The organism is Stenotrophomonas sp. STEN225, from assembly GCF_056756445.1.
In genome coordinates, this window is sequence record NZ_JBRRBV010000004.1 from 1 (window position 1) to 226,229 (window position 226,229).

Annotated in this window: 204 protein-coding genes, 1 tRNA gene and 1 other RNA gene (1 of these 206 running past the window's edge); 132 read left to right on the plus strand and 74 right to left on the minus strand. The window is 66.6% G+C overall.

The window, feature by feature from the left end; all coding sequences use genetic code 11:
* Positions 1–214: 214 nt before the first annotated feature.
* From rsmD to ACVOJ1_RS05330, 6 genes are all read left to right on the plus strand, one after another.
* Positions 215–793: a 16S rRNA (guanine(966)-N(2))-methyltransferase RsmD gene (gene rsmD / locus ACVOJ1_RS05305; protein WP_053517311.1), complete on the plus strand. Its 579-nt coding sequence runs from the start codon at positions 215–217 to the stop codon at positions 791–793.
* A gap of 26 nt (positions 794–819) precedes the next feature.
* A complete protein-coding gene (gene coaD / locus ACVOJ1_RS05310) occupies positions 820–1,329 on the plus strand; it encodes a pantetheine-phosphate adenylyltransferase (protein ID WP_053517312.1) in 510 nt (169 codons plus the stop codon).
* A gap of 58 nt (positions 1,330–1,387) precedes the next feature.
* Entirely contained in the window at positions 1,388–1,879 is a 492-nt protein-coding gene (locus tag ACVOJ1_RS05315; protein WP_053517314.1) for a hypothetical protein, read from the plus strand.
* A gap of 132 nt (positions 1,880–2,011) precedes the next feature.
* Complete coding sequence (locus ACVOJ1_RS05320) at positions 2,012–2,293, plus strand: YfhL family 4Fe-4S dicluster ferredoxin (protein WP_053517316.1); 282 nt, start codon at positions 2,012–2,014, stop codon at positions 2,291–2,293.
* Positions 2,290–4,020, plus strand: coding sequence for a gamma-glutamyltransferase (gene ggt / locus ACVOJ1_RS05325; protein WP_346480105.1), 1,731 nt, complete (start codon positions 2,290–2,292; stop codon positions 4,018–4,020). The genes ACVOJ1_RS05320 and ggt overlap by 4 nt, the downstream gene beginning before the upstream one ends.
* A gap of 120 nt (positions 4,021–4,140) precedes the next feature.
* Positions 4,141–5,028, plus strand: coding sequence for an MBL fold metallo-hydrolase (locus ACVOJ1_RS05330; RefSeq protein WP_053517318.1), 888 nt, complete (start codon positions 4,141–4,143; stop codon positions 5,026–5,028).
* A gap of 52 nt (positions 5,029–5,080) precedes the next feature.
* On the opposite strand, the gene upp is transcribed toward ACVOJ1_RS05330, so the two are convergent.
* Complete coding sequence (gene upp / locus ACVOJ1_RS05335; RefSeq protein ID WP_053517320.1) at positions 5,081–5,713, minus strand: uracil phosphoribosyltransferase; 633 nt, start codon at positions 5,711–5,713, stop codon at positions 5,081–5,083.
* Positions 5,714–5,924: 211 nt separating this feature from the next.
* On the opposite strand from upp, the gene ACVOJ1_RS05340 reads away from it, so the two are divergent.
* From ACVOJ1_RS05340 to ACVOJ1_RS05365, 6 genes are all read left to right on the plus strand, one after another.
* Positions 5,925–8,438, plus strand: a complete 2,514-nt coding sequence (locus ACVOJ1_RS05340) for a TonB-dependent receptor (RefSeq protein ID WP_481558701.1) — start codon at positions 5,925–5,927, stop codon at positions 8,436–8,438.
* Positions 8,438–9,550, plus strand: a complete 1,113-nt coding sequence (locus ACVOJ1_RS05345) for an NHL repeat-containing protein (protein WP_346480107.1) — start codon at positions 8,438–8,440, stop codon at positions 9,548–9,550. The genes ACVOJ1_RS05340 and ACVOJ1_RS05345 overlap by 1 nt, the downstream gene beginning before the upstream one ends.
* On the plus strand, positions 9,547–10,911 hold the full coding sequence (locus tag ACVOJ1_RS05350) for a purple acid phosphatase family protein (RefSeq protein ID WP_346475917.1): 1,365 nt from the start codon (positions 9,547–9,549) through the stop codon (positions 10,909–10,911). The genes ACVOJ1_RS05345 and ACVOJ1_RS05350 overlap by 4 nt, the downstream gene beginning before the upstream one ends.
* Before the next feature lie 10 nt (positions 10,912–10,921).
* Positions 10,922–11,542: an inorganic diphosphatase gene (locus tag ACVOJ1_RS05355; RefSeq protein ID WP_065174967.1), complete on the plus strand. Its 621-nt coding sequence runs from the start codon at positions 10,922–10,924 to the stop codon at positions 11,540–11,542.
* Between the two features lie 85 nt (positions 11,543–11,627).
* Positions 11,628–13,043, plus strand: a complete 1,416-nt coding sequence (locus ACVOJ1_RS05360; RefSeq protein ID WP_053517325.1) for a cryptochrome/photolyase family protein — start codon at positions 11,628–11,630, stop codon at positions 13,041–13,043.
* Between the two features lie 141 nt (positions 13,044–13,184).
* Positions 13,185–13,880, plus strand: a complete 696-nt coding sequence (locus ACVOJ1_RS05365; RefSeq protein ID WP_053517326.1) for a YiaD family glycine zipper/OmpA-like lipoprotein — start codon at positions 13,185–13,187, stop codon at positions 13,878–13,880.
* Positions 13,881–13,992: 112 nt separating this feature from the next.
* Here the strand turns inward: ACVOJ1_RS05365 and ACVOJ1_RS05370 are convergent, their stop codons facing one another.
* Positions 13,993–14,718, minus strand: coding sequence for an SDR family oxidoreductase (locus tag ACVOJ1_RS05370; protein WP_346480108.1), 726 nt, complete (start codon positions 14,716–14,718; stop codon positions 13,993–13,995).
* A 122-nt stretch (positions 14,719–14,840) separates the two neighbouring features.
* On the opposite strand from ACVOJ1_RS05370, the gene ACVOJ1_RS05375 reads away from it, so the two are divergent.
* A complete protein-coding gene (locus ACVOJ1_RS05375) occupies positions 14,841–15,737 on the plus strand; it encodes a LysR family transcriptional regulator (protein WP_053517329.1) in 897 nt (298 codons plus the stop codon).
* Positions 15,738–15,755: 18 nt separating this feature from the next.
* On the opposite strand, the gene ACVOJ1_RS05380 is transcribed toward ACVOJ1_RS05375, so the two are convergent.
* On the minus strand, positions 15,756–16,787 hold the full coding sequence (locus tag ACVOJ1_RS05380; protein WP_065174970.1) for a LysR family transcriptional regulator: 1,032 nt from the start codon (positions 16,785–16,787) through the stop codon (positions 15,756–15,758).
* 147 nt (positions 16,788–16,934) lie between these two features.
* Between ACVOJ1_RS05380 and ACVOJ1_RS05385 the strand changes: the two genes are divergently transcribed.
* The 7 genes from ACVOJ1_RS05385 (at position 16,935) to ACVOJ1_RS05415 (ending at position 25,241) form a co-directional block, all read left to right on the plus strand.
* Complete coding sequence (locus tag ACVOJ1_RS05385; protein WP_053517540.1) at positions 16,935–17,162, plus strand: hypothetical protein; 228 nt, start codon at positions 16,935–16,937, stop codon at positions 17,160–17,162.
* A complete protein-coding gene (locus tag ACVOJ1_RS05390) occupies positions 17,159–17,929 on the plus strand; it encodes an SDR family NAD(P)-dependent oxidoreductase (RefSeq protein WP_053517454.1) in 771 nt (256 codons plus the stop codon). The genes ACVOJ1_RS05385 and ACVOJ1_RS05390 overlap by 4 nt, the downstream gene beginning before the upstream one ends.
* Before the next feature lie 89 nt (positions 17,930–18,018).
* On the plus strand, positions 18,019–19,242 hold the full coding sequence (locus ACVOJ1_RS05395) for an efflux RND transporter periplasmic adaptor subunit (RefSeq protein ID WP_065181297.1): 1,224 nt from the start codon (positions 18,019–18,021) through the stop codon (positions 19,240–19,242).
* A gap of 127 nt (positions 19,243–19,369) precedes the next feature.
* Entirely contained in the window at positions 19,370–22,540 is a 3,171-nt protein-coding gene (locus ACVOJ1_RS05400; protein WP_053517457.1) for an efflux RND transporter permease subunit, read from the plus strand.
* Positions 22,541–22,604: 64 nt separating this feature from the next.
* Positions 22,605–23,342 carry an SDR family oxidoreductase gene (locus ACVOJ1_RS05405; RefSeq protein WP_053517458.1) on the plus strand — a complete coding sequence of 246 codons (738 nt, stop codon included), beginning with the start codon at positions 22,605–22,607 and terminating at the stop codon, positions 23,340–23,342.
* Positions 23,336–24,757, plus strand: a complete 1,422-nt coding sequence (locus ACVOJ1_RS05410) for an efflux transporter outer membrane subunit (RefSeq protein ID WP_065174973.1) — start codon at positions 23,336–23,338, stop codon at positions 24,755–24,757. The genes ACVOJ1_RS05405 and ACVOJ1_RS05410 overlap by 7 nt, the downstream gene beginning before the upstream one ends.
* Before the next feature lie 220 nt (positions 24,758–24,977).
* Positions 24,978–25,241 (plus strand): hypothetical protein, encoded by a 264-nt coding sequence (locus tag ACVOJ1_RS05415; protein WP_053517461.1) that lies wholly within the window; start codon positions 24,978–24,980, stop codon positions 25,239–25,241.
* Between the two features lie 18 nt (positions 25,242–25,259).
* Here ACVOJ1_RS05415 and ACVOJ1_RS05420 read toward each other — a convergent pair whose 3' ends face one another.
* From ACVOJ1_RS05420 to ssrA, 6 genes are all read right to left on the minus strand, one after another.
* On the minus strand, positions 25,260–26,114 hold the full coding sequence (locus tag ACVOJ1_RS05420) for an endonuclease/exonuclease/phosphatase family protein (RefSeq protein ID WP_346480109.1): 855 nt from the start codon (positions 26,112–26,114) through the stop codon (positions 25,260–25,262).
* 109 nt (positions 26,115–26,223) lie between these two features.
* Entirely contained in the window at positions 26,224–26,928 is a 705-nt protein-coding gene (locus ACVOJ1_RS05425; protein ID WP_340044819.1) for a PA1136 family autoinducer-binding transcriptional regulator, read from the minus strand.
* 5 nt (positions 26,929–26,933) lie between these two features.
* Positions 26,934–27,806, minus strand: coding sequence for a glyoxalase III HchA (hchA, locus tag ACVOJ1_RS05430; protein WP_065175070.1), 873 nt, complete (start codon positions 27,804–27,806; stop codon positions 26,934–26,936).
* Between the two features lie 125 nt (positions 27,807–27,931).
* A complete protein-coding gene (locus ACVOJ1_RS05435) occupies positions 27,932–29,941 on the minus strand; it encodes an esterase/lipase family protein (protein ID WP_346480110.1) in 2,010 nt (669 codons plus the stop codon).
* Between the two features lie 285 nt (positions 29,942–30,226).
* A complete protein-coding gene (locus ACVOJ1_RS05440) occupies positions 30,227–31,726 on the minus strand; it encodes a S8 family serine peptidase (protein WP_346480111.1) in 1,500 nt (499 codons plus the stop codon).
* A 287-nt stretch (positions 31,727–32,013) separates the two neighbouring features.
* Positions 32,014–32,367: a transfer-messenger RNA gene (ssrA, locus tag ACVOJ1_RS05445) on the minus strand.
* A 229-nt stretch (positions 32,368–32,596) separates the two neighbouring features.
* Between ssrA and ACVOJ1_RS05450 the strand changes: the two genes are divergently transcribed.
* Entirely contained in the window at positions 32,597–33,169 is a 573-nt protein-coding gene (locus ACVOJ1_RS05450; RefSeq protein ID WP_053519702.1) for a hypothetical protein, read from the plus strand.
* Between the two features lie 51 nt (positions 33,170–33,220).
* Here the strand turns inward: ACVOJ1_RS05450 and smpB are convergent, their stop codons facing one another.
* Positions 33,221–33,724: an SsrA-binding protein SmpB gene (smpB, locus tag ACVOJ1_RS05455; RefSeq protein WP_019661238.1), complete on the minus strand. Its 504-nt coding sequence runs from the start codon at positions 33,722–33,724 to the stop codon at positions 33,221–33,223.
* 57 nt (positions 33,725–33,781) lie between these two features.
* Between smpB and ACVOJ1_RS05460 the strand changes: the two genes are divergently transcribed.
* Complete coding sequence (locus ACVOJ1_RS05460) at positions 33,782–34,207, plus strand: type II toxin-antitoxin system RatA family toxin (protein WP_053519703.1); 426 nt, start codon at positions 33,782–33,784, stop codon at positions 34,205–34,207.
* A gap of 3 nt (positions 34,208–34,210) precedes the next feature.
* Positions 34,211–34,468 carry an RnfH family protein gene (locus ACVOJ1_RS05465; RefSeq protein WP_053519704.1) on the plus strand — a complete coding sequence of 86 codons (258 nt, stop codon included), beginning with the start codon at positions 34,211–34,213 and terminating at the stop codon, positions 34,466–34,468.
* A gap of 36 nt (positions 34,469–34,504) precedes the next feature.
* Here ACVOJ1_RS05465 and ACVOJ1_RS05470 read toward each other — a convergent pair whose 3' ends face one another.
* Positions 34,505–34,897, minus strand: a complete 393-nt coding sequence (locus ACVOJ1_RS05470; protein WP_053519705.1) for an outer membrane protein assembly factor BamE — start codon at positions 34,895–34,897, stop codon at positions 34,505–34,507.
* Between the two features lie 103 nt (positions 34,898–35,000).
* Between ACVOJ1_RS05470 and fur the strand changes: the two genes are divergently transcribed.
* Positions 35,001–35,408: a ferric iron uptake transcriptional regulator gene (fur, locus tag ACVOJ1_RS05475; RefSeq protein ID WP_053519706.1), complete on the plus strand. Its 408-nt coding sequence runs from the start codon at positions 35,001–35,003 to the stop codon at positions 35,406–35,408.
* A 55-nt stretch (positions 35,409–35,463) separates the two neighbouring features.
* Here the strand turns inward: fur and ACVOJ1_RS05480 are convergent, their stop codons facing one another.
* The gene (locus ACVOJ1_RS05480; RefSeq protein WP_346480112.1) at positions 35,464–36,717 is read right to left on the minus strand and encodes an SGNH/GDSL hydrolase family protein; all 1,254 of its coding nucleotides are present in this window, start codon (positions 36,715–36,717) and stop codon (positions 35,464–35,466) included.
* Between the two features lie 97 nt (positions 36,718–36,814).
* Between ACVOJ1_RS05480 and ACVOJ1_RS05485 the strand changes: the two genes are divergently transcribed.
* Positions 36,815–37,732: a LysR family transcriptional regulator gene (locus tag ACVOJ1_RS05485; RefSeq protein ID WP_111185598.1), complete on the plus strand. Its 918-nt coding sequence runs from the start codon at positions 36,815–36,817 to the stop codon at positions 37,730–37,732.
* A 43-nt stretch (positions 37,733–37,775) separates the two neighbouring features.
* Here the strand turns inward: ACVOJ1_RS05485 and recN are convergent, their stop codons facing one another.
* Positions 37,776–39,437: a DNA repair protein RecN gene (gene recN / locus ACVOJ1_RS05490; RefSeq protein ID WP_346480113.1), complete on the minus strand. Its 1,662-nt coding sequence runs from the start codon at positions 39,435–39,437 to the stop codon at positions 37,776–37,778.
* A 114-nt stretch (positions 39,438–39,551) separates the two neighbouring features.
* On the opposite strand from recN, the gene hrcA reads away from it, so the two are divergent.
* From hrcA to dnaJ, 4 genes are all read left to right on the plus strand, one after another.
* A complete protein-coding gene (gene hrcA / locus ACVOJ1_RS05495) occupies positions 39,552–40,616 on the plus strand; it encodes a heat-inducible transcriptional repressor HrcA (RefSeq protein ID WP_053519710.1) in 1,065 nt (354 codons plus the stop codon).
* 63 nt (positions 40,617–40,679) lie between these two features.
* Positions 40,680–41,195, plus strand: coding sequence for a nucleotide exchange factor GrpE (gene grpE, locus ACVOJ1_RS05500; RefSeq protein ID WP_053519711.1), 516 nt, complete (start codon positions 40,680–40,682; stop codon positions 41,193–41,195).
* A gap of 206 nt (positions 41,196–41,401) precedes the next feature.
* A complete protein-coding gene (gene dnaK, locus ACVOJ1_RS05505) occupies positions 41,402–43,324 on the plus strand; it encodes a molecular chaperone DnaK (RefSeq protein WP_053519712.1) in 1,923 nt (640 codons plus the stop codon).
* A 153-nt stretch (positions 43,325–43,477) separates the two neighbouring features.
* Positions 43,478–44,602 carry a molecular chaperone DnaJ gene (gene dnaJ / locus ACVOJ1_RS05510; protein WP_053519713.1) on the plus strand — a complete coding sequence of 375 codons (1,125 nt, stop codon included), beginning with the start codon at positions 43,478–43,480 and terminating at the stop codon, positions 44,600–44,602.
* Positions 44,603–44,663: 61 nt separating this feature from the next.
* Here dnaJ and ACVOJ1_RS05515 read toward each other — a convergent pair whose 3' ends face one another.
* Complete coding sequence (locus tag ACVOJ1_RS05515) at positions 44,664–45,461, minus strand: AraC family transcriptional regulator (RefSeq protein ID WP_065181304.1); 798 nt, start codon at positions 45,459–45,461, stop codon at positions 44,664–44,666.
* 72 nt (positions 45,462–45,533) lie between these two features.
* Here ACVOJ1_RS05515 and ACVOJ1_RS05520 point away from each other — a divergent pair, with 72 nt between their 5' ends.
* The 3 genes from ACVOJ1_RS05520 (at position 45,534) to ACVOJ1_RS05530 (ending at position 49,351) form a co-directional block, all read left to right on the plus strand.
* Positions 45,534–46,733 carry an MFS transporter gene (locus ACVOJ1_RS05520; protein ID WP_346480114.1) on the plus strand — a complete coding sequence of 400 codons (1,200 nt, stop codon included), beginning with the start codon at positions 45,534–45,536 and terminating at the stop codon, positions 46,731–46,733.
* Positions 46,734–47,321: 588 nt separating this feature from the next.
* Positions 47,322–48,230 carry a pyridoxal kinase gene (gene pdxY / locus ACVOJ1_RS05525; RefSeq protein WP_346480115.1) on the plus strand — a complete coding sequence of 303 codons (909 nt, stop codon included), beginning with the start codon at positions 47,322–47,324 and terminating at the stop codon, positions 48,228–48,230.
* A complete protein-coding gene (locus ACVOJ1_RS05530) occupies positions 48,227–49,351 on the plus strand; it encodes a prephenate dehydrogenase (RefSeq protein ID WP_346480116.1) in 1,125 nt (374 codons plus the stop codon). Before pdxY ends, ACVOJ1_RS05530 begins: the two co-directional genes overlap by 4 nt.
* A 164-nt stretch (positions 49,352–49,515) precedes the next feature.
* Here ACVOJ1_RS05530 and ACVOJ1_RS05535 read toward each other — a convergent pair whose 3' ends face one another.
* The 5 genes from ACVOJ1_RS05535 to ACVOJ1_RS05555 all read right to left on the minus strand — a co-directional run bounded on the left by ACVOJ1_RS05535 (position 49,516) and on the right by ACVOJ1_RS05555 (position 53,663).
* Positions 49,516–49,710 (minus strand): hypothetical protein, encoded by a 195-nt coding sequence (locus ACVOJ1_RS05535; RefSeq protein ID WP_053519789.1) that lies wholly within the window; start codon positions 49,708–49,710, stop codon positions 49,516–49,518.
* Between the two features lie 70 nt (positions 49,711–49,780).
* Positions 49,781–51,553: an ABC transporter transmembrane domain-containing protein gene (locus ACVOJ1_RS05540; protein ID WP_065181307.1), complete on the minus strand. Its 1,773-nt coding sequence runs from the start codon at positions 51,551–51,553 to the stop codon at positions 49,781–49,783.
* On the minus strand, positions 51,546–52,142 hold the full coding sequence (locus ACVOJ1_RS05545) for an IMPACT family protein (RefSeq protein ID WP_263177928.1): 597 nt from the start codon (positions 52,140–52,142) through the stop codon (positions 51,546–51,548). The genes ACVOJ1_RS05540 and ACVOJ1_RS05545 overlap by 8 nt, the downstream gene beginning before the upstream one ends.
* 34 nt (positions 52,143–52,176) lie before the next feature.
* Complete coding sequence (locus ACVOJ1_RS05550) at positions 52,177–53,148, minus strand: hypothetical protein (protein WP_263177929.1); 972 nt, start codon at positions 53,146–53,148, stop codon at positions 52,177–52,179.
* Positions 53,145–53,663 (minus strand): RNA polymerase sigma factor, encoded by a 519-nt coding sequence (locus ACVOJ1_RS05555; RefSeq protein WP_346480164.1) that lies wholly within the window; start codon positions 53,661–53,663, stop codon positions 53,145–53,147. The genes ACVOJ1_RS05550 and ACVOJ1_RS05555 overlap by 4 nt, the downstream gene beginning before the upstream one ends.
* Positions 53,664–53,955: 292 nt before the next feature.
* On the opposite strand from ACVOJ1_RS05555, the gene ACVOJ1_RS05560 reads away from it, so the two are divergent.
* The gene (locus ACVOJ1_RS05560; RefSeq protein ID WP_258391133.1) at positions 53,956–56,751 is read left to right on the plus strand and encodes a bifunctional diguanylate cyclase/phosphodiesterase; all 2,796 of its coding nucleotides are present in this window, start codon (positions 53,956–53,958) and stop codon (positions 56,749–56,751) included.
* 19 nt (positions 56,752–56,770) lie between these two features.
* Here ACVOJ1_RS05560 and ACVOJ1_RS05565 read toward each other — a convergent pair whose 3' ends face one another.
* Positions 56,771–57,364 carry an LOG family protein gene (locus tag ACVOJ1_RS05565; RefSeq protein WP_065175031.1) on the minus strand — a complete coding sequence of 198 codons (594 nt, stop codon included), beginning with the start codon at positions 57,362–57,364 and terminating at the stop codon, positions 56,771–56,773.
* A 264-nt stretch (positions 57,365–57,628) separates the two neighbouring features.
* Positions 57,629–59,125, minus strand: a complete 1,497-nt coding sequence (locus ACVOJ1_RS05570) for an aminotransferase class III-fold pyridoxal phosphate-dependent enzyme (RefSeq protein ID WP_053519783.1) — start codon at positions 59,123–59,125, stop codon at positions 57,629–57,631.
* Between the two features lie 209 nt (positions 59,126–59,334).
* Between ACVOJ1_RS05570 and queA the strand changes: the two genes are divergently transcribed.
* From queA to fabV, 6 genes are all read left to right on the plus strand, one after another.
* Complete coding sequence (gene queA, locus ACVOJ1_RS05575; RefSeq protein WP_197572039.1) at positions 59,335–60,402, plus strand: tRNA preQ1(34) S-adenosylmethionine ribosyltransferase-isomerase QueA; 1,068 nt, start codon at positions 59,335–59,337, stop codon at positions 60,400–60,402.
* A gap of 97 nt (positions 60,403–60,499) precedes the next feature.
* Positions 60,500–61,630 (plus strand): tRNA guanosine(34) transglycosylase Tgt, encoded by a 1,131-nt coding sequence (gene tgt / locus ACVOJ1_RS05580; protein WP_065181313.1) that lies wholly within the window; start codon positions 60,500–60,502, stop codon positions 61,628–61,630.
* Between the two features lie 134 nt (positions 61,631–61,764).
* On the plus strand, positions 61,765–62,109 hold the full coding sequence (yajC, locus tag ACVOJ1_RS05585; RefSeq protein WP_053519780.1) for a preprotein translocase subunit YajC: 345 nt from the start codon (positions 61,765–61,767) through the stop codon (positions 62,107–62,109).
* A 61-nt stretch (positions 62,110–62,170) separates the two neighbouring features.
* On the plus strand, positions 62,171–64,027 hold the full coding sequence (gene secD / locus ACVOJ1_RS05590) for a protein translocase subunit SecD (protein ID WP_053519779.1): 1,857 nt from the start codon (positions 62,171–62,173) through the stop codon (positions 64,025–64,027).
* Between the two features lie 15 nt (positions 64,028–64,042).
* Positions 64,043–65,023 (plus strand): protein translocase subunit SecF, encoded by a 981-nt coding sequence (gene secF / locus ACVOJ1_RS05595; RefSeq protein WP_053519778.1) that lies wholly within the window; start codon positions 64,043–64,045, stop codon positions 65,021–65,023.
* Positions 65,024–65,711: 688 nt separating this feature from the next.
* Complete coding sequence (gene fabV / locus ACVOJ1_RS05600) at positions 65,712–66,971, plus strand: enoyl-ACP reductase FabV (protein ID WP_053520465.1); 1,260 nt, start codon at positions 65,712–65,714, stop codon at positions 66,969–66,971.
* Between the two features lie 149 nt (positions 66,972–67,120).
* On the opposite strand, the gene ACVOJ1_RS05605 is transcribed toward fabV, so the two are convergent.
* The 3 genes from ACVOJ1_RS05605 to ACVOJ1_RS05615 all read right to left on the minus strand — a co-directional run bounded on the left by ACVOJ1_RS05605 (position 67,121) and on the right by ACVOJ1_RS05615 (position 71,011).
* Complete coding sequence (locus ACVOJ1_RS05605; protein WP_128988965.1) at positions 67,121–69,190, minus strand: EAL domain-containing response regulator; 2,070 nt, start codon at positions 69,188–69,190, stop codon at positions 67,121–67,123.
* A gap of 91 nt (positions 69,191–69,281) precedes the next feature.
* The gene (locus tag ACVOJ1_RS05610) at positions 69,282–70,466 is read right to left on the minus strand and encodes a BaiN/RdsA family NAD(P)/FAD-dependent oxidoreductase (RefSeq protein ID WP_128988963.1); all 1,185 of its coding nucleotides are present in this window, start codon (positions 70,464–70,466) and stop codon (positions 69,282–69,284) included.
* Positions 70,463–71,011 (minus strand): YaeQ family protein, encoded by a 549-nt coding sequence (locus ACVOJ1_RS05615; RefSeq protein ID WP_053517781.1) that lies wholly within the window; start codon positions 71,009–71,011, stop codon positions 70,463–70,465. Before ACVOJ1_RS05615 ends, ACVOJ1_RS05610 begins: the two co-directional genes overlap by 4 nt.
* Positions 71,012–71,135: 124 nt before the next feature.
* Between ACVOJ1_RS05615 and ACVOJ1_RS05620 the strand changes: the two genes are divergently transcribed.
* Positions 71,136–72,017 carry a pseudouridine synthase gene (locus ACVOJ1_RS05620; RefSeq protein WP_065175037.1) on the plus strand — a complete coding sequence of 294 codons (882 nt, stop codon included), beginning with the start codon at positions 71,136–71,138 and terminating at the stop codon, positions 72,015–72,017.
* A 13-nt stretch (positions 72,018–72,030) separates the two neighbouring features.
* Here the strand turns inward: ACVOJ1_RS05620 and ACVOJ1_RS05625 are convergent, their stop codons facing one another.
* On the minus strand, positions 72,031–72,522 hold the full coding sequence (locus ACVOJ1_RS05625) for a YaiI/YqxD family protein (protein ID WP_053517778.1): 492 nt from the start codon (positions 72,520–72,522) through the stop codon (positions 72,031–72,033).
* 303 nt (positions 72,523–72,825) lie between these two features.
* On the opposite strand from ACVOJ1_RS05625, the gene ACVOJ1_RS05630 reads away from it, so the two are divergent.
* The 15 genes from ACVOJ1_RS05630 to pcaC all read left to right on the plus strand — a co-directional run bounded on the left by ACVOJ1_RS05630 (position 72,826) and on the right by pcaC (position 87,534).
* Positions 72,826–73,035 carry a cold-shock protein gene (locus tag ACVOJ1_RS05630; protein ID WP_005416210.1) on the plus strand — a complete coding sequence of 70 codons (210 nt, stop codon included), beginning with the start codon at positions 72,826–72,828 and terminating at the stop codon, positions 73,033–73,035.
* Between the two features lie 147 nt (positions 73,036–73,182).
* A complete protein-coding gene (locus ACVOJ1_RS05635) occupies positions 73,183–73,872 on the plus strand; it encodes a glutathione S-transferase (protein WP_346480117.1) in 690 nt (229 codons plus the stop codon).
* Positions 73,873–73,903: 31 nt separating this feature from the next.
* Complete coding sequence (locus ACVOJ1_RS05640) at positions 73,904–75,469, plus strand: protein adenylyltransferase SelO (RefSeq protein ID WP_053517776.1); 1,566 nt, start codon at positions 73,904–73,906, stop codon at positions 75,467–75,469.
* 273 nt (positions 75,470–75,742) lie between these two features.
* Positions 75,743–77,254: a NosD domain-containing protein gene (locus ACVOJ1_RS05645; protein WP_111185622.1), complete on the plus strand. Its 1,512-nt coding sequence runs from the start codon at positions 75,743–75,745 to the stop codon at positions 77,252–77,254.
* 22 nt (positions 77,255–77,276) lie between these two features.
* Positions 77,277–78,566 (plus strand): carbohydrate porin, encoded by a 1,290-nt coding sequence (locus tag ACVOJ1_RS05650; RefSeq protein WP_065181319.1) that lies wholly within the window; start codon positions 77,277–77,279, stop codon positions 78,564–78,566.
* The gene (gene aroD / locus ACVOJ1_RS05655; RefSeq protein ID WP_262101269.1) at positions 78,566–79,453 is read left to right on the plus strand and encodes a type I 3-dehydroquinate dehydratase; all 888 of its coding nucleotides are present in this window, start codon (positions 78,566–78,568) and stop codon (positions 79,451–79,453) included. Before ACVOJ1_RS05650 ends, aroD begins: the two co-directional genes overlap by 1 nt.
* Before the next feature lie 52 nt (positions 79,454–79,505).
* The gene (locus ACVOJ1_RS05660; protein WP_193396263.1) at positions 79,506–80,822 is read left to right on the plus strand and encodes an MFS transporter; all 1,317 of its coding nucleotides are present in this window, start codon (positions 79,506–79,508) and stop codon (positions 80,820–80,822) included.
* 169 nt (positions 80,823–80,991) lie between these two features.
* On the plus strand, positions 80,992–81,672 hold the full coding sequence (locus ACVOJ1_RS05665) for a 3-oxoacid CoA-transferase subunit A (protein ID WP_053517770.1): 681 nt from the start codon (positions 80,992–80,994) through the stop codon (positions 81,670–81,672).
* A complete protein-coding gene (locus ACVOJ1_RS05670; protein ID WP_053517768.1) occupies positions 81,669–82,316 on the plus strand; it encodes a 3-oxoacid CoA-transferase subunit B in 648 nt (215 codons plus the stop codon). The genes ACVOJ1_RS05665 and ACVOJ1_RS05670 overlap by 4 nt, the downstream gene beginning before the upstream one ends.
* Before the next feature lies 1 nt (position 82,317).
* A complete protein-coding gene (pcaF, locus tag ACVOJ1_RS05675) occupies positions 82,318–83,532 on the plus strand; it encodes a 3-oxoadipyl-CoA thiolase (protein ID WP_429000968.1) in 1,215 nt (404 codons plus the stop codon).
* A 67-nt stretch (positions 83,533–83,599) separates the two neighbouring features.
* The gene (gene pcaH / locus ACVOJ1_RS05680) at positions 83,600–84,310 is read left to right on the plus strand and encodes a protocatechuate 3,4-dioxygenase subunit beta (RefSeq protein ID WP_164152933.1); all 711 of its coding nucleotides are present in this window, start codon (positions 83,600–83,602) and stop codon (positions 84,308–84,310) included.
* Between the two features lie 4 nt (positions 84,311–84,314).
* On the plus strand, positions 84,315–84,878 hold the full coding sequence (gene pcaG, locus ACVOJ1_RS05685; RefSeq protein WP_346480118.1) for a protocatechuate 3,4-dioxygenase subunit alpha: 564 nt from the start codon (positions 84,315–84,317) through the stop codon (positions 84,876–84,878).
* Positions 84,879–84,968: 90 nt separating this feature from the next.
* A complete protein-coding gene (locus ACVOJ1_RS05690; protein ID WP_346480119.1) occupies positions 84,969–86,312 on the plus strand; it encodes a 3-carboxy-cis,cis-muconate cycloisomerase in 1,344 nt (447 codons plus the stop codon).
* A gap of 25 nt (positions 86,313–86,337) precedes the next feature.
* Positions 86,338–87,123, plus strand: a complete 786-nt coding sequence (gene pcaD, locus ACVOJ1_RS05695) for a 3-oxoadipate enol-lactonase (RefSeq protein WP_164152931.1) — start codon at positions 86,338–86,340, stop codon at positions 87,121–87,123.
* Positions 87,124–87,147: 24 nt separating this feature from the next.
* Positions 87,148–87,534: a 4-carboxymuconolactone decarboxylase gene (gene pcaC / locus ACVOJ1_RS05700; protein WP_065181323.1), complete on the plus strand. Its 387-nt coding sequence runs from the start codon at positions 87,148–87,150 to the stop codon at positions 87,532–87,534.
* A 115-nt stretch (positions 87,535–87,649) separates the two neighbouring features.
* Here pcaC and ACVOJ1_RS05705 read toward each other — a convergent pair whose 3' ends face one another.
* Positions 87,650–88,507, minus strand: coding sequence for an IclR family transcriptional regulator domain-containing protein (locus tag ACVOJ1_RS05705; protein ID WP_193396349.1), 858 nt, complete (start codon positions 88,505–88,507; stop codon positions 87,650–87,652).
* 101 nt (positions 88,508–88,608) lie between these two features.
* A complete protein-coding gene (locus tag ACVOJ1_RS05710) occupies positions 88,609–91,032 on the minus strand; it encodes a membrane-bound PQQ-dependent dehydrogenase, glucose/quinate/shikimate family (protein ID WP_346480120.1) in 2,424 nt (807 codons plus the stop codon).
* A gap of 296 nt (positions 91,033–91,328) precedes the next feature.
* Here ACVOJ1_RS05710 and ACVOJ1_RS05715 point away from each other — a divergent pair, with 296 nt between their 5' ends.
* On the plus strand, positions 91,329–91,868 hold the full coding sequence (locus ACVOJ1_RS05715; RefSeq protein WP_053517758.1) for an adenine phosphoribosyltransferase: 540 nt from the start codon (positions 91,329–91,331) through the stop codon (positions 91,866–91,868).
* Positions 91,869–91,948: 80 nt separating this feature from the next.
* Here ACVOJ1_RS05715 and dbpA read toward each other — a convergent pair whose 3' ends face one another.
* Both dbpA and ACVOJ1_RS05725 read right to left on the minus strand, forming a co-directional pair.
* Entirely contained in the window at positions 91,949–93,325 is a 1,377-nt protein-coding gene (dbpA, locus tag ACVOJ1_RS05720) for an ATP-dependent RNA helicase DbpA (protein ID WP_053517757.1), read from the minus strand.
* A gap of 69 nt (positions 93,326–93,394) precedes the next feature.
* Positions 93,395–94,474, minus strand: a complete 1,080-nt coding sequence (locus ACVOJ1_RS05725; protein ID WP_197601164.1) for a YeiH family putative sulfate export transporter — start codon at positions 94,472–94,474, stop codon at positions 93,395–93,397.
* Positions 94,475–94,575: 101 nt separating this feature from the next.
* On the opposite strand from ACVOJ1_RS05725, the gene ACVOJ1_RS05730 reads away from it, so the two are divergent.
* Both ACVOJ1_RS05730 and ACVOJ1_RS05735 read left to right on the plus strand, forming a co-directional pair.
* Positions 94,576–95,451, plus strand: a complete 876-nt coding sequence (locus ACVOJ1_RS05730; RefSeq protein ID WP_065181327.1) for a LysR family transcriptional regulator — start codon at positions 94,576–94,578, stop codon at positions 95,449–95,451.
* Between the two features lie 51 nt (positions 95,452–95,502).
* Positions 95,503–97,383: an ATP-binding cassette domain-containing protein gene (locus ACVOJ1_RS05735; protein WP_065175043.1), complete on the plus strand. Its 1,881-nt coding sequence runs from the start codon at positions 95,503–95,505 to the stop codon at positions 97,381–97,383.
* A 129-nt stretch (positions 97,384–97,512) separates the two neighbouring features.
* On the opposite strand, the gene ACVOJ1_RS05740 is transcribed toward ACVOJ1_RS05735, so the two are convergent.
* Complete coding sequence (locus tag ACVOJ1_RS05740; protein WP_053517751.1) at positions 97,513–97,974, minus strand: c-type cytochrome; 462 nt, start codon at positions 97,972–97,974, stop codon at positions 97,513–97,515.
* A 9-nt stretch (positions 97,975–97,983) separates the two neighbouring features.
* Positions 97,984–98,376 (minus strand): c-type cytochrome, encoded by a 393-nt coding sequence (locus ACVOJ1_RS05745; protein WP_053517750.1) that lies wholly within the window; start codon positions 98,374–98,376, stop codon positions 97,984–97,986.
* Positions 98,377–98,581: 205 nt separating this feature from the next.
* Here ACVOJ1_RS05745 and ACVOJ1_RS05750 point away from each other — a divergent pair, with 205 nt between their 5' ends.
* Genes ACVOJ1_RS05750 through ACVOJ1_RS05760 form a run of 3 tightly spaced genes read left to right on the plus strand, consistent with a single transcriptional unit; the run spans position 98,582 to position 106,319 of the window.
* A complete protein-coding gene (locus ACVOJ1_RS05750) occupies positions 98,582–99,727 on the plus strand; it encodes an efflux RND transporter periplasmic adaptor subunit (protein ID WP_053517749.1) in 1,146 nt (381 codons plus the stop codon).
* 56 nt (positions 99,728–99,783) lie between these two features.
* A complete protein-coding gene (locus ACVOJ1_RS05755; RefSeq protein ID WP_239519825.1) occupies positions 99,784–103,245 on the plus strand; it encodes an efflux RND transporter permease subunit in 3,462 nt (1,153 codons plus the stop codon).
* Positions 103,242–106,319, plus strand: coding sequence for an efflux RND transporter permease subunit (locus ACVOJ1_RS05760; RefSeq protein ID WP_065181330.1), 3,078 nt, complete (start codon positions 103,242–103,244; stop codon positions 106,317–106,319). Before ACVOJ1_RS05755 ends, ACVOJ1_RS05760 begins: the two co-directional genes overlap by 4 nt.
* Positions 106,320–106,475: 156 nt before the next feature.
* Here ACVOJ1_RS05760 and ACVOJ1_RS05765 read toward each other — a convergent pair whose 3' ends face one another.
* The 6 genes from ACVOJ1_RS05765 to ykgO all read right to left on the minus strand — a co-directional run bounded on the left by ACVOJ1_RS05765 (position 106,476) and on the right by ykgO (position 110,975).
* The gene (locus tag ACVOJ1_RS05765) at positions 106,476–107,696 is read right to left on the minus strand and encodes a TraB/GumN family protein (RefSeq protein ID WP_346480121.1); all 1,221 of its coding nucleotides are present in this window, start codon (positions 107,694–107,696) and stop codon (positions 106,476–106,478) included.
* Between the two features lie 4 nt (positions 107,697–107,700).
* On the minus strand, positions 107,701–108,231 hold the full coding sequence (locus ACVOJ1_RS05770; RefSeq protein ID WP_111185650.1) for a GNAT family N-acetyltransferase: 531 nt from the start codon (positions 108,229–108,231) through the stop codon (positions 107,701–107,703).
* Between the two features lie 13 nt (positions 108,232–108,244).
* A complete protein-coding gene (locus ACVOJ1_RS05775) occupies positions 108,245–109,132 on the minus strand; it encodes a carbon-nitrogen hydrolase (RefSeq protein WP_053517744.1) in 888 nt (295 codons plus the stop codon).
* A 164-nt stretch (positions 109,133–109,296) separates the two neighbouring features.
* The gene (locus ACVOJ1_RS05780) at positions 109,297–110,334 is read right to left on the minus strand and encodes an agmatine deiminase family protein (protein WP_053517742.1); all 1,038 of its coding nucleotides are present in this window, start codon (positions 110,332–110,334) and stop codon (positions 109,297–109,299) included.
* Between the two features lie 39 nt (positions 110,335–110,373).
* On the minus strand, positions 110,374–110,703 hold the full coding sequence (locus ACVOJ1_RS05785; RefSeq protein WP_053517741.1) for a hypothetical protein: 330 nt from the start codon (positions 110,701–110,703) through the stop codon (positions 110,374–110,376).
* Between the two features lie 146 nt (positions 110,704–110,849).
* A complete protein-coding gene (gene ykgO, locus ACVOJ1_RS05790; protein ID WP_005409283.1) occupies positions 110,850–110,975 on the minus strand; it encodes a type B 50S ribosomal protein L36 in 126 nt (41 codons plus the stop codon).
* 197 nt (positions 110,976–111,172) lie between these two features.
* Between ykgO and cmk the strand changes: the two genes are divergently transcribed.
* The 8 genes from cmk to galU all read left to right on the plus strand — a co-directional run bounded on the left by cmk (position 111,173) and on the right by galU (position 119,452).
* Positions 111,173–111,850: a (d)CMP kinase gene (gene cmk, locus ACVOJ1_RS05795; RefSeq protein ID WP_053517740.1), complete on the plus strand. Its 678-nt coding sequence runs from the start codon at positions 111,173–111,175 to the stop codon at positions 111,848–111,850.
* Positions 111,851–112,049: 199 nt separating this feature from the next.
* Entirely contained in the window at positions 112,050–113,729 is a 1,680-nt protein-coding gene (gene rpsA / locus ACVOJ1_RS05800; protein WP_053517739.1) for a 30S ribosomal protein S1, read from the plus strand.
* An 85-nt stretch (positions 113,730–113,814) separates the two neighbouring features.
* Positions 113,815–114,120, plus strand: coding sequence for an integration host factor subunit beta (locus ACVOJ1_RS05805; protein WP_053517737.1), 306 nt, complete (start codon positions 113,815–113,817; stop codon positions 114,118–114,120).
* A gap of 77 nt (positions 114,121–114,197) precedes the next feature.
* Positions 114,198–114,482, plus strand: a complete 285-nt coding sequence (locus ACVOJ1_RS05810; RefSeq protein WP_253118805.1) for a lipopolysaccharide assembly protein LapA domain-containing protein — start codon at positions 114,198–114,200, stop codon at positions 114,480–114,482.
* Positions 114,483–114,488: 6 nt separating this feature from the next.
* Positions 114,489–115,667 (plus strand): lipopolysaccharide assembly protein LapB, encoded by a 1,179-nt coding sequence (lapB, locus tag ACVOJ1_RS05815; RefSeq protein WP_346480122.1) that lies wholly within the window; start codon positions 114,489–114,491, stop codon positions 115,665–115,667.
* Between the two features lie 3 nt (positions 115,668–115,670).
* Positions 115,671–116,660: an MraY family glycosyltransferase gene (locus ACVOJ1_RS05820; RefSeq protein ID WP_065181335.1), complete on the plus strand. Its 990-nt coding sequence runs from the start codon at positions 115,671–115,673 to the stop codon at positions 116,658–116,660.
* Positions 116,661–116,663: 3 nt separating this feature from the next.
* Positions 116,664–118,574, plus strand: coding sequence for a polysaccharide biosynthesis protein (locus ACVOJ1_RS05825; protein WP_053517731.1), 1,911 nt, complete (start codon positions 116,664–116,666; stop codon positions 118,572–118,574).
* The gene (gene galU / locus ACVOJ1_RS05830) at positions 118,574–119,452 is read left to right on the plus strand and encodes a UTP--glucose-1-phosphate uridylyltransferase GalU (RefSeq protein ID WP_053517730.1); all 879 of its coding nucleotides are present in this window, start codon (positions 118,574–118,576) and stop codon (positions 119,450–119,452) included. Before ACVOJ1_RS05825 ends, galU begins: the two co-directional genes overlap by 1 nt.
* A gap of 481 nt (positions 119,453–119,933) precedes the next feature.
* Here galU and ACVOJ1_RS05835 read toward each other — a convergent pair whose 3' ends face one another.
* From ACVOJ1_RS05835 to ACVOJ1_RS05845, 3 genes are all read right to left on the minus strand, one after another.
* Positions 119,934–121,142 (minus strand): acetyl-CoA C-acyltransferase, encoded by a 1,209-nt coding sequence (locus ACVOJ1_RS05835; protein ID WP_053520191.1) that lies wholly within the window; start codon positions 121,140–121,142, stop codon positions 119,934–119,936.
* A gap of 93 nt (positions 121,143–121,235) precedes the next feature.
* Complete coding sequence (locus tag ACVOJ1_RS05840; protein WP_128989545.1) at positions 121,236–123,608, minus strand: 3-hydroxyacyl-CoA dehydrogenase/enoyl-CoA hydratase family protein; 2,373 nt, start codon at positions 123,606–123,608, stop codon at positions 121,236–121,238.
* A 40-nt stretch (positions 123,609–123,648) separates the two neighbouring features.
* Positions 123,649–124,305 carry a TetR/AcrR family transcriptional regulator gene (locus tag ACVOJ1_RS05845; protein ID WP_065175050.1) on the minus strand — a complete coding sequence of 219 codons (657 nt, stop codon included), beginning with the start codon at positions 124,303–124,305 and terminating at the stop codon, positions 123,649–123,651.
* Between the two features lie 315 nt (positions 124,306–124,620).
* Here ACVOJ1_RS05845 and ndk point away from each other — a divergent pair, with 315 nt between their 5' ends.
* The 10 genes from ndk to ACVOJ1_RS05895 all read left to right on the plus strand — a co-directional run bounded on the left by ndk (position 124,621) and on the right by ACVOJ1_RS05895 (position 134,190).
* Positions 124,621–125,046 (plus strand): nucleoside-diphosphate kinase, encoded by a 426-nt coding sequence (ndk, locus tag ACVOJ1_RS05850; protein WP_005409295.1) that lies wholly within the window; start codon positions 124,621–124,623, stop codon positions 125,044–125,046.
* A 10-nt stretch (positions 125,047–125,056) separates the two neighbouring features.
* Complete coding sequence (gene rlmN / locus ACVOJ1_RS05855; protein ID WP_053520188.1) at positions 125,057–126,262, plus strand: dual-specificity RNA methyltransferase RlmN; 1,206 nt, start codon at positions 125,057–125,059, stop codon at positions 126,260–126,262.
* Positions 126,249–127,034: a type IV pilus biogenesis/stability protein PilW gene (gene pilW / locus ACVOJ1_RS05860; RefSeq protein ID WP_065181337.1), complete on the plus strand. Its 786-nt coding sequence runs from the start codon at positions 126,249–126,251 to the stop codon at positions 127,032–127,034. The genes rlmN and pilW overlap by 14 nt, the downstream gene beginning before the upstream one ends.
* An 18-nt stretch (positions 127,035–127,052) precedes the next feature.
* Positions 127,053–127,922: a RodZ domain-containing protein gene (locus ACVOJ1_RS05865; protein WP_065175051.1), complete on the plus strand. Its 870-nt coding sequence runs from the start codon at positions 127,053–127,055 to the stop codon at positions 127,920–127,922.
* Between the two features lie 64 nt (positions 127,923–127,986).
* Positions 127,987–128,625: a YfgM family protein gene (locus ACVOJ1_RS05870; RefSeq protein ID WP_053520185.1), complete on the plus strand. Its 639-nt coding sequence runs from the start codon at positions 127,987–127,989 to the stop codon at positions 128,623–128,625.
* Positions 128,625–129,833, plus strand: coding sequence for an outer membrane protein assembly factor BamB (gene bamB / locus ACVOJ1_RS05875; RefSeq protein ID WP_053520184.1), 1,209 nt, complete (start codon positions 128,625–128,627; stop codon positions 129,831–129,833). The genes ACVOJ1_RS05870 and bamB overlap by 1 nt, the downstream gene beginning before the upstream one ends.
* A 15-nt stretch (positions 129,834–129,848) precedes the next feature.
* Entirely contained in the window at positions 129,849–131,246 is a 1,398-nt protein-coding gene (gene der, locus ACVOJ1_RS05880) for a ribosome biogenesis GTPase Der (RefSeq protein WP_053520183.1), read from the plus strand.
* Positions 131,247–131,525: 279 nt separating this feature from the next.
* Entirely contained in the window at positions 131,526–132,512 is a 987-nt protein-coding gene (locus ACVOJ1_RS05885) for an AraC family transcriptional regulator (protein ID WP_258391134.1), read from the plus strand.
* Between the two features lie 11 nt (positions 132,513–132,523).
* A complete protein-coding gene (locus ACVOJ1_RS05890) occupies positions 132,524–133,189 on the plus strand; it encodes a Rossmann-fold NAD(P)-binding domain-containing protein (RefSeq protein ID WP_111185662.1) in 666 nt (221 codons plus the stop codon).
* A 149-nt stretch (positions 133,190–133,338) separates the two neighbouring features.
* Entirely contained in the window at positions 133,339–134,190 is an 852-nt protein-coding gene (locus tag ACVOJ1_RS05895; protein ID WP_111185664.1) for an oxidoreductase, read from the plus strand.
* Between the two features lie 49 nt (positions 134,191–134,239).
* Here ACVOJ1_RS05895 and ACVOJ1_RS05900 read toward each other — a convergent pair whose 3' ends face one another.
* On the minus strand, positions 134,240–134,446 hold the full coding sequence (locus ACVOJ1_RS05900) for a hypothetical protein (protein WP_476341780.1): 207 nt from the start codon (positions 134,444–134,446) through the stop codon (positions 134,240–134,242).
* Positions 134,443–134,658 carry a hypothetical protein gene (locus tag ACVOJ1_RS05905; RefSeq protein WP_111185666.1) on the minus strand — a complete coding sequence of 72 codons (216 nt, stop codon included), beginning with the start codon at positions 134,656–134,658 and terminating at the stop codon, positions 134,443–134,445. The genes ACVOJ1_RS05900 and ACVOJ1_RS05905 overlap by 4 nt, the downstream gene beginning before the upstream one ends.
* Positions 134,659–134,882: 224 nt before the next feature.
* On the opposite strand from ACVOJ1_RS05905, the gene moeB reads away from it, so the two are divergent.
* The 6 genes from moeB (at position 134,883) to guaA (ending at position 143,028) form a co-directional block, all read left to right on the plus strand.
* A complete protein-coding gene (gene moeB / locus ACVOJ1_RS05910) occupies positions 134,883–136,019 on the plus strand; it encodes a molybdopterin-synthase adenylyltransferase MoeB (RefSeq protein ID WP_346480123.1) in 1,137 nt (378 codons plus the stop codon).
* 220 nt (positions 136,020–136,239) lie between these two features.
* Positions 136,240–138,072 carry a monovalent cation:proton antiporter-2 (CPA2) family protein gene (locus ACVOJ1_RS05915; RefSeq protein ID WP_111186653.1) on the plus strand — a complete coding sequence of 611 codons (1,833 nt, stop codon included), beginning with the start codon at positions 136,240–136,242 and terminating at the stop codon, positions 138,070–138,072.
* A 146-nt stretch (positions 138,073–138,218) separates the two neighbouring features.
* A complete protein-coding gene (gene folD, locus ACVOJ1_RS05920) occupies positions 138,219–139,094 on the plus strand; it encodes a bifunctional methylenetetrahydrofolate dehydrogenase/methenyltetrahydrofolate cyclohydrolase FolD (RefSeq protein WP_053517606.1) in 876 nt (291 codons plus the stop codon).
* Positions 139,095–139,421: 327 nt separating this feature from the next.
* On the plus strand, positions 139,422–140,879 hold the full coding sequence (guaB, locus tag ACVOJ1_RS05925) for an IMP dehydrogenase (RefSeq protein WP_014036909.1): 1,458 nt from the start codon (positions 139,422–139,424) through the stop codon (positions 140,877–140,879).
* Between the two features lie 107 nt (positions 140,880–140,986).
* Positions 140,987–141,466 (plus strand): hypothetical protein, encoded by a 480-nt coding sequence (locus ACVOJ1_RS05930; RefSeq protein WP_065181343.1) that lies wholly within the window; start codon positions 140,987–140,989, stop codon positions 141,464–141,466.
* Positions 141,463–143,028 carry a glutamine-hydrolyzing GMP synthase gene (gene guaA, locus ACVOJ1_RS05935; protein ID WP_049483147.1) on the plus strand — a complete coding sequence of 522 codons (1,566 nt, stop codon included), beginning with the start codon at positions 141,463–141,465 and terminating at the stop codon, positions 143,026–143,028. The genes ACVOJ1_RS05930 and guaA overlap by 4 nt, the downstream gene beginning before the upstream one ends.
* A gap of 65 nt (positions 143,029–143,093) precedes the next feature.
* On the opposite strand, the gene ACVOJ1_RS05940 is transcribed toward guaA, so the two are convergent.
* Positions 143,094–143,339 carry a hypothetical protein gene (locus tag ACVOJ1_RS05940; RefSeq protein ID WP_346480124.1) on the minus strand — a complete coding sequence of 82 codons (246 nt, stop codon included), beginning with the start codon at positions 143,337–143,339 and terminating at the stop codon, positions 143,094–143,096.
* 555 nt (positions 143,340–143,894) lie between these two features.
* Between ACVOJ1_RS05940 and ACVOJ1_RS05945 the strand changes: the two genes are divergently transcribed.
* Positions 143,895–147,530, plus strand: a complete 3,636-nt coding sequence (locus ACVOJ1_RS05945; RefSeq protein ID WP_346480125.1) for a YobI family P-loop NTPase — start codon at positions 143,895–143,897, stop codon at positions 147,528–147,530.
* Between the two features lie 657 nt (positions 147,531–148,187).
* Here ACVOJ1_RS05945 and ACVOJ1_RS05950 read toward each other — a convergent pair.
* The 3 genes from ACVOJ1_RS05950 to ACVOJ1_RS05960 form a co-directional block, all read right to left on the minus strand.
* Positions 148,188–148,472: a hypothetical protein gene (locus ACVOJ1_RS05950; protein ID WP_346480126.1), complete on the minus strand. Its 285-nt coding sequence runs from the start codon at positions 148,470–148,472 to the stop codon at positions 148,188–148,190.
* A 191-nt stretch (positions 148,473–148,663) separates the two neighbouring features.
* Complete coding sequence (locus ACVOJ1_RS05955) at positions 148,664–149,020, minus strand: hypothetical protein (protein WP_346480127.1); 357 nt, start codon at positions 149,018–149,020, stop codon at positions 148,664–148,666.
* Positions 149,021–149,563: 543 nt separating this feature from the next.
* Positions 149,564–150,487, minus strand: coding sequence for a LysR family transcriptional regulator (locus ACVOJ1_RS05960; protein WP_346480128.1), 924 nt, complete (start codon positions 150,485–150,487; stop codon positions 149,564–149,566).
* 96 nt (positions 150,488–150,583) lie between these two features.
* Between ACVOJ1_RS05960 and ACVOJ1_RS05965 the strand changes: the two genes are divergently transcribed.
* Positions 150,584–151,423, plus strand: a complete 840-nt coding sequence (locus tag ACVOJ1_RS05965; protein ID WP_346480129.1) for a type 1 glutamine amidotransferase domain-containing protein — start codon at positions 150,584–150,586, stop codon at positions 151,421–151,423.
* A 98-nt stretch (positions 151,424–151,521) separates the two neighbouring features.
* Complete coding sequence (locus tag ACVOJ1_RS05970; protein ID WP_346480130.1) at positions 151,522–152,253, plus strand: hypothetical protein; 732 nt, start codon at positions 151,522–151,524, stop codon at positions 152,251–152,253.
* Between the two features lie 39 nt (positions 152,254–152,292).
* Here the strand turns inward: ACVOJ1_RS05970 and ACVOJ1_RS05975 are convergent, their stop codons facing one another.
* Entirely contained in the window at positions 152,293–153,669 is a 1,377-nt protein-coding gene (locus ACVOJ1_RS05975) for a M1 aminopeptidase family protein (RefSeq protein WP_346480131.1), read from the minus strand.
* 128 nt (positions 153,670–153,797) lie between these two features.
* Here ACVOJ1_RS05975 and ACVOJ1_RS05980 point away from each other — a divergent pair, with 128 nt between their 5' ends.
* Complete coding sequence (locus tag ACVOJ1_RS05980) at positions 153,798–154,580, plus strand: 3-hydroxybutyrate dehydrogenase (RefSeq protein ID WP_346480132.1); 783 nt, start codon at positions 153,798–153,800, stop codon at positions 154,578–154,580.
* On the opposite strand, the gene ACVOJ1_RS05985 is transcribed toward ACVOJ1_RS05980, so the two are convergent.
* From ACVOJ1_RS05985 to ACVOJ1_RS06010, 6 genes are all read right to left on the minus strand, one after another.
* Positions 154,577–154,948 (minus strand): DUF4180 domain-containing protein, encoded by a 372-nt coding sequence (locus tag ACVOJ1_RS05985; RefSeq protein ID WP_346480133.1) that lies wholly within the window; start codon positions 154,946–154,948, stop codon positions 154,577–154,579. The genes ACVOJ1_RS05980 and ACVOJ1_RS05985 overlap by 4 nt on opposite strands.
* Complete coding sequence (locus ACVOJ1_RS05990; RefSeq protein WP_346480134.1) at positions 154,941–155,807, minus strand: alpha/beta fold hydrolase; 867 nt, start codon at positions 155,805–155,807, stop codon at positions 154,941–154,943. The genes ACVOJ1_RS05985 and ACVOJ1_RS05990 overlap by 8 nt, the downstream gene beginning before the upstream one ends.
* Positions 155,804–156,223, minus strand: a complete 420-nt coding sequence (locus ACVOJ1_RS05995; RefSeq protein ID WP_346480135.1) for a helix-turn-helix domain-containing protein — start codon at positions 156,221–156,223, stop codon at positions 155,804–155,806. The genes ACVOJ1_RS05990 and ACVOJ1_RS05995 overlap by 4 nt, the downstream gene beginning before the upstream one ends.
* 133 nt (positions 156,224–156,356) lie before the next feature.
* Positions 156,357–156,815, minus strand: a complete 459-nt coding sequence (locus ACVOJ1_RS06000) for an SRPBCC family protein (protein ID WP_111186664.1) — start codon at positions 156,813–156,815, stop codon at positions 156,357–156,359.
* Positions 156,816–156,817: 2 nt separating this feature from the next.
* Positions 156,818–157,132: an ArsR/SmtB family transcription factor gene (locus ACVOJ1_RS06005; RefSeq protein ID WP_053517574.1), complete on the minus strand. Its 315-nt coding sequence runs from the start codon at positions 157,130–157,132 to the stop codon at positions 156,818–156,820.
* Between the two features lie 33 nt (positions 157,133–157,165).
* Entirely contained in the window at positions 157,166–158,002 is an 837-nt protein-coding gene (locus ACVOJ1_RS06010; RefSeq protein ID WP_164152998.1) for an oxidoreductase, read from the minus strand.
* 102 nt (positions 158,003–158,104) lie between these two features.
* Here ACVOJ1_RS06010 and ACVOJ1_RS06015 point away from each other — a divergent pair, with 102 nt between their 5' ends.
* The 3 genes from ACVOJ1_RS06015 to ACVOJ1_RS06025 all read left to right on the plus strand — a co-directional run bounded on the left by ACVOJ1_RS06015 (position 158,105) and on the right by ACVOJ1_RS06025 (position 160,279).
* A complete protein-coding gene (locus tag ACVOJ1_RS06015) occupies positions 158,105–159,058 on the plus strand; it encodes an AraC family transcriptional regulator (RefSeq protein WP_346480136.1) in 954 nt (317 codons plus the stop codon).
* 54 nt (positions 159,059–159,112) lie between these two features.
* The gene (locus ACVOJ1_RS06020; RefSeq protein ID WP_193396291.1) at positions 159,113–159,697 is read left to right on the plus strand and encodes a TetR/AcrR family transcriptional regulator; all 585 of its coding nucleotides are present in this window, start codon (positions 159,113–159,115) and stop codon (positions 159,695–159,697) included.
* A gap of 96 nt (positions 159,698–159,793) precedes the next feature.
* Complete coding sequence (locus tag ACVOJ1_RS06025) at positions 159,794–160,279, plus strand: hypothetical protein (protein WP_193396292.1); 486 nt, start codon at positions 159,794–159,796, stop codon at positions 160,277–160,279.
* Between the two features lie 24 nt (positions 160,280–160,303).
* Here ACVOJ1_RS06025 and ACVOJ1_RS06030 read toward each other — a convergent pair whose 3' ends face one another.
* Positions 160,304–161,548, minus strand: coding sequence for a hypothetical protein (locus tag ACVOJ1_RS06030; RefSeq protein WP_346480137.1), 1,245 nt, complete (start codon positions 161,546–161,548; stop codon positions 160,304–160,306).
* Positions 161,549–161,634: 86 nt separating this feature from the next.
* Positions 161,635–162,636, minus strand: coding sequence for a helix-turn-helix domain-containing protein (locus tag ACVOJ1_RS06035; RefSeq protein ID WP_346480138.1), 1,002 nt, complete (start codon positions 162,634–162,636; stop codon positions 161,635–161,637).
* 260 nt (positions 162,637–162,896) lie between these two features.
* Here ACVOJ1_RS06035 and ACVOJ1_RS06040 point away from each other — a divergent pair, with 260 nt between their 5' ends.
* The 9 genes from ACVOJ1_RS06040 (at position 162,897) to ACVOJ1_RS06080 (ending at position 173,495) form a co-directional block, all read left to right on the plus strand.
* The gene (locus tag ACVOJ1_RS06040; RefSeq protein WP_346480139.1) at positions 162,897–165,473 is read left to right on the plus strand and encodes a TonB-dependent receptor plug domain-containing protein; all 2,577 of its coding nucleotides are present in this window, start codon (positions 162,897–162,899) and stop codon (positions 165,471–165,473) included.
* Between the two features lie 52 nt (positions 165,474–165,525).
* Positions 165,526–166,107 carry an FMN reductase gene (gene msuE / locus ACVOJ1_RS06045; protein WP_346480140.1) on the plus strand — a complete coding sequence of 194 codons (582 nt, stop codon included), beginning with the start codon at positions 165,526–165,528 and terminating at the stop codon, positions 166,105–166,107.
* 159 nt (positions 166,108–166,266) lie between these two features.
* Complete coding sequence (locus tag ACVOJ1_RS06050) at positions 166,267–166,629, plus strand: DUF3088 family protein (RefSeq protein ID WP_053517565.1); 363 nt, start codon at positions 166,267–166,269, stop codon at positions 166,627–166,629.
* A 14-nt stretch (positions 166,630–166,643) separates the two neighbouring features.
* Positions 166,644–167,639: an LLM class flavin-dependent oxidoreductase gene (locus ACVOJ1_RS06055; RefSeq protein WP_053517564.1), complete on the plus strand. Its 996-nt coding sequence runs from the start codon at positions 166,644–166,646 to the stop codon at positions 167,637–167,639.
* An 18-nt stretch (positions 167,640–167,657) separates the two neighbouring features.
* Positions 167,658–169,001 carry an LLM class flavin-dependent oxidoreductase gene (locus tag ACVOJ1_RS06060; RefSeq protein ID WP_346480141.1) on the plus strand — a complete coding sequence of 448 codons (1,344 nt, stop codon included), beginning with the start codon at positions 167,658–167,660 and terminating at the stop codon, positions 168,999–169,001.
* A 4-nt stretch (positions 169,002–169,005) separates the two neighbouring features.
* Positions 169,006–170,220 (plus strand): M20 aminoacylase family protein, encoded by a 1,215-nt coding sequence (locus ACVOJ1_RS06065; protein WP_346480142.1) that lies wholly within the window; start codon positions 169,006–169,008, stop codon positions 170,218–170,220.
* Positions 170,217–170,777, plus strand: coding sequence for a GNAT family N-acetyltransferase (locus tag ACVOJ1_RS06070; RefSeq protein ID WP_065181368.1), 561 nt, complete (start codon positions 170,217–170,219; stop codon positions 170,775–170,777). The genes ACVOJ1_RS06065 and ACVOJ1_RS06070 overlap by 4 nt, the downstream gene beginning before the upstream one ends.
* Positions 170,774–172,504, plus strand: coding sequence for an amino acid ABC transporter permease/ATP-binding protein (locus ACVOJ1_RS06075; RefSeq protein WP_080375267.1), 1,731 nt, complete (start codon positions 170,774–170,776; stop codon positions 172,502–172,504). Before ACVOJ1_RS06070 ends, ACVOJ1_RS06075 begins: the two co-directional genes overlap by 4 nt.
* 16 nt (positions 172,505–172,520) lie before the next feature.
* The gene (locus tag ACVOJ1_RS06080) at positions 172,521–173,495 is read left to right on the plus strand and encodes an ABC transporter substrate-binding protein (protein ID WP_346480143.1); all 975 of its coding nucleotides are present in this window, start codon (positions 172,521–172,523) and stop codon (positions 173,493–173,495) included.
* Between the two features lie 59 nt (positions 173,496–173,554).
* On the opposite strand, the gene ACVOJ1_RS06085 is transcribed toward ACVOJ1_RS06080, so the two are convergent.
* Positions 173,555–176,671, minus strand: coding sequence for a galactose-binding domain-containing protein (locus tag ACVOJ1_RS06085; RefSeq protein ID WP_346480144.1), 3,117 nt, complete (start codon positions 176,669–176,671; stop codon positions 173,555–173,557).
* A 197-nt stretch (positions 176,672–176,868) separates the two neighbouring features.
* A complete protein-coding gene (locus tag ACVOJ1_RS06090) occupies positions 176,869–177,948 on the minus strand; it encodes an MBL fold metallo-hydrolase (protein WP_065181371.1) in 1,080 nt (359 codons plus the stop codon).
* Between the two features lie 103 nt (positions 177,949–178,051).
* Here ACVOJ1_RS06090 and ACVOJ1_RS06095 point away from each other — a divergent pair, with 103 nt between their 5' ends.
* Together ACVOJ1_RS06095 and ACVOJ1_RS06100 are read left to right on the plus strand one after the other, a co-directional pair.
* Positions 178,052–178,663 (plus strand): TetR/AcrR family transcriptional regulator, encoded by a 612-nt coding sequence (locus ACVOJ1_RS06095; RefSeq protein ID WP_065175563.1) that lies wholly within the window; start codon positions 178,052–178,054, stop codon positions 178,661–178,663.
* Between the two features lie 124 nt (positions 178,664–178,787).
* Positions 178,788–179,816 (plus strand): aminoglycoside phosphotransferase family protein, encoded by a 1,029-nt coding sequence (locus ACVOJ1_RS06100; RefSeq protein WP_053517554.1) that lies wholly within the window; start codon positions 178,788–178,790, stop codon positions 179,814–179,816.
* A gap of 7 nt (positions 179,817–179,823) precedes the next feature.
* Here ACVOJ1_RS06100 and ACVOJ1_RS06105 read toward each other — a convergent pair whose 3' ends face one another.
* The 7 genes from ACVOJ1_RS06105 to amaB all read right to left on the minus strand — a co-directional run bounded on the left by ACVOJ1_RS06105 (position 179,824) and on the right by amaB (position 186,347).
* Positions 179,824–180,711, minus strand: coding sequence for a DMT family transporter (locus tag ACVOJ1_RS06105; protein WP_065175629.1), 888 nt, complete (start codon positions 180,709–180,711; stop codon positions 179,824–179,826).
* Positions 180,712–180,743: 32 nt separating this feature from the next.
* On the minus strand, positions 180,744–181,805 hold the full coding sequence (gene murB / locus ACVOJ1_RS06110) for a UDP-N-acetylmuramate dehydrogenase (RefSeq protein ID WP_263178003.1): 1,062 nt from the start codon (positions 181,803–181,805) through the stop codon (positions 180,744–180,746).
* 8 nt (positions 181,806–181,813) lie between these two features.
* Positions 181,814–182,869: a quinone-dependent dihydroorotate dehydrogenase gene (locus tag ACVOJ1_RS06115; RefSeq protein WP_065181373.1), complete on the minus strand. Its 1,056-nt coding sequence runs from the start codon at positions 182,867–182,869 to the stop codon at positions 181,814–181,816.
* An 8-nt stretch (positions 182,870–182,877) separates the two neighbouring features.
* A complete protein-coding gene (locus tag ACVOJ1_RS06120) occupies positions 182,878–183,645 on the minus strand; it encodes a class I SAM-dependent methyltransferase (RefSeq protein WP_065181374.1) in 768 nt (255 codons plus the stop codon).
* Between the two features lie 5 nt (positions 183,646–183,650).
* On the minus strand, positions 183,651–183,935 hold the full coding sequence (locus ACVOJ1_RS06125; RefSeq protein ID WP_053517549.1) for a DUF4190 domain-containing protein: 285 nt from the start codon (positions 183,933–183,935) through the stop codon (positions 183,651–183,653).
* A gap of 76 nt (positions 183,936–184,011) precedes the next feature.
* Positions 184,012–184,815, minus strand: coding sequence for an SDR family NAD(P)-dependent oxidoreductase (locus tag ACVOJ1_RS06130; RefSeq protein WP_128990426.1), 804 nt, complete (start codon positions 184,813–184,815; stop codon positions 184,012–184,014).
* Complete coding sequence (gene amaB / locus ACVOJ1_RS06135; RefSeq protein ID WP_197600495.1) at positions 184,815–186,347, minus strand: L-piperidine-6-carboxylate dehydrogenase; 1,533 nt, start codon at positions 186,345–186,347, stop codon at positions 184,815–184,817. Before amaB ends, ACVOJ1_RS06130 begins: the two co-directional genes overlap by 1 nt.
* A 592-nt stretch (positions 186,348–186,939) precedes the next feature.
* Between amaB and ACVOJ1_RS06140 the strand changes: the two genes are divergently transcribed.
* A complete protein-coding gene (locus ACVOJ1_RS06140) occupies positions 186,940–188,289 on the plus strand; it encodes an undecaprenyl-phosphate glucose phosphotransferase (protein WP_481558698.1) in 1,350 nt (449 codons plus the stop codon).
* 148 nt (positions 188,290–188,437) lie between these two features.
* A complete protein-coding gene (locus tag ACVOJ1_RS06145) occupies positions 188,438–188,872 on the plus strand; it encodes a low molecular weight protein-tyrosine-phosphatase (protein ID WP_253118778.1) in 435 nt (144 codons plus the stop codon).
* Positions 188,873–188,933: 61 nt separating this feature from the next.
* Here ACVOJ1_RS06145 and ACVOJ1_RS06150 read toward each other — a convergent pair whose 3' ends face one another.
* From ACVOJ1_RS06150 to ACVOJ1_RS06175, 6 genes are all read right to left on the minus strand, one after another.
* Entirely contained in the window at positions 188,934–191,123 is a 2,190-nt protein-coding gene (locus ACVOJ1_RS06150) for a YjbH domain-containing protein (protein ID WP_253118777.1), read from the minus strand.
* Positions 191,123–191,884, minus strand: coding sequence for a capsule biosynthesis GfcC family protein (locus ACVOJ1_RS06155; RefSeq protein ID WP_346480146.1), 762 nt, complete (start codon positions 191,882–191,884; stop codon positions 191,123–191,125). The genes ACVOJ1_RS06150 and ACVOJ1_RS06155 overlap by 1 nt, the downstream gene beginning before the upstream one ends.
* Positions 191,881–192,507 carry a YjbF family lipoprotein gene (locus ACVOJ1_RS06160; RefSeq protein WP_253118775.1) on the minus strand — a complete coding sequence of 209 codons (627 nt, stop codon included), beginning with the start codon at positions 192,505–192,507 and terminating at the stop codon, positions 191,881–191,883. Before ACVOJ1_RS06160 ends, ACVOJ1_RS06155 begins: the two co-directional genes overlap by 4 nt.
* 64 nt (positions 192,508–192,571) lie before the next feature.
* Entirely contained in the window at positions 192,572–193,636 is a 1,065-nt protein-coding gene (locus ACVOJ1_RS06165; RefSeq protein ID WP_461287928.1) for a polysaccharide biosynthesis/export family protein, read from the minus strand.
* Between the two features lie 119 nt (positions 193,637–193,755).
* Complete coding sequence (locus tag ACVOJ1_RS06170; RefSeq protein ID WP_253118774.1) at positions 193,756–194,097, minus strand: hypothetical protein; 342 nt, start codon at positions 194,095–194,097, stop codon at positions 193,756–193,758.
* A gap of 77 nt (positions 194,098–194,174) precedes the next feature.
* On the minus strand, positions 194,175–194,777 hold the full coding sequence (locus tag ACVOJ1_RS06175; RefSeq protein ID WP_346480147.1) for a phosphatase PAP2 family protein: 603 nt from the start codon (positions 194,775–194,777) through the stop codon (positions 194,175–194,177).
* 109 nt (positions 194,778–194,886) lie between these two features.
* On the opposite strand from ACVOJ1_RS06175, the gene ACVOJ1_RS06180 reads away from it, so the two are divergent.
* A tRNA-Arg gene (locus ACVOJ1_RS06180) sits at positions 194,887–194,963 on the plus strand.
* A 1,201-nt stretch (positions 194,964–196,164) separates the two neighbouring features.
* Complete coding sequence (locus ACVOJ1_RS06185) at positions 196,165–196,299, plus strand: hypothetical protein (RefSeq protein ID WP_258012811.1); 135 nt, start codon at positions 196,165–196,167, stop codon at positions 196,297–196,299.
* Between the two features lie 15 nt (positions 196,300–196,314).
* On the opposite strand, the gene ACVOJ1_RS06190 is transcribed toward ACVOJ1_RS06185, so the two are convergent.
* Entirely contained in the window at positions 196,315–196,674 is a 360-nt protein-coding gene (locus ACVOJ1_RS06190) for a response regulator (RefSeq protein WP_053516753.1), read from the minus strand.
* Complete coding sequence (locus tag ACVOJ1_RS06195) at positions 196,671–197,825, minus strand: two-component system sensor histidine kinase NtrB (protein ID WP_346480148.1); 1,155 nt, start codon at positions 197,823–197,825, stop codon at positions 196,671–196,673. The genes ACVOJ1_RS06190 and ACVOJ1_RS06195 overlap by 4 nt, the downstream gene beginning before the upstream one ends.
* A gap of 152 nt (positions 197,826–197,977) precedes the next feature.
* Between ACVOJ1_RS06195 and ACVOJ1_RS06200 the strand changes: the two genes are divergently transcribed.
* The 6 genes from ACVOJ1_RS06200 (at position 197,978) to ACVOJ1_RS06225 (ending at position 205,256) form a co-directional block, all read left to right on the plus strand.
* Complete coding sequence (locus tag ACVOJ1_RS06200) at positions 197,978–201,079, plus strand: response regulator (protein WP_346480149.1); 3,102 nt, start codon at positions 197,978–197,980, stop codon at positions 201,077–201,079.
* Complete coding sequence (locus tag ACVOJ1_RS06205) at positions 201,076–201,900, plus strand: CheR family methyltransferase (protein ID WP_193396310.1); 825 nt, start codon at positions 201,076–201,078, stop codon at positions 201,898–201,900. Before ACVOJ1_RS06200 ends, ACVOJ1_RS06205 begins: the two co-directional genes overlap by 4 nt.
* Positions 201,900–202,475, plus strand: a complete 576-nt coding sequence (locus ACVOJ1_RS06210; RefSeq protein ID WP_053516743.1) for a chemotaxis protein CheB — start codon at positions 201,900–201,902, stop codon at positions 202,473–202,475. The genes ACVOJ1_RS06205 and ACVOJ1_RS06210 overlap by 1 nt, the downstream gene beginning before the upstream one ends.
* Entirely contained in the window at positions 202,472–203,599 is a 1,128-nt protein-coding gene (locus ACVOJ1_RS06215; RefSeq protein WP_053516742.1) for a hybrid sensor histidine kinase/response regulator, read from the plus strand. Before ACVOJ1_RS06210 ends, ACVOJ1_RS06215 begins: the two co-directional genes overlap by 4 nt.
* An 89-nt stretch (positions 203,600–203,688) precedes the next feature.
* A complete protein-coding gene (locus ACVOJ1_RS06220) occupies positions 203,689–204,117 on the plus strand; it encodes a BLUF domain-containing protein (RefSeq protein ID WP_065182710.1) in 429 nt (142 codons plus the stop codon).
* A gap of 83 nt (positions 204,118–204,200) precedes the next feature.
* The gene (locus ACVOJ1_RS06225) at positions 204,201–205,256 is read left to right on the plus strand and encodes a linear amide C-N hydrolase (RefSeq protein WP_346480165.1); all 1,056 of its coding nucleotides are present in this window, start codon (positions 204,201–204,203) and stop codon (positions 205,254–205,256) included.
* On the opposite strand, the gene ACVOJ1_RS06230 is transcribed toward ACVOJ1_RS06225, so the two are convergent.
* Complete coding sequence (locus tag ACVOJ1_RS06230; RefSeq protein WP_053516738.1) at positions 205,253–206,026, minus strand: DUF6491 family protein; 774 nt, start codon at positions 206,024–206,026, stop codon at positions 205,253–205,255. The two genes, ACVOJ1_RS06225 and ACVOJ1_RS06230, sit on opposite strands and share 4 nt — an antisense overlap.
* A gap of 80 nt (positions 206,027–206,106) precedes the next feature.
* Here ACVOJ1_RS06230 and ACVOJ1_RS06235 point away from each other — a divergent pair, with 80 nt between their 5' ends.
* The 6 genes from ACVOJ1_RS06235 (at position 206,107) to thrC (ending at position 212,968) form a co-directional block, all read left to right on the plus strand.
* The gene (locus tag ACVOJ1_RS06235) at positions 206,107–206,802 is read left to right on the plus strand and encodes a helix-turn-helix transcriptional regulator (protein ID WP_346480150.1); all 696 of its coding nucleotides are present in this window, start codon (positions 206,107–206,109) and stop codon (positions 206,800–206,802) included.
* Between the two features lie 126 nt (positions 206,803–206,928).
* Complete coding sequence (locus ACVOJ1_RS06240) at positions 206,929–207,879, plus strand: DMT family transporter (RefSeq protein WP_065175576.1); 951 nt, start codon at positions 206,929–206,931, stop codon at positions 207,877–207,879.
* 138 nt (positions 207,880–208,017) lie between these two features.
* Positions 208,018–208,152 (plus strand): hypothetical protein, encoded by a 135-nt coding sequence (locus ACVOJ1_RS06245; RefSeq protein ID WP_258391179.1) that lies wholly within the window; start codon positions 208,018–208,020, stop codon positions 208,150–208,152.
* A gap of 84 nt (positions 208,153–208,236) precedes the next feature.
* Positions 208,237–210,741 (plus strand): bifunctional aspartate kinase/homoserine dehydrogenase I, encoded by a 2,505-nt coding sequence (gene thrA / locus ACVOJ1_RS06250; RefSeq protein ID WP_346480151.1) that lies wholly within the window; start codon positions 208,237–208,239, stop codon positions 210,739–210,741.
* Positions 210,738–211,652 (plus strand): homoserine kinase, encoded by a 915-nt coding sequence (locus tag ACVOJ1_RS06255; protein WP_340044751.1) that lies wholly within the window; start codon positions 210,738–210,740, stop codon positions 211,650–211,652. The genes thrA and ACVOJ1_RS06255 overlap by 4 nt, the downstream gene beginning before the upstream one ends.
* A 29-nt stretch (positions 211,653–211,681) precedes the next feature.
* Positions 211,682–212,968, plus strand: coding sequence for a threonine synthase (gene thrC, locus ACVOJ1_RS06260; RefSeq protein WP_346480152.1), 1,287 nt, complete (start codon positions 211,682–211,684; stop codon positions 212,966–212,968).
* Positions 212,969–213,059: 91 nt separating this feature from the next.
* Here the strand turns inward: thrC and ACVOJ1_RS06265 are convergent, their stop codons facing one another.
* Positions 213,060–213,812 carry a Crp/Fnr family transcriptional regulator gene (locus ACVOJ1_RS06265; protein WP_053516731.1) on the minus strand — a complete coding sequence of 251 codons (753 nt, stop codon included), beginning with the start codon at positions 213,810–213,812 and terminating at the stop codon, positions 213,060–213,062.
* 138 nt (positions 213,813–213,950) lie between these two features.
* On the opposite strand from ACVOJ1_RS06265, the gene hisS reads away from it, so the two are divergent.
* From hisS to ACVOJ1_RS06330, 13 genes are all read left to right on the plus strand, one after another.
* Positions 213,951–215,348, plus strand: coding sequence for a histidine--tRNA ligase (hisS, locus tag ACVOJ1_RS06270; protein ID WP_053516730.1), 1,398 nt, complete (start codon positions 213,951–213,953; stop codon positions 215,346–215,348).
* 188 nt (positions 215,349–215,536) lie between these two features.
* Entirely contained in the window at positions 215,537–215,845 is a 309-nt protein-coding gene (locus ACVOJ1_RS06275; RefSeq protein WP_074901503.1) for a YerC/YecD family TrpR-related protein, read from the plus strand.
* Positions 215,846–215,878: 33 nt separating this feature from the next.
* The gene (gene hisG / locus ACVOJ1_RS06280) at positions 215,879–216,790 is read left to right on the plus strand and encodes an ATP phosphoribosyltransferase (protein ID WP_053516728.1); all 912 of its coding nucleotides are present in this window, start codon (positions 215,879–215,881) and stop codon (positions 216,788–216,790) included.
* Positions 216,787–218,082 (plus strand): histidinol dehydrogenase, encoded by a 1,296-nt coding sequence (gene hisD / locus ACVOJ1_RS06285; protein ID WP_053516727.1) that lies wholly within the window; start codon positions 216,787–216,789, stop codon positions 218,080–218,082. The genes hisG and hisD overlap by 4 nt, the downstream gene beginning before the upstream one ends.
* Positions 218,079–219,173, plus strand: coding sequence for a histidinol-phosphate transaminase (hisC, locus tag ACVOJ1_RS06290; RefSeq protein WP_180875954.1), 1,095 nt, complete (start codon positions 218,079–218,081; stop codon positions 219,171–219,173). Before hisD ends, hisC begins: the two co-directional genes overlap by 4 nt.
* Complete coding sequence (gene hisB / locus ACVOJ1_RS06295; protein WP_053516725.1) at positions 219,170–220,243, plus strand: bifunctional histidinol-phosphatase/imidazoleglycerol-phosphate dehydratase HisB; 1,074 nt, start codon at positions 219,170–219,172, stop codon at positions 220,241–220,243. Before hisC ends, hisB begins: the two co-directional genes overlap by 4 nt.
* Complete coding sequence (gene hisH, locus ACVOJ1_RS06300) at positions 220,240–220,842, plus strand: imidazole glycerol phosphate synthase subunit HisH (protein WP_053516724.1); 603 nt, start codon at positions 220,240–220,242, stop codon at positions 220,840–220,842. Before hisB ends, hisH begins: the two co-directional genes overlap by 4 nt.
* Positions 220,839–221,573, plus strand: coding sequence for a 1-(5-phosphoribosyl)-5-[(5-phosphoribosylamino)methylideneamino]imidazole-4-carboxamide isomerase (gene hisA / locus ACVOJ1_RS06305; protein ID WP_346480153.1), 735 nt, complete (start codon positions 220,839–220,841; stop codon positions 221,571–221,573). Before hisH ends, hisA begins: the two co-directional genes overlap by 4 nt.
* Positions 221,567–222,343, plus strand: coding sequence for an imidazole glycerol phosphate synthase subunit HisF (hisF, locus tag ACVOJ1_RS06310; RefSeq protein WP_053516721.1), 777 nt, complete (start codon positions 221,567–221,569; stop codon positions 222,341–222,343). The genes hisA and hisF overlap by 7 nt, the downstream gene beginning before the upstream one ends.
* Positions 222,333–222,953, plus strand: a complete 621-nt coding sequence (gene hisIE / locus ACVOJ1_RS06315) for a bifunctional phosphoribosyl-AMP cyclohydrolase/phosphoribosyl-ATP diphosphatase HisIE (RefSeq protein WP_053516720.1) — start codon at positions 222,333–222,335, stop codon at positions 222,951–222,953. Before hisF ends, hisIE begins: the two co-directional genes overlap by 11 nt.
* Before the next feature lie 124 nt (positions 222,954–223,077).
* Positions 223,078–224,667, plus strand: coding sequence for a calcineurin-like phosphoesterase C-terminal domain-containing protein (locus ACVOJ1_RS06320; RefSeq protein WP_346480154.1), 1,590 nt, complete (start codon positions 223,078–223,080; stop codon positions 224,665–224,667).
* A gap of 156 nt (positions 224,668–224,823) precedes the next feature.
* On the plus strand, positions 224,824–225,846 hold the full coding sequence (locus ACVOJ1_RS06325; RefSeq protein ID WP_065182700.1) for a glucokinase: 1,023 nt from the start codon (positions 224,824–224,826) through the stop codon (positions 225,844–225,846).
* 50 nt (positions 225,847–225,896) lie between these two features.
* Positions 225,897–226,229, plus strand: the beginning of a protein-coding gene (locus tag ACVOJ1_RS06330) for a glycosylasparaginase (RefSeq protein ID WP_346480155.1). It continues 666 nt past the right edge of the window; only the first 333 of its 999 coding nucleotides appear in the window; it begins with the start codon at positions 225,897–225,899; its stop codon lies beyond the right edge, outside the window.

The following is a 226,229-nucleotide window of genomic DNA, read 5'->3' on the forward strand; positions in this document are numbered from 1 at the left end:
CGGCATGGATGCCGCGGCCAAGCCCCCAGGGATGGGTTCACGGCGTCCCCCACAACCTGACCCACCCCGCCAACCCACAGGAAACCAGCCTTTGCCGTTGCTCCAGCCGTTGCTCCAGCCGTTGCTCTGGCTTCTGCGGGTGCCGGGCGCCGCCCGGCCGAACTACAATCCCGCTCATGCTGAAATTCTCGAACACCCTCCGCCGGTGGCGCCGATGAGCGGCCGTGGGGGCAATGACGGCCAGGTTCGCATCATCGGCGGGCGCTGGCGCAATACCCGCCTGCCGGTGCCGAATCTGCCGGGCCTGCGGCCCAGCAGTGACCGTGTGCGCGAGACCCTGTTCAACTGGCTGATGCCCCGACTGGCCGGGGCCCGCGTGCTGGACCTGTTTGCCGGCAGCGGCGCGCTGGGCCTGGAAGCCGTCTCGCGCGGTGCCGCTCACGCCACCCTGGTCGAGCGCGATGCCCAGCTCGGCCGCAATCTGTCGGCCGCCGTCGCCAAGCTGCAGGCCAGCGCGCAGATCACCGTGGTCCAGGCCGATGCCCTGCGCTGGCTGCAGGGCGCGCCCGCGCAGCAGGCGGATCTGGTGTTCATCGACCCGCCGTTCGCCGATGGCCTCTGGCAGGATGTGCTGGCCCAGCTGCCGCGCCATCTGGCAGCCGACGCCTGGCTCTACCTGGAGTCGCCGGCCGGTCACGTCCCGGTGCTGCCGCCGGACTGGCTGCTGCACCGCGAGGGCGGCACCCGTGAGGTGCGCTTTGCCCTGTACCGCCGCGCCGCTGCTACACTTTGACCTCATCTGAACATCTGCAACCGCCCATGACCGTGGCCAACCGCCGCATTGCCGTCTACCCCGGCACGTTCGATCCGATCACCAACGGTCATATCGACCTGGTGAACCGGGCCGCGCCGCTGTTTGAAAAGGTCGTGGTCGGCGTGGCGCAGAGCCCGTCCAAGGGGCCGACCCTGCCGCTGGAACTGCGCGTGCAACTGGCCCGGGATGCCCTGGGCCACCATGGCAACGTCGAGGTCTGCGGGTTCGATACCCTGCTGGCCCATTTCGTACGCTCCGTCCAGGGCGGTGTCCTGCTGCGCGGCCTGCGCGCGGTGTCGGACTTTGAATACGAGTTCCAGATGGCGAGCATGAACCGCCACCTGATCCCGGAAGTCGAGACCCTGTTCCTGACGCCGGCCGAGCAGCACAGCTTCATTTCGTCTTCGCTGGTCCGCGAGATCGCGCGCCTGGGCGGCGACGTGTCCGGCTTCGTGCCGGCCGCGGTGCTTGAAGCCCTGCGCAGGGTCCGCGAGGCGAAATCGACCCAGTCATAAGCCCCGCCGTACCCGCACCCCTTACGTACAACACCACGCACCATTCCGGGAGGAAACCATGAACACCACCATGCGCGCGATGCTGATCGCCTCGTTGGCCCTGGCCTTCACCGCCTGCAAGAAGGAAGAGGCCGCTCCGGTCGACGAAGCCAAGCAGGCGCTGGTCGCCCCGTCCAAGGACGACGACGCAGGCTGGAAGAAGTACCTGCAGGAAGTCGCCATCCAGAACATGGGCAACATCTCCAACAGCCCGTTCCTGTACTACCTCTCGCCGGAATCGGACCCGGACTTCCAGGCCAAGTACGAGCGCCAGACCGAGAGCGCGACCCAGGCCGTGGCCCGTGGCGTGCAGCCGGGCAACATGCTGGCCTTCGGTTCGTCGGCCTCGGGCAAGATGGCGGACATGATCCAGGCCGTGTTCAAGGACGTGTCGCCGGATTCGATGAAGGGCGTGCGCGTCGTCTTCATCGGCCAGTCGGCCGACAACGCCCGCGTGCAGGCGGCCGTGCAGCCGACCGGTGCCGAGTACATTTTCGTCGAAGCCAAGTAAGACCGAGCCGTGGCGGCCACGTTGCAACGTGGCCCGGGTGGCGCCTGTAGCGGGCGCCACCGATGACCTGACCGGCCCGCGCGCCCGCGCTGGCCGGTCCTTTGTCCCAAGGCGCGGGCGAGGAGTATCGCCATGTCGCTGAAAATCAATGAGCTCTGCGTCAACTGCGACGTCTGCGAGCCGGCCTGCCCGAACCAGGCCATTGCGATGGGTGAAACCATCTACGTGATCGACCCCGCCCGTTGTACCGAGTGCGTGGGCCATTTCGACGAGCCACAGTGCGTGGTCGTCTGCCCGGTCGAATGCATCGATCCGGACCCGGAGATCGTGGAAACGGAAGACCAGCTGCTGGCCAAACTGCGCCGGCTGCAGCACGATCATCCCGAACTCTACGCGGAGCCCCCATCCGAATGAAGACGCTGCTCGCCCGTCCCGTGTTGCTGCTCGGCCTGTTGCTGAGCCCGCTTGCCTGGGCCGATGCGCCGGCCCGTGCCGAACGTCCCGATGGCGCTGCCATTGCCAGCGGCCACGCGCTGGCCACCCAGGCCGGCGTCGACATCCTTGCGCAGGGAGGCAACGCGTTCGACGCCGCGGTGGCGGTGTCCTCGACGCTGGCGGTGGTCGAGCCGATCAGTTCCGGCCTGGGCGGTGGCGGCTTCTTCCTGCTGCATGATGCGGCCACCGGCAAGGACGTGATGCTGGATGCGCGCGAGACCGCGCCGGCTGCTGCCACGCCGCAGGCCTTCCTCGACGGGAAGGGCAACCTGGACCGCGACCGCTCGGTCAACGGCGCCTGGTCGGCGGGTATCCCCGGCCTGCCTGCGGCACTGGTGGAGCTTTCGGCCCGGCACGGCAGGCTGCCCCTGGCGGTTTCGCTGCAACCGGCCATCCGCATCGCCCGCGACGGCTTCCCGGTGTACGAGCGGATGGCCAAGGGCTATGCCTCGCGCCGCGAGGTGATGGAGCGCTACCCCGGGACCCGCGACGTGTACCTGCGCAACGGCAGGCCGATCGCCACCGGTGATGTGTTCCGGCAGCCGGAACTGGCGCAGACGCTGGAGCGGCTGGCGGCAGGTGGCTTCGATGGCTTCTACAAGGGCCAGACCGGCAAGCTGCTGCTGGCCGGAGTGAAGCAGGCCGGTGGCCGCTGGACCGCCGAGGAGCTGGCCGGCTACCGGGTGAAGCAGCGCGAGCCGATCGTCTTCGACTACAACGGCTGGAAGATCACCACGGCGCCGCCGCCGTCGTCCGGTGGCATCGCCCTGGCCAGCATGCTGCAGATCCTCGAAGGCTGGGACATCAAGCAGATGGATCCGGCGCACCGCGCCCATCTGGTAGTCGAATCGATGCGGCGCGCCTACCGCGACCGCACGTTCTTCCTGGGCGATCCGGACTTCGTGCAGATCCCGCAGAAAGTGCTGACCAGCAAGGATTACGCGCAGGGCCTGCGTGCCACCATCCATCCGGAGAAGGCCACGCCCAGCGACCTGCTGTCGGGCAATCCGACGCCGCTGGAGGACGACGAGACCACCCATTTCTCGATCATCGACCGTGATGGCAACCGCGTCGGCGCCACCCAGACCGTCAACCTGCTGTACGGCTCGGGCCTGATACCCAAGGGCACCGGTGTGCTGCTGAACAACGAGATGGATGATTTCGCGCTGAAGCCGGGCACGCCCAATGCGTTCGGCGTGATGGGCTACGAGGCCAACGCACCGAAGCCGGGCAAGCGCATGCTCAGCTCGATGACGCCGACCTTCATGGAGAACGCCGACAAGGTCGTGGTGCTGGGCACCCCCGGCGGCAGCCGCATCATCACCATGGTGCTGCTGGGCATCCTCGGTTACGACGCCGGCCTGGACGCGCAGCAGGTCGCCGCGCTGCCACGCTACCACCACCAGTGGCTGCCGGACCTGATCGAGGCCGAAGACAACGCGTTCGACGCGGCCACCGTGAAGCAGCTGCAGGCGATGGGCCACAAGATCGATCTGCCGGGGAATGTCGCCGCCGGTGGCCGCGGCTCCAGCCACGTCTGGGGCAATCTGCAGACGGTGGAATGGGATCGCAGGAGCAACCGGTTGTTCGGCGGCAGCGATCCGCGCAACCCGGTCGGCAGCGCCCAGGTGGTGCCCGGCAGGTAACGGCCGGGCTCGCCGGGTCCCATCCGGCCGACGGTGAGCCGCAGCGCCCTGCCCGCAATGGCAGGGCGCTGCAGTTTCGTTCTAGCGATTATTTAACGGCCTGCCGACGATAATCGGCGCATGAAACTCTGGTCGATTCGTGGTAACTCGCAGCGCCTCGACGGCGGTGCGATGTTCGGCAACGCACCCCGTGCGTTGTGGGAAAAATGGGCGGCACCGGATGAGCTGAACCGTATCGAGCTGGCATGCCGCGCGCTGTTGGCCAGCCCGCTGGAAGGCAAGACGGTCCTGTTTGAAACCGGCATCGGCGCGTTCTTCGATCCGCGCATGCGCGAGCGCTATGGCGTGCAGGAAAGCCAGCACGTGCTGATCGATTCGCTGCGTGAGGCAGGCTTCGAACACGAGGACATCGACGTGGTGGTCCTCAGCCACCTGCACTTCGACCACGCCGGCGGCCTGCTGGCAGCATGGAGCGAGGGGCGCGAGCCCGAACTGCTGTTTCCCAATGCCACCTATGTGGTCGGTGCACAGCACTGGCAGCGCGCACTTCAGCCGCACCCGCGCGACCGTGCCAGTTTCATCCCGGAGCTGCCCGGGCTGCTGCAGGCCAGTGGGCGCCTGGAAGTGGTCGACGGCGAGTTCTCCCGGGCGCTGGGGAGCAGCGTGCGTTTCAGCTACAGCGATGGTCATACGCCGGGGCTGATGCTGGCCGAGATCGTCGGCCATGGGCATGCAGGCGAGGTCGCGCGCGGTGGCGTGGTGTTCTGCGCTGACCTGATTCCGGGGCGCTCGTGGGTGCACGTGCCGATCACCATGGGATATGACCGCAATGCGGAACTGCTGATCGACGAGAAGCGGCAGTTCCTGGAGGACAAGCTGGCGCGCAACGTGCATCTGTTCTTTACCCACGACCCGCAGGTCGCACTGGCCCAGCTGGGTCGCGACGACAAGGGGCGTTTCGTGACCCTGCACGAGCAGGGTGAACTGAAGGCGCGCGCACTGGGGTGAGTGCCGGGGTCGGAGCCCTTTCTGCGAAAGGGATCTGACCCCGTCGCACCAGTCAGCCGACGCGGGTGCCGAAGATGCGGTCGCCCGCGTCGCCGAGGCCCGGCAGGATGTAGCCCTTTTCGTTGAGCTGGGCGTCGATTGCCGCCGTGTAGATCTCCACATCCGGATGCGCTGCCTTGACCGCGTCGATGCCCTCCGGAGCGGCGACCAGGAAAATGCCCTTGATGCGTCGCGCACCGGCCCGCTTGAGCATGTCGATGGTGGCGATCAGGGTGCCGCCCGTGGCCAGCATCGGGTCCAGGATCAACGCATCGCGCTCTTCCAGGCGCCCGGTGAGGCGCTCGAAGTAAGGCACCGGCTGCAGGGTTTCCTCATCGCGCTGCAGGCCGACCACACTCACGCGGGCGGCAGGGATCAGCGACAGTACGCCGCTGAGCATGCCCAGGCCGGCGCGCAGGATCGGCACCACGGTGATCTTGGCGCCAGCGATGCGCTGCACGGTCACCGGACCGGCCCAGCCGGGCAGGGTGTGCGGCTCGGTGTCCAGGTCAGCGGTGGCCTCATAGGCCAGCAGCGTGCCCAGCTCGTTGGCCAGTTCGCGGAAATCCTTGGTGCTGAGCGCGGCGTTGCGCATCAGGCCGATCTTGTGCTGCACCAGCGGGTGGCGCACTTCGACGATCTTCATGGTCGGAAAAGGGGGAAGGGAGAGGCGATCATTCTGCCGGATCGGGGTGCGGAACCCCAAACGGAGCGCAGCCAGCGGGCGCGGATCGAGGGCGTCTGTCATGGCCATGCAACCTTGCGGACATACCGTCCAGACCCATTCTTAACAGGAATGGGGATTCCCAGTGCATATCAAGACGCCGTTGGCCGTTGCCATCACGCTGACCCTGGCGATGGGGGCCAGCGCTCCGCTGCAGGCCGCCGCCCAGCAGACGGTCGCCGCCACGGGGGCAGCGGCGGTCGATGCGATCGACCTGGACCGCATCGAGGTGCGTGCGCAGCTCGAATCGCAGATCCGCGCGGTCGATCTGAAGCGCAGCAGCGACGCGATCGAAGACGCCGTGTCTTCCGACGCCCTTGGCCAGTATCCGGACAAGAACGTGGCCGAATCGCTGCAGCGTCTACCCGGCATCAGCGTCACCCGCGACCAGGGCGAAGGCCGTTTCGTGGTCATCCGGGGCCTGGACGCCAACCTCAACAGCGTCAGCGTCGATGGAATCGCCGTGGGTACGCCGGAGGACTCCAGCCGCGCTGCACCGCTGGATGTCATTCCCTCTGACTCCACCGAGCGGCTGCGCGTGGTCAAGTCGCCAACGCCGGACATGCCCGGCGACGCGATCGGCGGTGCGGTCCTGGTCGAATCGGCCTCGGCATTCGATCGCGACGGGCGCAGCCTGCGCGCCAAGATCGAAGGCAGCCACCAGCAGCTCTCGGGCGAAACCAGCCCGAAGGCCGCCTTCAACTACAGCGAAGTGTTCGCCGATACGTTCGGCATCGCGCTGGGCGTGAACTACCAGAGGCGCAGGTTTGAATCGGACAACACCGAAGTGGAGTACGACGGCGAGGATGATGCTGCACCGGGGGATGTCACCGCGATCAACCTGCAGCACCGCAAGTACGAGATCGAGCGCAAGCGCATCGGCGCAAACCTCAACCTGGACTGGCGCCCGAATGAAGACAGCAAGTACTACCTGCGCACGTTGTACAGCCAGTTCGACGATGCCGAGACCCGCCAGCGGGTGATCTTCAATTTCGACGATGCCGACATGGTGCGCACCGGCACCGACCAGTACCGGCTGGATGACATGCCGGGCGATGCGATCGACAAGCGCATGCGTTACCGCACCAAGAAGGAGAACACCTTCGCAGCCAGCCTCGGTGGCGAGAACCGGCTGACCAGCGCGGTGGTCGATTACCGTATCGGCTACACCCGCACCGAGGAGCGGGTGAACGACGAGATGGAGGCGCGGTTCACACTGGATGGTGATGACTTCAACGGCACCCTGGACCAGCGCAGCCGGCTGCCGACCTACAGTTTCGACAACCCGCAGTGGCTGGACAACGGCAACTACGCCTTCGACCGCTTCGTGCTTTCGCCCAAGCAGGTCAACGACAAGGAGCACAGCGCGCAGGTCAACGTACGCTTCGACGGCGACAGCAGCAGCCTGAAGTTCGGCCTGCTGGGCCGCTGGCGCGACCGCGATGTCAATACCGACGAGCGTGAGCTGCGGGTGGGCCCGAAGGTGGCACTGTCGAGCTGGACCACGTCGGCCCCCGAGCATCGCCATGGCAACCTGGGCGATGGCATGGATTCGGCGGCGATGCGGGCCTACTGGGCGGCCAATGGCAGCCAGTACAGCGCCCGGCCGCAGGATGCCGGCGCCAATGCCCTGGCATCGCTGGAAGAGGACTATGTGGCCAGCGAAGACATCTTCGCCAGCTATGCGATGGGGACCTGGGATATCGGCGCGCTGCGCATCATCGGCGGCGCACGCGTGGAGAACACCCGTTTCAGGGCGGTGGGCAACCAGGTCGAGGTGGCGGCCAACGGGCGCAGCTTCACCGTCAACCCGCGCGTGGCCAACAACAGCTACACCAATGTGCTGCCGGGCCTGCATCTGCGCTACGACGCAGCCGATGACTGGGTGCTGCGCGCCTCGGCCAACAAGACCGTCTCGCGCCCGTCCTTCGGCGACGTTTCGCCCCGTGTGGGCTACAGCCGCGGCGACGAGGAAGTGCGGCTGGGCAATCCCGAGCTGGATCCGTACGAGTCGAAGAACATCGACCTGTCGGTGGAAAAGTACATCGGCAGCACCGGCATCGTTTCGCTTGGCCTGTTCCACAAGTCCATCGACGGCTATATCGTGGAAACCGTGCGTACCAATGATCTGGACTACGACGGCTTCGACGTGACCCAGCCGATCAATGGCCGCAAGGCCACGGTACGCGGCGCCGAGTTCAACTGGCAGCAGCAGCTGGCCTTCCTGCCGGCAGGCTTCGACGGTCTTCTGGTCGGGGCCAGCGGCACCTGGCTGGATACCGAATTCGATGCCGGCATCGCGGACCGTGCCGGCGAGGACTTCACGCTGCCGCGTGCCTCCAAGCACGTGTACAGCGCGCATGTCGGCTACGAGAAATATGGCCTGAGCACCCGCCTGGCTGCGGTGTACCGCAGCGAGTATCTGGACAGCATCGGCAAGGGGCGTGCATTCGACATCTACGTGGCACCCAACACGCAGCTCGACTTCTCGCTGGATTATCGCTTCAGCCCGCGCGTCAGCCTGTACTTCGAGGCGCAGAACCTGCTGGACAAGCCGTTGGAGCTGTACCAGGGCACGCGCTCGCGCACGCTGCAGATGGAAGAATATGGCCGCACCTATGCGTTGGGCCTGAAGGTGGCGCTGTGATGGGGCGGCACGTTCCGGGGCTCGTGGCAGCGATCGCAACCGCGCTGGTCGTGGGCTGCACGCCAGCGGCCGACCGCGCGCCGGCAGCACACGCGGCGTCGCCGACGCCTTCGGCGCGCACGGTGGCCACCGTTGCCGAGGCGTTCGTGTCGCCACTCACGCCCGCCGACAACATCGATTCGCCTGCAAGCTGGCGCACGCCGGACGGGCAGATCTGGCTGATCGCCACCGCCAAGGCCACCGACAAACTGGTGGTGTATGACGGCAGCACCGGCCGTCACCTGCGCGACGTCGGTGCCACCGGTACCGGCCTGGGACAGTTCGATCGCCCCAATGGCATCGCCGTGACCGACGACCTGCTGTGGATCGTGGAACGCGACAATCACCGGGTCCAGGTCCTGTCCCTGCCGGACTTCATACCACTGGCGACGTTCGCTGCCGAAGATCTGCGCAAGCCCTATGGGCTGTGGGTCGATCGCAGGGCGGACGGCTACAGCGTCTACGTCACGGACTCCTGGGACAACGGCGAGGACGCACAGGGCCGCGACATCCTGCCGCCGCTGGCGGAACTGGACAAGCGCGTGCGCCAGTACCACGTTTCCCGCGACGGCGCGAAGATCGACGCGAAGCGCATCGCCGACATCGGCGACACCAGTGAGGCCGGTGCGCTGCGCGTGGTCGAATCGATCTGGGGCGATCCGGACAACGACCGTCTGCTGATTGCCGAAGAGGATGAGAGCTACGCCAGCGAGTTCAAGGTCTATACGCTGGCAGGCCGCTTCACCGGCACCACCTTCGGCCGTGACGTGTTCAAGGCGCAGGCCGAAGGGGTGACCCTGCGGACCTGCGGCAAGGACGGCTGGTGGATCACCACCGAGCAGGGCAAGCAGCGCAGCGTGTTCCATCTGTTCGATCGGCACACGCTGAAGCCGGTCGGTGCCTTCCAGGGCAATACCGTGGCCAACACCGATGGCATCTGGCTGATGCAGCAGCCCAGCACGCGTTTCCCGCACGGTGCGCTGTATGCGGTGCATGACGATCAGGGCGTGGTCGCCTTTGACTGGGAAAGCATTGCCAGGCAGCTGGCGCTGCCGCTGGAGTGTGGCGCATGAGGCGGCACAGCACGCGCGCGTTCGTCGCCAGCCTGCTGCTGGCCCTGCCTCTGCTGGTCACCGCGGCGGTCGAACCCAACACGCAGGTGCCTGCGGGCAGCCGCCACTATGCGGCATCGCCACTGCCGGATCGTATCGTTGCCTCGCCCTCGGCCGACCCCAGCCACGGATTCGCCGTGGCCTGGCGCACGGATGGCAGCGTACAGGCGCCACTGCTGGAGATCGCGCGTGCCGGCGATTCGCCGGCCATCGAAGGCATTCGCGCGCTGCGCGCGACCACGCGGGCGCTGCAGACCGAGAACGGCCTGTCGCACCATCACCGCGTTGACATCGATGGCCTGCAGCCGGATACCGCATACATCTACCGTGTGCAGGGCAGGGCAGGCTGGAGTGCATGGAACCAGCTGCGCACGCTGGCCACCGCCGGGCAGCCGCTGACGCTGCTGTACTTCGGCGATACCCAGAACAAGAATCTCAGTCACGTCAGCCGCGTGGTCCGGGCCGCGCAGAAGGCGGCACCGGACGCTCGCCTGAGCCTGTTCGCGGGTGACCTGGTCAGCGGCGGCGACGGTGTGGACGACAGTGAATGGGGCGAATGGTTCGCCGCCACCGGCTGGCTGGCGCAGGAAACACTGGTGGCGCCTGCCATCGGCAATCACGAGTATTTCGAGGAGTTCGAGGACACTCCGCAGGAACGCCGTGTGCTGGGCCGGCACTGGCCGGTGACCTTCGCACTGCCGGGCAATGGCGCCGCTGCCGCGCAGCAGACCAGCTACTGGTTCGATGCGCAGGGCGTGCGCGTGGCGGTGCTTGATGGAACCTCGGCACTCGATCTCGGCACCGCCCAGGCCCAGGCACACTGGCTGGACAAGGTGCTGTCCGGCAATCCGCAGCCGTGGACCATCGTAATGCTGCACCAGCCCTTCTACTCGCCGCGCGAAGGCCGCGAGAACGCCGCATTGCGTGACGTGCTGCTGCCGGTGGTGCGTCGTCACCAGGTGGATCTGGTGCTGCAGGGGCACGACCACACCTATGGCCGCCGTGGCGAAGGACAGTCCGCCACACCGCAGTACGTGGTGACCGTGGCGGGACCGAAGCAGTACCGTCTTTCCGATGAAGCCCGAAGGACGATGGCCCCGGTGGCCGAGGACACCCAGCTGTTCCAGGTGCTGCGCATCGATCCGCAGCGCCTGCGCTATGAGGCGCGCACGGTGACCGGGCAGCTGTACGATGCTTTCGAGCTGCACCGCGACGCCAGCGGGGGCAAGCAGCGCACGGAGCTGACCGAAGGCCGCATCACGCCACGCGACTGCCCGCGCGCGCAGACTGCCAAGGGTCGCGCCGACCGTTGCTGGGAATAAGGAGACGCCGATGACCATGCCCCGACGCATCGTTCCTCTTGCTGCCATCGGTGCCGCTCTGCTGTTGCTGGCCGGTGCGGTGGCCGCCGCTGATGCGGTGCTGCATCCGTTCCTGGCGGCCCAGCCGCAGCAGGCACCGCAGGAGGTGAACCTGGCCGTGGAAATTCCCGCTGGCAGCTTCACCAAGTATGAGATCAAGGACGACGGGCTGGTCCACGTCGACCGCTTCCAGTCGATGCCGGTGGCCTATCCGGCCAACTATGGTTCGATGCCGCGCACGCTGGCGGGCGACAACGATCCGTTGGACGCGCTGGTGCTGACCCGTGAACCCCTGCACCCCGGCGTGATCATCCGCTTCCGCCCGATCGGCTATCTGAAGATGATCGATGGCGGCGAACATGACGAGAAGGTCATCGGCGTGCCGACCGACAAGGTTGATCCGAGCTATGCAGGCGTCCGCGATCTGGCCGATCTGCCGGAGATCGAGCGGCAGCGCATCGAGGCGTTCTTCCGCGTGTACAAGGATCTGCCAGCTGGACGCAACCCGGTGCAGCTGCAGGGCTGGGGCAACGCGGCCGAGGCGCGTACGCTGATCCGCGAAGCCATGCAGCGTTTCGACGCCGGGAAGTAGTCCGGCTGCGGACGGCGTTGCACCCCTGCGCGGTCTTCACCTGTGCTGGCTATCATGGCCGCCTTCCACAGCAAAGGCGGTGCACGTGTCGGTAGCGTTGGTCTGGTTCCGTCGCGACCTGCGGCTGCAGGACAATCCGGCCCTGCAGGCCGCACTGGATGCGGGGCACGATGTGGTCCCTGTTTACATCCACGCGCCGCACGAAGAAGGCGAGTGGGCGCCGGGAGCGGCATCCAACGCGTGGCGTCATCGCTCGCTTGCCGCGCTGGATGCGGATCTGCGTGGCCGCGGTTCTTCCCTGGTGCTGCAGATCGGCGACAGCCTGCCGGTGCTGCAGGCACTGATCGCACGGACCGGTGCCACGGCGGTGTACTGGAACCGCAAGTACGAGCCCGCCACCCAGCCACGTGATGCCTCCATCAAGCGCACGCTGCGCGAGCAGGGCATCGATGCGCAGAGCTGCAACGGCAGTCTGCTGTTCGAGCCGTGGGATATCGCCACCCAGCAGGGGCAGCCGTACAAGGTGTTCACCCCCTACTGGCGCAACGTGCTCAGTCACTGGCGCCTGCCCGGGCTGCAGGCGGCGCCCTCGGCACTGGCAACGCATGCCGTCGAAGGCGAGTCGCTGCAGGCGCTCGGGCTGGCACCGGCGCTCGGCTGGGACGAGGGCTTCTGGGAGCACTGGCAGCCGGGAGAGGCCGGCGCGCTGGAGGCGCTTTCGGTGTTCGAGGACGGCGCGCTGCGAGGCTATCGCGCGCAGCGCGACCTGCCGGACCGGGTCGGCACCTCGCGGCTGTCACCGCACCTGCACTTCGGCGAGATCGCGCCCTGGCGCATCGCCCATGCGCTGGAAGGGCTGCGCAGCGCCGGTACCGACGCCGACATCGACGGCTACCTGCGGCAACTGGGCTGGCGTGACTTCGCCTACCACCTGCTGCATCACTTTCCAGAGACCCCCACCGGCAACCTCAACCCGCGCTTCGACCGCTTTCCGTGGGCCACGCCCAGCGCCGGCCAGCTGCAGGACTGGCAGCGCGGCAACACCGGCGTACCGATCGTGGATGCCGGCCTGCGCGAGCTGTGGCATACCGGGTACATGCACAACCGGGTGCGGATGATCGTCGCCAGCTACCTGTGCAAGCACCTGCGCGCGCACTGGCTGCATGGCGCACGCTGGTTCTGGGACACACTGGTCGATGCCGACCTGGCCAACAACACGATGGGCTGGCAGTGGGTGGCCGGTACCGGTGCGGATGCAGCGCCTTACTTCCGCGTGTTCAATCCGGTCACCCAGGCCGAAAAGTTCGATCCTCAGGCGCGCTACATCACCCGCTGGGTACCGGAACTGGCGGCGCTGCCGGTGAAGGCGCGCTTCGCGCCGTGGCAGCATCCGCAGTGGCTGGCCGAGCACGCGCCGGAGTATCCGCGCAGCCCTCTTGTGGATCTGGCCGCCGGCCGGGATGCAGCGCTCGCCGCCTACCGCCAGTCGGGAGCGGGGTAAAGCGCCGTCGCGGGGTTCCAGACAGCTAGCTGAACAAGGGCCTGTCTAGCGGCGTGTTCATCATCCCGGCATCGCGTCCTGCTGTTTATCCTCTGTGCGGCCCGCAAGCCGCCGGCCCGACCGGAAACCAAGGAGACCATCATGATCCGCAACACCACCCGCAATGTCGCACTGGCCCTGATGAGCGCGGCCGTCCTGTCGGCCTGCGCCACCGGCGGTTCCTACGTGCAGAGCGATCAGTACGGCAACCCGACCGAGCAGCAGAACCGGACCGGTCGCAACGCGCTGATCGGTACCGCCATTGGCGTGGCCGCCGGCCTGCTCAGCGGCGACAGTGCGACCGAGCGCCGCCAGCACGCGCTGATCGGTGCAGGCATCGGCGCACTCAGTGGCGCGGCCGTGGGCCAGTACCAGGATCGCCAGGAACGCGCGCTGCGCGAGCGCACTGCCAACACCGGCATCGATGTGCAGCGCCAGGGCGACAACATCATGCTGAACCTGCCCGACGGCATCACCTTCGATTTCGGCAAGTCGGCACTGAAGCCGCAGTTCTACGGCGCGCTCAACGGCGTGGCCGGTACCCTGCGTGATTACAACCAGACCATGATCGAAGTGGTCGGCCATACCGACAGCATCGGCAGCGATGCGGTCAACAACCGCCTGTCCAAGGAGCGCGCCGATTCGGTCGCCCAGTACCTGATCGGGCAGGGCGTGCAGAGCGTGCGTATCGAAACGCTGGGCGCCGGCAAGGCGTACCCGATCGCCGACAACAGCACCGATGCCGGCCGTGCCAAGAACCGCCGTGTTGAAATCCGCGTGATTCCGCTGCAGCAGTAACGCGCGGCGCGTGCGTGCAGGTCCGGCGCAGCCGGAACGGGAATGCCGCCCTTGCAGGCGGCATTTTCGTTGGGCGAGATGCGCGGCGCCTAGCGCAGGAACGGCGGCCGGGTCATGCTGCGGCCGTCGGCCGCACCACGATCTCGTTCACGTCCACGTCGTCGGGCTGCTCGATGGCGAACCGCACCGCGCGCCCGATCGCGTCCGGCTGCAGGGCGATGGCGCGATAGCCGACCATCATTTCGGCGGCGACCGGGTCGGTGATGCTGTCCGCAAGCTCGCTTTCCACCACGCCGGGGTGGATGCAGGTGACCCGCAGCTCGCGGTGTTCCTGGCGCAGGCCCTCCGAAATGGCGCGTACCGCGTGCTTGGTGGCGCAGTAGACCGCAGCGGTCGGTACGACCGACAGCGCGCCGATGGACGCGATGTTGATGATCTGTCCGCGGCCGCGTGCGCGCATATGGGGCAACACGGCTGCGATCCCGTGCAGTACACCGCGGATGTTGACGTCGATCATCCGGTCCCATTCGTCCACCTTCAGCGATGCCATCGGCGACAGGGGCATCACACCGGCATTGTTGACGATCACATCAAGGGCGCCGAATTCCTCCAGGGCTGACGCGGCGAACGCCTCGACCTGCGCGCGCTGCGTCACGTCCAGCGCATGCACGCGTACGTCGGCGCCGTGCTGGCGCAGTTCATCCGCCAGTGCCTGCAACCGTTCGAGGCGGCGCGCGCCCAGCACCAGTCGCGCACCCGGCTGCGCCAGCGAGCGGGCGACGCCGGCGCCGATGCCGCTGGAGGCACCGGTGATCAGGATGGTTCGGGAATGGCTCATGGCAGGTCTCCGGAAGGGCTAGGGGGAAATGCCGGGTCGTGCCCGGTGCAGTCACGGTAGACGGCCTGCCTCGTCGCGATAAGATGGCGACTGCTGACTACCTTGTATAGATCCGCTAACCAATGTCCGTCGATCTCAATGCCCTCGCGGTGTTCCAGCGGGTAGCCGACTGCAGCAGCTTCACCGCGGCGGCCCAGCAACTGGGCGTGACCCGGTCGGCCGTCAGCCAGACCATCGCCCGGTTGGAACAGTCGCTCGGTGTCGCTCTGGTGCTGCGCACCACCCGCAGCGTCAACCTCACCGATGCCGGCCAGGCGCTGCTTGCGGCGGTCAGACCCGCCCTGGCTGAGCTGGGCAGCGCCGTGGAGTCCACGCTACGTCGCGGCAGCACCCTCAAGGGCCAGCTGCGCTTGGCCGTGTCCTCCATTGCCGAGCATTTCCTGGCCGGTCCCCTGCTGGCCAGCTTCGCCGCCCGGCACCCGGAGCTGCAGCTGGACATCACGGTGACCGATGAGGAGTTCGACATCGTCGAGGCGGGTTTCGACGCGGGCGTGCGTCTGGGCGAGGTGATCGCCCAGGACATGGTGGCGATTCCGGTGTCCGGCCGGCAGCGGCAGGTGGTGGTGTGCACTCCGCGGTATGGGCAGCAGCACGGCATGCCCAGGCACCCGCGCGAGCTGCCCGGGCACCGTTGCATCGGCTGGCGCGCCGCACCACGCAAGGCGCCCTATCGCTGGGAATTCGAAGAGCGCGGACGCGAGTTCAGCGTCGATGTGCAGCCGGAGATCACCAGCAATGACATGGCCACGATGACCCGCCTGGCATTGGCGGGCGCCGGGCTGGCCTTCGGCATGGAGGACACATGGCGCCCGTGGCTGCAGCGTGGGGAACTGGTCAGCGTGCTGGAGCCGTACTGTCCGTGGTTCGCAGGGTTCTTCCTGTATTACCCTAGCCGGCGCCAGGCCGAGCCGAAGCTGCGGGCACTGATCGAGCATCTGCTGGAACAGCGCGCCGCATGACGCCGGGCAGGCCCCGCTTCACGCCGCCGGCGCGGCCACCTTCTCCAGGATCCGCTTGCCGCTGATCTCAAGCGCGGCATCTTCCTGCTCCTGCTGCTGCCGCGCCAGCTTCGCGCCAGGGCACTGCGCCAGCATGTAATTGGCGTCGAAGTTGAGCTTCTCCACCAGGAAGTCGACGAATGCGCGCACCTTCGGCGAGACCAGGCGGCCGCCGGCAAAGACCGCGTTGAAATCCACCTCCGGACCTGTCCACCCGGCAAGCACGCGACGGACCATGCCTGACTCGACGAACGGCTTGGCCATCACATCGCCGGTCAGGAGCAGGCCTTCACCGCACACCAGCGCGCCGTTGAGCGCGGACATGTCGTTGGCCGTCATCAGCGGCGTCACCGGGAAGTCACGCAGTTCCCCTCCGTTCTCGCCCAGCTGCCAGGTAAAGCGCGGTGAATTGCCAGTGTGGTAGGGCTTGCGCATGGCCAGGATGCGATGGAACTGAAGCTCTTCCGGGTGCAGTGGTTCGCCGTAGCGCTCGATGTAGGCTGGGCTGGCGAACACCTGCGTGCGCAGGCTGCCGAGCTTGCGTGCGACCAGGTTGGAATCGGGCAGGGCGCCGACGCGCAGGGCCAGATCGGCTTCACCGGCGATCAGGTCGAGCTTCTCGTTGCCCATGTGCATGTCCAGGCGGATTTCCGGGTACTGCGCATGGAACTGGCCCAGCAACGGCGCGATCCAGGTGATGCCGATGGAGTAGGGCACAGTGAAACGCAGCCAGCCGCGTGGGCCGGACTGCAACTGGCTGACCGCGCTCTCGGCTTCTTCCAGCTCGCGCGCGATGCGCTGGCAGTGCTCGTGGTAGATCGAGCCCGCCTCGGTCAGGCCAAGACGGCGCGTGGTCCGGTGCAGCAGGCGCGCGCCCAGCCGCGTCTCCAGCTCCTGCACCTTGCGGCTGACAGTGGTCTTGGGCAGGCCGAGCGCTTTGGCAGCTGCGATGAAGCTGCCCTGCTCGACCACTTTGACGAAGATCAGCGTTTCATTGAGATCGTGGGACATGGTCGGGAGTCCTGGACGTCGGGGGTGGGACAATCGTGACAGATCGATTGGACCGGGAACGGGATGATTATTCCCCTTAATCAGGACTAATCAAGTAAAGGTTTGAGGTCTATCGTGGCGCCATTCGTGAAATGGAGTCCCCCCGCCATGAGCCTGCGCAACATTCTTGCCCGTTTCCGGCATGCCGGCCAGAACGCCCTGGATCTGGCGATGACCGTTGAGATCCGCCCGAGTTCCTTGGTGCACAAGGATTTCCGTGAGTTTACCGCGCCCATGCGGCAGCAGCGTGGCGGTGCCATCCGCTTGGCGCCGCAGAAGAGCGATCGACTGCGCCGAATCGGGACTATCCCGGATTTGGGAGGAAATGTCCCGTGAATGGGATTCTGATGCCCGAAGTCCTGGTCCTCGGCGGAACCGGTGCGGTCGGCCAGGGCGTGGTCGGTGCGCTGCTGGAAGCCGGCAGCCCGGTGCTGGTGGTCGGCCGCGATCCAGGACGGCTGGCGTCGCTGGAAGCGCAGTTCGCCGATGAGCCCGGCCTGCAGACCATGCTCGGTTCACTGGCAGACGACGGTTCGGCGCAGGTCCTGGCCGAGCGCGTCGCGCAGCGCCCGCGGCCGTTGGCAGCGGTGATCGCGGCCATGGGCGGTCCTTACAACCGTGGCCGGGTGATGGACCGCAAGGGCGACGAACTACTCGGCGCACTGCAGGCCGACCTGATGCCCCATGTGCATGCGGTACGCCACCTGCTGCCGCTGCTGCGTGACAACGTGCATGCGCGGCGCTACGTGATGATCGGCAGCCCTGCCGGTCTCAAGCCCTGGGCCGGCTACGGCGAGACCTCGATCACCACCGCCGCCCTGCGCATGTACGCACAGGTGGTGCACCAGGAAGCACAGGCGGTCGGTGTCCGCGCGCAGATGCTGGAGGTGTGCAGCCCGGTGTGTACACCGGCCAACGCCGCCAACGCCTGCATCGAGTGGCCGAGCTCGCTGCTGGTCGGCCGGCGCGTGGTGTCGCTGCTTGATGGCTGCCGCGACAACCGCGCCATCGTTCGCTGCGACAGCAGCGATGCGGAACTGCCGCGGGGCCTGCTGCGACTGGAAGTTCCACCACCGTGGCGCGACGCCGTCGGTGTCGCTTGACCTTGACCTTGGTTGAGGTTGCAGCATACGCCGCACTTTCTGATAGCCATTCTCATTAGCTGTACCACCCCTCCGTACGGATGCATGCCATGACTTCCCCCAAAACCACCCCACATCGTTTCGGCCATCGCATTGCGATGGTCGGCGTGTCGATCCTCGCCGCGGCGGTGCTCGCTGCCTGCAGTGGCGGCCATGCCGAAGAAGCCGGTGCACCGCCCCCGCCGCAGGTCAGCGCAGCGCCGGTGCTGGTCAAGCAGATCAGCCAATGGGACGAGTTCAGCGGCCGCATCGAGGCGGTGCAGAGCGTTGAACTGCGTCCACGCGTGTCCGGCTACATCGACAAGGTCAACTACGTCGAAGGCCAGGAAGTGAAGAAGGGCGATGTGCTCTTCACCATCGACGCGCGCAGCTACCAGGCCGAGTACGATCGCGCCGCCGCTGAACTGGCCCGCGCCCGCACCCAGGCAACCCTGGCCCGCAGTGAATCGGAGCGGGCCAAGCGCTTGGCCGAGCAGCAGGCGATCTCCACCGAGACCGCCGAGCAGCGTCGCGCTGCGGCAGACCAGTCCGGCGCAGCCGTGCAGGCCGCGCAGGCGGCACTGGATGCTGCCCGGCTCAACCTGGAGTTCACCAAGGTGCGTGCGCCGATCGACGGCCGTGCCGGCCGCGCGATGGTCACCGCGGGCAACCTGGTCACCGCCGGCGACAGCGCCAGCGTGCTGACCACGCTGGTCTCGCTGGACACCGTGTTCGTCTACTTCGATGCCGACGAAAGCACTTTCCTGCGTTACGCGCAGATGGCACGCAAGGGCGAGCGCCCGAGCGAGCGCGACAGCGACCTGCCGGTGAAGGTTGGCCTGTCGGGTGAAGAAGGCTACCCGCACGCGGGCAAGGTCGACTTCCTCGACAACCAGGTCGCACGCAGCACCGGCACCATCCGCGTGCGTGCGCTGCTGGACAATGCCGACCGGCAGTTCACCCCGGGGCTGTTCGCCCGTGTGCAGCTGCTGGGCAGTGGCCAGTTCCAGGCGATGCTGATCGATGACAAGGCTGTGCTGACCGACCAGGACCGCAAGTACGTGTACGTGGTCGACAAGGATGGCAAGGCCCAGCGCCGCGACATCCGCCTTGGCCGCACGGCGGAAGGCCTGCGCATCGTCGAGCAGGGCCTGTCCGCAGGCGACAAGGTCATCATCGATGGCGTGCAGAAGGTCTTCATGCCGGGCATGCCGGTGCAGGCCAAGGCGGTGGCGATGCAGCCGGCTGCGGCCGCCGCACCAGGCCGTGATGCCACTGCTGCGCTGAACCGCTGATCCGCCGTCTCCTGATCCGAGTTTCCGCTTAGCTGCCGGCGCCAGCGGCGGCCTTCCCTGCCTTCGTCATATCGGCGAGGGGCAGGGTGGCTGTTGCCCGCCGGCGGCATTTCCCAGGAATTCCTCCATGGACTTTTCCCGTTTCTTCATCGACAGGCCGATCTTCGCGGCGGTACTGTCGATCGTGATCTTCGCCGCAGGCCTGATCACGATTCCGATCCTGCCGATCAGCGAGTACCCGGAAGTGGTGCCGCCGTCGGTGGTCGTGCGCACGGTCTATCCGGGCGCCAATCCCAAGGTCATCGCCGAAACCGTCGCCACGCCGCTTGAAGAGGCGATCAACGGCGTCGAGGGCATGATGTACCTCAAGTCGGTCGCCGGTTCCGACGGCGTGCTGCAGATGACCGTCACCTTCCGCCCGGGCACTGATCCGGACGCGGCGGCGGTGAAGGTGCAGAACCGTGTGGCGCAGGCGCAGGCACGCCTGCCCGAGGACGTACGCCGGCAGGGCGTGACCACGCAGAAGCAGTCGCCCACCTTCCTGATGGTCGTGCATCTGACGTCGCCCAATGGCAAGTACGACACCCTGTACCTGCGCAACTACGCCCGCCTGCACGTCAAGGACGCGCTGGCACGCATTCCCGGCGTGGGCGACGCGCAGATCTTCGGTGGTGGTGACTACGCCATGCGCGCATGGCTGGACCCCGACAAGGTTGCTTCGCGCGGCCTGACGGCCAGCGACGTGGTGCGTGCCATGCGTGAGCAGAACGTGCAGGTCTCTGCGGGTCAGCTCGGCGCCGAGCCGCTGCCGAACAGCCAGTTCCTGACCCTGATCAATGCCCAGGGCCGCCTGCGCAGCGAGCAGGAGTTCGGCGACATCGTGCTCAAGAGCGGTGTCGACGGCGAGATCGTGCGCCTGTCCGACGTTGCCCGCCTGGAACTGGGCGCTGGCGACTACACCCTGCGCTCGCAGCTCGACGGCAAGAATGCGGTGGGTATCGGCATCTTCCAGTCGCCCGGTGCGAATGCACTGGAGATTCGCGACAAGGTCATCGCCACGATGGACGAGATGCAGAAGACCATGCCCGCCGACGTGAAGTACGAAGCGGTGTACGACACCACCATCTTCGTGCGTGATTCGATCAAGGCGGTGGTCTCGACCCTGCTTGAAGCGATCGCCCTGGTGGTGCTGGTGGTGATCCTGTTCCTGCAGACCTGGCGCGCGTCGATCATTCCGCTGATCGCGGTTCCGGTGTCGGTGGTCGGTACCTTCGCAGCGCTGTACGTACTGGGCTTCTCGATCAACACGCTGAGCCTGTTCGGCCTGGTGCTGGCGATCGGCATCGTGGTCGACGACGCGATCGTGGTGGTGGAGAACGTTGAACGCAACATCGAAGAAGGTCTGTCGCCGACCGCAGCCGCCCACCAGGCCATGCGTGAGGTGTCCGGCCCGATCGTTGCGATCGCACTGGTGCTGTGCGCGGTGTTCGTGCCGATGGCGTTCCTGTCAGGCGTCACCGGTCAGTTCTACAAGCAGTTCGCTGTCACCATCGCCATTTCCACGGTGATCTCGGCGATCAACTCGCTGACCCTGTCGCCGGCCCTGGCCGCCCGCCTGCTGAAGGCCCATGGCGCTCCGAAGGATGGCCCGAGCCGTCTGATCGATCGCCTGTTCGGCTGGGTGTTCCGCCCGTTCAACCGCTTCTTCAAGTCCAGCTCGGAGAAGTACGAGCGCGGCGTGGCGCGCATCCTTGGCCGCCGCGGCGCTGTGTTCGTGGTCTACGCGATCCTGCTGGTCGGTACCGGTGTGATCTTCAAGCTGGTGCCGCCGGGCTTCATCCCGACCCAGGACAAGCTGTACCTGATCGCGGGCGTGAAGCTGCCGGAAGGTTCGTCGATCGCACGTACCGATGAAATGCTGCGCAAGGTCGCCAAGATCGCCCAGGAAACCGACGGCGTGGCGCATACCATTTCGTTCCCGGGCCTGAACGCGCTGCAGTTCACCAACACCCCGAACACCGGTGTGGCGTTCATTCCGCTCAAGCCGTTCAACGAGCGTCATGGCCGGACCGCGGCGGAGATCAACGCCGAGATCAACCAGAAGATCGCAGGCCTGCAGGAGGGCTTCGCGTTCGCGATGATGCCGCCGCCGATCCTGGGCCTGGGCAACGGCAATGGCTACCAGATGTTCATCGAGGACCGCGGCAACCTGGGCTACGGCGCGCTGCAGAATGCCGTGCAGGCGATGCAGGGGACCGTTGCACAGACCCCGGGCATGGCCTTCCCGATCAGCAGCTACCAGGCCAACGTGCCGCAGCTGGATGCGGAAGTGGACCGTGTGAAAGCGAAGGCGCAGGGCGTGCAGCTGACAGAGCTGTTCGACACGCTGCAGACCTACCTGGGTTCGGCGTACGTCAACGACTTCAACCAGTTCGGCCGCACCTGGCAGGTGATCGCCCAGGCGGACGGCCCGTTCCGTGAGAGCGTCGAGGACATCGCCAAGCTGCGCACCCGCAACGACCGCGGCGAGATGGTGCCGATCGGTTCGATGGTGACCATCAAGCAGACGTTCGGCCCGGACCCGGTGCTGCGTTTCAACGGCTACCCGGCAGCGGACCTGGCCGGCGAAGCCGACCCGCGCCTGCTGTCCTCGGCGGAAGCGATGAACAAGCTGACCGAGATTGCCGGGCAGGTGCTGCCGGTCGGCATGGCCACCGAATGGACCGACCTGAGCTACCAGCAGGCCACCCAGGGCAAGGCCGCGTTCATCGTGTTCCCGGTGGCGATCATGCTGGCCTTCCTCGTGCTGGCCGCGCTGTACGAGAGCTGGTCGCTGCCGCTGGCGGTGATCCTGATCGTGCCGATGACCCTGCTGTCGGCTCTGTTCGGCGTATGGCTGACCGGCGGCGACAACAACGTGTTCGTGCAGGTGGGCCTGGTGGTGCTGATGGGCCTGGCATGCAAGAACGCGATCCTGATCGTCGAGTTCGCCCGTGAGCTGGAGATGGGCGGCAAGGGCATCGTCGAGGCCGCGCTGGAAGCCTGCCGCCTGCGCCTGCGCCCGATCGTGATGACCTCCATCGCGTTCATCGCCGGCACCGTGCCGCTGGTGCTTTCGCATGGTGCGGGTGCCGAGGTGCGCTCGGTGACCGGTATCACGGTGTTCGCTGGCATGCTGGGCGTCACCCTGTTCGGCCTGTTCCTGACCCCGGTGTTCTACGTTGCCCTGCGCAAGTTCGTCACCCGCAACGGCGGTGGCCAGCTGGTGCAGCACGGCGAGCCCACCATTCATCACTGATACGGAACCCCGTCGCCGCCGGTCGATGATCGGCGGCGGCTTCTCCCTCCAAAGGCATGAATCCATGAACACCCATCAGAACAAGATCGCGCTGGTTACCGGCGCTACCCGTGGCATCGGTGCCGAGACCGTGCGTCAGCTGGCGAAGGAAGGCGTGCACACGTTGCTGGCCGGCCGCAAGCGTGAGACGGCGGTGGAGCAGGCACTGAAGCTGCAGGCGGAAGGCCTGCCGGTGGAAGCGCTGCAGCTGGACGTTACCGACGCTGCGAGCATCGCCGACGCGGTCGAGCAGGTGCGCCAGCGTCACGGCCGGCTGGACATCCTGGTCAACAACGCCGGCATCATGATCGAGAACCCGGCACAGGCACCGTCGGAGCAGTCGCTGGATACGTGGCGTCGCACCTTCGACACCAATGTATATGCACTGGTGGCGGTGACCCAGGCGTTCCTGCCGCTGCTGAAGCAGGCCAAGGCCGGGCGCATCGTCAACGTGTCCAGCATCCTCGGCTCGCAGACCCTGCACGCCGACCCGGGTTCGGGCATCTATGACTTCAAGATTCCGGCCTACAACGCCTCCAAGGCGGCGGTGAACAGCTGGACGCTGGCCCTGGCATACGAGCTCCGCAGCTCGCCGATCAAGGTGAACACCGTGCACCCGGGCTACGTCAAGACCGACATGAATGGTGGCCACGGCGAGATCGAGATCGCCGAAGGTGCGCGTTCCAGCGTGCAGATGGCGCTGATCGGCCCTGAAGGCCCGAGTGGCAGCTTCACCTATCTGGGCGAGGTGCTGCCATGGTGATCCGCACCCTGGCGGTGGCCGTTTCCAGCCTCGTGCTGGCCGGCTGTGTCACCGTCGGTCCCAATTACAAGGCGCCCCAGCAGGAGCCTGTCGTCCTGCAGGGCGCGGAGCAGCCGGTGTTCAGCACCACATCGCCCGTTGCCAGCTGGTGGGCGCAGTTCGATGACCCGGTGCTGGAAGAGCTGGTGCACGGCGCACTGTCGAGCAATCTTGACCTGCGCGTGGCCGTGGCGCGTGTCAGCCAGGCGCGGGCGGTGTTCGTCGAAAGCCGCTTCGACCAGGCACCGCACGTGACCGCAGGCGGCAGTTACGACCGCCGCAAGCAACCCGATCCGCAGCTGGGTGGGCAGCGGGTGTTCAGTGAAAGCTACCAGCTCGGGTTCGATGCGGGCTGGGAGCTGGATCTGTTCGGCCGCAAGCGCCGTGCTGCCGAAGCGGCACGCGCCGATCTGGGGGCCGAGCAGGCCAACCTGGCCGATGCGCAGGTACTGGTTGCCGCCGAAGTGGCACGCAACTACTTCGAGCTGCGCGGCACGCAGAAGCGCATCGCCGTGGCCCAGCACACACTGGTCAATCTGCGTGATACGCAGAAGCTGACCGAGGCGCGCTGGGAACTGGGTGCCGGCAGCGAGCTGGATGTGCAGAGCAGCCGTGCCCGGCTGAAGGCGATCGAGGCCGATATTCCCCTGCTGGAAGTGGCCGAGACGCAGTCCCGCAATCGCCTGGCGGTGCTGCTGGGCCAGCGCCCGGAAGTACTGGCCGACATGCTCGCGCCGCATGAGGTGCCGGCGTTCGCCAAGCCGTTGCCGCTGGGCGATACCCGCGAGCTGCTGCGCCAGCGTGCCGACGTGCGTGCGGCCGAGCGGCGGCTGGCAGCCGCCACGGCACGGGTGGGGGTGGCAACGGCCGATCTGTTCCCGCGGTTGTCGCTTTCCGGTTTCGTCGGCTTCCTCGGCGGCGACGCCAATGGCCTGGTCAACGGCAGCAACAAGGCCTGGTCGCTGACGCCGTCGTTGAGCTGGGCAGCCTTCGATTTCGGAACCGTGCGCGCACGTCTGCGTGCCAGCAAGGCCGAGGCCGAGGGCGTTGCCGCGCAGTACGAGCAGACGGTGCTGCTGGCACTGGAAGACACCGAGAACGCGCTGACACGCTACTCCAAGCAGCAGGCACGGCTGGCGATCGTGGTGGAGCAGGCGCAGGCCGCACGACGAGCCGAGTCGCTGGCGCAGATCCGCTATCGCGAGGGCTCGGAAGACTTCCTGACCCTGCTCGACGCGCAGCGCACCCAGCTGGCCGCCGATGATGCACTGGCGGCCGCCGAGGCGGAGGTCAACGTCAGCGTAGTCGGCGTATACAAGGCGCTGGGTGGTTGGGGCCAGTCCCCGCAGGCGCCGAGCGTGGCACAGGTGAATTGACCGGACGGGGACGGAGGCAGTGGCCTCCGTCCCCGTTTCCGGTCAGGGCCACCGATGGGCGGGCGCCTGCCGCCCTGCCATGCCGTCCTCCACACTTTGCGAACTCAGGCAGGGCAGCGCGGCGTGAGCCGTGGACACCGTCACATTCATGACGCTTCTGACTCTCCCGGAAGCGCCTTCTGCCGTGTAACAAGTGGGGCGGGCCATCAGAGGACAGGCGATGACGGACGGCAAGCGGGATACCCAACGAATGTTGTTCGGCGATCCGGGGCCACCCGGTGCAGGACTGTCCGTCGCGGTGGTCGTTCTGCTGGTGCTGGCGATGCTGGCCGCGGCCATCGGCTTCGTGCGGCTGCCGGACTCCATGCTGGGCCTGGGCCTGATCGGCGTGGCCGTGCTGCTGGCCATCGGCGCTCGCATCTGCCAGGCGCGCGATCAGCACCAGGCGCTGTATCGCCTGTTGGCGCGGCAGCCGCCGCGGTGAACGCGGCGGCAACCCGACTCAGGGCCGGGGCCAGTCCAGCTCGACCACCAGCGGGAAGTGATCCGAGGGCAGCACGCCGTCGATGCGACGGTCATCGGTCAGGAAGCTGCGCGCACGGAAGCCTCTCACCAGTACCCAGTCCAGCTGCGTGGTGGCCTTGCCGGTGAAATCATGGAAGGTCAGGCGCGGCCCCTGGGGAGACGCCACCTGGGTGCGTGCGTCCTGCAGAACGCGGGTGAGCGTCGCGTAGGTTCCGCCCCCGGGTTCACTGTTGAAGTCGCCCGTCAGCACCAGCGGCAGATCCGGCGGCAGCGTCGCCACCCGCCTGCCGATCAGCTCGGCTCCCTTGACCCGGCGCGGTTCGTCTTCGTCGCGATAGGGCAGGTGGGTGTCCATGAAGTAGAAGCGGCGGCCATCGTCAAGGCGACGGAACAGGGCCCAGGTCACCATGCGCGGGTACAGGTTGCCCCAGGTGATGCTGCCGGCGACCTCCGGTGTATCGGACAGCCAGAAGTTGCCTGATTCCTCCACGGCCAGCACCCGCGTGTCGTAGAACACGCCCATGTGCTCATCGCCGCTGCCACCGCGCCGTCCTTCACCGAACCACGCGTAGCCGGGCAGGTGGCCGGCGAGATAGTCGGCCTGTTCCTGTACCAGCTCCTGGGTGCCGATCACGGCCGGGCGGGCATCCAGGATGACCTTGACCATCGCATCGCGGCGATCCGGCCAGCGCTTGCCTGGCGCGGTGTCGGCCGGGGTGCGGACATTGAAGGACATCACCTTCAGCGGCGCAGGGGCCGCCGCCCAGGCGATGGCGGGAAGAGCGAAGGCCAGCAGCGCACACAGCGCAGGGCGACGGAAACGCGACAGCATCGTGGAATCCCTCCATTCCATGTAAACGATTCCATGAAGGATGGCACGGATTGGCAGGGGAGGGTATGCCGGGATGGGTCATTGGCGTGGCGGCTGCACGGGGGCCCGCTCAGTCTTCGATCTCGCCGCGTCGCGCGGCCGCGCGCACGGCCTGCGCCGTCGTCGCAACGCCCAGGCGCTGGCGCGCGCGGCGCAGGTGGTTCTCCACGGTGCGCGCGGACAACCCCAGCGTGGCGGCGATCTCCGCCTGGCGCCGGCCGGCTGCGACCCAACGCAGAACCTCGCGTTCCCGCGTGCTCAGTTCGCCCAGGGGGCGTTCAGCCGGTGCTTCGGCCAGCCGGCGGGCGGCGCGGAATGCTGCTGTGCCGGCAGACTCCAGCAGCAGCCGGGCAGGCGCGGAAGCGTCGATGATCGTTCCGGCGAAACTGATCGCCCCTTCCAGCCCCGTGGTTCCGAACACGGGTACCTGCAGGCCATGCAGGCCGTCGCCGCGGGGGTGCCTGACCACCTGGTAGCGGGCCCCCCTTGCGCCGTCGCGCTTGCTCCAGAAGAACGGGGCATCGCTGTCGAGCACGTGGCGGTTGACCGGGCAGGCATGCAGGTAGCGGGCAAGATCGGTCTCACGCCCTTCGCCCAGCCAGTCGCCCTCGATCCAGTACACGCGGTGTGCGCCGCGTTCGAGCCCGGTGCCGGCCGCAAACACCAGCACGCGATCGTAGCCGAGGGGCGCGGCGATCGAGCGAAGCAGCGCGCCGATCTCGGCGATCGAACGCGCCTGCTCCAGTTCCAGCAGCATCGGCACCAGCGCGGCCACGGTGTTCAGCGACCTGCCAGCGCGTCCAGCAGGGTGCGTGCGGCCAACTGGCCGAGTGCATTGCCGGCCAACGGACTATCGCCTGTCAGCAGCAGGCGATCCTGCAGCACGCTGCCGTCAATACCCTCGTTGACGATCTGCACGCCCTGCTGCGCGAGCTTTTCACCGAAGAACCACGGCAGTTGCCCGGGCATGTAGCCGATGTCCGGCGTCTGCCGGTCCATCGCATCGGGGAAGGCGCAGATGCGGTAGCCACGGAACAGCGAATCACCGCCCGCTTCATCGATCCCGGCAGCCAACAGCGCTGCAGGGCCGTGGCAGAGCGTGATGATGTAGCGCTGCTGTGCCATCGCCCAGTGCAGCGCCTTGCTGACCGCGCGGCTCTCCGGCAGACCGATCAGTGCACCATGCCCGCCCGGAATGAAGATGGCTGCATAGTCCGACGCCGCGTCCAGCGAGGCCACGATGTCATCCAGCACCTTCGGCTGGCGGAACCGCGCCTGGTAACGTTCGTACAGACCGCCGATGTCGCGGTCCTCGCCGGGGAACGCCCACCATTCGAACTTCACGGCGTTGCCGGACAGGGTTGCCACATCGAAGTCGAAGCCGGCCTTGTCCAGGTGATACATCGGCAGCAGCGTTTCGACCGGGTGATTGCCGGTGGAGAACAGGTGGCCGTTGGCGGTCGGCAGGTAGCGCTCATCGGCGCCGATCATCAGTATCTTCCAGCGGCCATCCCGGCGTGCGTCGGCATAGTCCGCGCCGGACAGATTGCTGGTGGGTGACGTGAACTGCGAGAGCGACCAGGGCGAGGGAAAGAAGGCATCGCGCTCGGCCGGATCGGGACGGGGTTGGCGGCTGAGGTCCTGGGTGTTCATGTGGCTGGCCTGCTGTCGGGGAGGTGCGGCCAGCATAGGAGGCACTGTGCGTACGTGCGATGAGGGATTTCCCGCAACGCCTGACCCGCCGTCTCCGCCGGTGGCGGAACGGCGATCAGCCTGCGCTATTCATCGCGCCGGTCGTGTGCCTGCATGTCTTCATGCAGGATGCGCCTGAGCTCGACGATGGCGGGCGTGGCTTCCTGCACGCTGTGACCGGACACGATCACCTTCTCCGATTCGGCGCCCGGCAGGTGCGAACTCCAGTAGGGCACCAGTCCGTCGCTGGTCTGCTCCAGCGGTCCATCGGCTTTGGCGCGCGCGATGATGGAGTGATAGCGCACGCTCGGGGACATCGGCAGATCGGCGACGGCCTTGACGAAGGGGTCATCCTTGTCGAGATTCTGGATGCTGTTCATCTGGTAGCCGTGCTTGCCGTCGTCGCGGTCGACGTGGCCGTCGTTGGCGATCGTCGCCACGTCCTCCAGCACGGTCAGTGGCAGCCGCACCAGACGGCCGATCCAGCGCCCGAGGCGGGTGCCGGCAACGTCGGTGCCGCGATGTGGGGTGGCAATGAATACCACCCGTGAAATCTCCGGCTCCGGCTTGAACGTGAGCACCGGCGCGCCGCGGGTGCGCAGCAGCTCGCGCTGTGCCGGCGTCATCTGCGCGGTTGCCAGCAGGGTCTCGACCAGATGGTCGCCGGACGAAGACACCATCAGCCGCGAGATCACTCCGCCCATGCTGTGCCCGACCAGCACCATGTCATGCGAGGCCGCGGCCTTTCCGGTGGGATCGAAGTGCTGCAGCACATCGGCCAGCATGTGGCGGATCGCATCGTGGCTCATCGCGATGGGCATGTTGGTCGGGTAGTAGAACTGCCACACCTGGAAGTCCCGGCGGATCTCATCGTCGCGCATCAGCTCGTTGGCGACGTTGACCCATGCCTCCGGGCTGCTTGCCAGGCCGTGGATCATCAACAGCACGCGGCGCTTCGGGTCGTAGGGCTGCATCATGTACAGATGCGGCGTATCGATGCCGCCCTTGCTCCCGAATAGCGAGCGCAGCGATTGCCGGCTGAAGTTGGAGCGTGCGAGCCACAGCGCGTAGCCTGCCGTGAAGTTGGCCGCCAATGGCACCTGCTGGCCATGCAGGGTGACTTCCGAAACCTGGTAGGGATCGTGGATCTCCACCTCCGGCTCGTCGTCGTGCAGCACTTCCCACAGGTTGTTGCCGGAGAACCGCAGCAGCACCGACATCGAGGGTGAAGGCATTTCGCTCCAGCTGCGCTGTACCGGCGCAGCGGCGCTGGCCGCGGCAGCAGCCGTGTCCACGTCGCTGCCGGGATCATCCATCACCGCCACCAGCTCGGCGCCGAAGCCATCCCGGCGATGCACGCTGCGCAGGGTGCCGGTGAACGAGAGCGCTGCGGCGGGAACCAGCTCCCTCGGCGTACGCTCGTCCAATGGCGAGCCGTCGTCCGATGGCGCCAGCACAAAGGTCCATCGTCCCAGCTGGAAGCGGCTGGTGTCGCTGTGCACCCGGCCGGTAGCGTAGGCCTCGAACAGCTGCACGGAGGCTTCCTGCACGGCCAGGTTGTAGTAGTCCCGCACCTGCGTCTGGCGATCCTCGAAACCCCGCTGGTTGGCGGTGCGCTCGGTGAAGAACAGATAGGCGTAGGCCTGCCGCGCAACCTGCATCCACGCATCCAGACGCGGCTGGAACCCGGCGTCCAGTTCGGTGACCACGGCCTTGGCGCGGCCTTCGGCGGAGTACTCGCGCTTGGGGGCGGGCAGGGTCAATGCGTACTGCAGCCAGAGTTCGGCCAGGGCCGAGCGCTTGTCTTCCTCGCGCACGACGATGCTGGCCTCCATTGCATCGATGCAGGGCGGACCGGGCTTGGCGCAGACACCCTCGTCCAGACCGGCCACGCGCAGGGTTTCCAGGGTGGCCGAGCTGAGCTTGCCGGTGGTGAGGATGTCACCGCGCTTGAGCGCGATGTACTGGCCGGGGGTAACCGAGGCGACCTGCACCGAGGGCCCGAACTGGCGCAGGGTGGCGCAGCCGCTCAGCGCCAGCAGCAGGGTGAAGACGAGAGCCGTGCGGCCGACGATGCCCATTCCCGTGGTTGCCATACGATCCTCCTGCGCGGTCGCGCCACTCTAGCGGGAGGTATGTCAAGGCGGAAGCGGCGTGCGCCCGTTCCTTCAGCGGCCGGTCGTCAATCGTCCAGATCGCTGTTGCGGATTGCCAGGACCACCGCAGCAGTACATGCCAGGACACCGAGCAGGAAGCCGATGGCCATGCCGTCGAACCAGTTCATGGGTTTCGTGCCGGGAATGTGGGAGATGGTGGCCTGTGGATCTGACCGGCGGGCAACGCATGGCGCAGCGGCTGTGGCGGGCCGCTGCGCCCGGGCCTCAGTTGCTGGCCTCCCTGACAGCTTCTGCGGCGTCGATGATGCCCGGACCGCAACCCCCCGGGCAGTTGGCCGCCGCGATCGGATGGGCGGTGCGGCGCAGGATGTCCTTGACCTGGCTGGTGGTCTTCGGCACCGGTGCCACCGCCTGCATCAGCGCGACGACGCCGGCCACGTGCGGTGCCGCCATCGAGGTGCCGGACATGAAGTCAAAGGCATTGTTGCCCACCGTGGACAGAACGCCCTGCGCCGGATGCTGGCGGGTCGGTGCGCAGTTGGTCGAGTTCGGCGGTGTGGCCAGGGGCAGGAACTCGCCTACCGAGGCGCGGCACGACCACGTCTCGCCACCGGGCGCGGTGATATGGATGCTTGCACCGTAGTTGGAGTAGAACGCGCGGCGCCCGCCCTGGTCGTTCGCGGCTACCGCGATCACGCCGTTGCAGTTCGCCGGTGCGAACTCGGACACATCGAGGTTGCTGTTGCCCGCCGCGACCACCACGAGGGTGCCGGTGGCCGTGATGTCGTCGATCGCATCCTGCTCGGCCGGCGAGCAGGGCCGACGGCCGCCCAGGCTGAGATTGATGACCTCGGCCGGGTTGGCATTGGCGGGAACACCCGGCACAGCGATGCCAGCGCTCCAGAGCATGCCGTCGATGATGTCATCCGAGCCGCCATTGCCCTGGTTGCCCAGCACGCGTACCGGTACAACCTTCGCGTTGTAGGCCACGCCGGCCACGCCGATCTGGTTGTTGGTTACCGCCGCGACGGTTCCCGCAACGTGGGTGCCGTGCGCGATGCCCGAGGCATCGAAGGCATCCGCATCGCGGCCATCGCCATCGTCGGAACCGCCACAACCGGGATTCAGCCCGCCCAGGATGCACTGCAGATTGCTGAACGGCCGGGTGGAGGAAATCATGTCGTAGCCTGGCAGCAGGTTCGGCTGCAGGTCGTTGTTGTCGAGATAGCCCGAATCGATCACCGCCACCACGACCCCTTGGCCAGTGGAGCGATCCCATGCCGCCGGCACGCGTGCGCCACTGACGGGATTGCTGTAGTGCCACTGTTCGGCGTAACGCGGATCGTTGGGCGTGGCGAACGCGCTCATCATGAAGTTCGGCTGCACGTATTCGACGTCCGGGTCGTCGGCGATGCGCTGCATCAGGATCTCGGCCTCCGGACGATCCAGTGCCTTGTCTGTCCTGATCACATCGGCGCCGCCACCCATGCGGCGCTGATGCGCCACCGCCGCAGCCTGCGCCGCACCCACCGAGCGCTTGCTGCGCTGCTGCGCGCCCAGCCGCTGTTTCAGCGCATCCTGGGCGGTGTCGGCAGAGACGCGTTTGCGGCTGCCATCGCGGTACTTGACGATGAAACTGCTGTACTGCTGGTTGTTGTCCATGCCCCGTGTCCACACCCGTTCGGTGGATTGGGCGAAGGCAGGGGCACTGGCCAGGACCAGGGTGATGGCACTGGCAAGGGAAACCCGAAGCGACGTACGCATGAATACAGTTCCTTTGTGAAAGGTGCGATGAGCCGGTCGTGCCCTGGGGGCTCGACTCGAGATGAAGGGGGTATGTCCGCGCGGTCTCCTTTCTGATGGCGACCTTGAACGAACGGCTTCGCAGACCGTTCTCCCCCAGTGCGGGGGTAGGAAATTTCTGAACTGATTTACCGATGTCGAGATCGACAGGCGCGGCGAGCGGTGTATACCGCAGGCAATAAAAAAGCCCGGAGATCCCCTTCTGGCGGGAATGTCCGGGCTTCTCCGGTCCTTGAAGGACCGCTCGTTGGTGGAGGTGGGCGGAATTGAACCGCCGTCCGAAGGCACTCCATCCCCAGCACTACATGCTTAGCTCGCCGTTGAATCTCGTCCCCGAACAGCACGGCGTGCAAAGCGCATCCGGGAACCAGCCTGTTGTGTTCTAGTGCCGGACTGACAGGCAGCCGTCCAGCGCGATTCCATGATAGTGACTCTACACCGCGAGCATGGACACAAGCGGTTTCGAGGCTTAGGCCTTAAGCGGCCAGAGCGTAGTTGTCGTCGTTGGCAACTAGAGTTTTGCAGCTGGATTTACGAGGAAAGCTACCCCCTCGGCATGCGCCAGGCGACTTCACAACCCCCGTCGAAACCAATGCACCCCCGGTTTCTACAGTGCTGCAAGGTACAGGGCCGATTCCGTGTCACCACGGGCAGGGCCTGCCCAACGGTTGTCATGCTACGGCAAAACAGCTGAACAGTCACCTCGCGCGGCCGGTCAATCCGCAACATGTTGTACTGCCTGTGTCATAGCGGATTGCTAACGTCTCCGGCACGGATTTGCGACACACTGGTCGTGACCATCCAGGGCAGGACAGAAACGGGAGACTGTGGGTGACCGACGCGATGCAACAGCGCAGCCTGCGCCAGCTGGTGGGCCCGGTCGGGGCCGACTATCAGCGACGGGCGTTGCCTCCCGGTTGGGTCTGGGCGCTGCTGGCGGTGCTGCTGGCGGCGACCTGGCTGACCGAACTGCCGGCCACCGCAGCGGTGGCGCTGGTCGCCAGCGCAGTGGTGGTGCATTGGCCGCAGCGTGGGCGCACCCATTGGCTGGGCTGGCGGCTGCCGGCGCTGGCGGTACTGGCGGCGTTGCTGTGGGGGCCGGACGTGCTGGCGCAGTGGTTCGAGCACGGCCTGGCGCTGACCTTGATGACATTGGCCAGCCTCAGCATCGGCGTTCACGTGTGGCAGTCGCGGCAGCTGGCGCGCCAGCTGCAGGGTGCAGCCGATGCCCTCGACGATACGCAGCTGCTGGCCCTGCTGCCGGCCGATGCAGCCCAGCTCGCCCAGCAGTGGCGGGCGGGCGATGACCGCCACGCGCCGGAACTGGCGGTGGTGATGCACCTGGCCGTGATGCACGCGGCCCTGGCGCCGCGCGCGCGCGGGCAGGGCATGCTGGCCGGTTGATGGCCCGGGCCGCCGGGCATCGCCCGGCGCCACAAGGCGGCGGGGCCTGCCTCAGGCGTCGCGGTTGCCGCGCCGCATCACCCGCTGCTTCTCGATCGCCCAGTCGCGATCCTTGGCCGCATCGCGCTTGTCGTGGTTCTGCTTGCCCTTGGCCAGCGCGATCTCCAGCTTGATCTTGTTCTTGCTCCAGTACATCGCGGTCGGCACGATCGTATAGCCATCACGCTCGACCTTGCCGATCAGCTTGTCGATCTCGTTCCGGTGCAGCAGCAGCTTGCGCTCGCGCCGATCCTCGGCCACCACGTGGGTGGAGGCCTGGATCAACGGAGTGATCTGTGCGCCGATCAGGTAGATCTCGCCACGCTTCACGTAAGCGTAGGCGTCGATGATGTTGCCGCGCCCCGCCCGGATCGACTTGACCTCCCAGCCCTGCAGGGCGAGCCCGGCCTCGAAGCGCTCTTCGATGTGGTACTCGTGGCGGGCACGCTTGTTCAGCGCGATGGTTTTGTTGGCCGTCGCGCTCTTTGCTTTATCCTTGCCGCTGTTCTTGCTCATTTCCGTATTGTCTCCGATTCGGGCCCGCCCGGTCGATTGCCGAAACGTCCCGTATACATGCCTACTATCCGCCGCAGCGCCCTGGTCGAACATTCGGCCGCGCGCATGTTCGACCTGGTCAACGACGTCCAGGCTTATCCGCGCCGCTTCCGCTGGTGCTCCGATGCCCGCATCCTGGAGCAGGGCGAGGACCGGCTGGTGGCGCGTCTGGACCTGGGCCTGGGTTCGTTCAGTACCTGGTTCCAGACCGAGAACACCCTGCAGCGCCCGCACAGCATCGACATGCAGCTGCGCGACGGTCCCTTCAAGCAGCTTCATGGCCGTTGGGAATTCCACGCGCTGGCCGAAGACGCCTGCAAGGTGACGCTGACCCTGGAATTCGAACCCAGCTCACGGCTGCTGGGCCCGGCGCTGGCGATCGGCTTCCAGGGTCTGGCCGATCGCATGGTCAACGATTTCGTCCGGGTTGCCGACGAGGACTGAGCGATGATCGAGGTCGAGGTGGTGCTTGCCTGGCCGCAGCGGGTGCTGTCACGCCGGTTGCAGCTGGAAGAGGGCGCCACGGTTGCCGATGCGATCGCCGCTGCCGCTCTTGAGGGCAGTGCCGGCTGCCCGGCTGCCGCCGTGCATGGTGTGCTGGCCCGCCCGCAGCAGGCACTGCTGGATGGGGACCGGGTCGAACTGCTGCGCCCACTGCAGGCCGATCCCAAGGACAACCGCCGGCGTCGCGCGCTCGGCGGTTGAGGGCCAGGGCCCGTCCGTCGGAACGGGCTGGCGGCCTCAGCGGCCCTTCTTCTTCTTGTCCTTCGGCAGGTTGCGGCCGAACTGGCGGACTGTCTGCTGGGCCAGCGCCTTGTCGTTGGCCGGGAAATAGTCACCCTCCCAGCGCGTCACGGCGTCGTTCTCGAAATACACGGTGAAGTTCTTCACTTCCGTGCGGCCGAGACGGTCGACCCGCTGGCTGGAGGTGTAGTCCCAGCGCTGGGCATGGAACGGGTCCGGCACGGAGGGCGTGCCCAGCAGCGCGTTCACCTGCTGCTTGCTTTGCCCGACCTGCAGCTTGGCCACGGCATCTTCCCGGATCAGGTTGCCCTGATAGATGGGTTGCTTGTAGATGATGCCGCACCCGGTGGTGGACAGGGCGACGGCGGCGACCAACAGGAGATTGCGCATCGGGACTGGCGGTTGGGGAAATCGAACCGATGATACACTCCCGGCGTGCCACCGCGACCCAATCCGAGGCAGCTGGCGCTAAATCGCCAATGAACGGAGACCTATGGAAACCCACGACCTGCGTAAAGTCGGCCTGAAGGTAACCCATCCACGGATGCGGATCCTGGCGCTGCTCGAGCAGCGCACTGCCCAGCACCACATGACCGCCGAAGACATCTACCGCCAGCTGCTGGAGCATGGTGACGAGATCGGCCTGGCCACGGTGTACCGGGTACTGACCCAGTTCGAGGCTGCCGGCCTCGTGCTCAAGCACAATTTCGAAGGCGGCCAGGCCGTCTATGAACTGGACCGCGGCGGCCATCACGATCACATGGTCGATGTGGACAGCGGCAAGATCATCGAGTTCGAAAGTACCGAGATCGAGGAACTGCAGCGCAAGATCGCGGCCGATCACGGCTATGAGCTGGAAGAACATTCGCTGGTGCTGTACGTGCGCAAGAAGCGCAGATAGGCACCCCCTGCGTGCCGGTTGCGACGAGACCCCGGGCTGGCCCCGGGGTTTTTCGTCAGCGCGGCGGAGTGACCGCCGGGTGCGATGGCGGCATCAGCCTCCGCAGATCCACGGCCTCGGCCATGGCCCGGTTGCCGGCATCGCCCGGATGCAGATGGTCGCCTGAATCGTAGGCGGCGGCCATCCGTGAGGGATCGGCGGGGTCGCGCAGCACTGCATCCAGGTCGATCACCGCATCGAATGGGCTGTCCTGCCGCAGCCAGGCATTGAGCTGCTGGCGCAGTGCGTCCTTGTCCGGCTGGTAGTAGTCGTCCAGCGGGGTGCCGGGCAGGGCACCGGCGAACGGCGGCAGGGTTGCGCCGACAATGCGCAGTCCATGGCGATGGGCCTGTCCGGCCAGGCTGCGATAGCCGGCCTGCAGTTCGGCGAGCCCGGGCCGGTCCTGGCCGCGCGCGAACGCTGTGCCCGGCCAGCTGATGTCGTTGATGCCGATCAGCACGATCACACTGGCGACACCGGGCTGGTCGAGGACATCGCGCGGGAAGCGGGCCAGGGCGGATTCCCCCATGCCGTCGCGCAGCAGGCGTCCGCCGGAGATGCCGGCGTTGACCACTGCGATTCCCTGCGGTGCCAGCCGTGCGGCGAGATGGTCGGTCCAGCGCTGGTCCTGGTCGAGGCTGGCCGTTGCGCCATCGGTGATCGAATCGCCGATCACCACCACGCTGCGCGCGCGGGCTGCGGTTTCGACGTCGATGCCGGACAGCAGCAGGCGGGCCGTGGTGCTGCGGGCCCCGTCCAGGTCCGCAGCCAGGCTCTGGTCACCCGGCGCGATCCAACTGGTCTGCCGGCCCTCCCAGTGGAACGTCCGCAGCGGCGTGGGCTGTGGCAGATGGATGCTGACCTGCAGCGACTGCAGGTTGCGCGTGGGCAGTGGCAGCGCGTCGCTGAGCCGGTCCTGGCCAGGCGCGATCAGCACGCCGGGCTGGCCATCGAAGGTCAGCGCCTGCGGCACCTCGCCCGGATGTGCCGCCAGGGTGGCCCGGCCCACCCGCAGTGGCTGTGTCCCGTAGGCGTTGCTCAAGCGGACACGCAGGCGCGAGCCGCCCAGGCTGATGCGGACGGTCTGGCGGAAGGTCTGGTCGGCCAGCTCTGCGGGGATCAGCGTCGGAAACAGGAAGTCTGCCTGCCAAACCGGTTGTGGACTGGCTTGCCAGCTGGCCACCCAGTGCCGGGGAGGGGCGGCCGTGGCGCTGGCTGCTGCGGACAGGGTGAGCAGGGCAGCGGTGGTCAACGTGCTCAGGCGGTTCATCGGAAGGGTCCGTCGGAAGGAGGGGCCATGGTGTCCCTGCCGCTTTCTGTGAACTAGACTGCGCCTGGATAATCATCTGTGAACTGGATTCATCACCATGGCGCGACCCGACATCAATCGCTCCGGCGAGCTGGAAGTGTTCGTGAGGGTGATCGAAACCGGCGGATTCTCCGCGGCGGCCCGCAGCCTGGACATGACGCCCTCGGCCGTCAGCAAGCTGGTGGCGCGGCTGGAGCAGCGGCTGGGCACGCGCCTGCTGCAGCGATCCACCCGCCAGCTGCAGCTGACCCCGGAGGGCTGCGCCTTCTACGAGCGCGGGCTGCGCGTGCTTGCTGACCTGGAAGAGGCCGAGCGCTGTGCGAGCGCGCATGCCGAACCGCGCGGGCGGCTGCGGGTGAATGCCAACGTGCCCTTCGGCCAGCATTTCCTGCTGCCATTGCTGCCCATGTTCCTGCAGCAGCACCCGCAGGTGGGGGTGGACCTGACCCTGACCGATGAAGTGATCGATCTGCTCGAGCAGCGCACCGATGTGGCCGTGCGGGCCGGTCCGCTGAAGAGTTCCAGCCTGGTGGCACGACGGTTGGGGGCGACGCGGATGATGATCGTGGCCTCACCCGGCTATGCGCAGCGACACGGTCTGCCTGGCAACGTCGACGACCTGCAGACGCACAACCGGCTGGACATCGGCCATGCGCGGGCGATGCAGGGGTGGCCGCTGCTGCAGGGCGGCCAGGTGCTGCGCGTGCCCACCAGCGGCAATGCGCGCGCCAGCAACGGCGATGCCCTGCGGCAGCTGGTGCTGGGAGGGCTCGGGCTGGCCCGGCTGGCCGCGTTCCAGGTCAGGGACGACATAGCGGCCGGGCGGCTGCTGCCGGTGCTGGAAGAGGCCAATCCCGGCGATCTGGAAGAGGTGCACGCGGTATTCCTGGGGCAGGGTGGCTATCTGCCGCTGCGGGTGCGTGCGTTCCTGGATTTCCTGGTGGAAACGGTGGATCTGGCGCGGCCGCTGGGGTGAACCTGCGGTGGGACGGACCGGGCGTCGCTCGACGCCGCCGGCGTCAGACCTGCAGCAGCTTGCGGGCGGCCGCGCGCGCTTCCTTGCTCACTTCGACGCCACCGAGCATGCGTGCCAGTTCTTCCTCGCGTGCCTTGAGGTCCAGCTTCTCCACCGCACTCTGGGTCATGCCTTCCACCGGTGCCTTGCTGACCCGGTAGTGGGCATGGCCCTTGGACGCGACCTGCGGCAGGTGGGTCACGCACAGCACCTGGCGCTTCTCGCCAAGGGCGCGCAGTTTCTGGCCGACGATGTCGGCCACCGCGCCACCGATGCCCGAGTCGACTTCGTCGAACACCATGGTCGGCACAGCGTCCAGGTCGAGCGCGGCCACTTCGATTGCCAGCGAGATGCGCGACAGTTCGCCACCCGAGGCCACCTTGCGCAGGGCGCGTGGTGGTTGACCGGCGTTGGCCGCGACCAGGAACTCCACGCGTTCGGCGCCCTGCGGGTCGGGCTTGCCGCCGTCCAGGGGTTCCAGCTCGATCAGGAACTGGCCACCGCCCATGCCCAGCTCGGCAATGATGCCGGTGGTGGTGGTCGACAGCGCGGCCGCAGCACTGCGCCGGCTTGCGCTCAGTGCTTCGGCCTGCACCCGCCAGGCGGCCGCGGCCTTGTCGATCTCGCCGGCCAGGCGCTGCAGCCGCTCGTCGGCGCCGCGCAGCTGCTCCACTTCGGCATGCATGCGCTCGCGCTGCGCGCCCAGTTCGTCCATCGGCACGCGATGCTTGCGGGCAAGGTCGTGCAGGCGGCCGAGACGGCGCTCGTTCTCCTCGAACTGTTCGGGGTCGGCATCCAGGTCGTCGTGCACGCGGTCGAGCAGGGACAGGGCTTCGTGCAGCTGGATCGACGCGTTTTCGATCAGGCTGTCCACCTCGCCCAGGCGCGGGTCGTGTTCGATCAGCCGGGCCAGTTCGTGCCGCACCTGCTGCAGCTGATCCAGCGCCGAGCTGCCCTCGTCGCCGTTGAGCTGGTTGCTGGCGGCCTGGCAGGCGGTCAGCAGCGCGCTGGCATGGGCCTGGCGCCGATGGCTGGCGCCCAGCGCGAGGATCGATTCGGGCTCCAGATCCTCACGGTCCAGTTCGCGCAGCTGATGCTCGAGGAAACCGATACGGTCACTGACGTCGCCCTGTTGCGACAGCGCCAGGGATTCATCGACCAGTGCCTGCCAGGCGGCTGCGGCGCGGCGGACCTGACGGCGCTCTTCCTCGTTGCCGGCATAGGCATCAAGCAGGGCCAGCTGGGAAGGACGCGCCAGCAGGGCCTGCTGTTCATGCTGGCCGTGGATTTCCACCAGCAGCGCGGCCAGTTCGCCCAGCTGGGCGAGGGTGACCGGGCGGCCGTTGATCCAGGCCCGCGAACCGCCGTCAGCGCGGATCACGCGGCGCAGCTGGCACTGGTCCTCATCGTCCAGCTCGTTGTCGGCCAGCCACTGGCGTGCGGCCTGCAGATGCTCCAGCGCGAACTCGGCCGACAGCTCGGCGCGGGCGGCACCGTGGCGGACCACGCCGCTGTCGGCGCGCAGGCCGGACAGGAAGCCCAGCGCGTCGACCATCAGCGACTTGCCGGCGCCGGTCTCGCCTGAAACCACGGTCATGCCAGGCCCGAATTCAAGTTCGGTAGCGCGGACGACGGCGAAATCCTTGATCGATAGGTGTCTGAGCATGGGTCTGGGGGTATCTGAGCCGCGCAACGCTAGCACGCGCACGCGGGCGGTCCAATGGCTTGCCAAGGTGATCCGGCGCCATTATCTAGTCTCCGTGTCTCACAGGTTGATTCCATGCACGGTTCCGCCGACCAACTCGCCCCGCGCGCGCGCCATCTGCTGCGCACGCTGATCGCGCGCCACATCCAGGATGGTGAGCCCGTGGGCTCGCAGACGCTGGCGCGCGTGGCCGGGCTGGAAGTCAGCCCGGCCACCATCCGCAACATCCTCGGCGACCTGGAGGACCTGGGCCTGCTGGCGTCGCCGCATACCTCCGCCGGGCGGATCCCGACCGCGCATGGCTACCGGGTGTTTGTCGACAGCCTGCTGCAGATGCAGCCGCCGGGCGAGGGCGAGCTGGCCCGCTTGCGCCAGGAACTGGCCGGTGGCGGCAGCACCCAGGCCCTGCTCGGCAGTGCCTCCGAGCTGCTGTCGGCGATGAGCCACTTCGTCGGCGTGGTCAGCGCGCCGCGGCGCGAGCAGTTCGCCTTCCGCCAGATCGATTTCGTGGCGCTGGACGGCCGCCGGGTGCTGGCGATCCTGGTGTTCGCCGACAACGAGGTCCAGAACCGGGTGATCGAAACCCGCCAGGACTTCGCGCCGGGCCAGCTGGAGCAGGTCGCCAATTACCTCAACGCCCATTTCGCCGGGCTGCCGCTGGCGGAGATCCGGGCGCGCCTGCTGCTGGAGCTGCGCGATGCCCGCTCCGAGCTGGAGCAGCTGCTGGCGCACAGCATCGAACTGGCCGAGCAGGCCCTGCAGCCCGCGGCCGACGACATGCTGGTGGCGGGCCAGACGCGCCTGATGGGGGTCCAGGACCTGTCCGACCTGGAGCGCCTGCGTGAACTGTTCGAGTTGTTTTCCAGCAAGCGCGAGATCCTGCAGCTGCTGGAGCGGACCATCCAGGCCCCGGGCGTGCGCATCTTCATCGGCGAAGAGACCGGGATGATGCCGCTGCAGGGCGTTTCGCTGGTGACCGCCCCGTATGCGGCCAACGGGCAGGTGCTGGGCGTGCTGGGGGTGATCGGGCCGAAGCGGATGGCCTACGACCGCATGATCCCGCTGGTACAGGCCACCGCCGACGTGCTGGGGGCGGCCTTTTCACCGACCGGACGCGGATCCGGTGCCGCGGACGCTTGAAACGCAGCATCCCGCCCACACTAGGGTGGGTGGAGGCGGGGAGTGACCGCCAGGGACCCAGACATGAACCACGAACATCCAGATTTCGAATCCCAGCAGAGCGCCGCCGACGCGGCCGCCGCAGCAGGCGTCAATGACGAAGTGGAGCGCCTGCGCGCGGAAGTCGAGCAGGTCAGGGCCGATGCGCTGCGTGAGCGCGCCGACCTGGAGAACCAGCGCAAGCGCGTGGCCCGCGACATCGAGCAGGCCCGCAAGTTCGCCAACGAGAAGCTGCTGGGCGAACTGCTGCCCGTGTTCGACAGCCTGGATGCCGGCCTGAAGGCCGCCGGCGACGACCCGCACCCGCTGCGCGAGGGCCTGGAGCTGACCTACAAGCAGCTGCTGAAGGTCGCCGCCGACAACGGCCTGGTCCTGATTGACCCGACCGGCCAGCCGTTCAACCCGGAGCACCACCAGGCGATCAGCCAGGTGCCGGCCCCGGACGCCGCCCCGGGCAGCGTGGTGACCGTGTTCCAGAAGGGCTATCTGCTCAACGAGCGCCTGCTGCGGCCGGCGCTGGTGGTGGTGGCCGCCGACTGAGCGGTCGATCCGGGAGCGGCCGCCGGGCATGGCCCGGCGCTACCCCCGGATCGTCATCGCCGGGCCATGCCCGGCGAACCTTGAACGGCTGAACACAGCGTTCGGGAGATGGCTTGAATGTTCCACGAGCCTCCCCCACATCCCATTCATCCACCGGCCGAGCGGCCGGACTGACATCCACACAGCATTTCTCAGGAGTCTCCCCCATGGGCAAGATCATTGGTATCGACCTCGGCACCACCAACTCGTGCGTGGCGATCATGGACGGCGGCAAGGCCCGCGTCATCGAGAATTCGGAAGGCGATCGCACCACCCCGTCGATCGTCGCCTACACCAAGGACGGCGAAGTCCTGGTCGGTGCCTCGGCCAAGCGCCAGGCGGTGACCAACCCGAAGAACACCTTCTACGCGGTGAAGCGCCTGATCGGCCGCAAGTTCACCGACGCCGAGGTGCAGAAGGACATCGCCCACGTCCCGTACAGCATCCTCGCCCATGACAATGGTGATGCGTGGGTGGCGACCAGCGACGCCAAGAAGATGGCGCCTCAGGAAATCTCGGCCAAGGTACTGGAGAAGATGAAGAAGACCGCCGAGGACTTCCTCGGTGAGAAGGTCACCGAAGCGGTCATCACCGTGCCGGCCTACTTCAACGACAGCCAGCGCCAGGCCACCAAGGATGCTGGCCGCATCGCGGGCCTGGACGTCAAGCGCATCATCAACGAGCCGACCGCGGCCGCGCTGGCCTATGGCCTGGACAAGGGCGACAACAAGGATCGCAAGATCGTTGTGTACGACCTGGGCGGCGGTACCTTCGACGTCTCGGTGATCGAGATCGCCAACGTCGACGGCGAGAAGCAGTTCGAAGTGCTGGCCACCAACGGCGACACCTTCCTGGGCGGCGAAGACTTCGACAACCGCGTCATCGAGTACCTGGTGGAAGAGTTCAACAAGGACCAGGGCATCGACCTGCGCAAGGATCCGCTGGCCCTGCAGCGCCTGAAGGACGCTGCCGAGCGTGCCAAGATCGAGCTGTCCAGCGCCCAGCAGACCGAAGTGAACCTGCCGTACGTCACCGCTGACGCGTCGGGTCCGAAGCACCTGAACATCAAGCTGACCCGCGCCAAGCTGGAAGCGCTGGTGGAAGACCTGATCAAGAAGTCGATCGAGCCGTGCCGCGTCGCCCTGAACGATGCCGGCCTGCGTTCGAGCGACATCAGCGAAGTGATCCTGGTCGGCGGCCAGACCCGCATGCCGAAGGTGCAGCAGGCGGTGACCGAGTTCTTCGGCAAGGAGCCGCGCAAGGACGTCAACCCGGACGAAGCCGTGGCACTGGGTGCGGCGATCCAGGGTGGCGTGCTGGGCGGCGACGTCAAGGACGTGCTGCTGCTGGACGTGACCCCGCTGTCGCTGGGCATCGAAACCATGGGCGGCGTGTTCACCAAGATCATCGAGAAGAACACCACCATCCCGACCAAGGCCTCGCAGGTGTTCTCCACCGCCGAGGACAACCAGTCGGCCGTGACCGTGCACGTGCTGCAGGGTGAGCGCGAACAGGCCCGCTTCAACAAGTCGCTGGCCAAGTTCGACCTGTCCGGCATCGAGCCGGCGCCGCGTGGCCTGCCGCAGGTGGAAGTGTCCTTCGACATCGACGCCAACGGCATCCTGCATGTGTCGGCCAAGGACAAGAAGACCAACAAGGAACAGAAGGTCGAGATCAAGGCCGGCTCGGGCCTGTCCGAGGAAGAGATCGCGCGCATGGTCGCCGACGCGGAAGCCAACCGCGAAGAAGACAAGAAGTTCCAGGAGCTGGTGCAGGCCCGCAACCAGGCCGATGCCCTGATCCACGGCACCCGCAGCGCCATCACCGAGCACGGCAGCAAGGTCGGCGGCGATGTCATCGGCAAGGTTGAAGCGGCTCTGGCCGATCTTGAAACCGCGATGAAGGGCGACGACAAGGCACAGATCGAAGCCAAGTCGAAGGTGCTGGAGGAAGCCGGCCAGTCGCTGTTCGCCGCAGCGTCGGCAGAGCAGGGCGGTGCCCCGGGCGCCGATGCCGGCAATGCGGGCAAGGGCAACGACGACGTGGTGGACGCCGAGTTCACCGAAGTCAAGGACGACAAGAAGTCCTGATCCGGACCGACGCGGGACGCTGCCTGGCAGCGTCCCGTTGTCGCATCAGGGTCCTGACCGCCTCCGGCGCGTCGGGGCGCCCGACGCAAGAGCGGACCTGGTTCCGCTCTTCCGCTTTGACGAATCCCGACATTCCGGAAGCCGATTCACGATATGAGCAAGCGCGATTACTACGAAGTGCTGGGCGTGGCCCGCACCGCCAACGAAGAAGAGCTGAAGAAGGCTTACCGCCGCTGCGCGATGAAGTTCCATCCGGACCGAAATCCGGGTGATGCGGCTGCCGAAGCCTCCTTCAAGGAGTGCAAGGAAGCCTACGAGGTCCTGTCCGACGGCAACAAGCGCCGGATGTATGACAGCCACGGCCATGCCGCGTTCGAGCACGGCATGGGCGGGGGCGGTCCGGGTGGTCCGGACATGAACGATATCTTCGGCGACATCTTCGGCAACATCTTCGGTGGTGCCGGCGGCGGTCCGCGCCAGGCACGCCGCGGTGCCGACATCGGTTACGTGATGGAGCTGGACCTGGAAGAAGCGGTGCGTGGCGTCGAGCGCCGCATCGAGATCCCGACCCTGGCCGAATGCGGCGATTGCGATGGCAGCGGCTCGGAAGATGGCAAGGTGGAGACCTGCAACGTCTGCCACGGCCGCGGCCAGGTGCGCATCCAGCGCGGCATCTTCGCCATGCAGCAGGCCTGCCACAACTGCGGCGGCCGCGGCCAGATCATTGCCAAGCCCTGCAAGACCTGCCACGGCAATGGCCGTGTCGAGGAAGACAAGGTGCTGTCGGTGAAGGTGCCGGCGGGCGTCGACACCGGCGATCGCATCCGCCTGGCTGGCGAGGGCGAAGCGGGGCCGGCCGGCACGCCGCCGGGCGACCTGTACGTGGAAGTGCGCGTGCGCGAGCACCCCATCTTCCAGCGCGATGGCGACGATCTGCATTGTGAAGTGCCGATCCGCATCTCGCAGGCGGCGCTCGGCGATACCGTGCGCGTGGCGACGCTGGGTGGCGAAGCGGAGATCCGCATTCCGGCAGAGACCCAGACCGGGAAACTGTTCCGCCTGCGCGGCAAGGGCGTGCGTTCGGTGCGCAGCCGCAGCGAGGGCGATCTGTATTGCCGCGTGGTGGTCGAGACGCCGGTCAACCTGACCAACGACCAGCGCAGGCTGCTGGAGCAGTTCGAGGCCACCTTCGTCGGTGAGGAAGCGCGCAAGCACTCGCCGAAGTCCGCCACCTTCATGGACGGCGTGAAGGGCTTCTGGGACCGGATGACGTCCTGAATTTTCAACGCAAGCGTTGAACGGTAGCGCCGGGCCATGCCCGGCGTTTCTGTGCATGGGGTCAGCGGAAGAACGCCGCCGGGGTCTGCCCCAGCTGGCGCTTGAACATGCTGGTGAACGCGCTGGGGCTGTCGTAGCCCATCGCCAGTGCGACATCGATGACCTTCTCGCCGGTCGCCAGCCGTTCCATTGCCGCCAGCAGCCGCGCCTGCTGCCGCCACTGGCCGAAGGTCATGCCCAGTTCGTTGGCGAAGTGGCGCTGGATGGTTTTTACATCCACTTCCAGTGACTGCGCCCAGTCCTGCAGCGTCGCATCGTCGCCGGGATGCTTCTGCAGGTGCTGGCAGATCCGCTGCAGGCGCGGATCGGTAGGCGCGGGCAGGTGCAGCGGCAATACGTCCATGCGATGCAGCTCGTCCAGCAGAAGGCGCACCACGCGGCCATCGCGGCTGTCTTCGATGTGCTCGCCCTTGATCAGGGTGGCTGCCTGCAGCAGTTCGCGCAGCAGCGGTGCCACCTGTACCGCGAACGGTTCGGCCGGCAGTTGCGGGGCGAATGACGGGTCGATGTACAGGCTGCGCATGTGCACGGCGGCAATGCAGTCCACCGCATGCACCATGCCGGCCGGCATCCAGATCGCACGGGTGGAGGGCACGACCCAGCGACCGACTTCCGAGCGCACCACCATCAGCCCGGAGATGGCATAGACCAGCTGGTGGCGCTGGTGCTTGTGGCCTGCGATATGGGTGCCGGCCGGGTACTGGGTAACCCGGTAGGTGACCGGGCGATGCAGCGGCACATCGCGCCACGGCGCAGCCGGATCGACGTCACCGCCAATGTCCTTTTTGCGATAGGCCATGACCCGAACGCGGCAGAAGGGAGGGGAAGGCAACCGTAGCATGCGGAACCGCCCTCAAATCTGACTGCGTCCATGTCGACTCTGGCTTCCCCTGCAACGACCTCCCGCCCGGTGGCGCCCGGCGTACTGGCCGCCATCTCCACCTCGCATGTCGTCAACGACATGATGCAGTCGCTGATCCTGGCGATCTATCCGGTCATCAAGGGCGGCTTCAATCTCAGCTACACCCAGATCGGACTGATCACGCTGACCTACCAGCTCACCGCGTCGATCTTCCAACCGCTGGTGGGGATGCATACCGACCGCCATCCAGCGCCGTACTCGTTGCCGATCGGCATGGCCTCGACGCTGTGCGGGATGCTGCTGCTCGGCTTCGCGCCGAACTATGCGATGGTCCTGATGGCCGCCGCGCTGGTCGGCATCGGATCGGCGATCTTCCACCCGGAAGCGTCGCGCATCGCACGGCTGGCGTCCGGCGGGCGCCATGGCTTCGCACAGTCGGTGTTCCAGGTCGGCGGCAACTTCGGTACCGCGCTGGGGCCGCTGATTGCCGCCGCCGTGATCGTGCCGTACGGCCAGCATGCGGCCTCATGGTTTGCCGGTGCTGCGCTGGTCGGCATCGCCCTGCTGACCTATGTGAGCCGCTGGTATGCGCTGCACCTGGGCGCACCCCGCCCGGCCGGCGTGGCGGCGGTGGCGTCGCGGCATCCTCCGCGCACCGTGGCCAAGGTGCTGGCGATCCTGCTGGTGCTGATCTTCAGCAAGTACTTCTACATGGCCAGCATCGGCAGCTACTTCACCTTCTACCTGATCCACCATTTCGGCATTCCGGTGGCGCAGGCGCAGCTGCACCTGTTCGCGTTCCTGGTGGCTTCGGCGGCGGGTGGCTTCCTGGGCGGTCCGCTGGGCGATCGCATCGGCCGCAAGCCGATCATCTGGACCTCGATCCTGGGCGTGGCGCCGTTCGCACTGGCGTTGCCGCATGCGGATCTGCTGTGGACCACGGTGCTGGCGGTGCTGATCGGTTTCGTGTTGTCGTCTGCCTTCTCTGCCATCGTGGTCTATGCGCAGGAGATGATGCCGCACCGGATCGGCATGGTGTCGGGCCTGTTCTTCGGTTTTGCGTTCGGCATGGGCGGCCTGGGCGCGGCGGTGCTGGGCCTGCTGGCGGACAGGACCAGCATCGAATACGTCTATCACCTGACGGCGTTCCTGCCGCTGCTCGGCATCGTGGCGGCATGGCTGCCGCCGTCGCGGCCTGCTGCTCACTGAGGGAGGGTGGGTTTGCAGGGCTTGCAGCCCTGCACCTGCAGAGGCAACGGCAACAACCGAAGCGCGCTATCCGTGGATTGGCGGGGTGGGTCCGGTTGGCGGGGGACGCTGCAAGTACGTCCATGTAAGCTCGGTCGCCGCATCCATGCGGCTCACGCCCCCGCAACCGGACCCACCCCGCCTTCGGTGGTTTTCCGCGATCTGTCGGAACAGCACTCTGCTCTGGTAGGTGTCGACCTTGGTCGACACGGTAGATCCACGCCATGCGTGGATGAATTCATTCGATATCTGACAGATGTGTCGACCAAGGTCGACACCTACCAACAGCGGCGCGGAACAACAGCCGCAGTTACCAACAGCCGCGTGAACCTGTCGAAGGTGGGGCGGTGTGGGTGGTCAGGACCGTTGGCGCCATGGATGGCGCCATCGAGCCCCCATGGATGGGTTTACGGCGTGTCCTGACCACCCACACCGCCCCGCCACCCCACGGAATGCCGCTTTGGCTTTGGCTTCGGCCGTTGCCGTTGCATTGAGCAGGTGCAGGGCTGCAAGCCCTGCCGAAAACCCCCTTGGGCGTAGAATGCGGATATGAGCGAATCCCTTGATACCCATCTGGTCCACGGTCGCCGCCAGCGGCCGGATGGGCCGTCGCCGGTCGATGTCATTTCGGTCCAGTCGCAGCTTGTCTACGGCCATGCCGGCAACAGCGCCGCCATGCCGCCGATGCGCGCGCTCGGCGTGCGCGTAGCTGAAATTCCGACCGTGCTGCTCAGCAACGCGCCGTTCTACGACACCACCCGCGGTCGCGTGCTGCCCGCCGACTGGTTCGCCGATCTGTTGCTGGGCACCCACGAGCGCGGCCTGCCGCAGCGGGCCAGGATGCTGGTCTCCGGCTACTTCGGCAGCACCGCCAATGGTGCGGCGTTCGCCGACTGGCTCGATCAGGTCCTGCCCGCGTGCCCGCAGCTGCGCTACTGCCTGGATCCGGTGATCGGCGATACCCATACCGGCCCCTATGTGGAGCCGGGTCTGGAGGCGATCTTCGCCGAACGGCTGCTGCCGCATGCGTGGCTGGTCACCCCGAATGCATTCGAGCTGGCCCGTCTGACCGGCATGCCGGCACTGGCCGAGGCCGACGCCATCGCCGCCGCGCGTACGCTGCTGGCGCGTGGTCCGCACTGGGTGATCGCGCACAGCGTGGGTGGCACGCCGGGCGAGCTGGTGACGCTGGCGGTGGGACGCGACGAGACCTGGCGTTGGACCTCGCCGCTGCTGCCGGTGGACGTGGCCGGGACCGGCGACGTACTGATGTCGCTGGTGGTGTCGTTCCTGCTGCGGGGAGAGTCGATGCAGCAGGCGATCTCGCGTGCCATCGCGGGTACCCATGCCGCCCTTGAGGCCACGCTGGCCAATGGTTTCGAGGAGTTCGACGTGATTGCCGCGGCGCCCGCCGCACTGGCCGAAGGCACGCGCTTCCGCGCTGAACGCGTGGCATGACGGCAGTGCAGCACTTTGCGCCGCGCACGATCGGCATCGTCGGCAGTGCCGGCGCCTACGGGCGCTGGCTGGGCCGCTTCTTCGAGCAGCAGATGCGACTGCAGGTGATCGGCCACGATCCGGCCGATGCTGCTTCGCATACACCGGAGCAGTTGCTGGCCGAGGCCGATGTACTGGTGTTCTCTGCACCGATCCGGCATACGCCGGAACTGATCGCCGAATACGTGCGCTGCTCGGCGGGTCGTGAACGCGGGCGCCTGTGGCTCGATGTCACCTCGGTCAAGGACGCGCCGGTACAGGCGATGCTTGCCTCACAGGCCGAAGTGGTCGGCCTGCACCCGATGACCGCGCCGCCGAAGGCCCCCACGTTGAAGGGCAGGGTGATGGTGGTCTGCGAAGCGCGACTGCAGCACTGGCAGCCCTGGCTGGATGCGCTGTGCGTGGCGCTGCAGGCCGAGTGCGTGCGCGCCACGCCACAGCACCATGACCAGATGATGGCGCTGGTGCAGGCGATGGTGCATGCCACGCATCTGGCCCAGGCCGGCGTGCTGCGGGAGTATCAGCCGCAACTGGGGACACTGGAAGCGATGCTTCCCTATCGCTCGGCGTCGTTCGAACTGGATACCGCGATCATCTCGCGCATCCTCTCGCTGAATCCGGCGATCTATGAGGACATCCAGTTCGGCAATCCGCATGTCGCGCCGATGCTGGAACGCCTGGTCGGCCAGCTGCGCGTGCTGCAGGCCCAGGTCGATCAAGGCGACGACATGGCGCGCGGTGCATTCCGTGAGCAGATGCTGGTGGCGAACCGGGCCGCCTTCGGCGCGCCTGCACTGGCCTCGGGAAACTATACCTTCGAGCGGGTGGGCTACCTGCTGGCCGATCTGACCGAGCGCAACGCCGTGTCGGTCCACCTGCCGGAAGATCGCCCGGGCTCACTGCGTGAACTGCTGAACATCTTCGAGCAGCACGGCATCAGCCTGGCTTCTATCCATTCCTCGCGCACGCCGGGCGGGGAAGTGCATTTCCGCATCGGCTTCGTCGCCGGCAGTGATCCACGTGCCCTGGCCGACGCAGCGGCCGCCGTGGATGCCAGCGGAATCGGACGGGTACTGGCGTAGTGCATTCATCCACAGGGGATGTGGATGAATTCTGCGCAAACATGTGGATAACACTGCTCATGCCTTGCCAGCACAAGCTGTCAAGATCTGTGGCGAAAAACTGACCAGGGCGCTGCCGGTGGGGCCGGGCTACGCCCGGCGGCCCTGCGATGACCCACGCGACGCTAGATGGTCAGCCGCAGTTCGCCGCCACTGGTGCTGAACTCGCGGCCATTGCGCACCAGATGACGCCCGTCGTCGAGCTCGTAGCGCGGGGTGGCTTCGGAATGATGCCCGCTACCATTGGCCTCGGGCTTGAACTCGATGATGATATGGCTCTCGCCATTGCTGTCGACTGCGGGAAACTGACGGAACGACATCGTCCACCTCCTTCAGCGGATGCTGCTTCTGCACGGCCAGCTTGGCGCCAGAGGTGTTAGCCGACCGTCATCAATCGATGAACTGCAGCCGCGCCAGCTCCGCGTACAGACCCCCTTCAGCCAACAACTGTGCGTGCGTGCCTTCGGCGACGATGCGCCCCTGGTCCATGACCACGATGCGGTCGGCCTTGAGCACGGTTGCCAGACGGTGGGCGATGACCAGCGTGGTGCGGCCCGCCATCAGGCGCTCCAGCGCCTGCTGTACACCGTACTCGCTCTGCGCGTCGAGCGCGCTGGTGGCTTCGTCCAGCAGCAGGATCGGCGCATCCTTCAGCAGCGCGCGGGCGATCGCCACGCGCTGCTGCTGCCCGCCGGACAGGCGCGCGCCGCGCTCGCCCAGCTCACTGTCATAACCCTGCGGCAACGCACGCAGGAAGCCATCGGCCTCAGCGGCACGCGCCGCTTCCTCGACTTCGGCATCGCTGGCCTGCAGGCGGCCGTAGCGGATGTTGTCGCGGGCGCTGGCGGCGAACAGCGTCGGTTGCTGCGGCACCAGGGCCAGCTGGGCGCGCAGGTCGGCGGGATCGACCTCGCGCACATCGATGCCGTCCACGCAGATGCGGCCGTTGGCCGGGTCATGGAACCGCAGCAGCATCGACAGCACCGTGCTCTTGCCGGCACCCGAGGGACCGACCAGGGCCACGGTCTCGCCGGGGCGCACATGCAGGCTGAAGTGGTCGAGCGCGGCCTGGTCCGGTCGCTGCGGGTAGTGGAACACCACGTCATCGAACTGGATCTCGCCTTGCAGCGGCTGCGGCAGCGCGCGTGGATGCGCGGGCGCGCGGATCTCGACATCCTCCTGCAGCAGTTCGCCGATCCGGCCCATGCCGCCGGCAGCGCGCTGGAGCTCGTTCCAGACTTCGGCCAGAGCGCCCACCGAACCACCGCCGATCAGCGCATACAGCACGAACTGGCCCAGGGTGCCGGCACTGAGGCGGCCCTCGATGACATCGTGGGCGCCCAGCCACAGCACGCCGACAATGGCACCGAAGATCAGCAGGATGGCGCTGGCGGTGACCAGCGACTGTGCGCCGATGCGCCGGCGTGCGGCCCGGATCGCATCGCCCAGCGCCAGGTCGAAGCGGCCGCGCTCGTAAGGCTCGCGCGCATGTGCCTGCACCGTGCGGACGGCACCGAGGGTCTCGCTGGCCAGGCTGTTGGCGTCGGCGATGCGGTCCTGGCTGCTGCGCGCGACGGTGCGCAGCTTGCGTGCGCCGATGATGATGGGCAGTACCGCCAGCGGGATGCCGAGCAGCGACCACGCCGCCAGGCGCGGACTGGTCACGAACAGCATGGCCAGGCTGCCGACCACCGTCACGCTGCTGCGCAATGCGACTGACATGGTCGAGCCCACCACGCTGCGCAGCAGCTCGCTGTCGGCGGTCAGGCGCGAGACCAGTTCGCCGCTGCGGCTGCGGTCATGGAAACCGGCACCCAACTGGATCAGGTGCCCGTACAGACGGCTGCGCAGGTCGGCCACTACCTTCTCGCCGAGCAGCGACACGAAGTAGAAGCGTGCGGAGGTGGCGATCGCCAGCACTACCGCCACCAGCATCAGCAGGGCAAACGCCCGGTTGATCTGGCCGCCGCTGCTGAAGCCGTGGTCGATCATCTGCTTGACGGCCGGAGGCAGGCTGAGGGTGGCGGCCGAGGAGACGGCCAGCGCCAGCAGCCAGGCGGCGAACAGGCCACTGTGCCGGCGCACGAACGGCCACAGCGTTCGCAGGCTGCCGAGGCGGCGCAATGGCGGGGTCGCGGCGGCCGCGTCGTCCTTGTCAGTCATCCTGGTCGTCATCTCGGATACGGATACGGTCACGGGTGGCGTCTCGCAGGCGGATTTTCAATGCGTCGGCCTGGTCGGCGGGTAATTCGATCCGCAGGCGCACGCCTTCAGCGTCGAACTGTTCATCCTGCTTCTCGGCGAAGAACGCGGGCAGGGCCGCATGCAGGGTACCCAGGTCCTCGAAGCCGGCCAGCAGCTGCAGCCGTGCCATCGCCACCAGTGGCAGCCGCGGTGCCGTGCGCAGACACTCGGCGGCGGTACCGCCGTAGGCGCGGACCAGACCGCCGGCGCCGAGCTTGATACCCCCGTACCAGCGGATCACCACCACCATGACCCGGTCGAAGCCCTGGCCATCGATGGCGGCCAGGATCGGCCGGCCGGCAGTCCCCGCCGGCTCGCCATCATCGCTGGAGCGATACTCCTGTCCATGCCGGTAGGCCCAGCAGTTGTGCGTGGCGTCGGCCACCATCACCCGCTGCAGGAACGACATCGCCGCCGCCGCGCCATCGATGGGCGCGGCATGGGCGATGAAGCGGCTGTGCTTGACTTCCAGCGTGTGGCTGACGGGCTGGGCGAGGGTATCGGGCATTCCCTTCATTCTACGGGGTTGCCGCCCCCATGCTTCAGTCGTCCAGCAGAGGACGCAGGTCGCGTGGCAGCCGCGACTCCGGATACTGCTGCACGTAGCGCTCGAGGCTGGCACGGGCGATGTCGCGCTGGCCTTCGTCGCGACGTTCGCGGATCTTCTGCAGCCACTGCCGGCGGGGCAGCTGGGCGTCGGCGGCCACTTCGGCCTGCACGGCCGTAGCGCTGAGCGCGGCATCGCTGCCGCGACGCATCACGCCTGGTGCACTGCGGAGCGGTGCGGCCCGCTTGAGCGTCGTGGTGTCACCGCGCTGTCCCGCGCTGGCCGGGGCGGCCTCCATCGCGCCGGACAGGGGGGCATCGGCGTCGCGCGCTTCCAGCGACGGCGGCGCAGGCGCCGCAGCAGGCAGCGGTGCCGAATAGGCCACAGCGGCCGGAGGTTCCGCAGCCGGCGGCGGAGCTGCGGTGTCGGCGGCGGCGCGCTCGGTGGCCTGAGCCGCCGCTTTCGCTCGTGCCGCCACCGTCGGTGCCGGTGTCTGCGGTGCGGAGGATCGGGCCGGCGCGGCGGGCCTGGGTGCCGCGACCGGCGCCGGTGGTGCCGGTGGTGCCGGCGGCGCACTTGCGATGGCCGGCTCGGCAGGGGAAGGCCGGGTAGGGCCCTCGGCAGGCTGCGCGGCCACTTCGGCAGCGACCTCGTCGGCGACGCGCGGCGCAGTGATCTGTGCATCGTGCGCCGGGACCGCGGGCGGTTCCGGGCGCAGCTGCCAGGCGATTCCGATGGCGAATACCATCGATGCAGCAACGCCGAACACCGCAGGCCAGTGCCGGCGCGGCCGCCGTGCACGCACGCTGCCCGCACCGGGCGCGTCGGCCGGTGGCGCCTGCACCGCCGCACGGGCGGCCGCCAGGATCGTGGCATCCAGCGCCGCCGGAGGCGCCTGTTCGACACGACGGCCGAGCAGGCGCGCCAGCTCGCGCTCTTCAGGCGTCAGGGGTTCGTCTCGGTTCATGCGTTCAGTCCCGCACGCAGCTTGTCCATCGCATAGCGCAGCCGCGATTTCACGGTTTCCCGGCCTACGCCGGTGATCTGGCCGATCTCCTCCAGGCTCAGTTCCTGATCCAGCCGCAGCTGCAGCACTTCGCGCTGCTCCAGCGGCAGTTCTTCCATCGCGCGCTGGACGCGGCGACGTTGCTCGAATTCTGAAAGCTCTGCTTCCGGGGTCTGCCCATCTTCCAGCGCGGCCAGACGCAGCTCGGCATCGGCCGGCGCCGCCGGGCGGTGGCGTGCGGCGCGCCAGTGATCGTTGAGCTTGTTGTGCGCGATGCGGAACAGCCAGGTGCTGAAGGCGGCATCCGGCTGCCAGCCGGACCGTGCGCTGATGACCCGTTGCCAGACGTCCTGGAAGATCTCCTCGGCCAGGGCGGTATCGCGCAGCTGGCGCAGCAGGAAGCCGAACAGGCGCTTGCGATGGCGCGCATACAGGCTCTCGAACGCGTGCAGGTCGCCGCCGGCCCAGGCGAGCATCAAGGCTTCATCGGTTGGCAGGGCGCTGGCTTCCACGCGGTACAGGTTAAGGCCTGCCGACGATGGCGCATAGCGGGGTGCGGGGGCGGACAGGGCGAGGTTCATGGCTCGGAACGGGGTGCGGACGCCAGGAATAACGAACGGGCGCACGATTCGGGGTTGCCGGGCTTCCATTGCCCCCCCGGTGGCGCGCTATGCTCGGCGGCTCAGGGGAGGCGACGCACAGACGGCGCCAAGAGATTGTCATTTGTCCACGCACGCTGAACCTGCGCAAACGCCATCACACGAGGCCGTGCTGAGTACGGAACTCGTGCGCGCGCTGCATGCGCTGCTGCCGGAATCGGCGGTGGTCCGGGTCGGCTGGGACGATCCCCAGCTGGGGCGCGGTGACGCCATCTGGCCGATACCCCCGGTCGCGGCCGACAGCGGGGCACCGGCTGCCGGCGATGGCCGCCACGGTTGGGATCATGATGGTGCCCGCCTGTACCTGGTGGTGGAAGGCGCGGCGCCTTCGTCCGCATGGTGGGGTCTGGCGCGGCAGGCCATGGAACTGGCCCTGCAGCGGGGCCGCCAGGCGGGACAGATCAAAGCGCTGGAAGAGGCCGAGCGGCTGCAGCAGGCGCTGTTCCAGATTGCCGATCTTGCCGGCGCCGACCTGGAGATGGGGCAGATGCTGCGCCGCGTGCACGACGTGCTGGGCACGCTGATGTACGCGGAAAACTGTTACATCGTCGAATACGATGACCTGCACGACCAGATCAGGTTCCTGTACTTCGCCGACCAGGTGGATGATTTCGTCGCCGATCCGGCGCAGAGCTTCGACGCCAGTGGAATGCCGCGCAGCCTGACGGTGGCGTTGCTGCACCATGGCAGGCCCCTGAGCGGACCTTCGCGGGAACTGTTGGCCCGCGAGGTCGGGCAGGAGCATGACCCGCTTCGCGGCCCCGAAAGCCTGGACTGGCTGGGTGTGCCGATGCTGCGCGATGGCCGGGTGTGCGGTGCCATCGTGGTGCAGAGCTACGAGCAGGCAGACCGCTATGGCGAGGCCGAGCGTGCACTGCTGGGTTTCGTTGCCCAGCACGTACAGACCGCGATGGACCGGCGCCAGGCCCAGGTGCGGCTCGAGCAGCAGGTGGAACTGCGCACGCAGGAACTGCAACGCGCCAACCACAGCCTGCAGGACGAAGTGGCAGAGCGTCGTCGTGCCGAGCAGCTGCAGATCGCGCTGTACGACATTGCAGAGATGGCGATGTCCGCCGAGAGCCTGGAGCAGTTCTACGGCCAGGTGCATGGCGTGGTCGGCCGACTGCTCGACGCGCGCAATTTCTACATCGCGCTGGTCAACGAGGCGGGTGATGGACTGGATTTCGTCTACTCGGTGGATGAACGCCACGCCAGCCGCGCCTCCCGTGCGTTCAGTCGTGGCCTGACCGAATACGTGGTGCGCAACCGCCAGCCGCTGTTGGCGTCCCGCGCGCAGATCGACTCGCTGCGCGCCAGTGGCGAGGTGCGCGAGTCCGGCGCGCGCTCGCTGTGCTGGCTGGGCGTGCCGCTGCTGCGGGATGACGAAGTGGTTGGCGCGATCGTGGTGCAGAGCTACAGCGAGCAGCGTGCCTTCAGCATCCACGACCAGCGCTTGCTGACCTTCGTCGCGCAGAACATCGGCACTGGACTGGCCCGCCAGCGCGACCAGCAGCGCCTGCGTTCGGCGCATGCCGAGCTGGAGAAGCGCGTGGACGAACGCACGCGCGAACTGGCAGAGGTCAATGAAAAGCTGTTGGGCCAGATCGGCGAGCGCCTGCGTGCCGAGCAGCGGCTGACCCACCAGGCCATGCACGACGCGCTGACCGGGTTGCCCAACCGCCTGCACCTGCTGGACCGGCTGCAGGATGCGCTGGTACTGGCCAGGCAGGAGGACGGTCCGGTGTTCGCGGTGCTGTTCCTGGATCTGGACCGTTTCAAGCTGGTCAACGACAGCATCGGCCACGCGGCCGGCGATCACATGCTGGTGGAAGTGGCCAAGCGCATCGTGTCGATGGCGGGCCCCGACGACGTGGTGGCGCGCCTGGGCGGTGATGAGTTCGCGGTGCTGCTGCAGTGCCCGCTGGGCCTGGCGCAGGCCCTGGATTTCGGTCAGCGCCTGCTGTTGGCATTGCAGGAGTCGATGTGGATCGCCGGGCGCGAGCTGTTCCCGTCCGGCAGCCTCGGCATCGCACTGTGGAATCCGCGTTACCGGACCGGAGAAGAGCTGCTGCGCGATGCCGACGCCGCCATGTACCGGGCCAAGGCGCAGGGCCATGATCGCTGTGCGATCTTCGACGAGGACATGCGCGAGCAGGCCATGCGCAGCCTCGATCTGGAAGCCGATCTGCGGCGGGCGATCAACAACCGGGATTTCGTGCCGTTCTACCAGCCGATCGTGCGCCTGTCCGACGGGGAAGTGGTGGGACACGAAGCGCTGCTGCGCTGGCAGCACGAACGGCGTGGCCTGCTGTTGCCGGGCGCGTTCCTGGAGCTGGGAGAGGAGAGCGGGTTGATCGAACAGGTCGACTGGCTGATCTACGAACAGGTCATCGCCGGCCTGGCCGCGGGCGGGCAGGGCTATGTGTCGGTGAACGTGTCGCCGCGGCATTTCCGTTCGGCCGGTTTCAGTGCGCGCCTGTTCGGCCTGCTCGACGCCTGCGGGGCCGATCCGCGCCGGTTGCGCCTGGAGATCACCGAGGTCGCGCTGCTGGATGACGGCCCGCACACGCTGCATATCCTGCAGGGACTGCGCGAGCGCGGCATCCAGGTGCAGCTGGACGACTTCGGCACCGGCTTCTCGGCGTTGTCGTACCTGCACCGCTTCCCGATCAGCACGCTGAAGATCGACCAGAGCTTCATTGCCGGCCTGCATGGACCGGAAGTGCAGAGCACCCGCGCGCTGGTACAGGGCGTGCTGTCGCTGGCGCGCACGCTGGGCATCGAAACCATCGGCGAAGGCATCGAAACCGAAGCCCAGCGGCAGACACTGCGCGAACTGGGCTGCGATTACGGCCAGGGCTACCTGCTGGGGCGACCGGCTCCCTGGGCCGACGTGGCGCCCTGAGACGCCACGCGGCGGACGATCAACGCAGGGCGGCGCGGCGCTTCTCGTCGATCCACTTGGAGGCCTGTGCCGGCTGGTAGTTCTTCATCCACTCCAGCATCTGCTCGATGTCCGAGCCGTACCACAGGTCCTGGCGCTGGTCCGGGTGCAGGAAGCGCTCATCCACCATGCGATCGATCATGCCGATCAGCGGTGCATAGAAGCCGTCCACGTCCAGGAATGCACAGGGCTTGTTGCCGATGCCCAGCTGGCGCCAGGTCAGCATCTCGAAGATCTCCTCCATGGTGCCGAAGCCGCCGGGCAGGGCGACGAAGCCGTCGGCCAGGTCGAACATGCGCGACTTGCGTTCGTGCATCGAGCCGACGATCTCCAGCTCGGTCAGGCCACGATGGGCCACTTCCCAGTCGGCCAGCTGGCGGGGAATCACGCCGGTGACCTCGCCGCCGGCCGCGAGCACGGCATTGGCCACGGTTCCCATCAGGCCGACGTTGCCGCCGCCATACACCAGGCGCAGGCCGTCGCGGGCGATGCGGTCGCCCAGTGCAATGGCGCGTTCGGTATAGGCCGGCTTGCTGCCAGCGTTGGAACCACAGTACACACAGATCGATTTCATGGATCTTCCTGTCTCTTGGCCGGAAACGAAAACGCCCCGTCGCCGACCGCAGGGCGGTCAGGGACGGGGTGTCCAAGGATTATGAGGCCTTGAGAGGCCTTCTGTAGAGCCGAGCCATGCTCGGCTGCTCTTCGTTCAGATCGCGGCAATGCCCTAGCCGAGCATGGGCTATGCCGGTCGTCCTGACCGGCACCCTTCGGGCCGTCGCCAGCGACGTTGGCAGCGGCTCCTGCCGCTGCCTTCGGCTCTACAAAAAGCGGGGGCTTACGCCGCCGCAGCCTGCTCGCGTCGCGGGCCTTCACGCAGGGCGCGGCCGACCATGCCCACCAGCAGATCCAGCTCTTCGCTGTCCATGCCGAAGTGGGGCGTGAAGCGCAGCGAGTTCTCGCCGCCATGGATCACATTGATGCCATGCCGGCGCAGCCATTCTTCGGTGGAACCACTGCCGTAGCACTTGAACTGCGGCGCCAGCTCGCACGAGAACAGCAGGCCGGTACCCTGCACCTTGGTGATCAACCCGCCAAGCTCGCCCTTGAGCTGTTCCAGCTTGCGCACGGCTTCGGCGCCGCGCTCGGCGATGTTGGCGCGCACCTGCGGGGTCAGCTGTGCCAGCGTCGCGCAGGCCACGTCCAGCGCACGCGGGTTGCTGGTCATGGTGTTGCCGTAGATGCCCTTGCGGTACAGCTGTGCGGCATGCTCGGTCACCGCCAGCACCGACAGCGGGTACTGGGCCGCGTTCAGGGCCTTCGAGTAGGTTTCCATGTCCGGCGGATCCAGGCCTTCGAAGCCCGGGTAGTCAACCACCGACAGCACGCCGTGCGCGCGCAGGCCGGCCTGGATCGAATCGAGCAGCAGCAGGCTGCCGTGCGCGCGGGTCAATTCGCGGGCCAGGGCATAGAACGACGGCGGTACCGAGCGGCCCGGATCGCCTTCGCCCATGACCGGCTCCAGGAACACCGCCTCGATGAACCACTTGTTGCGGGCGGCGTCCTCGAACACCGCGCGCAGGCCGGCTTCGTCGTACGGCGCCACGGTGATCACCGAATCCTCGCCACGGTAGCTGGCCAGATGCTGCATGTAGCTCTTGCGGCTGGAATCGGAGTACAGCGCCGGCCGGTCGGTGCGGCCATGGAAGCTGCCCTTGACCACCACGCGCTTGATCGCGGCGCCGGCGTGGCGCGCACCCGGGTCGGTCTGCAGCTTGGCGTTGACGTCGGCGATGCGTGCGGCCAGCCCGACCGCTTCCGAGCCGGAGTTCAGGCACATGAAACGGGCGAACGGGCAGCCGCCACGACGGTGGCCGATCTCGGCGCGAAGGGCGGTGATGAAGCGCTGCTGTGACAGGCTGGGGGTCATGATGTTGGCCATCACCTGCGGTCGGGCCATCGCCTCCAGCACCGTGTCGGGGGTATGACCGAAGCCGAGCATGCCGTAGCCGCCAGCGTCATACAGCACCGCCCCCTTGAGGGTGACCACCCACGGGCCGCGCGCGGCCAGCGCCACATAGGGCGTAACGGCGTCGTCGGCGTAGAAATTGACGAACCCGTCCTGCATGGCATCGATCTGCGCCTGTTCGTCCTGCGCCAGCAACGGCCCCAGTTCGCCCTGCACACGGGCGAACTCCGCGGCGGCGGCCTCGACCGCGGCCACCAGCTGCGGATGGCGGACGGACAGGGTGGTCAGGGTGGCGTCGTCCAGGCCGGTGGTGAGGCGGGTGCCGGGCTGGCTGCGCAGGGGGGCGAGGCGTTCGATGAAGCTCATTGCAGATCTCCTGAAACAATGGGGCGCACGGGCCATCAAAAAGCAAAACGCGCGTCATCACGCGCGCTGGGCGGCCTCGTGCAGCGGACTTCCATCTCGATGCTAGCACTTGTTTTTTTGCGCGATAACCCCGCAGAAACCTGTTGCATAGCAGCATTTTGCGCGACGTTCGCCGCGGACCACGCCGGCTCGCAGACGCTGGCCGTACAATGCGCGCCATTGTCGACCTGTTGCCGCCCACTGCCTTGAAGAAGTCCGATTTCCACTACGACCTGCCGGCTGAACTGATCGCGCAGGCGCCGCTGGCTGAACGTTCCGCCAGCCGCCTGCTGCTGGTGCCTCCGGCCCCTGCCGCCTTCACCGACCTGCAGGTGCGTGATCTGCCCTCGCTGCTGCAGCCGGGCGACCTGCTGGTATTCAACGATACGCGCGTGATCCCGGCGCGCCTGTTCGGTCAGAAGGCCAGCGGTGGGCGGGTCGAGATCCTGATCGAGCGCCTGCTCGGCGGCCAGCAGGCGCGTGCCCAGGTCGGCGCCAGCAAGTCGCCCAAGGCCGGCAGCCGCGTCGCGCTCGATGCCGGTGGCGAAGCCGAAGTGCTGGGCCGCGACGGCGAGTTCTATGTGCTGCAGTTCCATGTGCCCGAGTCACTGGAGCAGTGGCTGCTGCACGCCGGACGCCTGCCGCTGCCCCCCTACATCCAGCGCGAGCCGGGCGTGGACGACCGCGAGCGCTACCAGACCGTGTTCGCGCGGGAGGTGGGAGCGGTGGCGGCACCGACCGCCGGCCTGCATTTCGATGAACCGCTGTTGGCCGCGCTGAAGGACAAGGGCGTGGAGTTCGGCCACGTCACCCTGCACGTGGGGGCAGGCACCTTCCAGCCGGTGCGAGCCGATGACCTGAAGGACCACGTGATGCACCGCGAGTGGCTGAACGTGGGCGCCGAGCTGGTGCAGCAGGTGCGTCGGACCCGCGCTGCGGGCGGGCGCGTGATCGGTGTCGGCACCACCGTGGTGCGCGCGCTGGAAAGTGCGATGCGTGACGGCGAGCTGTTGCCGTTCGCCGGCGAGACGCAGATCTTCATCACCCCGGGCTATCGGATCCGCAGCGTTGACGCGATGGTGACCAATTTCCATCTGCCGGAAAGCACCCTGTTGATGATGATTTCGGCCTTTGCCGGCAAGGAGCGGGTGTTCGAGGCCTATCAGCACGCGATCCAGCAGCGCTATCGCTTCTTCAGTTACGGCGACGCGATGCTGCTGTTCCCGCAGGCAGGGTAGGGCGCGCCGGGAGGGCAGGGACCCTTGTGGGTGCGCACCTTGGTGCGCACGCCTTCTTGGGAGACAATAGGCAACTATTTGCCTGAACGACCGCTCCATGTCCCGACTGCAGTTCCAGCTCAAGACCCGCGACGGCCGTGCCCGTCGCGGCCGCCTGACCTTCCCGCGCGGCACGGTGGAAACGCCGGCTTTCATGCCCGTGGGAACCTATGGCTCGGTCAAGGGCATCCTGCCGGACCAGGTGCGCGCGCTGGGTGCCGAGATCATCCTTGGCAACACCTTCCATCTGTACCTGCGTCCGGGCCTGGACATCATCGCCGACCACGGCGGACTGCATGGCTTCTGCCGCTGGGACGGCCCGATCCTGACCGATTCCGGCGGTTTCCAGGTGTTCTCGCTGGCCCACCGCCGCAAGATCACCGAACAGGGCGTGACCTTCGCTTCGCCGACCGACGGGGCCCGGGTGTTCCTCGGCCCGGAAGAGAGCATGAAGATCCAGAAGGTGCTCGATTCGGACGTGGTGATGATCTTCGACGAGTGCACCCCGTACCCGGCCACCGAGGACGTCGCCCGCCGGTCGATGGAGCTGAGCCTGCGCTGGGCCCAGCGCAGCCGCAACGCGCATGACGAGCTCGGCAACGATGCGGCCCTGTTCGGGATCGTCCAGGGTGGGGTGCATACCGACCTGCGCAGCCGCTCGGCCGAGGCCCTGCAGGCGATCGGCTTCGATGGCTATGCCATCGGTGGCCTGGCCGTGGGCGAGCCGGAGCATGAGCGCAACGCCATGCTCGACCACCTGGATCCGGAGCTGCCGGGCGACCGCCCGCGCTACCTGATGGGCGTGGGCCGGCCGGAAGACCTGGTCGAGGGTGTCGCACGCGGCGTGGACATGTTCGACTGCGTGATGCCGACCCGCAACGCGCGCAACGGGCATTACTTCACCTCGTTCGGTACCGTCCGCATCCGCAATTCGCAGTATGCGCGGGACATGGACCCGATCGAACCGGGCTGCGGCTGCGTGGCCTGTACCGGCGGCTACACCCGCTCGTACCTGCGCCACCTGGACCGCTGCAACGAGATGCTGGCGCCGATGCTGGGCACCCTGCACAACCTGTTCTACTACGAGAAGCTGATGGCCGACATCCGGGCGGCGATCGAGGCGGGAACCTTCCAGGCCTTCCGCGAGTCCTTCTATGCGGCACGCGGAGCGGTTCCGCCGCCGCTGTAACCCGGCGCCCCCCTGTCGAACGGCCCGGGGACGAACGTCCGGGGCCATGGCATACTTCAAGGCTGACCCAGATCCGCGGTCGACACCCCGCGCCCGTGAAAGGGCCGGAGCGCCGCCCAACCAAAGGACCAAAGATGAACCTGCTTGCCTTCCTGATTCCCGCCGCCCACGCCCAGGCCGCCGGTGGCCAACCGCAGGGCATGGGCCTGACCACGCTGCTGTTCCCGATCATCCTGATCGCCATCATGTACTTCCTGATGATCCGCCCGCAGATGAAGCGGCAGAAGGAGCACAAGGCCATGCTGGAGAAGATCAAGCGTGGCGACGAAGTGCTGACCAACGGTGGCATCGCCGGCGTGGTCACCGACATCGGCGACAACTTCGTCACCCTGGAAGTGGCCGAGAACGTGCGCATCCGCGTGCAGAAGGGCGCTGTCGGCAACGTGCTGCCGGCCGGTACCCTGAAGTCGGCCCAGTAAGCCACTCCCTTTCCGATGCACAACCGCGGCGCCGGGGATGGCGCCGCGCGGGACCCAAGCAATGCTCGAATTTCCACGCTGGAAGTACGTCGTCATCCTGATCGTACTTGCGCTCAGTACGCTGTATGCGCTGCCCAACATCTACCAGAAGGACGCGGCCGTCCAGATCACCGCCAACCGTGGCGGACAGGTCGACGACGCCCTCCGCGACCGCGTGGTGGCTGACCTGAAGAAGGCCGGCATCGCCAGCCTCGGCGCCGAGAAGGAAGGCGAGAGCCTGATCGTCCGCCTGCCGGACCTCAAGACCCAGGCCGCGGCAAGCGACCTGCTGCGCGACAGCGTGGGTGAGAACTACACGGTCGCGCTGAACCTGGCATCCACCGTTCCGGACTGGCTGGCCAATCTTGGCGGTCGCCCGATGACGCTCGGCCTGGACCTGCAGGGCGGCGTGCACTTCGTGCTGCAGGTGGACCAGAAGGCTGCGCTGGACAAGCGCCTGGATGCCTATACCGAAGACGTGCGCAGCACCCTGCGCGACGCACGCATTCCGTACCAGTCGGTCGAGCGTCGCGCCGACAACAGCATCGTGGCCAACCTGAGCCCGTCCGCCGGTGACGACGCCGCGCAGCGCGCCCGCACGGCCCTGCTCAAGGCGCAGCCGACCCTCGGTTACGACGTCAGCGGCAGCCGCATCACGGTGACCGTGCCGGAGGCCGAGATCTCGCAGATCGCCAACGGCGCCATCGAGCAGAACATCAATACCCTGCGCAACCGCGTGAACCAGCTGGGCGTGGCCGAGCCGATCATCCAGCGCCAGGGCGCCGACCGCGTCGTGGTGCAGCTGCCCGGCGTGCAGGACACGGCCGAAGCCAAGCGCATGATCGGTGCGACCGCCACCCTGGAATACCGTGCGGTGGTCGAGGGCAACGCCCAGGACGCCATCAACGCCGGCCGCATCCCGCCGGAAGCCAAGGTCTACCAGCAGCGTGACGGCCGCGGCCCGATCCTGCTGAACAAGCGCGTGATCGTCACCGGCGACCAGATGGTGGCTGCGCAGGCGGTGACCGACGCCAACAGCGGTGCCCCGGCGGTCAGCGTGACGCTGAACAACGTCGGTGGCCAGCGCATGTTCGACTTCACCAGCGCCAACGTGAACAAGCCGATGGCGGTGGTGTACACCGAACGCGTGCCGACCGTGACCGTGGTCGACGGCCAGGAAGTGCGCGGCTTCAAGGTCAACGAGGAAGTAATCTCGGTGGCCAACATCAATGGCGTGTTCGGCAAGAACTTCCAGACCACCGGCCTGCAGAAGAAGGAAGCCGAAGACCTGGCCAAGCTGCTGAAGTCCGGCTCGCTGGCCGCGCCGATGGACTTCGTCGAAGAGCGCGTGGTCGGCCCGAGCCTGGGTGCCGAGAACGTCAAGAACGGCATGCGCGCCGTGGTCTTCGCCTTCCTGTTCACCCTGGTGTTCTTCAGCATCTACTACCGCATGTTCGGCATCATCACGTCGGTGGCGATGCTGTTCAACCTGCTGATCGTGGTGGCGGTGATGTCGTTGTTCGGCGCGACCATGACCCTGCCGGGCTTCGCCGGCCTGGCGCTGTCGGTCGGCCTGTCGGTCGACGCCAACGTGCTGATCAACGAGCGTATCCGTGAAGAGCTGCGGGCCGGTGTTCCGGGCAAGACCGCGATCGTGACCGGTTACGAGCGCGCTTCCGGCACCATCCTCGACGCCAACCTGACCGGCCTGATCGTCGGCGTGGCACTGTTCGCATTCGGTACCGGTCCGCTGAAGGGCTTCGCGCTGACCATGATCATCGGTATTTTCGCCTCCATGTTCACCGCGATCACCGTGTCGCGTGCGCTGGCGACGCTGATCTACGGCCGCCGCAAGAAGCTCCAGAACGTGGCCATCTGACGGGACGACACGCACATGAAACTGTTTCCGCTGCACATCCTCCCGAACGACACCAAGATCGATTTCATGCGGTGGCGCCATGTCGCCATGGTCGTCACGATCATCGTGTTCCTGGCATCGATCGCCATCATCGGCTTCAAGGGCTTCAACTATGCCCTGGACTTCACCGGTGGCACCCTGATCGAGGCCCGCTTCGAGCGCCCGGTGGACGTCGAGCAGGTCCGCACCAAGCTCGAGCAGAGCGGCTTCGACGGCGCCCAGGTGCAGAGCGTCGGTGGCAGTACCGACCTGCTGATCCGCCTGGCGCCGCACGGTGAGCATGCCCCGGGTACCGGCGATTCCGCCGCCGAGGACAAGGCCACCGCGGCGGCCGTGGTCAAGGCGCTGTCCTCGGCCGACAACCAGGCGACGGTGCTGCGCAATGAGTTCGTCGGCCCGCAGATCGGCAAGGATCTGGCGATGAACGGCCTGTACGCCACCATCTTCATGCTGGCCGGCTTCCTGATCTACATCGCCGTCCGCTTTGAATGGAAGTTCGCGGTCACCGCCAGCATCGTGGCCATGTTCGACCTGATCGTGACGGTGGCTTACGTGTCCCTGCTGGGCCGCGAGTTCGACCTGACGGTGCTGGCCGGCCTGCTGTCGGTGATGGGCTTTGCGATCAACGACATCATCGTGGTGTTCGACCGCGTCCGCGAGAACTTCCGCAGCCTGCGCGTGGAGCCGATGGAAGTGCTGAACCGTTCGATCAACCAGACGCTGTCGCGTACGGTGATCACCGCGGTGATGTTCTTCCTGTCCGCACTGGCCCTGTACCTGTACGGTGGCAGCTCGATGGAAGGCCTGGCCGAAACGCACATGATCGGTGCGGTGATCGTGGTCATGTCGTCGATCCTGGTCGCGGTGCCGATGCTCACGATCGGCTTCCTGCGCGTGAGCAAGCAGGACCTGCTGCCGAAGGCCAAGGACATCGAGGCTCTGGCCCGCCGTCCGTAAGCGTTCGCGCTGCACGCAACGCACAGAGAACCCCGCGCAAGCGGGGTTTTTTGTTGGCAGGGCGTGCAGCCCTGCACCTGCCGAGGCAAAGGCAACATCAACAGCGGGCATTCTGCGGGATGGCGGGGCGGTGTCGGAGTGCGGGGACGCCGTAAACCCGTCCATGGGGGCTTGGCAGCCGCATCCATGCGGCTGACACCCCGCACTCCGACACCGCCCCACCTTCGACACGTTCACGCGGCTGTCGGTAGGTGTCGATCTTGGTCGACACATCTGTCAGATTTCGAATGAATTCAATCGTGTCGACCAAGGTCGACACCCACCAGAGCAGAATGCGGTTCCGACAGAACGCGGAAGACTGTCGAAGGCGGGGTGGGTCCGGTTGCGGGGGCGTGAGCGCCATGGATGGCGCGACCGAGCCTACATGGACGTACTTGCGGCGTCCCCCGCAACCGGACCTGCCCCGCCATCCCGCAGATAGCTCGCTTCTGACGTTGACGTTGACGTTGACGTTGACGTTGATTCGGCAGGTGCAGGGTGCAACCCTGCAAAACAAACACCACCCTACGGCAGCGTCGGTTGTGCATTCGGCTCTCGCGCACTACGATCCTGCGGTTCGCGCGCGCAGGCGCGCCCTCCGATTCCTGCTGAGCGCCCTGCGCGCCGCATCTGCCAACCCGAGGTATCCATGGTCATCAAACCGCGCGTCCGCGGCTTCATCTGCGTCACCACCCATCCGACCGGCTGCGACGCCGCCGTCAAGCAGCAGATCGATTACATCCGCGCCCGCCCGCCGATCCAGAACGGTCCCAAGCGCGTGCTGGTGATCGGCGCCTCGACCGGCTACGGCCTGGCCGCCCGCATCACTGCCGCGTTCGGCAGCGGTGCGGCGACCCTGGGCGTGTTCTTCGAGCGTCCCGGCAGCGAGACCAAGCCGGGCACGGCGGGCTGGTACAACTCGGCGGCGTTCCACCGCTATGCCGATGAGGCGGGCCTGTATGCCAAGAGCATCAATGGTGATGCGTTCTCGGATGAAGTGAAGGCGCGCACCATCGAGATGATCAAGGCCGATCTCGGCCAGGTCGACCAGGTCGTCTACAGCCTGGCTGCGCCGCGCCGCAAGCACCCAAAGACCGGTGAAGTGATCAGTTCCACGCTGAAGCCGATCGGTGAGCCGATCACGCTGCGTGGCCTGGATACCGACAAGGAAGTGATCACCGAGACCACTTTGCAGCCGGCGACGCCGGAGGAAATCGCAGGGACCGTCGCAGTGATGGGCGGTGAAGACTGGCAGATGTGGATCGACGCGCTGGCCGATGCCGGCGTGCTGGCCAATGGCTGCACCACCACCGCCTTCACCTACGTTGGCGAAGAAATCACCCAGGCCATCTACTGGAATGGCTCGATCGGCGCTGCCAAGAAGGATCTCGACACCAAGGTGCTGGGCCTGCGCGAGAAGCTGGCGAAGATCGGCGGTGATGCCCGCGTGTCGGTGCTCAAGGCCGTGGTCACCCAGGCGAGCTCGGCCATTCCGACAATGCCGCTGTACCTGTCGCTGCTGTTCAAGGTGATGAAGGAGAAGGGCACCCACGAAGGCTGCATCGAGCAGCTGGACGTGCTCTACGACATCCTCTACGGCGGCAAGGCCGACGGCGTGGCGATCGACCGCCTGCGCCACGATCTGGTCGATGGCGATGGCCACACCGTCGCGCTGGTCGATGAAGAAGGCCGCCTGCGTGCCGACTACAAGGAAATGGCGGCAGACGTGCAGGGCAAGGTGGTTGCGCTGTGGCCGCAGGTGACCAACGAGAACCTGTACGAGATCAGCGACCTGGCCGGCTACAAGGCGGACTTCCTGCGCCTGTTCGGTTTCGGCGTTGAAGGCGTCGACTACGAGGCCGACGTCGATCCGGATGTGAAGATCAACAACCTGGTCGATATGACCTGATCGAAAAGGCCGGCGAAAGCCGGCCTTTTCGCATAGGGCGTGCCGCTAGGCTCGCCGGGCATGGCCCGGCGCTACCAGGCTCGTCGTGCATGGGCCGGCGTTACCCCGGCGCCCCTTGGTAGCGCCGGGCCATGCCCGGCGATGCGGGATCACCCGAAGTCGAAACTCATCGTCGGCAGCGCCGGACCGACGAAGTCGCCCTGCACGTAGTCCACGCCTGCACTGAACAGCAGCGTCATGGAGTTGGCATCGCTGACGAACTCGGCGATGGTGCGGATACCGGCCTCCTGCGCGCGCGCCGTGATCTGGCTGATGCGGTCGATGTTCTCGCGGGTCGCCGCCAGGTCGCTGGTGAATCCACGGTCCAGCTTGAGGAACTGCGGCTGGAAGTGGGCCAGCAGTTGGAACGAATCCAGGCCGGACCCGAACTGTTCCAGGCCGATGCGGCAGCCCAGCGGGGCCACGGCGGCCAGGAACTGCTGGGCGCTGCGCAGGTGGGTGAACACCTTCGCTTCCGGCGCATGCAGCCACAGGCGCTCGCCCGGAACCCCGTGCGCTTTCAGTTCACCACGCAGGGTGGCAATCATCTGCGGGTCGTCGAACGATTCGGGGGTGACCTTCACCAGCATCTGGGTGGCGCTGCCTTCGCGCGCGCGCTGCCCCAGCACCGTGATGGCCTTGGACACCACCCAGCGGTTGATCTCGGCCAGCAGCCCGTGTTCCTCGGCGATGCCAAGGAAAGCGGTGGGACTGAGCAGTTCACCGTTGTGCTCCAGTCGCAGATAGGCTTCGTACAGCTCCAGTGGCTCGCCCTGCAGGTTCAGGACCGGCTGGTAATGCAGCTGGAAGCCGTCGCCGTCCAGGGCTTCGCGGATGCGGCCGACCCATCGCTGCACACGTTCTTCCTCGACCCGATCGACCGCGGCCGGATCGAAGATGCGACAGGTGTTGCCCAGCTCGGCGGCCGCCTGCGTGCACTCGCTGGCACGCGCCAGGACCTGGCCGATACTGGCGATCTTCTCGCCGACCTGGACACCGCCGATGCTCACGGTGACCGTGGCCGAACGCGCGCCGATGCTGAACACATGGGCGGCATATGCCTCACGGATGCGTTCGGCCAGTGCCACGGTCTGCGCATAGGGGCCGGCCTGCAGCACGGCGAAGCTGTGTTCGCCGAAGCGCGCCAGCTGTGCGTCCTCACCCACGACATCGGCCAGCAGGGAGGCCAGCGCGCCGATGAGGGTATCAGCCGAGGCCAGCCCGATGTCCGGCATCAGCCGCGCATAGTGGTCGGGCTCGACCAGCAGCAGGCCGAACTGGCCCTCGCTGCGGCCAGCCTGGGCGACCGCACTTTCGACCTGCAGCATGAAGGTCGGCCGGTTCAGCAGGCCGGTCACCTGGTCGCGCTGGCGAAGATCCTCGACCTCTCGGGCCAGTTCCGGGTCGAACTCGATCCGGCGGCGGAACACGACCTGCAGGCAGGATTCGCCCTCATAGGTGGCTGCGGTGAATTCCATCGTTGCCGGAAACGCACTGCCATCCTGGTGGCGTGCATCGAGCTGGTACTGCGGTGGTGGCGCTTCGCCGCGGCTGAGGCTCTTCAGCAGCTGCTTGAAGTCATCAACATGCTGGGCGGCCACCATGTCCAGCAGCGAGATGCCCTCGATGTCGTCGAAATGCTCGTAGCCGAACATGTCCAGATAGGCATCGTTGGCGCGGATGTGCATGCCTTCGTGCACATAGGCGATGGGTTCGCGGGAGGAGGCGATCAGCGCGTCGCAACGGCGCTCGGTCTCGCGCATCTGTGCCTCGATGCGGCGCAGCCCGCGGCGCGCCTGCAGGTCGACCCACTGGTCGCGGACCACCGCCAGCAGATGCTCCGGCCGTTGACGGAGGGCAAGGGCGCGGATGCCATGGCTGCTGGCCTGGACCAGCTCATCCTCGTCGATGCGCTCGGCCAGCAGCACCAGCGGAATGTCCTTGCCGCTGGCCGCGATGTGCTGGGCCACCAGCGGCAGCGGGATGCCCTGCGAGGGCGAGGCCAGCACCAGATCGATGGCCTGGTTGGCCAGCACCTGCGACAGCTCGGCCGAATCCTGCGGGCGCCAGGGGCGCACGGCGATGCCGCTGTTGCGCAGCGTGCTGACGATGGCTTCCGCATTCTCGCCGCTGTCGTCGACGATCAGCAGGCGGATGGTGATGTCGTTCGCGTTCTGCATGCACTGCTCCCCAATCTGCGGATCTTGATACACGATGCTCGGCGAGCCGTCCATGCGTGCAGGCATCCCGCACCCCGAACGGCGATGCGGTTCACACCACGCTGCCGGCGGCGTGGCCGCTGGCCCAGGCCCACTGGAAGTTGTAGCCGCCAAGCCAGCCGGTGACGTCCAGCACTTCGCCGACGAAATGCAGGCCCGGCACGCGCTTGGATTCCATCGTGGAGGACGAAACGTCGGCGGTGTCCACGCCGCCCAGCGTAACCTCGGCGGTGCGGTAACCTTCGGTGCCACTGGCCACCAGCGGGAACGCACCCAGCAGCTGCGCAGCCTGGCGCAGCTGGGGCTCATCCAGCTGCCGTACCGGGCGGTCCGGCAGCCAGTGTTCGCACAGGCGCTGGGCCAGGCGCTTGGGCAGGACCTCGGCCAGCACCGTGCGCAGTTCGGCGGCTGGCCGCTCCTGTTTCATCCGTCGCAGCCACTGGCCGGCATCCTGGCCGGGCAGCAGATCCAGTTCCAGTGCATCGCCGGGTTGCCAGAAGGAGGAGATCTGCAGGATCGCCGGGCCGCTGACGCCACGATGGGTGAGCAACATGGAATTCTGGAACTGCATGCCGTTGCAGCGCGCCTCGATCGGCAGGGCGACACCGCTCAGGTCGGCCAGGCGCTCCTGGTGCCTGCCGCTGAGGGTCAGCGGCACGAGTCCGGCGCGGGTCGGCAGCACGGCATGCCCGAACTGGCGTGCAATCTCGTAGCCGAAGCCGGTTGCGCCCAGGCTGGGGATGGACAGGCCACCGGTGGCGACCACCAGCGAGGCGCAGTGGAACATCCCCTGCGTGGTGTGCACACGGAAGCCATCCGCCCCGTGCTCGATGCGCTCGACGCTGCAGTGGGTACGGATGTGTACACCTGCTGCCTGGCACTCGTCCACCAGCATCTTCACGATCTGCTTGGACGAAACGTCGCAGAACAGCTGCCCCAGCTCCTTCTCGTGATAGGCGATGGCATGGCGCTCGACCATCTCGATGAAGTGCCACGGCGTATAGCGGGCCAGCGCCGATTTGCAGAAGTGCGGATTGGCCGACAGGAAGTTGGCCGGGGTGGTGCCGGTGTTGGTGAAGTTGCAGCGGCCACCGCCGGACATCAGGATTTTCTTGCCGATCTTGTTGGCGTGATCGATCACCTGCACCTGGCGGCCGCGCCGGCCGGCGGTGATCGCGGTCATCAGGCCGGCGGCACCGGCACCGATCACCACGACGTCGCAGCGCGTCGTACTCATGCCTTGGCGCGCTTGCGCCAGGTGGGGATGATGTCGAGCTGGATCTGGTCGTTGAGGATCTGCACCTCGCCGTCCTGGATCAGCACGCTGAAGCGCATGGCACGCTGGATCTGCTGGCCCCACTGCTCGACGAAGGTGCCATCGAGGTCGATCACCGACAGGTTGTCGAAGCGCGCCAGGCCCTTGCCCTGCTTGCCCCACCAGATGTCGGACGCATTGCCGCCGTAGTTGACCACCTGCACCTGGCGGCTGCGGTTGCTGGCCTTGCGGATACGGGATTCATCGGGGTGGCCGAGGTCGATCCACTGCAGGATGTCGCCGGTGTAGTCGTGCTGCCACAGGTCCGGCTCGTCATCCGTACTCAGGCCCCGGCCGAATTCCAGGCGGTCGTCGGCGTTGAGGGCGAAGGTGAGCAGGCGCACCATCAGGCGCTCGTCGGTTTCCGACGGATGCTGGGCCAGGGTCAGGTTGTGGGTCGCGTAGTAGCCGCGATCCATGTCGCTGATCTGCAACTCGGCCTTGCGGATGGTGGCGGTGAGGGCCATGGGGGATCCGTCGACTAAAGAGGACAATGATAGAGGTTTGCTGCAGGGGTGTCCGTGGCCGGGGTGTCTGCCGCGCGTCAACGGTGGCACGCTTGCGGTTCCTGTTGCCGCCGGAGCGGACGCGATGACCCTGCCCAGCCGGCTGCAGCTGCCACCCGGCCATTGGCCGACCCTGCTGGACGGCCTGTGCGCACGCTTTCCGCGCATCGACCGCAGCCAGTGGCAGGACCGGTTCGCGCGCGGACGGGTACAGGATGCGCAGGGCAGGGCGCTGGCGGCGGACCAGCCGTGGCAGGTGGGGCTGGAAATCCTGTATTTCCGCGAGGTCAGCCACGAGCCGCGCATTCCGTTCAACGAGACGATCCTCTACCAGGACGAGCATCTGCTGGTGGTCGACAAGCCGCACTTCCTGCCGGTGACCCCGGCGGGTGCCCATGTCCGCGAAACCCTGCTGGCGCGGCTGGTGGCGCGGACCGGCAACGCGCAGCTGGCACCGCTGCACCGCCTGGACCGGCTCACCGCCGGGCTGGTCCTGTTCTCGCTGCGACCGGAGTCGCGCGATGCCTACCAGCGCCTGTTCCGCGAGCGCCGTATCGACAAGACCTACGAAGCGCTGGCCCCGGCGCTGCCGGCGCTGGACTTCCCGTTCGAGCGCCACAGTCGCATCGGCCCGGCACAACCGTTCTTCCGCATGGGCGAAATGGAGGGCGAGCCGAATGCGAGTACCCGCATCGAGGTGATCGACGCGACAGGTCCGGTCTGGCGCTACCGCCTGCAGCCGAGAACCGGTCGCAAGCACCAGCTGCGCGTGCACATGGCGGCGCTGGGCGCGCCCATCATCGGAGACGACCTGTATCCGCAGCTGCGTCCGGCCGCGAGCGGGGCGCAGGCGCCGCTGCAACTGCTGGCGCGGGCGTTGTCCTTCGACGATCCCCTGAATGGGGAACGGCGGGTGTTCAGCAGCCAGCGTCAGCTGGGCCCGGAGCTGGGCCCAGCGGTGGCGTGAGCCGGGCCCCGCCTCATCGCGCCACGCGGATGCGGGCCAGCCAGCGGTCCAGCGCGCTGCCGAACGCCTGGCGGTCGCGCGCATGCAGGGGAGGCGGGCCCCCGGTCTGGACGCCGGCGCCGCGCAGCTCTTCCATGAAATTGCGTACCGACAGGCGCTGGGCGATGGTGTCGGCGGTGAACAGCTCCCCGCGCGGATGCAGGGCCAGCGCGCCTCGTTCGAGCACCAGCGCGGCCAATGGAATGTCCTGGGTGACAACCAGATCGCCGGCGGCGACCCGTTCGACGATGGCGCTGTCAGCCACGTCCAGGCCCTGCGGCACCTGGAGGGAGCGGATCCAGCGCGAGGGCGGGGTGCGGATCCACTGGTTGGCGACCAGGGTCAACTCCAGGCCGACCCGCTCGGCGGCCCGGAACAGGATGTCGCGGATGACAACGGGGCAGGCGTCTGCGTCCACCCAGATGCGGGGACGGGGCAGTTCAGCCGGGGTTTCAGCTTCAGTCATTTACCCAGTGTAGGGTAGGAAAAACCTGAATGGGTCCCCGGGTCCGGGCCCGACCGACTGCCAGCCCTTGCCACGCCTAGCGGGGGCGGGGTGGCGATGAATGCCGGGGCTATCGCTTTTTGGGGAAAACACGCGTATCGTGCGACCCACTGTGTTTGCTAGGGTCACCGTGAATCGTGGCCTGGTGCAGTTGATCTCACGATCCACTCATCGATCCGCTTTACCAACGCCTGCAACTCAGTCTCGGCCCCGATACCCGGTGGCTGCGATTTTTTTCAACATGTGTTTCAGGAGTTAGTAAATATGTCTGAACGTCAGACCGGCACCGTCAAGTGGTTCAACGACGCCAAGGGCTTCGGCTTCATCACCCCGGAAAGCGGCCCGGACCTGTTCGTGCACTTCCGCGCCATCCAGGGCACCGGCTTCAAGACCCTGCAGGAAGGCCAGAAGGTCACCTTCATCGCCGTCCAGGGCCAGAAGGGTATGCAGGCTGACCAGGTGCAGGCGGTCTAATCCGTCTGCTGCCCTCGGGTAGCCAGAACGCCGGAAGCGCAAGCTTCCGGCGTTTTTTTTTGCCTCGGCGGGAGCAGGCACGGATCGAATCCACAGGCGCATGCGTGCAGGCGCGTTACGATGCTTGCACCCCTCTGGAGTCCTTTCATGCGCATCGTCCATCACCTCGAGAATTCCCGTTCGCTGCGCGTGCTGTGGATGCTGGAGGAGCTGGGGCTGGACTACGAACTGCGCCGTTACCAGCGCGACCCCAGAACGCTGCTGGCACCGCCGGCACTGCGCCAGGTACATCCGCTGGGGAAATCACCGGTGCTGCAGGACGGCGAGCAGGTGCTGGCCGAATCCGGCGCCATTCTTGATTACCTGGCTGACCGCTACGACACGCAGCGGCAGGTGTCGCCGTCGCCGATACCGGCCGAAGGTGCCGAGCGCATGGCCTATCGCTACTGGCTGCACTACGCCGAAGGCTCGGCGATGCCGCCGCTGCTGCTGACGCTGGTGATGAGCCGCATCCGCAACGCGCCGGTGCCGTTCTTCGTGCGCCCGATCGCCCGCAGCATTGCCGACAAGGCCGAGCAGAGCTTCGTCGGCCCGCAGCGCCGCCTGCACCTGGACTGGATGGAGCGCCGCCTGGCCGAGAGCCCGTGGTTCGCGGGTGAGCGTTTCACCGCGGCCGATATCCAGATGAGCTTCCCGATCCAGGCCGCAGCGGCGCGCGGAGGCGGACTGGACGACAAGCCGGCGCTGCGCGCGTTTCTCCAGCGCATCGGTGAACGCCCGGCCTACCAGCGCGCTGAAGCGCACGGCGGATCGCTGCAGGCGCTGCGCGGCGATTGAGGTCGGCGGCGTCCATCCCCATGTCAGGGCCATGGACAGCCCCTTCCCGCGATTCGACAACCGTCTGCTGACCGTCCTGCCGGGCGACCCGGAAGCCGGGCCCCGCCGGCGTGAAGTCCGAGAGGCGGCCTGGTCGTCGGTGATGCCGACGCCTGTCGCCGCGCCGACCCTGCTGGCCTGGTCGCCGGAGGTCGCCGCTCTGCTCGGCATCGATGTGGCTGAAGTGTCGAGCGGCACGTTTGCCCAGGTATTCGCTGGCAACGCGTTGTATCCGGGCATGCAGCCGTGGGCCGCCAATTACGGCGGGCACCAGTTCGGTCACTGGGCGGGCCAGCTTGGCGATGGGCGGGCGATCTCGCTGGGCGAGCTGGTTGCGCCGGATGGCCGGCACTGGGAACTGCAGCTGAAGGGTGCAGGCCCGACCCCGTACTCCCGTGGCGCCGACGGTCGCGCGGTGCTGCGCTCGTCGATCCGTGAATTCCTGTGCAGTGAGGCCATGCACCACCTCGGTGTACCGACCACGCGCGCGCTGTCGCTGGTCGGTACCGGCGAGCACGTGGTGCGCGACATGTTCTATGACGGCCGTCCGCGAGCCGAGCCCGGCGCGATCGTATGCCGTGTGTCGCCCTCGTTCCTGCGTTTCGGTTCGTTCGAACTGCCGGCCTCGCGCGGTGAGACGTCGCTGCTGCAGCAACTGGTGGACGCCTGCATCGCCCGTGATTTCCCCGAACTGGCAGGGCAGGGTGAGGCGCTGTACGGTGACTGGTTCGCGCAGATCGCGGTGCGCACCGCCGAGATGATCGCGCACTGGATGCGTGTCGGTTTCGTGCATGGGGTAATGAACACCGACAACCTTTCCGTGCTCGGCCTCACTCTCGACTATGGCCCCTATGGCTGGGTCGAGGACTTCGATCCGGACTGGACCCCGAACACGACTGACGCACAGGGCCGTCGCTACCGCTTCGGAACGCAGCCGCAGGTGGCGTACTGGAATCTGGGGCGGCTTGCGCAGGCGCTGTCGCCCTTGTTTGCCGACGTCGCGCCGTTGCAGGCGGGCCTTGCTGCCTATCAGGCCACCTTTGCCGCCTGCACGCGTCGCGATGCGGCGGCCAAGCTTGGCCTGGCAGCTGCCGATGATGCCGATCTGCAGCTCTACCAGCGCTGGCAGCAGCTGCTGCAGGACGGTGGCATGGACATGACCCTGTCCTGGCGCGCCTTGATGCGGATCGATCCGGCATCGCCCGATCCGGCGGCACTGGCTGAGGTCTACTACGACCGGGAGCGGCAGGAGGCCGTGCAGGTGCCGCTGCGGCAGTGGCTGCAGGACTACGCCGCGCGATTGCGGGCGGATCCTCTTCCGGCCGCCGAGCGCCTGGCGAAGATGGGCGCGGCCAATCCGCTGTACGTGCTGCGCAACTGGCTGGCGCAGGAAGCGATCGACCGTGCGGAACAAGGGGACATGGGCGGCGTACACGCCTTGCAGGACGTGCTGCGCGATCCGTACACCCAACGCGCCGGACGTGAGCATTTCGCCAGCAGGCGCCCGGCCTGGGCCGACGACCGCGCCGGCTGCTCGATGCTGTCCTGCAGTTCCTGACCGGTGCTACGGCGCAGCCGTGCGCTTCGCCTGGCAAATGCCAGTGCAGCCTTCCCTACAACGATGGTCGTATCCATTCAGTGCGATATTCGCACGCGTAGTCGATTACCGCACTTGAATGGTGCAGTGCGATAAACCTAATTTCACTTCCGCAGATTCAAAGCAGTCCAAGCGATCCACCCCTGGCGGGGCGAGGGCAGCACCCGACCCGGTGCTGAAGCCAGGTGCAGGGGAAGACCGCAGGATTTCCCTTCACCTGTGCGGAGTGATCGCATGCGCCGTCGCTTGTCCATTGTTTCTCTGTTCCTGCTCGCCCAGTTGCCGACCTTGGCGTTGGCCTACCAGGCCGAACCGCCGCGCGGGCCCCTGCAGGTGCTGCGCGTGGACCGCTACGCCGACGACACCCGTCCCGGCTCCCTGCGCTGGGCGATCACCACCGCCAACACCGCGCCGGGTCGCTATCGCATCGAGATCGACGCGGTGGGTACCGCGCCCCATGTGATCAAGCCGACCTCGCCGCTGCCGGAGATCAAGGGGCCGGTGCAGATCATCGGCACGTCCTGGGGCCGCGATGGCCAGTTCGTCGCCATCGACGGTTCGGCCTACGTCACCGGCACCGGCACCGACGCCTGTCCGGGCGCCGAACCGGGCCAGTCGGGCACCAACGTGCGCACCACCACGTTGCCGGGGCTGGTCCTGCGGGATACCCAGGGCGTTGAACTGGCCGGTCTGGAGATCCGCAATTTCTGCATCGGTGTGCTGGTCAACCGCTCCAGCCACAACGAGATCCACGACAACCGCATCGTCGCCAACAAGGGCGGCGCCGGCATCATGCTCACCGGGGACGACGGCACAGGGCAGTCCACTGCCACCACCACCGTGCACAACCGCATCGTGCGCAATGAATTCCTCGACAACGGCGATGGACTTGAGCTGACCCGTGGCGCGGCCTGGAACCTGGTGGCCGACAACCTGTTCCAGTCCACCCAGGCCAACCCGGAACCGTCGCAGGGCATCGAAATCCTCTGGGGCAACGACAACAGCGTGGTACACAACCGCTTCGTCGATTACTCCGATGGCCTGCAGATCAACTGGGGCAACCGCAACTACATCGCCGCCAACACCTTCACCGGCAATTCGCTGGGCCTGAGCATCACCGGCAGCGGCAACGTGGTCGATGGCAACATCATCACCGGCAATGGCATCGGCATCGGCGTGCGCCCGCAGCCGGTCAGTGCGCCGAACCGCTTCACCGCCAACCGCATCTTCGGCAACGGCCTGCCGATCGAGCGCTGCGAGGCCGGCGGCGCCTGCGTGAAGGGCCAACCGCGCGGCGCCATCGTGTTCGGCGTGCCGGGCCTGGAACACGCCAGCTTCGTCGGTTCACGTGGTCGTGGTGTCGACAATGATCCGTCCAAGCGTGCGCGCATCTGCTCCGCTGCCGGCCAGACCGACTGCCAGCCGCTGCCGAACCTGGGCCAGGCGGCGCCGCAGCTGACTGGCGTGCAGGGCGAGGGTACGCAGCGCCAGTTGATCGGTCGTTTCCAGGGCACGCCCGACAGCCGTTACCAGGTCGAAGTGTTCGGTAACCGCGCCGCCAGCAGCAGCGAGGCCGAGTGGGTGCTGGGCAGCGTGCAGGCGCGCACCGATGCGCAGGGGCAGGGCCGTTTCACCTTCCCGCTCGGCGCCGCGGCAGATGCTGCGGCTGCCGGCAGCCTGACCGCCACGGTCACCTCGGCGCAGGGCGCCACCTCCCCCCTGAGCGCGCCGCTGTCGCTGCGCTGATCATCTCCACGAGACCGCGATCATGAATCTTGCGAAACCCGTTTCCCTGGCCGTCCTGGCCACCGCGCTGCTGCCCTGCATCGCCAGCGCGCAGTCGAGCAACCGCTACGAAGGCAGGACCCTCACTGGCGACTGGGGCGGCACCCGCACCGATCTGTTCGAGCGTGGCATCGCCTTCCGCGGCGACTACGTGGGTGAAGCCATGGGTGTGGTCGATGGAGGCTACGGCGAAACCGGTGCGCGCTATGCGCAGCAGGTGCGCGTTGGCGTGGACCTGGACATGGGCACGCTGGCCGGCTGGAACGGCGGTGCCTTCCACTTCACCCTCAACGACCGTCGCGGCCGCAGCACCTCGGTGGACTTCGTCGGCAACCGCTTCCCCATCCAGGAAGCGTACGGCGGCCAGTACACGCGGCTGACCGAACTGAGCTACGACCAGACCTTCAACGCGGGGCAGTCGTACTACAAGCTGGGCTATTACGCGATGGGCAACCAGTTCGGCCTGCACAGCCTGCTGACCCACTTCGTCAATGCGGCGTTCTGCGCGCACCCGCTGGCGATGTCGGGCAACAGCGGCTGGTACAACTACCCCGTGGCACGCTGGGGCGGTGAGTTCGCCCAGCAGGTCAGCCCGGCCGTCAACGTTCGCACCGGCTGGTTCCAGGTGAATCCGAACCTGGGTGGCAACATCGAACGCAACGCGTTCCGTCCGCTCGCTTCCGGTACCACCGGTTCGCTGTTCCCGGTGGAAGTGACCTGGACCCCGGCCAAGGGCAGCCGCTACGCGGGCGTCTACAAGTTCGGCGGTTACTACGACACCTCACGCGTGGACAAGCGCGGTCTGGATGCTTCGCCGACGACCGGGCGCCACGGCGCCTACGTGCTCGCCGAGCAGCGTCTGACCCGGGAGTCGGCCGATCCCAGCCGCGGCCTGACTGCGTTCGCGCAGTACATGGTGTCCGACACCGACACCGCGCAGATCAAGCGCTGGTACGCGCTGGGCGGGGTCTACCAGGGCATTGGCTCGCGCGCCCAGGACAGCATCGCGCTGGGCTACGTAGGCGCCGACATCAACAACCGGCTGGTCGATGCGCGCCGGGCCACGCTGGCCGCCGGTGGCGTGCCTGGCGATTCGCCGCTGTACAACCTCAGCCAGGCCGAGGAGCTGTTCGAACTGTCCTACAGCGTCCAGGTAAACCCGTGGCTGATGATCCGCCCGGATGTGCAGTACATCGTCAACCCGGGCACGTTCAACTACAGCGGTACCGACAACGCCTGGGCCGTGGGCGTACAGGCCAAGGTGACCTTCTGATGGCCATGCGCTCCTTCCATGCTCTGGTGACCGCCTTGAAGTTTCCGCTCGCTCCGGTTGTGCTGGCCGGTGCACTGTGCGCCGTCCCGGCGCTGGCCCTGGCCGCACCGCCGCCGGCGGTACTGCAGGTCGGCCAGTTGCGTATCGGCGAGGGCCAACCCCGCACCATCGTGCCGATCACTGGCGCCACCGCTGACGTGGCCCTGCAGCAGGCGGCGGCCATCGCTGCCAGCAAGGCCACCGACATCGCCGAGTGGCGCATCGACTACCTGGACATCGCCACCGATGGCAAGGCGCTGGTCGCGCTGGGCAAGCGCATCCAGGCCACGCTGGGCGGCAAGCCGGTCATCGTGACGTTCCGCACCAAGGCCGAGGGCGGCGCCAAGCCGATCAGCGATGCCGACTACGGCGCGCTGTACGCCACGCTGCTGCGCGGCGGCGTGGCCCAGCTGATCGACGTGGAGATGTTCCGCGATCCGAAGGTGGTGCAGGCGCTGGTGGCGCAGGCGCACAAGGCCGGCGTGAAGGTGGTGATGTCCAACCATGACTTCCACGCAACGCCGCCCCGCGATGAGATCGTCGCCCGCCTGCTCAGGCAGCAGGCGCTGGGTGCGGACGTGCTGAAGATCGCGGTGATGCCGCGCGACGCAGGCGACGTGCTGGCCCTGCTCGATGCCACCTGGCAGGTGCGCCAGCAGAGCGACAGGCCGCTGCTGACCATGTCGATGGGGGGCACCGGTGTGGTCTCGCGCCTGGCTGGTGAAACCTTCGGCCAGGCGCTCACCTTCGGCATGATCGGCACCCCGTCGGCACCGGGCCAGGTCGAAGTCGATCGCCTGCAGGACGTCCTGCAGGTCATCCATGCATCCAGCCAGGCCGGTCACTGAGACCTTCCCCGCCGGACGTTCCACCGCATCACGCTGTTGCAGGAAACCGCCCATGAGCCACGCCGCCCCCGCACCCTCGCTTGTCCTGGAACGGATGAGTCCCTTCCAGTGGACCGCCATCGCCATCTGCGTGCTGTTGAACATGCTCGATGGCTTCGATGTGATGGTCATGGCCTTTACCGCGCCGCATGTGTCGGCGGACTGGGAGCTGTCGGGCAAGGTGCTGGGGATGATGCTCAGCGCCGGCCTGGTCGGCATGGCGCTGGGCTCGTTCCTGCTGGCGCCGCTGGCCGATCGCTGGGGCCGGCGGCCGATGATCGTGTGCTGCCTGCTGATCCTGACCAGCGGCATGGCGCTGTCGGCGCTGGCTGCCAACGCCTGGCAGCTGGGCGCGCTGCGCGTGTACACCGGCATCGGCATCGGCGGCATGCTGGCCGGCGTGGGCGTGATCACCGCCGAGTACGCCAATGCCAAGTGGCGCAGTACGGCGGTCGCGCTGCAGGCCACCGGCTATCCGATAGGCGCCACCGCCGGCGGTCTGCTGGCGGCGTGGATGCTGGAACACTGGTCCTGGCACAGCGTGTTCCTGATCGGCGCCGCGGCGTCGCTGGTGTGCATTCCGCTGGTGCTCAGGTGCCTGCCCGAATCGCTGGATTTCCTGGTTGCGCGTCGCCCGGCCGATGCGCTGCCGCGCCTGAACGCGCTGCTCTCGCGCATGCGCATGCCGCAGCTGCAGGCGCTGCCGCCGGCGCCGCTGCGTGATGGCCAGCGGCAGGGCTATGCGGCGCTGTTCGTGGGTGACCTGCGGCGCGTCGCGCTGCTGATCGCGCTGGCCTTCTTCCTGCACATGTTCGCCTTCTACTTCGTGCTGAGCTGGACGCCGAAGCTGCTGGTCTCTGCCGGTGTCTCCGCGCAGCAGGGCATCACCGGAGGCGTGCTGTTGAACCTGGGCGGCATCGTCGGCGGCAGCCTGTTCGGCTGGCTGGCCTCGCGCTGGTCGCTGTCGAAGCTGACCGCCGGTGCGCTGCTGCTGGCGATGGTGTCCATGCTGGGCTTTGCCGCCTTCAACACGCAGCTGGGCATGGCCTTCCCGTTGGCGTTCGTGATCGGTGCAGCACTGTTCGCCGCGATGGCGGGCCTGTATGCCGCGGCGCCGGTGGTGTTCGCCGCGCAAGTGCGGACCACCGGTCTGGGCTGGGCCATCGGCATCGGCCGCGTCGGTGCGATCCTCTCGCCGCTCACGGTGGGTGTGCTGGTGGATGGCCACTGGCGGCCCTCCGCGTTGTATGTGCTGTGCGCGCTGCCGCTGCTGCTTGCGGCCTGGGCGTGCCTGGGTCTGCGCGTGGGCGTGGGCCGGAACCAGCGTTGAACCGCGAGGGAGTCGTTGACTCAATGTGCGATTATCGAATCATGAGTGCGAATATCGCATTGACCGGACGGAGTGCCATGGCGACCATGTCGAGGCCGTGTTTTCCCTTCGCAGTGGCTCTGAAGCGAGGCGGTGATGACCGCTGGCGCGCAGGGCAAGGAGCAATGCAGTGATCGACAAGACCGTGGCCAGCGTGGAAGCAGCGGTGGCCGATATCCATGATGGCGCCACCGTGATGATCGGCGGCTTTGGCACGGCGGGCATGCCCGACGAGCTGATCGACGCGCTCATCGCACAGGGTGCGCGCGAGCTGTGCATCATCAACAACAACGCCGGCAACGGCGATACCGGCCTGGCCGCGCTGATCAGGCACAAGCGCGTGCGTCGCATCGTCTGCTCGTTTCCGCGCCAGGCCGATTCGCAGCATTTCGACGCCGCCTACCGCGCCGGTGAGATAGAACTGGAGCTGGTGCCGCAGGGCAATCTGGCCGCGCGCATCCACGCGGCGGGTTCCGGCCTGGGCGCGATCTTCACCCCGACCGGCTACGGCACCGAGCTGGCGCAGGGCAAGGAGACGCGTGAGATCGACGGGCGTCACTTCGTGCTTGAGTACCCGCTGCACGCTGATTTCGCGCTGATCAAGGCCGACCGCGGCGACCGTTGGGGCAACCTGGTGTACCGCAAGACCGCACGCAACTTCGGCCCGCTGATGGCGATGGCCGCGCGCTGCGCCATCGTGCAGGTGCGTGAGGTGGTGCCGCTGGGTGAACTGGACCCGGAGGCCGTGGTGACCCCGGGCATCTTCGTGCAGCGCGTGGTGCCGGTGGCCGCAGCGGGGGTGCAGGCATGAACAAGCTCAGCCGCGAACAGATGGCCGCGCGCGTGGCGCGTGACATTCCCGAAGGTGCCTACGTCAACCTGGGCATTGGCCTGCCGACCACGGTGGCCAATTTCCTGCCGGCCGACAAGGAGATCTTCCTGCAGTCGGAGAATGGCCTGCTGGGCATGGGACCGGCGCCGGCGCCTGGCCGGGAGGATCCGGATCTGATCAATGCCGGCAAGCAGCCGGTCACCCTGCTGACCGGGGGCTGCTATTTCCACCATGCCGATTCGTTCGCGATGATGCGTGGCGGCCACCTCGATATCTGCGTGCTGGGTGCCTTCCAGGTCTCGGTGCAGGGCGACCTCGCCAACTGGAGCACCGGGGCCCCCGATGCGATTCCGGCCGTGGGCGGCGCGATGGACCTGGCCATCGGTGCCAAGCAGGTGTTCGTGATGATGGACCTGTTCACCAAGAAGGGCGAGAGCAAGCTGGTGACCGAGTGCAGCTACCCGTTGACCGGGCTGCGCTGCGTGTCGCGCGTGTACACCGATGTGGCGGTGTTCGATCTGGGGGCTGATGGCGCGACCGTGCTGGAGATGGTGGAAGGGATGGATATCGGACAACTGCGTGAACTGACCGGCCTGCCGCTGGCACTGGCCGAGGGAGCCTGAGATGAGCCTGCACGAGACCTACATCGTCGATGGCATCCGTACCCCGATCGGTCGCTATGGTGGTGCGCTGTCCGGCGTGCGCGCCGACGACCTCGGCGCGATTCCGCTGAAGGCACTGCTGGCGCGCCACCCGCAGCTGGATCCGGCGCTGGTCGAGGACGTCTACCTCGGCTGTGCCAACCAGGCCGGCGAAGACAACCGGAACGTTGCGCGCATGAGCCTGCTGCTGGCCGGCCTGCCGGTGACGGTGCCGGGCAGCACGATCAACCGCCTGTGCGGGTCGGGCCTGGATGCGATCGGCACGGTGGCCCGTGGGATCGCCACGGGCGAGCTGGGTCTGGCCATTGCCGGTGGTGTCGAGTCGATGTCACGCGCGCCATTCGTGATGGGCAAGGCGACCTCGCCGTTCGCCCGCGACCAGCAGATTGAAGACACCACCATGGGCTGGCGCTTCATCAACTCCCGCCTGCGCGAGCTGCATGGCGTGGAGACCATGGGCCAGACCGCCGAGAACGTGGCCGAGCGCTACGCCATCAGCCGCGAGGACCAGGATGCGTTCGCGCTGCGCAGCCAGCAACGCACCGCCGCCGCGCAGGCGGGTGGATTCTTCGATGGCGAAATCGAGGCGGTGGAGGTGCCGGGCCGCAGGCGCGGCGAGACCGTGACTGTCGACCGCGATGAACACCCGCGCGGCGATACCACCGCAGACGCTCTGGCCGGACTGAAGCCACTGTTCCGGCAACCCGGAACGGTGACCGCAGGCAATGCCTCGGGCATCAATGATGGTGCCGCGGCGTTGCTGCTGGCGTCCGGTGCGCAGGTCAAGGCGCAGGGCCTCACCCCGCGCGCACGCATTCTCGGCTTTGCCAGCGCCGGCGTGGAGCCGGCAATCATGGGCATGGGCCCGGTGCCGGCCAGCCAGAAGCTGATGACGCGCCTGGGCTTGTCCATCGCCGATTTCGATGCCATTGAGCTGAACGAAGCGTTCGCCTCGCAGAGCCTGGCCTGCATGCGCCAGCTGGGCCTGGCCGATGATGCCGCGCACGTGAACCCCAACGGCGGCGCCATCGCACTGGGGCACCCGCTGGGCATGAGCGGTGCGCGCCTGGCCCTGACCCTGCTGCGCCAGCTGGAAGCCACCGGGGGCCGGCGTGGCCTGGCCACGATGTGCATCGGCGTGGGGCAGGGTGTAGCCCTGGCCATTGAGCGCGTGTGAGCCCCAACGAACCCATGATCTGCACGACAGCCGCGGCCTGCGGGCCGCTCGCCAACAGGAGTACGCCATGAGCGATCCCACTCAACTGCGCGGCTACCGCACGCCGTATCCCGGCAGCCAGCCGCCGCGCATCCACCTGCCGTATGCCTCCACCGCGCTGCGTGGCCCGGGTACCGATCCGATCGCCATCCCGGTGACGCTCTCGGAAGTGACCGGCCCGAGCATCAACCGCATCACCCTGGGTGAGCACGCCGCGGACCTGACCGCAGGTTTCCCCGGCCAGCCGCAGGGCGAGCGCATCATCGTCAGCGGCCGCGTGCTGGACGAGAATGGCCGCCCGGTGCGCAACACCGTGGTCGAGGTATGGCAGTGCAACGCTGCTGGCCGTTACCTGCACAAGGGTGACCAGCACGATGCACCGCTGGATCCCAACTTCAAGGGTACGGGCCAGGTGCTGACCGACAGCGAAGGCCGTTACCGCTTCACCACCATCAAGCCCGGCGCCTACCCGTGGCGTAACCACTACAACGCCTGGCGCCCGGCGCACATCCATTTCTCCCTGCATGGCGATGGCATCGGCCAGCGGCTGGTCACGCAGATGTACTTCCCCAACGACCCACTGCTGGCGTTCGATCCCATCTACAACTGCGTGGACGATGCCAACGCGCGCGAGCGCATGGTGTCCTCGTTCGATTGGGAAACCACTGCCAACGAATTCGCGCTGGGTTACCGCTTCGACATCGTGCTGCGCGGTCGCAAGATGACCGTCTGGGAGTAAGACCATGAGTTTCCAATCCACTCCGTGGCAGACCGTCGGCCCGTACTACCGCCTGGGCCTGGAACCGCTGTACCGCACCGACATCGCCCCGGCCACCGCGCAGGGCGAACGCGTGCACGTGCAGGGCCAGGTGTTCGATGGCAATGGCGTGCCGGTGTCCGATGCCGTGCTGGAAATCTGGCAGGCCGACGCACAGGGCATCTATGCCCACGGCGAAGACCCGCGCCGCGACGACCACGACCCGGCCTTCGATGGCTGGGGCCGCGTGCCGACCGATGAGCAGGGGCGGTTTGCCTTCAGCACCGTCAAGCCGGGCCGCGTGCCGGGCCTGCGTGGCGAGCCGCAGGCACCGCACCTGATCGTGCTGGTGTTCATGCGTGGCCTGCTGCAGGCCGTGCGGGGCCGCATCTACTTCAGCGACGAGGCCAGCAATGGCGAGGACGGCATCCTCGCGCTGGTACCGCCCGAGCGCGGTCACACGCTGGTTGCGCAGGCGCAGGGCAAGGGTCTGTACCGGTGGGACGTGCGCATGCAGGGCCCGGATGAGACGGTCTTCTTCGCCTACTGATCGCGGCGCGCGCGACGCGCCTTCCGGCCACTCCACGCCCGCACGCAGCGCGCGCGGGTAAGCTGTGGCCACCCAGGATGGACTGCACCGATGAGCCTCTCCCCAACGCTGCTGGGCGGTCTGTTCGGCGATTCTGCCGTCGACGCCGTGTTCAGTGATCAAGCGCGCCTGCAGGCGATGCTGGACGTCGAGCGCGCGCTGGCACGCGCGCAGGTGCGGTGCGGGGTGATTCCCGCCTCTGCACTGGCCCCGATCGAAGCGGCCTGCCGCGCCGACCTGTATGCGCTGCCGGCGCTGTCGGCCGCCACCGCGCTGGCTGGCAACCCGGCCATTCCATTGGTCAAGGCGCTCACTGCGCAGGTCAAGGCGAATGATGCCGAAGCCGCGCGCTGGGTGCACTGGGGTGCCACCAGCCAGGACATCATCGACACCGGCGCCGTATTGCAGCTGCGCACGGCGGTCGGTCACGTGCAGGCGCGACTGCAGGTGCTGTGTACGGCGTTGGCGCGGCTGGCCGAGGCCGAGCGCGGCACCGGTCTGCCGGGACGCACGCTGCTGCAGCAGGCCGTGCCGGTAACCTTCGGGTTGAAGGCCGCCGGTTGGCTTGATGCCCTGCAGCGCAGCCAGCGGCGCCTGGACGCGCTGGCCGAAGACACTCTGGTGCTGCAGTTCGGTGGCGCCGCGGGCACGCTGGCCTCGCTGCAGACGCGCGGGTTAGACGTGGCCGAAGCCCTGGCTGCCGAGTTGCAGTTGCCGCTGCCGGCGCTGCCCTGGCACACCGCACGTGATCGTATCGCCGAACTGGGCAGCGTGTTCGCGCTGCTGACCGGCAGCCTCGGCAAGATCGCCAGCGATATCGTGCTGCTGATGCAGTCCGAGGTGGCGGAGGCCTTCGAGCCGGCCGGGGAGGGCAAGGGGGGCTCCTCGGCGATGCCGCACAAGCGCAATCCGGTGGGCTGCGTGGCGGCCATCGCCGCCGCCACGCGCGTGCCGGGCCTGCTGTCCACGTTGTTCAGCGCCATGCCGCAGCCGCACGAGCGCGCGGCCGGGCAGTGGCATGCCGAGTGGGAGACCGTGCCGGAGATCGTCCGCCTGTGTGCGGGCAGCCTGGCCCAGGTGGAGATGGTGGTGCAGGGCCTGCAACTGGACCGCGCACGCATGCGCCAGCATCTGGACAGCCATGGCGGCCTGCTCTACGCCGAGGCCGTGGCGGTCACCCTGGGCGAGCGTATCGGCAAGTCGGCCGCGCACGCCCTGGTGGAGCAGGCCGCGAAGCAGGCGCTGGCGCAATCGCAGCATCTGCGTGACGTGCTGGCGCAGACGCCGGAGGTCACCGCGCAGCTTTCCGCTGCACAACTGGATGCCCTGTTCGCTGCCGACAGCTGGCGCGGCATGGCCGATACCTGGATCGACCGCGTGCTCGCGCGCGGCTGATCCCACGTTCACCGCTGGAGCACGCATGCCCTTCCTCGACCTTCCGCAGCACCGCCTGCATTACCAGACCGAGGGCCGTGCCGACGCGCCATGGCTGACGTTCTGCAATTCGCTCGGTACCGACCTGGGCATGTGGCAGCCGCAGGTGGATGCGCTGGCCTCGCAGTATCGAATCCTGCGTTATGACCGTCGGGGCCACGGCCAGTCCAGCGCTCCGCCCGGGTTGTACACCGTGGCCGAACTGGGCGCCGATGTGCTGGCCCTGTGGGATCACGTGGGCGTCGAGCGCAGCCATTTCTGCGGTCTTTCGATCGGTGGTCTGACCGGGCAGTGGCTGGGCGTGCACGCTGGCAACCGGCTGCGCACGCTCACCGTGGCCGCCACCGCGGCGAAGATCGGCACGCTGGAGAGCTGGCAGGCGCGTATGGCCCAGGTCCAGCACGATGGCTTGTTGCCCCTCGTGGATGGCACCCGCGAACGCTGGTTCACCGCTGCCTTCGCACAGACCCATGCCAGCCAGGTGGAGGAGATCCTGCAGGTATTCCTGGCGACCCGCGTCGACGGTTACGTCGGCTGCTGCAACGCGGTGGCAACGGCCGACTTCCGCGATGTGCTGGGCCGCATCGGCGTGCCGCTGCTGGCCATTGCCGGTGATGATGATCCGGTGTGCGTGCCGACCGATCTGCAGGCAATCGCCGAGGGCGTGGCCCATGGCCACTACGCCGCTGTCCCGGGCCGCCACATCTGCAACCTGGAGTCGCCGCAGGCATTCACTTCCGCACTGGCTGCGCATCTTTCCGCGCAGCACTGACCCCCGCATAACAGGTAGACCACGATGGACGAACAGGAACGCTACGAAGCCGGCCTTGCGGTGCGCCGCCAGGTGCTGGGCGAGGCACACGTTGAACGCTCGCTGCAGGCGCGCACCGATTTCACCACCGAATTCCAGGACTTCATCACCCGCACAGCGTGGGGCACGGTGTGGACGCGTGAGGGGCTGCCGCGGCATACGCGCTCGCTGCTGACCATCGTGATGATGGTGGCGCTGGGCCACGACGAGGAGTTCAAGCTGCACATCCGTGCCGCCCGCAACAACGGCGTCACGCCGGAGCAGATCAAGGAAGTGCTGCTGCAGGCTGCGATCTACTGTGGCGTGCCTGCGGCCAACCACGCCTTCGCGCTGGCTAAGCCGATTCTGGAAGAGCAGGCCGCCGAGGGCTGATGCCGGTTCCGCCGGGCGTGGCCCGGCGCTACCTGGCCGCGTTGTGGTAGCGCCGGGCGATGCCCGGCGAGCGCAGCGGCCCACGATGACGCCGGGCCATGCCCGTCGGCGTGCCTCAATTCAACAACGTGCCCAATCGCTGCGCCGCTTCGCGCAGGCGCGGCAGCAGCTGGGTCTGCATCACGCCCAGACCGATACGGCCCGCCTGGGTGCCGATGTTCAACGCACCAACCACGTCACCGCTGCGCGAACGCACAGGCACTGCGATCGAGCGCAGGCCGATCTCCAGTTCCTGGTCGACCAGGGACACACCTTCGCGGCGCACCTTCTCCAGCGTGTCCAGGAAATCATCCATACGGGTGATGGTGCGCTCGGTGCGCGGCCGCAGCGGATTGCGTTCCAGATAGCCTTCCAGCGTGTCGCGCGGCAACGCCGCGAGCAACACGCGGCCCATCGATGTGCAGTAGGCAGGCAGACGGCTGCCCGCGCGCAGTCCAATCGACATGATGCGTACGGTTTCCGCACGTGCCACGTACAGGATGTCGTCGCCGTCCAGCACGCCCAGCGAGCAGGATTCATGCACGTCGTCGCGCAGGGCATCGAGCACCGGCTGCGCTGCGGCGGTCATCGACGACGACGCCACATAGGCACCGCCCATGCCCAGCACGCGCGGCAGCAGCACGTAGCCACGGCCCTGTTCGCCGACATAGCCCAGCTTTTCCAGCGTATACAGCACGCGCCGCACCGCGGCACGCGAGATGCCGGTATCGGTGCTGATCTGTGACATGGTCACTTCGCGCGGGTGCTGCGAGAACACGCTCAGCACGGCCAGACCGCGACCGAGCGATGTCATGAAGTCCGGGTCGCCCTGGTTGTCCTGGATCTGCTGCATCAGCTCATGGGCCAGGCCACGGTCCTGCGGCGGAGCAGGTGCGCGCTTGGGGCGACGGCTGGGAGGATCGGCGGCAGGCATGGCAGCAGCTTTCATCGGGTTCGACCTTGCATGGTAAGCGCTCGCACCAGCAACCGGTACCCGGGTAGCGCCGCCCGGCAGGCGACGCTACGGGGCAGGGTTCACCTGCGCTCGGGCAGCGCGTAGGCAATCACGTAATCGCCGCGGTCCGGCGACTGGCGGGCGCCACCGGCGGAGATCACCACGTACTGACGGCCGGTCTTTGGCGAGACATAGGTCATCGGCGTGCCCTGGCTACCCACCGGCATGCGTGCTTTCCACAGCTCATCGCCGGTACGGCTGTCGTAGGCACGCAGGTAGTAATCCTGCGTGCCCGCGAAGAACAGCAGGCCTGACTGGGTGGCCAGCGAACCGCCCAGGGTCGGCATGCCGATCGGGATCGACAGGCCCATCTTGATGCCCATCGGACCGGTGTCCTTCACCGTGCCCACCGGTACCTGCCAGACCAGTTTGCGGGTCGCCAGGTTGATCGCCGACATCGTGCCGAACGGGGGCTTCTGGCAGGGAATGCCAAGCTTGGACAGGAAGCGGTCGCGCAGCGAACCATAGGGCGTGCCGGTCTGCGAGGCCGCGCCCATTTCCACGCCGCCGTCGCCGCTGCTCATCTGCGCGCGCGGAATCAGCTTGGTCCACAGGCCCAGGCGCATGTCATTGACGAACAGATAGCCGGTGGTCGGGTCGACCGAGGCGCTGCCCCAGTTCATGCCGCCCAGCGAACCCGGCCATTGCAGCGCCAGGTCTTCGCCAGGCGGCGTGTACATGCCGTCGTAGCGGAACTGCTTGAACTGGATGCGGCACAGCATCTGGTCGATCGGGGTGGCTCCCCACATGTCCGACTCGGTCAGCGTTTCCGCGCCGATCTGCGGCAGGCCCACCGACAGCGGCTGGGTGGCGGCGTAGCGCTCGCCCTCGGCGTTGCCCTGCGGCGCCGGAATGTCGCGCACTTCGCTGATCGGCACGCCGGTCTGCCGGTTGAGCATGAAGATCTGCCCGGCCTTGGTGACCTGCAGCAGCGCCGGCAATGTGCCGCCCTTGCCGTCGGGTACATCGATCAGGGTCGGCTGCGCGGGCAGATCGTAGTCCCACAGATCGTGGTGTACGGTCTGGTACACCCAGCGTTCCTTGCCGGTGGCGACGTCGAGCGCGACCACGGCAGAGCTGTACTTGTCGTCCTGCGGCGTGCGTTCGCCGGCCCACTGATCCGGCGTGGTGTTGCCGGTGGGCAGGTAGACCAGGCCCAGTTGCGGGTCGTAGGCCATCGACGTCCACACATTCGGCGTCGCACGGGTGTAGTGGATCGACGGATCCAGCGGCACGTCCGGGGTCTCCTTTGAAAGATCCCAGATCCAGACCAGCGCACCGGTGCGCACGTTGTACGCACGCACCACGCCGGACGGTTCACCCACTTCGATGTTGTCGGCCACCCGACCGCCGACCACGATCAGCTCGCCCGCCACCAGCGGCGCGGCGGTGAGGGTGTAGAAACCGGGCTTGATCTCGCCCATGCCGACCTTCAGGTTGACCACCCCGTTGCTGCCAAAGTCCGGGCAAAGGGCACCGGTGTTCGCATCCAGCGCGAACAGGCGGGCGTCGATGGAGGTCATCAGGATGCGCTTCCCGCACAGCGCCGGGCCGGTGCTCGCCACGTCAGTGGCCGGCACTGGTGCCGGTGCCGGTGTAGCCGTCGTCGCGGCGGCCGGTGCGGTAGTCGCATCGAAATAGCCTAGGCCCCGGCAACGCTGCCAGTTCGGTGCGGTGGCCTTGGGATCGAAGGCCCAGCGCTGCTTGCCCGAATCGGCATCAACGGCGATCACCTGGTTGTGCGGGGTGCACAGGTACAGGGTGTCGCCGATCTGCAGCGGGGTGTTCTGGTCTTCGGCGCCGAAGCCGTTGCTTTCCGGTACATCGCCGGTGCGCGCGGTCCAGGCCACCTGCAGCTCTTTCACATTGGCCGGGGTGATCTGGTCCAGTGCGGCAAAGCGGGTACCGGCGGTGGTATTGCCCCAGTGCATCCAGTCGCGCTGCTCAGCGCCCTTGGCCACGGGCACTACGGGGGGTGTGGTGCCCTGCGCCGCCTGCACGGGACGCGGCTGGAACGCTGCGAATGCAGTACCCAGCAGACCCACCAGCAGCACTGCAGCCACGCCATAGGCGCCGCGACCGGCCACCTGGCCGCGGCTGCGGCGCAGCACCGGCCAGGCCAAGGCGACCAGCAGGGCGAGCACGGCGGGCATCACCAGGCGCGAAACCAGCGGCCAGAAATTCCAGCCGGCATCCACCAGCGCCCACAGCAGCGTAGCCACGAACGCCAGGCCGTACAGCAGCGCACCGTTCGGCCTGCGCATCACCAGCAGCACGCCGGCCACGGCAGACGCTACACCCATCATCAGGAAGTACCAGCTGCCCCCCAGCTGCACCAGGCGTACGCCGCCGACCAGCAGAGCCAAGCCGAACAGCGTCACCAGGATGCCGAGCAGGATCACCAGCACACGGCACACGGCCGGAACCTTCGTCGTCTCGTCCACGTTGCATGAACCTCATTGCAGGAACCCGCGCGAAGGCGGGGAAGCCCCGCGCGCGCCAGGCGTGGCGGGGGCCGACGGCATCCAGAGCGGCTGCGGGCCGTGACGGCGTGCAGGCGTCGATCTGCTTATGACGCAAGGCGGGTGAATGACCGATCACGGCGATTATCGCACGCGTGTGCGATTTTGGCGTGAGGCTGCGTCGCCATTGATGGAACGCAGCGGCGCGAAGATGCCGGGAACGGGCAGCGTACGGACGAACCGGTTACCCTATGCCGCCATACAAGCTGGTAGCTGCAATGACCGACGCCACCGTGGCCGTCCCCGCGTGGGCCTCGCGCCTGCGCGACATCGCCGACTTCCCCAAGCCCGGCATCCTGTTCAAGGACATCATGCCGCTGCTCGCGCACGGCGAGGACTTCCGTGATGCCATCCGCGCGATGGCCGACCGCTGGCGCGACCAGAAACTGGACGCGGTGGTGGGTATCGAATCGCGCGGTTTCATCCTGGGCGCCGCGATGGCACTGGAACTGGGCGTCGGCTTCGTGCCGGTGCGCAAGCCGGGCAAGCTGCCCGGCCAGGTGCTGCGCGAGGAATACACACTGGAGTACCGCAGCGACTGCATCGAAGTGCATGCCGATGCGCTGGCGGCCGGCGCGCGCGTGGCGATCATCGATGACGTGCTGGCCACCGGCGGCACGCTGGTGGCCGCATTGTCGCTGGTGCGCCGGTTGGGCGTGGACGTGGTCGGTGCTGGCGTCCTGGTCGAGCTGGATGGCCTGGGTGGCCGCGCCCGTTGGCAGGCGGACCTGCCGCTGCACACCGAGCTGGTGTTCTGAGACTGCCGCCGGGCATGGCCCGGCGCTACCCGTTCTGAGACGGTCGCCGGGCATGGCCCGGCGCTACCTGTCGCTGGGCCTTACATCATCCGTACGCGGAAGCGGCGGCCCTTGATCTTGCCGGCCTCCAGTTTCGCCACGGCCTTGCTGGCCTGCTCGCGCGCGATCGCCACGTAGGAGCGGGTCGGGAAGATCGCGATCTTGCCGATGAACTTGCCCGACAGGCCGGCGTCGCCGGTCAAGGCGCCGAGGATGTCGCCCGGGCGCAGCTTGTCTGTCTTGCCACCGTCGATGCGCAGGGTGCGCATCGCTGCCTGCGGCAACTCGGCGGGGCGTGACGTCGCCAGCGGCGTTTTCTGCCAGTCCAGCGCGTGCCCCATCTGTGCTTCGATTGCTTCGGCGCGGGTCTTTTCGCGGCCCGCCACCAGGCTGATGGCCAGGCCGCTGGCGCCGGCACGGCCGGTACGTCCAACGCGGTGCTGGTAGCTTTCGACATCGGTCGGCAGCTCGTAGTTGATCACCGCCGCCAGCTCTTCCACGTCCAGACCGCGCGCGGCGACGTCGCTGGCGACCAGCACGTTGCAGCTGCGGTTGGCCAGGAGCAGCAGCACTTCCTCACGGTCACGCTGCTCCATGTCACCGTGCAGGGCCAGCGCCGAGAAGCCGAACTGCTGCAGCGAATGGGCGACCTCATCCACGTCCTTGCGGGTATTGCAGAACACCACCGCCGATTCGGGCGTGTACTTGAGCAGCAGGCCGGCCAGCGCCTTCTGCCGATGGGCCGGCTCGACCTCGCAGAACAGGTGGCGGATGGCCGGCGCCTGGTCAGCGCCTTCCACGGTGACTTCAACGGCATCGCGCAGCAGATCACGTGCAATGGCACGGATGCTGTCGGGGAAGGTGGCCGAGAACAGCAGGCTCTGCCGGTCCTTGTGGGTGCGTCCGGCGATTTCGCGGATGGGCTCTTCAAAGCCCATGTCGAGCATGCGATCGGCTTCGTCCAGCACCAGCGTGCGCACCGCGCCAAGATTCAGCGCGCGCTTGCGTGCCAGCTCCTGCACGCGGCCAGGGGTGCCGACCACCACGTGCGGGTCGTGGCCTTCCAGCGAAGCCAGCTGCGGTCCCAGCGGCACGCCGCCGACCAGCAGCAGCAACTTCAGGTTGGGGATGCCGGTGGCCAGCTTGCGGATCTGCTTGCCGACCTGGTCGGCCAGTTCGCGGGTCGGGCACAGCACCAGCGCCTGCACGCGGATCAGGCTCGGATCGATCGCCTGCAGCAGCCCCAGGCCAAACGCAGCGGTCTTGCCGCTGCCGGTCGGAGCCTGCGCGATCACGTCGCGGCCATCGAGGATGGCGGGCAGGCTCTGGGCCTGCACAGGGGTCAGGGTGGTGTAGCCGAGGGCATCCAGGCCGGGCTGCAGGGCCGGGCTCAGCGGCAGGGTCGAGAAATCAGTCATGGCGCATTGTACCTGCGCGCGCGGCCGTCACCGTCTCCCGGGGCAGCGGCCGTATCGGCAGACCTGCGCTCAGTGCAGCATCGCCAGCACGCCCTGGTGGATCGCCAGGCCACCGAACAGCAGCCAGGCGAACAGGAGCAGCGCCAGCAGCAGCGGCTTCAGGCCCGCCTGGCGCAGCGCGGAGACATGGGTGGTCACGCCCAGCGCCGCCATCGCCATCGCCAGCAGCACCGTGTCCAGCTGCACCAGCGCTGCGTGAAGTCCGGCGGGCAGCAGCTGCAGCGAGTTCATGCCGGCCACGGCGACGAAACCGAACGCGAACCACGGCACAACGATGCGGGCCTTGCTGCCCTCGGACGTTGCCCTGCTGCCGCGTGCCAGCCAGAGCGACAGCACGACCAGGAAGGGCGCAAGCAGCATCACCCGGACCATCTTGGTGATGACGGCGGTATCGGCAGCCGCCTCACCCACGGCACGGCCGGCAGCCACCACCTGCGCCACTTCGTGCACGGTCGCCCCGGTGAACAGGCCGTACTGCTGCGCGTCCATCGCCAGCCAGCCGTGCGACTGCAGCAACGCATACAGCGCCGGATACAGGAACATGGCAAGCGTACCGAACACCACCACGGTCGATACCGCCACCGTTACCTGTGCCGCACGACCACGCACCACCGGCTCGGCCGCCATCACTGCCGCCGCGCCACAGATGGCACTGCCGGCGCCGATCAGCATCGCCGCCTCACGCTCCATCCTGAACACGCGCGTGCCCAGCCAACAGGCCAGGCCAAATGTGCTGGCGACCACCAGCACGTCCATCAGCACGCCGGCGATGCCGACATGGCCGATGTCCTGGAACGTCAGGCGCAGGCCATACAGCACAATGCCGGCACGCAGCAGCCAGTGCTTGGCGAAGCCGATGCCTGCCGCGCTGCGCGGCGCCAGCCGCGGGTAGAGGGTATTGCCGACCGCGATACCGGCGACGATCGCCACGGTCAGCGCGCTCAGGCCATGCGCCTGCAGCCATGGCAGGTCCGCCAGATGAAGCGATGCCGCAGCGAGCAGGCCCGCCAGCAGCAGCCCGGGCAGGCGCGGCTGCCAGCGCTGCCGCAGAACGGGCAGGGACCAGGTGGAGGGGGCGGAGGTGCTCATCGCGGGACCGGTGTGGGGAACGATGAAAAGCGTGCGCCTGCGCCAATGACCTGTAAAACGAATAATATAAGTAGAATCTACCTGCTTTATAGGTAAATGCCATGCGCCTGACTCTGCGCCAGCTCCAGGTCTTCGTCGCCATTGCCGACCACGGAAGTACCTCCGCGGCCGGCCAGGCCATCGCGCTCTCGCAGTCGGCCAGCAGTGCCGCCCTGCAGGAGCTGGAGGCGCACTTCGGCACGCCCCTGTTCGACCGTGTCGGTCGCCGCCTGGTGCTGAACGGCCATGGCCGCGCGCTGCTGGAACCGGCCCGCGCGCTGCTGGTCAATGCCGTTGATCTCGAGCGCCAGCTCGCTGCCGGCGGGGACCCCGCGCAGGGGGCACCGTTGCGGCTGGTGCTGGCGGCCAGCACCACCATCGGCAACTACCTGCTGCCGGCGCGCATCGCCGACCTGTTGCGGCAGGCGCCGCAGGCGGAAGTCGATCTGCGCATCGACAACAGCGCCGGCGTGGTCGCCGCCGTCCAGCGGCTGGATGTGGATGCCGGCCTGATCGAGGGGCCATGCCACGAGCGGGGTTTGCAGGTGACCGCGTGGCAGCAGGATCCGCTGGTGATCGTTGCCGCCGCCGACGCGGCGGCGCGCTGGTCGCTGGAGGATCTGCGCGCGGCGCGCTGGCTGCTGCGCGAACCCGGGTCCGGCACCCGCGAGGCCGTGGAGCAGGCGCTTCTGCCGCATCTGCGCGGCTTCGCGCAGACCCTGCAGCTGGGCAATACCGAGGCGATCAAGCAAGCCGCGATCGCCGGCCTCGGCGTGGCCTGCCTTTCACGTCACGCATTGGAGGAGCCGCTGGCACTGGGTCGCCTGCGTGTGCTGGATACACCACTACCCGCGCTGCAGCGCACGCTGTGGCTGGTGCGCCACCCTGGCAAGCAATGGTTGCCGGGTCTGCAGGCGTTGCTGGGGGAGGTGGGCTGATCGATCTCCGGGAGCAGCCCGGCCGGCGCCCCCAACCCGTACAATATCCGGATGCCTCTGATTACTCTGCAGAACGTCGACTTCAGCGTCGGCGGCCCGTTGTTGCTGGAAAAAGCCGAACTGTCGATCGAGCCGGGTGAACGCATCGCCCTGATCGGCCGCAACGGCGCCGGCAAATCCACCCTGCTCAAGCTGCTGTCCGGCGACCACAAGCCCGATGATGGCGAAGTACGCGTCCAGCAGGGCGTCCGTGTGACCCGCCTGGAACAGGAAGTGCCGCACGGCGCGGCCGGCTCGGTGTTCGACGTGGTGGCCGATGGCCTGGGTGAGCTGGGCCAGTGGCTGGCCGAGTTCCACCACCTCAGCCATGCCGACGAGTTCGACGGCGATGCGCTCGGCCGGGTGCAGGCCAAGATCGACGCGGCCAATGGCTGGGGTCTGGACCAGCGCGTGGCCGAGACACTGACCAAGCTCGACCTGGATGGCGATGCGGAGTTCGCGCGCCTGTCCGGTGGCATGAAGCGCCGCGTCCTGTTGGGCCGCGCGCTGGTCTCCAGCCCGGACCTGCTGCTGCTGGACGAGCCGACCAACCACCTGGACATCGAAGCCATCGACTGGCTGGAAGCATTCCTGAAGGGCTGGAGCGGCAGCGTGGTGTTCGTCACCCATGACCGCCGCTTCCTGCGTGCGCTGGCCACCCGCATCGTCGAGATCGATCGCGGCCAGGTCACCAGCTGGCCCGGCGACTGGGCCAACTACGAACGCCGCCGCGAAGAGCGCCTCAACGCGCAGGCGCAGGAGAACGCGCGCTTCGACAAGCTGCTGGCACAGGAAGAAGTGTGGATCCGGCAGGGCATCAAGGCGCGCCGCACCCGCGATGAAGGTCGCGTGCGCCGGCTGAAAGCGATGCGCACCGAACGGTCGCAGCGACGCGAGCTGAGCGGCAATGTCCGGATGGAAGCGGCACAGGGCGTGAGCTCCGGCAAGAAGGTCATCGACGTCAAGGACATTTCGTTCGCGTTCGGCGACCGCACCATGGTCCGCGACTTCACCACCACCATCCTGCGCGGCGACCGGATCGGCCTGATCGGCCCCAACGGCAGCGGCAAGACCACCCTGTTGAAGCTGCTGCTGGGTGAACTGCAGCCGCAGAAGGGCGAGGTCAACGCCGGCACCAACCTGCAGGTGGCCTATTTCGACCAGTATCGTGCCGTGTTGCGCGAAGACTGGAGCGCCATCGAGAACGTGGCCGAAGGCCGTGATTTCCTCGAGTTCAACGGCAAGCGGAAGCACGTGCATGCCTATCTGCAGGACTTCATGTTCACGCCCGAGCGCGCGCGCGCGCCGATCACCCGGCTGTCCGGTGGGGAGCGCAACCGCCTGCTGCTGGCCAAGCTGTTCGCGCAGCCGTCCAACCTGCTGGTGATGGACGAACCCACCAACGACCTGGACGTGGAAACGCTTGAGCTGCTGGAAGAGCTGCTTGGCGAGTACACCGGCACGCTGCTGCTGGTCAGCCACGATCGTGATTTCATCGACAACGTGGTGACGTCCACGCTGGTGATGGAGGGCGACGGCGTGATCGGCGAGTACGTTGGAGGCTATACCGACTGGCAGCGCTACGCGGCCAGTACCGCAGCGGCAGCAGTGCCCGCCGCTGCCAGGCCGGCGGCAGCGGCTGCGCCTGTGGCTGCCGCGGAACCTGCCGCGGCCAAGCGCAAGCTCAGCTACAAGGAAGCGCGCGAACTGGAGCAGCTGCCGAAGACGATCGAGAAGCTGGAAGGTGACGTCGAAGGCCTCACCTCAGCGATGAATGATCCCTCGTTCTACACCCGCAGCAGCGCCGAGGTGACGGCACACACGCAGCAGCTGGCCAAGGTGCAGGCCGAACTGGACGCCGCGTACGCGCGCTGGGAAGAGCTGGAAGGCTGATCGTTGACCGACGCTGGCGGTGCAAGGGTAGCGCGGGGCCATGCCCCGCGGGCGCACAGCGCGGGCTTCTGGCGTTCCGCCGGGCATGGCCCGGCGCCAGGGATGCAAGGGCGCCACGGCGCCCTGATCCTATTTGACCCCGTGCAGATCCCGCAGCTGGCTTGGCCGGCTGCCGAAGTACGCCGCCAGGTCGGCGATGTCCTGATCGCTCAGGTCCGTCGCCTGCGGCGTCATCAACGCGTGCTGGCGGTCGCCGGAACGGTAGGCCTGCAGCGCATGCGCGAGGTAATCACCGTACTGCCCACCCAGTTTCGGGTAGGTCGGATCGATCGGGGCGTTGCCGTCGGCACCATGGCAATCGATGCAGCTCTGGTTGGTGGCCTTGCCCTTCACCTTGGCCCGGGCTTCACCGGCAGCCTCACGGCCGGTGGGCAGGCCTGCCGACGATGAAGAGCCGTGCTCGCCGCTGGCATGGCCCGGATCGGCGGCGGATTTCTCGCTGTTCTCCACCTGTGACTGCGAGCAGGCCGCCAGCAGCAGGGCGACGGACAGGGCGATGGCATGACGCAGTGGATGCGCGGCTTTCGACATGGGCGGGCCTTACTTGACGGTGGACAGGTAAACAGAGAGATCGGCGATCTCCTGTTCGCTGAAACTCATCGACTGGGCCTGCATCGTCGGATGCCGGCGCTTGCCCTGGCGGTACTCGGTCAGGGCCTGGGTCAGGTACTGCTGGGTCTGGCCACCGATCTTCGGTACCCGGTAACTCGGGTAGGCGTTCTTGTAACCGGTGATGCCATGACACCCCTGGCAGGTGTAGGCCAGCACCCGGCCATTGTCGTAATTGCCAGCGGGCGCGGCGGCGGCAGCAGCGGCGGGTGCCGGGGCCGGGGCGGGTGCTGCGGTTGTGGTAGCTGGAGCGGGCTGTGCGGCGGCCCCGAGGGGCAGGAGGACGGCCAGAGCGAGACAAGCGGCGAGCGGCTGCGGGCGCATGATGTCGTTTCCGGGGATTCGGGTCTGGTCGTTCCGGCGTGGGGTACGGAACGACCCGAGTATAGCCTCAGGTTTCATCTAGCTGAAATGGGGGTGGGCCGACCAGCGGCGTGAAGACACCATGACCTTTGGGATATGGTGTTGCCGTGAAGTGGTGCATTACTTTGCTACCACACCTGCCCACGCATCCTCCAGGGACCTGACGATGTCGCACCCAATCTTCCTGCATGGCCGCCGCAGCGGACTCTGCGCCGCCGCCCTGCTGATCTCCACCACGCTGATGCTGGGCGGTTGCGCCGCGGGCCCCAACAGCGAGGCCAAGGCCGCCGAAACCAAGGATGAGAAAAAAGTCGAGTCCGTGCCGGTCGAGGTCGCGGTGGCCAGCCGCCGCGCGGTGGCGGCCAGCTACACCGGCACCGCCGCGCTGGAGCCGCGCGCCGAGTCGCAGGTGGTTGCCAAGACCTCGGGCGTGGCGCTGGCGGTGCTGGTCGAGGAAGGCCAGCGGGTCAGCGCGGGGCAGCCGCTGGTACGGCTCGATCCGGACCGCGCACGCCTGGCGGTTGCGCAGAGCGAGGCACAGATGCGCAAGCTCGAGAACAACTACCAGCGCGCACAGAAGCTGGTCGGCCAGCAGATGGTCAGTGCCGCCGACGTCGACCAGCTGCGCTTCGATCTGGAAAACGTGCGCGCGCAGTATCGCCTGGCCACGCTGGAGCTGTCGTACACCACGGTGGTCGCACCGATCTCCGGCGTGATCGCCTCGCGCTCGATCAAGACCGGCAACTTCGTGCAGATCAACACGCCGATCTTCCGCATCGTCGACAACTCGCGCCTGGAAGCCACCCTCAACGTTCCCGAACGCGAGCTGGCAACGCTGCGTGCCGGCCAGCCGGTGACCCTGTCGGCGGATGCACTGCCGGGCCAGAGCTTCACCGGCATCGTTGATCGCATCGCACCGGTGGTGGATTCGGGCAGCGGCACGTTCCGTGTTGTCAGTGCCTTCGACGGCACTGCCCATTCCCTGCAGCCGGGCATGTTCGGCCGGATCCGCATCGATTACGACCAGCGTGCCGACGCCCTGGTCGTGCCGCGCCTGGCGCTGCTCGACGATGGTGAGCCGGCGGTGTTCCGGGTGCGCGACGGCAAGGTCGCACGCGTTCCGGTCAAGCTGGGTTACGCCGAGGGGCCATGGGTGGAGATCCGTGATGGCCTGGCGGCTGGAGACCAGGTGGTCACCGCAGGCAAGGTCGCGCTGCGCGACGGCACCGCCGTGCAGGTGATCGCTGATCCGAAGGCGAAGACGGCGACGGCCTCGGCCAAGCCGGCAGACAAGGCCGGGAGCCGGCAATGAGCCATCCTGACCACGACCACGGTGCTTCGCCCCACGGCGAAAGCGCCGCCGCCGGCATGCGCGGCGGCCTGGTGGAGTTCGCTACCCGCCGCCGCGTCACCATTGCCATGTGCACGGTCACCCTGCTGCTGTTCGGCCTGATAGCGCTGGGCAGCCTCAAGGTCAACCTGCTGCCGGACCTGAGCTACCCGACGCTGACGGTACGCACCGAATACACCGGTGCGGCACCGACCGAGATCGAAACCCTGATCACCCAGCCGGTGGAAGAAGCCGTGGGCGTGGTCAAGAACCTGCGCAAGCTGAAGTCGGTCTCGCGCACCGGCCAGAGCGATGTGGTGCTGGAGTTCGCCTGGGGCACCAACATGGACCAGGCCAGCCTGGAAGTGCGCGACAAGATGGAAGCGCTGAACCTGCCGCTGGAGGCGAAAGCCCCGGTGCTGCTGCGCTTCAATCCGTCCACCGAGCCGATCATGCGCCTGGTGCTGTCCAGCAAGGCGGCCCCGTCCAGCGATGCCGACGCCATCCGCGAGCTGACCATCCTGCGCCGCTACGCCGACGAGGATCTGAAGAAGAAGCTGGAACCGGTCACCGGCGTGGCGGCGGTCAAGGTCGGCGGCGGCCTGGAGGACGAGATCCAGGTCGACATCGACCAGCAGAAGCTCGCGCAGCTGAATCTGCCGATCGATACCGTCATCAAGCGCCTGAAGGACGAGAACATCAACATCTCCGGCGGTCGGCTGGAAGAGGGCTCGCAGCGCTTCCTGGTGCGTACCGTCAACCAGTTCGCCGACCTGGAGGAGATCCGCAACCTGCTGGTCACCACCCAGGCGTCCAATGGCAGTGCGGCGGACTCCGCGCTGCAGCAGATGTTCAACATTGCCGCCTCCACCGGTTCCGCTGCGGCCATCGCCGCAGCCTCGGCCGCACAGAGCGCATCGTCCGGCGGTGGCTCCAGCGTGGTTGCCAATGGCATTCCCGTCCGATTGAAGGACGTGGCCACCGTGCGCCAGGGCTACAAGGAGCGTGAAGCGATCATCCGCCTCGGCGGCAAGGAATCGGTCGAGCTGGCGATCTACAAGGAAGGCGACGCCAACACCGTCGCCACCGCCGAAGCGCTGCGCAAACGCCTGGAGCAGATCAAGGGCACGTTCCCCGGCGATGCCGAACTGACCACCATCGAGGACCAGTCGCGCTTCATCGAGCATGCGATCAGCGACGTCAAGAAGGATGCGGTGATCGGTGGCCTGCTGGCGATCCTGATCATCTTCCTGTTCCTCCGCGATGGCTGGAGCACGTTCGTCATCAGCCTGTCGCTGCCGGTGTCGATCATCGCCACGTTCTTCTTCATGGGCCAGCTGGGTCTCAGCCTGAACGTCATGTCGCTGGGCGGCCTGGCGCTGGCGACGGGCCTGGTGGTGGACGATTCGATCGTGGTGCTGGAGAGCATCGCCAAGGCGCGCGAGCGCGGGCTGGGCATCCTGCAGGCCGCGATCGAAGGCACCCGCGAAGTGAGCATGGCAGTGGTCGCCTCCACCCTGACCACCATCGCGGTGTTCCTGCCACTGGTGTTCGTCGACGGTATCGCCGGCCAGCTGTTCCGCGACCAGGCGCTGACCGTGGCGATTGCCATCGCCATTTCGCTGCTGGTATCGATGACACTGATTCCGATGCTCAGTTCGCTGAAGGGGCGGCCGCCGCTGGCGTTCCCCGAAGAGCCCGCCAGCGAGGCGTGGCAGCCGGAGCGTCGCTGGCAGAAGCCCGTTGCAGCCGGCCGTCGTGGCTTCGTCGCTGCGGTGCGCTGGACCTTCTATGCGCTGGCCTGGCTGGTGGTGCGTGCCTGCCGCGGCGTTGCCGCCGTGATCGGTCCGGTCATGCGCAAGGCCAGCGATATCGCGATGAAGCCCTATGCGGGGGCCGAACGTGGCTACCTGCGGCTGTTGCCGAGCGCGCTGGCGCACCCCGGCAAGGTGCTGGGCCTGGCCGCGCTGGCGTTTGCAGCCACCATGGCGCTGGTGCCGATGCTGGGCGCCGACCTCATCCCGCAGCTGGCGCAGGACCGCTTCGAGATGACCGTCAAGCTGCCGGCCGGCACGCCGTTGAAGCAGACCGATGCACTGGTCCGCGAACTGCAGCTGGCGCACGGCAAGGGCGAGGGCGTGGCCTCGCTGTACGGCGTCAGTGGCAGCGGTACCCGGCTGGACGCAAGCCCGACCGAGAGCGGCGAGAACATCGGCAAGCTGACCGTGGTGATGGAAGGCGGTGGGGATGCGCGCACCGAAGCGGCCATCACCGAGCGCCTGCGTGGCACCATGGCCGGGCACCCCGGCGCGCAGGTCGACTTCGCGCGGCCGGCACTGTTCAGCTTCTCGACGCCGCTGGAAATCGAACTGCGTGGTCAGGACATGGCCACGCTGGAGCAGGCCGGCCAGCGGCTGGCTGCCCTGCTGCGCGGCAATGCGCACTACGCCGACGTGAAGTCGACGGTGGAGGAGGGCTTCCCGGAGATCCAGATCCGCTTCGACCAGGAGCGCGCCGGTGCACTGGGCCTGACCACCCGCCAGATCGCCGACGTCGTGGTGAAGAAGGTGCGCGGCGATGTGGCCACCCGCTACAGCTTCCGCGACCGCAAGATCGACGTGCTGGTACGGGCACAGGAAGGCGACCGGGCCAGCGTGGAGAGCATCCGCCGCTTGATCGTCAACCCGGGCAGTACCCGTCCGGTCACCCTGGACGCCGTGGCCGACGTGGTGGCCACCACCGGTCCGAGCGAGATCCACCGTGCCGATCAGACCCGCGTCGCGGTGGTCTCGGCCAACCTGCGTGACATCGATCTGGGCGCGGCCATGCGCGAAGTGCAGCAGATGGTCGCCGAACAGCCGCTTGGTGCGGGCGTCGGCCTGCATATCGGTGGCCAGGGCGAGGAGCTGGCGCAGGCGGCAACGTCGCTGATCTTCGCCTTCGGACTGGCGATCTTCCTGGTCTATCTGGTGATGGCGTCGCAGTTCGAATCGCTGCTGCATCCGTTCGTGATCCTGTTCACCATCCCGCTGGCGCTGGTCGGCGCGATCCTGGCGCTGATGCTGACCGGCAAGCCGATCTCGGTGGTGGTGTTCATCGGCCTGATCCTGCTGGTGGGACTGGTCACCAAGAACGCGATCATCCTGATCGACAAGGTCAATCAGCTGCGCGAGGCCGGCGTGGCCAAGCACGAGGCGCTGGTGGAAGGCGCGCGCTCGCGCCTGCGTCCGATCATCATGACCACCCTGTGCACGCTGTTCGGCTTCCTGCCACTGGCGGTGGCGATGGGCGAGGGCGCTGAAGTACGTGCGCCGATGGCGATCACCGTGATCGGCGGCCTGCTGGTCTCCACCCTGCTGACCCTGCTGGTGATCCCGGTGGTCTACGACCTGATGGATCGCCGCGGCGACGCCTACTACCGCGAACGCGGCCGCAAGCACGCCGGCGACGGACTGCGGATCGCAGAAGGTGGCCGCGTCGGCGGCGAGGAGCCGGCATGAGTGTCGCCGAGTTCTCCATCCGCCGTCCGGTCACCACCATCATGTGCTTCGTATCGCTGGTGGTGATCGGCCTGATCGCTTCATTCCGGCTGCCACTGGAGGCTCTGCCGGACATCTCCGCGCCGTTCCTGTTCGTGCAGATTCCGTACACGGGCTCGACACCGGAAGAAGTGGAGCGGACCATCATCCGGCCGGTGGAAGAGTCATTGGCAACGATGACCGGGATCAAGCGCATGCGCTCCTCGGCCACGTCCGAAGCGGCGCTGATCTTCATCGAGTTCAGCGACTGGGACCGTGACATCGCCATCGCCGCTTCGGACGCGCGCGAACGTATCGATGCGATCCGCAGCGACCTGCCTGACGACCTGCAGCGCTACAACGTGTTCAAGTGGTCCAGCAGCGACCAGCCGGTGCTGAAGGTGCGCCTGGCCAGCACCACCGACCTGACGACCGCCTATGACATGCTCGACCGCGAGTTCAAGCGGCGCATCGAGCGCATTCCTGGCGTTGCGCGCGTGGACATCACCGGTGCACCGCCGAATGAAGTCGAGATCGCGATCGATCCCAACCGGCTCAACGCGCACGGGCTGAGCATCAACGAGCTGAGCGAACGGTTGCGCACGCTGAACTTTTCGATCTCGGCCGGGCAGATCGATGACAACGGCCAGCGTGTGCGCGTGCAACCGGTCGGCGAGATCACCGACCTGCAGGAACTGCGCGATCTGGTGATCAACGCCAAGGGCCTGCGGCTGGGTGACATCGCCGATGTGCGGCTGAAGCCGGCGCGGATGAATTATGGCCGCCGCCTGGATGGCAACCCGGCAGTGGGCCTGGACATCTTCAAGGAGCGCAGCGCCAATCTGGTCGACGTCTCGCGCGCGGCGCTGGCCGAAGTCGAAGCGATCCGCGCACAGGCCTCGATGCGCGATGTGCAGATCAAGGTCATCGACAACCAGGGCAAGGCGGTGACCTCCTCGCTGCTGGAGCTGGCCGAAGCCGGTGCGGTGGGCCTGATCCTGTCGGTGACGGTGCTGTTCTTCTTCCTGCGCCACTGGCCGTCCACGCTGATGGTGACGCTGGCCATCCCGATCTGCTTCACCATCACCCTGGGCTTCATGTACTTCGTCGGGGTGACGCTGAACATCCTGACCATGATGGGCCTGCTGCTGGCGGTGGGCATGCTGGTGGACAACGCCGTGGTGGTGGTGGAGAGCATCTACCAGGAGCGCGAGCGCATGCCGGGACAGCCACGGCTGGCCTCGATCATCGGCACCCGCAACGTCGCCATCGCGCTCAGCGCCGGCACCCTGTGCCATTGCATCGTGTTCGTGCCGAACCTGTTCGGCGAGACCAACAACATCAGCATCTTCATGGCACAGATCGCGATCACCATTTCGGTATCGCTGCTGGCGTCTTGGCTGGTGGCGGTCAGCCTGATTCCGATGCTGTCCGCGCGCATGGCCACGCCCAAGCTCGTGCACTCGCAGACCGGCCTGATCGCGCGCCTGCAGCGGCGCTACGCGCAGGTGCTGGACTGGTCGCTGCACCATCGTGGCTGGAGCCTGCTGGGCATCGTGCTGGTGGTGGCCGTCAGCCTGGTGCCGATGAAACTGACCAAGGTGGACATGTTCGGTGGTGAAGGTGGCAAGGACATCTTCATCGGCTACATGTGGAAGGGTGCCTACACCTACCGGCAGATGTCCGAGGAAGTGGCTCGGGTGGAGAACTGGATCGACGAGAACCGTGAGCGCCTGCACGTCAAGCAGGTGTACTCCTGGTACAGCGAGCAGGAAGGCAGCTCGACGGTCGTCACCCTGGACGAGAAGTACGCCAAGGACATCAAGTCACTGCAGGAGGAGCTGCGCAAGGGCCTGCCGAAGTCCGCGCGTACCGACTACTTCGTCGGCAACCAGGGCGGTGATGGTGGTGGCGGCAACCAGGGCGTGCAGGTGCAGTTGATCGGCGATTCCAGCAGCATGCTGCAGGAAATCGGCCAGGAAGTGCTGCCCCTGCTGGCCCAGCGTGCGGAGCTGCGCGACGTGCGCATCGACAATGGCGAGAAGGGCGGTGAACTCAAGGTGCGCGTCGATCGCGAGCGTGCCGCCGCCTTCGGCTTCAATGCCGAGCAGGTGGCCAGCTTTGTCGGCCTGGCATTGCGCGGTGCACCGATGCGCGAGTTCCGTCGCGGCGACAACGAGGTGCCGGTCTGGGTGCGCTTCGCCGGAGCCGAGCAGAGCAGCCCGGAAGACCTGGCCGGCTTCAGCGTGCGTACCGGCGACGGCCGCAGCGTGCCACTGCTGAGTCTGGTCAGCGTCGATGTCGGTTCGTCCGCCACCCAGATCGGCCGAACCAACCGGCAGACCACGCTGACGATCAAGGCCAACCTGGCCGAGAAGATCACCGCACCGGACGGACGCAAGGCGATCGAGGCCGTACTCAAGCCGATGAGCTTCCCGGCCGGCTATGGCTACACCTTCGATGGCGGCGACTATGGCAACGATGACGAGGCGATGCAGCAGATGGTGTTCAACCTGCTCATCGCGTTGGTGATGATCTACGTGGTGATGGCGGCGGTGTTCGAATCGCTGCTGTTCCCGGCGGCGATCATGAGCGGCGTGCTGTTCTCGATCTTCGGCGTGTTCTGGCTGTTCTGGATCACCGGCACCTCGTTCGGAATCATGTCCTTCATCGGCATCCTGGTGCTGATGGGCGTGGTGGTGAACAACGGCATCGTGATGATCGAGCACATCAACAACCTCCGGCGCAGCGGCATGGGGCGTACCCAGGCCCTGGTGGAGGGCTCACGCGAGCGCCTGCGCCCGATCATGATGACCATGGGAACGGCGATCCTGGCGATGGTGCCGATTTCGCTGACCAACACGCAGATGTTCGGCGACGGCCCGGAGTACGCGCCGATGGCCCGTGCCATCGCCGGTGGACTGGCGTTCTCGACCGTGGTCAGCCTGCTGTTCCTGCCGACGATCTACGCGGTGCTGGACGACCTGCGCAATGCCGTGACGCGGCTGATCCGCCGCGCGCGCGGCCTGGAAAAGGTGGCGGCAACGGCCGCCTAGCGTCGAGCTTGCCCGACTACGGGGAACGACAACGTGTTGTGGTGTGGGGAGGCCGGTCGTAGTGGGGCGGCCTCCCTTTTTTTTCGCCGGGCATGGCCCGGCGCTACCATCACCGCCACACGGTATCGCCGGGCCATGCCCGGCGGGGCGTTGCAATCAACCTGCGACCTTGCCCCACACCTGGAAGCCGGTCAGCCACAGGCCGAGCATGCTGCCGAGATTGGTCAGCATGAACGTCAGCACCACGCGGGTGACCCGATTGCGGTACCAGCCCTTCAACGACTGTGCATCGTCGCGCAGCTGCAGGAAATCCTGGTACGCCGGCTTGCGCAGGCGTGCCTCGACCAGCGCCGAGAACGCGCCGGTGGGAATGCTGAGCCGGAACGGCTTGAACGGGGCGACCACGATCGCCGTGAGAATGCTCAGCGGGTGACTGCCGGCCAGCAGACAGCCGAGGCCGGCCAGGCCGCCGGTGTACATCGCCCAGGTGGCCAGCAGTTCGGTGCCCACGCCCAGGCCTCCGCGGTAGAAGCCGACGGCGATGCCGGTGATGACGATGGCAAGGATGCCCAGCGTGAACCACGGGATGTTGCGCTTCTTCGGCACGGCTTCGAGTTCGGCGCGCAACGGTGCCGGTGCATCGGTATCCGTTTCGAGGTATCGCGCCAGGCCCGCCAGATGGCCGGCGCCGACCACCGCCAGCACTTCGCGCTGCCGCGGGTCGTGTTCTTCGCGCAGGCGCGTGGCCATGTAGCGGTCGCGCTCGCCGATGATGGTTTTGTACAGCGCGGGATTCTCGGTCGCGAACTCGCCGAAGCTCGACTCCAGCATGTCGCCCTGCTTGAGCTTCTCGATTTCGTTTTCGCCCACCTCTTCCGATGAGAACAGGCCGGCGCCCAGGCCCGCAACCAGCTTCAGCTTGCCGAAGAAGCCCAGCCGCTGCGAGGCGCGGCGGAAGGTCAGGCCCACCTCTCGGTCGATCAGGTGGACGGGCAGGCCGCGCTCACGTCCCAGTTCGACGGCGCGCTTCAGTTCCGCACCCGGCTCGATGCCGAGCTGTTCGGCCAGACGACGCTGGTAGGCGGAAAGCGCCAGGTTGGCGGCGAACAGGGCAACGCGACCCTTGCGGATCACCTCGACCAGGTCCAGCTTGGCCAACGTGTCCGGATCGCTCAGGGCCTGCAGGCGCTGGGGGTCCAGTTCGACCGCGACGGCATCGAAGCGGCCGCTGTTGATTGCTTTCTCCACCGCCTCGACGCTGGCGTGGGAAACGTGGGCGGTGCCCAGCAGGGTGTAGCGCACGCCGTCGCGTTCAACCACGCGCACCGGCTGGCCGGCGAACAGATCGTCGCCGGTCTCGGGAAGGATTTCGGTCATGGAGTCATTCATTGGAAGGTGCGGTGTCGGCGCCGTCGCCGAGCGCGCGTTGCATCTGCACGGTGTCCAGCCAGCGGCCGTGCTTGCGGCCGAGGCCGCGGAACACGCCGACCAGCTCGAAGCCGAAACGCTCGTGCAGCCTGATCGAAGCGGTATTGGTCGGTTCGCCGATCACCGCCACCATCTGCCGGAAGCCACGTGCGACGCATGCGTCGATCAGCGCCTGCAACAGGCCGGTGCCGACGCCCTGGCCCTGGAACCGTGCATCGACATAGACCGAGTTCTCCACGGTCCACTGGTAGGCAATGCGCGTGCGGTAGGTGTTGGCGTAGGCGTAGCCGGCGACCTGGCCGTCGATCTCGGCGACCAGATAGGGAAAACCGCGGTCGATGATGTCGCGCATGCGGCGCAGCATCTCGGCCGGGTCCGGTATGTCGTACTCGTACGTGTTGACGAAGTCGGTCACTTCGACCGCGTAGATCGCGGTGATCGCGGCGATGTCGGCCGGGCCGGCATCACGGATGAGGACGGCCATGCGCGGCTCCGGTTCAGTCGATGTAGCGCTTGAGCAGATCGCCGTAGGCATCGATGCGGCGATCGCGCAGGAACGGCCAGATGCGGCGCACGTGCTCGCTGCGCTGCAGGTCGACGTCGCATACCAGCACAGCGGCATCGGTGCCGGCTTCGGCCAGGAACTCGCCCTGCGGGCCGAGCACGTGGCTGTTGCCCCAGAACTGGATGCCCGACGCGCCCAGCGGCGAGGCCTCATGGCCGACGCGGTTGCAGCTCAGCACCGGCAGGCCGTTGGCGACGGCATGGCCACGGTGGCTCAGTACCCAGGCATCGCGCTGGCGGGTCTTCTCGTCCTGCACGTCGTCCGGGTCCCAGCCGATCGCAGTCGGGTACAGCAGCAGCTCGGCGCCGGCCAGCGCCATCAGGCGCGCCGCCTCCGGATACCACTGGTCCCAGCACACCAGCACGCCCAGGCGGCCCACCGAGGTGTCGATCGGGGTGAAGCCGATGTCGCCCGGGGTGAAGTAGAACTTCTCGTAGAAGCCCGGATCGTCCGGGATGTGCATCTTGCGGTACTTGCCGAGCAGGGTGCCGTCCTTCTCGAACACCACCGCGGTGTTGTGGTACAGGCCGGCGGCGCGGCGCTCGAACAGCGAACCGACCAGCACCACGCCATGCTTCTTCGCCAGCGCACCCAGGCGCTCGGTGCTCGGGCCCGGGATCGGTTCGGCCAGATCGAACTCGTCAACCGACTCGTGCTGGCAGAAGTAGGGGCCGTTGTGCAGTTCCTGCAGCAGCACCAGCTTGGCGCCCTGCGCTGCCGCTTCGGCCACGCGTGCCTCGATCACCGCCAGATTGGCGGCGGCATCGCCGTGGTTGCGCTCCTGGATCAGGGCGACGGTAAGCGGGCTGCGCGAGTTCATGCGGGTGTTCCTGCGGGGGAAAACCCGCATGTTAGCGCGTATGCGATGCCGCAGCGTGTCGGCCGCTGAACAGGTGCACGCGGCCGGTATCGCCGGGCCATGCCCGGCGTACGAACCGAATGCCGCTGTGCTCGCCGGGCGTGGCCCGGCGCTACCGCATCGTGCTACGCCTTCAGCAGGCCTTCCGGCAGCTGCATGGTGATGCAGTGCAGGCTGCCGTTCTGCCAGATCAGCGAGCGGCAGGGCACCTGGACGATCTCGCGGCCCGGATGGGCCTTGGCCAGCACGTCGCGGGCCAGATCGTCGGCCGGATCACCGTACGCCGGCATCAGCACCGCGCCGTTGACGATCAGGTAGTTGGCGTACGAGGCCGCCAGGCGGCGGCCTTCGTCGATCACCGGCTGTGCCCACGGCAGCGGGAACAGGCGGTATGGCTGACCGTCACGGGTGCGCAGCGCAGCCAGTTCCCTGCCCATCGCCTGCAGCTCGGCGTAGTGCGAGTCGTTCTCGTCGTCGCAGGCCTGGTAGACGATGCTGTCCGCCGAGGCGAAGCGGGCGAGGGTATCGATGTGGGCATCGGTATCGTCGCCTTCCAGGTAGCCGTGGTCGAGCCACAGCACGCGCTCCTGCTGCAGCCAGTCGGCGAGGTCGGCGCTCAGGCTGGCGCGGTCACGATCCGGGTGGCGTTCGTGCAGGCACTTCCAGGTGGTCAGCAGGGTACCTTCACCGTCGGTTTCGATGGCGCCGCCTTCCAGCGCGAACGGGATGCTGCGCACCGGCGCGTCGTTGAAAACGCCGGCCTGGTCGAGCGCGCCCACCAGCTGATCGTCGAGGGTGGCATCGAACTTGCCGCCCCAGCCGGTGAAGCGGAAGTCCAGCAGCTGGAAACCGCCGTCGGCACGTCGCAGGGTGATCGGGCCCGAGTCGCGCAGCCAGGTGTCGTCGTAGGCCGCCGTGGTGAAGTGCACCCTGTCCATGTCGATGCGGTTGGAGCGCAGCCGCATTTCGGCATAGGTCTCCACATCGTCATCGGCCACGCAGATCAGCACCGGCTGGAAGCGGGTGATCGCTGCAACCAGTGCGATATAGGTTTCCTCCACCTGTCCCAGGCGGTCGGCCCAGTCGGTATCGGCGGTGGGCCAGGCAATCAGGACGCCGCTCTGGGCTTCCCACTCGGCAGGAAAACGAAGGGTCTGGTTCATGGTCTCGCTACACAGGCCCGCCCGGGGCGGGTAAAGGGGTCAACGGATCGGCGGTTTCGGGCCGATTTCGTTCGGGTCCGCCTGGTTGGCCACCACGTCGATCACCTTCTGCTTCTCGAAGTAGACAGTGAACTGTGGGTACACCCAGCGGTTGATGGTCGGCCATTGCCGCTTCTGCCCGCCGCGCGGCTGCAGCTGCTCGCTGGGCGCACCGAACTGGCTCTGCACCTGCTGCATGGACTGGCCACGAAGGGGCAGGGCGCCGGCCGGCTTCTCGCGGGCGCGGTCGACAAGCAGAGTGTCGGCCAGGGCCGGCGTGGCGGCAGCCAGAGTGGCCAGCACGGCCAGGGTGGACAGGTAACGCTTCATCTCGATCTACTCCCCAGTGGTCAAGAAAGGCGATTACAGCAAAATCGGCAGGAAAAAGCCGCATAAACAAAAAACCGCCCGAAGGCGGCTTTTTGCATCGGGTCGGTCCCGCGCGGGACCAGCCGCAGCCACGAAGGCTGTTGGGCTCAGCGCTGACGCGCCTTGAAACGCGGGTTCGACTTGCAGATCACGAAGATCTTGCCACGGCGACGGACGACCTTGCAGTCACGGTGACGGGCCTTCGCCGACTTCAGGGAGGACAGGACTTTCATGGCATACCTCGGCGTAAACAGTAGTTGTTCGGGTGGAGCGTGGCCGCGATATGCGAAAGACAATCGGCAGTTGACGCTCGTTCAAGCCCGCCATTCTACCGGGCTTTTCCTCATGGTTTCAAGTGGTTGCACAAAAGATCCGTCGCGGGGTGTCTGGCAGGGGCTAGAATGCCCCCTTCACACGTACTGGGACCCCCATGAATCCACTCGCTCCCGTCCTGACCATCGACGGCCCATCAGGGGCCGGCAAGGGTACCATCAGCCGCATCGTGGCGCGCCGGATGGGCTGGCATTACCTGGATTCAGGCGCCCTGTACCGGGCGGTGGGCGTGGCCGCCAGCTGGGCCGACATCGATACCTCCGACGCCTCGGCACTGGTGCGGTGCACGTTCGATACCCATGTTCAGTTTGTTGAACAGGGTGACGCGATGCGGGTCCTGGTCAATGGCAGCGATGCCACCGACGAACTGCGGCTGGAGACCACCGGCGCGCTGGCGTCGGCCATCGCGGCCATTCCCGAAGTCCGGGCGGCCCTGAAGGAGCGGCAGCGCGCATTCAGGGAGCTGCCGGGCCTGGTCGCGGACGGTCGCGACATGGGTACGGTGATCTTCCCGGATGCCCCCTACAAGGTGTTCCTGACCGCCAGTGCCGAAGAGCGCGCCGAGCGCCGGCATAAGCAGTTGAAAGACAAGGGGGTTTCTGTTAACTTTGATGACCTCCTGCGCGAGATCATGGCCCGCGACGCCCGTGATGCTCAGCGTACCGTGGCGCCCCTGAAGCCGGCAGACGATGCCGTCCTCATCGACACCACAGGCATCGGCATCGCAGATGTCGTTGCCCGAGTGATGGATCTGCTTCCGGTTCCGGCTGCCTGATCCGTTCGCGCGGGAGCACTGCCAGCCGCATCGGTGGTGGTCGCGCAATAGCAGTGCTGTACAAGCTCCGTCGCGCAATGATGCGTGGCGGTTTTCCTACTTCACACACGACCTGCTTTTCCGGGGTCGACCAACAGGCGGGCGGTCGCCCATCCCCGAAGGGACGCCACCGACCCATGTGTCCAACAGAGTAAATCTAATGACCGAATCATTTGCCGAACTGTTTGAAGCCAGCCAGGCCAATCTGGCCAAGCTGAAGCCGGGCGCCATCGTCAGCGGTACCGTTGTTGAAGTCCGCGGCGACGTCGTGGTGATCAACGCTGGCCTGAAGTCCGAAGGCATCGTGCCGATCGAACAGTTCCGTAACGACGCTGGCGAGATCGATGTCGCCGAAGGCGATATCGTCAAGGTCGCCCTCGACTCCATCGAGAACGGCTTCGGCGAAACCGTCCTGTCGCGCGAGAAGGCCAAGCGCGCGATGGTGTGGGACGAGCTGGAAGAAGCGTTGGAAAAGAACGAAACCATCACCGGCCGCATCAGTGGCAAGGTCAAGGGTGGTTTCACCGTGGACATCAAGGATGTCCGCGCCTTCCTGCCGGGTTCCCTGGTCGATGTGCGCCCGGTGCGCGATCCGGCCTACCTGGAAGGCAAGGAGCTGGAATTCAAGCTCATCAAGCTGGACCGCAAGCGTAACAACGTCGTGGTCTCGCGCCGCGCTGTCGTCGAAAGCGAGCACTCGGAAGAGCGCGAGCAGCTGATGGACAAGCTGCAGGAAGGCGCGATCCTGAAGGGTGTCGTCAAGAACCTGACCGACTACGGCGCGTTCGTGGACCTGGGCGGTATCGACGGCCTGCTGCACATCACCGACATGGCATGGAAGCGCGTGCGCCATCCGTCCGAAGTCGTGAACGTCGGCGACGAGCTGGACGTGCGCGTGCTGAAGTTCGACCGCGAGCGCAACCGCGTTTCGCTGGGCCTGAAGCAGCTGGGCGAAGATCCGTGGGACAACATCGCCCGTCGTTACCCGGCCAACAGCCGCGTCTTCGGCAAGGTCTCCAACGTCACCGATTACGGCGCGTTCGTCGAGATCGAGCCGGGCGTCGAAGGCCTGGTGCACGTCTCCGAGATGGATTGGACCAACAAGAACGTCAACCCGTCCAAGGTCGTGCAGGTCGGTGACGAAGTCGAAGTGATGGTGCTGGACGTCGACGAAGAGCGTCGCCGCATCTCGCTGGGCATGAAGCAGGTTGCCGCCAATCCGTGGGAAACCTTCGCTGCCACCCACAAGAAGGGTGACAAGGTGTCCGGCCAGATCAAGTCGATCACCGACTTCGGCATCTTCATCGGCCTGGACGGCGGCATCGATGGCCTGGTCCACCTGTCCGACATCAGCTGGAACACCACCGGCGAAGACGTCGTTCGCAACTTCAAGAAGGGCGATACCCTGGACGCCGTCGTCCTGGCCGTCGACCCGGAGCGCGAGCGCATCTCCCTGGGCGTGAAGCAGCTGGAGCAGGATCCGTTCGGCCAGTACATGGCGGCCAATCCGAAGGGCTCCAAGGTCGAAGGCGTGGTGAAGGAAGTCGACGCCAAGGGCGCCGTGATCGAACTGGCCGACGGCATCGAAGGCTACGTTTCGGCTCGCGACATCGCCAACGAGCGCGTTGACGACGCCACCCAGCACCTGAAGGTCGGCGACAAGGTCGAAGCCAAGTTCGTGGGCATGGACCGCAAGGGCCGTACCCTGCAGCTGTCGATCAAGGCCAAGGACGACGCGGAAATGCGCGAAGTGCTGGAGGAATACCAGTCCGCTTCGGGTGGCACCACCCAGCTCGGCGCGCTGCTGCGTGCCCAGCTGAACGGTAGCAAGTCCGAGTAATCGGGCCCGTTGTTCGTTGTTTCCTGGACGGCCCGGGCACTGCCCGGGCCGTTTCAGGCTGAAATGCCCCTGATGTGAGCCGGTGATGACCAAATCCGAACTGATCGAAATCCTTGCGCGCCGTCAGGCGCACCTGAAGGCCGATGATGTCGATCTGGCGGTGAAGTCGTTGCTGGAAATGATGGGCGGTTCCCTCTCTGTCGGGGATCGCATCGAAATCCGCGGTTTTGGCAGCTTCTCGCTGCACTACCGCCCGCCGCGCCTGGGTCGCAACCCCAAGACCGGCGAATCGGTTGCCCTGCCGGGCAAGCACGTTCCCCATTTCAAGCCGGGCAAGGAACTGCGCGAGCGGGTCAGCAGCGTGCTGCCGCTGGACGCCGATCCCGCCTGAGCGTCCCGTCGCGCCACCGCGTGCGAATCCAGCCGCGAGTCGGATAAGCTACGGTCTCCCGCCCCTGGAGCTGTCGCATGAAGGTCTTTCGTCTGCTGGTCCTGCTGGCGGTGCTGATCCTTGGATTGATCATCGGTGCGGTCAACATGACCGCGATGTCGATCAACCTGCTGTTCACCGAGCTGCATACCTCCGTCGGCGTGGCATTGATCGCCGCCCTGCTGGTGGGCGTGGTGGTCGGCGCCGGCCTGGTGCTGGTGAGCGTGGTCGTTCCGCTCTACAGCCAGCTGCGCCGCGCCAACAAGTCCGCTGCCGCGTCGCCGGCACCGGTCGCTTCCCCCCAATCTTTTGACGGACGTTGATCGAAGATGGATTTCGTCACCGAGTGGTTCTGGTTTTTCCTGTTCGTGCCGCTGGCCGCCCTGGCCGGCTGGGTGATCGGACGGCGTGGCGGTCAGCGCCACGGTGACAACCAGGTCAGCCGACTGTCCAGCACCTACTTCCGTGGCCTGAACTACCTGCTCAACGAGCAGCCGGACAAGGCCATCGAGCTGTTCCTGCACATCGCCGAGCTCGACAAGGAAACCTTCGAGACCCAGGTCGCGCTGGGCCATCTGTTCCGTCGCCGCGGCGAAGTGGACCGCGCCATCCGCCTGCACCAGGGCCTGGTCAACCGCAACGATCTGAGCGATGCGCAGCGCGTGCAGGCGCTGCTGGCGCTGGGCGAGGACTACATGAAGTCCGGCCTGCTGGACCGCGCCGAAACCGTGTTCACCGAGCTGGCCCAGCTGGACCAGCGTGCGCCGCAGGCGCTCAAGCACCTGATCGGGATCTACCAGGCCGAGCGCGACTGGGAGAAGGCGATCGACAACGCCACCCGCTTCGAGGACGTCACCGGCGAGCCGATGGGCAAGCTGATCGGGCAGTTCGAGTGCGAGCTGGCCGAACGCTTCCGTGGCGCCGGCAAGCTGGAAGAGGCGAGGGCGGCCATTGCCCGTGCCTACCAGGCCGATGCGATGTCGGTGCGCGCCGGCATCATCGAAGGACGCCTGGAGAGCGATGCCGGCAATCCCGAAGCGGCGGTGCGAGCCTTCGAGCGTGCTGCGCGCAATGACCCGGAGTATCTGCCGGAACTGCTGCCAGCGCTGATGCAGAACTACCGCAAGGTCGGCGACCTGGGCGGCGCCCGCACCTTCCTTTCGGAAATGACCGAGCACTACCGCGGTATCGCGCCGGTGCTGGCGCTGACCCGGCTGATGGAGGAACAGGAAGGTGTCGCCCCTGCGCGCGCCTATCTGGGCCGCCAGCTCAAGGACCGCCCCTCGGTGCGCGGCGAATCGGCGTTGATCGACCTGACCCTCGCCGAAGGTGCCGATTCCACCGCCACCCTGCACGATCTCAAGCACATCACCGACCAGCTGCTGGTGCGCAATCCGGCCTACCGCTGCACACGCTGCGGCTTCGGTGCGCGCACCCACCACTGGCAGTGCCCGAGCTGCAAGGAATGGGGTACGGTCAAGCCGCTGCTGAACTACGCGGTGCTCTGAATCATGCCCTGGCTCGTGATGGGCGCGCTGCTGGCGTTGGCCCTGCTGAGCGCCGCCCTGACCTGGGCGGCGCGCGGCTACGCGCTGCGCCGGCAGCTGATGGACCACCCCGGGGAACGCCGCAGCCATAGCGTCGCCACGCCACGCGGCGGCGGCATCGCCATTGTCATCAGCCTGCTGGCCACCGCAGCCGTGGCCATGTGGGCGTGGCCGCAGGCCATGCCGAGCCTGCTGGTCGCCGCTGCCGGCCTGCTGCTGGTCGCGGGCATCGGCTGGTGGGACGACCATCGCCCGCTGCCGGCCATGCGCAGGCTGCTTGTTCATTTCATTGCTGCGGGCCTGCTGGCCGGGCTGGTGAAGATCCACGGCGGCAGCTGGCTGCTGGCCCTGCTGGTGCTGTTCTTCACCGCCTCGTTGATCAACATCTGGAACTTCATGGATGGCATCAACGGCATTGCCAGCAGCCAGGCCATCGTGGTCGCGCTGGGGTTCGCTCCGGTGCTGCCCTGGCCGTGGTCATTGCTGGCCATCGCCCTCGGGCTGGCCTGCGTGGGTTTCCTGCCCTTCAACTTTCCGCGCGCACGCATCTTCCTCGGGGATGTCGGCAGCGGAGCGCTGGGCTACGCGGTGGCGGCCGTCGTGGCCGTGGCCAGCCTGCGCACGGACATCAACTGGATCCTCCTGCTGGTGCCGCTGTCACCGTTCCTCGTGGACGCGGGCTTCACACTGCTGGCGCGCATCATTTCCGGGCAACGCTGGATGGAACCCCACACCCAGCACGTCTATCAGCGCGCTGTGCAGGCAGGAGCCAGCCACGCCCTGGTGACAGGGATGTACTTTGTTTTGGGCCTATTCAGTATTACAGTGTTCAATGTCAGTTCGAATCTGCAGCCGAGGTGGGAGGCTGTCGTGGCAATTGCTTGGTTCATCACGCTGAGCATGCTGTGGCTCCTCCTGCGCAATGGAATGCGCCTCCGACAAGGAACTCCTTGAAATATGTCTTCACCCTGGCGGGATAGAATCCTCGGCCTGTTGCCGCGTACGGCCATTGTCTGCCACGACCTGTTCATGGTCTGGGCATGCTGGCAGCTGCTCCATGCCGGTCGTTACTCGATCCTGCCGGACGCGCCTGCGCTGCCGTTGTGGAATGTCGATACCACCCTGGTCCTGCTGCTGCAGGGACTGGTGTTCTGGCGCGTGGGCCTGTATCGCGGCCTGTGGCGGTTTGCCAGTGTCAGCGACCTGCTGAACATCTTCAAAGCCAGCTTCATCGGCATGGTCGCCATCGTCCTGGTGCTGATGTGGAAGCGCTTCAACGGCGTGCCGATGTCGGTGCTGGTGATCTATCCCTTCGCGCTGTCGGCCCTGCTGGGTGCCCCGCGCCTGCTGTATCGCGCATGGAAGGACTACCAGGCGCTGCAGTCCGATTCGAGCGCGCGCCGGGTGCTGATCCTGGGCGCCGGCCAGGCCGCTGAAACGCTGGTCCGCGATCTGCGCCGTTCCGGCAATTTCGAGCCGGTCGGCCTGCTCGATGACGCCCCGCACCTGCGCGGCGCGAAACTGCAGGGCCTGCCGATCCTGGGCACGCTGGACGATGCGCCGGCCGTGGCCCGCGAAACCGCAGCCAAGCTGCTGGTCATCGCCATTCCGTCGCTGGATGCCGCCGGCATGCAGCGCGTGGTCGCCATCTGCGAGAGCACCGGGGTTCCGTTCCGCACCGTGCCCAAGCTCAGTGACATCCTGCAGGGGCAGTCGCTGCCGGGCCAGCTGAAGGAAGTGGCGATCGAGGATCTGCTCGGCCGCAAGCCGATCATGCCGGACTGGAACCTGATCCGTGGCTGGCTGGGCGGGCGCACTGTGATGGTGACCGGCGCCGGTGGTTCGATCGGTTCAGAACTCTGCCGCCAGTGCGCGCGCCACGGTGCAGGCCGCATCGTCCTGCTGGAGATCAGCGAACTGCTGCTGTTGACCATCGAAGGCGAACTGCGCCGCAGTTTTCCCGACATCGAGATCGAAGCCGTGCTGGGTGACTGCGGTGACCCCGCAGTGATCCGCCATGCGCTGTCGCTGCACCCGGTCGATACGGCCTTCCATGCTGCCGCCTACAAGCATGTGCCGGTACTGGAACGGCAGCTGCGCGAGGCGGTGCGCAACAACATCCTGGCCACGGAGAACGTCGCCCGTGCCTGCCTGGAGGCACACGTCGAGCACTTCGTGTTCATCTCCACCGACAAGGCGGTCGATCCGGTCAATGCGCTGGGTGCCAGCAAGCGCTACGCCGAGATGATCTGCCAGAGCCTGGACCAGAAGTCCACGCATACCCGCTTCGTCACCGTGCGCTTCGGCAACGTGCTGGCGTCGGCGGGCAGCGTCGTGCCGTTGTTCCGCGAGCAGATCCTCAAGGGCGGGCCGGTCACGGTCACCGACCCGGAGGTCAGCCGCTATTTCATGACGATCCCCGAGGCCTGCCAGCTGATCCTGCAGGCGGCCGCCTCGGCGTCGCATGGCGCCATCTATACGCTCGACATGGGTGAGCCGGTGCCGATCCGGGTGCTGGCCGAGCAGATGATCCGGCTGGCCGGCAAGCAGCCGTACAAGGATATTCCGATCATCTACACCGGGCTGCGCCCGGGTGAGAAGCTGCACGAGACGCTGTTCTATTCCGACGAGGACTATCGTTCGACCGCGCACCCCAAGATCCTCGAAGCCGGCGTGCGCGCGTTCTCGCGTGACATGGTGCTCGGCAACGTTCCGAAGCTGCGCGAAGCGATCAGCAGCTACGACATCGACACCATCCAGGAGATCCTGTTCGCGACGATGCCGGAGTTTTCTCCAATCGAACAGGATGCTTACATCTCATCCGCTAAAGTCGTGCCGTTTCCGACACGCGAGGCCAACAGGCACTAATGAGCAAGCGAATTCGTAAAGCAGTTTTTCCCGTGGCAGGGCTCGGGACGCGCTTCCTGCCGGCGACCAAGACGGTGCCGAAAGAAATGCTGCCGATCATCGATCGTCCGCTTATCCAGTACGCTGTTGATGAGGCCATAGAAGCCGGCTGCGATACGCTGGTGTTCATCACCAACCGCTACAAGCACGCGGTCGCCGACTATTTCGACAAGGCGTATGAGCTGGAACAGAAGCTCGAGCGCGCCGGCAAGCAGGAGCAGCTGGAGATGATCCGCCACGTGCTGCCCAATGGCGTGCGTGCGGTCTTCGTGACGCAGGCCGAAGCGTTGGGTCTGGGCCACGCGGTGCTGTGTGCCAAGGCCGTGATCGGTGACGAGCCGTTCGCCGTGCTGCTGCCGGACGATCTGATCTGGAACCGCGGCGACGGTGCGTTGAAGCAGATGGCCGATCTCAATGAGGCCAGCGGTGCCAGCGTGATCGCCGTCGAGGACGTGCCGCACGACAAGACCGCCAGTTACGGCATCGTGGCCACCGAGGCCTTCGATGGCCGCAAGGGCCGTATCTCGCAGATCGTGGAGAAGCCGAAGCCGGAGGACGCCCCCAGCGATCTGGCGGTGGTCGGCCGCTATGTGCTGAGCCCGAAGATCTTCGATCTGCTGGAGCAGACCGGCAGTGGTGCCGGTGGCGAGATCCAGCTGACCGATGCGATCGCGCAACTGCTGAAGACCGAGCAGGTCGATGCCTACCGTTTCGAGGGCACCCGTTTCGACTGCGGCACGCACCTAGGGCTGGTCGAGGCGACGATCCGCTTCGCGCTGGACAACCCGAAGCTGGCGGGTCCGGCGCGCGAGAAGCTGGCGGCGATGCTGGCGGAATAACGGATTTCTTCAAGCGCTCCGTCTTGGCGCCTTGATTGATACGTTGGGGGAGGGGGCGGATGGCCCTCTCCAAAACACGCCAAAGCCCTTCCATGGTGCTCGATGGCGCCATCCATGGCGCCAACGGTTTTGGAGAGGGCCATCCGCCCCCTCTCGACAGTTTCCTGCGGGCGCGGACGGGAAGGGCGGAATCAAAGACAAGAGCACAAGAAAAAAGGCAGCCACCGGCTGCCTTTTCTCTTGTTGGGATCAGATCCCTTTGCGCAGCAAAAGGATCTGACCCCAGCTTTTGATCTTGCCTTTGCTAAACCCTCCGCCGCGCGGAATGTTGGGTGGCACGGGTGGGTGAGGCTGGCCGGGACTGTCAGCGGCATGGATGCCGCTGCCAAGCCCCCAAGGACGGGTTCACGGCGTGTCCCGGGCAGTCTCACCTACCCGGGCCCTGCAGCAGACCGACATCCCGCCGGCAACGCTTTGAACCTTACAGCGCCTCGAAAATACCCGCCGCGCCCATGCCGGTGCCGATGCACATCGTCACCATGCCGTACTTCTGCTGGCGACGACGCAGGCCGTGCAGCAGGGTCGCGGTACGGATCGCACCGGTGGCACCCAGCGGGTGGCCCAGGGCGATCGCACCACCCAGCGGGTTCACCTTGTCCGGGTCCAGGCCGCAGTCACGGATCACCGCCAGCGACTGCGCGGCGAAGGCTTCATTGAGCTCGATCCAGTCCAGCTGATCCTGGTTCAGGCCAGCCTGCTTGAGTGCCTTCGGGATCGCGGCGATCGGGCCGATGCCCATCACTTCCGGGCGCACGCCGGCCACCGAGAAGCTGACGAAGCGCGCCAGCGGTGTCAGGCCGTAGTCCTTGATCGCCTGTTCCGACGCCAGCAGCACGGCACCGGCGCCGTCGCTCATCTGCGACGAGTTGCCGGCAGTGACGGTGCCACCGAACTGGCCATTGCGGAATACCGGGCGCAGCTTGGCCAGGCCTTCGGCCGAGGAATCCGGGCGCGGGCCTTCGTCGGTATCGGCAACCTTGTTGCGGGTGATGATGCGCTGGCCATCGGCCAGGTCCGGCAGGTGCGAGACGATCTCGTACGGGCTGATCTCGTCCTTGAACTCGCCCTTCTGGATCGCAGCCATCGCCTTCTGGTGCGAGGCCAGGGCGAACGCGTCCTGCTCTTCGCGCGAGACCTTCCACTCTTCGGCCACCTTCTCGGCGGTGATGCCCATGCCGTAGGCGATGGCCACATGGTCGTTGTCGAACACGCTCGGTGCCATCGCGATCTTGTTGCCCATCATCGGCACCATCGACATCGACTCGGTGCCGCCGGCCAGCATCAGGTCGGCGTTGCCCAGGCGGATCGCATCGGCGGCCTGCGCAACGGCCTGCAGGCCGGAGGAGCAGAAGCGATTGACGGTCTGCGCCGCGATGGTGTTCGGCAGGCCGGCCAGCAGCACGCCGATGCGCGCCACGTTCATGCCCTGCTCGGCTTCCGGCATCGCGCAGCCGATGATCGCATCATCGATGCGGTTGACGTCCACGCCCGGCGCCTGCGCGACAACGCTGCGCAGCACGTGGGCAAGCATGTCGTCGGGGCGGGTATTGCGGAACATGCCCTTGGGCGCCTTGCCCACCGGGGTACGGGTGGCGGCGACGATGTAGGCGTCCTGGATTTGCTTGGTCATTGCAGTGATCTCTCGAATAGGTTTTGTAGAGTCGAGCCATGCTCGACTGCCACAGCAGGTGATGCCGGCCCGGGGGCCGGCACCCGCCATCAATCAGTTGCGCAGCGGCTTGCCGGTCTTGAGCATGTGCGCGATGCGGGCCTGGGTCTTTTCCTGCTGGGCCAGTTCGACGAAGTGCTTGCGCTCCAGGGTCAGCAGCCACTCTTCATCGACCAGGGTGCCGCGATCGACCTTGCCGCCGCACAGCACGGTGGCGATGCGCTCTGCAATCTCGTAGTCGTACGGGCTGATGAAGCGACCTTCCAGCATGTTGACCAGCATCATCTTGAAGGTGGCGATGCCGACGTCGCCGGCCACCTGGATGCGGCGTGCCGGCAGCGGCGGACGGTAGCCGGCTTCGGCCAACGCGCGGGCTTCGGCCTTGGCGATGTACAGCGCCTCATAGCTGTTGAACACCACCTTGTCGGTGCTGCGCAGCAGACCCAGCTCCTTCGCGTTGACCGCCGAGTTGGACACCTTGGCCATGGCCACGGTCTCGAAGGTCTTCTTCAGTTCGGCGAACACGTCGCCGCCCGGGCCGGCCGCCTGCGAGGCACGCACGGCCAGTTCCTTCAGGCCGCCACCGGCCGGCAGCAGGCCGACGCCGGCTTCCACAAGGCCGATATAGCTTTCCAGGAAGGCCACGGTCTTGGCGCTGTGCATCTGGAACTCGCAGCCACCGCCCAGGGCCAGGCCGCGCACGGCAGCCACCACCGGCACCAGCGAGTACTTGATGCGCTGGCTGGTGCGCTGGAAGTTGGCGACCATCTGCTCGAACTGGTCGACCTTGCCGGCCTGCAGCAGGCCCAGGGCGCCGGCCAGATCGGCACCGGCGGAGAACGGTTCCTTCTGCTGCCAGATCACCAGGCCCTGGAAGTCCTTCTCGGCGCGCGAGACGCATTCCTGCAGGCCATCGAGCACCTGGTCGGAGACGGTGTTCATCTTGGTCTTGAAGCTGACCACGGCGATACCGTCGCCGTCGTGCCACATGCGCAGGCCATCGTTCTCGAACACGGTCTCGCCCGGCGCGAACGTTTCGCCCAGCAGCGGATCCGGGAAGCGCTGGCGCTGGTACACCGGCAGCGACGAGCGCGGCAGCTTGGCGTTGCGCGACGGGCTGTAGCTGCCCTCGGCGGCGTGCACGCCGTCGCGGCCATCGAAGACCCAGTCCGGCAGCGGGGCGTTGCTCATGCTCTTGCCGGCGACGATGTCATCGGCGATCCACTGCGCGACCTGCTTCCAGCCCGCGGCCTGCCAGGTCTCGAACGGGCCCAGCGACCAGCCGTAGCCCCAGCGGATCGCGAGATCGACGTCGCGCGCGGTCTCGGCGATGTCGGCCAGGTGGTAGGCGCTGTAGTGGAACAGATCGCGGAAGGTCGCCCACAGGAACTGTGCCTGCGGATGCTGGCTCTCGCGCAGCTTGGCGAACTTCTCGGCCGGGTTCCTGATCTTCAGGATCTCGACCACCTCCGGTGCGGCGCTGCGGTCGGCCGGACGGTAGTCCTGCTTTTCCAGATCGAGCACGACGATGTCCTTGCCGACCTTGCGGAAGATGCCGGCTCCGGTCTTCTGGCCCAGTGCGCCCTTGGAAATCAGCGCGTCCAGCCACTTGGGCGACTTGAAGAATTCATGCCACGGGTCGTTCGGCAGGGTGTCGCCCATGGTCTTGATCACGTGCGCCATGGTGTCCAGGCCGACCACGTCGGAGGTGCGGTAGGTCGCCGACTTCGGGCGCCCGACCAGCGGCCCGGTCAGGCCATCGACTTCATCGAAGCCCAGGCCGAACTGCTGGGTGTGGTGGATGGTCGACAGGATCGAGAACACGCCGATGCGGTTGCCGATGAAGTTCGGGGTGTCCTTGGCGTAGACCACTCCCTTGCCCAGGGTGGTGACCAGGAACTCTTCCAGGCCTTCCAGCACGGCGGCATCGGTGGTCGAGGCCGGGATCAGCTCAGCCAGGTGCATGTAGCGCGGCGGATTGAAGAAGTGCACGCCGCAGAAGCGGTGGCGCAGCTGTTCCGGCAGCACGTCGGCCAGCTTGTTGATGCCCAGGCCGGAGGTGTTGGACGCCAGCACGGCGTGATCGGCCACGAACGGTGCGATCTTCTTGTAAAGGTCCTGCTTCCAGTCCATGCGCTCGGCAATGGCCTCGATGATCAGGTCGCAGTCCTTCAGCTGCTCCAGCCCCGACTCGTAGTTGGCCGGGGTGATCGCTTCGGCCAGCGACTTGCTGGCCAGCGGCGCCGGGCTGAGCTTGCCCAGGTTGGCGATTGCCTTCAGCACGATGCCATCGGCCGGACCTTCCTTGGCGGGCAGGTCGAACAGCACGGTGTCGACGCCGGCGTTGGTGAGGTGGGCGGCGATCTGGGCACCCATGACGCCGGCACCCAGCACGGCGGCGCGGCGGACTAGCAGGGAATTGGACATGGTGTAAGGGCCTTTGTTGGTCAGCAGTTACTGGGTGGAATCAGGCGGAGGCGGGCAGGGCGCTGCCGCTGCGTGCGGCGGCGCGGAACCCGGCTTCGGCGAAATGGATGAGCTCGTGGGCTGCCTGGGCACGATGCGCCGCTTCGGTGACACCGGCGGGACGCTTGATCAGCCCGAAATCGGCCATGGCGTAGGTGAGCGAGCCGGCCAGGAAATCCAGCCGCCAGTACAGCTCTTCCTTGCTCAGGTCAGGCACGCACTCGGCGATGGCCTTGCCGAACGCACGCAGCACGTGGCCGTAATGGTCGGACAGGAACTTGCGCAGGTTGTCGTTTTTTTCGGCGTAGGCGCGGGCGATCACGCGGACGAAGGCGCCGCCGCTCTGGCGGTCCTGGGCCAGCGCCAGCGCCGGCTCCACGAAGGCGGCCAGCACCGGGCGCAGTTCACCAGGGTGTTCGCTGCGGGCGCGTTCGAGCTGGGCCATGCGGGCGCCGGTCATCTCGTCCATGCGACGGCGGAACACCTCGTTGACCAGGTTTTCCTTGGAACCGAAGTGGTAGTTGACGGCGGCGATGTTGACGTCGGCCTGGCTGGTGACCTGGCGCAGCGACGTGCCGGCAAAGCCGTGCAGGGCGAACAGCTCCTCCGCGGCACCGAGGATCCGGTCCTTGGTCGAGAAGTGGGCGGGCTTGGCCATCGGGCAGGCGGACCTTAATCAAACGATTGTTTGATACTAGAACCAGACGGCAGCGTATGGCATTTTGCAGTGCAGCAAAACGCGGGGTCCGGTCAGATTTCACTCAGGTGGGTGAATGGGGTACAGCCGGGGGCGGATCCCCGCAGGGGGCTCGGACCCCGGCGCCACGAGCCGCCAGCCAGGGGCGCACTACCACCGCGCCGCTTTATCTTTTACAATTCGCCTACGTTTATCAGGCTAAGCCCGCGTTCCGACGCGGGTTTTTTTCATGTACCCTTCGGGCCATCAGCGGCCCGATTCCATTGGAGACATCCCATGGCGCTGGAGCGCACCCTTTCGATCATCAAGCCGGACGCCGTTGCCAAGAACGTCATCGGCGAAATCTACGCCCGCTTTGAAAAGGCCGGCCTGAAGGTCGTCGCCGCCAAGTACAAGCAGCTGTCGCGCCGTGAAGCCGAAGGCTTCTACGCCGTGCACCGCGAGCGTCCGTTCTTCAACGCCCTGGTCGAGTTCATGATCTCCGGCCCGGTGATGATCCAGGCCCTGGAAGGCGAGAACGCCGTGCTGGCCCACCGCGACCTGCTGGGCGCCACCAATCCGAAGGAAGCCGCGCCGGGCACCATCCGCGCCGACTTCGCTGAATCCATCGATGCCAATGCCGCCCACGGCTCGGACTCGGTCGAGAATGCCGCGATCGAAATCGCCTACTTCTTCGCCGCGACCGAAGTCGTCTCGCGCTGAGAGTGATGCCGTGAACGAGGTCGTACAGACACCCGCCATCCAGCCGCTGCCGAAGTCGGCACCCACGGCCGGCAAGCAGAACCTGCTCGACCTCGATCGCGCGGGCCTGGAGACGTTTTTCGTCGAGGTTCTCGGCGAGAAGAAGTTCCGTGCCCACCAGGTGATGAAGTGGATCCACCACCGCTACGTCACCGACTTCGATGAGATGACCGATCTCGGCAAGGTCCTGCGCGCCAAGCTGCAGGATCATGCCGAGGTCGTCGTTCCCAACATCGTGTTCGACAAGCCCTCCGCCGACGGCACCCACAAGTGGCTGCTGGCGATGGGCGTGGATGGCAAGAACGCCATCGAGACCGTGTACATCCCGGACAAGACCCGCGGCACGCTGTGCGTGTCCTCGCAGGTCGGCTGCGGGCTGAACTGCACGTTCTGCTCCACTGCCACCCAGGGCTTCAACCGCAACCTGACCACCGCCGAGATCATCGGCCAGGTGTGGGTGGCTGCGCGCCACCTGGGCAACGTGCCGCACCAGATGCGCCGTCTCACCAACGTGGTGATGATGGGCATGGGCGAGCCGCTGATGAATTTCGACAACGTCGTGCGTGCCATGAGCGTGATGCGCGACGATCTGGGCTATGGCCTGGCGAACAAGCGCGTGACGCTGTCCACGTCCGGGCTGGTGCCGCAGATCGACCGCCTGTCCAGCGAGAGTGATGTCTCCCTGGCGGTGTCGCTGCACGCACCGAACGACGAGCTGCGCGAGACGCTGGTGCCGCTCAACAAGAAGTACCCGATCGCCGAGCTGATGGCCTCGTGCGCGCGCTACCTGCGCGCCAACAAGCGTCGCGAGTCGGTGACCTTCGAATACACCCTGATGAAGGGCATCAACGACCAGCCCGAGCATGCCCGCCAGCTGGCCCGGCTGATGCGCCAGTTCGACAACGCGGTGCAGGCCAAGGACTCGGGCAAGGTCAACCTGATCCCGTTCAATCCGTTCCCGGGTACCCGTTACGAGCGTTCCGAGGAAGCCGACATCCGCGCGTTCCAGAAGATCCTGCTCGACAGCAACGTGCTGACGATGGTCCGCCGCACGCGCGGCGACGACATCGACGCCGCCTGTGGCCAGCTCAAGGGCCAGGTGATGGACCGCACCCGCCGCCAGGCGGAGTTCAACAAGACGCTGCAGGCGGGGAAGGGGAGCGATGCGGCCGCCTGACCGCTTCCGGCTGGCGCTGCTTGCGGGCGTGCTGGCCATGGCGGTCGGTGCCTGCTCCTCCACGCCCAAGGGCCGGCTCGGTCCCAGCGAAGCGCCGGTCTATTCGGTGCGTGACCCGGACGGCGTGCGTCGCCAGGTGCGCGTGAACGACCTGCTGGTGCTGGCCTCGCGCGACATGCAGCTGGGCAATCTGGACGGTGCCGAGAGCAAGGCCCGCCAGGTGCTGAAGCTGCAGCCCGACGAGCCTGACGCACTGGTCCTGCTGGCCGGCATCGATGACCGCCGCGGCCGCACCCGGCAGGCGGGCGAGGGCTTCCGCAGGGCCGCAGAGCTGGCCCCGCAGCGCGGTGACGTACTCAACAACTATGGCGCCTGGCTGTGCCAGCAGGGGCAGGCGGCCGAGTCGCTGGTGTGGTTCGATCGTGCGCTGCAGGCGCCGGGCTATGCCACGCCGGCCGAGGCGCAGGCCAACGCGGGGGGCTGTGCGCTTGACGCGGGGCAGCCCGAACGGGCCGAGCGCGACCTGCGTGCCGCACTCGCGGTGGCTCCGGCCAACCCGGTCGCCCTGGAGGCGATGGCCCAGCTGAGCTTCCGCCAGGGCCGCTACATGGAGGCCCGGGCCTTCGCCGAGCGCAGGATTTCGGCTGCACCCGCAACACGTTCCGTGTTACAACTTGCGTCTCAAATCGAGGCGCGGCTGGGCGATCACGCAGCATCCGATCGCTATCTGCAGCGGATTCGACAGGAATTTCCGCAGGATGCGGGCTCCTAACTCCAGGGTTGATGCATTGTGATTGATGACCAGACTGTGAGCGCTCTCGAGACTGCGGCCGGCTGTGGCACCCGCCTTCGCCAGGCCCGCGAGGCGGCCGGACTGACCCTTGACGACGTCGGACAGCGGCTGCGCATGCCGGTCCAGGTAGTCAGGTCGCTGGAAGAAGAACAGTGGCAGAAGCTCGGTGCGCCGGTGTTCGTCCGCGGCCAGCTGCGCAGCTATGCGCGCCTGCTGAATGTGGATGTGAGCGAACTGCTGGAGCAGGCCCAGGTGGGCCCGGTGGTCCCGCCGACCCTGGTCAGCCATACCCATACCCCGCGTGCGCGCCGGATCGCCGAGAACCTCGGCCGGCGCGTGCTGTATGTCGGCATCACCGCGGTGCTGGCCGTGCCGGTGTGGTTCGCCACGCGCGGCCATTTCGATGGCGGCACGCCGTCGCCGAACACCGCCTCGCTGGACGTGATCCCGGCGACCGTGCCGGTCACCCCCGCCGCCGACGGCGCCGAGCCGGTGGCATCGACGGAGACCTCGGTGGCGTCCACCGCCAAGCCGGCCGCGACCCCGTACGTCGCCTCGCTGGCGCCGGTACCGCGTCCGGCCGCCACTGCGGCGGGTGCCGGCACCACGCTGGAGATGCAGTTCAACGGAGACAGCTGGGTCGACATCGGCGGCCCCGATGGCAGCACCGTCGAGAAGGCGCTGATCCGGTCGGGCGAGAGCCGAAGCTTCACCCCGGGCCAGGTGACCCGGGTCACTCTGGGCAACGCCTCGGCGGTCCAGGTTCAGCAGAACGGCGCTATCGTCGATCTGGCGCCCTACCAGCGAGCCAACGTGGCACGCTTTCAGGTATCCTCTGAAGGCTCCGTGGTCCCGGTTTCGCACTGAGGCGCGGTTTCACCACCTTCGATAATCCCAATGGTCCCTCCCGATGGGCGGGGCGAGAGTACGCATGGCGATCGACGATCTGCTCGACGAGCACGAACAAAGTGAACGCGTCCGCAGCTGGCTGCGGAAGAATGGCGCCAGCATCATCGGTGGCGTGGCCATCGCCATCGGCGCCATCGCCGGCTGGCAGTGGTGGCAGACGCAGCAGGGCGGCAAGCTGGCCTCGGCCAATGTCGAGTACCAGAAGGCACTGGTGGGTCTGCAGCAGAACAAGCTCGACGACGCCGCCAAGGCGGTGAAGGCGCTCGAAGCCGGTCCCTCCAGCATCTACGGCGACCTCGCGGCGCTGCAGCTGGCCAAGGCCCAGGTCGACGCCGGCAAGAACGAAGAAGCCCTGGCGACGCTGCGCAGCGTGAAGGTCGAAGGTGACCTGCAGCGCGTGGTCGACCAGCGCGTGGCCCGCCTGCTGGTCGCTACCGGCAAGGCCGACGAGGCCATCTCCCTGCTGGGCAGCGCCACCGACAGCGGCAGCCTGGAGATCCATGGCGATGCGCTTATGGCCCAGGGCAAGCGTGATGCCGCCCGCGAACAGTACGAGAAGGCGTTGAAGACGCTGGACGTGGCGGCGCCGCAGCGGCGCCTGCTGGAAACCAAGGTTATGGACGCCGGCGGCACCGTCGCCGCCCCTGCGGAGTCGGTTTGATGAGTCAGAAGGTCATGATCACCCGCGTCGCCACCGTGCTGCTGCTCGGCGTGGCGCTGTCCGGCTGCAGCACCATGAAGGGCTGGTTCGCCGGCAAGGACGCGGAAGCGAAGAAGGCGCAGGAGCCGGCCGAACTGGTCAAGTTCGAGCCGACCCTGAAGGTCAACAAGGCCTGGTCGGTCAATCTGGGCAAGGGTGAGCGTCGCATCGGCGTGCGCCAGGGCCCGGCGGTGGCCAACGGTCACGTGTTCGCTGCGGCGATCACCGGTGGCGTGCACGCCATCGACCTGCAGACCGGCAAGAAGGTCTGGACCTGGGAGCCGAAGAAGGAAAAGAAGAAGGACAAGCTGCGCCTATCCGGTGGCCCGGGTGTTGGCGAGAACCTCGTCGTGATCGGCACGCTCGACGGCCAGGTCATCGCGCTGGACATCAATGACGGCAGCGAGAAGTGGCGCGCCCGCGTGCCCGGCGAAGTGATCGCCGCGCCGGCGGTGGCCCAGGGCATGGTGTTCGTGCGCAGCAACGACGGCCGCATCACCGCCTTCGACGTGGGCAACGGCACCCAGCGCTGGTTCAACCCGAGCGAACTGCCGGCGCTGACCGTGCGTGGCAATGCGCCGGTGGTGACCGGTCCGGGCGTGCTGTTTATCGGCAGGGATGACGGCGCCATCGCCGCGCTGGCCATGCAGGATGGCCGCACCCTGTGGGAACAGAACGTGGGCAGCGCTGAAGGGCGCACTGAGCTGGAGCGCATGGCCGACATCGACGGTGCGCCGGTGCTCGATGGCAACACGCTGTTCGTGAGCAGCTTCAAGAACCAGACGATGGCCATCGAAGGCCCGACCGGTCGCCCGCTGTGGGCGCGCGACCACGGCGGTGCCGGTGGCGTGGCGGTCTCGTCGGGCAATGTGTTCGTCACCGACAACAAGGGTGGCGTGTTCGGCCTGGACAAGGCCAGTGGCGCGGCGATGTGGTCGCAGACCGGGCTCGCCCGGCGCCTGCTGACCGGCCCGGCACTGCACGGCGACTACGTGGTGGTCGGCGACTACAAGGGATACGTGCACTGGCTGCAGACGTCCGATGGCGCGATGGCGGCGCGGGCCAAGAGCGGCGGTGAAGCTCTGCTGGCCCAGCCGATCGTCGTCGACGGGGTGCTGCTGGTGCAGAACGTGGATGGCAAGCTGACCGCCTTCCGGTTGGCAAATTAATACGGAGTAATCGCGATGCTGCCTTTGGTCGCCCTGGTTGGACGGCCGAATGTCGGCAAGTCGACCATTTTCAATGCGTTGACCCGCACCCGTGACGCCCTGGTCCATGACCAGCCCGGCGTCACCCGTGATCGCAACTACGGCGTCTGCCGCCTCGACGAGGACAATCATTTCCTCGTCGTGGACACCGGCGGTATCGCCGGGGAAGACGAGGGTCTGGCGGGCGCTACTACGCGTCAGGCCCGGGCCGCTGCCGCCGAAGCCGACCTGATCCTGTTCGTCGTCGATGCCCGCGAGGGCACGTCGGCGCTGGATGACGAGATCCTGTCGTGGCTGCGCAAGCTGTCGCGTCCGACCCTGCTGCTCATCAACAAGATCGACGGCACCGACGAGATGGCCGTGCGCTCGGAATTCGCGCGCTACGGCTTCAGCGAGATGCTGACGGTTTCGGCCGCGCATCGTCAGGGCCTGGACGATCTGCTCGATGAAGTGATCCAGCGCCTGCCGGAAGAGGGCAGTGGCGAAGAGCTGGACAACGATCCGAACCGTGTGCGCATCGCCTTTGTCGGCCGCCCCAACGTGGGCAAGTCGACCCTGGTCAACCGCATCCTCGGCGAGGAGCGCATGATCGCCTCCGACGTGCCCGGCACCACCCGCGATTCGATCGCGGTGGACCTGGAACGCGATGGCCGCGAATACCGCCTGATCGACACCGCCGGCCTGCGTCGCCGCTCGCGGGTGGACGAGGTGGTCGAGAAGTTCTCGGTGGTCAAGACCATGCAGTCCATCGAGCAGTGCCAAGTGGCCGTGCTCATGCTGGACGCCACCGAAGGCGTGACCGACCAGGACGCCACCGTGCTGGGGGCCGTACTCGACGCCGGCCGCGCCCTGGTGATCGCCATCAACAAGTGGGATGGCCTGACCGAGTACCAGCGCGAGCAGGCCGAAACCATGCTGTCGCTGAAGCTGGGCTTCGTGCCGTGGGCGGAATCGGTACGCATCTCGGCCAAGCATGGCTCGGGCCTGCGTGAGCTGTTCCGTGCGGTGCACCGCGCCCACGAATCGGCGAACAAGACGTTCACCACCAGCGAAGTGAACAAGGCGCTGGAAGTGGCCTACGAGACCAACCCGCCGCCGACCATCCGCGGCCACGTCTCCAAGCTGCGTTACGTGCACCCGGCCGGGGCCAACCCGCCCACCTTCATCGTGCATGGCACGCGCCTGAAGGAGCTGCAGGAGTCGTACAAGCGCTACCTGGAGAACTTCTTCCGCAAGCGCTTCAAGCTGATCGGCACGCCGGTGGTGTTCCTGTTCCGCGAAGGTGCCAACCCGTACGAGGGCAAGAAGAACGTGCTGACCGAACGGCAGATCAAGGCCAAGCGGCGCTTGATGAAGCACGTCAAGGGCAAGTAACCGGAAAGGCGGCCGCAGGGCCGCCTTTTTCGTTGTACCGCGCCACGAGGGCACACTTGCCCATAGCGGGGGCGGGTGCCGGCTGTGTGTGGCGGGGTGGGGCGCTCCCGTGCCCCCTGCGGTCCACCGTTGCTTGTGGCGCACTTTGCATATCTCTTGGCGCACACTGCGATGGCGTTTAACGCCCGCAGGCGTAAATTGGCTTAACCCGTCATCTACAAGGCTCGGGCAGTCAGGCACCAAGAGGATAAGCACGTGGCAAGAAATGGAACGTTTAGCTTGAACATTGGCTGGCAGGCACTGCTGTCGGACCTAGGAGTTCACAGCGGTCATGTCCTGCGAAAGGCAGGGCTGCCGGATGACATCCTCTCTCGCGACAACCACGGGCTAACGACCGCCGAGTATTTTCGGTTCTGGGGCGCCTTGGAGGATGAAGTTCACGATCCCTTGTTTGCGTTGCGAATCGTAGAAATGGTGTCAGCGGAGTCTTTTGATCCGCCTTTGTTTGCGGCTCTCTGTAGTGCGAACCTTCTGCAGGCTGTCCAACGTTTGGCGAAATACAAACAGTTGGTCGCCCCTATGAGCTTGGACGTTGAGGTTGATGAAGCTGGAGCAATGACAATCTCGCCGCGCTGGTCGTCCACCCCGTCTGAGGTGCCCTACTCATTGCAGGTCGCCGAACTAGCGTTCTTCTTGAAACTGGCCAGACTCGCAACGCGTGAGCCGGTTCGTGCGCTACGAGTCTGCCTTCCAACCACGCCACCTCGTGCTTATGCGCAACAGTACGAGAAGTACTTTGGCACGACCGTACGAGGCAGCGCGGGCCCAAGCATCGCGTTCAGTGCAACTGACCTGCGGCGCCCCTTCCTCACGCTAAACGAGGGTATGTGGCGCGTTTTCGAGCCCGACCTTCGCCGGCGACTCAATGAGCTCGATGCTACTGCTACCACCTCCGAGCGGGTGCGTGCAGTCCTACTGGAATTGCTGCCGGCCAGCTCGGCCACGATTGAACGCACGGCGGAGAGGTTGGGCATGAGCAAGCGAACGTTGCAGCGTCGCCTAGAGGATGAAGGTCACAGCTTTCGCTCACTAGTCAACGGCACGCGGGAGAACCTTGCCAGGCACTATCTCAACAACACGAGCATGTCCGGCGGAGAGATTGCGTTTCTGCTCGGGTTCGAAGATCCCAACTCCTTCTATCGTGCGTTTCACGAATGGACAGGCCAGACGCCTGACAGCGCTCGAATCCAATCGAGCCTGAATTGAGAGACGAGACCATGCAAACCGTCGAGCGCAGGGTCATTCTTGCAGGAGCTACCGGATTGGTTGGCGGCCGATTGTTGAAGTTGCTGCTGGACGATCCCGAAGTTTGTGAAGTTCATGCCGTAGGCAGGCGGGCTTTGACGCTACAGCACCCAAAGCTGCAGGTTCACGTCGTAGATTTCAGCTGTTTACCCGACCCTCCCGAAGCTGATGAGGTCTATCTCGCCCTCGGAACTACGATTAGGGATGCTGGCAGCCGTGCAGCTTTCCGCGCTGTCGACCTAGATGCCAACCTGGCCGTCGCAAAGGCGTCATTCCGACAAGGATGCAGCCGCGTGGGCTTGGTGAGCGCTGCGGGGGCTAACGCAAAATCGTCGATGTTCTACAACCGGGTGAAGGGCGAGCTGGAAGATGCCCTCGAGAAAATAGGCTTCAGTGGCCTCGTAATCGCGCGACCTTCGCTGCTTCTGGACGACCGCAGTGCTTCAGGTCAGCCATCACGACTGGGGGAGAGGGTCGCGATCCCAATTTTCAGAATGCTGACCCCCTTGCTTTCGGGGGCATACCGTCCGGTCTGGGCGCAAGCGGTGGCTCAAGCCCTTGCCAACGTTGTTCCTGGCGCCAATGGCGTCATTGAACTGGCCTCCGATGCTATTGCCCAAGAAGCTGGTCGTGATTAGTTGGCAAAAAACGCAGCTGCCAGCTGCAGGTGGCGCGCTTTGCGTGGAGAGTGGCGCATCACGCTAGCGACATGGCACCTCCGGCCCTCCAAAGTGAATGCACAAAGCGGCTATCAGGCCGCCTCCACTTTCAAAGCGAGGATCCCATCATGGCCAACAAAGTCGCACTCGTCACCGGCGCCTCCTCAGGTATCGGAGAATCTGCCGTTCTCAAGCTCAAGGATCTTGGCTACACGGTCTACGGAGCTGCGCGCCGTGTGGATCGTATGCATCACCTGACCAAATCCGGCATCAAGATTCTTGCTATGGACGTGACCGACGATGCTTCCATGCAGGCCGGAATCGGCACCATCATCGATGAATCCGGCCGTATTGACGTGCTTGTCAACAATGCTGGCTACGGCTCCTATGGTGCTGTCGAGGACATTCCTATGGAAGAGGCGCGCGCCCAGTTCGAGGTCAACGTCTTCGGCGCTGTGCGGCTGACCCAGCTGGTCCTGCCGCAAATGCGGTTGCAACGCTCGGGCACCATCGTCAATATCACCTCGATGGGCGGCAAGATTCATACCCCGCTAGGCGCCTGGTATCACGGTACGAAGTTCGCCCTGGAGGCGATCAGCGACTGCCTGCGCATGGAAGTCCGTCCCTTCGGTATCGACGTGGTGGTGATCGAGCCGGGCGGCATCAAAACCGAATGGGCCGGCATCGCTGCCGACAAGCTGCGCGAGACCTCAGGCCACGGCCCTTATGCGGTGCAGGCCAATGCCATGGCGGAATCCATGATCGGCGAGGCAAGCGTCAAGCGCCAGTCGCCACCGCAGATTATTGCCGACACCATCGCCAAAGCCGTGACGGCGAAGAAGCCCAAGACCCGCTATGCGATCGGATTCGGGGCCAAGCCGATGATCTTCATGCGCGGCCTTCTCTCTGATCGCGCCTTCGACAGCATGATGTGGGCTGCGACCGGCATCTCGAAGGCGTGGAAGAAAAGCAGGGCTTGAACAAGGAGGCAGTGGAGCGCGAGACCTCAAACCCGACTGCCTCGACTGATCAACTACCGAGAAAGAGCGAGCGCTGATCCGGTGGCAAAAGCTGATCGCTGAACCGGATTTGCGCTGCGGCTCGCCGAGTCGAGTCCTGCTCGCTTCGCGCGACAATAAGGCGCTCATCTATCAGGCGTTCGATCGCTGCACGATAAATGTCTGCACTTGCCGGTGAGCTGTTACAGGTCTTCGTGAAGAGCTTGCCGAAGCTCACTCCGTCTGCGTGAGCATAAACTGGCGGGGAATCTGTTCGAGCAGCGCGTTGATGCTTGAGTTCTTAGCCACGTCATCGAACTCAGATGCCAACGCTCCTTGGCCGCTACGGCTAGCGTCGAACGTGGGATCGTAGTCCAGCATGCCGGCACCGAACATATCGATGCCGGCGCCACCATAGTGGATGAAATAGTTGTTGTGCTTCCAATGCACCTGAAGGTGTCAACGAAAGTCAGGCCGAGTCATTCTTCAGCAAGCTCAGACGCTGGGAACCCTCACTCCGTGATCCCACGCTAGCACCGACAACTACATGATTTCCGTGGGCGAGGGCGCCCTCATGGCGTTCTACGGGGAATGGGGTCAGATCCCTTCTTCTTCGAAAAGGAGATCTGATCCCGGGGACGCGCGGTGGGCAGGGCCTGCGCGATAATGGCGCCATGAGCATCCGAGAGCTTTCCCCCGCGCAGGCGCATGACCGCCTGGCCCATGGCGCCGTGCTGATCGACGTGCGGGAGGCGCACGAGCGCGCAGGTGGCATGGCCGAAGGCGCCCGTGGTGTGGCCAGGGCGGAACTGCAGGCCGACCCGGCCGCGCACCTGCCACGCCCGGAACAGGAAATCCTGCTGATCTGCCAGACCGGCAAGCGTTCGGCCGACACCGCGCAGGCCCTGCTCGACGCCGGCTACGCGAACGTGGCGTCGGTCGCCGGGGGCACCGTGGCCTGGCGCGAGCAGGCGCTGCCGCTGGTGCAGCCCGTGGCCAGCGCTGCCGACCGTGACTTCTTCGACCGCTACTCGCGCCACCTGCTGCTGCCGCAGGTGGGTGAGGCGGGCCAGCGTCGCCTGCAGCAGTCGCGTGTGCTGGTGCTGGGGGCGGGCGGGCTGGGCGCGCCGGCCGGCTTCTACCTGGCCGCGGCCGGGGTCGGGCACCTGCGCTTTGCCGATCACGACCGGGTCGAACGCAGCAACCTGCACCGCCAGATCGTGCATACCGAAGCCAGTGTCGGCCAGCTCAAGGTCGACTCCGCACGTGAGCGCCTGCTGGCGCTGAATCCCGCCATCGACATTGAAGCCGTGCCGCAGCGGGTCACCTCCGACAACGTCGACGCGCTGCTGGACGGGGTGGACGTGGTGCTGGATGGCTCGGACAACTTCCCGCTGCGCTATCTGCTCAACGATGCCTGCATCAAGCACCGGTTGCCGCTGGTGTATGCGGCAATCGAGCGCTTCGACGGCCAGGTGAGCGTGTTCGACGCCGGCCGCCAGCGCGGCGTCGCACCCTGCTACCGCTGCCTGTTCCCGGAGCCGCCGCCGCCGGAGTTCGCGCCGAACTGTTCCGAGGCCGGCGTGCTGGGCGTGCTGCCAGGGTTGGCCGGCGTGCTGCAGGCCACCGAGGTGTTGAAGCTCCTGCTGGGCATCGGCGAGCCCCTGGTGGGGCGTCTGTTGCGTTTCGATGCACTGGGCATGCGCTTCCGCGAAACCGGCATCGGCCCGGACCCGCAATGCCCGGTCTGCGCGCCGGGCGTGCCGTTCCCGGGCTATATCGATTACGCCGCCTTCTGCCGGGGCGGGTGATTCCGGAAGCGCCGGGCCATGCCCGGCGAGCGCAGCGGCACGGGCAGGCAGATCGGCCGTGCATGGCCCGGCGCTACCGTTGATCGTTTCAGAATGATGTATGGGGTGGCTGCCGGCATCGTTCCACCTCCAAGACAATCCGGCGCAACATGCGTGCTATTGCCGTCATCCACATTGCTCTATCGTGGTGAGCGATTCTGGATTCCGGGGAAAGCACCGCATGGCGGTAGAAGCAGCGACCAGCGAGCTGGTCAAGGTGGTTGCCCTGCTGGGCGCGGCGGTGGTGATGGTGCCCTTGTTCCGGCGGCTGGGCCTGGGGTCGGTGCTGGGCTACTTCGCCGCCGGCCTGGCGATCGGACCGTTCGGGCTGGGCTGGTTCTCGGATCCGCAGGCCATCCTGCATACCGCCGAACTCGGCGTGGTGATGTTCCTGTTCGTGATCGGCCTGGAGATGCGGCCCTCGCACCTGTGGAGCCTGCGCAAGGAAATTTTCGGGCTCGGCACGCTGCAGATCGTCACCTGCGCGCTGGTGCTGACCAGCATCGCCAAGCTGTTCGGCTTCCCGTGGCAGGTGGCCTTCATCGGTGCTACCGGCTTCGTGCTGACCTCCACCGCCGTGGTGATGCAGCTGCTGGCCGAGCGCGGTGATATCGCGCTGCCGTCCGGGCAGAAGATCGTCTCCATCCTGCTGTTCGAAGACCTGCTGATCGTGCCGCTGCTGGCCCTGGTGGCCTGGATGGCGCCCAGCGCGGGCAGCGCCGATGGCGAGGGCTCGCGCTGGCTGTCGGTAGCGATCGGTGTCGGTGCCATCGTCGGCCTGGTACTGGTCGGCCGCTTCCTGCTCAACCCGCTGTTCCGCCTGCTGGCCGAATCGAAGGCACGCGAGGTGATGACCGCCGCCGCGTTGCTGGTGGTGCTGGGCGCGGCACTGCTGATGCAGCTGTCCGGCCTGTCGATGGCGATGGGCGCGTTCCTGGCCGGCGTGCTGCTGAGCGAATCGACCTTCCGCCACCAGATCGAAGCCGACATCGAACCGTTCCGCGGCATCCTGCTCGGCCTGTTCTTCCTCAGCGTTGGCATGGCGCTGGATCTGGGCGTGGTGGCCTCGCACTGGCAGCTGATCGCCGGCCTGGTGCTGGCGCTGATGGCGGCCAAGGCACTGTGCATCTACGTCGTTGCGCGTCTGATGGGCAGCGACCACGCGCAGGCGCTGGACCGTGGCGTGCTGATGGCGCAGGGCGGTGAGTTCGCCTTCGTGCTGTTCTCCGCAGCGGCGGCCGCCGGTGTGATCGACGTGGACATCAATGCCAACTTCACCGCCGTGGTGGTGCTGTCGATGGCGCTGACCCCGCTGGTGGTGCTGGTCTACAAGCGCGTGGCGCCGAAGCCGACGGTGAACCTGGAGGGCGTGGACGAGGCCGACGGCCTGTCCGGCAGCGTGCTGCTGATCGGCTTCGGCCGCTTCGGCCAGGTGGCCAGCCAGTCGCTGCTGGCGCGCGACGTGGACGTGACCATCATCGACAACGATGTGGAGATGATCCAGAGCGCGGCGCGGTTCGGCTTCAAGATCTACTACGGCGATGGCACCCGCCTGGACGTGCTGCATGCTTCCGGCGCGGCGACCGCGCGCGCGATCGCGGTGTGCGTGGACAAGGCCGACGCCGCCGACCGCATCGTCGAGCTGGTCGCGCACGAATTCCCGCAGGCCAAACTGATGGTGCGCTCGTTCGACCGCGAGCACTCGCTGCGGCTGATCCATGCCGGCGTCGATTTCCAGATCCGCGAGACCTTTGAATCGGCCGTGCTGTTCGGTCAGGCCGCGCTGGTGGAGCTGGGCGCCGACGAGGACGACGCGATCGAGATCGCCGAACAGATCCGTCGCCGCGACGCCGAGCGTTTCGAGCTGGAAATCGCCGGCGGCGGCCTGAACGCCGGCGCCAAGATGGTGTTTGGCAACTCCGGCCAGGGCGTACCGACGCCGACCCCGTTCACCGCGCCGAAGCGGGCAAGCAAGACCTTGAACCCGCAGGACGTGCCCGAAGAGGAAGAATGAGGGATGCGACCCGTAACGTCACCCGGGGTCAGCGTTCCAAGGTAGCGCCGGGCCATGCCCGGCGAGCGCAGCGGCCGCATTGGCGGTGGGCGAGGGGGCCTGAATCGGGGACAATAGCCTCCCCACCGCCGCCGCCCCCGCATTCGATGAACGATTCCGCCGCCCCGCATCCTGCCCGCATCCTCGATGGCCGCCGCATCGCTGAAGACCTGCTCGACAGCCTGAAGGTGCGCGTCGACGCCCGCATCGCGGCCGGTGGCAGCCGTCCGGGCCTGGCCGTGGTGCTGGTGGGCGGCGACCCGGCCTCGACCGTGTACGTGCGCAACAAGCGCCGTGCCGCCGAGAAGGTCGGCATCGAAGCACACGATTACGACCTGCCGGCCGGCACCACCGAGGCCGAACTGCTGGACCTGATCGACCAGCTCAATGCCGATCCGAAGATCAACGGCATCCTGATCCAGCTGCCGCTGCCGGGCATCCCCGATGCACGCCGGCTGATCCAGCGCATCGACCCGCGCAAGGACGTCGATGGCTTCCACCCGGAGAACGTCGGCCATCTGGCCCTGCGCGAGTTCGGCCTGCGCCCGTGCACGCCGCGCGGCATCACCACGCTGCTGGGCCACACCGACCAGCCGGTGCGCGGCCGCAACGCCACCATCGTCGGTGTCAGCAACCACGTCGGCCGCCCGATGGGCCTGGAACTGCTGATTGCCGGCTGCACCGTCACCAGCTGCCACAAGTTCACCCCGAAGGACGTGCTGGAACAGGCCGTGCGCAACGCGGACATCCTGGTGGTGGCGGTGGGCCGCCCGGGCATCGTGCCGGGCGAGTGGGTGAAGCCGGGCGCGGTGGTGATCGACGTCGGCATCAACCGCCTGGACGATGGTCGGCTGGTGGGCGACGTCGGCTTCGACGCGGCGGCGCAGCGGGCGAGCTGGATCACCCCGGTGCCGGGCGGTGTCGGCCCGATGACCGTGGCCACGTTGATGCAGAACACCCTGGAAGCGGCGGAAGCCTCCTGAGGGTAGCGCCGGGCCATGCCCGGCGGATGTTTGCGGCGCCGCTGCGCTCGCCGGGCATGGCCCCGCGCTCCCGGGGTTGCCTTGATGCCCCGCGATTCCCGCCGACCCGCTCCTGGCAGGTGCCAACCTTGGTTGGCACACATCCATCAGGGCCATCGGCCCATCTGGGGTACCGGTGCCGGACGGGTTGTGCCAACCAAGGTTGGCACCCACCCAAGCCCTCCTGAACCGACCGCCGCCCGCGCGACACTGCGTCGCATCCACCCCCTGCCACGCGGCGCGAAAACAAGGTAAAATGTCGCGCTTCCCCACATCTCGGGTATGCCGATGCTGCGCATCCAGGCTGAAGCACTCACTTACGACGACGTCTCGCTCGTCCCCGCCCACTCGACCATCCTGCCCAAGGACGTCAACCTTGAAACGCGGTTGACCCGAGACCTGAAGCTCAAGCTTCCGATCCTGTCCGCCGCGATGGACACCGTCACCGAAGCCCGCCTGGCCATCGCCATGGCCCAGCTCGGCGGCATGGGCATCATCCACAAGAATCTCAGCCTGGAACAGCAGGCCGCGGAAGTGGCCAAGGTGAAGAAGTTCGAGGCCGGTGTCATCCGCGACCCGATCACCGTCGGCCCGGAAACCACCATCCGTGACGTGCTGGCCCTGACCCAGGCGCACAACATCTCCGGCGTGCCGGTGGTGGGCAGCGACGGCCTGCTGGCCGGCATCGTGACCCACCGCGACATGCGCTTCGAGACCGAGCTGGACGATCCGGTCCGCCACATCATGACCAAGAAGGATCGCCTGATCACGGTCAAGGAAGGCGCCGCGTCCGACGAAGTGCTGCAGCTGCTGCACCGCAACCGCATCGAAAAGGTGCTGGTGGTCAATGACTCGTTCGAACTGCGTGGCCTGATCACCGTCAAGGACATCCAGAAGAACACCGACTTCCCGAACGCCGCCAAGGATCTGTCGACCCGCCTGCTGGTCGGTGCCGCCGTCGGCGTGGGTGGCGATACCGATCGCCGCGTGGAAGCGCTGGTCGCTGCCGGCGTGGACGTGATCGTGGTCGATACCGCGCATGGCCACTCGCAGGGCGTGCTGGACCGCGTCAGCTGGGTCAAGAAGAACTTCCCGAACGTGCAGGTCATCGGCGGCAACATCTGTACCGGCGAAGCCGCACTGGCGCTGCTGGACAGCGGCGCCGACGCGGTCAAGGTCGGCATCGGCCCGGGCTCGATCTGCACCACCCGCGTCGTCGCCGGCGTCGGCGTGCCGCAGGTCACCGCCATCGATCTGGTGGCCGAAGCGCTGCAGGACCGCATCCCGCTGATCGCCGACGGTGGCATCCGCTACTCGGGCGACATCGGCAAGGCACTGGCCGCCGGTGCCTCGACCATCATGGTCGGTGGCCTGCTGGCTGGTACCGAGGAATCGCCGGGCGAGACCGAGCTGTACCAGGGCCGTTCGTACAAGAGCTACCGCGGCATGGGTTCGCTGGCTGCCATGGAGAAGGGGTCGAAGGACCGCTACTTCCAGGACGCCGCCACCGCCGACAAGCTGGTGCCGGAAGGCATCGAAGGCCGCGTGCCGTACCGCGGCCCGGTGGGCGGCATCATCCACCAGCTGATGGGCGGCCTGCGCGCCACCATGGGCTACGTGGGCTGCGCCACCATCGACGAGATGCGCAGCAAGCCCAAGTTCGTGAAGATCAGCGGCGCCGGCCAGCGTGAGAGCCACGTCCACGACGTGACCATCACCAAAGAGCCGCCGAACTACCGCGCCTGATGCGCTTGCTAATTGCTATTGCGATTACGGGCAGCCTGCTGATGGCAGGCTGTTCGTTGTCCGAACCGCCGCCGCGCTCCGGGTCTCCGGGCGCGGCGGTTTCGCAATTGCAGCACGTGCAGGCGTGCCAGAACGCGTTCTCGCTGCCGAAGGGCTGGCAGGTGCAGGCCGCCGGCGAACAGCGCTGGTTGCTGAAAGGCACCGGCGAGCGCCCGTTGCAGGTCATCCTGCGGTGCGTTACCGATCTGGGTGACAGGCTTGAAGATCCTGTGGTCACCGCCGAGCTGGGGCCGCTGGAGCCGAAACGGATGAGCGTGCAGTCCGCGTTCTGGGGCAACGCCGTGGATTCCGGTTACCCGATGCACGCCTTTCAACGGCGCATCGTGCCCGGCACCGAAGTGCAGGAAATCGCCGAACTGCCGCGCGCCGACCGCGCCAACCCCACCGCACCGCACGGCCTGCTGATGCTGCGCTGGGACGAGGAAGACCCCTCACATATTCAACAACGCGAGGCGTTCATCGCCACGCTGACGCAGAGCCTTGAAGCGCCGGGCGCTGCGAAAAACACCACTGGAACGGCACCATGACCAACATCCATAACGACAAGATCCTCATCCTCGATTTCGGCGCGCAGTACACGCAGCTGATAGCCCGCCGCATCCGCGAGCTGGGTGTCTACTGCGAAATCTGGGCGTGGGACCACAACCCGGCCGAGATCGCCGGCTTCGGCGCCAAGGGCATCATCCTGTCCGGTGGCCCGGAATCGACCACGCTGCCGGGCGCCCCGGCCGCGCCGCAGGAAGTGTTCGACAGCGGCCTGCCGATCTTCGGCATCTGCTACGGCATGCAGACCCTGGCTGCCCAGCTGGGCGGTGCCACCGAAGCGGCTGACCAGCGCGAGTTCGGCCACGCCGAAGTGAATGTCATCAACCCCGATGCGCTGTTCAAGGGCCTGAGCGACCACGGCGGCGAGCCGAAGCTGAATGTCTGGATGAGCCACGGCGACCACGTTTCCGTTGCGCCGCCGGGCTTCACCATCACCGCCACCACCGACCGAATTCCGGTGGCCGCCATGGCCAACGAAGAAAAGCGCTGGTACGGCGTGCAGTTCCACCCGGAAGTGACCCACACCCTGCAGGGCCAGACGCTGCTGCGCCGCTTCGTGGTGGACGTGTGCGGCTGCCAGACCCTGTGGACCGCCGCCAACATCATCGACGACCAGATCGCCCGCGTGCGCGAACAGGTGGGCGATGACGAGGTGATCCTGGGCCTGTCCGGCGGCGTCGATTCGTCCGTGGTGGCTGCGCTGCTGCACAAGGCCATCGGCGAAAAGCTGACCTGCGTGTTCGTGGATACCGGCCTGCTGCGCTGGCAGGAAGGCGACCAGGTAATGGCGATGTTCGCCGAGCACATGGGCGTGAAGGTGGTGCGCGTGAATGCCGCCGACCGTTACTTCAAGGCGCTGGAAGGCGTGAGCGACCCGGAAGCCAAGCGCAAGATCATCGGCAACCTGTTCGTTGAGATCTTCGACGAAGAGTCGAACAAGCTGAGCAACGCCAAGTGGCTGGCGCAGGGCACCATCTACCCGGACGTGATCGAGTCGGCCGGCAGCAAGACCGGCAAGGCGCATGTGATCAAGAGCCACCACAACGTGGGCGGCCTGCCGGAGCACATGAAGCTGGGCCTGGTGGAGCCGCTGCGCGAGCTGTTCAAGGACGAAGTGCGCCGCCTGGGCGTCGAGCTGGGCCTGCCGCGCACCATGGTCTATCGCCATCCGTTCCCGGGCCCGGGCCTGGGCGTGCGCATTCTGGGTGAAGTGAAGCCGGAATACGCCGAACTGCTGGCCAAGGCCGATGCCATCTTCATTGATGAGCTGCGCAAGGCCGACCTGTACGACAAGACCAGCCAGGCGTTTGCCGTGTTCCTGCCGGTGAAGTCGGTGGGCGTGGTGGGTGACGCGCGGGCTTATGAGTGGGTGATTGCGCTGCGGGCCGTGGAGACGATCGACTTCATGACGGCGCATTGGGCGCATCTGCCGTATGAGTTCCTGGGGACGGTGAGCAACCGGATCATCAATGAGTTGCGGGGGGTTTCAAGGGTTGTCTATGACATCTCGGGGAAGCCGCCGGCGACTATTGAGTGGGAATGAGTTGAAAGAACGAGGGCGCCGAGAGGCGCCTTCGTTGTTTTAGAGTCGAGCGAGAGCTTCACGATTTACAGAATTCCATCGATGAGGCTCAGCCAGCCATCTTTGCCGCGCAAAACGCGGCACAGTTCGGTGGCCCAACGATGATCCGGATCCTCGGCGCGAGAATGCCCCGCCTGGATTGACGAGCCCTGGCTGAGCGGACGCTTGTGCACCTGCCAGACCTTGCGGCGGAAGATCCGCTGTCCGGTGATCTTCCATGCCCAACAATGCAGCGCAGTGAGGTAGCCGAACGAGGGCTCGGCGTCGATCATCTCCTTGATTGGCTCAGACAGCTTGGCTTTGACTTGGGCCGCGCTTTCGGCCGCCCCGTAGTACGTCGTCCGACGCGGTGCACCGAACCACTGGCACGGCCAATTTTCGGAACGGCAACACCGTCGTTGTTCGGGCCCTGCTGGACCGAGAGCAGCAGCTCTCATCCTTCCCTGGCAGGGATGCCAGATTTTTTCGGACATGGATCGACTGCATCGCCTCGTCATGAGCTTCCTGCAGGTCCTTCATGCCTGCGCACGTCCTAGGACTTGGATCGCCGGGCTTTTTCCATACCGCGTTTGCCGTCTTCGACCCATCACTCGATCGCGGTTGGGGGAAAGGATCGCGGCCGTAAGGCACCTATGGTGATAACATCTACAGTGACTTTATGTGCCCAGCATCTGATGACACGTGGAGCCATACGACTATGGGGCGGTCAACGGGGCTGAGCGTCTGACCGGAGGGCGGGTACGCCGAATGGTCGGTGCAAAAATCAATGTGCTGGCGACTGGCAGAAGCTTTGCCATCTTGTTTGGATGCGAGGGGGCGCATTGCCAATGCTCGAACGATCTGTGGTTCTCCTAAAGGAATCTGGGGGCAAATTGCGAAAATTGATCGCAAAGATAGCGGGTCGACGCGGCCGCTCGACACAAACTGCCGAACTCCCGACCAAGTTCATCGATCTTGCGCCGACCAGCAAGGCAGACGAGGCAGGCGTCTACTCCGAAGCGCTCGTTTACGCGACAGATAATCCCCGCGTGTCAAACATTGCGCTGACTGGTCCATATGGATCGGGCAAGAGTAGTATTATCAAGTCGTTCGTACAGAGGTATCGGCGCCCGGTTCTGCAGATATCTCTTGCAGCCTTCCTCGCGGAGTCTACTCCCTCTAAGGGGCGAGTTAGCAAGCAGGAGATAGAGCGAAGCATCCTGCAGCAGATGCTCTACGGGGCAGATGCGAACCAGCTCCCGCTCTCACGCTTCAAAAGGATAGAATCGCCCGGAAAGTGGTCGATCCTGTTTTCTCTTTTTGCAATCATTGGCGCAACTGCTTCCTGGAACATCTTCCAAAAGCGCGATGAAATTATCGATGGAACATATTTTCTTCCAGTTGCCATCGGTAACTTGCCGCATTACATTTGGTTTGCGATCGGTGCTTCTTTCCTGTGGGTTGCTATATATCACGCCTACAAGGCGAGCTTCGGTGTCTCGCTCAAGAGTATTTCACTGAAAGATATCGAGATCACTCCTGCTGCAGTTAGTCAGGAGTCAATACTAAATAGGCATCTTGATGAGATTATTTATTTCTTTCAATCGACGAATTATGATCTCGTAATTATTGAGGATCTTGATCGGTTCGATGATCCTGATATCTTTGTAACTCTGCGTGAGATTAATAGTCTCGTAAACGCGAATGCTGGAGTGAAGCGACCGATCCGTTTCCTGTACGCACTGCGTGACGATATGTTTATAAACACGGAGCGAACGAAGTTCTTCGAGTTTATCATTCCTGTCATACCTATTATCAATTCATCAAATTCGATTGATAAGGTTCTGGAGCAGGGAAAGCGTCTCTCACTCGACAGTCGCTTTGACCGGCAGTTTCTTCGCGAAGTGTCGCGCTATCTCAATGATCTCAGGCTCATTCATAACATATTTAATGAGTATGCGATTTATGCTGCGAACCTAGATCTTGATGACGAAAATGTGCTGGACGCGACCAAGCTTCTGGCCGTCTTGATCTATAAGAATGTCTTCCCAAGAGACTTTGAGAGTCTACATCGTGGGAAGGGCAATCTCGCAAAGATTCTTGCTCGCCACGATGAGTTCATCGCCCGCGCCGAGGTAACAAATCGGTCAGAAATCGATGAAGTAGAGGCCAGTCTAGCTTCGGCAGAGAGACAGGTTCCAACCGATCTGCTTGAGCTGCGTCGGATCTACGCAATGGCGTTGGTCGAACGGCTGCCCCCGTTGGCATCTCTAGTCGGCCGAAACAGCCAAACTATGATTGAGATCGGTAATCTTGTGAGAAGCGATGATTTCGATCAGATCATTTCCGCCGAGCAGGTGATAGTAACAATCAATAACTATTACCGCAGCAGCAACCAAAGCGTCGATATCTCCGGATTGCAGGCTGACGTCGACAGCCTGCGGACGTTCAGCGATCGTCAGAAAGAGATCCAACGGCGCGCGGCAGAGTTCAAAAGTCTTGCTGCCAAAAAGCTTCAGTCGCTGCGGATGAGTGGTGCCGGACTGCGTTCAGCAAAATTCAATGAAGTTATCAGGATCAACGCAGAGGACTTGGAAGGCATTTTCAACGATTTCGGCGATGATCACGAGCTGGCTCGTTTTCTTATTCTGGAGGGGTACATCGACGATACCTACTATCAGTATACGTCGCTGTTTCACGCGGGGCGGATGTCTCCGAATGACAATAAATTTCTGATCAAGATACGTGGCTTCATTGTCCCGCCACCCGACTTCCCAATTGACAATGTCAAAGAAGTCATTGCCGGAATGCGGGGCGAGGATTTCCGGCAACCCTACGTCTTGAATGTGAAGATAGTAGACTGCCTGCTGGGTAACGCCACAACCTATAGAGAGCAATTGGCCAAGATGTTCGATTACATGGCCTCGGACTTCGAGAATTGTGAGGCGTTCTTCGCAAGCTACTATGTGGCTGGTGCGGAGATCCCCAAGTTGGTGGACGGACTTCAGGCAACCTGGCCGGGCTATGTTCCCGCTATTCTCGACGAACGCGGTTTTTCCCATATCGGCCAGGTTATCGCCCATCTTTCTGAGCAGGCACTCAAGGCTTTGCCGGTCACGTATCCCAAGGTGTCGGAGTTCGTATCAGATAACCTGGCACGAGTTCTCGCTCTTGGAATTGACTTTGATCCGTCTCGGCTTGCGATGCTCGGGATTGAAGTTCAGGATCTGTCGAGTGTGGAAGGCTTTCCCGGAGTGGCCCGATTCCTCTTCGAAGAAGGCTTTTACACACTCTCAATCGAAAACCTGGAGTTCATTTTTCACGCAGTTTTGGGTGTCAATGATCTCACACCCCTGCGCACCCAGAACTTCACCACGTTGACTGGCATGGGCAATCCCCAACTGATTTCACGGATTGAGGACGGCTTCGAGCTGTATCTGAAAGACGTTCTCCTCCCGCTGCAGAGCGATACACGCGAAAGCGTTGCGGCCATCCTCAACCTTCTTGGGCGAGAGGATGTGGATTTTGACGTTATAAGTACAATTCTTGAGAGGCAGTCAGCGACCATCCAGTCATTCGATGACGTGCCTGTCCGCTTCCAGTCCCTTGTCTTCCAGCTGGGTAGGATCGAGGCCAGCTGGGAAAACTGCCGTGCCTTCATGAACAGCGATGCCTTTGATATGGGCATTCTTACCGGTTTCCTAGAGACGAAAGCAGCGCTTGACGCTTTGACCGCGCAGCCCATCGCAGGTGATGAGAAGACCGCAAAGCTTCGCTTTTTCTTGATCAGCAATAATGCGTTGGAGGACACCGCCTACCGCGCCTACGTCAAGCAGCTCCCAAGGACCTTCAATAAATTCCCAGACACGCTTGACCCCGGTAAATGGAGAATTTTGATCGAGGAAGCGCGTATTAGTTTCTCCAATGACACGGTATCGGCGCTCGCGGAACAGATCGATCTTCAGCTCCTATTTGTGGTGAATAATATTGAAAAATATCTTATGAGCGTCGCGGAGTTCGGGCTTGACGATGATTTCCGGGAGAGGCTTCTCAGCGAGAATATCGGGCACGCCCAAAAGTTGGCGACTGTCCGGGTGATGGATCTGACCTCGCTAGGTGGCTTGCCGGCGCGCGCCGGGAAGGTGGGGATGATCCTTGAGCAAACAGGGGCAGATACCGTTATGCTCAATGCTGAGGCAGCCCGGGCCGCTATCGTCAATTCAGAGCCCGTCCGCATTCAGATCTCGCTGTTCAACAGGTACGAGAAAATCTTGAGTGCGGCAGAGGTGCGAGGGATCCTGGCGGAACTCCCGAGGCCATTTTCCGAGATCAACGTCGGGTATCACAAGCCTACAATTGAGAATACTGTTCAGAACGTTGAATTCGTCACATGGCTTAAGAGGAGAAAGATCATCTCGTCCTGGAGACTGTCACTATTGGGGGACATTCGCATCAATCTATTCAGGTCCAGCGACAATGCGTAGATTTCTGCATAGATGCTAGCGAAAGGCGCTTCGTAGCGATCCACGGCATGCACATCGGGTCGGCGAGGGGAAGGCTCATACTTAGCATGGCAATTGTCCGAATTCTACAGACGGGCATTTGACCCGCGTGCTGCTCTTTCGTAAGTTGAGGGTGCTTACTGTTCTTTGGCGTCCCCCGCCCTCGGGCCGACTCACTGCGAACGGATTGGTAGAGTGTTTAGAACGGAGAGGGGGGCTCTTGCAGTGCCTCCAAACTCAATTGATGACTTCATTCATCGTGTGACGATAGATCTACATGGCCTTATAGAGAAGATGGATTCGTACGTCGCTTATTCGGAGCGGAGTTAATTGCGACGGATCACGCGGGCGCTAGTTCCGTTTAGCGGTCCTTGCGCCGTCGACTGGTAGCTGGATGGGGGCGTGATCAAATGAGGGACTCGCCAATTGAAATTGCTTGTGACATTCGGCGTTCTTGTTCGCGCGCTATCTGGAGGAAAAGTCGGAAAAGCCGCCTCTTCAGTTGAGGGCGAAACTGAAGGCCGTGGCAGCTGAACGTGCCCAATGCGTTGTAATAGTTACTTCGAGGCACATGCGCAGCGGCATTGCTCCGCGTGGGGCAATACCGCTGAGTGCAGGTCAACTGCGAGGTTTGGCAGCTTAGGGAGGCCGTGGCGATGAGTCAGAAGATTTGAAGACGTTCTTCAAGTTCTTGCCGGCATCCGCAGTGGCTATCAACCCGACAAACCCGAACCACTTCGTAGGGTGAGGGTTCGGGTAGTCCGTCAGATCGCGGAGCAGCGTGGCGTTGACTACCAAACCATTGCGGATACTTACATCCGTCGGCTGGCTCCAGACATTGAGCGCACGCCGGCCTTCGATCAGCTCGTAGAGGATTGGCTGGCGGCAGGCTCTCAGTCGCTGCAGCATATTCTTCAGAATCATGCTTTGGACCAAGGTGACCCGGTACGCATAATTGAGTTCTTTGCGCCCACCGCCTAATAAGCATTCAAGCCTAACCCGCTTCGAGTCTCTGCCTGAGTTTTTACTGAGAAAGACTGTTTCTGCCTGGAAGCGGACGTTGGCCGATACTTCGCTCGATCAAACCTATTGCTTGTGTGCTCACTTGGACTCAATCACTCTGGCCGAACCTCTCGACAAGCCCACTCAAGCAACCCCCGGCACGCCAGAAACAGCCCATCCACCACCCCCTCATCCAAATGCCGCTCCGGGTCAGCCGCCACCCGGCAGCGGTCCGCGGCATGCAGTACCTCCAGCACCGTCAGCGCGCCCACCATCGCGCGCTCGCTCCTGGCCAGGCTGACGCGCCGCCCGGGTGATACGTCGTTCTCCGGCCAAGGCAGCCCGTCAGCGCCTTCGCAGCGACGGATGCGCTTGAGGATGCCGATCAGAGAGTTCAGGTCGGGCGGTGGGGTGTCGTCGTTGATGGGCTCAACGGACGTATACGAAGAGAAGCTCTCGGAATCGTTCATGGCGTCGGTTTCCCTGGCTGTGCTTGACAGCGCCACCGCGTAAACGGGGTGGCGGACGATGCGTGGCTGCAAACCGGTCGTTAGTTGTCAGTGCCCCGGCGGGTCCGAAGACCCCCACGCACCGCCCGCCATAAAGGCCGACGGATTACCCGCCGGCACCGCTCAATGACGGTGCCGACGGGTAAGCGTAAACAACTAACAGTTCGGGTTTGCAGACCCGGCCACCCGTTGTCGGTGGCGCGCCATGGTGTTTACGCCGTCGCTCCGAATGCCAATAGAAATTCCCGAAGAAATCGTAGGAATCGAGAGCGAAGAACTATTGTGGCACGCACCATTCGTGCAGCACGCGACATCGCCAGACGCATTCGCGCAGTCACCCTGCTGATTGCGAATCAAACTGGCGTAATCGCCCACGCCACAAGCGAATAGCGCGACAGCCTTCTTAACACCCCTTTCGTCTCAAAATCGGATGGCGACGCTGCCCGATCACCCGCGCACCTGAAAAATCGGTTCAATCACGACACCGCCAGCAGGCAGCGCTCCTCAACGAACACCTTCCTCAACCGCGCCCGCATTCCCCACCAACAACTCAATCATAGCCCGCGCCGCCGCGGACTGCCGCCGATGCGGCGCATAGATCACCGAGAACGGCCGTGACCGCCCCCGCAGCTGCGGCAGCACTTCCACCAGCTGCCCGCGCAGCAACCGCTCGCGCACGATGAACTCATAGCTCTGGCAGATGCCGATGCCCTGTTCGGCCAGCGACACCACGCCCAGCACATCGTCGGAGGTCTCGATGGACGAACGCGGCAGCCAGTCCACGTCGCGCCCGTCGTCGCGGAAGATCCACGGCGCCAGCCGCCCGGTACGCGGCATCACGAAGGGCAGGCACAGGTGCTGCTGCAGGTCGTCCAGCGTCTGCGGCGTGCCACGGCGTTGCAGGTAGTCCGGCGCGGCCACCAGCAGCAACGGCGCGTCTTCCAGCTTCCGCCCCACCAGCCCGCTGTCCGGCAGCTGGCCCAAGCGGATGGCCAGGTCGAAACCCTCGGCCACCAGGTCCACATTGCGGTTGGTGATGTTCAGCTCCACCTGCACCTGCGGGTACTGCTGCGCAAAGCGCGCCAGCACGGGCGGCAGCCGGTAGTGGCCATAGGTGGTCGGCACGCTCAGGCGCACGCGGCCAGCCAGCGAGCCGTCCTGGGCCAGTACGTCGCGCTCGGCGTCGTCCAGCAGGCCAAAGGCGGTGCGCACCTGTTCCCGATAGAGCCGCCCGGCGTCGGTCAGGCCCACGCGGCGGGTGGTCCGTTGCAGCAGCTGCCGGCCCAGACGCGCTTCCAGGCGCGTGACCGCGCGGCTCAATACCGACGGCGTGGTGGACAGCGCCACCGCGCCCGCCGTGAACGAGCCGCGCTCCACCACCGCCAGGAACACCTCCACATCGCCCAGGTAGTCGAACTTGCGGCTCATTTGGCTCTCCGGAGAACAGATCTTTTGCGATGAGGCCAATTTATCGCCGCTGGGGCGATGAATAAAGTGGCGGCCATTCCCCGATAGGAGCTTCCCATGAACCTGATGACCCGATTGGCCGCAGCGCTGGCCCTGACTCTGGCTGCCAGCGGTGCGCATGCCGCCAACGTGCTGGTGGTGCTGTCCGACGAAAACCATCTGGACCTGAAGGACGGCAAGGTGCTGTCCACCGGCTTCTATCTCAACGAGCTGATGCAGCCGGTCAAGCTGCTGCTGGACGCGGGCCACGCGGTGACCTTTGCCACGCCGCAGGGGCGGGCGCCGACGATGGATGCGTCCTCGGTGACGCCGGCGTACTTCGGCAACGATGCCGCGCAGCTGACGCTGCACAAGGAGCTGCTGGAGAAGCTGGCCTTGACCTCGGCGACCGCCTCGCCGGTGGTCAGCCTGGCGCGTGTAGAGCAGCAGGGCTACGCGCGCTTCGATGCGGTCTACATTCCCGGTGGCCACGCGCCGATGCAGGACCTGCTGAAGAGCCCGGCGCTGGGCCGGCTGCTGGCCGACTTCCACCAGCGCAGCAAGACCACCGCGCTGGTCTGCCACGGGCCGATCGCGCTGCTGTCCACGCTGCCGGACGCCGATGGTTTCGTGGCAAAGCTGGACGCGGGTGCGACGCCGGCCACGCCGAAGTGGATCTACAGCGGCTACCGGATGACGGTGATCAGCAACCAGGAAGAAGAACAGGCCAAGCCGCTGCTGGGCGGCGGCGAGATGAAGTTCTACCCGCAGACCGCGTTGCAGCGGGCGGGTGCGAAGTTCAGCAGCAACACAACGCCGTGGACCGGCCATGTGGTGGTGGACCGCGAGCTGATTACCGGGCAGAACCCGGCCTCGGCGCTGGAAGTGGGGCAGCGGCTGCTTGAACGGCTGAAGTAAGCCGGTTGATTGGGCGTGTGATGGCCGGCGTGGCACCATGGCGGATTGGCCTCGCGCGTTCTGGCGAGGCCCTTTGCCAGGGAAGCCCTCGACACGACATGCGAACGTCCTTCTTCATTCTCTCCGCCCTGTGCCTGGGCCTGCTGTCCGGGTGCGCCAGCGGCCCGGAGCAGCACACCTCGATCCGCGAGATTACCGGTGCCTTCGTGGCCGACGATGGGCAGCTGTATCTGCTGCCGCGCTACGACGAACCGATGCGCTTCGATGCCGCGCCGTTCCGTGACTACCGCGCCCTGATGGACAGCCCGCTGCGCGAGGCGGTGGTGTGCGCGCAGATGTACTTCCACGAGGATTGGCGCGACCCGGCCAACAAGGCCAAGGTGCATGGCAGCTACGCGCTGCTGCTGCGGCCGGAGCAGGTGACGCCGCAACAGGCGTTGCAGTTCAGGCTGGAACGGATTGACGTCACACCGCGCGAAGCCAAGGTGGTCGATGAGCGCGCGCGCTACTACCTGCCGCTGGAGCGGAGCCGTTACTCGCTGGCTTTTGATCGTGCCTGCGCTCTTTCAAAGAAGGGTGGCAGCTATTACAGCGCCTTGTTCGAAGGCGATGGCGAACGCGTGCAGCTGCCGCACGCTGCGGCGCTGGCGGAGAAGGCGGCGCTGGCGCAGCCGATCAACGCGCGCGCCGAGCGCATCCTGCAGCAGAGAGAGGACATGCCGGGCGTGGGGTCAGTGGCGGGCAAGGTGCTGGGTGCCGCACTGATTCCCGTGGCGGTTCCGGTGTTTGTGTTGAGCCTGCCGTTTCTGGGGCCGGATCACTGGAAGTGATGAGGCGTTGGGGTAGGGCCGTCCACACATGGTGCGGATCTACTGGCACCTCGGCCTGCCCCCTGCCACACAGCTGGCCTGCCAGTGCTGCCAGGCCTCGGCATCGATACTGGCCTTCAGTGCAATGGCCTGCAGCTCCGCCCAGTCTTTCGGTGAAGGCGCGGCCAGCAGCCCGCGCATGAAGGCCTGCATCTTCGCCTCACCCACCTGCTTTTCCAGCGAAAGTAGCAGCAACGGACCATAGACGTAGCGATACATCTCGCCCAGGTCCGAGTGGCCATCGACGGCATCAAGCGCCGGCAGCGGCGTATCGAGCGCATCGACGGTGGCCTGCAACCTTGCAACATAGTGGTCCGCCGCAGCGTCACCACTGATCTGACGCAGCGCCTTGATCGACAGGAATTCGGCGCTGGATTCCAGCAGCACCCAGTAGTACGGCCCCTGCGGACGGTTGAGCGTGCCGAAGTAGTAATGGCCCATTTCGTGCGCGACGTACTGCACGCGCCGTTCGGCCTGTTCACCGCCGGCCAGCAGCGAATCGGCCACGTTGCCGATGCTGCCGCTCATGGCGATGGTCGGCCAGGTGGCAAAGCCCCATTCGCTGCCGTCGCGGTCGCGCTCGGCCTGGTTGAGCGTGACCATGCGCAGGAAGGTGGGGCGGTCGGCCAGCGGCACGCCCATGTAGCGCGCGTGCACGTCGGCCACCTGCTGCACGACGCGGGACAGCGCGTCGACCTTGGGCGTGGGCAGGCTCTCGTTGAGGAGGGTGACCTGCGCGGTGTGGGTGATCGGGCCGCTGCCACCGAACAGCAGGATGGGCCGCGCGTTGTCGCTGCGAAAGCGGCCCTGCGTGCCTTCGATGGCGGGGCTGCCATTGAGGTACAGGAAGCGGCAGCCGCGGCAGTCCACCTGCAGGTCGTAGCGGCTTTCGCTGCCGCGCACGCGGGCCTTGGGGTCGAACGCCTGAGGCAGCCATGCAGACTGCTCGGTAAAACGGGCGCTGTCGCCGTTGAAGGCCATCATGCCTTTGAAGTCGCCCATGGCATCGTGCTTCGGGTACAGCGGGAACGCGCCCACGTACTGCACGCAGAGCGTGGCCGTGGGCTCGGCCAGAGTGTAGACGCGCGCCTCGCCATCCACGCCCGGGTCGTACCAGCCATCGAATCCGACCGGCTTGCCCTCGTCATCGGTGACCCGTGCGACGTTCAGACCGGCATTGAGCACGAAGTGGCCCTGTGCGTCGGCGGGGCGATTGGACAGGCATGCATCGCCCTCCACGCGGCCACTGGCGATATCCAGGCGCACACTGCCAGTGGTGAGCGGCGTTGCCAGCTGCTCGGGCGATGCGGCTTGGCTGAGGGCAGGAGCGAGCAGTGCGGCGAGGGCCGCCGGCAGCAGGGCCTTGCTGGGGTTCATCGAGCCATCCTTGGGTGGATGGCGCCGACTATAGAGCCAATATGAATTCCTGCCGAGAGGGGCGCATCCACGCGTGGCGTGCAGTTGCGGAGCTACACTGGCCCCCTGCACGTGATGGAAGCTTGCCCATGTTGAACGGAAAGGTCGCGGTGGTTACCGGTTCCACCAGTGGTATTGGCCTTGGCATCGCCACGGCGCTGGCGCGACAGGGCGCCGACATCGTGCTGAACGGCTTCGGCGATGCGGCGCAGATCGAGAGCCTCCGCGCCAACCTCGAGGCGGAGTTCGGTGTGCGGGTGGCGCATGACGGCGCCGATCTGTCCCGGGGCGAGGCCGTACGGAACATGATCGCCAACGCCGTCGCGAGGATGGGCCGCATCGACATCCTGGTGAACAACGCGGGCATCCAGCACACCGCATCGATCGAGGAATTTCCCGTAGAGAAGTGGGACGCGATCCTGGCGCTGAATCTCTCGGCGGTGTTCCATGCCACGGCGGCAGCCTTGCCCTACATGAAGCAGCAGGGCGCCGGCCGCATCATCAACATCGCCTCGGCGCATGGGCTGGTGGGCTCGGTGAACAAGTCGGCCTATGTGGCAGCCAAACATGGCGTGGTGGGCTTCACCAAGGTGACCGCGCTGGAGAATGCGGGCACCGGCATCACCGCCAATGCCATCTGCCCGGGGTGGGTTCGCACGGCGCTGGTGGAGCAGCAGATCACCGCGTTGGCCGAGCGCGAGGGCATCGACCAGGAGGCTGCCGCGCGTGCGCTGCTGGCCGAAAAGCAGCCCTCGTTGCAGTTCGTCACCCCCGAGCAGCTGGGGCAGACCGTGGTCTTTCTGGCTTCGGACGCCGCGGCGCAGATGACCGGCACGGCGCTGCCGGTGGACGGGGGCTGGACCGCGCGCTAGCGGGCCGGCGCCGCAAGCCGCGCCCGCAGCGCGTCCCAGTCGGCCACGAAACAGCCCTCGCGGCCGCGATTGCATTCGGTGATCCACGCGTCCAGCGATTCGCTCTGTGCGCGGTAGGTGCTGACATCGCCCAGTACGGCGAAGTGCAGGCGGTAGTTCACCAGCATCTGCAGCCACTGCCCGGCCATGCCGGAGCGCAGCTCGAAGAAATCCGGAGAGAGGCGTTGCACCGGAATGGCGATCCACTCGGCCTGATGCCCAAGGGCATCGCCGACCAGGTCGCGCAGGCCGTTGGCATCGAGTGTCGGGCCCTGCGGCTCGATGCGCAGGAGACGGATGGTGCCGATGTACTCAATGGAATCATTCATGCTGGAGGCTCTGCAGTCGACGCAGCCGGGCGAGGATGTCTTCGCGCAGGCCGGGGATGTAGTGGTAGGCGTCTGCCAACAGGGTGACGTCCGCCGTCGGGACGAGCCGTTTCATGCGTTCGGCGGCGGCAGGGGTGTCGATGAGGGCATCACGCGCGCCCATGACAAGGGCTGCCGGTGGATGCAACGTAGCCAAGCGCTCGTCGCTGATGCGGGGAATGCGCAGCGGACGTGGTCGGACCTCGGCACGGATCAATGCCAACAGGTCGAGCAGCGGCTGCGCACGTGCAGGTGCATGCAGTGGCTCGGGGCCCATGACCGCACGGCGCAGGCGCTCGCGCCCCCATCGGCCAAGCAGCAACAGTGGGAGCGCCTTGAGCAGGAATGCACGCTGGCGCCCGATACCCGAGGGGCTGACCAGAACCAGTGCGTTAACCCGGGCAGGCCTTCGCAACGCGTAATCCATTGCCAGGAATGCGCCGAACGACAGGCCCACGAATGCAGCGCTTTCCACGCCGAGTGCGTCGAGGACATCATCCAGCCATTGCGCATGCGCATCGCTGTCCAGCGCAGGTTGCGTGCCTTCGCTGAGACCCGGTTCGCCAATGATGTCGACGGCATGCACGCGGTAGTACTCGCTCCAACGTGCGGCATCGAACATCCAGCTGGCGGCATTGCTGAGGGTGCCATGCAGCAGCACCAGGGCAGGGCCGTGTTCGGGGCCGCAGCTGACCACAAATGTCGAACCGGCGCGGGTGGCGAGATGGTGCGATTCGTGTGGTACCGGCCAGTCCGAAAGCACCTGGCGGTAGGCGGCAAGTACGCGCTGCGTGGGAATGCCGGGGCGGCGCCGCTTCATGCGCTGTGGTCCTGCAGCAGACGCTGCAGGCTGACCAGCAGCGCCGTGGAACCTGCCAGGCCACCGATCACGATCAGCTTGAGCACATCGTGCTCGGGCGAATAAATCGTCTCCATGCGCAGCGGCTCATCGTCGGCCTCGCGGCCGGTGACGCGCGCATGCAGGGCACGGACCAGGTCGGCGGCACGTGCCGCACCGCATCCGGGAATATCCATCACCGTGGTCAGCTGTGGGCGCGCAGCGGAGGGCTCACGCACGGTGCCGGTGAACACGTCGAGGTCTTCAGCGGTGATGCGATAGGACTTGCCGATGCGGGTCGCACGCAGTTGGCCGCTACGGATATGCCGAAGGACGGTTTTGGGGTGCAGGCTGAGCTGCTGGGCAGCCTGTTCGACGGTTAGCAACGCGGGGGACATATCGGAACTCGAGAACCATGTGCTCCCTATTGTTCCATAGAATGCAATTATTGGGATCGATTGGGAGTTTTGCCGAGGCGGCGACAGGGGGGCATCTCCCTGGTGCCGCCTGCGCGGGCAGCCATCCCGACGACTACGCTGGCTTCGCAAACACGTCCAGTCCCTTGCCGGTCTCCAGCAACGATTTCAGGCTGGACAGCACGATCGGCCAGCCCTGGCGGATGCCGGTATCCATGCCGCTGCCGGGTTCCAGATCGTCGTGGGTGACGGTCAGCCGCACCATGTCCTGGTAGGGCACGATCTCGAAGGTGACGCGGCTGTAGCTGTCCGGGTTGTCGGCCTGCGAGGCCGCGGCCCAGGTGATGACCAGTCGCGAGGGTGGGGTGCTTTCCACCACTTCGCCGACCAGCTCGACCGAGCGCGTGTCGTTGGCGCGCACGTGCTGCCAGCGCGAGCCGGGTTTCCAGTCCGAGACGTTCTCGTGGCCCCAGTAGCGGCGGGCGATCTCGGGCCGGGTGATGGCCTCGAACACCTTCTGTGGCGTGGAGGCGATGTAGATCACGTGGATGAAGCGGGTGGACGCTGCGGACATCGTCATTCTCCTTCCAGTTCTCGTTTCAGGTCATGCAGCAGGCTCAGGCGCTGCTGCTCGAACTTGCGTACCCAGCGCTCGTAGACGTCATGCAGCGGCACCGGGTTGATGAAGTGCAGCTTCTCGCGGCCACGGCGCACCGTGCTGATGAGGTTGGCGTCTTCCAGCAGGCCCAGGTGCTGGGTGACCGATTGCCGGGCCATGTCCAGGTGTTCGCACAGCTGGCCCAACGTCTGGCCGTTGTCTGCGCAGAGCAGGTCCAGCAGCGTCCTGCGCGTGGGGTCGGCCAGGGCCTTGAACACCTTGTCTGCATCCATGGCGGACAGAATAGGCAGGTAAATACCTGCATGTCAACCGCCGTCGGTGGATCGGCTCACGACCTCCCACTGGTCGATGCGGCTGGACATGGCCTGCAGCTTGTCACGCACACGTTGCACGGCATCGCTGCCCAGCAACAGGTGGCTGGGCGGTGCGTCGCTGTTGATGATCTTCAGCATGGCCTGCGCCGCCTTTTCCGGATCGCCCAGCTGATGACCGCTCTTGGCCTCGCGCGTACTGCGGATGGGGTCGAACAAGGCGTCGTAATCTCCAATGCTGCGCGGTGCGCGCACCATCGAACGGCCGGCCCAGTCGGTGCGGAACGATCCCGGCGCGACGGCCGTGACGTGGATGCCGAACGCGGCCACTTCCTGGCCCAGCACCTCGCTGATGCCCTCCAGTGCGAACTTGCTGCCGCAGTACCAGGCGATGCCGGGCAGGGTGATGAAGCCGCCCATCGAGGTGATGTTGAGGATGTGGCCACGGCGGCGCGCGCGCATGTGCGGCAGTACGGCCTTGATGAGCGCGGCGGGGCCGAACACGTTGACCTCGAACTGGTGGCGCAGTTCGTCCAGCGTGGATTCCTCGAGGATGCCTTCGTGGCCATAGCCGGCGTTGTTGACCAGCACGTCGATGGCGCCGATGCCGCTTTCGATGGCATCGACCAGCGCGTCGATGGAGGCGTGGTCGGTGACGTCCAGCAGGCGGCCGAACGCGCGGCCGGGGGCGAGGGATTCAAACGCCTGGCGGGCCGGTTCGTTGCGCACGGTACCGACCACGCGGTGGCCGGCCTGCAGGGCCTGTTCGGCGAGGGCGCGGCCGAAGCCGCTGCTGACGCCGGTGATGAGCAGCAGACGGGAGGGGGACATGGCGATGGCCTCATGGAAAGCGGGCTTGCACAGTAGTGCTTGTGGGGGATGCGCTACAGGCCTAAGCTTCGGCCGATCTTGCCTATTCCTCTGAGGTGTGCGGTGCGGTCTGGCGATGATCCGGTACAGCAGGATGCGCAGGCGCGCATGGTGGGGCTGCTGCAGGCGTTGGCGCCGGAGGAGGGCTACACGCTCACCGCCGTGCCGGGCGTACGCCTGCTGCGCTCGAACCGGCCGCTGGCGCGCACGCCGGTGCTGTACGACCCGGGCATCGTGATCGTCTGCCAGGGCGTCAAGCGCGGCTACCTGGGCGGGCAGGTCTACCAGTACGACGCGCAGCACTACCTGGCGGTGTCGGTGCCGGTGCCGTTCACCATGGAAACCGACGCGTCGGCGGATGCGCCGTTGCTGGCGATCTACCTGCACCTGGACCTGCAGCTGGCGGCGGACCTGCTGCTTGCGCTGGACGCGCATGAGGCGCCGGGGCAGACACACGCGCGCAGCATGATGGCCAGCCCGATGGACCCGCCGATGCAGGCCACGGTGATACGGCTGCTGCATGCGCTGGGCAACACGCGGGAAGCGGCGGTGCTGGGCCCGGCGCTGGTGCGCGAGGTGTACTTCCGCGTGCTGACCGGCGCGCAGGGCGCTGCGATGCGTGAGGCGCTGGCCATGCGCGGCCGTTTCGGCAGCATCGGCCGGGCGTTGCGGCAGATCCATGCGGCCTATGCCACGGCGCTGGACGTGGCACACCTGGCGGCGGAGGCGGGGATGAGCGTGGCGACCTTCCACGATCACTTCCGTGACGTCACCGGCACTTCGCCCATGCAGTACGTGAAGTCCACGCGCCTGCACCAGGCGCGGTTGCTGATGCTGCGCCAGGGGATGACCGCCGAAGCGGCGTCGCTGGCGGTGGGGTATGCCAGCCCGTCGCAGTTCAACCGGGAGTTCAAGCGTCTGTTCGGCCTGCCGCCGGCGGCGGAAGTGGCGCGGATGCGGCGCAGCTTCGCGGTGCCGCCCGCGCCAGCCGGTGCGCTGTATGTGTCTTCCCACTGAATGGCGCGGGTCGGCCCGTTGACAGGCTATCTACCTACTAGTAGGTTTGCGCCCATGAAAGAGTCGCTGTCCCCGAAGGCGCTGGAGATTCTGGCGCAGGCCCGTTCCCTGCTGGAAGCCGGTGGTTACAACGGTTTCAGCTACGCGGACGTGTCCGCGCGGGTGAACATCAGCAAGGCCAGCATCCATCACCACTTCCCCAGCAAGGCCGATCTGGTGCGCACGGTGGTGGTGCTGTACCGGGCCGAGGCGCGCGAGGGACTGGCACTGCTGGACCGGCAGCTGGGTGATCCGCTGCTGGAGCTCAACGCCTATGTCGATTACTGGTCCAGCTGCATTGCCGGCGGAACGGCGTCGTTCTGCATCTGCGCGATGCTGGCCGCGGAAGCACCGATGATCCCGGTGGAGATTGCCGAGGAGGTGCGCGGCCACTTCGAGGACCTGACCGAGTGGTTGACCCGTACCCTGCTGAAGGGCGCTGCGCAGGGGCAGCTGCGCCTGCAGGGCCCGGCGGACGACGAAGCCAAGGCGTTCATGGCGTCCGTGCACGGTGCGATGTTGGCGGCGCGGGGGTTTGGCGATGCGGCGACCTTCGCGGCCCTGGCGCGGCTGGCGATCGCGCGGGTGAGCGCCGCCTGAGAACTGTATGCGGAAGGCCTGCGGCAACGCGGGTCTTCTTTTTGCCCACCAAGCCTACCTACTAGTAGGTTTATTGAAGCCCAATGGAGTACTCCCATGCCACACCCGCTGTCCGCCCTCGGCGTCATCCACACTGCCGTCAGCCTGCTTCCCATCGTGGCCGGTCTCTATGGCTTGGTCCGCCACCGCGCCATCGATCCGGCCACGCGTGCCGGCAAGCTCTACCTGCTGGGCCTGGTGTTGTCGGTGGCAACCTCGTTCACCGTGTCCAGCACGGGCGGACTCAATCCCGGCCACGCCTTTGGCGTGATCGTGCTGCTGGTTGCTTTCGGCGGGGTGCTGGCCGCGCGCCTGCGCTTCCTGGGGCGGGCGGCGCGGTATCTGTCCACCTTCGCGTTGTCGTTCAGCTTCCTGCTCTCGCTGGTGCCGGGTGTGAATGAAACGCTGACCCGCATCCCGGTGGCACATCCGATTGCGGCCGCGCCGATGGCTCCGGTCGTGCTGCAGACCTTGCTGGGGTGTTTCGTGGTGTTCGTGCTCGGTTTCATCGCACAGTGCTGGCGGATGCGTGGCCGCCGCTGAGAACGGGCGCCGCGGCGACGCTGCTCAGTCTGCCAGCGGCGGCGGCGCGTCTTCGCCATAGGTGGCGTAGGCGCTGCCGCAGGTGGCCACCGCAGCGGCCGCCGCGGGCAGGCCAGTAGCGCGGATGCCGCGCCGCGTATCGCGGTCGAATATTTCCGCGTAGCGTTCGGCGGCCAGCGCGTCATCAGGCAGCACATACAGCAGCACGCGCTGCAGGGTTGACTGGCCCTCCAGGGGCTGCGGCGTGCGGAACGCCGGTACCTGCACGCGGGCGCTGTGCCAGCGCATCGGCTCGCTGCTGGTCTGCCAGCGGACCTGCAGGGGCTGATCGAGCGGAAGCAGGGCGGCGCTGTCAGGGTAGCCGTAGGCGGTGCAGTCCGCGGGTGGCGTCCGGATGCTGGCGATGGCACCGTCTCCGATGTCCAGTGCGATGCCATTGACCTCCATCCGCACGATGGGCGCACCGCCGTAGTTGTGGACCTTGAACAGCGCCAGGCCTTCGAAGCGGCTGCGCTCCAGATCATCTGCGGTAGTGCCGCTGAGGCGTGCGAGCGCGGGCGCGACCTCCACATGATCGCGGTAGTGGTAATAGAGGTGCACCAGTTCCGGCGTGCCCGGGCGTCTCCATGCCGCGTTGAAGGGCGCAAGGTCCGGATAGGGGCGGCGCAGCAGGGGCACGTCGGTGACGGCACGATCTCCAGAGGGCGTGGCGTAGCGGTAGTGGTCCACCGAGCGCTTCAAGCGCCCGTCTTCATACGGGAATGCCCTGTCTGCATCGGACTGCGCGTTGGGGTAGCGGTGGAAGGCGATGAAACGTTCGGGCGTGTCGCCCTGCATGGGCAGGTCCGGGCCAGCGCCGGAGCCGGTGGATGCATACGGCGAGGTGTCCAGCCACAGCGGTTGCCCGCTGAGATTGACGTGCAGTTCCGCGATGGCGGCACGCGAGCCGCCGGCGAAGCTGTCCCAGGTGTTCTGCAGGGACTGCCACAGCGGAACGATGAGCATGGCTGCGGCGGTGGGCACGAACATCACAGCGTGCACGCGGCCGGGCACCTGGCCACGGTCCCGTACCATGTAGCGCAGCCACGCCAGCAGAAGCACCAGCAGCAACGGCACACCCACCCAGATCGCAAGGGTGGCCAGCGCCACGACGCCCCAGCCCAGATTGGGGGTGGCCACGGCGATGAGCGAGAGGGTGGCGATGAACGCTGCCAGCACCAGCGACACGCCGATCCCGAAGCGGTAGTTCCTGTAAGGGCGCTCAGTCATCACCGTTCCATCGGCCTGCGGGACATGGCGATATCTTGCCGGTCCGATGGCGGAGTGGAAAGGCGGACGTTGCCGCAGGCCTACCCTCAGCAGCCGACCAGTCGATCGGCTGCGATGCCCTGCCGATGCAGGCTGCGGTACTCGGTGGGGCTGGCATCGACCAGCCCGCGGAAATGGCGGCGGAACGATTCCTGTGAGCCGAAACCGGCCTGCTCGGCGACCCAGTGCAGGGGGCGGTCGGTGGTTTCCAGCAACTCGCGGGCGAAAGCCACGCGCTCGCGGATCAGCCAGTCGATGGGTGACAGCCCAGTGGCGTCGAGGAACTGCCGTTGCAGGGTGCGTTGGCTCAACGCAGCCTGTTCGGCCAGGCTGCCCAGCGAGTGCGGTTCGCGCAGATTGCGCCGCATCCATTCCATCAGCTTGGCCAGGCGCGTCGGCTCGCCGCTGGGAATGGCGCGGCTGACGCGCTGGCTGCGCCCGGCATCACGCCAGGGCGCCAGCACCAGGCGCTCGGCAACGAGGTTGGCCACGCGTGCGCCGTAATCCTTGCGCACCATGTGCAGCATCATGTCCATGCCCGTGGCCGAACCGGCCGAGGTGATGATGCTGCCGGCGTCGACGTAGAGCACGTCGTCGCGCACGCCGATGCGGGGGAACTGCTGCGCAAGCGTTTCGGTGAGCCGCCAGTGGGTGGTGGCCTGGCGGCCATCGAGCAGGCCGGCCCAGGCCAGCACGAAGGCGCCGGAGCAGATCGAGGCGATGCGGGCGCCGCGCGCGTGGGCGCGGACGAGCGCATCAAGCAACGCCTGCGGCGGGCGTTCACTGGGTTCGCGCCAACCGGGAATGACGATGATGTCCGCATCGTCCACCGCGTTGAGATCATGCGGCAACTGCACCTGCGTATTGCCGAGCATGCGCAGTGCACCGGGTTCGCCCGCGCACAGCTGCGTGCGGTACCACGCCACGCCCAGTTCCGGACGCACCGGTGCGAACAGGCCCACCGCACAACCGAACTCGAACAGGCCCTGGCCGTGGCAGGCCACGATGGCGACGGTCGGCGCGGTGGGATCGGCAGCGTGGATGGGCATGGCCTGATGCTACCGGTGATGGTGCATGCCGCCGCGTGGCATGCGGTCATGAGGTGATGCCTGCGGGATATATGGCGGCTGGGGTCGGATCCGTTTCCTTCGAAAGGGATCCGACCCCATGCAAGTGCGCTGCCTAACGTCATTACCAGCGGTCATGTGGGTGGCCGGATGTTACGGCTGGGTGACGCGATCACGCCTGTCGTGGCGAGTGAACAGGCCCTTGAATGGAACCGTGTTTCCGGCCCACCCCACGAGCCCCCATGCCTGCCGCCTACGCCCCTGTCCTGAGTCCTCTTGCTGTGTTGATCGCCGCCGCCCTGGTAGCGGCCCCCGTGCATGCGGCAGACGCCGATGCGCAGCCGGCAACCACAGCGGCTGCCGCCAACGTTGCTGCATCCACCCTGGACGCAGTGGTGGTGACCGGCTCGCGCACCAGCACGCGCACGGTCAAGAACAGCTCCACGCCCATCGACGTGATCTCCGCCGAGGATCTTGCTGCGACCGGGCAGGCCAACCTGCTCGAAGCGCTGCAGCGCAGCCTGCCGTCGCTGAGCCAGATCGGTGGCTACCAGAGCGACCAGGAGAGCCTGATCCGCGGCTATCAGCTGCGCAATCTTTCACCGGGCTACACGCTGGTGCTGGTCAACGGCAAGCGCCGCAACGCCAGTGCCTATGTGAGCGGTGCCAACGGCGGCGGCTTTCCTGGCCACGCCTGGGCGGATCTGGCGCTGATTCCGGTGTCGGCCATCGACCACGTGGAAGTGCTGCGCGACGGTGCCTCCGCTATCTACGGCTCGGACGCGATCACCGGTGTGGTCAACGTCATCCTGAAATCGCAGGCACAGGGCGGTGAGGTGTCGGTGGAGAGCGGGCAGAGCATCGATGGCGACGGTACGCGTACCAGCGTGCGCGCCAACGTCGGCCTGCCCTGGGGCGAGGACGGCTTCGTCAACCTCTCGGGCGAGACCACGCGCCAGCACCACGCGATCCGGACGCGACGCTACATCGATGGCTATCTGAGCTATCCGGCGATCGATGCCAATGGCAACCGGGTCGCGCTGCGGCCGAACAACCGCCTGCCGGCCGGTGCGACGCCGGACCCTGCCGAGGCCACGCGCGATGCCGAAGCCAACACCATCCTCAGCTCACCGTCGTATGCGCTGAAGGCGTTTGCGGTGAACGTGGGCCATGGCCTGGGTGAGAGCGCGCAGTTCTACGCCAACGCCACTGCCAGTGACCGCACCGCACAGGCGATCCAGAACTTCCGCCTGCCGGCCACGATCTTCACCACGTACCGGACACCGGGGGTGCTGAGCGTGTTTCCCGACGGCTTCCTGCCGGTGCTGGAGACCAAGGAGAAGCAGTACACCGGCACCGCCGGCGTGAAGGGGCAGGTGGCCGGCTGGGACTACGACGCCAGCCTGACCGGCAACCGCAGCACGGTGCGCACCTATACCCGCAACTCGGTGAACTACTCGCTGCCGTACCCGGGCTCGCCCACCGACTTCTATGACGGCAAGCTGGATTACCAGCAGGGCATTGCCAACCTGGACCTGCGCCGGGGCTTTGAGGTGGCGGCCTTTGCCTCACCCCTGGAAGTGAGTGCCGGTGCCGAGTACCAGCACGAGCGCTACGAGCGCGGGGCAGGGCAGTGGGAGTCGTACACCGGATTCGGTGCCGCTGCGTTTGTCGGCTACTCCACCGCCGACGTGGTGAAGGCCACGCGCAACAGCAAGGCGGTGTACGTGGGGGCGGCGACCAACGTCACCTCGCGCTGGTACCTGGATGCGGCCGCGCGCTGGGAAGACCATTCGGACTTCGGCAGCGTCTCGACCGGACGCTTGACCAGCCGCTTCGACATCACCGACGCACTGGGCGTGCGTGCGACGGTCAGCAACGGCTTCCACGCGCCAAGCCTGGGCGCGCAGTTCTACCAGGCCACGGGCAGCTGCCCGTGCGGTACGACGCTGGTGGCGCAGGTGTCCTCGCCCGCTGCCGTGGCACTGGGTGCCACCCCGCTGAAACCGGAGAAGGCCACCAACTACAGCGTCGGCGTGACCTGGGACCCGAGCCCGGCCTTCCACCTGGCCGTGGATGCCTACCAGATCGACATCCGCGGCCAGCTCGGCCAGTCCAGCCAGATCGGCTACAACGCGCAGGATCCGGCGCGCATCACCGACAACAGCGGCACCGTATTGACCTCCGCGCAGAAGAACACGATCGATGCGCTGCTGGGTTCGGCCGGCATCAGCATCCTGCCGGGCGACGCGTTCTATGCCAGCTACTTCACCAACGTGGGCGACACCCGCACGCGCGGCGTGGAGCTGACGCTGGAGGCGAACCAGGACACATCGTGGGGCAAGCTGCGCTGGAGCTATGCCGCCAACGTCGGACGCACCACGATCCGCAGCGTCAGCGCCATTCCTGCGGCGCTGCAGGGGCTGCCCAACATCAACCTGCTGACGAAGTCCGGCGAGTACGCGTTGCGCTTCCGTACGCCCAGCTACACCCAGGTGGCCGGACTGGGCTGGCAGAACGGACGCTGGCGCTCGAATGTGGACGTTACCTACTACGGGTCGATCAAGCGCCTCAACAACGGCGTGGAGTACAGGCAGCCACCGGTGCTGGTGACCAACCTGTCCGGCGGTGTGGAGCTGGGCGCGGGCTGGAGTGCGGCGCTGGGCATCAACAACGTGTTCGACAAGCGCACCCGCAAGGTGCCGGAGTACGCGCGCAGCGCCACCGACGTGGCCAGCATCGAGACCACCTGGGACAGCGGTGACGTGCTCAGCAGGATCGGCGCGTTCTGGTACGGGCGGGTCAATTACCGGTTCTGAGGTTCAGGCATGGCGTCGCCGGCCAGCGTCCGGCGTTACCGAGGAGAGTGGCATGTCATCTGGGTTGAAGATTGTTGCGTTGATCGGTTCGCCAACGGCATCGGCGAATTCGCGCACGCTGTTGCTGGTACGGCACCTGCTGGAGGCGCTGCAGCAGCGCCTGCATGCCAGCGTGACACTGGTGGAGCTGGCGCCGATTGCGCGCGCGCTGGGGCAGACGCTGTCGCGCAGCGAGGCCGAGCCCGCGGTGGAGCAGGCGCTGGCCACCCTCGAGGACGCCGAGCTACTGGTGGTGGCCGCACCGGTCCATCGTGGCTCGTACCCGGGGTTGTTCAAGCACCTGGTGGACTTCATCGACCTCGAGGCGCTGGTGGACACCCCTGTGCTGCTGGCGGCCACCGGGGGCAGCGAGCGGCATGCGCTGGTGATCGACCATCAGCTGCGACCGTTGTTCAGCTTCCTGCAGGCGCATACGTTGCCCATCGGCGTGTACGCCACACCAGCCGATTTCGATGGCGAGCAGATCAAGAGCGCGGCGTTGCAGGCGCGCATCCAGTTGGCTGCCGAGCGCGCTGCCGGGCATCTGCTGCCGCATGCCGCCAGCGGGCCGGCGCCCCTGCGCCGCATCGCCTGAGCTGCCCATAACGGCCAGCAGTCTGCTTATTGCCAACCTGCATCTGCGTGGCCGGATCCGACCGGCGATTGTCGCCAGCAGGTACGGGCGCGGCGCACAGCTTCTCTAGCATCGATAGCGAAACGGCACTTCATTGCCGGCCCAGACGAGGACGAACCCGTGGCTGCAGCTGCCTCCCCCAAACCCATCCTGTTCCTGCTTGATCGCGAGTTCGTCGACGGCCAGTTGCCGGGCCAGCGCTTCTTCTGCCGGCACAGCCTGCTGCTGGAAGGCGCGCTGTCCAGCATCGACGGCCTGGATGCACAGCTGGACGTGCGCCGCATCGGCTTCGCGCGGCCACGCCGCGAGGTGATCGCGGCGGTGGGCGAGCAGGACCAGTCGCTGCCGAAGCTGGTGCTGCCGCAGGGCGTGCGCAGCGAACACGCCAACGGTGCCTACCAGGACCGGCAGTACGTGACCGGTGCCGAGCCGATCCTGGCCGCACTCAATGGCCTGCTTGGCATTCCTGTGGCCCACCCCTGAGCGAGGACGCGGACATGAGCTACCTCATCAGCGTGCTGGACAAGAGCCCGGTGGCCGAAGGCGCAGGCGCCGAGCAGGCGCTGCGCAACAGCCTGCAGCTGGCCCAGCGTGCCGAACAGCTGGGCTACCACCGCTACTGGTTTGCCGAGCATCACGCGGCACCGACCCTGGCCAGTCCGGCGCCGGAGGTGCTGGCGGCATGGGTGCTGGCACAGACCCGGCGCATCCGCATCGGCAGCGGTGGCGTGATGCTGCGCCACTATGCGCCGTACAAGGTGGCCGAGAACTTCAACCTGCTGGCGGCGCTGGCGCCCGGACGCGTCGACCTGGGGGTGGGCAAGGCACCCGGTGGCCTGCCGGCGTCCACCGCAGCGCTGGCCGCGGGGCGGCCGGCCTTCGCCGATTTCGATCAGCAGCTGCGCGATCTGGAAGGATTCCTGTCCGGCTCGCTGGCCGAAGATCATGCGCATGCCAATGCGCAGGCGCGGCCGGTGCCGCAGGTGGCGGCCGAGCGTTTCCTGCTGGGCGCCAGCCCGCAGAGCGCACGGCAGGCGGCGGAGCTGGGCTGGCGCTTCGTCTATGCCGCCCATTTCGACGGCGACCCGAAGCACATCGAAGCGGCGTTCGAGGCCTATCGCGCCGTATCCACGCAGCCGCCGTTGCTGGCCACCGTCGCTTTCGCGGCGCCCACCAGCGAAGCGGCGGCGCGCCATGTCGGCGCATTGCGTGTCTACAAGCTGCACCTCGGCCCGGGGCAGACGGTGAACCTGCCCAGCCCGGACGCCGCGGCCGAGTATGCCCGCCAGGTCGGCGTGACCGACTTCCGTATCGAAGAGACGCGGCCCAGCGTGCTGTCGGGCGACGCGCAGCAGGTGCGCGGGGAACTGGACGCACTGCACCGCCGCTTCGGCGTGGGCGAATTCATCCTCGATGCGCCGGTGGCCGACCTCGACGCACGCCTGGCATCCCTTGAACTGCTGTCGCCCGCGCCACGCGCGGCGGTGGCCTGACCTGCAGGAGCGATACCCATGAGCAAGACACCGCGCCCCATCCCGTTCGGCATCATGCTGCAGGGACCGGGCAGCCACATGCATGCGTGGAAGCATCCGTCCAACCCGGCCGATGCCAGCGTGAACCTGGACTTCTACATCGACATCGCGCGCACGGCCGAAGACAACGGCATCGCGTTCGGCTTCGTTGCCGATGGGCTGTACATCAACGAGAAATCGATCCCGCACTTCCTCAACCGCTTCGAGCCGATCTCGCTGTTGTCCGCGCTGGCCACGGCGACGAAGAAGATCGGCCTGGCCGGCACGCTGTCCACCTCCTACAGCGATCCGTTCACCGTGGCCCGGCAGTTCGCCTCGCTGGACCTGATCAGTGGTGGGCGCGCCGGCTGGAACGTGGTGACCTCGCCGCTGGAAGGATCGGGCCGCAATTACGGCCGCCCGCATCCGGAACATGCGCTGCGCTACCAGATCGCCGACGAATACCTGGAGGTGGTGCAGGGCCTGTGGGATTCATGGGACGACGATGCCTTCATCCGCGACCGCGAACAGGGCACCTTCTTCGCCACCGACAAGTTCCGCCGCCTCGACCACAAGGGCCGCTTCTTCCAGGTCGAAGGCCCACTGAACATCCAGCGCTCCGCGCAGGGGCAGCCGGTGATCTTCCAGGCGGGCTCGTCCGACGACGGCATCGCGCTGGCCGGCAAGTATGCCGATGCGGTATTCACCCACTCGCCCTCGCTGGAAGAAACCCGTGCCTTCACCCAGAAGGTGAAGAACTCGGCCATCGCCCACGGGCGCAGCGGCAATGACGTTAAGATCTTTCCGGGCATCGGGCCGATTGTCGGCCACACCGCCGAGGAGGCCGAAGCCAAGTACCAGGCGATTGCCGCACTCGCGGGCCTGGACGATGCGCTGGCCTACCTCGGGCGCTTCTTCGACCATCACGATTTCACCCAGTACGATCCCGACGCGCCGTTCCCCGAGCTGGGCGAGATCGGCAGCAATTCGTTCCGCTCCACCACCGATCGGATCAAGCAGGATGCCCGCGAGCAGGGCTTGAGCCTGCGCCAGGTCGCGTTGCAGGCGGTGAGCCCGCGGCCCAACTTCATCGGTACACCCGAGCACGTGGCCGACGAGTTGATCCGCTGGTTCGAGGCGGGCGCCAGCGATGGCTTCATTCTCGGGTTTGCGGCGCAGCGCGAGGGGCTGGAGGATTTCGTGACCCTGGTGCTGCCGATCCTGCAGGCGCGCGGGTATCACCGGCGCGAGCTGGAAGGGAAGACGCTGCGCGACCACCTGGCCCTGCCGTACAAGGCCAGCCGCCATTCGACGGCCGCCGAACCGGCGCGGAAGGTGGGGTGAGGCAATGAATGTACTGCGCCGGGCATCCTTGACTGTGGCGCCCACCGGGCCGACGGGCGTGCTGCCTGAAATAGCCGCACACGCCGATGAAGCCATCGCCATCCGCCACGACCTGCATCGACACCCGGAGCTCGCCTTCGAGGAGCATCGCACCAGCGCACGCGTAGCCGAACTCCTGCAGCAGTGGGGCTATACGGTGACCACGGGCGTCGGTGGAACCGGTGTGGTCGGAACGCTGCAGCGGGGTCAGGGCAGCCGAAGGCTCGGGCTTCGCGCCGACATCGATGCGCTGCCGATCCAGGAGGCGTCCGGGCTGCCCTATGCCAGCCAGAACGAAGGACGGATGCACGCCTGCGGTCATGACGGACACACCGCGATCCTGCTGTCGGCGGCGCATTACCTGGCCCGGCACGGGCGCATCGATGGCACCCTGCAACTGGTGTTCCAGCCGGCGGAAGAAACCGGCTCCGGTGCGTCAAGGATGCTCGCCGACGGTCTGTTCGAGCGTTTTCCGGTGGATGCGATCTATGGACTGCACAACTGGCCGGGTGTGCCGGTGGGGCACTTCGGCTTTGTCGACGGACCGGCGATGGCATCGGTCGACTGGGCACGGTTGAGGGTGATCGGCAAGGGCGGGCATGGTGCGGAACCACAGGGAAGCGTGGATCCCATCCTCGCCGCCGCGCACGTCGTCACCGCACTGCAGAGTGTGGTGTCGCGCAATGTGGACCCGCGGCAGATGGGCGTGGTGACGGTCGGTTCGATCCACGGTGGGCAGGCGGCCAACGTGATTCCCGACGTGGTGGAGCTGACCCTGACCGTACGCGCCTATCTGCCCGACGTTCGCGACACGCTGCGCCGTCGCGTGACCGAGCTTGCCGAGCAGACCGCCGCCGCGTTCGGGGCGCGCGCCGAGATCGAGTTCCCGCGTGGCTTCCCGAGCGTGATCAACCATGCGCAGCAGACCGCCTATATCCGTGAGGTGGCGCTGCAGGGATTCGGCGCAGGGCAGGTGCTGGATGCCTTCGCGCCGCGCACCGCCAGCGAGGACTTCGCCTTCCTGCTGCAGGCCCGGCCCGGAAGCTTCGTGTTCGTCGGCAACGGTGACAGTGCATCGCTGCACAGCCCGCGCTACGTGTTCAACGATGCGGTCATCGCTCCCGCCGCCAGCCTCTGGGCGCGGCTGGCCGAACACTATCTGGTGGAGGACGCAGCATGAGTACGGCACCGTTCGAGGAGCGCTTCCTCTACACCTCGGTGGACGATCCACTGGCGCGGCCACTGTTCGATGGGCTCGAACAGGAGTACGACAGTCGTTACGCCGATGTGCGGCGACGCATCGGTGGCAGTGCGCGCGAGGAGCTGCAACGCTATCCAGCGCAGGCATTCGCTGCGCCGGTGGGAGCGTTCGTGCTGCTGCTGCGTGAGGGCGTGGCCATTTCCGGCGGCGCGTTCATGCCTCACCGCGACCCGGATACGGCCGAGTTCAAGCGCATCTGGACACTGCCTGGCCTGCGCCGCCAGGGCATCGCCCGGCGGGTGCTGCAGGAGCTTGAAGACCAGGCCGCACGCCAGGGCTATCGCCGCGTGTACCTGACCACCGGCTTCCGCCAGCCTGAGGCGGTCGGCCTGTACCTGAGCCATGGCTACACCGCACTGTTCGATCTGTCTGCCGACCCGGAATCGATCGCCCATCTGCCGTTCGAGAAGCAGCTGCGGGCACCGGCGCGTCCGCCGGCATCAAGCACTGCCGCCGTGCAGGGAGTCCACGCATGAGTACGCCGTCCACCGCGATCGAGGGTCTGGCCGCGCGTCCGGCACCGGCATTGAAGATCGTGCCGGCGCGGCATCCGCTGCAGGTGTTCGGCACGGTCCTGGCGCTGGCGTTGATCCTGATCGGGCTGCAGTCGGTACTCGGCAATCCACGTTGGGGCTGGGGCACCTTCGCCGAGTGGTTCTTCGCCCGCCCGGTGCTGGAAGGGCTGGGTCGCACGCTGTTGCTGACCGCGCTCGGCACCGGCCTGGGCTTCGCGCTGGGCACGCTGCTGGCGCTGGCACGGGTATCCGGCTCGCCGTTGTTGTCGGCGGTATCGTGGGGCTACGTCTGGTTGTTCCGTTCGATTCCACTGCTGGTGCTGTTGCTGCTGCTGAACAATCTGGGTTATCTGTACAGCACGATCGAACTGGGCATTCCGTTCACCGGCATCAGCCTGTTCTCGTATCCCACCACCCAGCTGATCGGTGTGTTCACGGCTGCGGTGCTGGGCCTGACACTGAACCAGGCGGCGTTCTCGGCCGAGGTGATCCGCGGTGGCATCCTCTCGGTCGATCACGGCCAGTATGAAGCAGCGGCCGCGCTGGGCCTGCCGCGCGGCCGCCAGGTGCGGCGCATCATCCTGCCGCAGGCGATGCGTTCGATCCTGCCGGCCGCCTTCAACGATGTGATCGGCCTGGCCAAGAGCACGTCGGTGGTCTACGTGCTGGCGTTGCCGGAGCTGTTCTACACCGTGCAGGTGATCTACCGCCGCAACCTGGAGGTGGTGCCACTGCTGATGGTGGCCACGGTCTGGTACCTGGTGATCCTGACCGTGCTGTCGCTGCTGCAGCGGCGCGTGGAGCAGCGCTTCGCGCGTGGCCAGCTGCAGCGTGAGCGCAGCGTGTCGCGGGTATCCTCGCCCGCGCCGCGTGCGGCATCGCCGGTTGCGGTGCGGCCGCGCATCGCGAGCGCGGCCGAGGCCGGACAGGGAGCGCCGATATCGCTGCACGGTGTCGGCAAGGCGTTCGACGGGCAGCCGGTACTGGAGGACATCACCCTGGAACTGCGCGGCGGCAGCGTAACGGTGCTGATCGGCCCGTCCGGTGCCGGCAAGTCGACGCTGCTGCGGCTGATCAACCACCTGGAGCGCGCCGACACCGGCTTCGTCAGCGTCGGTGGCCAGCTGATCGGCTATCGCCGTGACGGCGACACCCTGTACGAGCTGCCGGAGCGCGAGATCCGCCGCCGTCGTGCCGAGGTGGGCATGGTGTTCCAGGGCTTCAACCTGTTCCCGCACCTGACCGCGCTGGAGAACATCATCGAGGCGCCGATCGCGGTGCGCGGTGTGCCGCGTACGCAGGCCGAACAGCAGGCGCGCGTGCTGCTGGAGCGCGTCGGTCTGGCGGACAGGGCCGATGCGTTCCCGCGCCAGCTGTCAGGTGGCCAGCAGCAGCGCATCGCCATCGCCCGTGCACTGGCCCTGCAGCCGAAGGTGCTGCTGTTCGATGAGCCGACGTCGGCGCTGGACCCGGAACTGGTGGCCGAAGTGCTCAGCGTGATCGAAGAGCTCGCCCGTTCCGGCACCACGCTGGTGATCGTCACCCACGAACTCGGCTTCGCCCGCCGCGTTGCCGACCACGTGGTGATGATGGACCAGGGCCGGGTGATCGAGCAGGGCACGCCCGAGGCCGTATTCGAACACCCGCGCCAGCAGCGCACCGCCGATTTTCTCGCCAAGACCCTCTGATCCGGATGTGACCCCCATGAGCCCTGCAACGTCTCGTCGCCCCTCGCGCAGCACCCTGCTGGTCATCGCGGTGCTGGTCATCGGCATTGCCGGCATCGTCTATTCACGGGCACGGCAGGCCCCGGGGGCCGTGCCCGCAGCGACCAGCAGCCTGGCCGGTGCCGGCGCGCCAGCGCTGCGGGGGACCGTGGATCCGAAAGCGCAGGCGCTGGTTCCGGCGGACTTCCGCTTCGTGACGCCGGGCACGTTGACGGTCGCGACGCATCCCGGTCAGTTGCCGCTGGCCGACTATGGCGCCGACAGCAAGGAAGTGATCGGCATCGAGCCGGATATCGCACGGCTGGTGGCCGATGCGCTGGGCCTGAAGCTGGTGGTGGTGCCGGTCGCCTGGGCCGACTGGCCGCTGGGACTGGAGTCGGGCAAGTACGACGCAGTGCTGTCCAACGTAACCGTGACCGAAGAGCGCAAGAAGAAGTTCGACTTCTCCAGCTACCGTTATGACCTGCTCGGCATCTATACGCGCACCGACGGGCCCATCCAGAAGATCGAGAAGCCGGCCGATGTCGCTGGCCTGAAGGTGGTGGTCGGTGCCAGCACCAACCAGGACCAGATCCTGCGGCAGTGGGATGCACAGAACATCGCGGCCGGGCTGGAGCCGGTGCAATACCAGTACTTCGATGATTCGGTGGTCGGCCGCCTGGCCGTGATCACCGGCCGGGCCGATGTGTCGTTCGAACCCAACGCCACCGGCGCGTACTCCGCGCGCGATGGCAAGGTGCGGCGCGTTGGCCTGTTTCCGGGCGGTTGGCCGAACGCTGCTGCGATCTCGGTCACCACGCGCAAGGGCAGCGGCCTGGCCGATGCGGTGACCCAGGCGCTCAATACCCAGATCGGCAGCGGCACCTACGCACAGGCACTGGCGCGCTGGAACGTGACCGAGGAAGCCGTGCCGCAGTCGCAGACCAACCCGCCGGGCTTGCCGGATCTCTGACGCCGGGCATGCCCCGGCACCAAGGCTGCTTCTGTAGAGCCGAGCCATGCTCGGCTGCTCTACCAACGCGCCTCCAGCGTCCTGAACGGCTTCGCCAACCGCACACCCTCGGCATCGAAGTCGGAAACGCTACGGCCGTCCACGCGCACCTGCTTCGGTGCCGTGCGCGCGGGCCACCAGACCTTGACGGCCGTGGCGCTGCGCAGCCCTTCGCCGAGCGTCACGGTCAGCGTACCGTCGCGTTGCTGTGCCTGCATCCGCAGCGTGCCGTACGCCGTCGGCAGGCGCTCCACCGCAAGGCCATCGCCGGCCAGCCAGGAGGGCGGCGTGCCCGGCAGCAGTGACAGGGCATCGTCGTCCTCGCGCATCAGCATCCCGAACAGGGTGCGGCCGTATTCGGCACCGATCCAGGTGTGCGGCATGTCGCCCAGGTAGCGCGGAAAACGCAGCCGTGAGTGCACGACTTCGGCCAGCACCTGCCATTGCAGCGGGCGACGGTCGCGCAGCAGGCCCTGCAGCAGCTCGTCGGCCGCTGCGGGCTGGCCCAGATGCACATAGCTCAGGACGTTGCGGATTTCATAAGGGGTGTACGCATACAGCGCACCGGGCTGGTTGCGCTTGCGGACGTCGTCAAGATAGCGGGCAAAGGTGGTGCGCAGCGCATCAGCCGGCAGCACGCTCTGCGCGCCGGTGGGATCCAGCGCGATGGAGACGCCGGTCGGGTCTCCATCGCCAAGATCGGCGGAGGAGGGAATGAAATCGATGCCCTTCCACGCCATCGTCGCGCGGATCGAAGCGTGCAGTGCGTCATACAGCGCCTTGTACTGCCCGCGTGCCCAGGTGGCGGTGGCGTGGTCGCCGAGTGATTCAGCCAGCCATGCGCCGTCATGCCAGCCCTTCAGGCCCCAGTAGTCGTCCCAGTAGCTGTGGGTGGGAGAGGGATAGCCCTCGTGGCTGATCGACGGTGCCAGGATGCCGGCAAAGCGTTCCGGCGCCGGTTGATCGGCCTTGTAACCGGGTACCAGCGTGCGCTCACGCAGTTCCTGCAGGAAGCGCAGCGCGGCCTTCACTTTCGGCAGGTACGCACGCACGGACTCAGGGCCACCGTCGAGGCGCGCGACATCGGCCACCAACGCGACGTACTGCCCCTGGCTGTCGTACTCGATGTCCGATCCGAAGCCGGTGTTGACGCTGCCATCGTCATTGAGGATCGGCGACACCAGGCCGTTGGCATGTACCCCGTGTTCGCTGTACCACGCAAGGTAGTCGCGCGCGACCTTGGCTTCGCCCATCCGCAGCAGTACCGCCGAGGTGGCCATGCCGTCGCGGATGAAGGAGCGGTTGTAGTTGCGTGGGCCGGGTTGCATGGCCGGGCCGGTCTGGTTGATCAGCATGTACGCGGCCTGGGCACGCAGCATGTCGACCAGCGACGGATCGGGCAGGCGCAGGCCGACCTGGCCCAATCGTGCCTGCCAGTCCGCAGAGGCTTCGGCGGCCAGCGTCTCGAAGCCGGCATCGGCATCGCCTGGCAGGCGCGCGAGGTCCAGTGCCGGTGGCTCCGGAAGTACACCCTTGGCGTCGGCCGCCGCCGTACCCAGCGGGAAGGCGACGACCACGGATTGGCTGGCGCCGGGCGCCAGTGTGATCCGGTAGTCCAGCGCCGCCGCCGCCAGCCCACGCGCATCGGTGGCCTGGCGTGCGCCGGGCAACCGGCCCGAAGCGATGGCGGAGGTGATCTCGGTTTCGCCGTTCGGGCCGAACGGTGCCGCGCCGGAGGCGCTGACCGCCGACAGCGAGTACAGCAGGGTACGACCATTGACGCGCACGCTCTGGCCGTCGATGGCCACGTCGCGGATCGGCGACAGGCCACCGTTCTGCCACGGCGGGTTCATCTGCATCGGCCGCACCACCAGGCTCAGCGTGCCCTCGACCGGCGTGGTACCGGTATTGCGCAGTCGATGCCGGAGGAAGGTAACGGGCTGGCCGTCGCGCTCGATCGCGAACGCTTCGCTGCGCAGTTCCAGACCGGGTTGCGGCGACCAGGCGGCCGAGGGCATCGGCTTCCAGCCGTCGCGCAGGGCATGCTGCACGGCCTGTTCCGCGGCACCGGCGGCACGCCCATCGGCATTGCGCCAGATCGGCTGCACCAGCGGTGCGCCCTTGAATGCCTCGATGTTGCCGTATTCGTCGAAGATCGACTTCTGCCGTCCGGCATGCACGCCCACGGCCGTCCAGTACGTCTGCTGCATCTGCAACGACGCCGGGAACAAGCCACGCTGCGCGCCGCTGGCGGCGATCTGGTACTGCTTCATCGGCGTCATCACGGCCTTCGGGCCGAGCAGGCGCAGGCGCGTGACCTGTGGCGAGGGCCCGTCGACGATGAGCCGCAGGGCACGCACATCGTGCACCGTATCGCTGGCCAACCAACTCTGGGCATGGCTGGCGGCCTGCGTGTCCTGCGCCAGCGGCTGCCAGCGCCCCTGCGCATCCTGGGCCTGCAGGCGTGCGGCGCCACGCTGGCCCGCCCACTCCACCGCCAGGCCGGTGCCCGGCTGAGCGCGCGGCAGGGTGATTTCAAGCACATGGCTGCCCTTGCCATCGGTAGGGAGGGCGACGCCGCTACCGCCTTGCCACAACGCGGCTGCCTGTGCGCTGTCGAGTCCGTGCACGCGTGCACTGAGCGTGGCGTCCAAGGGTTCCATCTCGAAGATGGAGACCCCCCAGTCCGACGTGCGCTGGGGACTGGCCAGCCTCAGATAGCGCGCCTGGCGCGGTTCGAAGTACAGCGTCTCCACATCGCCCAGCGAGTCGGCCATGGTGTATGCGGTCTGCCACTGCCGGCCGTCCATCGAGGTCTGCAGCGTGTAACCCTCGGGATTGGAGACGTCCCAGGTCAGGCGTGCACCGCCGAGCAGGGCCGGTGCGCCCAGATCGATCTGGAACCAGTGTCCGGGGCTGAAGGCGCCGCCGGTGACCGTCTTCGGGTCGTTGTCGATCAGATGGCCGATGGCCATCGCCGGGACCTGCTGTGATGAGCTGCTGGCCTGCCACTGGCTGCGCGGTGGCAGTGTCTGCGCCTGCGCGGCGGAGGCCATCACGGCCAGCGGCAGCAGAGCGCGCGCGACGTAGCGCAGGCATGCCCAGGAGGGGCGGAAGCGATCAGCACGCAGCGTCATGTCGACAGCCTTGGAGGTTCGGCCAGGATCGGGCAGGCGCTACGCTAGCAGGGGGTGTAATCGTTTACATGACGCGCTGCAATAGGGGAGAGTGCGGACGCGTGGCGCGACGCCCTGCAAGGCGTCGCGACAGCCATCGTCCGCAACGTCACTGCCTGCACGAACCGGCGCCCCGTGACAGCAGCGCCCAGGCAAGCTCAGCGCAGCGCCACCTGTTCCCACCAGCGCGTGCCTGCCTGCGGCGCCTGCATGTCCAGCGCCTCGCCCATCATCGGCGTGGCGATCGGCACATCGTGCGCGGCTGCCAGCGCGGTGATGCGCTCGAAGGGCTGTTGCCAGTCATGCAGGGCCAGGTCAAAGGTGCCGTTGTGGATCGGCAGCAGCCACTTGCCGCGCAGGTCCAGGTGGGCCTGCAGCGTCTGCTCCGGCTGCATGTGCACGAATGCCCAGCGCGGATCGTATGCGCCGGTTTCGATCATGGTCAGATCGAACGGGCCGTACTTCTCGCCGATGGCCTTGAAGCCATCGAAGTAGCCGGTGTCACCACTGAAGAAGATGCGGAAGTCGCCGTCCTGGATGACCCACGAGGCCCACAGGCTGCGGTCGCTGTCGCCCAGGCCGCGGCCGGAGAAGTGCTGGCCGGGTGTGGCGGTCAGGCGCAGGCCATCGGCTTCGGTCGATTGCCACCAGTCCAGCTGTTCGACCTTGTCCGCGTCCACGCCCCAGGCGATCAACTGATCACCCACACCCAGCGGCGCGATGAAGCGCGTGGTCTTGCCCGCCAGCTGCATCACCGCAGCGTGATCCAGGTGGTCGTAATGGTTGTGCGAGAGGATCACGCCGGCGATCGGCGGCAGCTGTTCGATGCTGATCGGCGGGGCGTGGAAGCGCGCAGGGCCCATCCACTGCACCGGTGACGCCCGTTCGGAGAAGACCGGGTCGGTCAACCAGTACTGGCCGCGCAGCTTCAGCAGGATCGTCGAGTGCCCCAGCCGGAACAGGCTGCGATCCGGCGCGGCTTCCAGCGCGGCACGATCCAGCGCCTGCACCGGTATGGCGCCCGCGGGTACGGTCCCCTTCGGCTTGTTGAACAGGAAGGTCCACCAGATCTCCAGCCCGTTGCGCAGGCCCATCGCCGGCCGCGGCAGTACGTTGTGGAACTTGCCCTCGCGGTATTGCGGGGAGTCGGGGAAGTCGGGGAGGGACCAGGACTTGCAGAAGGTGTAGGCGGTCACGGCGAGGATTCCAAGCAGGAGGACAAGGAGCAGGCGCTTCATGGGTGACGTCCGCAGGGTACACTGCACAGTGTAGTTTCCTGCTGCGGAAAAGTATACTCATCGGTGTAAAATGGGGGTATCCGTTCAGTTATCTGGTGTCGCCATGTCCCGTCCGCCGCAGCGCCTGACCGACCGCAAACGCGAGGCCATCGTGCGCGCGGCGGTGGAGGAATTCCGCACGGCCGGCTATGAAGCCACCAGCATGGACCGGATCGCGGCAGCGGCCGGTGTATCCAAACGCACGGTCTACAACCACTTCCCCAGCAAGGAAGAATTGTTCTCGCTGATTCTGGAGGAACTCTGGGAACGCAGCATGGCCGGCGTCGAGCTGCCCTACCGTGCGGAGCAGCCACTGGAGCCGCAGCTGCTCGCGTTGCTGGAGCAGAAGCTGGAACTGCTGGGTGATGCCAATTTCATCGACCTGGCCCGCGTTGCCATGGCGGAGATCATCCATTCACCCGAACGTGCGCAGGCAATCGTCTGTCGCATGGGCGAGAAGGAGAGTGGGGAAAGCGCCTGGATCCGTGCAGCGATCGCCGATGGCCGGCTGCGTGCGGTCGATCCCGAATTCGCCGCCCATCAGCTGCATGGACTGGTGAAGAGTTTCGCCTTCTGGCCGCAGGTAACGATGGGGCAGGCGCCGCTGGGGGCCGACGAGCGCGCGCGGGTGGCGGCATCGGCGGTCGCCATGTTCCTGGGCCACTACGCGCGCTGACGCCGTGGCAACCGCGTCGGCATGGCTCGCCCGGCCCGCAAGCACAGTGCTGTGACGGACATGTCTGTGCCGTCGATGCGCCATCTGCGATAGTGACGTCGGGTATCAATGCACGATTGCTTCCATGTCATCCGCTTCGGCGCGCCATATCGGCGAAGTCCTGCAACAGTCCTATGGCATCACCACCGCCGCCGTGGTGCCTCGCCCGGTTGGCGCAGACGCCAATGCCAGCGTTTACCGCATCGACGCGCGACGCGGTCAGTGGTGGTTGAAATGCCGCACCTACCAGGTGCAACCGGCGGTCTGGGACACGCTGCATTGGCTGCGGGGCACCCTGGGCATCGAGGAGATCGTGGCGCCCTGGCCGGCGTTGACCGGCGGCGCGTCGGTCCAGCGCTGGGGCCTGCAGTTCACGCTGTTTCCCTACATCGAGGGCCAGTCCGGTTTCGAGGCGCCGCTCAGCCATGCGCAGTGGCTGCGCCTGGGCAACGTGCTGCGCCGGCTGCATGACGCTGAGGTGCCCGAATCGCTGCAACGCGCGCTGCCGACCCTGCGCCTTGAAGCGGATGCGTTGACCACCGTTGGGCGCTGGCTGCAGCCGGGCGATGCCTTGCCGGTCGCGCAGGATCGGTTGGGCAGCGCGTTCCTGGCCGTCTGGGAGCTGCGCCGCGAACGCATTGCCGAGGTCCACCGCCGCGCGTCGGAACTGCACGATGAACTGCGCGACGAACGGCCGCCGCTGCGGTTGTGCCATACCGACCTGCATGCGGGAAACCTGCTGATGGGCAACGAGGGCAACCTGCACCTGATTGATTGGGATGGCCTGTCCCTGGCGCCGCGCGAGCGGGATCTGATGTTCCCCGGCGCGGCGGTGGGTGGACGCTGGGGGCGCGAACGTCCGCTCGGTTTCGTGGAAGGGTATGGCCCGGACCTGGGGGACCCACGCTGGATCGCCTGGTACCGGCATTGGCGGATCCTGCAGGACCTGATCGAGTTCGAACAGGTGCTGCTGGGGGGCGACGCGCTGGAGCGCTCGCCGCAGCTGCGCCGTCAGTCGCTGCACTACCTGGGCGAACAGTTCGCGCCGGGCAATGTGTTCGACGCAGCCGAACGCGCGTATCGCGCGCTGGATGCGTCGCCGCTGCAGCGTTGACGGTGGATCATTCGGCGGGCTTGGCCGCCGCTGACGCCGCCGCCGTCGCCGCCCGCCGCGACAGCACGGCCTCGCGGTGGGCGATGTAAGCGTTGGCGGCCAGAATGATGCCCGCACCGACGATGGTCCAGCGGTCCACGGTCTCGTTGAACAGCAGCCACCCGCACAGGGTCACCAGCGGCAGCTGCAGGAAGCTGATCGGCGTCAGCGCCGACACTTCTCCCAGGCGCAGCGCGCGCGTCCACAGCAGCTGGCCGACCGTGCCCATCACGCCGGTGACCAGCAGCCACAGCCAGGCCACGCCACTGGGCCAGACCCAGACAAACACTGCCGGAACCAGCGAAAGCGGCACCCAGAAGACGTAGGTATAGAGCACTACGGTATCGGCGCTGTCCACGCGGGTGAGCTGCTTGATCTGGATGGCCACCAGTGAACTCAGCACCGCAGCGGCGACGGCGACCAGGCTGCCAGCGGTGAAGCCGGTGGTGCCCGGCCGCACGATCACCAGCACACCGATGAAACCGACCACCACTGCGGCCCAGCGGCGCACACGCACGGTTTCGCCCAACCACAGCACGGCGGCGATGGTGACGAACAACGGTGTGGAGTACGAGAGCGATACCGCCTGCGCCAGTGGCAGATGGCCCAACGCCCAGAACGCGCACAGCATCGAACCCAGGCCGATCGCACTACGCACGAAGTAGCGTGGCAGCTGCTGGGTCTTCAGCGGCGCATGGCCCGGCCGCAGCAGCATCGGCAGCAGTGCCAGCAGGCCGAACGCGTTGCGGAAGAAGGCGACCTCCTGGGTCGGTACGTAACGGGTGGCGTAACGGATCGCCACCGCCATCATGCCGAACGCCAGGGTGCTGCCGAGCATCAGCAGCGCCGCCCGCATCGGGGTGGCGCCGGTGGAAAGGGCGGGGGTGTTCACCACTGTGCGCCGAGCAGGCGGGGCTCCGGTTCGATCGGTACGCCGAATTTCTCCAGCACCGACGCGGAAATGCGCCGCGCCAGCGCAAGCAGCTCGGCCCCGGTGGCGTTGCCATGGTTGACCAGGACCAGCGCATGGCTGGCAGCAACGCCTGCATCGCCCTCACGGAAGCCCTTCCAGCCGCAGGCCTCGATCATCCACGCTGCGGAGACCTTGCGCCGGTCCTCACGATCGGCCGGGAACACCGGCAGGTCCGGGAAATGCTGCAGCAGCACGTCGACCTGCTCCAGGGGCAGGACCGGATTCTTGAAGAAACTGCCGGCATTGCCCAGCACCTCCGGATCGGGCAGCTTGCGGCGGCGGATCGCGATGACTGCGTTGGCCACGTCCACGGCACTGGGCAGCTCCACGCCCTGCGCCTGCAGTTCTTCGCGGATGCCGGCATAGTCCATGCGCAGGTCGTGCAGCAAGGGCAGCTTCAGCTCGATGGCGGTGATCAGGTAGCGGTCTGCCTGCTGCTTGAACACGCTGTCGCGGTAGGCGAAGCCACACTGTTCGTTGTCCAGCCGCACCCAGGCCTGCTCGTGGCAGTCCCAGGCTTCCACTGCCTGGATGAACTCGCCGACCTGTGCGCCATAGGCGCCGATGTTCTGGATCGGCGCTGCACCGGCCGTGCCTGGAATCAGGGCCAGGTTCTCCAGCCCGGACAGGCCTTCCTGCAGCGACCACATCACCAGGCCGTGCCAGGGCACGCCGGCACCGGCGCGGATCACCGCATGATCGGCGCGATGCTCCAGGAAACTGATGTCGCGGTTGCCGAACACCAGCACGGTGCCAGGCACATCGTCGGCGATCAGCACATTGCTGCCGCTGCCCAGCACCAGCAGCGGTCCGCCGGAAACCTCCGGCAGCGCCAGCACGTCCGGCAACAGCGATGCGTCATGCAGCTCCAGCAGCTGCGCGGCATTGGCACGCACGTGGAAGGTGTTCAGCGCCTGCAGCGGCGCGTTCCGGGTCAGTGTCCAGCGCAGCGGTGCGGCGGTGTCGAGTCCATCCATGGGGGTGCTCACAGCGGCGCCACCGCGCCACGGCTGGGCGCTTCGCGGCGGCGGCGGATCGCCTCCACGCATTCCGATACCAGCGCCGGCCCGCGGAAGATCAGGCCGCTGTAGCACTGCACCAGCGAGGCGCCCGCCGCCATCTTGGCCACTGCGTCGGCGCCGGACAGGATGCCGCCGACACCGACCAGCGGCACCGACTCGGGCAGGCGCGAGCGCAGCCGCCGCAGGACCAGGGTGGACTGTTCCAGGACCGGGGCGCCGGACAGACCGCCGGCTTCGTTCGCCAGCGGATCGCCGGCCACCTTGCTGTGGTCGATCGTGGTGTTGGTCGCGATCACGCCGTCCACCTGCAGCTCGCCGAGCACGCGCGCAGCAGCGTCGATGTCGCGCTCGCTGAGGTCAGGCGCCACCTTCACCAGCATCGGTACGCGCCGGCCGTGCCGCGCGGCCAGGTCTTCCTGGCGATCACGCAGCTGGCTGACCAGCTGGCGCAGTGCGGTTTCCTCCTGCAGCTCGCGCAGGCCGGCGGTGTTGGGCGAGGAGATGTTGACGGTGATGTAGTCAGCCAGCGGGTACACCTTGTCGAGGCAGGCCACATAGTCGTCGACGGCCTGCTCGTTGGGGGTGTCCTTGTTCTTGCCGATGTTGATGCCGAGCAGGCCGCGACGGTTGCGCGCGCGCTCGACATTGCGCACCAGTGCATCCACGCCTGCGTTGTTGAAGCCCATGCGATTGATGATGGCGTTGTGCGCCGGCAGCCGGAACAGCCGCGGCGTCGGGTTGCCCGCCTGTGGCCGCGGCGTGATCGTGCCGATCTCGACGAAGCCGAAACCCAGCGCGAACAGCGCATCGATGTGCTCGCCATTCTTGTCCAGGCCGGCCGCCAGGCCGACCGGATTGGGGAATGTCAGCCCGAACACGGTGCTCGGCAGCGGCGCGATGCGTGCGGCCAGCAGCGGCGTGGTGCCGGTGCGATAGGCCACGTCCAATGCGGACAGGCCGAGGCCGTGGGCGCGCTCGGCGTCGAGCGAGAACAGGAAGGGGCGGGCAAGCGAATACATGCGTCGGTTCAGTCCAGCGTGCCGAGGAAGGCTCGGGTTCGATATTCAAAGGCGACCTGACCGTTGACCGCGTGGGCCGCGAACAGATCCTGCAGTGCCGCCAGCATCGGCGCATGGCGCGGATGCCCGGGCTGTGGCGCATAGGAGGACGACAGCAGGCGGCCGCGCAGGGCGTCCAGATCCAGGTGCTGCACGTTCGGCAGTTCCACCTGGCCGCGCAACCCGGCGCCAAACCATGCCTGCATCGTGGCGTCATCCTGGTAGCGTTCTGCCACGGCGGAATAGTCCGTGCCGTAATCGAGCAGCAGCTGCTCATAGCCAACCAGGAACGGGCTGGCATCGAGCAGGCGTGAGTTCCAGTAGATCAGCGCCAGTCCGCCGGGGCGCAGGATGCGCTGCCATTCAACACGGACGGCGTCGGTGTCGAACCAGTGGAAGGCCTGCGCGGCACTGACCAGATCGACGCTGTGCTCTGCCAGGCCGGTGGCCTCGGCACGCCCATCGACGGCCTGGAACAACGGGTATGCAGCCAGCCAGCCTTCGGCAGCAGCGCGCATGGCGGCGTTGGGCTCGACCGCGACCACAGGATGGCCGGTGTCGAGGAACAGACGGCTGGAAATGCCGGTACCGGCGCCGATGTCGGCCACCCGTGCATCGTGGCCGACGCCCATCGGTCCATGCAGCCATTCCATCAACGCCGGCGGGTAGTCAGGCCGATAACGGACATAATCGGCGACGCGGCTGCTGAAGCGTTCGGTGCTGTCGGAGGAGGTCATGGCGGTCAGTTCGACAGTGCGGCGAGCCAGGCCAGGCCACCGAAGAAGAGGATGAAGGCCAGGACTGCCGCCAGGGCGGCTGCCACCATCACCCAGCCCAGCACCAGCCCGGTGACCGCCAGGCCATCGCCTTCGAGTTCATGCGGGCGGCGGCGGATCTCGGCGCGGGCCATGTGGCCGGTGACGATGGCGACGATGCTGGCCACGAAGGGCAGGACAGTCCAGGCGGCAATGCCCATGACCAGGCTGACCACGGCCAGGGCGCTTGTCTGTCGGGGTGCCACGCTCATCGGGTCCTCCTTGCAGTACGCACATGATAGTGCCTCCGTCCGGGCAATCCCATGGGCAGTGCCCGGCCCGAGCGGTTCAGCCCATCAGTACCTGGCCACCATCGACGTTCAGCACGTGACCGGTGATCCAGCGCGCCAGCGGCGAGCACAGGAACAGCGCGGCATCGGCAATCTCGCGTGGCTGGCCGAAGCGGCCGAACGGAATTCTTGCCAGGGTGCCGTGATACAGCGCCGGGTCGCTGGTTTTGCGCCGGTCCCACAGACCGTCGGCAAACTCGATGGAGCCCGGGGCGATCGCGTTGACCCGGATCCGGTCTGGCGCCAGTGCCAGCGCCTGCGACGTGGTGTAGTGCGAAAGAGCGGCCTTGGCAGCCGCATAGGGAGCGCCCCCCGGCCGGGGTTGCTGCGCGGCGATCGAGGAGAGGTTGAGGATGCAGGCGTCGCTCGATTCGCGCAGCCAGGGCAGGGCGAGTCGCGAGGCCCGCACCGCGGCCATCAGGTCGACCTGCAGGCTGGCGGCCCAGCCGTCTTCATCGTCGGCCATGCCGTATCCCGTGGCATTGTTGACCAGCACGTCGATGCCGCCCAGGGACGCTGCGGCCGCATGCAGCCAGGCGTCGATCTGGCCGGGGTCGGCCAGGTCGGCGGCAAAGGCGTGCAGTGATGCCCCCTGGGCCGCTGCGTCGGCCAGCAGGGCGTCGAGCCCCGCCTGACCTCGTGCGCAGACCGAGACATGGGCGCCGGCCGCAGCGAAGGCCAGGGCCATCTCACGGCCGATGCCTTTGCTGCCGCCGGCAACCAGCACCCGGCGGCCGCTGAAGTCGAGGATTGGAGCCCCCGCCGGGGCCCCACTCTCGGCGACGTCCGGGCCGGGATGCATCACAGGTCGAACTTGATGCCCTGGGCCAGCGGCAGCGAATCGGAGTAGTTGATGGTGTTGGTCTGCCGGCGCATGTAGACCTTCCATGCGTCCGAGCCCGACTCGCGGCCACCACCGGTGTCCTTCTCGCCACCGAACGCGCCACCGATCTCCGCACCGGAGGTACCGATGTTGATGTTGGCGATGCCGCAATCCGAGCCCGCAGCCGACAGGAAGCGTTCGGCGGTCTTCAGATTCTGGGTGAAGATCGACGAGGACAGGCCCTGCGGTACCCCGTTCTGCATGTCGATGGCTTCGTCGATGCTGTCGTAGGGCATCACGTACAGGATCGGCGCGAAGGTCTCGTGCTGGACCACGGCATCACTGTTCTTCAGGCCGCTGACAATGGCCGGCAGCACGAAGTTGCCGGCGCGGTCGATGCGGGTGCCGCCGGTCTCGATGGTGCCGCCGGCGGCCTTGGCCTGGGCAATGGCGTCGAGGAACTGCTGCACGGCACCTTCGCTGTTCAGCGGACCCATCAGGTTGGCGGCATCGGTCGGATCGCCGATCTTGCCTTCCACCTGCTTGTACGCCTTGACCAGCGTGGCCAGCACGTCGGCGTAGATCGAGCGGTGCACGATCAGGCGGCGGGTGGTGGTGCAGCGCTGGCCGGCCGTACCGACGGCGCCGAACACGATCCCCGGCACAGCCAGCTTCAGGTCGGCGGTCTCATCGAGGATGATGGCATTGTTGCCACCCAGTTCCAGCAGGCAGCGGCCCAGGCGGCGCGCCACCTTTTCATTGACGGTGCGGCCGACCTGGGTGGAGCCGGTGAAGCTGATCAGCGGCACGCGACGATCATCAACCAGCTTTTCCGACAGTGCGGTGCCGGCATCGTTGACCAGGAAGAAGATGTCCGGGAAGCCGGCTTCGCGCAGCGCGTCGTTGCAGATCTTCATCGAGGCGATGGCGGTCAGCGGCGTCTTGTTGGACGGCTTCCAGATGCACACGTCGCCGCAGATCGCCGCCAGGAATGCATTCCAGCTCCACACCGCGACCGGGAAGTTGAAGGCCGAAATGATGCCGACCAGGCCCAGCGGGTGGTACTGCTCGTACATGCGGTGGCCGGGGCGCTCCGAGTGCATCGTGTAGCCATACAGCATGCGGCTCTGGCCGACGGCGAAGTCGGCGATGTCGATCATCTCCTGGACCTCGCCATCGCCTTCCGGCTTGCTCTTGCCCATCTCCAGGGCAACCAGCGAGCCCAGCGCATCCTTGTGCCTGCGCAGCGCCTCGCCGCACAGGCGCACGGCTTCGCCACGGCGCGGGGCAGGGGTCGTGCGCCACTGCTTGAACGCTTCCTGGGCGCGGGCGATCACCGTCTCGTATTCAGCCTCGGTGGTCGCACGCACCTGTGCGATCGGCTCGCCCGTGGTCGGGTTGACCGGGGTGATCAGCTCACCGCTGGCAGCGCTCGACCACTCCCCGTTGCCCAGGTACGTGCCAGCGTTGATCGCGTCCAGGCCAAGGGACTTGAGCAGCTCGGAAGACATGCAGACTCCTGTGTTTTCGTTACGTTGTTTGGCGTCATCGCGGGCGGGTGGAGGGCGATGAACAGAACCGCCGATGGTAGCAGAGGGCGATGAGCGGCCTTGGTGCAGTGCAGGGTGCCAGGCCTGGCGGACGTGCTGGGACGGGACGTCCCGGCGACGCCAATCGGGTTGATCCTTCGGAGCGTGATGGGATGATTCCGTGCATCAAACGTCAATTTCTGGACGCTGTCGGACGCAGTGCGAATCATTTTGACGCATTTTGAAATATTAAAAAATAGGAATAGTTCTAATGACTTAGGGTGGGTCGGGCGGGTGAATGGGCGCACGACGGGCCGCCGCTTCCTACCAATTGCCTTTCACATCATTCACAATCAGGTTCGACTTATTGACGCAATTCCGTCTGTTCGCACCGGCTTGGGGAGGCTTGGTATGCGACAGCCATCACATTGTAGTGCTGGATCGGAAAACAGCTTGGAGAAGTGCAGTGCTACATGGATCGGTAGATGACCTCCCCGCAGAGCGTGCCGACGCCGGCCGCCGCCGGGTCGAAGCCCGGGCGGCCCTGGAACTGGGGCTTCGCCTCGGAGACCTGTTGCTCCTGCCCGGCATGGCTGCCTTGGCCCACGTCGTGTGCTACGGGACGGCGGCGCCCAACCAGTCCCAGCGCATCGTCTTCGGTGCGGTGATTCTCAGCGCCATCGTCTGCTTCTCCATCGCACCGGTCTACCGCAACTGGCGCCTGCGTGGCCTGCTGGCCGACCTCTGGCTGCTGCTGCTGGCCTGGTCCGGAAGCTTCGCCCTGTTCTCCCTGTATGCCGTGCTGGTGGGGCTGGCCGATGCCGTTCCGTCGCGCTGGCTGGTGGGCTGGTACATCGGCGGTCTGGCCTCGATGGTCGGCCTGCGCGTACTGCTGCGTGTCCAACTGCACCGGTTGCGTTCGCGGGGACTGGATCACGAGCGGATCCTGCTGGTCGGCCTCCGGGCGCCGGCGCTCAGGCTGCATCGCCTGCTGCGCGGCAAGCCGGAGATGGGCAAGGAAGTGATCGGCTACTTCACCAGCAAGGGCGACATTGCCACCCGGCGTGGCGGCGATGCCCCGCAGCGCCTGGGCGCACTGGATGATGTGCCGCGCTACCTGGATGCGCACCGGGGGGAGTTCGACCAGGTCTGGGTGTCCCTGCCGCTGGGAGATACCGCGCCCATCCGTGACATGCTCAAGCAGATCGAGCGGTTCCCGGTGCCGATCCGCCTGATTCCCGATACCACGGGCCTGGGGGCACTGAATCCGGGCGTGCACCAGGTGGGCGATGTGCCGATGATCGGCGTGCGTCAGGGCTTGGTGGACCACAACTTCCGTCTGTTCAAGCGCATCGAGGACATCCTCGTGGCCGGCGTGGCGGTCATTCTGCTGGCGCCGCTGTTCGTGGTGCTGGCGATCGGTGTGAAGCTCAGTTCACCTGGCCCGATCCTGTTCCGCCAGCGCCGCCACGGCTTGGGCGGCAAGGAGTTCTGGATGCTGAAGTTCCGCTCCATGCGCGTGCATGAGGAAGGGACGGGGCAGATCACGCAGGCGACCCGGGGCGACCCGCGGGTGACCCGGTTCGGTGCCTTCCTGCGGCGCAGCAGCCTGGATGAGCTGCCCCAGTTCTTCAACGTGCTGGGCGGCAGCATGTCGGTGGTGGGCCCCCGTCCGCATGCGATCCAGCACAACAATCACTATGAACGGGTGATCGAACGCTACATGCACCGCCATTACGTCAAGCCGGGCATCACCGGCTGGGCGCAGGTGCACGGGCTGCGGGGCGAGACGCCGGAACTGCGGTCGATGAAGAAGCGCGTGCAGTACGACATCGACTACATCCGTCGCTGGAGCCCGGTGCTTGATGTGCGAATCATCATGCTGACGGCGTTCAAGGTTCTTGGTCAGAAGTCGGCCTATTGACAGTCGGACGCTGGAACTGAGACGTAATTCCATGAATTTCATGGCTATTTTCTCGCCAACAGCGGTGCTGTAGGGTACTCTGTGCAGCTGTCAGTGCTCCGTCTGCTCGGCGGGTGGGCCTGCGTGGAATGCCACAGGATCCAGGTCAGTGTTCAATAACGTACTTTTTGTTTGCGTCGGCAATATCTGCCGCAGTCCCTCGGCTGAAGTAATGCTTCGGCAGGCAGTGCAGGGTAGAGGCATCCAGGTGTCTTCCGCAGGTCTGGGGGCGCTCGTCGGACATGGCATCGACGCAACTGCCCAAGCGCTGCTGGCGGAGCAGGGCATGGATGGGCTGGATCACCGCGCACGCCAGATCGATGATGCCATCCTTGGGGCGGCCGATCTGGTGTTGGCCATGGAGCGCAAGCACATTCACCGCATCACCGAGATTGCGCCGCAGGCGTCGGGCAAGACCTTCCTGCTGGGCAAATGGCAGCAGGATCGGGAAATCCCCGATCCCTATCGCCAGCAGCGTCCTGCTTTCGAGCATGTCTACAGATTGATGGCCGAGGGCATCGAAAGCTGGGTCCGATACCTGTAGGTCCTCAGCGGGTGAACGTGCAGCAGGGCGGTCTTTGGCCGCCCTGCTGCGTTCCGGCAGGTCAATCGTCGATCGAGCGGATGTTGTCGTAGAAGAATCGCTCGTCGCGATCGCCGGTGATGCTGTACAGCGAATACTTGCGGCTGAGCATCGCGCCACCGTCGCGGATCAGGGGATTCCAGTTGAACGCGGCTCGTCCGCGTGTCGACCGTGGCAGGAATCCGTCCAGCGGGACGCTTATGTAGATTCCCTTGTCGAAGCTGCCTTCGCCGAAATCGCGTGCGGAAACGTTGGTCTTCGTTGCATAGGCTCCCATCGTGACGCCATTGTCGAAGACGCGGGCGACATCCAGGGTTGCGCCCTTGTCGCCCGCCAGATACTGGCCGACGGACAGCGAGCCCACGATGCGCTCGCGGGCGTCGAAACTGTAGTAGAAGGTGGCGTGCCCGGTCGTGACCTTGTAGTCGCGCAGATCCCAGCGCTGATCGAAGCCGCGTTGCTGCACGCGATTCAGGTTCGCGCTGACGGCCCATCGCTCACCGCCAGGACGATACAGCAGTTCACCGCCTACGCCGGCATACATCCACTCCAGGTAACCCGCGTACGCGATGCCATAGAGATCGCGGCCCAGACGTCCAGCCACATTGAACTGCAGATTTGGCAGCACCACATCCGAGTCCACCATGTACCTGCGCAAATCGGTGCGCACGCGCGGGAGTCGACTTGGGGCGTTGTACTTGAACTTGTCGTAATTGTTGATCAGATTGGCGCTGACGGTTCCTGTGAGCCACATGTTGGGGCGTACGAACAGGCTTCCGGAATAATTGGCGGCAATCTGGTAAAGGATGAAGCCATCCGGGCCGCCGAGATTCTGTCGGTAGCCGATGTTGAAGCCGCCGCCATAGGGGCGTGTCCTGGGTTCATACAACGTCTGGCGAGTGACGTCGTCGGGAGACTGCACCTCGGTGCTGCGACGTAGCACGTCCTCGCTGACCCGACCATCCAGATAGCCCACGAGGGCACTGCGGGCGACGGACGTGTCCACGATGGGCATTCCCAGTCGTGTTGTCCGCAGCGTGAACCACTCGTACTCGTCGCCCGTCGCATTGGCCAGGATGCGACCGGCTCGGCCCAAGCCCTTGGCGGCGTGGAGGTATCGGTTCTGGTAGCCGTCCACGTAGAGCTCATCGCCGCGACGGGAGATACGTTCGACCCGGAAGCCCGCGTTCTGGGTGAGGTCGGCGCTGATGGCAGCCCAGTCCGGGCCGCCTTCTGCTGTCGTGGCGCCGGCGTCGGGCGCTGCGGTCGCCGCAACCGCGGATGCCTGCGGGTCGCGAGGCACGATCCGTTGCGGCGGAGGATCGAAAGGCTTGGGCGCAGACACTGCATGGCCGGGATTGCCGCGCCAGGTCAGCGAGAACATCGCCGCGTCACCGCGTTCCCACGCGGCGGTGAGTTCCACGTTGCGGTTGGGGACATAGACCAGCCCCACGTTGATGGGGGTGCGCTGTTCCAGGTTGTTCCCGCGCGGCTCGCGGCGGTAGTCGTTGCCGTCGTACTCGACCTTGACCAACAGGGAATCCAGCGGCGTCTGATAGCTGATGCCGCCAAAGATGCCGACCGGTCCCTTGAACATGTTGCTGAGTCCAAAGCGACCGGCGTTGTTGATGTCACTGCTGGCAACGGGGCGTCGATTCTTGAATCTGTCATCGATGGCGCCCAGCGGATTGGCGAAATCGCCACGGTTTCCGATGTAGCCGGTGGCCAGGCCGATCGAGGCATCAATGGGGCCAAGATTCTTGTTGGCAACCAGATATTCGCTGGAGAAGAAGCCGGTGCCACCTAGATCGCGCACACCGAAGGCCACTTCCGGCAACCATCGCGACTCCTGCCAGAGCCGCAGCTTGAAGTCGATCGATTTGTCCTTGTAGTTCTGGTTTCCCGCAATGCTCGGGCCATAGCGGATGTTGGACACGTTGATGTAGCGGAACGTGCTCTCAAGCCAGGGGAACGGTTGCAGCGTGAGGTTGTAGCGACTGTACGGGGAGTTGTGAGAGGCCGTGAAGCTGAGGTCGCCGTCGGATGCCATGCGTGCCGTCGGTGTCTGCAGGAGGCCGATGCCACCCCATTCGTTGGCGGTCGGCGGAGGGGCGTCCTGCGCCTGCAACGCGGCACTCAGTGACAGGGCAAGCGCGGTCAGCGCAAAGCGGGCTGGGCGCGGCACGCGTGCACGCTGGGGAATGTCGGTCATTACGGGCTGACAGGCTGGGTGGCGATGAAGGTGGCAAGATCGTTGTTGAATGCCGGGTCGATGGATTTCAGCACCGATTCGCGCAACGGAACATAGATCGAACCGCCAGGGGCGACCGCCTGGGGATCCGCGCGGTTCCAGAGTGCAATGCCCTGTTGCTGAACCCGGCCATCGGGTTGCACGATGTAGAGCGAGTCGGGATCGGCGGCCGCGCTGGGTGGGCAGTCACGCAGATAGTCCCGCGCATCGCGCTGCGGGGAATGGTGGACAGTGCAGCTGGTTCGGACCGCGCCGAGGACCGTGATGTGATCAGGTCGGACGGGAATGCGGAGTACATCGCCGGCCATGAGCACCGGATTGCTCTGCGGCTGCACCTGCATCAGGCGTGGCGAGATCACCGTCGGTACACGTCCGGTTGCAGCGTGCGCCTGTACCCATTGCTGGATGGCCGCCGCGGTTTCGACGACGGCCGGATCCGCGTTGAGCTGAAGCTGCGTCAGGCCATGCAGGATTCCGGCACGCAGTCGGACCTGTTCAACGAGCGCCTGGCGGCGAAGATAGCTGCTGCCGAGCAGATAGGCGTCGGCCGCAGGCTGGGCCTGGACAACCGCATCGGCCAGTCGCCGCTCCGGCTGGATGGCCTGGTCACCGGCATGGGCGACCGCACCCTCGACGCGGACGGTAGACGGTGCCTGCGCCAAGCACAGTGACGGTAGTGCCGACAGCATCAGGCAGAGAATTCGAGTGTTCATGCCTGTCATCCCTTCGGGGCACGGTAGGGCTTGAGCTGGGTGAGTTCCACGACGTACCCGGGGGCAAGATGCTGCCGGCTCTTCCAGATGAATCCGGTCGCCGGGTCCGCCCAGTAGATGTTCTGCGCGTCCATTCCGCCGCCCTGGAGATGCTCGACGAATCGCTGCAGGGTGCGGGTGCGGCCGAGAATCCTGACCTCCTCGGTGGCGCCGGGTGTCAGCGTGCCGGTGACGACAACGCCGAGCTGATACGACGACATCCAGTCGTATTGGCGTTGCACCTGTGCCGGTCCGCTTAACGACGTCAGGCGGTCGAAGGGGGACGCGCCGATGATCCGCGTCTGCAACTGACGTCCCAGCCCGCTTGAGCCCAGCAGCACGCCGTTGCCGTCCAGCTCGATCACGGCATGCGTGCCGGCGTACCACTGCTGCCGGCCACCATCAACGTAGCCAAGAACGGCCACCGCGGTCAGGTCCCGTGTCTCGACCAGCACCTGCGGGAAGCGATTTGCCGCCACGGAATCGGGGCTGACCTCAACGGGCTTGTGCAGCAACAGGCGGAAGCTGTCCGCCGTTGCCCGGCTGCCGGTGGTGCAACCGGCAAGCACGAGCGCCACGGCGATCAACGCCATGCGCAATAGACAGGCTGAAGTGCGTCGGCATGAACGCACCGAGGCTGCTTCCGTGCGCGCCATGTCAGTTGTCCCTGACTTCGGTTCCGGTGCGCGCGGCCGTGTAGAGGATATTGGTGAAGGGCAGCAGCTGGTTGACGAAGCGGTTCCAGCGGCTCACACCTGCGGCGCCGACAAACACCACGTCTCCGGGCTGCAGCTTGAACTGGCTGCCGACGGCAAATGCTGTCGGTGAGCGTGCTTCCAGCTGATAGATCACCGAAGGCTCCTGCTGCAGATCGGTGCTGCCGCGGATGACGTACACCGCATTGCCATTGGCCGTCTGCTGCAGCAGCCCGCGTGCACGACCGAGCGCCTGGTTCAATGTGACGTCGCCAGTCCGGAAGCTGTACGCGCCTGGCAGGTTGACCTCGCCAACGACGAAGATCTCCTTGCGATCCAGATATGGGATGAAGATCGAATCGCCGTCTTTGAGGAACAGTTGGCGTCCACCATGTTCCTTGGCCAGACTTTCCAGATTGATGGTGTAGCTCACTCCGTCACGGCTGAACTGGATGCCGGAAAGATCCGCCTGGGCTGCGTTCAGCCCGGCCTGACTGATGGCATCGGTCAGGGTAAGCGGCGAGGTACCCAATGCGACTGGCGAGGAGCGCTCGGCCGCGCCGGTGACCCACACCCGCTGGCTGCCATAGGTAAGGACCGACACGTCCACCTGCGGGGATTCGACATACTGCGCGAGGCGCCGGCTGATTTCCTCGCGGATCTCAACCGGGGTCTTGCCCGCCGCCTTGACCTTGCCGATGTAGGGGTAGAACAGTGCGCCGTCGCTCTGCACCAGACGACCTGCAAGCGTGCCTTGTTGCTGCGGGCCGGCGGGTACGGTGAGCTCAGGATGATCCCAGACCGTGACGTACAGGATGTCCCCGACGCCGACCTGGTAGGGGGAGGGCTGGTAATTGAAAAGTTCCGCAGGAAGCGTCTGTTCGTTGCGGGCTGCCGCCTCCTGGGCGATCAGCTTGGAGGTGATGGTGATGATTTCCAGTCGGCCATCGTCGCTGCTCTGCGAAGTGACATCACTTCGACGCAGGTGCTGACCCGGCGCGAACGCGCAGCCGGAAATGGCCAGCACAGTGAGTGCAGCGGCGAAAATACGGATAGGCTTCATGTTCATGTGTTGAGTTTCCGACAGGCATAAAAAACCCCCGCCGTGCACTGCCCGGCGAGGGCTTGCTCAAACAGCGGGATGTATCAGCCGCCGGTGCCGCCGGTGCCACCCGTGCCGCCGGTGCCACCCGTACCGCCAGTGCCTGGGCCGCCCGGACCCGGGCCGCCGGGTTCGCCGCCACCATTGTCGTTGCTGCCGCTGCTGCTGTCGCCACCGATGCTGTAAGCCACAGCTGCTGCTGCAATGCCGACTACGGTGGTGCCGAAAATGGCAGCGTTCGAATAGCCAGCGGCTTCAGCGCCCGCGGTCACTTCGGCAGCCGGGGTCTCGGCGTCAGTGGTTGCCTGCGCGTCCTGCGCGAAGGCCATCATCGGGGAGGCGGAGAATGCCGCCAGGGCCAGAACGGCGATCGTCTTCTTGAACATGGGAGAGGCACCTACTCCGTTAGGGAAAATTTCACCGCAATCTTGCGGCCGAAGGCCCGCAGTGTCAAGCGCGGGGTTCAGTTGCCGAGGTCATGCCGCTCATGCGTGCTGCTTCGTCCCGACAGCAGCTTGGCGGCGTCCTTGATGATGTCGTGTGTCCGAAGATCAGACATGATCGCCGGAACCGCCAGCCCCATCAGACCGGCCAGCAACAGCACCCGGACTTTCGGCCGCGAGGGGGTGACCGATGTCCCCAGCACCGCGCAGCTTGCAGCCAGGCCCAGAGCCAGGCCGGAGATGACCTCCGATGTCGAATGCGCCTGAATAGGCAGTCGCGAATACCCGATTGCACCGGCCAGCAGAGAGCCTGCAGCGAACCAGCGAAGGTCCCTGCGTTCGCCAGTGCTCACCGTCAGCCATAGAGCCACCGGGTACACCACGCTGGACATGGCGGCGTGCCCGGAAATGCCGGTGAAGTCCAGGCGTCGGATGCCGATCCCCCAACCCATGAATGCGAGCTTCGACGCCACTGTCAGCCCGGCGGTCACGGCGATGGCGACGGCCCAGCGTCGCCTCAAGGACGATTCGCTTCGCGGCAATGCCAGCAGCAGCACCATGGCCATGGGCAGCAGCCAGCGGCTGTCGCCCAAATTGGAGAGGAAAAGCCAGAACTCGGACATCCGGTGGGACTGATGTGGGGGCGGCCAGCATACCTGCCGCCGATGGCGCGGCGATCGTCGGTGGCTTGGTCCATTCAGCTGGACGCGGTATGCTTCACTGCTTGCGCAAGGCCCCGTAGCTCAGCTGGATAGAGCGTCCCCCTCCTAAGGGGAAGGTCGCCCGTTCGAATCGGGCCGGGGTCACCATCGGTCAATTGCCCGCAGATGATCAGGCGGGTGCCGCTTCTGCTTGCGGCGTGCTGTCGTCGCTGCGGCGTGCTTGCCACCCGCCACAGTGCGTTGGAAAAGGGCGTGCGGCGGCCTTGCCTGCCTTCCGCCAAGCCCACCTAGGGGCGATCCAGGTCCTCTGGCAACAGGCCAGCGAGTGCGAGTATTCGATCGTGCCTGATCTGCTGCACCCAGTGGCCCCAGGCATCCGCCGCCGTCAAGACATCGATCGAGCCGCAGGCGGGACACCTCAGTTGCACACCCCCGTGCACATCGGTGAGCCCGCACCCATGCGACATCCGTGATTCGTCCCCACATGACTTGCACTTGGCCTGCACGGAATCCAGCCGTTCGATGGTGGCATCCAGGCGCAGCAAAGGGCGGATCCGCAGGATCCGGAATGCAACAGGAGTGGTCATGTGTCTTGCCGGTCAGGGGCTGGACACGGAGGCGAGGAATTTCGCGCCGAAGAGAAGCCGAATGCAGTGACCATACAGCATGAACTGTTAAGACTCTCGTTCTTGACAGCCCTTACTTCGTTCTGGTGAGGGCCGAGGGTTCGCGAGAGGGGCGGGGAGCCTGAACATCCAGTCAGGTAAGCAAGCCGTTTTCACACAAGGCTAACTGCTCAGCGCCCAGTTTCACTGCAGCGTGACGGGTCGGCAGGGGGACTCGTGGCAGGCCTTGAACCTGCCGTGCGCAGCGCTTCCCCCATGACCAGCAGGATCCGAATGAATCGCAATGCCGTGACGTCCGTTGGCGTCGGACCGGGCGCCGTCCCCCTGTGCTGCCGGGTGGGCCATGCCGTCTTCCCTGGACGCGCACGCCGCCCCGCCTTCCCGATCATCCCCCCGGCGGCCGGGTGATGGGGCGTTTCCAGTACGCCTTCCGCAAGGCGCGGGGCTGGCAGGCCTCCCTGGTCGCTGCCGCGTGGGCAGCGCTGCGCTATACCGTGAGCGGGGACACCGGCTACTTCCGCTCCCACGGCGGCTGGCGAAGATCGCGGATCAGCCGGAAACCGGGCGAGGCCGACTCTCTGGATGACTGAGTCCGCGGGTGATTCTTGCCGGAAACGCATAGCGGTCTGCGGGCTGCATGGGTTTGCCGGGCCTACAGTGGCCCCCAATGCCGGGAGGGGTACCCGGCCACCTGCACGCCTTCGGTCCAGACGGGAGTCGCCATGCACCTGCTGATCGCCCTTGGCAAAGTGGCCGCGGTGTTCGCCTGCGTGCTCGGAATTCTTGAAATCTGCAGCCGGGTTCACCGTCGGCGCAGGGGCCGCAGCAGGCGTGCGGACAGGGAAAAACTCCCCTGACGCACTTGGCGAGGCTCAGTCCTGCCTGAGCAGCTCCACCAGTTGCCGCAGCCGATAGGGTTTGGGCAGGAACTCGACCTGTTCGGGCAGGGGAGGCAGCTGCGAACGCGCATAGCCGGAGGAGAGGATCATGCGGGCGTGCGGCTGGTCGCGCGCGACGTGTTCGCTCAGTTCAATGCCGGACATGCCATTGGGCATGCTGACGTCGCTGAACACCACGTCGAAGCGGGTATCGCCGCGCAGCAGGGCCACTGCTTCATGACCGTCGGCCGTGGTCGCCACGTCGATGCCGAAATCGCGCAGGGCCAGCCCTATCATTTCGCGCAGGTCGGTCTGGTCCTCCACCATCAGCACGCGGATCGGATCATCGGTCATGGGGCGGGTTCCTCTAGTGCGGGTAACAGCAGGCTGACTGTGGTGCCGACGCCTGGCGTGGTGGAGACATCGACGAAGCCGCCGCTCTGGGTGGTGAATCCGAACACCTGGCTCAGGCCCAGTCCGCTGCCTTTGCCGATGTCCTTGGTGGTGAAGAAAGGCTCTGTCGCGCGTTCCGCCACATCGACGGGCATGCCACGCCCCTGGTCACGCACGCTCACCGTCACGTATCGGCGCTGCTGGCCAGCCTCTCCATCCGGATCAAGGCGATGCTCCAGTGCGGTGGCGATCAGCACGTGGCCGCCATCGGCCGTGGCTTCGACAGCGTTCGCAACCAGGTTTGCCAGGGCGGTCTGCAGCTGCAGCGCGTCGGTGCAGACCGGCGGCAGATCGTAAGCCAGTTCCGTGCCCAGCAGTGTACCCGAGGCATGCGCGCGCCGCAGGCCCGGCAAGGACTCGACGATCAGTTCGTTGACGTCCACCGGTTCACGGATCAGGGTCTGCCCGGTGCTGAACGCAAGCAACTGGCGGGTCAACAATGCGCCGCGGTCGGTCGCCGTCTGTGCAGTAGAAAGCAGTTCGTGGGCCCGCGGATCACTGCCCACGCGCAGCGCCAGCAGATCCAATGCGTTGCCGATGGTGGTCAACAGATTGTTGAATTCATGCGAGAGCCCACGACTCAGCCGGCCGACCGTCTCGAACTGCTGGGTCTGCCGGAGTGCACGCTGTGCGTCACGCAGCAGGCGCTGCGCCTGCCATTGTTCGGTGATGTCGCGGGTAATCTTGACGTAGCCGAGCAGTTCGCCGTTCTCCAGCACCGGCTCGATCACGATGCTGGCGCGGAACGAGGCGCCGTCGCGACGGACGCGCCAGCCTTCGGCGGAGCAATGACCCTGCTGCGCGGCCAGCCGGAGCAGCCGCTGCGGCTCGCCGGCGTCGCGGTCTGCTGGCAGGTAGAAGCGTCCGAAGTGGGTGCCGATGACTTCGTCGGCTGCATACCCCTTGATGCGTTCGGCCCCGGGGTTCCAGCTGCAGACGATGCCCTCGGGATCGAGCAGATACAGCGCATGGTCCCGCACGCTGTCTATCAGCAGGCGCAGCTGTTGGGAAGTGTCCGTCAGAGCGGACCTCGTAGAAGCGGGTGCGTCCACGTGGAAATGAGCATTACCCCTGTGAGGGCCGGAAAGCTAGGCACTGCAGTGTGAAGGATGTGTGCAGGGATTGCCCGTGCCATTGGTCGTATGCGGCTGAATACGACACGGGGTACCATCACGCACTTCTTTGCCTTCTGGAATCGCCCCGTATGCGTCCCGGTGCAACCTCGCGCGACCGCTGGATATGGATGACTGCCGCCGCATTGCTGGCCGCAACCATCGCGTTGGAACTTGTCGTGCCTCTGGGTTATGCGGTGTGGCTGGCCTACTTCCTGGCCGTTGGCGTGACGGTGTTCCAGCGGAGTGCGCGCGCACCGTTCGTGGTCGCGGTGCTGGCCTGCGCGCTGCTGATGGTGGGCTATAACATTGCCCCGGCAAGCACGAATTCGGCGTTCTCGCTGGTGAACCGCACCATCGGCGGTGCGGCCTTCCTGATGATCGCGCTGATCGTGTCCCGCGCCATCCAGGCGCGCCGGCAGGCCATGCGCGCCCTGTGGCTACAGGAGGCGGAGAACGCCGTGGCCATGAGCCTGCGGGGAGACCTGGGACCGGAGCAGATCGCCGAGGCGGCGGCGACCAGCCTGGCCTCGCAGCTGCAGGCCGATGTCGGCGCCGTGTACCGGCTTGAGGGCGGCCGCCTGCAATTGACGGGCGGACTGGCGTTGCCGGCCGGCATGCCGGCGTCGCTGGCACTGCAGGAGGGGCTGGCCGGACAGGTCGCGCGCGACCTGCGCACCCGCCACCTGCAGGGCGATGAGGCCTCGGTACTTGAACTCCAGAGCAGCCTGGGGCGGGTTCCGGTGCGTGAGCGGATCCTTGCACCGATCACCAGTGACGGTGCCGTGGTCGGCATCGTCGAGCTGGGTCGATCCAGCGTCGGCGAACAGCGTGATCTGGACCGCGAACTGCTGGAGCGCTGTGGCGACACCATCGGCATGGCCCTGCGGGCGTCGCTGCTGCGCGCGCAGCTGGTCGTGCTGCTGGAGGAGTCGCAGCGTCAGGGAGAGGAGCTGCAGGCCCAGCAGGAAGAACTGCGCGTGGCCAACGAGGAGCTGGAAGAGCAGAGCCGCAGCCTGCTGCAGTCGCAGACCCATCTGGAACAGCAGCAGGCCGAACTGGAGCAGAGCAACGTACAGCTTGAGGAGCGCACGCACGAGCTGGAGGCGCAGAAGCAGGCCCTGCTGGTTGCGCAGAGCCAGCTGGTGCGCAACAGCAACGAGCTGGCGGCGACGTCGCGCTACAAGTCCGAGTTCCTGGCCAACATGTCGCACGAGCTGCGTACGCCGCTGAACAGCTCGTTGATCCTGGCCAAGCTGCTGGCCGACAACAAGGACGGTACGCTCACCGAAGAGCAGGTGAAGTACGCACGGGCAATCCTGTCGTCGAACAACGATCTGCTGGCGCTGATCAATGACATTCTCGACCTGTCGCGCATCGAAGCCGGGCATGTCGAACTGAGCGATGAAGTGGTCGCGGTCGACAGCGCGCTGCAGCGGCTGCGCGAGACCTTCGATCCGATCGCGCGGCAGAAGGGGCTTGCCCTGGAGATCAGCGCCGATGCGCTGGCGCCGGGTCAGCTGGTGGTGGACAGCCAGCGCCTGCAGCAGATTCTGAAGAACCTTCTGGCCAATGCACTGAAGTTCACCGAGCACGGCAAGGTCAGCCTGCACGTGCGTCCCGGCGGCAGTGGCCGCATCCGCTTCGAGGTCTGTGATACGGGCATCGGCATCGCGCGCGAGCAGTTGCAGGTGATCTTCGAGGCTTTCCGCCAGGCTGATGGCAGCACCCGCCGGCGCTATGGCGGCACCGGGTTGGGCCTGTCGATCTCGCGCGACCTGGCTGCCCGCATGGGCGGCGAAATCCAGGTGGACAGCGAACCGGGGCGTGGCAGCTGTTTCGTGCTGGAGCTTCCACTGCAGGGCGCCCCCGTGTCCGCGCCGGAGCCGGGAGCGGAGCCCGCGCGCGTGGCGACTCCGGCAGCGCGTCCAGTGGCTGCACAGATGGCGCCGACTGCACCTGCGCCCCCGCCCGCAGCTGCCACACACGTTCCAGATGATCGTGGCCGGCGGCAGCGCATGGGACGCCTGATCCTGGCGGTGGAGGACGACGTGGCATTCGCCGAAGCGCTGGTGGTGCTGGCGCATGAACTGGACTTCGACTGCGTGGTTGCCGGCACGGCAGAGGAAGCGCTGGTGCTGGCTGCCGAACTACGGCCGAACGGCATCCTGCTCGACATCGGCCTGCCCGACGTGTCAGGTCTGAGCGTGCTGGAGCGTCTGAAGCGCAACCCGGACACGCGGCACATCCCCGTGCACGTGGTCTCGGCGATGGACCGCAGCCAAGTGGCCCGTGAGCTGGGCGCGATCGGCTATGCGATCAAGCCGACCACGCGCGAGCGGCTGGCGGCGGCCATCGAGCAGCTCGAGCAGACCAGCCAACGCGATGTCAGGCGCCTGCTGATCGTCGAGGATGACAGCGAGCTGAGGCGCAACCTGGAGCTGCTGCTGGGGCGTGATCAACTGCAGATCGTCGCCGTCGGCACACTGGCCGCAGCGCTGGAGCAGCTCAGCAGTGTCACGTTCGACTGCATGGTGATGGATCTTTCCCTGCCGGACGGCAGCGGTTACGACCTGCTTGAACACATGGCCGGCAATGATGACGTCGGCTTCCCGCCGGTGATCGTCTACACCGGACGCGCGCTCAGCCGCGAGGAAGAACAACGGCTGCGTCGTTATTCCAAGAGCATCATCATCAAGGGTGCGCGCTCTCCCGAGCGCCTGCTGGACGAGGTCACCCTGTTCCTGCACAGCGTGGAGGCGAGCCTGCCCACCGATCAGCAGCGCCTGCTGCGCGAGGCGCGCCGGCGCGACACCATCCTTGATGGGCGCACCGTACTGCTGGCCGAGGATGATGTGCGCAACATCTTCGCGCTGTCGAGCGTGCTCGAGCCGCTGGGCGTCAACCTCGAGATCGCGCGCAACGGCCAGGAGGCGGTCGATCGGCTGGCGCAGCGCGAGGTGGACCTGGTGCTGATGGACATCATGATGCCGGAGAAGGATGGTCTGACAGCGATGCGCGAGATCCGTGCGCAGCGTCACCTGCAGGATCTCCCGATCATCGCGTTGACCGCGAAAGCCATGCCCGATGACCGCGAGCGTTGCCTGCAGGCCGGCGCCAATGACTACATCGCCAAGCCGATCGATGTCGACAAGCTGGTTTCGCTGTGCCGGGTGTGGTGCTCGCGTCAATGAACGAGCAGGCCTTGTTCGACCTGGAGCTGAAGGTGCTGCTGGAGGCGATCTATCAGCGCTACCACTACGACTTCCGCAGCTACGCGGTGTCGTCGCTGCGACGGCGCATGCGTCAGGCCATGCAGCGCTACGAGTGCGAGAAGCTGTCGGACCTGCAGCATCGCCTGCTCCACGAGCCGGAGCTTTTCACTCAGGCGATGCAGTTCTTCACCGTGCAGGTCTCGGAAATGTTCCGGGACCCGGCATATTTCCGCACCCTGCGCGAGCAGGTGGTGCCGGTGCTGCGCACCTATCCTTCGGTGAAGCTGTGGGTGGCGGGCTGCAGCACGGGCGAGGAGGTGTGGTCGTTGGCGGTGCTGCTGCACGAAGAAGGGCTGCTGGAGCGCAGCATCGTCTATGCCACCGATATCAATCCCGGGGCCCTGGTGACCGCCGAGGCCGGCGCATACCCGATCGATCGCCTGGCGCAGTTCAGCCGCAATTATCTGGCGGCGGGGGGCAGGGCGTCGTTGTCGGACTACTATTCGACGGCGTATGACGGGGCCGTGTTCGACCGTCACCTGCGACGCAACATCATGTTCGCCGACCACAGCCTGGCGACGGACACGGTGTTCTCCGAGGTGCACCTGGTGTCGTGCCGGAATGTGCTGATCTATTTCAACCGGGACCTGCAGGACCGGGCCGTGGGGTTGTTCCGGGAAGCGCTCGTGCATCGTGGCTTTCTCGGCCTGGGCAGCAAGGAGTCGCTGCAGTTCGGTTGCCATCACGACGCGTTCGAGGTGTGTTCGCGCGAACATCGGCTGTACCGGAAGGTCGCCTGATGAATGACGCCGGTCTGCCGGAGGTGATGGTGGTCGGTGCATCCGCTGGCGGGGTCGCTGCCCTGCAGGCCATCGTGCAGGCGCTGCCGGCGGGCCTGTCGGTGCCGGTGCTGGTGGTTCTGCATGTGCCCCGTGACCGCAACAGCCGCATCGTCGAGGTGCTGGCGCCGCATTGCGCGGTGCCGGTGCGCGAGGCGGAGGACAAGCAGCCGATAGAGCGCGGTACGGTGACGTTTGCGCCGCCGGACTATCACCTGCTGGTGGAAGACCGGTCCTCGGTTGCCCTGTCGATCGATCCCCCTGTGCTGTATTCGCGTCCGGCCATCGACCCCCTGTTTGAATCGGCCGCGGCGGTGTTTGGTCCGCGCGTGCTGGCACTGCTGCTGACCGGCGCCAGCAGTGACGGCTCCGAAGGCGTGGCGGCAGTGCGCGAGGCGGGAGGTCGCGCCTGGCTGCAATGCCCCGAAGAGGCCGAAGCTTCCATGATGCCGGCCTCGGCCCTGCAGCATGCCGGCGCCGATGCGGTGCTGCCCCTTGAACTGATGTGTCGCCGCTTGAAGGAGTTGTTTTCATGAACCTGTTGCCACCGGACCCTGCGCAGGCCCAGGCCCCGGTCAACCTGTTGATCGTCGATGACGTTGCACAGAACCTGGTGGCGATGCAGGCACTGCTGCAGCGCGAGGGCGTCAACCTGCTGCTGGCCAGCTCCGGCGCCCAGGCGCTCGAACTGCTGCTCGAGCACGAGGTGGCGCTGGCGCTGCTGGATGTGCACATGCCCGAGATCGACGGCTTCACGCTGGCGGAACTGATGCGGGGCTCGCTGCGCAGCCGCGACGTGCCGATCATCTTCCTCACCGCGTCGCCGGATGATCCGGTGCGCGCGTTCAAGGGATACGAGACCGGCGCGGTGGATTTCCTGCACAAGCCGGTGGCGCCGCAGGTGATCCTCGGAAAGGTCAATGTGTTCATCGAGCTGTACCAGCAGCGGCAGCTGCTGAAGGTGCGCAACGAAGCCCTGGAGCGCGCGCTGAAGTTGAACGAGACCATGGCCGCGGTGCTTACCCACGACCTGCGGACGCCGCTGTCCGCCATCCTGCTCTGCGCGGACAAGCTCAGCCTGGAACTGCCTGCGGGCAATTCCGCTGCACAGCAGACATTGCAGCACCTGGAAGCAAGCACGCTGCGCATGGCACGGATGGTCGAGCAGCTGCTGGACTTCTCGCGCATCCGCAGCGGCGGCCTGCGATTGCAGACCACGACCTGCGACCTCGACGCCTTGGCCCGCGCGGTCATTGCGGAGGCGGGCAGTGCCCACGGACTCGAGCGGATCCGCTTCCAGGCGCAGGGCGATACCGTCCTGCAGGGCGACATGGACCGGTTGGGGCAGGTCGCATCGAATCTGATCGGCAACGCACTGACGCATGCTGGCGAAGCACATGTCCAACTGGACGGGCGTGATCCGCAGCGGGTGGTGTTGCGGGTCAGCAATGCCGGCCACATCGACGCGGCGCTGCTGCCGCGGCTGTTCGAGCCCTTCAAGGCCAGCTTCCACCAGAGCAAGGGCCTCGGCCTGGGGCTGTACATCGTCGATCAGTTCGTGCGCGCTCACGGCGGTCGATTGACCGCGCGCAACGACGCAGGGCAGGTTGTGCTGGAGGCGGCACTGCCACGGCGGTGCGGTGGACCGGACATGGCCTGAACCTGAATTCTTCAGCAAGCGGGGCGCAGCCTTATGACGGGCTCATCCGCAACTGCTACCGTAGCTGCATATCTTGCCAGGGAAGCGCTATGCCATTGCGAGCCATCGCCTACGTCAGCCAGGCGCTGCCGGATCTTTCCGCAGATCGCCTGCAGGCGCTGGTGGACGACGCCGCCCGTTTCAACAAGCTGGCTGGCGTGACCGGGGTGCTGCTGCATGATGGCGGGCGCTTCCTGCAGTACATCGAAGGGCCGCCGGATGGCATTGATTCGGTGTATGAGCGCATCCTGCAGGCCGGCAGCCATGCCGACATCGTCGAGCTGGCGCGCAGCCGGCTTGGCCAGCGCCAGTTCCCCTATTGGGCGATGCGTGTCCTGCAGGTGGAGGCGTCCATGCTGCATGGACTCACGGTGGGCGACTGGGCCGGATTCAGCCGTGCGCTGCAGGGCGACCGCGCGGCGCCGACGGCGGTGGACCTGCTCGCCGACATCGTGCAGCCGGCGCTCCACGCCGGCTGAGTGGCGGCAGGGGCGCCGGGCTTCACCGCTGTCTCACCCTGCATGCGCTGAGATTGGATCTCCAGGGCATGGACGGGGGCAACATGGTACGGATGATGAAGCACACAGGGGCCGCGCTGCTGGTGGCGGCCCTGGCAGGCGCTGTAATGCCTGCCTTGGCCTGCACACGTGCGGTCTATCTGGGTGACAACGGCGATGTGATCACGGCGCGGTCGATGGACTGGAAGGTCGATGTGGCGACCAACCTGTACGTGTTGCCGCGCGGAATTGCACGGACCGGCGAGGCCGGGCCGAAGTCGTTGGCATGGACTGCACGGTACGGCAGCGTGGTGGCCACCGGCTACGACGTGTCGACCACCGATGGCATGAACGAGAAGGGGCTGGTCGCCAATCTGCTGTGGCTGGTGGAATCGGAGTATCCGCAGCAGCGCGGCAGCAAGCCCGGCCTGGCCATTTCATTGTGGGCGCAGTACGTGCTGGATAATTTTGCGACAGTTGCAGAGGCCGTCGCGGCGCTGCAGCGCGAGCCGTACTCCATCGTCACCGACAAGGTGCCCGGCGAGGACCGGCAGGCGACCCTGCATCTCTCTCTGTCCGATGCCAGCGGCGACAGCGCGATCGTGGAGTACATCGGTGGCCGTCAGGTCATCCATCATGATCGCCGCTACCAGGTGATGACGAATTCGCCCATCTTCGAGCATCAGCTTGCGCTCAACAGCTACTGGCAGCAGATCGGCGGCACGGTGATGCTGCCGGGCACCAACCGATCGGCCGACCGTTTTGCACGCGCGTCGTTCTACATCAATGCGATTCCCAAGGCGGAAGACCCCGTGGTGGCACTGGCCAGTGTGTTCAGTGTGATCCGCAATGTCTCGGTGCCGTACGGAATCACCACGCCGGGCGAGCCCAATATCTCGTCCACGCGTTGGCGCACCGTGGCCGACCACAAGCGACGCCTGTACTTCTTCGAGTCCGCGATGACGCCGAATACGTTCTGGGTGGACCTCAACAGGATCGACTTCGGTGGCAAGGTGCTCAAGCTGGACCTGGGCAAGGACCAGCGCAACACCTTCTCCGGCGATGCGCTGGAGCATTTCGTACCCAGCGCACCGTTCACCTTCCTCGGCGTCGGGAGCTAGTTCGACGCCTGGGTCGCGGCCGGGTAGACCGCCTGGATCTGGCAGCTGCCGCGGGTGTACAGCGGCAGCGGCCCCAGGCCGCGCTCGTCGCCGGGCTCGAACTCGGCACTGAGGATGCGATCGCCGGGATTGCCGCAGATCAGGCCGTTCTGCAGCCCGGACTGGAAGCTGACCTGAGGCGCGCGGTCCAGCTGGCGGCAACTGCCGCCCAGTTCGACGCGGTAGTAGCGGTGGCCGCCATTGCGGCGTGGATTGGTCTCCACCAGCAGCCCCTGCTGATCGGAGGACCAGGCACGGACGTTGCGGGTTGCAAAACAGTAGGCGGGCGATCCGCCGAAGCTGCGGCGCTGCTCGCGCCGCTCGCTGATGGTCACCGCAGGCAGGGTCGCGGTGCTCAGGCGGTCACTGTCACGGGCGACAGTGGCGTAGTCGCGGTTCTGCACTGGACTGACCGCGCTGACCGCGCAGCTGTGCCCGTCCACGACAACGCGTTCGCTGGGGCGGCCGCAGGCCCAGCCTGCCGGCGCTTCCAGCTTCAGGGAGGTGGCCGCACGCACGTTCGGGCAGTCTTCGCTGAAGTCGATCCGATAGGCCTGGCCGGAAGCGGCACGGACGGCGATCGAGCGCGGCGAGGCCTGCTCCACCTCCTGCACGCCCACGGCGTCGAGGCAGTGCGGTGCCGGCGCCCGGCGTTCCTGCCCGCTGGCGGTGACGGAAAGGGACAGGCCGATGCTCGCGGCCAGAGCCAGGGAAACCTGTCGATATGCCATGACCTGCACTCCTTGCTGGATAGACGGCCCGACTATAGCAGTCAATTGCACCGCCGGTGTCAGGCGCGCAGACTTGCCGAATGGGCGCCATTTTCCACCTCCGGCACTATGGCCAGGCCACCGGCCTGGATCGCCACGACTACGCGCAATGGGTGCTGCCACTGCAGGGCGAGCTGCAGTTCGAGCTGGAAGGGCGGGGCGGCCGGCTGGACCTTCTGCAGGGCGCATTCGTGGCCGCCGGCGAGGCGCATGACCAGATGGCGGAGGGTCCGAACGGTTTCGTGATCGTTGATTGCGGTCCGGAGGTTCTGGACGACGACACGCAGGAGCACCTGTGCAGGCAGCGGTGGCTGCATCTGCCGCTGGCCCTGCGCCAGGGGCTGGCCGAGGTGCGGCAGGGGCAGCCGCTGCCGTTGCTGCTGCCTGCCTTGCTGAGGGTGTTTGCACCGGCAGGCAGTGGCGCGCGCATGCAGGGGCTGTGCACGGCGGTACAGGCCGACCCGGGGCAGCCCTGGCCGGTCGCGCGCATGGCGGCATTCGTCGGCGTCAGCGAAAGCCGGCTGCATGCGTTGTTCCAGCGCGAATTCGGCTTGAGTCCGCAGGCCTGGGTCAGTGCCTGCCGCCTGCGCTGGGCCAAGCACCAGCTGCGGACCAGTGCGCTGCCGATCAGCGAGATTGCGCTGGCCGCGGGGTATTCCGAACAGAGCGCATTGACCCGAGCGCTGCGCCGGGAGAGCGGCGTAACCCCTGCGGCCTGGCGGCGGGGCAGCCTCTGATCCATGGCGCTGCGGGAACGCCGCCGAGTGCGTCCGGCTCTGCCGGGACAGCAATAGCCTGGGTCAAGAGAGGTCGTCCGGTGGGCGGCTACACTGCGCGGCCTCTTCTCCCCCGAAGAATCCGCAATGCGCAACAATCCGATGGTCCTGGGCATCGCCAATGGCGTAGCCGCAGGCGCGCTGTGGGGCGTGGTGTTCCTGGCGCCTGCCGTGCTGCACACGTTCAACGCCCTGCAGCTGTCTGCCGGCCGTTATCTGGTCTATGGCCTCATCGCCGTGATCCTGCTGCTGCCGCGCTGGAGGCGGCTGGCGCCGAGGCTGGGGCGCGCAGAATGGTACGGCCTGCTGTGGCTGAGCCTGGCGGGCAACCTGGTGTACTTCCTGCTGCTGGCCACGGCCGTGCAGTGGGCCGGTGGCGCTGCGGCCTCGCTGATCGTCGGCCTGATTCCGGTCGTGGTGACCCTGGTGGGCGTGCGCGAGCAGGGGGCGGTGCCCCTGAAGCAGCTGTTGCCGGCTCTGGCGCTGTGCGTACTTGGCGTGACCCTGGTGGGGTGGGAGGCGCTGATGTCCGAACACCTGGCGACGCCCTGGCGGCAGCGCCTGATCGGCCTGCTGTGTGCCTTCGGCGCACTGTTCTCGTGGGCGTTGTACTCGATCGGCAACAGCCGCTGGCTGGCGCGGCGCCCGGATCTGTCCAGCCATGACTGGTCGTTGCTGACGGGTGTCACCACCGGCGGGTTGTCCCTGCTGCTGGTACCGATGGCCTTTGCCGGGTCCGCCGGCAGCCATACGGCCGCACAATGGGGCGCATTCTGGGCCATCAGCGCAGGTGTCGCGGTCGTGGCGTCGATCGTGGGCAACGCATTCTGGAACCGTGCCAGCCGTCTGCTGCCGCTGACTTTGACCGGGCAGATGATCGTGTTCGAAACCCTGTTCGCGCTGCTGTACGCATTTGCCTGGCAGCAGCGCTGGCCAACCGTGCTGGAGGCATTGGCGATCGTGTTCCTGGTGGCCGGGGTGATGCTGTGCGCGCACGCCCACCGTGCGCCACGCGCGATCGCCGAACATGCCGGCTGAATGGACATCCCAGAGTCGACGATCGCTGCTTTGTCTCAGTTGCAACCAAATGACGGCACGTTGACAGATGATCGGCGCAGGGAGTTTTTGCGCTGCAGCACTTGACAGCAGCGGGGCGAACAGTGTTTTCTGTCCGCTATGGTCCTTGATGCCGCCACCGCCAGCCTGATCGCACCCGCTACCGCGGGGCGTCCGACTGCACCGGTCGCCATCACCACCATTACCACCACCACCGTCACCACTGCCCTGGTGCGGCCCGTCGTCTTCGTGTAACTCCCGAAAACCACGGCCCCGCACCATCCAGGTGGCGGGGAAACTCGACACCTGCATGCGACGGGGCCTCCTGCCGAGGTCTGCATGTCTTCCCACGTTCTCCCCCCTCCTGTTGCCCCGGCCGAGCTGGCCGCGCCGTCCACGGTCGTGCACAAGTTCGGCGGCACTTCGGTGGCCGACGCCGAGCGCTACCGCCATGTCGGCGGCCTGCTGCGGGCCCGCCCCGAATCGCAGCAGGTCACCGTTGTCTCGGCCATGAAGGGCGTCACCGATGCGTTGATTGAACTGGCCCAGCTGGCGGCGCAGGGAGACGAGGGGTGGCGCGAGGCCTGGCATGCGTTGCGTGCCCGCCATCGTGGGGCCGCGGTGGCCCTGCTCGGCGAACAGGTGGGCGACACCGTGGAGTGGATCGACGCGCGTTTCGAGCAGCTGTCCGAAGTGCTGGCCGCGCTGACCGTGATCGGTGAGCTGCCGCGTGAAGTGCTCGACCGCGTGCAGGGCCTCGGCGAGGTGTTCTCCGCGCAGCTGCTCGGTACGTACCTGCGCGCATGCGGCGAGGACTGCGCCGTCCTTGATGCACGCGACGTGCTCGTGGTCGGCCACGGCGAGCTGGGCGTGGATGTGGACTGGGAAGCCAGCGCCGACCGTCTGGCGAAATGGCGCCTGCAGCATCCGCAGACGCGCGTGGTCGCCACCGGGTTCGTCGCCCGGGACCGCAACGACCGCATCACCACGCTTGGCCGCAACGGCAGTGACTACTCCGGCGCGATCTTCGCCGCGCTGTTCAATGCCGACGAGCTGCACATCTGGACCGATGTCGATGGTGTGCTGTCGGCCGACCCGCGACTGGTGCCGGAGGCGGTGCAGCTGGAGTCGCTGAGCTACGACGAAGCCTGCGAGCTGGCGTACTTCGGCGCGAAAGTGGTGCACCCGCAGACGATGTCGCCGGCGATTCGGCTGGGGCTGCCGATCTTCATCCGCAACACGTTCCAGCCGGCCCATCCGGGTACGCGCATCAGCGCCGAGCGCTCGCCGCGCGGACCGGTGAAGGGGCTCACGCTGAGTCCCGACCTGGCCCTGCTGAATCTCGAGGGGACTGGCCTGATCGGCGTGCCCGGCACCGCCGAGCGCGTATTCGCAGCGTTGCGCCAGGCGCAGGTGTCGGTGGTGATGATCTCGCAGGGTTCTTCGGAGCACTCGATCTGCTGCGTGGTGCGGGCTGCCGAAGCGGGCCGTGGCCGCGGGGCGTTGCTGCAGGCCTTTGCTCATGAACTGTCGGTCGGCCAGGTGCAGCGCGTGCAGGTCCACGAAGGGGTCAGCGTGCTGGCGGCGGTGGGCGATGGCATGGCGGGCCAGCCCGGTGTGGCTGCGCGCCTGTTCGAGGCGCTCGGCCGGGCGCAGGTCAATATCCTGGCGATCGCCCAGGGTTCCTCCGAGCGCAACATCTCGGTGGCGGTGGACAGCGCCGACGCGACGCGCGCGCTGCGCGCCGCCCACGCCGGATTCTGGTTGTCGCCGCAGACGTTCGCGGTGGGCGTGATCGGGCCGGGCAACGTCGGTGCCGCGCTGCTGGATCAGTTGCTGGCGGCGCGCCCGCAGCTGCTGGCCAAGGCCAATGTCGATCTGCGCCTGCGTGCACTGGCATCGCGTTCGCGGATGCGGCTGGAGGCCGATGGTCTGCATGCCGACTGGCGGCAGGCGCTGCAGGCGGGCGGTGAGGCCAGCGATCTCGACCGCTTCACCGAGCATCTGCTGGCCGCGCACCTGCCGCATGCGGTGGTGATCGACTGCAGTGGCAGCAGCGAGGTCGCCGAGCGCTATGCCGATTGGCTGGCCGCGGGCATCCATGTGGTCACCCCGAACAAACAGGCAGGCGCCGGCCCGCTGTCGCGCTACCAGCGGATCCGTGCGGCGGCGGCTGCCAGCGGCGCGCGCTTCCGCTATGAGGCGACGGTGGGCGCCGGCCTGCCGGTGATCACCACGCTGCGCGACCTGGTCGATACCGGCGACGAGGTGCTGGCCATCGAAGGCATTTTCTCGGGCACGCTGGCCTGGCTGTTCAACCGCTTCGACGGCAGCCAGCCGTTCTCCTCGCTGGTGGCGCAGGCGCGTTCGATGGGCTACACCGAGCCGGATCCCCGCGATGACCTGTCGGGCGTGGATGTCGCGCGCAAGCTGGTGATCCTGGCGCGCGAGGCCGGCCACGCACTCAGTCTTGAACAGGTGCAGGTGGAAAGCCTGGTGCCGGCGCTGCTTCGCGAAGGCAGCGTCGAGGACTTCATGGCCCGCCTGGGCGAGTCTGATGCATCACTGCAGCAACGCCTGCAGGACGCGCGCGAGCGCGGCGCAGTGCTGCGCTATGTGGCCAGGCTTGACGCGGACGGCGCGTCGGTGGGTCTGCACGAGCTGCCGGCGGCACACGCGTTCGCCAACCTGCGCCTGACCGACAACGTGGTGCAGTTCCGCACCCGCCGCTACTGTGACAATCCGCTGGTGGTGCAGGGGCCCGGCGCGGGACCGGAGGTCACGGCTGCAGGCGTGTTTGCCGACCTGCTGCGGGTGGCGGCCGGCGAAGGGGCGCGCCTGTGATCGCACGTGCATTCGCACCGGCATCGGTGGCCAATGTGGCAGTGGGGTTCGACATTCTGGGCCATGCCATCGCCGGTATCGGCGACACGGTCAGCGTGCGCCGCATCGATGAGCCTGTGGTGCGTATCGCGGCGATCCGTGGCAGTGCGGTCGAGCTTCCACTGGAGGCAGCGGGCAACACGGCTGGCGCGGCACTGCTGTCACTGCGCGAGGGCCTGGGCCTGGGCTACGGGTTCGAGCTGGAGATCGACAAGGGAATTCCGTTCGGCTCCGGCATGGGTGGCTCAGCAGCATCCTGCGTCGCGGCACTGGTTGCAGCCAACGCGCTGCTGGATGCGCCGCTGCCACGCGCCGCCCTGTATCCGCACGCGCTCGACGGCGAAGCGGTGGCCAGCGGCGGTCGCCATGGCGACAACGTCGGACCGTTGCTGGCGGGCGGGCTGGCGCTGTGCACCGCCGACAGGGTGGTGCCGGTGCCGGTGCCTGCGTGCTGGCACAGCCTGCTGGTGCATCCGCATGCCGTGCTGGAAACGCGCAGGGCACGGCAGGCGCTGCAGGGCAGTTATGAGCTGCGCGAGTTTGTCGCCCAGAGCGCGAATCTGGCCCTGGTCCTCAGCGGCTGCCATCGCGGCGATGCCACGCTGGTGCGCGCAGGCTTGCGCGATGTGCTGATCGAGCCACGACGTGCCGGCCTGATCGCGGGATTCGAGGCAGCGCGTGACGCCGCGCTGTCGGCGGGCGCGATGGGCGCGGGTATTTCCGGTGCCGGTCCCAGCGTGTTTGCCTGGTTCGAAGATGCGGTGCAGGCACAGGCTGCCGCAGGGCAGGTCCGCGCGGCATTTGCGGCTGCGGGCTTCGACAGTGACGCCTGGGTCTCGCCGCTGGACGCGGCGGGAGCACGACTGTGCTGACTTCTTTCCTCTCATTGGATACCGATCCCATGCAATTCGTTTCCACCCGCGGCCAGTCGCCGGCCGTCGGCCTGAGTGCCGCCATCGCCGCCGGCCTCGCCCCCGATGGGGGGCTGTATGTGCCCAGCGCCTTGCCTGCGCCGCATCATGTGCAGCAGGGCGAGACCCTCGCCGAAACCGCCGCCGATCTGCTGGCACCCTTCTTCGACGGCGACGCGCTGCAGGAGGCGCTGCCTTCGATCTGCCGTGAGGCGTTCGATTTTCCGGTGCCGTTGCGTCCGCTTGGCGGTGGCGACTACGTCCTCGAGCTGTTCCATGGTCCCACTGCGGCCTTCAAGGACATCGGCGCACGTTTCCTGGCAGGCGCGCTGTCGAGGCTGCAGGCGGGCAAGGGACGCGACCTGACGATCGTCGTTGCCACGTCCGGTGATACCGGTGCCGCCGTGGCGGCGGCCTTCCATCGCCAACCGGGCGTGCGCGTGGTGGTGCTGTATCCGGATGGCCGGGTATCGCCGCGCCAGGCGCACCAGCTCGGCTGCTTCGGCGACAACATCCAGGCGCTGCGCGTGGCGGGTTCGTTCGACGACTGCCAGGCCATGGTCAAGCAGGCGCTGGCCGATCGGGCGTTGCAGGCGGACGTGCCGCTGAGTTCGGCCAACAGCATCAGCCTGGGGCGTCTTCTGCCACAGATGAGCTACTACGCGCATGCGGCACTGGCCCATCATGGGCAGCATCGGCGCCGGCTCAATCTGGTGGTGCCGACCGGCAACCTGGGCAACGCGATGGCTGCGGTGCTCGCACGCACGCTGGGGGTTCCCATCGGCCAGATCGTGCTGGCCACCAATGCCAATGATGTGCTGCCGAAGTACTTCGAGGGCGGCGCGTATCAGCCGCAGGCCAGTGTCGCCACGGTTGCCAATGCGATGGATGTGGGCGCGCCGAGCAACTTCGAGCGCCTGCGGTGGCTGTACGACGGCGACGATGCCGAACTGCGCGCAGCCCTCCGTGCTTTCGCGGTGGATGATGTGACCATCCGCGCCACCATCGCCAGTGCGCACGCCAGTGGGGGCGAGCTGTTCTGCCCGCATACCGCGACGGCAGTGAAGGTGCTGCGGGACCTCCGCGCGGGCGGGGCGAAGGGCGACTGGGCGGTGGTGGCAACCGCGCACCCGGCCAAGTTCGAGGCGGTGGTGGAGCCATTGATCGGCGAAGCAGTGCCGGTGCCTCCGGCGCTGGCGGCGCTGCTGCAGCGTCCCGCGCATGCGGAACCGCTGGCTGCCGACTATGCGGCGCTGCGCGAGGTGCTGCTGCGCTGACGGACAGGTGCCGGGCATGGCGCGGTGTCGTCTGAAGCAAGGAGCAGGGTGGGGCGCCCGGTACCACCGGGCGCAGGTCGTGGCGCGACGCTCAACCCTGGACGTCGCCCGCCAGCTGGCGCAGCCCGTCCTCGTCGAGGATCTCCACGACGTTCAGGTGCGGCAGCGCGATCAGCGCCTGCTGACGCAGCTTGGTGAAGGTGCGGCTGACCGTCTCCATGGTCAGGCCGAGGTGGTCGGCGATGTCGCCGCGCCCCATCGGCAGCGAGACGCGCAGGCCGTCGCCGCCCAGCCGCGCCTCGCGCGCGGCCAGGCGCAGCAGGAAGTCAGCCAGCTTTTCCGCGGGCTGCAGCCGCGCCAGGGCGAGGGCCGCATCCTGCGCAGCGTCCAGCTCCTGGCAGGCGCGTTGCAGCAGCTTGCGCTCCAGGTGCGGATAACGCCCGCGCAGCGCCTTCATCTGCGGCAGCGCGACGCGGCAGACCCGGCTGTCAGCGATCGCCTCGATGTCGTAGCGGTGATGGTCGCTGCCGCTCAGGCCCAGGTAGTCGCCCGGTAGCACGAAGCCATTGATTTGGCGGCGGCCGTCGGCCAGCGTCCGCACCAGGCGCAGTGCGCCGGCGGTCAATGTATAGACATGCTGGCGCTCTTCGCCGGTGCGGGCGAGGGTGCTGCCCATCGTCACCGCCTGCGAGACGGTCACCTGTTCAAGTGCCTGCACTTCGTCAGGAGACAGCGCCGAACACACCGCCAGGTGGCGGACCGAGCAGTGCAGGCAGTCCAGCGTGGAGCAGGACTGCCCGGCGGTGTCGTTGTTGGCGGACGGGGCGCCGGAAGGCCGGGACATGGTGCGTGGGCGTATCGCGGGCGGGGAGGGCCTTATGATACTTCAAGCGGCTGTTCGACCCTGCGTCAGGCGGCCGCGCGCTCCAGGGCGCTAGAATGTCGCCCCCTCCCACGTCCCGTTCCAGCAGGAGTTGCTCCCGTGATCAAGCCCCGTACCCCGCCCGGCACCCTTGAGCTGCTGCCGCGCGAGCAGATTGCGTTCCAGCGCATGCTGGACGTCATCCGCCGCAACTACGAGCGCTTCGGGTTCCTGCCGGTGGAGACGCCGGTGTTCGAGCTGTCCGATGTGCTGCTGACCAAGTCCGGTGGCGAGACCGAGCGCCAGGTGTACTTCGTGCAGTCCACCGGTGCGCTGGCCAATGCCGCCGAGTCGGGTGACCGCTCGCTTCCGGAAATGGCCCTGCGCTTCGATCTGACCGTGCCGCTGGCGCGTTATGTGGCTGAGCATGAGCACGAACTGACGTTCCCGTTCCGGCGCTACCAGATGCAGCGGGTGTACCGTGGTGAGCGTGCCCAGCGCGGCCGTTTCCGCGAGTTCTACCAGTGCGACATCGACGTGATCGGCAAGGACAGCCTGAGCGTGCGGTACGACGCCGAAGTGCTGGCGGTGATCCACGCGGTGTTCTCGGAGCTGCGCATCGGAGACTTCAGCATCCAGTTGAACAACCGCAAGCTGATGCGTGGCTTCTTCGAAAGCCTGGGCGTGGCCGAGGGCGAGCGCCAGCTGGCGGTGCTGCGTGAAGTGGACAAGCTGGACAAGCGGGGCGCCGACTACGTGCGCGAGACGCTGGTGGGCGACGGGTTCGGCATCCCGGCCGGACAGGTCGAGAAGATCCTGGCATTCGTGGCCGTGCGTTCGCAGGGGCATGCCGATGCGCTGGCCCAGCTTTCGGCGCTGGAGGACGCTGCGGGGTCCTCGGAAACGCTGCGTGCCGGCGTGGCAGAGCTGCGCGAAGTGCTGCAGCTGGTGCAGGCGCTGGGTGTGCCGGAGAGTGCCTACTGCCTCAACTTCTCCATCGCCCGTGGCCTGGATTACTACACCGGCACCGTCTATGAGACCACGCTGACCGACCACCCGCAGATCGGTTCGATCTGCTCCGGCGGCCGCTATGAAGACCTGGCCAGCCACTACAGCAAGTCGAAGCTGCCCGGCGTCGGCATTTCGATCGGCCTGTCGCGCCTGTTCTGGCAGCTGCGTGAGGCGGGCCTGATCGACGGAATCGAGGCCAGCAGCGTGCAGGCGCTGGTGGCGCTGATGGACGAGCAGGGCATGGCGCAGTCACTGGATATCGCCCGCCGCCTGCGGGCCGGTGGCATCAACACCGAAGTGCAGATGGAGCCGAAGAAGATCGGCAAGCAGTTCCAGTACGCGGCCAAGGCGGGCATCCGCTTCGTGGCGCTCGCCGGCGAGGACGAACTGGCGCGCGGGGTGGTGGCGGTGAAGGATCTGCTCCGCGAGCAGCAGTTCGAGGTATCCCGCGAGGAGCTGGCCAGCACCCTGCAGGTGGAACTGGAACAGTCGAAGGTGATGGTGTGAACTGACATTGCCGTGCCGCCGCTCTCCCGGTGGGGCGGCGCTGACCTGGATGACGCCCGCCTCTGGCGGGCGTTTTTCGTTTCCGGAACCTGAATGCTCGGGTGGAGGCGGTGGGGTGGTTTGACGCACTGCGCAAGAATGCGCTAATGTACTAGCGCGCTATTACATTGATGCAAGAGATCCGCCCCGTGAAAGCCCGCCCCGACATCGCCGCCAAAGACCCCCAGGCCGATCTGGAAGCCCTGGCCCAGGCGTTCGCGGCCCTGCGTGAGCCGGAGCAGGTCATGGCTTTCCTGCGTGACCTGTGTACTCCGGCCGAGCTGGAGGCCATGGCCGACCGCTGGAAAGTGGTGCCGCTGCTGCAGCAGGGGGTGCCATACCGCGAGATCCACGAGCGCACCGGGGTCAGCGTGACCACCACCGGACGGGTGGCGCGCTCGCTCGAGCATGGCCATCGAGGCTATGCCGCTGCCATCGACCGTCTGGCCTCGCGCTGATCCGCGCCCCGTACCGAACTTCGAGACCTTCCCATGAGTGCAACCCAGGCAGCCCCGGCACGAGACCGGCTGCGTATCGCCATCCAGAAGAGCGGGCGGCTTGCCGAGCCCGCCCGCAACCTGCTCAGTGCCTGCGGCCTGAGCTGGCGCGAAAGCCGCGACAAGCTGTTCTGCTACGGAGAATCGTTGCCGGTGGACCTGCTGCTGGTGCGCGACGACGACATTCCTGGCCTGATTGCCGACGGTGTCTGCGACCTGGGCATCGTCGGTCGCAACGAACTGGACGAGCAGGCCGCCGCGCGTCGTCAGATCGGCCTGCCGGATGCCTACCAGGCCCTGCGGGGGCTGGGTTTCGGCCAGTGCCGGCTGATGCTGGCGGTGCCGGAGGACTGGCAATGGCAGGGGCCGGCACAGCTGGCCGGCATGCGGATCGCCACCAGCTATCCCGCCATCCTCAAGGCATGGCTGGTTGAGCAGGGCGTGGACGCGCAGGTGGTGGAGCTGTCCGGTTCGGTTGAGATCGCCCCACGGCTGGGCACGGCCGACCTGATCTGCGATCTGGTGTCGAGTGGTGCCACCCTGCGTGCCAACCAGCTTGTGCCGGTGCACAACCTGCTGGACAGCGAGGCGGTGCTGGCCGGTGCGGTGCGCGTGCCCGATGACGCTCGAGCGGGCCTGCGCGCCATGCTGCTGCGCCGTCTCGATGGCGTGGTACAGAAGCAGGACCGCAAGCTGCTGATGTTCCGCGCCAGCGAAGACCGTGTTGATGCCCTGGCCCAGCTGCTGGCCGATGCCGGGCCGCTGGAGCGCCTGCCGGCTGACGGCGGCACGCTGCGGCTGCAGACCATGTGCCCCGGACCACTGAGCTGGCAGCGCATGGAAGAGCTTGAGCGTGCGGGCGCGCAGGGCCTGATGGTGTTGAGCGTGGAGCGGTCGCTGGCATGAATCGTCTGATCTGGTCGCAACTTGATGAGGCTGCGCGCAGCGCGGCACTGACCCGCCCGGTGCAGGCCGTGGCCCAGCAGACGCGCGATGCGGTCGCGACCCTGATCGCGCAGGTGCGCGCGCAGGGCGACGAGGCGCTGCGTGTGATCACCGCGCGCTTCGATGGTGTGCAACTGCCGTCCTTTGAAGTATCCGACGCCGAATTCGCCGCTGCCGAAGCGGCGGTGCCAGGCGATCTGCGCCAGGCCATGGTGGAAGCGGCCGGGCGCATCGCGCGCTTCCACAGCGCAGGCATGGGCCAGGGCTATGCGGTGGAGACCGCGCCGGGCGTGGTCTGTGAACGCATGCTGCGGCCGATCGGCCGGGTCGGCCTGTATGTGCCGGCCGGCAGCGCACCGTTGCCGTCCACGGCGTTGATGCTGGGCGTGCCGGCGCAGCTGGCCGGGTGCCCGCAGGTGGTGCTGTGCACACCACCGCGCGCCGACGGCAGCGCCGATCCGGCGGTGCTGGTGGCTGCCCGGCTGACCGGCGTGCAACGCGTTTTCAAGCTGGGCGGCGCGCAGGCGATCGCTGCGATGGCCTATGGCACCGCCAGCGTTCCGGCCTGCGACAAACTGTTCGGGCCCGGCAACAGCTTCGTCACCGAAGCCAAGCAGCAGGTCGCGCAGAACGGTGCAGCGGCGATCGACATGCCTGCAGGGCCGTCGGAAGTTCTGGTGATTGCCGATGCCGGTGCCAATCCGGCGTTTGTGGCTGCCGATCTGCTGTCGCAGGCCGAACACGGCCCCGATTCGCAGGTGCTGCTGCTGACCGATGATGCCGCGATGCTGGCCGCGGTCGAGTCCGAAGTGGAACGCCAGGTCGCGCTGCTGCCGCGGCAGGATATCGCCCGCCAGGCGCTTTCGGCGTCGCGCCTGATCCTGGTCGACACGCTGGCCGATGCCTTCGCGATCAGCAACCGCTACGCCCCTGAGCACCTGATCCTGGCCCTGCGCGAACCACGCGGCTGGCTTGATCGGGTGCAGGCTGCAGGCTCGGTGTTCCTGGGTGATTACACTCCCGAGGCATTGGGCGACTACTGCAGTGGTACCAACCATGTGCTGCCCACCGCAGGCGCCGCACGTGCGTACAGTGGTGTCAGCGTGGCCAGCTTCCAGAACTTCATCAGCGTGCAGAGTGCCAGCGCCGCCGGGTTGGCGGCGATCGGCGGCTGCGCGCGCACCCTTGCCAGCGCCGAAGGGCTGGACGCGCACGAGCGCGCCGTTGCCCTGCGCATGGAGGTGGCTGCATGAATGCCGGGATCGACGAGGTACTGGCGCTGGTGCGCACCGACCTGCAGGCCTTTGCAGGTTACAGCTCGGCGCGCAGTGCGGCAGTGCAGGGCGATGTCTGGCTGAACGCCAACGAATCGGCCTGGGCCAACCCCGCGGACGCCGAGGGCCGCAGCCGGCGCTATCCAGAGCCCCAGCCACAGGCGTTGCGCGATGGACTGGCTTCGCTGTACGGCGTGCAGCCGCAACAGGTGCTGGTCGGGCGTGGCAGCGATGAAGCCATCGACCTGCTGGTGCGTGCGCTGTGCGTGCCGGGGCGCGATGGTGTGCTGGTCACGCCGCCGGTGTTCGGTATGTATGCAGTCTGTGCACGGCTGCAGGGCGCGCCCCTGATCGAAGTGCCCCTGGTCGATGCCGCCGACGGCCTGCACGCCGACCTGGATGCGGTGATCGAATCGGCCAGAGCACGCAATGCGAAGCTGGTGTTTCTGTGCGCGCCCTCCAATCCGGCCGGCAGCGATATCGCCCTGGCCGACATCGAGCGTGTGGCCGAAGCCTTGCGCGGTCGGGCGCTTGTCGTGGTCGATGAAGCCTATGTCGAGTACGCGCAGCGTCCTTCGGCGACCTCCCTGCTTGCCACGCACGCCAATGTGGCAGTGCTGCGTACGCTTTCAAAGGCCCATGCGCTGGCGGCGGCACGGATCGGAACGTTGATCGCCGCAGCGGAACTGATCGCGGTGCTGCGTCGCTGCCAGGCACCGTATCCGGTGCCGACGCCGTGCGCGGAACTGGCGGTGCAGGCGCTGCAGCCGGCGGCGCTGGCACGCACACGCGAGCGCGTGGCCACCGTGATCGCCGAACGCGAGCGCCTGCGCACTGCGCTGCAGGGCCTGCCTGGCGTACGCCAGGTCCATGCGTCCGCAGGCAACTACCTGCTGGTGCGCTTTGCCGATGCCCAGGGCGCGTTCGATGCGTTGCTGGCGGCCGGCGTGGTGGTGCGCGACCAGCGTGCAGCCCCGCAGCTGGAGGATGCGCTGCGGATCAGCATCGGCAGCCCCGAAGAGAATGACCGCGTGCTTGCGGCCCTGTCGGCCCGGAGGGCCGTTGCATGACCCCGATCCTGTTCATCGACCGCGACGGTACCCTCATCGAGGAACCTTCCGACTTCCAGATCGACGCCTACGAGAAGCTGCGCTTCGTGCCGCAGGTGATTCCGGCACTGCTGAAGCTGCGTGATGCAGGCTATCAGTTCGTCATCGTCACCAACCAGGATGGGCTCGGCAGCGAGGGCTATCCGCGCGCCAGCTTCGATGGACCGAACGATCTGATGCTGCAGATCTTCGAAAGCCAGGGCATCGTGTTTCGTGATGTGCTGATCGACTGCAGCTGGCCACAGGACAATGCCCCGACCCGCAAGCCCGGCATCGGCCTGATGACGGCCTACCTGCAGGACCGCAGCATCGACTGGGCACGCTCGGCGATGGTCGGCGACCGCATCACCGACCTGCAGTTCGCCGACAACCTCAACATCCGTGGCTTCCAGTTGCGCACGGAGCAGTTCGGCGGTGACTGGGACTGGCCGGGCATCGCCCACGCACTGGCCGATGCGCCGCGCACGGCCGTGGTCCAGCGCAACACGAAGGAAACGAAGATACGCGTCGAGCTGGATCTGGATCGCGCCGGTGACGCCAACATCCGCACCGGGTTGCCGTTCTTCGACCACATGCTGGAACAGATCGGCAAGCACGGTGGTTTTGCGCTGGACATCCGCGCCGAGGGCGACCTGCACATCGACGAGCATCACACCATCGAGGACACCGGGCTGGCGCTGGGCCAGGCGCTGCGCGAAGCCTTGGGTGACAAGCGCGGCATCGGCCGCTACGGGTTCACCCTGCCGATGGACGAGACCCTGGCCAGCGCAGCGCTGGACTTCAGTGGCCGGCCCTATTTCGTCTTCGAGGGCGAGTTCAAGCGTGAGCGCGTTGGCGACATGCCGACCGAACTGGTGCCGCATTTCTTCCGCTCGCTGTGCGATGCAGGTGGATTGAATCTCAATCTGCAGGTGCGTGGCGACAATGACCACCACAAGGTGGAGGCCTGTTTCAAGGCGCTGGCCCGCGCGCTGCGCCCGGCACTGGCGCGCCAGGGCACGGCGCTGCCCTCGACCAAGGGGGCCCTGTGAGCGAAGTCGCGCTGATCGATGCCGGCGGCGCCAATCTGGGTTCCGTACGCTATGCGCTGGAACGGCTGGGTGCCAGTGTCCGGCTGGTGCGCGACGCAGAGGGGCTGGCGGGCGCACGGCGGGTGATCCTGCCCGGCGTCGGTGCGGCAGGGCCGGGCATGCAGCGCCTGCATGCGCAGGGACTGGTGGAGCCGTTGCGACGGATCGAGGTGCCGTTGATGGGCATCTGCCTGGGCATGCAGCTGTTGTTCGAGCGCTCGGAAGAAGCCGGCGTGGAAGCGCTCGGCCTGATTCCCGGGGTGGTGCGCAAGCTGGTACCGGCGTGCGGCATCCGCGTGCCGCACATGGGCTGGAACCGCCTGCTGCCACTGCGGTCCTCGCTGCTGCTGCGCGATGTGCCTGATCGCGCAAGCGCCTACTTCGTGCACAGCTATGCGGCGCCATTGAACAGCCACACGGTGGCCGCCTGCGATCACGGCGGCCTGTTCACTGCCGTGGTGGAGCAGGGGCGCTACTTCGGTGCGCAGTTCCATCCCGAACGCTCCGGCGATACCGGATCGCTGATGTTGCGCAACTTCCTCGAGGGCACCGCTGCATGAGTTTCACCGTCTACCCCGCACTGGATATCCGCGAAGGCCGTGTGGTGCGGCTGCGGCAGGGCGATTACGCGCAGGAAACGCACTACGGCGACGATCCCCTGCCGCGTGCGCAGGCATTCGCCGCGCAGGGCGCGCGTTGGATGCACCTGGTCGATCTGGACGCAGCGCGTGCCGGTGGCTACACGCTGGCCGCGCTGCTGGCAGCGGTTCGCACGCAGACGACGTTGCAGGTGCAGACCGGCGGCGGTGTGCGTGGGCGTGATGATGTGGCGCGCATTCTCGATGCGGGCGCGAGCCGGGTGGTGGTAGGGTCGCTGGCAGTGCGCAGGCCCGATGAAGTGGTCGGCTGGCTGCAGGCGTTCGGTGCCGATCACATCACCATCGCGCTGGATGCACGCCAGGACCCTCAGGGCCAGTGGCAGCTGCCGGTGCATGGCTGGACCGAGAACGCGGGCGTGACCCTGGATGACCTTGCGCTGCGGTATGCACGGGCGGGCATGCGCCACCTGTTGTGTACCGATATCGCCCGCGACGGCATGCTGGCCGGGCCGAACATCGGCCTGTACCAGCACCTGGTGTCGCTGCTGCCGGGCGTGCAGGTGCAGGCCTCCGGTGGCATCCGCGATGTGGCCGACGTGGCCGATGCGCGTGCTGCCGGCTGTGGCGGCGCCATCCTTGGCAAGGCGCTGCTGGAACAGCGCATGGACCTGGCGGAGGCGCTGGCATGCTGAGTCGCCGCATCATTCCCTGCCTGGACGTGCGCGAAGGACGGGTGGTCAAGGGGGTGCGCTTCCGTGACCACGTGGACATGGGGGATATCGCCGAGCTGGCGCAGCGTTACCGCGACCAGGGGGCCGATGAGCTGGTGTTCTACGACATCGGCGCCAGCCCCGAGGCGCGTTCGGTCGATGTGGCCTGGGTCGAGCGCATCGCACGGCTGATCGATATCCCGTTCTGCGTAGCCGGTGGCATCGACAGCGTGGAAACCGCACGGCGGGTGCTGTTTGCCGGTGCCGACAAGATCTCGATCAATTCGCCGGCACTGGGCCGTCCCGCACTGATCGACGAGCTGGCTGCCGAGTTCGGCGTGCAGTGCGTGGTGGTCGGCGTCGACTCGGTGCGCGAGGCCGATGGCGAATGGCGGGTGCGCCGCTTCAGCGGCGACCCGGACAAGACCCGAGCGGTACCCATACGGACGCTGGATTGGATCGTCGAGGCACAGCGCCGCGGCGCAGGCGAGATCGTGCTGAACTGCATGGACAGCGATGGGGTGCGCCGCGGCTACGATGTGGCCCAGCTGCAGCAGGCGCGTGCGTTGTGCCAGGTGCCGCTGATCGCGTCGGGCGGTGCGGGCACGATGGAGCATTTCGCCGAGGCCTTCGACCGCGCCGACGTGGATGGTGCGCTGGCCGCCAGCGTGTTCCACAGCGGCGCCATCGCCATTGCAGACCTGAAGCGCTACCTGCGCGAACAGCAGATCGAGGTACGGGATGTCTATTGAGGTGCGACCGTCGCTGGAGGCCCTGCAGGGGCTGGACTGGAGCAAGGGGGACGGCCTGCTGCCCGCGGTGGTGCAGGACGCCGATACCCTGCAGGTGCTGATGCTGGGTTACGTCAGCGCGGAGTCGCTGGCCGCGACGCTTGCCGTCGGGCACATGACCTTCTACAGCCGCAGCAGGCAGCGCCTGTGGACCAAGGGCGAGCAGTCCGGCAACGTGCTGGCGGTGCAGTCCATCAGCGTGGACTGCGATGCCGATACGCTGCTGGTGCTGGCCCGCCCGGCAGGACCGACCTGCCACACCGGTGCGGAGAGCTGCTTCGACCAGGCGCCGAAGGATTTCCTGGGCGGGCTGGGGCAACTGGTGGCCACGCGTGAAGCACAGCGTCCACCCGGCAGTTACACCACCCGCCTGTTCGAGGACGGCATCCGCCGTATCGCGCAGAAGGTGGGCGAGGAGGGCGTGGAAACCGCTCTGGCCGCAGTCGCACAGGATGACGCGGCGCTGCTGGGCGAGGCTTCGGACCTGCTGTACCACCTGCTGGTGCTGCTGCGCGCACGCGGCCTGTCGCTTGACGACGCGCGCCGGGTGCTGGAAACGCGCCATCGTTGATGGCTGCATGTGGCCTGCGGTCCGCACGCGCTTTCGGCGCCGGCGCCGGCCCGGCTGCATCCGCGCGGCAGACAGCCATGGCTCCGCTCTACAATAGGCAGTCCTCTTCTTTGCCGGATTGCCCATGAAATCGCCCGCTGCGTGGCTGTGCTGCCTGTTGCTGACCTCGCCGGCCTGGGCTGCGGATGCGGTTGTCAGCGGCAAGGTCTACCTGGAACGCGACGGCAGGCCCGGCCGTGGTGCGACCGACCCGGGCCTGGCCGGGGTGCAGGTGTCCAACGGCGAGCGCATCGTCAAGACCGCAGCCGATGGCAGCTACAGCCTGCCCGTGCGCGAGGGCCAGACGGTGTTCGTGATCAAGCCGGATGCGTACGCGTTCCCGAAGGCGAACGACGGGCTGCCGTCGTTCTGGCGTCATTTCCAGCCCAACGGCTCGCCTGCACTGAAGTACGGTGGCATCGCCGCAACCGGCGATGCCACCCGCAACTGGGACTTCGCGCTGCAGACGGATCGTCATGACAGCCGGCGTGGTTTCCAGATGCTGGTGTTCACTGATTCACAGACCGCAAGCCTCAAGGACATCGGCTACTACCAGCAGTCCATCGTGGCGCCGCTGGTCGGCCAGACCCGGGCGCGGCTTGGCACGACGCTCGGCGATATCGTCAATGATGACCTGACGCTGTATCCGGCCATCAACAAGGTCACCACGCAGCTGGGCGTGCCGTGGTTCCATGTGCCGGGCAATCACGATCTCGATTTCGATGCCGCCGTTGACGAGCATTCGCTGGACAGCTGGCGCAACGTCTACGGCCCGGACACGTACGCCGTGGAGGAGGGCGGTGCCAGCTTCGTGTTCCTCGACGATGTGGTGTACGACCCGAAGGCGAGGCCGAGCTATGTCGGTGGCCTGCGCGAGGATCAGTTCGCGTTCCTTGCCGCCTACCTCAAGGGTCTGCATCGCGACCGCCTGCTGGTGCTGGGCATGCACATTCCGCTGTTCGATGCGGCGCCGGGTCGCGAGAGCTTCCGGCACGCCGACCGGCAGCGCCTGTTCGACCTGCTGAAGGACTTCCGCAACGTGCTGGTCCTGAGCGGCCACAGCCACACCCAGCAGCATGTCTACCATGGCAAGGCCGAGGGCTGGCACGGCGAAAAACCGCTGCACGAGTACAACGTCGGTGCCAACTGCGGCGCGTTCTGGTCCGGTGTGAAGGATGCTGCCGGTGTGCCGGACAGCACCATGAGCGACGGCACGCCAAAGGGCTACGCGTTGCTGGATGTGGCTGGCAACGGCAGCTATCGCCTGCAGTATCGCGTGGCCGGCGCGCCAGCCAGCGAACAGATCGGCCTGCATGCGCCGAAGGTGCTGCGCCAGGGCGCGTATCCGGCGTGGGGCGTGTACGCCAACGTGTACATGGGTGAGGACGCGAGCGTGGTCGAGTACCGCGTGGACGGTGGGGCATGGCAGCCGATGAAGCAGGTCCGCCAGCCCGACCCGCGGCTGCTGGTGGAGAATGCGGCGGACGACCTGTCCAGCGTGCTGCGCGGTTACGATCGCTCGCCCGAGGCCACCGCTTCGCCGCATCTGTGGCGCGGCGCGCTGCCCACCCACCTGGCCGTGGGCGACCACAGGATCGACGTGCGTTCGACCCAGCCGGATGGTGCGGTATTCACCGCCACCACCCGTTATAGTCTGCAGACCGCAGAGCCCTGATCCGCAGGTGCCGCTGCGCGCTGCGTCCGGGCTGCCGCCACCCGGGCGCTGCGGACAAGGCCATGGCAGGGGCGGCTGCCGGCGCTGCGCCGCGCTAGGCAAAGCGACCCTGATGCCTGAGAATCGGTGCGATTCAATCGATTCAAGCAGGCCAGAGTGACCATCGCAGCAGTGCCCCCGGTTTCCACCGACTCCTCCCGCGGCGGTCTTCCGCGAAGCCTGATCGTCGCCGATGTCGGCGGTACCTTTGCCCGCCTGGCGCTGGCTGAAACGCTGCCGGGACAGGCGCCACGGCTGGGCAGTCATCGCACCTACGCGTGTGCCGATCATTCCAGCCTGGCGGCGATTCTGGCCGACTTCACCCGGAGCCTCGCACTGCCGGTGCGGTCGGCGGTGGTCGCCATCGCCGGCCTGCTCGATGGCGATGTGCTGATCAATGCCAATCTGCCGTGGACGGTGTCGTTGTCCGCCACCCGCGCACAGTCCGGTCTGGACGATCTGCAGCTCATCAATGATTTCGAGGCGGTGGCACTGGCCATTCCCTACCTGCAGGCCGACACCCTGGTTCCATTGAACGGCGATGCCGACCCGGCGATGGCGTTCCCGGCGCTGGTGCTGGGGGCCGGTACCGGCCTGGGCGCGGCGCTGCGCTTCGCCGATGGCGGGCGTCCGGTGCTGCCCAGCGAGATCGGCCACGCTGCCCTGGGGGCCGGCAACGCGCTGGAGCTGGAGGTGCTGGGCAGGCTGCTGCAGCGGTGGCCACATGTGGACAACGAGCGTGTGCTGTCCGGCAGCGGTCTGATGAATCTGTATCCGTGCCTGTGCGAGCTGCGTGGCGTCACTCCGGTGTGGTCCAGCACCGAAGCGCTGATCGGCGCCGCACGCAGCGGCGAAGACGCACTTGCAGTGGAGACGCTGCAGGTGTTCTGCGCCTGGCTGGGCAGCCTGGCCGGCGATGCCGCCATCGCCGTGGGGGCCCGCTCGGTGTACCTGGCGGGCGGCATTTCCACCCACGTGCAGGATTTCCTCGCCGATGGCCGCTTCCGCGAGCGCTTCCTCAACAAGGGCGTGCTGGCCGACGTGCTGCGGCAGGTGCCGGTATGGCGGGTGGAACATGGCCAACTGGGCGTGCTGGGCGCCGCCGTCTGGCATGCGGCGCGGTACCCCGTACACGATTGATCGGTGCTGCCGGCATCGGGCCGGCGACACGTTGCAGACTGGGAGGCAACATGGTGGATCGCAGGCAGTTCCTGCAGGCCGGAGCGCTGGCCGCAGGCATGGCCGCCCTGCCGGGCGTACAGGCACGTGTGCAGGGCGGAGCGAAGGTGGTCTCGACCTGGGATTTCGGAGTGCCGGCCAACCAGGCGGCATGGAAGGTCCTGTCGCAGGGTGGCAGTGCCCTGGATGCAGTGGAGGCCGGCGCACGCTGGGCCGAGAGCGAGCTGTGCAATCCCACCGTGGGCCATTGCGGCAATCCGGACCGGGACGGCGTGCTGAGCCTGGACGCCAGCATCATGGACGGCGATGGCCGCTGCGGTGCGGTGGCCGCGCTGGTCGACATC

Coding starts and splice junctions, on each gene's coding strand:
- rsmD (WP_053517311.1), top strand. CDS start 215: ATGAGCGGCCGTGGGGGCAATGACGGCCAGGTTCGCATCATCGGCGGG.
- coaD (WP_053517312.1), top strand. CDS start 820: ATGACCGTGGCCAACCGCCGCATTGCCGTCTACCCCGGCACGTTCGAT.
- ACVOJ1_RS05315 (WP_053517314.1), top strand. CDS start 1,388: ATGAACACCACCATGCGCGCGATGCTGATCGCCTCGTTGGCCCTGGCC.
- ACVOJ1_RS05320 (WP_053517316.1), top strand. CDS start 2,012: ATGTCGCTGAAAATCAATGAGCTCTGCGTCAACTGCGACGTCTGCGAG.
- ggt (WP_346480105.1), top strand. CDS start 2,290: ATGAAGACGCTGCTCGCCCGTCCCGTGTTGCTGCTCGGCCTGTTGCTG.
- ACVOJ1_RS05330 (WP_053517318.1), top strand. CDS start 4,141: ATGAAACTCTGGTCGATTCGTGGTAACTCGCAGCGCCTCGACGGCGGT.
- upp (WP_053517320.1), bottom strand. CDS start 5,713: ATGAAGATCGTCGAAGTGCGCCACCCGCTGGTGCAGCACAAGATCGGC.
- ACVOJ1_RS05340 (WP_481558701.1), top strand. CDS start 5,925: ATGGGGGCCAGCGCTCCGCTGCAGGCCGCCGCCCAGCAGACGGTCGCC.
- ACVOJ1_RS05345 (WP_346480107.1), top strand. CDS start 8,438: ATGGGGCGGCACGTTCCGGGGCTCGTGGCAGCGATCGCAACCGCGCTG.
- ACVOJ1_RS05350 (WP_346475917.1), top strand. CDS start 9,547: ATGAGGCGGCACAGCACGCGCGCGTTCGTCGCCAGCCTGCTGCTGGCC.
- ACVOJ1_RS05355 (WP_065174967.1), top strand. CDS start 10,922: ATGACCATGCCCCGACGCATCGTTCCTCTTGCTGCCATCGGTGCCGCT.
- ACVOJ1_RS05365 (WP_053517326.1), top strand. CDS start 13,185: ATGATCCGCAACACCACCCGCAATGTCGCACTGGCCCTGATGAGCGCG.
- ACVOJ1_RS05370 (WP_346480108.1), bottom strand. CDS start 14,718: ATGAGCCATTCCCGAACCATCCTGATCACCGGTGCCTCCAGCGGCATC.
- ACVOJ1_RS05375 (WP_053517329.1), top strand. CDS start 14,841: ATGTCCGTCGATCTCAATGCCCTCGCGGTGTTCCAGCGGGTAGCCGAC.
- ACVOJ1_RS05380 (WP_065174970.1), bottom strand. CDS start 16,787: ATGTCCCACGATCTCAATGAAACGCTGATCTTCGTCAAAGTGGTCGAG.
- ACVOJ1_RS05385 (WP_053517540.1), top strand. CDS start 16,935: ATGAGCCTGCGCAACATTCTTGCCCGTTTCCGGCATGCCGGCCAGAAC.
- ACVOJ1_RS05395 (WP_065181297.1), top strand. CDS start 18,019: ATGACTTCCCCCAAAACCACCCCACATCGTTTCGGCCATCGCATTGCG.
- ACVOJ1_RS05400 (WP_053517457.1), top strand. CDS start 19,370: ATGGACTTTTCCCGTTTCTTCATCGACAGGCCGATCTTCGCGGCGGTA.
- ACVOJ1_RS05405 (WP_053517458.1), top strand. CDS start 22,605: ATGAACACCCATCAGAACAAGATCGCGCTGGTTACCGGCGCTACCCGT.
- ACVOJ1_RS05410 (WP_065174973.1), top strand. CDS start 23,336: ATGGTGATCCGCACCCTGGCGGTGGCCGTTTCCAGCCTCGTGCTGGCC.
- ACVOJ1_RS05415 (WP_053517461.1), top strand. CDS start 24,978: ATGACGGACGGCAAGCGGGATACCCAACGAATGTTGTTCGGCGATCCG.
- ACVOJ1_RS05420 (WP_346480109.1), bottom strand. CDS start 26,114: ATGCTGTCGCGTTTCCGTCGCCCTGCGCTGTGTGCGCTGCTGGCCTTC.
- hchA (WP_065175070.1), bottom strand. CDS start 27,806: ATGAACACCCAGGACCTCAGCCGCCAACCCCGTCCCGATCCGGCCGAG.
- ACVOJ1_RS05435 (WP_346480110.1), bottom strand. CDS start 29,941: ATGGCAACCACGGGAATGGGCATCGTCGGCCGCACGGCTCTCGTCTTC.
- ACVOJ1_RS05440 (WP_346480111.1), bottom strand. CDS start 31,726: ATGCGTACGTCGCTTCGGGTTTCCCTTGCCAGTGCCATCACCCTGGTC.
- smpB (WP_019661238.1), bottom strand. CDS start 33,724: ATGAGCAAGAACAGCGGCAAGGATAAAGCAAAGAGCGCGACGGCCAAC.
- ACVOJ1_RS05460 (WP_053519703.1), top strand. CDS start 33,782: ATGCCTACTATCCGCCGCAGCGCCCTGGTCGAACATTCGGCCGCGCGC.
- ACVOJ1_RS05465 (WP_053519704.1), top strand. CDS start 34,211: ATGATCGAGGTCGAGGTGGTGCTTGCCTGGCCGCAGCGGGTGCTGTCA.
- ACVOJ1_RS05470 (WP_053519705.1), bottom strand. CDS start 34,897: ATGCGCAATCTCCTGTTGGTCGCCGCCGTCGCCCTGTCCACCACCGGG.
- fur (WP_053519706.1), top strand. CDS start 35,001: ATGGAAACCCACGACCTGCGTAAAGTCGGCCTGAAGGTAACCCATCCA.
- ACVOJ1_RS05480 (WP_346480112.1), bottom strand. CDS start 36,717: ATGAACCGCCTGAGCACGTTGACCACCGCTGCCCTGCTCACCCTGTCC.
- ACVOJ1_RS05485 (WP_111185598.1), top strand. CDS start 36,815: ATGGCGCGACCCGACATCAATCGCTCCGGCGAGCTGGAAGTGTTCGTG.
- recN (WP_346480113.1), bottom strand. CDS start 39,437: ATGCTCAGACACCTATCGATCAAGGATTTCGCCGTCGTCCGCGCTACC.
- hrcA (WP_053519710.1), top strand. CDS start 39,552: ATGCACGGTTCCGCCGACCAACTCGCCCCGCGCGCGCGCCATCTGCTG.
- grpE (WP_053519711.1), top strand. CDS start 40,680: ATGAACCACGAACATCCAGATTTCGAATCCCAGCAGAGCGCCGCCGAC.
- dnaK (WP_053519712.1), top strand. CDS start 41,402: ATGGGCAAGATCATTGGTATCGACCTCGGCACCACCAACTCGTGCGTG.
- dnaJ (WP_053519713.1), top strand. CDS start 43,478: ATGAGCAAGCGCGATTACTACGAAGTGCTGGGCGTGGCCCGCACCGCC.
- ACVOJ1_RS05515 (WP_065181304.1), bottom strand. CDS start 45,461: ATGGCCTATCGCAAAAAGGACATTGGCGGTGACGTCGATCCGGCTGCG.
- ACVOJ1_RS05520 (WP_346480114.1), top strand. CDS start 45,534: ATGTCGACTCTGGCTTCCCCTGCAACGACCTCCCGCCCGGTGGCGCCC.
- pdxY (WP_346480115.1), top strand. CDS start 47,322: ATGAGCGAATCCCTTGATACCCATCTGGTCCACGGTCGCCGCCAGCGG.
- ACVOJ1_RS05530 (WP_346480116.1), top strand. CDS start 48,227: ATGACGGCAGTGCAGCACTTTGCGCCGCGCACGATCGGCATCGTCGGC.
- ACVOJ1_RS05535 (WP_053519789.1), bottom strand. CDS start 49,710: ATGTCGTTCCGTCAGTTTCCCGCAGTCGACAGCAATGGCGAGAGCCAT.
- ACVOJ1_RS05540 (WP_065181307.1), bottom strand. CDS start 51,553: ATGACTGACAAGGACGACGCGGCCGCCGCGACCCCGCCATTGCGCCGC.
- ACVOJ1_RS05545 (WP_263177928.1), bottom strand. CDS start 52,142: ATGCCCGATACCCTCGCCCAGCCCGTCAGCCACACGCTGGAAGTCAAG.
- ACVOJ1_RS05550 (WP_263177929.1), bottom strand. CDS start 53,148: ATGAACCGAGACGAACCCCTGACGCCTGAAGAGCGCGAGCTGGCGCGC.
- ACVOJ1_RS05555 (WP_346480164.1), bottom strand. CDS start 53,663: ATGCTCGCCTGGGCCGGCGGCGACCTGCACGCGTTCGAGAGCCTGTAT.
- ACVOJ1_RS05565 (WP_065175031.1), bottom strand. CDS start 57,364: ATGAAATCGATCTGTGTGTACTGTGGTTCCAACGCTGGCAGCAAGCCG.
- ACVOJ1_RS05570 (WP_053519783.1), bottom strand. CDS start 59,125: ATGAGCTTCATCGAACGCCTCGCCCCCCTGCGCAGCCAGCCCGGCACC.
- queA (WP_197572039.1), top strand. CDS start 59,335: ATGCGCGCCATTGTCGACCTGTTGCCGCCCACTGCCTTGAAGAAGTCC.
- tgt (WP_065181313.1), top strand. CDS start 60,500: ATGTCCCGACTGCAGTTCCAGCTCAAGACCCGCGACGGCCGTGCCCGT.
- yajC (WP_053519780.1), top strand. CDS start 61,765: ATGAACCTGCTTGCCTTCCTGATTCCCGCCGCCCACGCCCAGGCCGCC.
- secD (WP_053519779.1), top strand. CDS start 62,171: ATGCTCGAATTTCCACGCTGGAAGTACGTCGTCATCCTGATCGTACTT.
- secF (WP_053519778.1), top strand. CDS start 64,043: ATGAAACTGTTTCCGCTGCACATCCTCCCGAACGACACCAAGATCGAT.
- fabV (WP_053520465.1), top strand. CDS start 65,712: ATGGTCATCAAACCGCGCGTCCGCGGCTTCATCTGCGTCACCACCCAT.
- ACVOJ1_RS05605 (WP_128988965.1), bottom strand. CDS start 69,190: ATGCAGAACGCGAACGACATCACCATCCGCCTGCTGATCGTCGACGAC.
- ACVOJ1_RS05610 (WP_128988963.1), bottom strand. CDS start 70,466: ATGAGTACGACGCGCTGCGACGTCGTGGTGATCGGTGCCGGTGCCGCC.
- ACVOJ1_RS05615 (WP_053517781.1), bottom strand. CDS start 71,011: ATGGCCCTCACCGCCACCATCCGCAAGGCCGAGTTGCAGATCAGCGAC.
- ACVOJ1_RS05620 (WP_065175037.1), top strand. CDS start 71,136: ATGACCCTGCCCAGCCGGCTGCAGCTGCCACCCGGCCATTGGCCGACC.
- ACVOJ1_RS05625 (WP_053517778.1), bottom strand. CDS start 72,522: ATGACTGAAGCTGAAACCCCGGCTGAACTGCCCCGTCCCCGCATCTGG.
- ACVOJ1_RS05630 (WP_005416210.1), top strand. CDS start 72,826: ATGTCTGAACGTCAGACCGGCACCGTCAAGTGGTTCAACGACGCCAAG.
- ACVOJ1_RS05635 (WP_346480117.1), top strand. CDS start 73,183: ATGCGCATCGTCCATCACCTCGAGAATTCCCGTTCGCTGCGCGTGCTG.
- ACVOJ1_RS05640 (WP_053517776.1), top strand. CDS start 73,904: ATGGACAGCCCCTTCCCGCGATTCGACAACCGTCTGCTGACCGTCCTG.
- ACVOJ1_RS05645 (WP_111185622.1), top strand. CDS start 75,743: ATGCGCCGTCGCTTGTCCATTGTTTCTCTGTTCCTGCTCGCCCAGTTG.
- ACVOJ1_RS05650 (WP_065181319.1), top strand. CDS start 77,277: ATGAATCTTGCGAAACCCGTTTCCCTGGCCGTCCTGGCCACCGCGCTG.
- aroD (WP_262101269.1), top strand. CDS start 78,566: ATGGCCATGCGCTCCTTCCATGCTCTGGTGACCGCCTTGAAGTTTCCG.
- ACVOJ1_RS05660 (WP_193396263.1), top strand. CDS start 79,506: ATGAGCCACGCCGCCCCCGCACCCTCGCTTGTCCTGGAACGGATGAGT.
- ACVOJ1_RS05670 (WP_053517768.1), top strand. CDS start 81,669: ATGAACAAGCTCAGCCGCGAACAGATGGCCGCGCGCGTGGCGCGTGAC.
- pcaF (WP_429000968.1), top strand. CDS start 82,318: ATGAGCCTGCACGAGACCTACATCGTCGATGGCATCCGTACCCCGATC.
- pcaH (WP_164152933.1), top strand. CDS start 83,600: ATGAGCGATCCCACTCAACTGCGCGGCTACCGCACGCCGTATCCCGGC.
- pcaG (WP_346480118.1), top strand. CDS start 84,315: ATGAGTTTCCAATCCACTCCGTGGCAGACCGTCGGCCCGTACTACCGC.
- ACVOJ1_RS05690 (WP_346480119.1), top strand. CDS start 84,969: ATGAGCCTCTCCCCAACGCTGCTGGGCGGTCTGTTCGGCGATTCTGCC.
- pcaD (WP_164152931.1), top strand. CDS start 86,338: ATGCCCTTCCTCGACCTTCCGCAGCACCGCCTGCATTACCAGACCGAG.
- pcaC (WP_065181323.1), top strand. CDS start 87,148: ATGGACGAACAGGAACGCTACGAAGCCGGCCTTGCGGTGCGCCGCCAG.
- ACVOJ1_RS05705 (WP_193396349.1), bottom strand. CDS start 88,507: ATGCCTGCCGCCGATCCTCCCAGCCGTCGCCCCAAGCGCGCACCTGCT.
- ACVOJ1_RS05715 (WP_053517758.1), top strand. CDS start 91,329: ATGACCGACGCCACCGTGGCCGTCCCCGCGTGGGCCTCGCGCCTGCGC.
- dbpA (WP_053517757.1), bottom strand. CDS start 93,325: ATGACTGATTTCTCGACCCTGCCGCTGAGCCCGGCCCTGCAGCCCGGC.
- ACVOJ1_RS05725 (WP_197601164.1), bottom strand. CDS start 94,474: ATGAGCACCTCCGCCCCCTCCACCTGGTCCCTGCCCGTTCTGCGGCAG.
- ACVOJ1_RS05730 (WP_065181327.1), top strand. CDS start 94,576: ATGCGCCTGACTCTGCGCCAGCTCCAGGTCTTCGTCGCCATTGCCGAC.
- ACVOJ1_RS05735 (WP_065175043.1), top strand. CDS start 95,503: ATGCCTCTGATTACTCTGCAGAACGTCGACTTCAGCGTCGGCGGCCCG.
- ACVOJ1_RS05740 (WP_053517751.1), bottom strand. CDS start 97,974: ATGTCGAAAGCCGCGCATCCACTGCGTCATGCCATCGCCCTGTCCGTC.
- ACVOJ1_RS05745 (WP_053517750.1), bottom strand. CDS start 98,376: ATGCGCCCGCAGCCGCTCGCCGCTTGTCTCGCTCTGGCCGTCCTCCTG.
- ACVOJ1_RS05750 (WP_053517749.1), top strand. CDS start 98,582: ATGTCGCACCCAATCTTCCTGCATGGCCGCCGCAGCGGACTCTGCGCC.
- ACVOJ1_RS05755 (WP_239519825.1), top strand. CDS start 99,784: ATGCGCGGCGGCCTGGTGGAGTTCGCTACCCGCCGCCGCGTCACCATT.
- ACVOJ1_RS05760 (WP_065181330.1), top strand. CDS start 103,242: ATGAGTGTCGCCGAGTTCTCCATCCGCCGTCCGGTCACCACCATCATG.
- ACVOJ1_RS05765 (WP_346480121.1), bottom strand. CDS start 107,696: ATGACCGAAATCCTTCCCGAGACCGGCGACGATCTGTTCGCCGGCCAG.
- ACVOJ1_RS05770 (WP_111185650.1), bottom strand. CDS start 108,231: ATGGCCGTCCTCATCCGTGATGCCGGCCCGGCCGACATCGCCGCGATC.
- ACVOJ1_RS05775 (WP_053517744.1), bottom strand. CDS start 109,132: ATGAACTCGCGCAGCCCGCTTACCGTCGCCCTGATCCAGGAGCGCAAC.
- ACVOJ1_RS05780 (WP_053517742.1), bottom strand. CDS start 110,334: ATGAACCAGACCCTTCGTTTTCCTGCCGAGTGGGAAGCCCAGAGCGGC.
- ACVOJ1_RS05785 (WP_053517741.1), bottom strand. CDS start 110,703: ATGAAGCGTTACCTGTCCACCCTGGCCGTGCTGGCCACTCTGGCTGCC.
- ykgO (WP_005409283.1), bottom strand. CDS start 110,975: ATGAAAGTCCTGTCCTCCCTGAAGTCGGCGAAGGCCCGTCACCGTGAC.
- cmk (WP_053517740.1), top strand. CDS start 111,173: ATGAATCCACTCGCTCCCGTCCTGACCATCGACGGCCCATCAGGGGCC.
- rpsA (WP_053517739.1), top strand. CDS start 112,050: ATGACCGAATCATTTGCCGAACTGTTTGAAGCCAGCCAGGCCAATCTG.
- ACVOJ1_RS05805 (WP_053517737.1), top strand. CDS start 113,815: ATGACCAAATCCGAACTGATCGAAATCCTTGCGCGCCGTCAGGCGCAC.
- ACVOJ1_RS05810 (WP_253118805.1), top strand. CDS start 114,198: ATGAAGGTCTTTCGTCTGCTGGTCCTGCTGGCGGTGCTGATCCTTGGA.
- lapB (WP_346480122.1), top strand. CDS start 114,489: ATGGATTTCGTCACCGAGTGGTTCTGGTTTTTCCTGTTCGTGCCGCTG.
- ACVOJ1_RS05820 (WP_065181335.1), top strand. CDS start 115,671: ATGCCCTGGCTCGTGATGGGCGCGCTGCTGGCGTTGGCCCTGCTGAGC.
- ACVOJ1_RS05825 (WP_053517731.1), top strand. CDS start 116,664: ATGTCTTCACCCTGGCGGGATAGAATCCTCGGCCTGTTGCCGCGTACG.
- galU (WP_053517730.1), top strand. CDS start 118,574: ATGAGCAAGCGAATTCGTAAAGCAGTTTTTCCCGTGGCAGGGCTCGGG.
- ACVOJ1_RS05835 (WP_053520191.1), bottom strand. CDS start 121,142: ATGACCAAGCAAATCCAGGACGCCTACATCGTCGCCGCCACCCGTACC.
- ACVOJ1_RS05840 (WP_128989545.1), bottom strand. CDS start 123,608: ATGTCCAATTCCCTGCTAGTCCGCCGCGCCGCCGTGCTGGGTGCCGGC.
- ACVOJ1_RS05845 (WP_065175050.1), bottom strand. CDS start 124,305: ATGGCCAAGCCCGCCCACTTCTCGACCAAGGACCGGATCCTCGGTGCC.
- ndk (WP_005409295.1), top strand. CDS start 124,621: ATGGCGCTGGAGCGCACCCTTTCGATCATCAAGCCGGACGCCGTTGCC.
- pilW (WP_065181337.1), top strand. CDS start 126,249: ATGCGGCCGCCTGACCGCTTCCGGCTGGCGCTGCTTGCGGGCGTGCTG.
- ACVOJ1_RS05870 (WP_053520185.1), top strand. CDS start 127,987: ATGGCGATCGACGATCTGCTCGACGAGCACGAACAAAGTGAACGCGTC.
- bamB (WP_053520184.1), top strand. CDS start 128,625: ATGAGTCAGAAGGTCATGATCACCCGCGTCGCCACCGTGCTGCTGCTC.
- der (WP_053520183.1), top strand. CDS start 129,849: ATGCTGCCTTTGGTCGCCCTGGTTGGACGGCCGAATGTCGGCAAGTCG.
- ACVOJ1_RS05890 (WP_111185662.1), top strand. CDS start 132,524: ATGCAAACCGTCGAGCGCAGGGTCATTCTTGCAGGAGCTACCGGATTG.
- ACVOJ1_RS05895 (WP_111185664.1), top strand. CDS start 133,339: ATGGCCAACAAAGTCGCACTCGTCACCGGCGCCTCCTCAGGTATCGGA.
- moeB (WP_346480123.1), top strand. CDS start 134,883: ATGAGCATCCGAGAGCTTTCCCCCGCGCAGGCGCATGACCGCCTGGCC.
- ACVOJ1_RS05915 (WP_111186653.1), top strand. CDS start 136,240: ATGGCGGTAGAAGCAGCGACCAGCGAGCTGGTCAAGGTGGTTGCCCTG.
- folD (WP_053517606.1), top strand. CDS start 138,219: ATGAACGATTCCGCCGCCCCGCATCCTGCCCGCATCCTCGATGGCCGC.
- guaB (WP_014036909.1), top strand. CDS start 139,422: ATGCTGCGCATCCAGGCTGAAGCACTCACTTACGACGACGTCTCGCTC.
- guaA (WP_049483147.1), top strand. CDS start 141,463: ATGACCAACATCCATAACGACAAGATCCTCATCCTCGATTTCGGCGCG.
- ACVOJ1_RS05940 (WP_346480124.1), bottom strand. CDS start 143,339: ATGATCGACGCCGAGCCCTCGTTCGGCTACCTCACTGCGCTGCATTGT.
- ACVOJ1_RS05945 (WP_346480125.1), top strand. CDS start 143,895: ATGCTCGAACGATCTGTGGTTCTCCTAAAGGAATCTGGGGGCAAATTG.
- ACVOJ1_RS05950 (WP_346480126.1), bottom strand. CDS start 148,472: ATGATTCTGAAGAATATGCTGCAGCGACTGAGAGCCTGCCGCCAGCCA.
- ACVOJ1_RS05955 (WP_346480127.1), bottom strand. CDS start 149,020: ATGAACGATTCCGAGAGCTTCTCTTCGTATACGTCCGTTGAGCCCATC.
- ACVOJ1_RS05960 (WP_346480128.1), bottom strand. CDS start 150,487: ATGAGCCGCAAGTTCGACTACCTGGGCGATGTGGAGGTGTTCCTGGCG.
- ACVOJ1_RS05965 (WP_346480129.1), top strand. CDS start 150,584: ATGAACCTGATGACCCGATTGGCCGCAGCGCTGGCCCTGACTCTGGCT.
- ACVOJ1_RS05970 (WP_346480130.1), top strand. CDS start 151,522: ATGCGAACGTCCTTCTTCATTCTCTCCGCCCTGTGCCTGGGCCTGCTG.
- ACVOJ1_RS05975 (WP_346480131.1), bottom strand. CDS start 153,669: ATGAACCCCAGCAAGGCCCTGCTGCCGGCGGCCCTCGCCGCACTGCTC.
- ACVOJ1_RS05980 (WP_346480132.1), top strand. CDS start 153,798: ATGTTGAACGGAAAGGTCGCGGTGGTTACCGGTTCCACCAGTGGTATT.
- ACVOJ1_RS05985 (WP_346480133.1), bottom strand. CDS start 154,948: ATGAATGATTCCATTGAGTACATCGGCACCATCCGTCTCCTGCGCATC.
- ACVOJ1_RS05990 (WP_346480134.1), bottom strand. CDS start 155,807: ATGAAGCGGCGCCGCCCCGGCATTCCCACGCAGCGCGTACTTGCCGCC.
- ACVOJ1_RS05995 (WP_346480135.1), bottom strand. CDS start 156,223: ATGTCCCCCGCGTTGCTAACCGTCGAACAGGCTGCCCAGCAGCTCAGC.
- ACVOJ1_RS06000 (WP_111186664.1), bottom strand. CDS start 156,815: ATGTCCGCAGCGTCCACCCGCTTCATCCACGTGATCTACATCGCCTCC.
- ACVOJ1_RS06005 (WP_053517574.1), bottom strand. CDS start 157,132: ATGGATGCAGACAAGGTGTTCAAGGCCCTGGCCGACCCCACGCGCAGG.
- ACVOJ1_RS06010 (WP_164152998.1), bottom strand. CDS start 158,002: ATGTCCCCCTCCCGTCTGCTGCTCATCACCGGCGTCAGCAGCGGCTTC.
- ACVOJ1_RS06020 (WP_193396291.1), top strand. CDS start 159,113: ATGAAAGAGTCGCTGTCCCCGAAGGCGCTGGAGATTCTGGCGCAGGCC.
- ACVOJ1_RS06025 (WP_193396292.1), top strand. CDS start 159,794: ATGCCACACCCGCTGTCCGCCCTCGGCGTCATCCACACTGCCGTCAGC.
- ACVOJ1_RS06030 (WP_346480137.1), bottom strand. CDS start 161,548: ATGACTGAGCGCCCTTACAGGAACTACCGCTTCGGGATCGGCGTGTCG.
- ACVOJ1_RS06035 (WP_346480138.1), bottom strand. CDS start 162,636: ATGCCCATCCACGCTGCCGATCCCACCGCGCCGACCGTCGCCATCGTG.
- ACVOJ1_RS06040 (WP_346480139.1), top strand. CDS start 162,897: ATGCCTGCCGCCTACGCCCCTGTCCTGAGTCCTCTTGCTGTGTTGATC.
- msuE (WP_346480140.1), top strand. CDS start 165,526: ATGTCATCTGGGTTGAAGATTGTTGCGTTGATCGGTTCGCCAACGGCA.
- ACVOJ1_RS06055 (WP_053517564.1), top strand. CDS start 166,644: ATGAGCTACCTCATCAGCGTGCTGGACAAGAGCCCGGTGGCCGAAGGC.
- ACVOJ1_RS06060 (WP_346480141.1), top strand. CDS start 167,658: ATGAGCAAGACACCGCGCCCCATCCCGTTCGGCATCATGCTGCAGGGA.
- ACVOJ1_RS06065 (WP_346480142.1), top strand. CDS start 169,006: ATGAATGTACTGCGCCGGGCATCCTTGACTGTGGCGCCCACCGGGCCG.
- ACVOJ1_RS06070 (WP_065181368.1), top strand. CDS start 170,217: ATGAGTACGGCACCGTTCGAGGAGCGCTTCCTCTACACCTCGGTGGAC.
- ACVOJ1_RS06075 (WP_080375267.1), top strand. CDS start 170,774: ATGAGTACGCCGTCCACCGCGATCGAGGGTCTGGCCGCGCGTCCGGCA.
- ACVOJ1_RS06080 (WP_346480143.1), top strand. CDS start 172,521: ATGAGCCCTGCAACGTCTCGTCGCCCCTCGCGCAGCACCCTGCTGGTC.
- ACVOJ1_RS06085 (WP_346480144.1), bottom strand. CDS start 176,671: ATGACGCTGCGTGCTGATCGCTTCCGCCCCTCCTGGGCATGCCTGCGC.
- ACVOJ1_RS06090 (WP_065181371.1), bottom strand. CDS start 177,948: ATGAAGCGCCTGCTCCTTGTCCTCCTGCTTGGAATCCTCGCCGTGACC.
- ACVOJ1_RS06095 (WP_065175563.1), top strand. CDS start 178,052: ATGTCCCGTCCGCCGCAGCGCCTGACCGACCGCAAACGCGAGGCCATC.
- ACVOJ1_RS06100 (WP_053517554.1), top strand. CDS start 178,788: ATGTCATCCGCTTCGGCGCGCCATATCGGCGAAGTCCTGCAACAGTCC.
- ACVOJ1_RS06105 (WP_065175629.1), bottom strand. CDS start 180,711: ATGCGGGCGGCGCTGCTGATGCTCGGCAGCACCCTGGCGTTCGGCATG.
- murB (WP_263178003.1), bottom strand. CDS start 181,805: ATGGATGGACTCGACACCGCCGCACCGCTGCGCTGGACACTGACCCGG.
- ACVOJ1_RS06115 (WP_065181373.1), bottom strand. CDS start 182,869: ATGTATTCGCTTGCCCGCCCCTTCCTGTTCTCGCTCGACGCCGAGCGC.
- ACVOJ1_RS06120 (WP_065181374.1), bottom strand. CDS start 183,645: ATGACCTCCTCCGACAGCACCGAACGCTTCAGCAGCCGCGTCGCCGAT.
- ACVOJ1_RS06125 (WP_053517549.1), bottom strand. CDS start 183,935: ATGAGCGTGGCACCCCGACAGACAAGCGCCCTGGCCGTGGTCAGCCTG.
- ACVOJ1_RS06130 (WP_128990426.1), bottom strand. CDS start 184,815: ATGCATCCCGGCCCGGACGTCGCCGAGAGTGGGGCCCCGGCGGGGGCT.
- amaB (WP_197600495.1), bottom strand. CDS start 186,347: ATGTCTTCCGAGCTGCTCAAGTCCCTTGGCCTGGACGCGATCAACGCT.
- ACVOJ1_RS06150 (WP_253118777.1), bottom strand. CDS start 191,123: ATGACCGACATTCCCCAGCGTGCACGCGTGCCGCGCCCAGCCCGCTTT.
- ACVOJ1_RS06155 (WP_346480146.1), bottom strand. CDS start 191,884: ATGACAGGCATGAACACTCGAATTCTCTGCCTGATGCTGTCGGCACTA.
- ACVOJ1_RS06160 (WP_253118775.1), bottom strand. CDS start 192,507: ATGGCGTTGATCGCCGTGGCGCTCGTGCTTGCCGGTTGCACCACCGGC.
- ACVOJ1_RS06170 (WP_253118774.1), bottom strand. CDS start 194,097: ATGTTCAAGAAGACGATCGCCGTTCTGGCCCTGGCGGCATTCTCCGCC.
- ACVOJ1_RS06175 (WP_346480147.1), bottom strand. CDS start 194,777: ATGTCCGAGTTCTGGCTTTTCCTCTCCAATTTGGGCGACAGCCGCTGG.
- ACVOJ1_RS06185 (WP_258012811.1), top strand. CDS start 196,165: ATGCACCTGCTGATCGCCCTTGGCAAAGTGGCCGCGGTGTTCGCCTGC.
- ACVOJ1_RS06190 (WP_053516753.1), bottom strand. CDS start 196,674: ATGACCGATGATCCGATCCGCGTGCTGATGGTGGAGGACCAGACCGAC.
- ACVOJ1_RS06200 (WP_346480149.1), top strand. CDS start 197,978: ATGCGTCCCGGTGCAACCTCGCGCGACCGCTGGATATGGATGACTGCC.
- ACVOJ1_RS06205 (WP_193396310.1), top strand. CDS start 201,076: ATGAACGAGCAGGCCTTGTTCGACCTGGAGCTGAAGGTGCTGCTGGAG.
- ACVOJ1_RS06210 (WP_053516743.1), top strand. CDS start 201,900: ATGAATGACGCCGGTCTGCCGGAGGTGATGGTGGTCGGTGCATCCGCT.
- ACVOJ1_RS06215 (WP_053516742.1), top strand. CDS start 202,472: ATGAACCTGTTGCCACCGGACCCTGCGCAGGCCCAGGCCCCGGTCAAC.
- ACVOJ1_RS06220 (WP_065182710.1), top strand. CDS start 203,689: ATGCCATTGCGAGCCATCGCCTACGTCAGCCAGGCGCTGCCGGATCTT.
- ACVOJ1_RS06225 (WP_346480165.1), top strand. CDS start 204,201: ATGGTACGGATGATGAAGCACACAGGGGCCGCGCTGCTGGTGGCGGCC.
- ACVOJ1_RS06230 (WP_053516738.1), bottom strand. CDS start 206,026: ATGGCATATCGACAGGTTTCCCTGGCTCTGGCCGCGAGCATCGGCCTG.
- ACVOJ1_RS06235 (WP_346480150.1), top strand. CDS start 206,107: ATGGGCGCCATTTTCCACCTCCGGCACTATGGCCAGGCCACCGGCCTG.
- ACVOJ1_RS06240 (WP_065175576.1), top strand. CDS start 206,929: ATGCGCAACAATCCGATGGTCCTGGGCATCGCCAATGGCGTAGCCGCA.
- ACVOJ1_RS06245 (WP_258391179.1), top strand. CDS start 208,018: ATGGTCCTTGATGCCGCCACCGCCAGCCTGATCGCACCCGCTACCGCG.
- thrA (WP_346480151.1), top strand. CDS start 208,237: ATGTCTTCCCACGTTCTCCCCCCTCCTGTTGCCCCGGCCGAGCTGGCC.
- thrC (WP_346480152.1), top strand. CDS start 211,682: ATGCAATTCGTTTCCACCCGCGGCCAGTCGCCGGCCGTCGGCCTGAGT.
- ACVOJ1_RS06265 (WP_053516731.1), bottom strand. CDS start 213,812: ATGTCCCGGCCTTCCGGCGCCCCGTCCGCCAACAACGACACCGCCGGG.
- hisG (WP_053516728.1), top strand. CDS start 215,879: ATGAGTGCAACCCAGGCAGCCCCGGCACGAGACCGGCTGCGTATCGCC.
- hisD (WP_053516727.1), top strand. CDS start 216,787: ATGAATCGTCTGATCTGGTCGCAACTTGATGAGGCTGCGCGCAGCGCG.
- hisC (WP_180875954.1), top strand. CDS start 218,079: ATGAATGCCGGGATCGACGAGGTACTGGCGCTGGTGCGCACCGACCTG.
- hisB (WP_053516725.1), top strand. CDS start 219,170: ATGACCCCGATCCTGTTCATCGACCGCGACGGTACCCTCATCGAGGAA.
- hisA (WP_346480153.1), top strand. CDS start 220,839: ATGAGTTTCACCGTCTACCCCGCACTGGATATCCGCGAAGGCCGTGTG.
- hisF (WP_053516721.1), top strand. CDS start 221,567: ATGCTGAGTCGCCGCATCATTCCCTGCCTGGACGTGCGCGAAGGACGG.
- hisIE (WP_053516720.1), top strand. CDS start 222,333: ATGTCTATTGAGGTGCGACCGTCGCTGGAGGCCCTGCAGGGGCTGGAC.
- ACVOJ1_RS06320 (WP_346480154.1), top strand. CDS start 223,078: ATGAAATCGCCCGCTGCGTGGCTGTGCTGCCTGTTGCTGACCTCGCCG.